This window comes from Thioclava sp. ES.031, from assembly GCF_002563775.1.
Lineage (GTDB): Bacteria > Pseudomonadota > Alphaproteobacteria > Rhodobacterales > Rhodobacteraceae > Thioclava.
The window spans coordinates 3,493,891-3,711,685 of record NZ_PDJO01000001.1 but is presented as its reverse complement, the minus strand read 5'-3'; the positions used below and the strand labels follow the sequence as shown (position 1 = coordinate 3,711,685).

The window sequence follows — 217,795 nt, the reverse complement described above, 5'->3', positions numbered from 1 at the left end:
GACTTTCACCGCGCCTTCGGTCTTCACCGAGAGCCATGCCGCGCCATGCATCATCAGCATCGACAGCGACACCACGCCTGCCAGCAGCGCGTAGGGGTTCAGCAGGCCCAGCAGCTTCATGATGAAGTTGCCCGGATAGAGCGGCATCAGCATGTCGTTGAGCTCGAAGGGCACGCCTTGCAGCACGTTGCCCACGGCGACGCCGAAGATCAGTGCCGGCACCGCGCCGCCCACGAAGAGCGCCCAGTCCCAGCCGTTGCGCCATGCAGCCGAGTCGCGCTTCGAGCGATACTTGAAGCCGACGGGGCGCAGGATCAGCGCCGCGAGCACGAGGAACATCGCGAGGTAGAACCCCGAGAAGCTCACCGCGTAGAGGGGTGGCCAGGCCGCGAAGATCGCGCCCCCGCCGAGGATGAACCAGACTTGGTTGCCTTCCCAGACCGGGCCGACCGTGTTGATCGCCACGCGGCGCTCGCTATCGGTCTTGCCGACGAAGGGCAGAAGGGCCCCCACGCCCATATCGAAGCCGTCGGTGAGCGCGAAGCCGATCAGCAGGACGCCCAGCAGCAGCCACCAGATGACGCGCAGAACGTCGAAGGGGATAAGTTCAAAGAGGATCATGTTCCTTACTCCGCAGGCATGGTGACAGGGGCGTTGCCATCGCGACCGGACAGGCGGTCGTCATGGCGCTGCAGCCACTCTTGAGTGACCTCGACATCCTGATACGGGCCTTTTTTGATGTATTTGATCATCAGACCCATCTCGATGATGAAGAGCACGGTGTAGAAGGCCACGAAGCCCAGCAGCGTGAACAGCAGGTCGCCCACCGACAGGTGGCTGACCGAAAGTGCCGTCGGCAAAACGCCGTCCACGGTCCAGGGTTGGCGTCCGAACTCGGCGGTGAACCAGCCCAGTTCCGCGGCGATCCACGGGGCAGGGATGACGATCACGGCCAGACGCAGCGCCCAACGCGGATATTGCATGCCCTTCCAGTTCGAGACGACGAAGAAGTAGACCATCAGCGCGATGAAGGAGAAGCCAAGCGCCACCATCAGGCGGAAGGACCAGAAGATCGGCCAGACCGTCGGGACGGTGTCATCCGCAGCCATCTTGATTTGCGCATCGGTCGCCTGACGCGGATCGTCCACGTAGCGTTTGAGCAGATAGGCATAGCCCAGATCGCCCACGTTTTCGTTGAACTGCTTGGTGACTTCGGGCGGGACGTCGCCCTTGGCTTCGCGGATCTTCAGCAGGTCGTCATAGGCGACGATACCGTTGCGAATCCGCTCTTCCGAGCCTTTCACGAGCTCGTCGATCCCGGTGATCTGCTCGGTCAGCGAGCGGGTGCCGATCAGGCCCATCACCCACGGGATATGGATCGCGTATTTGGTCTCGCGATCTTGTTGATCGGGAATGCCGAAGAGGGTGAAGGAGGCGGGGGCCGGTTCGGTCTCCCACATCGCTTCCATCGCGGCGAGTTTCATTTTCTGGTTGTGAGTCGTCTCGTAGCCCGACTCGTCACCGAGGATGACGACCGACAGGGCCGAGGCGAGACCGAAGGCGGCCGCAACCGCGATCGAGCGGCGGGCGAGTTCGAAATGACGGCCCTTGAGCATGTACCAGCTCGACACGCCCATCACGAAAACAGCCGCCGTGACATAGCCGGCCGACACCGTGTGCACGAACTTGGCCTGCGCGACGGGGTTGAACACGACGTCGAAGAAGGAGGTCATCTCCATCCGCATCGTCAGCGGATTGAAATGCGCCCCGACGGGGTTCTGCATCCAGCCATTGGCGATGAGGATCCAGAGCGCCGAGAAGTTCGACCCGATGGCGACGAGCCAGGTGACGACCATGTGCTTGACCGGCGAGAGCTTCTCCCAGCCGAAGAACATCAACCCGACGAAGGTCGCTTCCATGAAGAAGGCCATCAGGCCCTCGATGGCGAGCGGCGCGCCGAAGATGTCGCCCACATAGTGCGAATAGTAGCTCCAGTTCATCCCGAACTGGAATTCCATCGTAATGCCCGTGGCCACGCCCAGCACGAAGTTGATGCCGAACAGGGTGGCCCAGAACTTGGTCATTTGCCGCCAGATGGGGCGGTTGGTCATCACATAGACCGTCTCCATGATCGCCACGATGATCGACAGACCAAGCGTCAGCGGCACGAAGAGGAAGTGATACATGGCGGTCATGGCAAATTGCAGCCGTGACAGCTCGACGATCCCGAAATCCATTCTCGTTCTCCGTTTCCCTACTTGCACCCGACCTCGCCAAAAGCCGAGTTTCTCGGAAATATTATTCCTGGATGCAGCTTATGGGCGGGCGGTCTGCGCCTGACATTGAGCCAAATCAAATTGACGATGTGTCGCACGGAGACGTGAACAGGGGTGAACGACAATATGTCACATGATTTTAGTGGCTTATCGTCGCAGGTCGTGCGTCATTTGAGCGCGATCGTACCCGTGGCGGCGCTCTGATCGGGCTGACGGTGAGACACCAGAAGGAAGCCTGCGTCGGGCAAAAGCGCACGCAATCCGGAGAGAGTCGCGGCGGCCGTCGGCGCGTCGAGCCCTTCGGTCGGCTCATCGAGCAGCAGGATATCAGGCTGGCGCAAAGCCGCACGGGCCAGCGCCAGACGTTTCGTCTGACCGCCGGAAAGACCGGTGCCGCCTTCGCCAAGCCGCGCCTCGAGACCACCGCGCGCGGCGATCACCTCATCGAGCGCGACGGCGCGCAGTGCGGCCCAGGCCGCGTCTTCATCAAGCTGCGCCTCGGGCGGCAGGGCGAGCGCGAGGTTCTCGGCGATGGTGCCGCCGATCAGCTGGCTGCGCTGCGGAACCATGGTGAGCACATCGCGCAGGTCGCCTTCCGGCCAGTCGGGCAGCGCGCGGCCCTTCACCGTGATCTCGCCACCGGAGGGCTTGAGAAGACCGGACAACACGGCGAGCGCGGTGGATTTCCCGGCACCCGAAGGCCCGGCAAGCATCACCGTCTCGCCACGCGCGAGGCTGAAGGTCAGATTGGAAAAGAGCGGCGCGGCGCTCTTGGCACGGGTGAAGGCCACGTTGCGCGACTCGATCAGCGGGGCGTCCGCATCGGTGGGGGCGTGGCCGTCGGGCTGCGGCCGCTCGGGCGTATCGGTCAGGTCCATGACCCGCGCGCCCGCTTCCTGCATCCGCCCGATCTCGGCCATGCCGCGACGGAGCAGCATCAGCGACTCGGCCAGCGCCAGCGCGACGAACAGGCCCACCGCGGCGCGGGCGGGCGTGATCTGCCCGGCCAGTGCCATCTGCCCGGCGATGGCCAGGGCGGCGGCGCCGGCAAGCGCTGTGGTGGCCGAAATTACGGCCCCCACGCGCCGGTCGAGCGCTTCGAGATTGCGCCGCGCCAGCGCCTCGGCCTCGACCTCGGCCAAGGTCTGCGCGGTGGCGGCCTCCAACTGTCCGGCCACGGCCAGATCGGCGCGGGCACGCATGGTTTCCAGCGCGCGGCGGCGGATATTTTGCAGCGCGGTTTCGGCTGCGCGGGCATCGTGGCGGGCGGCGCGGGCCACCCAGATCAGCCCGAGCCCGCCGCCCAGCAGGTAGATCAGGAAGACCGCCAGCCCGATCGGCAGCCCTTCGAGCCACCACAGCATCACAAGCGCCGCGATCTGCACCATGCCGCCTGCGAGGAAGGGGATCACCAGCCGCAGCAACACGCCGTCCAGCGCATCCACATCCGAGGTGATCCGGTTCAGCGCCTGCGCACCGCGCAGCCGCGCCTGTTCCTCATGCGGGCGGCGCGAGACGCCATCCATCAGGTCGATGCGCAGCTTGGCCAGCGCGCGCAGCGTGGCGTCATGGGTCAGTAACCGCTCGCCATAGCGCGAGACCGCGCGGCCGAGCGCGAGACCGCGCACGCCTGCCGAAGGGGTGAAGAAATTGAAGTTGAGGCCCAGCCCCGTGATCCCGGCCAAGGCCGAGGCGGTGATGAACCAGCCCGACAGGCCGAGCAGCGCCGCCCCCATCGCGAGCACGAGGAACGACAGCGCGAGGCCTCGGCTGAAGGCCCATTTCTGATCGGCGATCAGGCGGGCGGTGAGGGTCAGAAGCGTTTTCATGCTGCGCCCTCCAAGTCGATCTGGCGGTCCATCGCGGCAACGAGGGCGGGGTCGTGGCTCGCGACGATCAGGGTGGTGCCGTGGGCGCGCAGCGCCAGTAGCGCCGCAATTACCTTGGCGCCCGTCTCGGCATCGAGATCGGCGGTCGGTTCGTCGGCGAGCACGATCGGGCGGCCCGCGTAATGGGCCCGCGCGATCAGCAGGCGCCGCGCCTCGCCACCCGAGACGCCGCCGCCCATATCGCCCAGCCGGGCGTCGAGCCCGCCGGGAAGGCCCGCGACGACCTCGGTGGCCTGCGCGGCGTCCAGCGCCGCATCGAGATCGCCGGGACGGTTCAGCGTGATCAGCTCGCGCAGGCTCGCATCGGCGAAGCGCGGGCTTTGCGGAATCCAGCCGAAGGCCGCGCGCCAGTCATCGGCGTTTTGCTCGGTCAGCGCGGTGTCGCCCAGCGTGATCTCCCCCGCCTCGGGATGGATCAACCCGACCAGCGCGGTCAGAAGCGTCGTCTTGCCCGCGCCCGACGGCCCGGTGATCGCCACCGCCTCGCCCGGCGCGATGTCGCCATCGGGCAGGGGGATCGGATCGGCGGCCTCGCCGGGTCGGATTTGCAGACCGTGCCAGTGCAGCGGCCCGAGCTGCGGCGCCGTGCCTTCGCCGCCGGTGCCCATCAGCGTGTTGGCCTTGGCGATTTCGGTCTCGGTCGTCTCCAGCTCGGAGGCCACGGCAAGCGCGGCTGCCCGGTCATGCCACGCCGCTGCCAGATCGCGCAGCGGCTGGAAGAATTCGGGTGCGATCATCAGCAGGAAAATCCCTTCGGCCGGGGTCATCTTGCTGCCCCATGTGCCGAAATTCATCCAGCCGATCAGCGAGAAGCCGACATAGACCGCGACCAGCGCCACGCCGATTGCGGCGAACAGTTCCAGAAGCGTCGAGGAGAGGAAGGCCACCCGCAGAACCGCCATCGTGCGGACGCGCAAGTCTTCGGATTTGGTCTCCAGATCGGCGCGCGAGCGGGCCTCGGCGCCCAGAAGCCGAAGATCGGTGATCGCGGCGATCCGGTCGATCAGCAGGCGGTTGAGCGAGCCGATCTCGACCATCTGCTTTTCCGAGGCATCCTGCGCGGCCATGCCCACAAGCGCCATGAAGAGCGGGATCAGCGGCCCCGCGATCAGCAAGATGCCCGCGACCGCCCAGCTTTGCGTGGCGGCGAGCAGGATGAAGGCGAGGGGAATGATCCGGGCGCGCAGGAAGGCGGGCTGGTAGCGCGTGGCCCAAGGACCGAGTGCGCCGAGCTTCTCCGCCGAGAGCGAGGCCAGTTCCGCAGGCGACAGCGCGGCGGCCCCGCTGGCCTGACGCAGCGCCTTTCGGATCAGTGTCTCGCGGCTCTCGCGCAGCACGACCTCGGCGGCATCGGCGGAAAATTTCTGCGAAATCCAGTCAAGCGCGATCCGCACGAGCGCCAGCGCCACGAAACCCGCGGCCCCGGCAAGCGGCGAAAGCGCGGGGCTTACTCCGGGCGCGACCAGATCGCCCAGCACCAGCCCGATCAGTGCGGCCTGCGCGGGCCAGATCAGCGCCGAGGCCACGCCGAGCCACCCGGCGAGCTTCAACTTCCCCGCCACCGGCTGAGCGATACGGGCCAGAACGGCTTTCGGCTTCGGCGCTTCGGTCGTGGCGTCTGTCATAGGGATTTAGGGGTCTTTTTCTCTGTCGCGCTTGGCTGTGGAGATAGCCGGGCAGAGGGTCTGCGGCAATGGCGTGCGACAATCCGCGCCTGTCACGTCTGCGGCACGTTCCGCCAATCGCGCATGAAAAAACCGTTCGGATGAGGGTCCGAACGGTTTTCGAGGTTACCTGTAGCGGGGCCTTAGCAGGGCGCGATGTACTCGCGGCCATAGGAGTCGCGATAGCGGCACTGACCCGGCTCGTTGGCTTTGCCGATCAGAGCGCCTGCAACGGTGCCGACTGCGCCGCCGATCGCGGCGTTCTGGAGGCGGTCGCCGTCATCCGAAACAGCAGCGCCGATCGCGGCACCGGCAACACCGCCGGTCGCGGCAGCGCGGTCTTGTTGCGACATCTGGCAGCCTGCGACGGCAACGGTGGCGCTGAGCGGCAGGATGAGGAACATCTTCTTCATGGTACGTGTCTCCCTTCTGTATCTTCGGACATCCAACGTCGCCCCGCTCTGGGCAGTTCCAAGTTTTTCTTGATTCATTTTGAGCGCCCATCCTGCAGCCGTGATGGTCGTGTGGCTTGACATGCGGGGGCATTCGGGGGTCAAGCAATATGGAACCCTTCGACACAGACGACAGAAAGACACGCCTATGAGTTCGACCGCTTGGCGCGTTCCCCTGATCGGGGCGCTTTTCCTTTTCGCGCTGAGCGCGGTGGTGTTGATGGTCATGCGCCCGCTGATGGCGATCGACGAGACGCGCTATGTCACCGTCGCCTGGGAGATGTGGCAGGGCGGCTCCAAGCTGGTGCCGCATCTCAACGGGGCGATCTATTCCGACAAGCCGCCGCTTCTGTTCTGGCTCATCAATATCGTCTGGAGCGTTACGGGCCCCAGCGAATGGGCGGCGCGGCTGGTTGCGCCCGCTTTCGGGCTGCTGTCGGTCGGGCTGGTGGCGATGCTCGCGCGCAGGCTCTGGCCGGAAGAGCCCGAGCGCGCCGGGCTCGCCGCGCTGATCCTCGGGACGAGCGGGGTGTTCCTGCTGTTCGGCTCCACGACGATGTTCGACACGATGCTGACGGCGGCGACGCTGCTGGGGATGCTCGCGGTCTGGGCGATGCGCGACACCGATCGCTTCGCCCCGGTGATCGGGCTTGGCATCGCGCTGGCTTTCGGCGTCTTCGCCAAGGGGCCGGTGATCCTGGTGCATGTGCTGCCGACTGCGCTTTTGATGCCGCTTTGGGCGACCGGGGCGGAGCGGCCCGCGCTCAAGCAGTGGTATGCGCGGATCGGGATCGGTTTTCTGATCGGTTTCGGTATCGTGCTGCTGTGGCTGGGCCCCGCGATCATTTTCGGCGGAGCCGAATATCGCGAGCAGATCCTGTGGAAGCAAAGCGCCGGGCGGATGGTGGAAAGCTTCGCCCATGGTCGCCCCGTCTGGTTCTTCGTGGCGCTGCTGCCCTTCTTCCTCTGGCCGTGGGGCTGGAGTCGCGCGGGGTTGGCCACGTTCAAACCCTCGCGGCTTTGGGAGGATGCTGGCACGCGCATGGTGGCGGTCTGGTTCGCCACCGCCTTCGTCGCCTTCTCGCTGATTTCGGGCAAACAGGCGCATTACCTCGTACCCGAGCTGCCCGCGCTGGCGCTGATCCTGTCGGGGCTGCTGCCCACGGCGGAGCGTCGGATGCGCTGGCTGCGCCTGCTGTGGCTTCTGCCCGGGGTGGCGACGGCGATTGCCGCGGCATCGGTGCATTTCGGGGCGTTCCCGGAACTGCCCGAGGGCACCGGCTCGTGGCTCTTCGTGATCGCGGGTGTGGCGCTGCTCGTGGGCGGCGCGCTGATCGTGCTGAAGGCGCGGCAGGGTTGGTTCGCCGAAGCCTTCGTCGCGCCGCTGGTGCTGATCGCCATTCAGATCATGGTCTGGCCGATCCTTTGGAAAGTCTACGATCCGGCCCCGATCGCGAGCCTGATCGCCGCACATTCCGAGAATGGCGTGGCCACCACCGATCGCGGCTATGCGGGGCAGTTCTCCTTCGTCGCGCGGCTTGAGAAACCTGTGACGGTGCTTGGCAACAGCGCCGATCTGGGGCGCTGGATGGCGGATCATCCCGGCGGCCTCGTGCTCGCGGCGAAGCCGGTCGAAGGCGTCGACGGGCTCAGCCAGATCGCGGAGCGGCATTTCCGGCAGGACGACTGGAGGCTCTATCAGGTGGCGGAGACGATCGCGCCGCCCGCTGAAGCTGCGCCCGAGGCTGCTCCCGAGGCTGCGCCGACTCCCGCGCCCGACAGCGCAAACTGACCCTTCAAAATAAAAGTCACGCCCGAAGCAGATGCTCCGGGCGTGCCTTCTAACCGATAGACGTCAAGTATTACGACTTGGTCTTCTCGGTGGGCCGCTCATCAAGAGTGACGGAGAGCGTGAGCGGCTTGTTCGCGCGCAGCAGCGAGAGCTGCACTTCGGTGCCCGGCTCGTCGGACCCGATGGCACGGGTCAGATCGCGGGGCTCTTTCATCGGCTTGCCATCGACACCGACGATGATGTCGCCGCGCTTCAGGCCAGCTTTCTTCGCGGGCGTATCGGGCGACACATCGGCCACGAGAACGCCTTCGGGCTTGTCGAGACCCAGCGCTGCCGCGATGTCCTCGCTGACCGGCTGGATCTGCACGCCGAGGAAGCCGCGCTTGACGGTGCCGCTGTTCTGCAGATCGGCGACGACGCCCTTGATGGTGTCGGAGGGCACCGAGAAACCGATCCCGACGGAACCGCCGGTGGGCGACAGGATCGCGGTGTTCATGCCGATCACTTCGCCTTGGGCGTCAAAGAGCGGGCCACCCGAGTTGCCTTTGTTGATGGCTGCGTCGGTCTGGATGTAGTTATCGAACGGGCCCGATTTCAAGTCGCGACCCTTGGCCGAGACGATGCCGGTCGACACGGAGGTGCCAAGGCCGAACGGGTTGCCGATCGCCACGACCGGCTCGCCGACCTGTGCGGTCTGGCTGTCGCCGAAGCCCACGGTCTGCAGGTCCTTGTCGGTATCGACCTTGATCAGCGCGATATCGGTGGCCTTGTCTTCGCCGATCACTTTCGCATCTGCGGTCGAGCCGTCGGAGAAGGTAACCTTAACGCTCTCGGCGCCATCGACGACATGGGCGTTGGTGACGATATGGCCGTCTTTCTGGATGATGAAGCCGGTGCCGAGGCCGGTGATCTCAGGACGTTGCATCTGCTGGCCCTGACCGTTGGGCCCCATGTCGGGCATGCCGAAACGACGCTGGAAGAACTCGAAGGGGAAATCCTGCGGCATCCCCATCTGGGCCATTTCCTGATCGTTGGCCTGCTTCTTGATCTCGATGGTGACCACGGCGGGCATCACCTTCTTCACCAGATCGACGGTGTTGGTGAAGGTTTCGGCGGCGGCCACGTTCGGGACCAGTGCGAGCCCGCTCGTTGCCACGACGCCGGCGCCGAGCATTGCGGTGGTCGCGAGGGTGCGCAGCAGGGGAGCTTTGCGAATGTCCTGCATCTTTCTCTCCTTATTGACAGGGATGCACCCTATGTGAGGGCCTAGCCTGTCAGGAACTCTGCGGGAAGATTGCAGAGCTGTTATCCTTTTCACCTTTAGGGGAGGGGTGCGTGACTTGTGCGGTGGCATCGGCCACATATGTCGCGAACCGAGAAAGCGAGTGCGATGAAACTGCTGTTGATCGAAGACGACGCGACCACCGCCGATTACGTGCTGCGGGGCCTGCGCGAGGAGGGCCATACGGTCGATCATCTCGCGAATGGCCGCGACGGGCTGACACAGGCGCTGGGCGGCAGCTATGACGTGATGATCATCGACCGGATGCTGCCCGAGCTGGACGGGCTTTCGATCACCCGCGCGATCCGCGCCGCGAAGGTCACGACGCCGATCATCTTCCTGACCGCGATCGGCGGGGTGGATGACCGGATCGAGGGGCTCAACGCAGGCGCGGACGACTACCTCGTGAAACCCTTCGCCTTCGGCGAGCTGTCGGCGCGGCTCGCCGCATTGGCGCGCCGTCCGCAGGCGCAGTCGGAGCAGGTGATGCTGGAGGCGGGCGATCTGAAGATGGACCTGATCGCACGTAAGGTGACGCGCGGCGGGCAGGAGATCGACCTTCTGCCGCGGGAGTTCTCGCTTCTGGAATTCCTGCTGCGCCGCAAGGGCCGGGTGCAGACCCGGACGATGCTGCTGGAGGGCGTTTGGGATCTGAATTTCGACCCGCAGACCAATGTCGTGGAAACCCATATCTCGCGGCTCCGGAACAAGGTCGACAAGCCGTTCGACCGTGACCTCATCCACACCGTGCGCGGCGCGGGCTACCGGATCGAGGGCTGATGAAGGCACGTCTGAACCGCGCGGAAATCCTTGCCTCGACGCCGCTGCGGCAGGCGCTGGGGCTGATGGGGATCGTCTTCGCGATCCTTCTGGTGACGCTGGGCTTTGCCTATGTCGCGCTGCGCTCCTCGACCGAGGATTCGATCCGCGCCGATCTCAAGCAGCAGACGGCGGTGTTTCAGGTCGCGGCCAATCCCGAGACTTTGTCGGTCATCGTCTCGGCGGAGGCGCGGGCCTCGGACCCGTCCGAGCGCGCCATCGCCTTCGTGATGTCGGACGGGCGGCAGGTTGGCAATGTGCGGGTCACGCATGAGGGCGACCGCTGGGTCATCTCGCGGCATCCCGAATATGCGCCGCTCTCGAAACATGGATATTTCACGCTGACCATGCCGCTTGCGGGTGGATTGCTGGTGATCGGCGAGAGCCGCGCGCCGATTGCCGAACTGACCTCGACCTTCCTCGCGATCCTCGTCTTCTCCTTCGTGCCGTCGCTCCTGGTCTCTGCCGCCTATGGCGCGTGGGTCGGGATGCGGGCGCGCAAGCGGGTGAGCGCGATCGAGGAGACGCTCGACGATCTGACCGAGGGGCGGCTGGAGGCGCGGGTGCCGCGTGACGAGATCAAGGCCAAGCGCGGCGACGACCTCGCACGGATCGGGGCGCGGCTGAACGTGATGGCCGAGACGCAGGAGGCCACGGTGGCGGCGCTGCGTCAGGTCTCCGCCGATATCGCCCATGACCTGAAGACGCCGATGCAACGGATCTCCGTGCTGCTGTCGGAACTGAAGGAAGCTTTGCCCGAGGACACGCCGCCCCGGGCTCTGGCCGAGCAGGCGGGTACCGAGGCCGAACGCGCGGTGGCTGTTTTCCACTCGCTGCTGCGGATCGCTCAGATCGAGGGCGGCAGTCCGAAGGCGCGGTTCGCATCGGTCGATCTGGGCGCGCTCGCGGCCGATATCACCGAGCTGTACGAGGCGAGCGCCGAAGAGGCGGGCGGGGCACTGACCCTGCAACGGCCCGATGCGCCGCTAATGGTGCATGGCGACCGGGGCCTGCTGGGGCAGATGCTGTCGAACCTGATCGAGAATGCGATCCGTCATGGTGGCCCTGCGCCGCAGATCACGGTGCGCCTGTCGCGCGAGAACGGCGCGATCATTCTCAGCGTGGCGGATCATGGCCCCGGTATTCCCGCAGCCGAGCGCGAGAAGGTTCTGCGCAGGCTTTATCGGCTGGAACGCTCGCGCACGACGCCGGGCAACGGGCTGGGGCTGGCACTGGTTCATGCGGTGGCGGGGCTGCACGAGGCGGAGCTGGAACTGTCCGACAATCGGCCGGGCCTGATCGTGTCGCTGCGCTTCGCCGCGCCGGGTCAGTCGGTCTGATCGGGCAGGTCGATCTCGGTCAGGAAACGCAGGCTCAGCGGCAGGGTCGCGGCCCCCAGTGCGCGGGCATCGGGGCCCACCTGACCCTCGCGCACGATCGGAACTTCCGCGCCCGAGAGGTTGATCTTCGCCAGTTCCGCTTCGGTGGCGCCGACGAGCCGCGCGCGCAGATCGTTGGGCATCCAGCCGTCGATCACCATCGCATCGAGATCGCACAGCGCCGCCGAGGAGGCGGCGACAGTCGCGAGGCCGCGCGCCGCTTTCGCGAGCCAGTCCTCGACGATGTCTTCGGGAAGATCCCACACATCGCGCCGCTCCCAGAGGAAACTCGCATCGAGGCCACGCTCGGCCATGGCCGCTTCGATGGCTGAGAGCGAGGCCACGTCGAGCAATTGGCACTGGCCGCCGTGACCGTCGGGCACCGGCATCGAGGCAAGCGCGCCCGCATTGTTGTTGGGGCCGGTCACAAGCGAGCCGTTCATCACCAGCCCGCCGCCCACGAAGAAGCCCACGAACGCATAGAGGAAATCGTCCGGCAGGGTCTGATCGCCCAGCAGCAGCTCTGCCGAACAGGCGGCGGAGGCGTCGTTTTCCAGCACCACGGGGAACGGGTAGATCGCCTCCAGCTCGGCGCGGATGTCGCGCTCGCGCCAATCGGCCATCGCGCTTTCTTCCAGCCCGAGCGCTACGCCCCAGTCCCACATCCGGAACGGCGCGCCGATGCCGAGGCCCGAGATGCGCTCGCGTTTCGAGGCGGGCAATTCCGTCACCATCCGCGCGATCGCGTCGATGGCGAAGGCGATGGTATCGGCGGCGGTGGGGTAGTCGTGGCGCGAGACGCTTCGCGAGATCGGCGTGCCCATCATGTCGATCAAGATCACTTCGGTGCGGCGACGTCCGACTTTCAGCCCCAGAAAATAGGCGCCATCCGGGTTCAGGCGCATCGGCACCGTGGGCTGGCCGACTTTGCCGCGCACCGGGTCGCAGCGCAGCAGGAAGCCTTCATCTTCGAGCGCGCGCATGATGACGGAAACGGTCTGCGCCGAGAGGCCCGTCATCCGCGCAATTTCGGATTTCGCGAGGGCGCCACGGCGGCGAATCAGCGACATCACCAGCCGTTCGTTGCGGTTGCGCATTGAGGAATGATCCGTGCCAATTTTCACCGGGGCGGTCTTGATCATTTCCATCACGCGCTGGGGCACAATTCATTCTCCGAGGCTGCTCGCGCTTAAGATACGCTGAGTATTTATCCGCTTCCAGAGGGTGTTCTGTCAATTAATAAATCCACGTGATTTATCTATTGACGAGTCGGCCCGGTTTCGCACATGATCTGCTTCGAAGCCGATCGGAGGGACGGCTCAATTCGTTTCTGGGAGGAGACCTGACATGATGAAGAAAACCGCAATTCTCGGTGCAACCGCGCTTGGCCTGATGGCGACGGGCGCTTGGGCGGAAACCACCGCCTGCCTGATCACCAAGACCGACACCAACCCCTTCTTCGTGAAGATGAAAGAGGGTGCGACGGCCAAAGCGAAAGAGATGGGCATCACGCTCAACACCTATGCGGGCAAGCTCGACGGCGACGTGGAAAGCCAGGTCGCGGCGGTCGAAAGCTGCATCGCGGCAGGCGCCAAGGGTATCCTGATCACCCCGTCCGACAGCCGTGCGCTTGCGCCTGCGGTCACGAAGGCGCGGGACGCCGGTGCGCTGGTGATCGCGCTCGACACCCCGTTCGAGCCCGCCGACACCGCAGATGCGACCTTCGCGACCGACAACTTCAAGGCAGGCGAGCTGATCGGCCAATGGGCCAAGGCGAAAATGGGCGACAAGGCCGCGGATGCGAAGATTGGCTTCCTCGACCTCAACCCGAGCCAGGTCTCGGTGGATTACCTGCGCGATCAGGGCTTCATGAAGGGCTTCGGCATCGACATCAAAGACCCCAAGAAGATCGGCGACGAAGACGATCCGCGCATCGTTGGCCATGACGTGACCAACGGCAACGAGCAGGGTGGCCGCACCGCGATGGAGAACCTTCTCCAGAAGGATCCGGGCATCAATGTCGTCTACACGATCAACGAGCCCGCCGCGGCCGGTGCCTATGAGGCGCTGAAATCGGTCGGCATGCAGGATCAGGCGATCATCGTCTCGGTCGATGGCGGCTGCCCGGGCGTGCAGAACGTCAAGGAAGGCATCATCGGCGCGACCTCGATGCAGTTCCCGCTGAAGATGGCCTCGATGGGCATCGAAGCGATCGCGGCCTTCGCCAAGGACGGCACCAAGCCGCAGAACTCCGAAGGTCTCGACTTCTACAACACCGGCGTGACGCTGATCACCGACCAGCCGGTCGACGGGGTCGACTCGATCTCGTCGGAAGAAGGTCTGAAGCAGTGCTGGGGCTGATCCCCGCCTGAAAGATCGGAGGGGCCGCCCGTGCGCGGTGGCCCTTTCCATTGGGCCGGGTGACGGCCCTTCACCCTACATTGCACAAAGAGGATGACGGACATGACCCAGACCGTTCCGCCTCGCGGCCAGTCCTTCGAGCACGGCCTCGACCAAAGCGACAAGACTGTCGCGGCCTTCAAGACTAAGAAACGCGGGCTTCTCGGCACGATCCAGCACGGGCTGCACGGCAATCCGACGATGGTGCCGGTGATCGTGCTGCTGTTGTCCGTCGCCGTGTTCGGCCTGGTCGCAGGGGGCAAGTTCTTCTCGGCCTTCAACCTGACCCTGATCATGCAGCAGGTCTCGATCATCGGGATGCTGGCTGCGGCGCAGTCGCTGATCATCCTGACCGCGGGCATCGACCTGTCGGTGGCCGCGATCATGGTGCTGATGTCGGTCATCGCCGGCAACCTTGCCGTCTATATGGGCGTGCCCGCACCGATCGCGCTGCTGATCTCCTTCGCAGGCGGCACCGGCGCCGGTTTACTGAACGGCTTCCTCGTCACCAAGGTGAAACTGCCGCCCTTCATCACCACGCTTGGCACCTGGTCGATCTTCTACGCGCTGAACCTGTGGCTTTCGGGCGCGCAGTCGATCCGCTCGCAGGATATCGACAAGTTCGCGCCCCTTCTGAAGTTCTTCGGCAACACGATCACCGTCGGCAATGCGCGACTGACCTATGGGTCGGTCCTGATGGTCGTGGTGTTCCTCGTGCTCTGGTATCTGCTGAACAAGACCGCCTGGGGCCGCCACGTCTATGCCGTGGGCGACGACAAGGACGCGGCGGAACTGGCGGGCATCCGCACCGACCGCACGCTGCTGTCGGTCTACGGTCTGGCCGGGCTCGTCTGCGCGATTGCGGCCTGGGCATCGATCGGCCGCGTGGGCTCGATCTCGCCGCAGGCCTTCTACGAGGCGAACCTGCATTCCATCACCGCCGTGGTGATCGGGGGCATCTCGCTCTTCGGCGGGCGCGGCTCGATCCTCGGCGCATTGTTCGGGGCGCTGATCGTGGGCGTGTTCCAGTCGGGGCTGCGGCTCGCGAATGTGGACGTGCTCTGGCAGGTCTTCGCCATCGGCTGGCTCATCATCATCGCGGTCGCTATCGACCAATGGATCAGAAAGGTTTCGGCATGACGCAAGAACCCATTCTCACCGCACGCGGTCTGGTCAAACGCTATGGCCGCGTCACCGCCCTCGACGAATGCGACTTCGATCTCTACCCGGGCGAAATCCTTGCCGTGATCGGCGATAACGGGGCCGGAAAATCCTCGCTCATCAAGGCGATTTCCGGGGCCGTTACGGCCGACGAGGGCGAGATCAAGCTCGAAGGCAAATCGATCTCCTTCAAGAGCCCGCTCGAGGCGCAGGATGCCGGGATCGCGACGGTCTACCAGACGCTGGCGCTCTCTCCCGCGCTGTCGATCGTCGACAACATGTTCGTCGGGCGCGAGTTGCGCCGCGCCGGTCCGATGGGCAAATGGCTGCGGATGCTCGACAAACCCGCGATGCGTGCCTTCGCCCGAGAGAAGCTCAACGATCTGGGGCTGGCGACCATTCAGGACATCGATCAGGCGGTCGAGACGCTGTCGGGCGGTCAGCGTCAGGGCGTGGCCGTGGCCCGCGCGGCGGCCTTCGGGTCGAAGGTGATCATCATGGACGAGCCGACGGCGGCGCTGGGCGTGAAGGAGAGCCGTCAGGTGCTGAACCTGATCCTCGATCTCAAGGCAAAAGGTCTGCCGATCATCCTGATCTCGCACAACATGCCGCATGTGTTCGAGGTGGCGGATCGGGTCCACGTCCACCGGCTGGGCAAGCGGCTTTGCGTGATCGATCCGAAGAACCATTCGATGTCGGATGCGGTCGCCTACATGACCGGCGCGAAGCAACCCGAGGATGCGAACGAAGCCGCTTGAGGGCAGGCGAAAGAGCCAGAAGCGCCCGGTCCAAAAGGCCGGGCGTTTTTCGTTTGGAGGTGAGGGGCGCGCCCGAGCCTTGGGTGGGCGCTTTGATCGGTTCGTGGCTGGGCGCTTTATCTCGCAAGCCCGCAAGTCATTCGTGCCCGCGATGACGTCGCCAATGCGCCCTCCCGGGGGGAGGGTCGGGCGCGCCCCGGGGCTGGTCGCCCCGTGCCAAAAACGCCCCCCTCAACCCCAAAAGAAAACCCGCGCCCTCCCGAGCGCGGGTTTCCCGTGAAACATCAAGGGGTCGTCAGCCGCGGCGACCCGCTTCCAGCGCATCTTCGAAGGTGCGCAGCCCGGTTTTCGGGGCTTGAACCAGCACCGCCATGTTGCCCGGCTTATGCTCGTTGCGCAGCATCTTGGTATGGGCCTGCGGGATCTGATCCCACGGGAAGACCTCGGACATGCAGGGGTCCAGACGCCGCTCCACCATCAGCTTGTTGGCCGAGGCCGCCTGTTTGAGGTTGGCGAAGTGCGAGCCCTGAAGGCGCTTCTGGTGCATCCACATGTAGCGCACGTCGAAGGTGCAGTTGAAGCCCGAGGTGCCGGCGCAGATCACGACCATGCCGCCCTTCTTCACGATCAGGGTCGAGACCGGGAAAGTCGCCTCGCCGGGGTGTTCGAAGACCATGTCCACGTTCACACCCTTGCCGGTGATGTCCCAGATCGCCTTGCCGAACTTGCGGGCCTCTTTCAGCCACTCGTTATATTCCGGCGTGTTGACCGTGGGCAGCTGCCCCCAGCACTTGAAGTCCTTGCGGTTGATCACGCCCTTGGCGCCCTGATCCATCACGAACTGACGCTTGCTCTCGTCCGAGATCACGCCGATCGCGTTGGCGCCCGCGGTGTTCGCAAGCTGGATCGCATAGGAGCCCAGACCGCCCGAGGCGCCCCAGACCAGCACGTTCTGGCCGGGCTTGAGCTCATGCGGGTGGTGACCGAACAGCATCCGGTAGGCGGTGGCCAGCGTCAGCGTGTAGCAGGCGCTCTCTTCCCAGGTCAGGTGCTTCGGACGCGGCATGAGCTGCTGCGCCTGCACCCGGGTGAACTGCGAGAACGAGCCGTCATGCGTCTCGTAGCCCCAGATCCGCTGGCTGGGCGAGAACATCGGGTCGCCGCCGTTGCACTCCTCGTCGTCGCCGTCGTCTTGGTTGCAGTGGATCACCACCTCGTCGCCGACTTTCCAGCGTTTGACCTTGTCGCCCACCTTCCAGACGATGCCCGCCGCATCCGAACCCGCGATATGATAGGGCTGCTTGTGGCCGTCGAAGGGCGAGATCGGCACGCCGAGACCGGCCCAGACGCCGTTATAGTTCACGCCCGCGGCCATCACGAGGACGAGCACCTCGTGGCTGTCGATCTCCCAGGTGTCGACGACTTCCTGCTGGAACGACTGCTCGGGCTCGCCATGGCGTTCGCGACGGATCGCCCAAGCGTACATTTTCGGGGGGACGTAGCCGAGGGGCGGCATCTCGCCGATCTCGTAAAGGTCCTTCTCCGGCGCATCGTAGGGCGCGATACCGGTTTCCTGATCAAGGGCCATGGCTCTCTCCTGTCTGTCCTTGCCGCGCCGCAGAATCGGGCGGTGTTCGTTCAGAGGGATACGCATGGCTGCGCAACTTTTCAATCCCTGACGTTCTGTTTTTGTAATTTTATGTCCCTCTCGATTTTAGGGCTGCGGGCAAACCCCTATTTATCAAGCCTCGCGCCGCGGACGCTGCGTGAAAGCCAGCCACGCCGCGTTGCAGCGAATTGACAGGATCACAAAATTCAATTTAAACCATCCCAGCGCGCAACAATATTGCGCAACGAAGATTCGTATTCCGATGGAGGCCGCCATGACCGACACGATGCCCGCCAAAGACCGCCCCTGGCTGTTTCGCACTTATGCGGGCCATTCTACGGCCGCCGCCTCGAACGCGCTCTATCGCAACAACCTCGCCAAGGGGCAGACGGGGCTTTCGGTGGCTTTCGACCTGCCGACCCAGACCGGCTATGACAGCGACCATGTCCTGTCGCGCGGCGAGGTGGGCAAGGTCGGTGTGCCGGTCTGCCATCTGGGCGATATGCGCGCGCTGTTCGATGAGATCCCGCTCGAGCAGATGAACACTTCGATGACGATCAACGCGACGGCGCCGTGGCTCCTGTCGCTCTATATCGCGGTGGCCGAGGAGCAGGGCGCGGATGTGTCGAAGCTGCAGGGCACGGTGCAGAACGATCTGGTGAAAGAATACCTGTCGCGCGGCACCTATATCTGCCCGCCCAAGCCCTCGCTCGCGATGATCACCGATGTCGCGGCCTATACCCGCGAGCACCTGCCGAAATGGAACCCGATGAACGTGTGTTCCTATCACCTGCAGGAAGCCGGGGCGACACCGCAGCAGGAGCTGGCCTTCGCGCTGGCGACCGCGATTGCGGTGCTGGACGACCTGAAAACCAAGGTGCCGGAAGCGGCGTTCCCCGCGATGGTCGGGCGGATTTCCTTCTTCGTGAATGCGGGCATCCGCTTCGTGACCGAGATGTGCAAGATGCGCGCCTTCACCGAGCTGTGGGACGAGATCTGCCGCGAGCGCTACGGCGTCGAGGACGAGAAATTCCGCCGTTTCCGCTATGGCGTGCAGGTGAACTCGCTGGGCCTGACCGAACAGCAGCCCGAGAACAACGTCTACCGTATCCTGATCGAGATGCTGGCCGTGACGCTGTCGAAAAACGCCCGCGCCCGCGCGGTGCAGCTGCCTGCGTGGAACGAAGCGCTCGGCCTGCCGCGCCCCTGGGACCAGCAATGGTCGCTCAGGATGCAGCAGATCATGGCCTATGAGACCGACCTTCTGGAATATGGCGATCTCTTCGACGGCAACCCGGCCGTGACCGCGAAGGTCGAGGCGCTGAAGGACGGCGCGCGGGCCGAGTTGGAGACGCTCGACTCGATGGGCGGGGCGATCGCCGCGATCGACTACATGAAGTCGCGTCTGGTGGAATCGAATGCCGCGCGGATCAACCGGATCGAAGCCGAGGAAACCATCGTCGTCGGCGTGAACCGCTGGCAGCAGGGCGAGCCCTCGCCGCTGACCGCAGGCGATGGCGGCATCATGGTCGTCGACCCGGCGGTGGAGCAGGAGCAGATCGACCGTCTGAATGCCTGGCGCGCCGAGCGTGACGAGGCTGCGGTGCAGGCCGCGCTGGCTCAGCTCAAGGCGGACGCAAAGGCCGGCAAGAACATCATGGAAGCCTCGATCGCTGCCGCGAAAGCGGGCGCGACCACCGGCGAATGGGCAGGCGTGATGCGCGCCGTTCATGGCGAGTATCGCGGCCCCACGGGCGTCTCGCGCTCGCCCTCGAACCAGACCGAAGGGCTTGACGATATCCGCGAGGCCGTGGATGCGGTCAGCTCGCAGCTGGGCCGCCGCCTGAAATTCCTCGTCGGCAAGCCGGGCCTCGACGGCCACTCGAACGGCGCCGAGCAGATCGCCTTCCGCGCCCGCGATTGCGGCATGGACATCACCTATGACGGCATCCGCCTGACGCCCGAACAGATCGTTGCCAAGGCGATCGAGGACGAGGCGCATGTGGTGGGGCTGTCGATCCTGTCGGGCTCGCATATCCCCCTGATCGAGGAGCTGATGGAGCGGATGCGCGCGGCTGGCCTCGATCACGTGCCGGTCGTCGTCGGCGGGATCATCCCGGATGAGGACGCGAAGAAGCTCCTGAGCTTCGGCGTGGCGCGCGTCTACACGCCCAAGGATTTCGAGCTGAACCGGATCATGATGGATATCGTGACGCTCGCAACCCCGGCCGAAAAAGCCGCCTGAGCGCGCAGCTCGTTTGGGATCGGGAAGAAGCGGCGTCTTCTTCTCGACCCAAATATCCCCGCCGGAGGCTCCCGGCGTCAGACCCCGCGAAAACCGCGCCCTTTCGCCCTTCCGCCCGCCAAGGCGCGCAGGTAAGGTCGCGCCATGACGACCCCCATGATCCAGTTTTCCGAGGACCAGGCCGAGGCTTGGGATGCCGTTGCTTCCGCGCTCGAGGCGGCGGGGGTCGATATTCTCGAAGGCGCGATGACGCCTGAAAGCGGCAGCAAACGCGTGCTGTCGGTGATCGGCAAGGCGGGGTCGGGCAAGACGCTGCTTCTGGCGGAGCTCTATAAGGCGTTGGAGGCGGCAGGCGTCGATCTGGTCTCGGGCGATTTCGAGGGCAAGCGGCGCAAGGAAAAACGCACTTTGGCGATCCTCGCGCCCACGAACAAGGCGGCGAGCGTGTTGCGCTCGCGCGGTGTGCCCGCGACGACGATCCACCGCATTCTCTACACGCCGGTCTACGACCCGGAATACGAGCGGATCGCGGAATGGCTGACCGGGCAGGGCGAGCGGCCCAAGCCCGAATTGCTGATCGAGATGGGCCTGACCGAAGCGACGCTCGACCGGGCGAAGGCGTTCTACGAGCTGCACAAATCGATCCCGGCGGCGCTGGCCTCGGCGGGGCTGCGCGGCTCGGATTTCATCAATGGCTGGAAACGGCGCGAAGACCCGCTCGATATCGGCTTCGTCGATGAGGCCTCGATGCTCGACGAGCGCCAATTCGACGATCTGCGCGAGATTTTCCCGACTCTGGTGCTGTTCGGCGACCCGGCGCAGCTCGCGCCCGTGAACCAGTCGGGCGAGATGGTCTTCGAGCGTCTGCCCGACGAGCGAAAACACATCCTGCACCGTATCCACCGGCAGGCCGAGGATAACCCGATCCTCGATCTGGCGCATATGCTGGGCGATGAGAACCTGACCTTCGAGCAGTTCGAGCGCGAGATCGAGAAGGCCGCCGCCAAGGACGATCGCGTCGTCTGGGCCGAGCGGGTGGAGAGCGATCTGATGGCGCGCTCGCCGGTGCTGGTCTGGCGCAACGCCACGCGCATCCGACTGATCCATGCCTTCCGCGCCGCCCATTCCGCGCCCGCCGACATGATGCTGCCGGGCGAGCCCCTGATCTGCGACGGGATCGAACTGCCCGTGAAGCATCGCAAGAAGCGGATCGATCTGGAGGCGCGCGGCCTGATCAAGGGCGCGCAGGTGATCTATCTCGGGCCTGGCAAGAAGCCCGGTTTCTCGCGGCTGCATGTGATGGGGGCGGAAGACCCGCGGCTCTCGGCGGCCTCGATCGTGAAGATCGAAATGCCCGATGAGGAGGAGCCGTTCATTCCTTTCGCGGCCCGCATGGGCGCGACCTTCCTGCATGGCGCTGCGGTGACGATCCACAAGGCCCAAGGGTCCCAATGGGAAGACGTGCAGGTCTTCGCGCCGGATATCTACGCGGCTTACAGGGCAGGGCGCGTGGAGGCGGGCATCCCGCTGTGGAAGCGCCTCGCCTATGTCGCGATCACCCGGGCGCAGCATCGGCTCTTGTGGGTGGTGCGGGCGCGGCTGGCGCGGCCCTCGGCGCCGCTGACCATTGACGATCTGCCCAAAGGCGGCGGTAAGCTGGAACTGAAAGCCGAACCGCAGGACGGATAGGGCAGGAGCCTCCGGCGGGGATATTTGAGCCAAGGCGAAGGAGGGGCGAGATGGGCGTGATGGTGGTGACCGGGGCGAGCGCCGGGATCGGGCGCGCGGTGGCAGAGGCCGCGCTGGCCGAGGGCTGGCAGGTCGCCTGTCTGGCGCGCTCGGAGGACAAGCTGGCGGAGGTCGCCGCGCAAGGCGACGGGCTGGCCGTGGCCTGCGACGTGAGCGATGCGCAAGCGGTGGAGCGCGCCTTCGCCGAGGTTGTCGCCAGGTTCGGCCGGATCGACGTGCTGTTCAACAATGCCGGGATGTTCCCGCCTGCGGCCTTGCCCGACGAGGTCACGCTCGAGGATTGGGACGCCTGTATCGCGGTGAACCTGACGGGGATGTTTCTTTGCGCCCGGGCCGCATTCGCGCAGATGCGCAGGCAGGCGCCGCGCGGTGGGCGGATCATCAATAACGGCTCGATCTCGGGGCAGGTGCCGCGCGCGAAATCGCTCGCCTATACGACCACGAAACACGCGATCAACGGCATGACCAAGCAGATCGCGCTGGACGGGCGCGATTTCGACATCGCCTGCGGGCAGATCGACGTGGGCAATGCGCGCACGGGGTTGCTGGCGAATATGGATGCGGCGGCGACCAAGACGGCGGAGCCCACGATGGACGTGGCCAATGTCGCGCGCTCGGTGCTGCACATGGCGTCGCTGCCGCTTGAGGCGAATGTGCTCAACATGACGGTGATGGCGAGCGCGATGCCCTTCGTCGGGCGCGGTTAACGCACGAAGCGGAAGATCGCGGCGGCGGCCCAGCCTGCGAAGACCGCAAGCGCGAGTGACAAGAGCCCGTAGAGCGCCGCGTTCTCATGTGCGAGCGTGTAGAGCCAGCGCTCCAGCCCGACTTTGCGCACCTCGATCGCGGATTGGTATTTGTCCACCAGCTTGCCGTCGCGCAGCAGGAAGATGCGGGTCTTGTAGTCGCCCTCGGTGAGGTTCGCAGGCAGCGCGAAATCGGCGCGGAACAGCGTGTTGTCCACGATATGCACGCCGCCGGTCTCGAGCTTGTAGAGCCCCTGCTCCTTTCGGATATCGACGAGCGCTTCGGTGAAGGGGATCGAATCGTCGACGGTGATCGGACCGGAGAAGGCGCGCATCGCGAGCGGAATCGAAATCCGCTGCTGGGTGTCGGTGCGCCGATCGAGGATGTCGCCGAGCGGGCCGGAGGTGGCGACGGCGTAATAGCTGGGGGCTGCGGCGACGCCGACCGAAGCCGTGTTCACCCAGATCCCGAATTCACGCGATTTCTTGCGGATGGTGACCGGGCCGAGCGGCCCTTCGAGCGTCACGATCACCGCGAGTTTCTGCCCTTCGGGCTCCGGCGTCTCGCGTTTGATCGCGCCATAGATCAGGATTTGCGACCCGTCGAAGGAGGTCGTGATCCCGATATTGTCGCGGCTGAGGCCCGCCACGATCTGCTCGTCGGGTTCGGGGCGATTGGTGATCGGCATGCCCGGACGCGCGGGCAGAACCTGTTGGTCCTGTGCTAGAGCGGGCAGGGTGACGGCGCAGAGGCCGAGGGCGAGGAGGGCGGTACGGATCATCATTCGCCCCCCGTCGCGATGGAGTAGAGGTTGCTCGGATGCAGCACGAGGTCGAGGCCGAGCTTGCCCGCGACGAGGATCACCAGCAACGCCAGCAGAATGCGCAGCTGCTCCGCCTTGAGGCGCGCGCCCAGCCGCGAGCCGATCTGTGCGCCGATCACGCCGCCGACGATCAGCAGGAGCGCCAGCATCACGTCGACCGTCTGGTTGGTGATCGCGTGCATCAGCGTGGTGAAGGCCGACACGAACAGGATCTGGAACAGAGAGGTGCCGATCACGACCTTGGTCGGCATGTTCAGCAGGTAGATCATCGCCGGAACCATGATGAAGCCGCCGCCGACGCCCATGATCGCCGCGAGGATGCCGACCGCGACCCCGACCAGCAGCGGCGGGATCACCGAGATATAGAGGCCCGAGGCGCGGAACTTGAACTTGAAGGGCAGCTTGTGGACCCAGGTGTGCTGCACGCGCTTCTTGCGCACGCCACCGCCCTTGCGCTGCTTTTGCAGGGTGCGGATGCCCTCTTGCAGCATCAGCAGTCCGATCAGCCCGAGGAAGACGACGTAGCAAAGCTGCACCGCGAGGTCGATCTGGCCCAGCTCGGTCAGCAGGTTGAAGACGTAGATGCCGCTCGCCGAGCCGAGCAGGCCGCCCACCAGCAGCACGAGCCCCATCGGAATGTCGACCGCCTTGCGTTTGAGCTGCGCCAGAACGCCCGACACGGAGGAGGCGACGACCTGGTTCGCGCCGGTGGCCACGGCGACGGAAGGCGGGATGCCGATGAAGAACAGAAGCGGCGTGATCAGGAAGCCGCCGCCCACGCCGAACAGGCCCGAGAGCAGCCCCACGATGCCGCCGAGCCCCAGCAGGGTGAAGATATTGACCGAGACTTCGGCGATGGGCAGGTAGATCTGCATGAGCTGCACCCGCTGAGGAGGTTGCATCGTTAGTGTCCCCGAAGGGCAGGCGAAGTCAAACCCCGCCGTGCCGCGGGGTTACAACTGTTGCAGATATCGTCGCAAAACCTGTTCGAGCTTGGCCGCGCCCATGGGCGCAATCGCCTTGGTCTGCTCGTGGCTGATATTCTCCTGCGCCATGCCCGCCCCCATATTTGTGATGACGGAGACAGCGGCCACGCGCAGCCCGAGGAAGCGCGCAAGGATCACTTCGGGAACCGTGGACATGCCCACCGCATCGGCGCCGAAGACTTTCGCGGCGCGGATTTCGGCGGGGGTCTCGAAGGTCGGGCCGGAGAACCAGCAATAGACGCCTTCGGGAAGCTCGACCCCTTCGGCTTTCGCTGCGGCTTTGAGCCCGGCACGGATCTCCGGATCATGCGCCTCGGTCAGCGGGACGAAACGCGCATCCGAGGGCTCGCCGATCAGGGGATTGTTGCCCGAAAAGTTGATGTGATCGTTGAGCATCATCAGCCCGCCGGGCTGGATGTCCTCGCGCAGGCTGCCGGCCGCGTTGGTCAGCAGCAGGCTCTCGCAACCGAGCTCCTTGAGGATCTCCAGCGGCAGGCGCATCTCGGCGGGGTTGCCGTGTTCATAATAATGAACCCGACCGCCGAAAACGGCGACGCGAACGCCTTCGAGCGTGCCGATCACCAGCTTCGGATTGTGGCCCGAGACGCCCGCATGGGGAAAGCCCGGAAGCTCCGAATAGGGGATCGCCACGCCCTCGACCTCCTCGGCCAGATGGCCGAGGCCGGAGCCGAGGATCAGGCCGAGGCGCGGGGCCTCGTCGCCCGCGCGCTCGCGGATCAGTTGCGCGAGCTCAGCGCTCTTTGACATAGGGCTGCCCCCCTGCACGCGGCGGGATCGCCTTGCCGATGAAGCCCGCGAGGATGATCACGGTGAGGATGTAGGGCACCGCCTGCATGAACTGGATCGGCAGGGTCACGACGCCCAGATCGATATTCGGATAGCGGTTCGAGATCGCTTCCAGCAGGCCGAAGAGCATCGTCGCCCCAAGCGCCGGAACAGGCCGCCATTTCGCGAAAATCAGAGCCGCCAGAGCGATATAGCCGCGCCCGGCGGTCATTTCCTTCACGAAGCCAGCCGCAAGGCCGGTCGCCAGATAGACGCCACCCAGACCCGCCAGCACGCCGGTGATGGCGACGGCGGTGTAGCGCATCCGGATGACCGAGATGCCTGCGGTGTCGACCGATTCCGGGTTCTCGCCCACCGCGCGCAAGCGCAGGCCGAAGCGGGTGCGGAACAGCACCCACCAGGTGATCGGCACCATCGCGAAGGCGACATAGACGAGGATCGAGTGGCCCGAGAGCAGGTTCGAATAGATCGGACCGAGGAAAGGCACATCCTTCACCGCCTCGGCGCCGGGCAGGGTGATCGGATCGAAGCGTCCGTTGCCCGAGAGTTGCGGCGTGCGACCGCCCTGATGGAACCAGCTTTGCGCGATCAGAACGGTAAAGCCCGAGGCAAGGAAGTTTACCGCGACGCCGGAAATCAGCTGATTGCCGCGGAAGGTGATCGAGGCGAGGCCATGCACGAAAGCGAGGCTCATCGAGCCCCCGACACCCGCCAGAAGGCCAAGCCACGCATTGCCCGTCACCGCCGCGACCGCGCCGGAGAAGAAGGCGGCCATCAGCATCTTGCCCTCAAGGCCGATGTCGAAAATCCCCGCGCGTTCCGAGAACAGACCTGCGAGGCAGGCCAGCAGCAGCGGTGTGCCGAGGCGAACGGCGCTATCGAGAATTTCGATGATCGTTGCGAAATCCATCTCAGGCCTCCTTGCGGGCGTTGGCGCGCGCGACGAAGAAGCTCTCGATCGGTGCGCGCAGCATGTTGTCGAAGGCCCCGGTGAACAGGATTACGAGCGCCTGAATCACGGTGATCAGCTCGCGCGGGATCGTGGTTTCCAGCGCCAGCTCGCCGCCGCCCTGGTAGAGGAAGCCGAAGAGAAGCGCGGCGAGGAACACGCCGAACGGGTGGTTGCGGCCCATCAGTGCGACTGCGATCCCGATGAAGCCTGCGCCCTCGACCGAGTTCAGCACGAGGCGATGCGCCTCGCCCATCACGTTGTTGATCGCCATCAGGCCGGCGAGGCCGCCCGAGATCAGCATCGCTGCCATGACGATCTTCACCGGCGAGATGCCGGCATAGCGCGCCGCCGTTTCCGACCGCCCGAAGGCCCGGATCTCGAAGCCCAGCTTGGTGCGCCAGATCAGCACCCAGACGAGGTAGCAGGCGAGGATCGCCACGAAGAACGACACGTTCGCCGGGACCGATTTCGAGAAGAACTGACCGATCAGCGGGAAGTCATGGAAGGTCGGCAGATGGGTTGCAGGCCCGAAGCGCGCGGTGGCCGGGTCCATCGAGCCGCGCGGACGCAGCACGTTGACCAGCATGTAGTTCAGCACCGCCGCGCCGATGAAGTTGAACATGATCGTGGTGATCACGATATGGCTGCCGCGCTTGGCCTGCAGATAGGCCGGGATCGCAGCCCAGGCCGCGCCGAAGATCGCGCCACCCGCCATCGCTGCGATCAGCGCGATGGTCCAATGCGGCCACGGGAAGGCCAGCAGCACCAGTGCCACGCCAAGCCCGCCGAGCGTCGCCTGACCCTCGCCGCCGATATTGAACTGGCTGGCGTGATAGGCGACCGCGACCGCGAGGCCGGTGAAGATGAAGTTGGTCGCGTAATACAGCGTGTAGCCCCAGCCATAAGGCGAGCCGAGCGCGCCCGAGACCATGACCTTGATCGCCTTGATCGGGTCTTCGCCGATCAGCAGCACCACGATCCCCGAGATCACGAAAGCGATCAGCAGGTTGAGGAGCGGGATCAGGGCCACGTCGACCCATTTCGGTGTCTTTTCCATTATTGGCTCTCCTCGGGCGCGGCGACCTCGGCGATGGTCCAGCCGTCCATGCCGCGCACGTCCTCGCCGCCCATGCCCGCCATCAGGCAGCCCATGCCGGTCTGGGTGGCGGTCTCGACGGGGCCGATGCCCATGATCTGCCCGTCGAACATGACCGCGACCCGGTCCGAGAGCGCCCGGATCTCGTCAAGCTCCACCGAGACCAGCAGGATCGCGGCGCCCTGGTCGCGCAGTTCGATGATGCGTTTGTGGATGAATTCGATCGCGCCGATATCGACGCCGCGGGTGGGTTGGCCCACCAGCAGCAGCGCCGGGCTTCGTTCGATCTCGCGGGCCAGCACGATCTTCTGCTGGTTGCCGCCCGAGAAGCTCTTCGCCGGCAGGCTCGGGATCGGCGGGCGCACGTCGAAGCGTTCCATCGCCTCGGCCGTGTGGGCGACGATCCCCGCATTGTCCATCACGAAGCGGTTCTTCTGATAGGTCGGATCGGAGTGATAGCCGAAGACCATGTTCTCCCACGCGGCGAAATCGAGGATCAGGCCAAGGTGGTGGCGGTCTTCGGGGACGTGCGAGATGCCCCGGCGGCGCCGCGACTGCCCGTCGCTATGTTTGCCGGTGAGGTCGATCTCTTCGCCGTTGATGCGGATATTGCCGGTGCCCTTGGCGAAACCGCCGAGGATTTCCAGAAGTTCGGACTGGCCGTTGCCCGCCACGCCCGCGATGCCGAGAATCTCGCCCGCGCGGATTTCGAGATTGATGCCCTTGAGGCGCTCGATCCCGTCTTCGTCCTTAACGCGGAGGTTCTCGACCTCCAGCACGGTCTTGCCGGGCTGGGCGGCCGTCTTGTCGACGTTGAGCAGAACCTTGCGGCCGACCATCAGCTCGGCCAGCTGCTCGGGCGAGGTCTCGGCGGTCTTCACCGTCGCCGTCATCTCGCCGCGACGCATCACCGAAACCGTGTCGGTGATCTCCATGATCTCGCGCAGCTTGTGGGTGATCAGGATGATCGTTTTTCCTTCCTTGCGGAGGAAATCGAGGATGCGGAACAGGTGATCGGCCTCGGCGGGCGTCAGCACGCCGGTCGGCTCGTCGAGGATCAGGATATCCGCCTGACGATAAAGCGCCTTGAGGATTTCCACGCGCTGCTGATGGCCGACGGAGAGCTCTTCGATCTTCTCGTCGGGATCGACGTTGAGCTCGTATTCCTCGGCGAGACGCTTGAGTTCCTTGCGGGCCTTGGAGAGCGAGGGGCGCAGCAGCGCGCCATCCTCGGCACCAAGGATGATGTTCTCGAGCACGGTGAAATTCTGCACCAGCTTGAAATGCTGGAAGACCATGCCGATGCCGGCGCTGATCGCGGCCTGGCTGTCGGGGATATGGGTGTGCTTGCCTTTGATCCAGACTTCGCCCGCATCCGCCTTGTAGAAGCCGTACAGGATCGACATCAGCGTGGATTTGCCCGCGCCGTTCTCGCCGATGATACCGTGGATCGTGCCGGGCATCACCCGGATCGAAATGTCCTTGTTGGCCTGCACCGTGCCGAAGGCTTTCGAGATGCCTTTCAGCTCGATCGCGGGCGCGCCCGTGGGCGTGGCGGCAGCGTGGGCCGCCTCGGCCGCATCGCTGGCGTTTTCAGTGGCAAGGGCGGCAGTTGCCTGCCGCCCCGCGTTGTTCGACTCTGTTGTGTTCATCACTCGACCGGGCAGCTGTCGTCCGACATGTAGTCATGCACTTCGATCTTGCCGTCGATGATGTCCTGCTTGGCCTTCTCGACTGCGGCGGTCATTTCGGGGGTCACCAGCGACTTGTTGTTGTCGTCCATCGCGACGCCAACGCCGTTATCGGCGAGACCCATGATCTTAATTCCGGGTTTGAGGTCGGGGCCTGCGCTAAAGGCGTCAAAAACCGCGGTATCAACGCGCTTGAGCATCGAAGTGAGAACTTGGCCCGGGTGCAGGTAGTTCTGGTTGCTGTCCACGCCGATAGAAAGGATGCCGCCGTCTGCTGCAGCCTGCAGAACACCGATGCCGGTGCCGCCAGCGGCTGCGTAGATCACGTCCGCGCCCTGGCTGATCTGGGCCTTGGCGATCTCGCCGCCCTTCACCGGATCGTTCCAGGCTGCCGGGGTGGTGCCGGTCATGTTCTGGATGACTTTCGCGTTCGGATTGGTCGCTTTCACACCCTGCACATAGCCGCAGGCAAATTGCCGGATAAGGGGAACATCCATACCGCCCACGAATCCGACGGTGCCGGTCTTCGAGGCCATCGCAGCCATCATGCCGACGAGGTAGGAGCCTTGCTCGGATTTGAAGTTGATCGACTCGACGTTGGGCTGGTCGACAACCATGTCGATGATCGCGAATTTGGTGTCGGGGTAGTCGGGAGCGACGGTGTTGAGCGTGTCGCCGAAGGCGAAGCCGGTCATCACGATCGGGTTGGCGCCGGACTCGGCGAGTTTGCGCAGGGCCTGCTCACGCTGAGCTTCCGACTGCATTTCCAGTTCCTTGTAGGAGCCGCCGGTCTCTTCGGCCCAACGCTTGGCGCCGTTGAAGGCGGCCTCGTTGAAGCTCTTGTCGAATTTGCCGCCCAGATCGTAAATGATCGCGGGATCGGCCAGCGCGGCCCCGGCGCTCAGCGCGAGCGCGGTCGCGGCGCCAAGGAACTTGGTGAAATAGGTCATGGATTACTCCCGAACGTTATGGCCCTGTTGGATAAGCCTGTTGGCGCGCTCGGTTCAGCGCGCGGACCCGGCGATTTGGGCAGAGCTTGCCAAGGGGGTCAAGCGTCAAGTTGTGGATGACGCGGGGTCGCAAGACAAATTTGATTGAACGGTCAGCTTGTCGCTCTAGCGAGCGGCAAAGTGAGAACCAGCGCGTCGATGCGATCGCCCTCCGGGCTGCGGTAATAGCCCTTGCGACGCCCCGATTCCTTCCAGCCGGTCGCGGCATAAAGCGCGCGCGCGGCGTCATTCTCGGCGGAGACTTCGAGGAAGGCGCTTTCGGCCCCCAGTGCCTCGGCTTCCTGCGCGAACCGCTCCACCAGCGCGCGGCCGGTGCCGTCGCGGCGGGCTTTCGGGTCGACGGCGAGGGTCAGAAGCTCGGCTTCGCCCGCGATGACGCGCCCCAGCAGGAAGCCTCGGTTTTCGTTCAACAGAAAGGTGCCGGGGCCGCGCATCAGATCCCGGAATTCGGCCTCGTTCCACGGGCGTGGTGTGGTGAAGCAGGCGGCATGCAGCTCGGCGAGGGCTTCGGCGCGCATCAGTCGAGGATCCTTGGCGGCGGATCGGAGGGCGGAGCGGCATCGGCCGCACGCAGATAAAGCGGCGCGGGGCGTTCTCCGGGGATGAATTCGCGAGAGGCTGCGATCCGTGCGATGGCTTCTGCCGGTGCGAACGCGGCGGGCGCGGCAGCGGCTCCGATCCGTTGGGCGACCTCTTCGGCGGCGGTGCCGATGCAGGTCAGGCCGGGTTCGGCCAAGCCCTCGGGCAGCGCGTCGAGCTCATGCAGATCGAGCGGGATGGCCTGTGCGGTGCGGAACCCTTCGAGATAGGCCCGTTCGCGCGGGGCGGCGACGGCTGCAAGCACCGGACCTTCGCTACCGAATTGCGCCGCGTCGGTGATCGAGACGCCGAGCGCCGGGGCCCGCAGGCTCAGCGACAGGCCGCGCGCGGCGGAGACGGCGATGCGGACGCCGGTGAAATTCCCCGGTCCGATCCCGACGCCAATCCGCGTCAGGTCGCGCCAGCCGACGCCCGCCTCTGCGAGCACCTCTTCCAGAAGCGGCATCAGACGTTCGGCCTGACCGCGTCCCATTTCCTCTTGGCGCGCGACGAGGCAGTCATCACCAGACAGCAAAGCGGCCGCGCAATGCGCGGCCGATGTGTCGAAGCCTAGCGTCAGATCAGGCATTGACCGGACGGACCTCTGAAACCTCGGGGATGTAGTGTCTGAGCAGGTTCTCGATCCCCATCTTGAGCGTCAGCGTCGACGAGGGGCAACCGGCGCAGGCACCCTGCATGTGCAGGTAGACCACGCCACGCTCGAACCCGTGGAAAGTGATGTCGCCACCGTCCTGCGCCACGGCCGGGCGCACGCGGGTGTCGAGCAGTTCCTTGATCTGCGAGACGATCGCGCCGTCCTCGCCGTCATGCTCGGCATGGCCCGAGGGCGCAGCTTCGCCTTCGATCACCGGGGCGCCGGACTGGAAATGCTCCATGATCGCGCCGAGGATCGCCGGTTTCGCGTGATCCCAGCTGGTCGCGTCATCTTTCGTCACGGTCACGAAATCCGAGCCGAAGAACACGCCGGTCACGCCGGGCACTGCGAAAACGCGCTTGGCCAGCGGCGATTTGGCCGCCGCCTCGGCGGTGGGGAAATCAGCGGTGCCGGTCTCCAGCACGGTCTGGCCGGGCAGGAATTTCAGCGTCGCGGGGTTCGGGGTCGTCTCGGTCTGAATAAACATCGCGTGCCTCCTTGGCTTGCCGCTCATATGCGCCTTCCGACTGAATTAATCAAGTAATCGCGGCTATGCGCTAGATGATGCGCGGCGCGATCTGGGCGGGATCGGTGACCTCCGGGCGCCAGAACGCCTCCGCTTCCGGTCCGATCCGCGCGAGAGCGGCCTCGAAGTCACGATGATTGACATGGCGCCAGAGGGCAAAGGCGGTGGCCTCGATGGCGTTGTCGGGGGTCAGGTTGTGATGCGGGCGCAACGCCTGCGCTTCGCGGGTCATCTCGGTCCGGCTGCCGAACGGCCGCGGCGTCGCCATCACATCCCAGTGATACAGGAAGATCGCGCGCAACACCGCAGGCAGGCAATCGGCGAAGGCGATGGCCTCGACAGGGCGCAGCCGCGCACGGAATGTTACGAAGACGCCCTCGATCGCCGTGTAGGTCATGTTGTCGGAGACGAGCCCCATCCGATCGCGCGCATCGGCGAGGAAAGAGGCGAACTCCTTCTGCGCATGGCGATAGGTCCAGGGCATCGGCATCGGTCAGGTGATCTGTTCGAGCTTTTCCTTCGACATCTCGCCCGGCACGATCGTCAGCGGGCAGGGCAGAGTTCCCGCCTGTTTGACCATCTGGCTGACCAGTGGCCCCGCACCGCCCTTGCCGGAGCCTGCGCCGAGGACCAGCACGCCGATCTCGGGATGTTCGTCCATCACCCCGATGATTTCGGGCACCGGTTCGCCCTCGCGGATCACCAGTTCCGGCTCCACGCCCTGACGGTCGCGCATCCATTTCGCGAAGACCTCGAAATGCGCCTCGATCCGCTCGCGGGCTTCTTCGCGCATGATCTCGGCCACGCCGATCCAGTGCTGGTATTCGTCGGGCGGGATCACCGAGAGGATGATCACGCCGCCGCCGGTATGGTTCGCGCGCATCGCCGCGAACCGCATCGCGTTGAGGCATTCGCGGGTATCGTCGAGCACAACCAGAAACTTGCGCATGGCTCCTCCGGGACGGGGTCTCTGCGGATCATCGCCCGGCGCGAGGTCTTTGGCAACCGCGGGGGTGTCGAGGCTCAAAGCGGCGAGCCTTGCGCCCAGTCCATATAGGCCTCGCGCGCCCGCTGCGTGCCCTTGCCGGGCGTGTAGCTGACATCGTCGAAACCTGCGACCGGGGTGACCTTGGCGAAGTTGCCGGTCAGGAAGACCTCGTCGGCATTGCGGAAATCGTCGAGCGTAAGCACCGCTTCATGCACCGTCTCGCCACCCTCGCGCAGAAGCCCCATGATCCGCTTGCGCGTGAGCCCTGCAAGGAAGGTGCCGTTCGGCATGGGCGTGAAATACTCGCCATCCTTCACCATCCAGACATTCGCCGTCGCGCTTTCGGCGACATTGCCCATCGCATCCTGCACGAGCGCGTTGCCGAAACCCTTGCGCTGCGCCTCGACCAGCATCCGGGCGTTGTTCGGATAGAGGCAGCCCGCCTTCGCATCGGTGACGTTATCGGCCAGAACGGGACGGCGGAATTGCGTGGTGGTCAGTGTCGTCGCCTTGCTCGGATCGGGCATCGCCACTTCTTCGAGGCAGAGCGCGAAGCCGGTCTCGCCGGGCATCGGCGCCACGCCCAAATCGGACCCGGCGATCGCCCAGTACATCGGGCGCACGTAAACAGCGGCACCCGTATCGTATTTGCGCAGGCCCTCGCGCGCGATCTCGACCATGTCCTCGGGCGCGATGGTCGGCGTGATCATCAACGCCTCGGCGGAGCGGTTGGTGCGCGCGCAATGCGCGTCGAGATCGGGGACGACCCCGTCGAAAAGCCGCGCCCCGTCAAAGACCGAGCTGCCTTGCCAAAGCCCGTGATCGGCGGCGCGCATGACGGCGATATCGCCCTCGTGCCATGCGCCTTCGAACCAAGTGCGGATGTTTTTGCCGAATGCCATCGGTGCCTCCTTCGTATCGGGCGCGATCCAACCACTCGCGCTCCGCGAAGTCCATACGACCGATTGTATCGGTGTCAGGTGTCGTGAGGTCCGGTCATGGGAACCGGGCCGTGTTAACGGCATCGCAACTGCGACCTGCCTAGGCTTGCGGAAGTGTCGCCCCTTGTGGCTACCCGTAACAGGAGATTTGGCATGACCCCGGCCCGGCGCAGGCGTAAACGTCTCTTCGATCTGACGCTGGCACTTCTGGCGCTGCCCGTGGTCTTGCCATTGATCGCGCTGGTCTGGCTGGCCGTCGCGCTGGTTCAGGGGCGACCGTGGTTCTACGGCGGCGAGCGGATGCACAGCCCCACGCGCAGCTTCCGGATGTGGAAGTTCCGCACGATGCAGGCGGAGGCGGGCGATCATGGCATCACCGCCGGGCATAAGCGCGCGCGGATCACCCCGCTCGGGCAGATCCTGCGGCGGTGCCACGCGGATGAGCTGCCGCAGATCTGGAATGTCCTGCGCGGCGATATGAGCTTCGTCGGTCCGAGGCCGCCGCTTCGCGAGGTGGTGGCGCGTTTCCCGCAGCTCTACGCGCAGGTGCTCGCAAGCCCCCCGGGGATAACCGGGCTCGCGAGCGTGCAGTTTGCACGAAAAGAGGCGCGTCTGCTGGCGCGATGCCGGACGGCCGAAGAGGCGCGGCGGATCTATGATCAGGCTTGCGTCCCCGAGAAAGCCCGACTCGATCTGCTTTACCAAAGACAGGCCTCGTGGCGGCTCGATCTGGCGCTGATCTGGCAAACCTTGCGCGGAGGGATCGCGTGAGGGAAGCGCTCACCGACAAGATCGCGACGCGCCTGATCGCGCTGTCGCGCCTGCGCAAGGCGGTCGTCATCGCGACGCTCGATGCTCTGCTCGCGATGGCGTGCCTCGTGCTGGTGTTGCAATTCGCGCCTGCCTTGAGCCGTGGGGGCCTCGGGGGGGATGCCTGGCTCCTGGTCCTGATCGGGAGCGGTCTCGCCGCAGTGGCAAGCTTTGGCACCGGCTTGGCGCGCCTGCCCCTGAAGGACTTCGCGATGCTGGGGGCGGGAAAGGCGGTCGTCCTCTCCTGCCTCCTTGCACTGGCCTTCTGGGCCGGCCTCGGATGGCGGGGCGGCGACACTGCGCTCTTCTTTGGCTGCGCGTTTTTGTCGGGCATCGTTGTCCAGCGCCGGGCGCTTCTGGTGCTCACGGGATGGCTCTATCGACGCTCGAACGTCGTTTCGCGCATCGCGATCTACGGCGCGACGCCGGAGGGGATCGCGCTGGCACGGGCGTTGCGCGACCGGTCCGGGTTCTTGACCTGCGCCTATCTCGACGACAGCCCGATTTTGCGCGGCGCGACGTTGGACGGGGTGCCGGTTCTGGGGCCCGCGGCGCGCGAGGCGCTGATCCGCAAGTTCAATGTCGATCGCGTCGTCCTCGCCGATCCGCGTCTGCCCGAGCCACGCAAGGCCGCGCTGGCGCGTGACCTTTCGCGCCTTGGATTGCGCTGCGAGGCGCTGCCGGATTTCGCTCTGCTGGTCGGCGGCGCGGATCTTGCCGCGCGGCTCGAACCGGTGCGCCCCGAGCGCTGGCTGGGCCGCAGCGAGATCACCGGGGGCGACCCGCCCGAGGCGGAGTTCTACTGCGGAAAATCCGTGCTCATCTCGGGGGCGGGCGGCTCCATCGGGGCAGAGCTTTGTCGTCAGATTCTCGCCTGTAGCCCGGCGAAACTCGTTCTGCTCGAACTCTCGGAACCCGCGCTGTTCGCCCTCCTGTCCGACCTGACGCCGCTCGCCGCACGCGCGGGTGTCGATCTCGTCACCCGGCTCGGCTCCGCCGGGGACGCGGCGCTGGTACGGGAGATCTTCGCACGCGAGGCAATCGATGCCGTGTTCCACGCCGCCGCCTACAAGCACGTCGCGCTGGTGGAGGAAAACCCGCTTTCCGGTTTCGCGAATAACGTCACTGCCACGGTCTGCCTCGCGCGGGGCGCGCGGGCCGCGAAAGTTGCTCGGTTCGTGCTGATTTCCAGCGATAAGGCGATTGCACCGCGCTCGGCCATGGGTGCGTCGAAACGGATGGCAGAGCTGGTGGTGCAGGATCTTGCGACCCGCGCGGGCGCGACGGTTTTCTCGATCGTGCGCTTCGGCAATGTGATCGGCTCGTCGGGATCGGTCGTGCCGATTTTCGAGCGGCAGATCGCGCAGGGCGGGCCGATCACGCTCACCGATCCTGACGCCACACGCTATTTCATGACCATCGCCGAAGCGGCGCGGCTCGTGCTGATCGCGGGCCGCTGGGAAGTTTCGGGGCGGGTCTATGCGCTCGATATGGGCTCACCGATCCGGATCGGCGATCTCGCCCGACAGATGGTCGAGGCGCGCGGGTTGCGGCTGCGCGGGCCGGACTGTCCCGAGGGAGAGATCGAGCTGTTGCGGATCGGTTTGCGCAGGGGGGAGAAATTGCACGAGGCCCCCGTGACCGGCGCGCATAGCCGCGCAACCGCGCATCCGAAGATCAGGCATGCCCCCGTGGCCCATCTCTCGGAGCGCGAGACAGCCCTGCTTCTGCACGACCTCGATGCCGCCTTGGCGCAGCGCTGCCGGGAGCGGCTGGAGGCGCTCATGTCGCGGCTACGCGGCGAGGAGAGCCAAGTCCCCGCGCCATGTCTGAGTGAGGCGTTCAGCGCACCAAGTGCGGCTGAACGCGATATCGAGGCGGCCGATAGCGGGGCGCGCTGGCAAGATGGAACGTCTGGAAGCCGGGTCGCGTGTTCCGTGACAGGGGACCGGAGCTTCAGTCTCGCTCAGACGCGCGGCATCGTCCTGCCAACGCCAGTGCCATCACGTCCTGTCCCGCCCGGCGCGCGGGTCGCGTCAGGCGAAGGGATCGTGGGGATAGCCGACCGCGCTTAGATAGAGACCCTGCGGTGGGCAGACCGGTCCGCAAGCGGCGCGGTCGCGCGCGGTGAGCGCTTCGCCCACGCGCTCGGGCGGCCAGGACCCGGCGCCGACGCGTTCGAGCGTGCCGACGATCGAGCGGACCTGATTGTGCAGGAAGCTGCGCGCGCGCAGGTGAAACCGGACCTCGCGCCCATGCGGGATGTCGAGCGCCTCGATCCTGATCTCGTCGAGCGTTTTGACCGGCGAGTTCGACTGGCACATGGTCGAGCGGAAGGTGGTGAAGTCATGATGCCCGATCAGATGCGCGGCCCCTTCGCGCATCGCCTCGATATCGAGCGGGTTGAGCACTTGCCAGACCAGCCCGCGGTCATGGGTCACCGGCGCGCGGCGTTGTACGAGCCGGAACAGGTAGCGCCGCTCTAGTGCAGAAAACCGGGAGTGGAATTCGTCTTCGACCCGGGCGCAGGCGAGGATCGCAACCGGTGCGGGGCGCAGGTGATAGTTCAGCGCCTCCGACAGCCGGAACGGGTCCCAATCCTTCGTCAGATCGGCATGGGCGACCTGCCCGGTGGCATGAACGCCTGCATCGGTGCGCCCCGCCGCCGCGATCGTATGGGGGCCGGGTTCGAGCTTCGCCAAAGCCGCCTCGACCGCGCCCTGCACCGAAGGCTGGTCGGCCTGACGCTGCCACCCGGCGAAGGGCCCCCCGTCATATTCGATTTTGAACGCGTATCTCGGCATGGAGCGGCCATAGCCCGAGCGCGACCCGTTTCGCAATCCCCTCCCGGCCATGCGCCGCGATTGCGGGCCCATGCACGGGGCGGCTTGCCCTCGCCATGGCCCGGAGCTACCGATTGCCGGTCGGGCAGAGAAGGGCGCGGATATGAGTTTGACGATCATGGCGGCGGTGCTGGGCGCGGCCTTCCTGCATGCCTTGTGGAATGCGCTGATCCGCCTGGGTGGCTCGAAAATCCGCGCGATGGTGATGCTGTCCATTGCCGAGGCCCTGATCGGGCTCGTCGTGGCGCTGTCGCGGCCCTTGCCGGACAGCGCCGCGCTGGGCTGGATCCTTGCCGCGGGGGTGATCCATTTCGGCTACAAGTTCTTCCTCGCCCATGCCTATGAGCAGGGTGATCTGAGCCGGGTCTATCCGATCGCGCGCGGAACCGCGCCGATGATGGTGGCGATCGTCTCCGCTGCGCTGGCGATCGATGCGATCAGCGGGCTCGAATATGCGGGGATCGCGGTGCTGGGGCTCGGGATTGCCCTGATGGCGCGCGGCGTGTTCACCGATGGCGAAAGCCGCCGCCTGCTGCCCTATGCGCTGGGCTCGGCGCTGGCGACCGCGAGCTATACGCTGGTCGACGGGATGGGCGCGCGGATCTCGGGCGAGCCCGTGGGCTATGTCGGATGGATCATGGTGCTGGGCGGGGTGTTTTTCGCGATGGGCATGGTCGGGCTGCGCGGGACCGTGATGCTGCGCGCCGCGCCGCGCGAATGGGGGATCGCGACGCTTGGGGCGGCGGCGTCCTATGCGGCCTATGCGATCTCGATCTGGGCGATGACCCGCGCGCCGATCGCGCTGGTCGCAACCCTGCGCGAGACCTCGATCCTGTTCGCGGTGCTGATCGGCTGGCTCGTCTTCGGCGAGAAGATGCGGATGACGAAGGCGCTGGCGGCGTTGTTGATCGTCTCGGGCGTGGTGCTGACGCGGGTCTGAGCGATTAAAATCGCGGCTGGCCTTGGTCGTCGCAGCTGGCAGGCATGGCGTCGTCCGCCGGGCGCGCGATCAGGTGTCCGGTCACGATTTGCAGTGGCGTGAAGGGCAGCTCCTGAATCGCGGGCTGGATTTGGCGGGTCACATAGCAGCCGCCGAAACTCTCGGTCTTGCCGTCACGCGTCCGGGCGCTCACCGTCACCCCGAGCGTGGTGTAGATCGAACCTGCCGCGCCCTCCGACATGACCGGGCCGATCGTGACCGAAGCCTCGGCGGTGTTGGCATAGCCTTTCGTGAAATCCGCATAGTCGCCGTTCTTTTCGGGATCGGCGAAATAGCTCCAGGCGCGGGCGTAGTGATGCAACGAGATTGCGTTATAGAGCGAGCGGATCAGCGCGGACGGGGTCGAACGGTCATCGAGATAATCCGGCGCGGCCATGGCCGATTGCGCGGAAAACACGAGAGCCAGAAGTGCGAGACTGCGGCGCATGCGACCTCCGTTTCGCGGCCCGTGCGGCATGGATCGCCGCGCCGGGGCCGCAGTTCGAGTCAGCTTCGCTCGGGCACGAGTTGTTGCACGATGCCGACGAGCAGCAGGTAGATGGACGTGACGACCAGCCCCCAATGCGCCCAGCTTGCCGGGTCGAAATCGACCCATGCGGCCCAGCCCGCGAAGAAGGTCCACAAAAGCGCCATCGGCAAGGAGACCACGCGCCAGCGCTTCGTGCGCACGGGGTGAATGAACTTGAGCGGCAGGAACATCGCGATGGCGAGCGCCACGACGACGAGCAGGATCGTCCAATAGCCGGGCTTCAGCGCGAACAGCACCAGCACCAGCATGTTCCACGCACCCGGGAAGCCCTGGAACGAATTGTCCTTCGTCTTCATCCGGGTGTCGGAGAAATAGACGACGCTGCCATAGGTGATCGCGATGATCGCGAGCCAGCCCGTCCATCCCGGCAGCAGGCTCGACTGGAACAGCGCGAAGGCGGGGATGAAGACATAGGTCAGATAGTCGATGATCAGGTCCATCAGGACGCCGTCATAGAGCGGGAAATTCGCCTTCACATCGTAGCGCCGCGCGAGCGGACCATCGATCCCGTCGACGAAGAACGCGGCGACGAGCCAGAGGAACATCAGCGACCATTCGCCCTCCGCAGCCGCGAGAAGCGCGAGCATCGACAGCACGGCGCCGGTGGCGGTCAGGAGGTGAACGAACAGGGCTTTGATGCGGATATCCATGCGCCCCCTGATGCCGGATTTGCGACGCAGGGGCAAGCGTCGCTTCAGGCGCGCGGATGGCTCTTATCGTAGATTTCCATCAGTCGCGCGGCATCGACGGCGGTGTAGATTTGGGTCGTGCCGAGGCTCGCATGGCCCAGCAGTTCCTGAATGGCGCGCAGGTCGCCGCCGGCCGCCAGCAAATGCGTCGCGAAACTGTGACGCATCGCATGCGGGGTCGCCGTGGAGGGCAGGCCCAGCGACATGCGCGCCCGCTCCATCGCCTTGGAAATCATGCGCGGATTGAGCGGCTTTCCGCGTGCGCCGTAGAACAGTGGCGCATCCGGCTCGGCAGGGTAGGGGCACAGGCGCATGTACTCCGCGACGGCCTCGCGGGCGGCGGGCACGACCGGCACGAGCCGCTCCTTGTCGCCCTTGCCGCGGATGCGCAGCACCTCGGGCAGGGGGTGGTCCTCGGCGCGCAGGGCGAGCGCTTCGGAGATTCGCAGCCCGCAGCCGTAGAGCAGCGTCAGCACGGCGGCGTCGCGCGCGGCGATCCACGGCTCCATCGCCTGCGTGTCGACCTGCTCGATCATCCCGGCTGCGGCGTCCTCGTTCAGCGGGCGCGGCAGTTTGCGCTGATATTTCGGGCTGCGGGTCGAGAGGATATGGCTCGCATCGAACCCGTCGCGATCGGCGAGCCAGCGGATGAAGCTTTTCACCGAAGAAAGCGCGCGGGCGAGCGAGCGCGACGAGACCTCGCGGCCGCGTTCATGCGCCATCCATGCCCGCATATCGGAGGGTCCAAGCTCTGCGATCCGTGCGGTGCCCAGGCTCTCGCCATGATGGGTTTGCAGAAAACCCAGGAAGCTTGCCACGTCGTGCCGGTAGGCGGTGATCGTGTGATCGGAGGCGTCGCGCAGCCCGCGCAAATGGCTCAGCCATTCGGCGAGCGCGTCTTGCAGCCCTGCGGACGGCTCCGCCATCAATCCAGCCAGCGGCGCATCGTGCGTTCGAATACGCCTGCGAAGAAGGCCAGAAGATCGGTGCCCTGAGAGGGCTTGAACTGATGCGGGTCCTCGGCGGCCATGACCAGCATACCGGGCAGGCGGCCCTCGCCCAGATCGAGTTGCATCAGCGCCTCGGAGCGCACCCAGTTCGCCGCCTCGCCGAAGATCGCCTCGGAGCCCGGTACGGTCTGGCGCAGCACGACCTGTCGCGGCTGTCCGCCACGCCCGCCGCGCATGTATTCGGTGATGAAGCCGGGTTCGGCCACGCAAAGCACCTCGCCCAGCTGGCGCAGCGCCGGATCGTTCTCGTTCTGGTGGCTTTCCAGCACGAGGCGCACCGCGTCGACGCGCAGAATCTCGGCCACTTCGGTCGCGAGATTCGACAGGAAGGACTGGAAGTCATGCGGGTCGAGCATCCGCAGCACCGCGCGGTGAATCTGGTTCGTGCCCGCGAGGTTCTCATAGGCCGCGGCGATGACAGACCGGTGGGTGTCTTCCAGCCGGTCGAGCCGCGCCTCGAGCCGGGACATGGCCGCGCCGCGCAGGTCGACGATATTGCCGCCCATCGCGGCCTCGTTCGCAGCGATCAGCGCCCGCATCAGGTCGCGGTCCTCGAGAATCACGTCAGGGTCGGAAATGATCTTGTCGCGGAGTTGCTCCACGAGGGCCGGTTCGGTCATGCCTGTCTCGTCGCTGGTCGATGCATCATTTTTTCCAAGCATACACGATGCATCCCGCGACGCAGTCCAAAAAACGGCCCGTGCCACGAAAAAGGCCCGCCGGAGAGGCGGGCCTGTGCTGTATCGGACTCACGCGAGAAGATCAGATCTTCTGGCCGGTCGCTTCCCAATCTTTCAGGAACTGGGCCAGCCCCTTGTCGGTCAGCGGGTGGTTCGCCATCGACTTGATGACCGCCGGCGGTGCGGTGATCACGTCGGCGCCGATGCGCGCAGCGTCGCTGATGTGGTTCACCGAGCGGATCGACGCGGCGAGGATCTGGGTCGAGAAATCGTAGTTGTCATAGACCGTGCGGATGTCCTCGATCAGCTGCATCCCGTCGAGGTTGATGTCGTCGAGACGGCCGATGAAGGGCGAGATGAAGGTCGCGCCCGCCTTCGCGGCGAGGATCGCCTGCGCGGTCGAGAAGCACAGCGTAACATTGACCATGTGGCCTTCGGATGCGAAAGCCTTGCAAGCGGTCAGGCCGTCCCAGGTCAGCGGAACCTTGATCGCGATATTGGGGGCGATCTTGGCGAGCTTCATACCTTCTTCGATCATGTCCTTGGACTCGGTCGCGACGACCTCGGCCGAGACCGGCCCGTGGACCATGTCGCAGATTTCCTTGGTGACTTCGAGAATGTCGCGGCCCGATTTCAGGATCAGCGACGGGTTGGTGGTCACGCCATCGACCATGCCCAGATCGTTGAGTTCCTTGATCGCGGCGGTGTCGGCGGTATCGACGAAGAATTTCATGGCAGCTCTCCTTGGCGGCAGTCGCGAGCGTGTTAGCGCAAAAGCGGCGAGGGTGAAAGAGGTCGCAACGGGAGAGGGGCTCCGCCCCGCGGCGTCGCCGCTCCCCGGGATATTTAGTGCAGTTGGAAGGCAGGGCGATGTCTGAGCCCGGTTGGTTCGAAGAGGGCGCGCGGGTCGCGGTGCTGACGGCGGAGCCGATCGGGCGGCCGCTCGATTATCGCGCGCCGGAGGGCGGGTGTTTCAGCGGGGCTTTCGTCGAGGTGCCGCTGGGGCCGCGCAAGGTGCTCGGCGTGGTCTGGGGGCCGGGCGAGGGCGGTTTCGATGCCGCCAAGCTGCGTGCGGTGAACCGGGTCTTCGACGTGCCGCCGATGCGCGACGAACTGCGCGTCTTCCTCGAGCGGATGGCGGAGTACACGATGACGCCCTTGCCGCAGGTGCTGCGGCTCGCGACGCGGGCGCCGGGCTTGGGCGACCCGCCGGGGATGCGCAAGATTTACCGGCTGGGCGACCGGGAGCCGTCGCGGATGACCGATGCGCGGGCGCGGGTGCTGGAGGTGCTGGAAGAGCATGGCGGTGCTGGTTTCTACCTGAGCGAGCTGGCGCATCTGGCGGGGGTGACGACGCAGGTGGTGAAGGGGCTGGTGAAGACCGGCGCGCTGATCGAGGCGGAGGTGCCGCGCGATCAGCCCTTCCCGCGGCTCGATCCGGTACGGCCCGGCAAGGCGCTGTCGGAGGCGCAGGCCGCCGCGGCGGAGGCTTTGCGCGCGGGCTCCGGGGCCTATTCGACGACGCTCCTGAAAGGCGTGACCGGCTCGGGCAAGACGGAGGTCTATCTGGAGGCGGTCGCGGAATGTCTGCGCAAGGGGCGGCAGGCTCTGGTTCTGCTGCCCGAGATCGCGCTGAGTTCCGAGTTCCTCTCGCGGGTCGAGGCGCGGTTCGGCGCGCGCCCCGGCGAGTGGCATTCCGGGGTCACGCAGAGCGAGCGGCGCAGGCTGTGGAAGGCTTGCGGCGCGGGCGAGGTGCAGCTTGTCGTCGGCGCGCGCTCGGCGCTGTTCCTGCCGTTTCGCGATCTGGGGCTGATCGTCGTCGATGAGGAGCATGACAGCTCCTACAAGCAGGAGGAGGGCGTTCTCTATAACGCCCGCGACATGGCGGTGCTGCGCGCCTCGGGCTGTTCGGCGCAGGTGGTGCTGGCCTCGGCTACGCCCAGCCTCGAGACATGGGCGAACGCGGAGGCCGGGAAATATCAGCGGCTCGATCTGGGGGCGCGGTTCGGCACGGCGGAACTGCCCGAGATGGGCACGATCGACATGCGCGACGAGGCGATCGAGAGCGCGCATTGGATCGGGCCGACTTTGGTGAAGGAGGTTCTGGCGCGTGTGGCCGAGGGGCAGCAGGCGATGCTGTTTCTCAACCGTCGCGGCTATGCGCCGGTCACGATCTGCCGCGCTTGCGGGCATCAGATCGGCTGCGATCATTGCGATGCGCGGATGGTGGAGCACCGGTTCCTCAAGCGGCTCGTCTGCCATCAATGCGGTGAGACGAAACCGATCCCGTTGAAATGTCCAAGCTGCGAGGTGGAGGGCAAGCTGGCGCCGGTCGGGCCGGGGGTGGAGCGTCTGGCCGAGGAGGTCGCCGAGCGCTTCCCCGAGGCGCGTCTGGCGGTGCTGTCTTCGGACCTGTTCGGCTCGGCCCGTGCGCTGAAGGAGAAGATCGCGGAGATCGCGCAGGGCGAGGCGGATATCATCATCGGCACGCAGATCGTGGCGAAAGGGCACAACTTCCCGCGGCTGACCTTGGTGGGGGGGATCGATGCCGATCTGGGCCTGCAGGGCTCGGACCTGCGCGCGGCGGAGAAGACGTTCCAGCTGATGCGGCAGGTGGCGGGCCGGGCGGGCCGGGCCGAGGAGAAGGGCGCGGCGCTGTTGCAAACCTATCAGCCTGAGCATCCGGTGATCCGCGCGATTCTGGGCGGCGACGAGGAGGCGTTCTGGGCGCAGGAAGCCGCCGCGCGGCAGGCGCAGGGCGTGCCGCCTTACGGGCGGATGGCCGGGATCATCCTGTCGGGGCCGGATTTGCAGCCGCTGTTCGAGGTGGGCAACCACCTCGCGCGCAACGATGCCGCGCTGCGCCGGATCGGGGCACAGGTGTTCGGGCCCGCGCCTGCGCCGATCGCACGGGTGCGCGGACGGCATCGGGTGCGGCTCTTGGTGAAGGCAGAAAAAAGCGCGCCGCTGCAGGGCGCGCTCAAGGCTTGGCTCAAGGGGCTGAAGCTGCCGACCAATGCGCGGCTCGCGGTCGATATCGATCCGCAGAGCTTCCTTTGACCGCGCTTAGCGGCTTCCTCCTGGAACCCAGAGTACATCGTCCTTGCCGTCGTCATTCGCGATCCGGGCTGCGACGAAGAACCAGTCGGACAGGCGGTTGAGATATTTCACCGCCCATTCGTTGACGCCTTCGATCGCGGCCAGCGACACGGCTTCACGCTCGGCGCGGCGTGCCACGGTGCGCGACATATGCAGGTGTGCGGCGAGCGGCGTGCCGCCCGGCAGGATGAAGCTGCGCAGCGGCTCCAGCTTCTTGTTCATCGCGTCGATCTCGGTCTCGAGCCGGGTCACCTGGGACTCGACCATGCGCAGGACCGGGTAGCCCGCCTCGCCGTCATGCTCCATATCGGGCCGCGCCAGATCGGCGCCCAGATCGAACAGGTCGTTCTGGATCACGGAGAGCTGCTTTTGCAGCGCCTCATCCGCATGCAGGCGCGCAATGCCGACGGTCGCATTCAGCTCGTCCACGGTGCCATAGGCGGTCACGCGTGCGGAATGTTTGGCGACACGCACCCCGTTCGAGAGCGCGGTTTCCCCGGCATCGCCGGTGCGCGTGTAGATGCGATTGAGAACGACCATCAGCCACCCCTTCTAAGATAAACGAACAACAGGATCAGCGCGATCGCGACCGCCTGGGCGGCAATGCGCAACCGCATCAGCTTGTTGGCATGTTTCTTGTTGAAATCGCCCCCGCGTCCGAAGCCCGCGATGCCGATCATCAAGATCACCAGAACCGCCAAACTCGCCAGAGCGACGACATAAAATAACGGGTCGTTGCGCATGTAGTCTCTCTCCCTCTGGGCTCAAGACATAGCTGGAGATCACGAAAATGCGAAAGGATTTTCAGCCCTTGTCCAGCACCCAGTCGAGCATCCGGTCGGGCAGGAAGCGGCGCACGACGCTGATTGCCTTGGTCGGCGTGGTGATCTTGTAGCGCGGCTTCGGGTTCGGGGCGTCGAGCGCCTTGAGGATCGTCTTGGTCACCTCGGAGGGCGGCAGTTCGAACGTGTCGGGCTTGCCGCGGCTTTGGTAGAGGCGCTTGAGCAGGCTGCCCTCGTATTGCGCGCGGCGGGCGGAATTCTCCCAATCCACCCATTTCTCGAAAGGCGGGATCGAATTGACCCGGATTTTCGAGGTGATCGGGCCGGGCTGGATCAGCACGATCTTGATATTCGTGTCGGCCATTTCGAGCCGCATCACATCGGTCAGCCCTTCCAGCGCGAATTTCGTCGAGGCATAGGCCGCGCGCCATTTCAGGCCGACGAAGCCCAGCACCGAGGAACATTGCAGGATGCGCCCCTCGCCATTGTCGCCCTGCGCGCGCATCACCTTGATCGCGCGGGTCGTCAGGTCGTGCAGGCCGAAGAGGTTGGTCTCGAAGATCTCGCGCAGCGCGCCGGGCGGAATGTCCTCGGCCGCGCCGGGGCAGGCGAAGGCGGCGTTGTTGTAGAGCGCGTCGAGCCGGCCGCGCCCGCGCGCCAGCGCCTCGTTGAAGCCGGCCTCGATGCTTTCGGGATCGGCCACGTCGAGCTGGAAGGAGATAAGCCCTTCGGAGCGCAGGCGCTCGCAATCCTCTTCACGGCGGCAGGTGGCGAAGACTTTCCAGCCCGCGGCTTTCAGCCCGTGGGCCGCGTCGTAGCCGATGCCCGAGGAGCATCCGGTGATCAGGATCGTCTTGGCCATGCGCGCGCCTTCCCAGTGGTTCGGCGGTGCAAAGAAAAACCCGCCGGAGGTTTGCCTCCGACGGGGGTATTTCGAGCTATTTGAAAAGGCAAGATTTTAGCGGCTCGCGGGCCGGTTTAGGTCAATTTGCCGGGCGCAGGTATTTCTTGGAGACCCAGCCTTCGGTGCCGTCGCCCTCGATCTTCACATGCGCCCAACCGCTACTCTCGGCCACGACGAGCACTTCATCGCCTTTGCGGACGCGGTCGATCGCGGCGTTGCTGGTCGAGGGGCCCGAGCGCACGTTGAGCGCATTGGCCGTCACGCTCCAGAGCGTGCCGCCCTCGACTTTCGGCGCCGAGGTGTCGCGATATTCCGGCGACGGTTTTAGCTCGGGGCCCGGCATCCGCGTGTTCGGCGTGATGCGCGTGATCAACGAAGCTTTCTCGACTTTCGGCGTGTTGGTCTGCGATGCAGCAGCCTTCGCGACAATTTGAGGGGCCTCGCTGGCCGAAAGCTCTTGATTGTCATTCGCGGCCCGTGAGACCTGTACGGTGTCATTCGACGTGGCCGCAGAGGCCTGTTCGACGTTCCCGGGAACGTCGCGTCCGGCGATGGCCATAACGGCGTAAATACCCGCCAAAGTGGTCAGCAACAACTTACCCATGATCAACCCCCTGATTCCGACTTGGCAGCTGGGGAAGCGTGAAAAATGTTAACACGATTCTCTCTGCTCTACGTCGGTGAAATTCCGCCGACGGGGGAAAAGTTCCGTGGAAATTCCTATTCCTGCTTTTCCCGCTGGACCGGGATCGGGCGCGGCTTTAGTAAATCCGCATGAGCAGTGACGAAGAAAATCCCCTCTCCACCAGTTCCGAACCGCTGAGCCGTGCGATCGGCGAGCGCTATCTGACCTATGCGCTCTCGACGATCATGCACCGGGCGCTGCCCGATGCGCGCGACGGGTTGAAGCCGGTGCATCGGCGCATCCTGTTCGCGATGCGCGAGCTGAAGCTGTCGCCCACCGGCGGCTTCCGGAAATCCGCGAAAATCTCGGGCGACGTTATGGGGAACTACCACCCCCATGGCGATGCCGCGATCTACGACGCGATGGCGCGTCTCGCGCAGGATTTCGCGATGCGCTACAAGCTCGTCGACGGGCAGGGCAATTTCGGCAATATCGACGGCGATAACCCGGCAGCCTCGCGTTACACCGAGGCGCGTCTGGCTTCCCCGTCCGAGGCGCTTTTGCAAGGTCTGGCCGAGGACGCGGTCGATTACCGCCCGAACTACGACGGCACGCTGACCGAGCCGGTCGTGCTGCCCGCCGCCTTCCCGAATCTCCTGGCCAATGGCGCAAGCGGCATCGCGGTCGGCATGGCCACGAACATCCCGCCGCACAATCTCGGCGAGCTGGTCGAGGCGCTTTTGGAGATGATCAAGCGCCCCGGCATCACCGATGACGAGCTGGTCGAGCATATCCCCGGCCCCGATTTCCCGACCGGCGGCGTGCTGGTCGAACCGCCCGAGAATGTCCGCGACGCCTATCGCACGGGCCGCGGCGCGTTCCGCCTGAGGGCGCGTTGGGAGAAAGAGGAGCTGGGTCGCGGTCAATGGCAGATCGTCGTCACCGAGATCCCCTATCAGGTGCAGAAATCCAAGCTGATCGAGCGTCTGGCCGAGGTCATCCAGACCCGCAAAGTACCCGCGCTGGCCGATGTGCGCGACGAGAGCGCCGACGATATCCGCATCGTGCTGGAGCCGAAATCGCGCACCGTCGAGCCCGAGATGCTGATGGGGATGCTGTTCAAGAACTCCGATCTGGAGGTCCGGTTCTCGCTCAACATGAACGTGCTGATCGACGGGCGGGTGCCGAAGGTCTGCTCGCTCAAGGAGGTGCTGCGCGCCTTCCTCGATCACCGGCGCGAGGTGCTGCTGCGCCGTTCGCAGCACCGGATGGACAAGATCGACGCGCGTCTGGAAGTGCTCGAAGGCTATATCATCGCCTTCCTGAACCTCGACCGGGTGATCGAGATCATCCGCTACGAGGACGAGCCCAAGGCGATGCTGATGGCCGAGTTCGAGCTGTCCGACGTGCAGGCCGAAGCGATCCTCAACATGCGCCTGCGCAGCTTGCGCAAGCTCGAGGAGATGGAGCTCAAGCGCGAGCGCGATGCGCTGATCGAAGAGCGCTCGGGGCTCGAAGACCTGCTCGCCTCCGAAAAGCTGCAATGGAAGACGATCGGCGGTGAGCTGAAAGACATCGACAAGAAATTCGGCCGCAATGCAGAGGGCGGCGCACGGCGCACCGGCTTCGCCGAGGCGGGTGAGGTCGAGGAAGTGCCGATCGAGGCAATGATCGAGCGCGAGCCGATTACCGTGATCCTGTCGAAGATGGGCTGGATCCGGGCGATGAAGGGCCATAACGCGCTCGATGCCGAGGTGAAGTTCAAGGATGGCGACGGGCCGATGTTCGCCATGCATGCCGAGACCACGGACCGTATCGTCGCGATGGGCTCGAACGGACGTGCCTATACCGTGCTGGGGGCGAATCTGCCCGGCGGGCGCGGCATGGGCGAGCCGCTGCGGCTGATGGTCGACCTGCCCAACGAGGCGGAGGTGACGCATCTGCTGCTGCCGAAGGCGGGCGAGAAATACCTGCTGGCCTCCTCGGATGGCGACGGGTTCGTCTGTCCGGGCGAGGAGCTCGTGGCGCAGACCAAATCGGGCAAGCAGGTTCTGAACATGAAGGGCGCGGCGAAAACCACCGTCTGTTCGAAGATCGATGGCGATACGGTCGCCTGCGTCGGTCAGAACCGCAAGTTGCTGGTCTTCCCGCTGGAGGAACTGCCCGAGATGGCGCGCGGCAAGGGCGTCCGGCTGCAGAAATACAAGGACGGTGGCCTGAGCGACGCGAAGACCTTCACCTTGGCCGATGGTCTGAGCTGGAAGGACCCGGCGGGCCGCACCCGGACCGAGACCGATCTCACCGAATGGACCGGCAAGCGGGCCTCGGCGGGCCGCATGGCGCCGCGTGGCTTCCCGCGGGACAACAGGTTCACCTGAGGCTTTGCCTGAGGGATCGTCCGGGCTGGCCCGGGCGATCCGCCAGGGGGCGCTGCCCCCTCTTGCCCTGCCGGGCAATTCACCCCCGGGATATTTTCGCCAAGACGAAGGGCGCGTGTTTGCTCGCGCCCGTCACGCGCGCTCTACCGTCAGCCAGATGCCCCCCTTCGGGCGTGTGGTCAGGATCATCTCCGGCACAGGCTCGCGCCCCGGCACGGCGGTGAAGCGGAACCGGGCGAGGAGCGTGGCGAGGATGATCTGCGCCTCCTGCATCGCGAAGCCTGCGCCGATGCAGATCCGCGGCCCGGCCCCGAAGGGCAGGAAGGCGAAGCGGTCATGCGTTGGATCGGCGAAGCGATCCGGGCGGAAGGCATGCGGGTCGTCCCACAGCGCGTGGTGGCGATGTAGCGCGTAGATCGGCAGCATCACCGTGTCGCCTGCGCGCACCTCGCGCCCCAGAAGCGTGTCGGGTTTGCGCGCCGTGCGCGACAGGAAGCCCGCAGGCGGGTAGAGGCGCAGGCTTTCGTTCACGATCTGCGCGACGAGGGGCATCTTTGGCAGGTCATCGACGGTCGCCGCATGCGCACCGAGCGCGGCCTGCGCCTCGCTACGGGCGGCCTCCTGCACCTGCGGATCGAAGGCGCAGAGATAGAGCGCCCAGGCGAGCGTCAGCGCGGTCGTCTCATGCCCTGCGACGATGAAGGTCAGCAGGTTGTCGCGCAGCTCGGCCGGGCTCATCTCGCGGCCGGTTTCGGGGTCCTGCGCGCCGTCGAGCAGGTCCAGAAGGTCGGGCACCGCCTTCGCCTCGCCCGCGCGCCGGGCCTCGATCGCGCGGTCCGCATGGCGCTTGAGGTCGCGCACGACGCCCGAGGAGATCACCCGATGCGGGCGCGGCACCCAGGCGGGCAGGGCGAAGAGATCCAGAAGCGAGACCTTCGCCGTCTGCGAGATATAGGCGTCGATCGCCCGGTGGATCGCGGCACGGTCGAAGCCCTCGTCGCCCGAGAAGGTCACGTCCGAGATTACCTCGAAGGTCGCGGCCACCATTTCCTGATGCAGGTCCACCGCGCGGCCGGTATCGGCGGCGGTGCTGATGCGTGCGGCAGAGGCCTCCGCTGCGGCGCCCATGACGGGGGCGAGCGCCTCCATGTTGCGCGCGGCGAAGACCGGGGAGGCGGCGCGGCGCTGCCAGCGCCATTCGGCCCCTTCGGCGACGAACAGCCCTTCCCCTACGGCAGGGCCGAGGATGAGCTTGGTCACCACCGATTTTGGATAATCATCGACGCGCGTCTTGAGGATGTGGCGCAGGCTGTCGGGGTCCATCACCATATGCCAGCGCGCCCCGGTATTGCCCGAGATGATCGGCGCATGGGTCGCCAGTTCCGGTATGATTTCCAACAGGTTGCGCCGCGCGGCGCGGAAGCTCGCGAAGATGCCCAGCGGATGCTCGGCAAGGGGCGCACGGGCCGGAAGGCGGTGAGTGTCGTCTGTCGCAGCGTAATCCATGAGCAGATGGTAGTGCGGCGCCGGTCGCTGCCCAAGGGAAACCGCGAACACAGACAGGGGAAACCCTGCATTCCGGGCTTGATTTTTCCCCGCCAGCGCAATAGGTAGCGCGCGATATTGACTCGGGCTCGCTGCTAGCGGCCCCCTAACCAGAGGCGCCCCGCGAGATGGCAAAGGAAAAGTTTGAACGTAACAAACCGCACGTCAACATCGGCACGATTGGCCACGTTGACCACGGCAAGACGACGCTGACGGCTGCGATCACGAAGTATTTCGGTGATTTCCGCGCGTATGACCAGATCGACGGCGCGCCGGAAGAGAAGGCCCGCGGCATCACGATCTCGACCGCGCACGTGGAATACGAGACCGAGACGCGCCACTACGCGCACGTCGACTGCCCCGGCCACGCCGACTACGTGAAGAACATGATCACGGGTGCAGCGCAGATGGACGGCGCGATCCTGGTTGTGAACGCAGCTGACGGCCCGATGCCGCAGACCCGCGAGCACATCCTGCTCGGCCGTCAGGTCGGCATCCCGGCGATGGTCGTGTACCTGAACAAGGTTGACCAGGTCGACGACGAAGAGCTGCTCGAGCTCGTGGAAATGGAAGTTCGCGAACTTCTGTCGTCCTACGACTTCCCCGGCGACGATATCCCGATCATCAAGGGTTCGGCTCTGGCCGCGATGGAAGGCCGTGATCCGGAAATCGGCGAGAACTCGATCCGCGCGCTGATGGAAGCTGTCGACAGCTACATCCCGACGCCGGAGCGCGCCGTGGACCAGCCCTTCCTGATGCCGATCGAAGACGTGTTCTCGATCTCGGGCCGTGGTACGGTTGTGACCGGCCGCGTCGAGCGTGGCGTGATCAACGTCGGCGACGAACTGGAAATCGTGGGTATCCGCGACACCTCGAAGACGACCTGCACGGGCGTCGAGATGTTCCGCAAGCTGCTGGACCGTGGTGAAGCTGGCGACAACATCGGCGCGCTGCTGCGCGGTGTGGACCGTGACGGCGTCGAGCGTGGTCAGGTTCTGTGTAAGCCGGGTTCGGTTAAGCCGCACACCAAGTTCGAAGCTGAAGCCTACATCCTCACCAAAGAGGAAGGTGGCCGTCACACCCCGTTCTTCGCGAACTACCGTCCGCAGTTCTACTTCCGCACGACGGACGTGACCGGCACCGTGACCCTTCCCGAGGGCACCGAGATGGTCATGCCGGGCGACAACCTGAAGTTCGAAGTCGAACTGATCGCCCCGATCGCGATGGAAGACGGTCTGCGCTTCGCAATCCGCGAAGGTGGCCGCACCGTCGGTGCCGGCGTCGTGTCGAAAATCATCGAGTGATCCTCGGATCATAGCGATTTGCGAAGGGCCGCCCGGTTGGGCGGCCCTTTTGCTTTGCGTGAGGGGTTTGCGCGGGTGGTCGTAATCGCGGGCGTGTCGCGCTAGGTCTTCTGCGGGCGGACCATGAGGGAGGATGCGTGACATGGCAGAGGCAACTGCGGCACGCGAGTGCCATTGGGACGTGGACGGGCTGCGGATCGCCGGGCGCGCCTGGGGGGCCGAGGACGGTCTTCCGGTCTTGGCGCTTCATGGCTGGATGGATCATGCGGACAGCTTTGCCGAACTCGCGCCGCGGCTTAAGGGCTGCCACGTCGTCGCGCTCGACCTGAGCGGGCAGGGCCTGAGCGGGCATCGTGCGGCCCATGCGAGCTATAATATCTGGGACGACCTGCCGCAGATCCTGCGGGTGCTCGAGGCTCTGGGCTGGGAGGAGTGCGTGCTTCTGGGCCATTCGCGCGGCGCCAATATCTCGGCGCTGCTGGCGGCGGCGATCCCGGAGCGGGTGCGCGGGATCATCGCGCTCGATTCGCTGGCCCCCGAGCCGGTGGCGCGGGATTTCGTCACAACGCTGCGCGCCTATCTGACCGAGGTGCCAACGCAGGCGGCGCGGCCTCCGCGCCGTTTTCCGACGCGTGAGGACTATATTGCGCGCCGCGCGGAGCAGCGCAATGCGCGCGCGGTGGCCGAGGCGCTGGCGGACCGTGCGCTGGAAGAAGGCCCGGAGGGCTGGCATCTGCGCGGCGACCGGCGGTTGTTCGCGAGCTCTGCGGTGAAGCTTGACCGCGACGATGTGGAGGCGGTGCTGCGGGCGATCCGCGCGCCGGTCCTCAACATCTGGGCCGGGGACGGGATCCGGGCGCAGCGCGAGGGCACGGCGGAGCTGGCGCGATGGGGGGCCGAGCTGATCGCCGATTACGAGAGCATCGAGATCGCGGGCGACCACCATTTCCACCTCGACCCCGAGGCGGCGGAGCAGATCGCGGAGGCGGTGAAGGGCTGGCTTGCGCGCAAGCTGTGAGCAGGCGGCTGGCGCGGCCCCGTCGCATGCGCTAGACTGATGGGACGCACGATGGAGGCTCCGATGGACAAGACCCTTTTCTGATCCCGTTTCCCTGAAACCCTGATCGAGAGAGGTCTCTCCATGTCTGCCCATCCGCTGCCGCGGCGCTTTCCTGCGCCCGATACCCGCAATCCCGTTCTTCTGCCCGATGGCACGCCGCATGAACCGACCGTGTTCCTGCAGGCGGTGATCGACCATCCCAATATCGAGGTCGGGCGCTATGCCTATTACAGCCCGCTTGCCCCCGTGGCGGACGCGGCGGCGGAGCTTGCGCCCTACCTCTATCCCGGCTGCCCCGAGCGGCTGGTGATCGGGCCCTTCGCGCAGATCGCGCATGGGGTGCGCTTCATCACCGCCTCGGCCAATCACCCGATGGGCGGGATCACGACCTATCCGTTCCGGATCTTCGACATGGAGACGGCGGGGAAATATCTCGAGGAGAATGCCGCGATCGGCGATACGGTGATCGGGCCGGATGTCTGGCTCGGCTTCAATGCGATGGTGATGCCCGGTGTGCGCATCGGGGCGGGGGCGATCGTGGCGGCTGGCTCGGTGGTCACGCAGGACGTGCCGCCCTTTGCAATCGTCGCGGGTAATCCGGCGCGCGTGGTGCGGTCCCGGTTCAGCCCCGATGAGATTTCACGATTGCTCGATCTGGCGTGGTGGGACTGGCCGGTGGAGGCGATCCAGAGGGCGTTGCCCGCGCTGGAAGCGGGGGATGTGGCGGCGCTGGCCGAATACGCGCCTTGAGCGAGAGGCTTGCCGCTGCGCGCAACGACGCTAGGCTCTGGGCAACGCGACGAATTCTCCCGGAGCCCGGATGACCAACAGCCCGATCCTCTTCTCGCATATCCTGACGGGTGCGCCCGATCCCGACGGGCCCGCCGACATCGTCGAGGCGTTGCGGGACGAGCGGCTCGCCTGGGCGCATCTCGACGGAACGCATCCGCAGGCACAGCGCTGGATTCGCGAGGAGCTGGATTACCTCGACCCGCAGGCGGTGGAGGCCTTGCTCGATGTCGACACGCGCCCGCGGATGAGCCAGATCGGCGAGGGGCTTCTGGTGATCCTGCGCGCGATCAACTTCAACGAGGGCGAAGACCCCGAGGATATGGTCTCGCTGCGGATGTATCTCGACCGGCAGCGTATCCTCACGATTTCGCGCAAGCGGGTGCGCGCGATCGAAGGAATGAACGCGGCGATCCGCGACGGCAAGGGGCCCAGCGATGCGGGAACCTTCCTCGTGCGACTGACCGAGGATATCGTCGGCAATATCGGGGTGTTCCAGACCGAGTTGGACGAGCGCGCCGAGGCGTTGGAAGATCAGGTCTATGGCGGGCAGGCCGATCACATGCGCCGCGACGTTCTGGATTTGCGGCTGCAGGTGATCGCGGCGCGGCGTTACCTCGCGCCGCAACGCGAGGCGTTGATCCGTCTGACACAGGCGGCGAGCCCGATCATCGACGAGGTCACGCGGCGCGAGATCGAGGAAGAAGCGCTGAAAATGACGCGGATTTCAGAAGATATGGACGAGCTGCGCGATCAGGCGCAGGTGCTTCGCGAAGAACTGTCGAGCCAACTCTCGGATCGGGTCAACCGCAATACCTTCGTGCTGTCGGTCGTGTCGACGATCTTCCTGCCGCTCGGGTTTCTTACCGGCCTGTTCGGGGTCAACATTGGCGGGATGCCGGGGCTGAACTCCGACAACGCGTTCACTTATCTTGTGATCGCCTGCGTTCTGATCGTCGCGGCTCCGTTGATGGTGATGGGCCTCCTGCGCCTCTATTCGAAGCGCGGGAAGCGGTAGTTCGCGCGATCAGGCGGCCTCGCGCATGTGGCGGCCCTCCTGAACCTCTTCGATGATCTTCGCGACGAAATCGTCCAGATCCTTCGGGTTGCGCGAGGTGACGACGCCGTTGTCGGACACCACGGATTCGTTCACCCATTCGCCACCGGCGTTTTCGACATCGGTGCGCACCGAATGATACGAGGTCATCTTGCGCCCCTTGGCGATGCCGGTCTCGATCAGGAGCCACGGCGCGTGGCAGATCGCGGCGACCACTTTGCCTTGGTCGTAGAAGCTGCGCAGCAGGTCCAGCGCGCTTTTCTCGACGCGAAGAAGGTCGGGGTTGATCTGACCGCCGGGCAGAACGATCGCATCGTAGTTGGAGGCGACGACGTCGGAGATCTTGCACTGCACCGAAACGGTCTCGCCCCAGTCGGTCTCGTCCCAGCCGCGAATGTCGTCGCCATCGAGCGAGGCAAGGTCGATTTGCGCGCCGGCCTCGGTCAGCTTGTCGCGCGGAACGGTCAACTCGGCTTGCTCGAAACCGTTGGTGGCCATGATCAGAATGCGGGCTTCGGAAATCTTGGGCATTTGCTTTCCTTTCCTTGAGGCGCAGCTTGCGCAGGTTCGGGAGAAAAACGATCTGCGCCCGGCATGCGTTCCACGGCGATTTCTTCGGCGGGGAAATGCGAAAGATAGGTGGAAAGGCACTTGATTTCGGTCGCGTGAGACTTTAGCACCCACGCCACGGCCTAGGGGTATAGCTCAGTTGGTAGAGCATCGGTCTCCAAAACCGAGGGTCGCGGGTTCGAGTCCCTCTGCCCCTGCCAGCCGTTTCCTGAAAATTTACGTTCGTTCGCGTAACGTTCCCGAAGTGGCGTCGTTTGACGCCGGTTTTGGGCGCTGTCGCGAGGAACCGTCGTGCTTGGCAGAATTTTCCGGGTCTTTCAGCGATATGTGGATGCGAATCTCCGGATTTCGCGGAGGGTGCCGGATCTGGGGCCGCGCGCGGCGGCTCGGCGGGTGCAAGTCACGCGCTACGATTTCCGCGGCAACCGTCTTCGTCTGGAAGGGCGAATCGATGCGCGCGAGGTGATTTTACGCTTGGGGGGCGTGGCGCAGCGCTGCGCGCTCGAGCCTGATCCATCGGGGCCAGCGAAGTTTGCCTTCGACGTGCCTTTCTGGCGCGGCAAGGTGGAACTGGTAATTCCTGATACGGATGCCGATGGGCAAGGTGAGGAAAGCTGGGTTTTGCCGCCGATCGGCAGGGCTCGCCTCGCATGGGGGCAGTTGCGTCTTGCCCCGGTGTTCCTGTGGCGAATCGCCCGTCATGCTCGCGATATCTGGCGCTGGCGACACCACGACGACAGTGCCGCGGGGATTCGTGTGAAATCTGCGCTCGGTCTCGTGGGGCAGTCGCGGGGTGCGACCCTGCCGCCTGACCTTCTCCGCGGCTCGTCGCCGACCGAGCCGTCCACGTTCCCCGGGATCGTGATCGTGGTGCCCGTGTTCAATGCGCGGGCGCTGCTGCGCGAGGCGCTCGCCCGCGCCGTGCAGCACACCGATCTCGACTGGCATCTGATCGTGATCGAGGATCGCTCGACCGATCCCGAGATGCGGCCGTTTCTGCGCGATTGGTGTGATGGCCGGGCGAACGTGACGCTTCTAGAAAATGACACAAATCTCGGCTTCGTCGCGTCGGTCAATCGCGGGTTCGAGGTGGCGCGCAGGCGCTTTTCGGAGCGCCCGGTGGTTTTGCTGAATTCCGATGCCCTCGTGCCTGCGGGCTGGGCGTCACGGCTTGTGGCTCCACTTTCCGATCCGCAGATCGCAAGCGTTACGCCGATGTCGAATGACGCGCAGATATTGTCCGTGCCGAAAGCCGGAGCGCGGAGCGATCTGCCGCCCGGGGCCGTCGATCAGATCGACGCCGTCGCGGCGCGCATGAACCCGGTGCAGGCGTGCGCCGACCTGCCGACCGGCATCGGCTTTTGTATGGCGCTCGCACCGCGCTTTCTCGCCAAGCTCCCGCAATTCGACCCTGCCTTCGGACGCGGCTACGGGGAAGAGACGGATTGGTGTCAGAAGGTAAGGCGGCTCGGGGGGCGGCATATCGGGATCGGCTCGCTCTTCGTGGAGCATCGCGGTAGCGCCTCCTTCGGCGCGGCGGCGCGACGAAAGCTCTTGGACCGCAATCAGGCGAAGGTAGAGAGGCGCTATCCAAACTATCCGCGCGCCGTCGATTGTTTCCTTGCCAGCGATCCGCTCGCGGCCCCGCGTTTCGCGCTCGCCCTGGCCCGAGCGAGCGCGCTGCAAACCGAGCCGATCAAGATCTGGCTCGGACATTCCCTCGGCGGCGGTGCGGAGATGTGGCTACGCAAAGAAATCGCCTCGGAGCTTCGCGCCGGGCGACGGGGCGTCGTTCTTCGCGTCGGTGGTTCCGTGCGCTGGTCCATTGAGCTTCACGACCCGCTCGGTCTAAGCACGATCGAGACAATGGATCGTGTGGTGATCCTCTCGCTGCTGCAGCTTCTGCCGGATCGCCACGTCATCTATTCCTGCGGCGTTGGCCACCCGGACCCGCTCGAGATACCCGCGCTGCTTACGGAACTATCCGCGACGCAGCAGCTCGATATCCTGTTTCACGACTACTTGCCCCTGAGCGAGGCCTACACGCTCCTGCGTGCGCCAAACAGCTTGCGCGAGATCCCCGAATATATCGGCCCTCGGGCCAAGTCTCGGAAGCAGCCTCAGCGCTCTTCAACCGACGATCTCTCGGATTGGGAAAGTGCTTGGGGCGCGGCACTGACCAGCGCAACGCGACTGCAAGTCTTCTCCCGCAGCTCCGCAGAAATTGTGGCCTCGGCCCACCCGGACGTCGCGCAGAAACTCGACTGCAAACCGCATGATGTGGCCCGGCCTGCGATTTTCATCCGGCCGCCTCCACGGCCCCAGGCAGGCGCCCGCGCCGCAGGCTCTGTTCTTGGCGTGCTTGGTCATATCGGCGTCCACAAAGGCGCAGCGGTTGTCGAGGCCTTGGGTGAGACCTTCGCGGCGGACGGCCGCGCGCGGCTGGTCCTGCTGGGAAGCCTCGATCCGCGGTTTCATTTGGGCACGCCGAACCACGTCCACGGCCCGTTTGAGCCCCCAGATTTGCAGATGCTGATCGCGCGGTACGGAATTGACCGATGGCTGATCCCATCGCTCTGGCCGGAAACCTTTTCCTTCACCACGCATGAGGCGCTCACCACCGGCCTGCCCGTGTACTGCTTCGACCTTGGTGCTCAAGCTGAAGCGGTCAGAGCCGCAGGCGCAAAAGGGGGCGTCTTGCCAGTGCCACGCTGGCCATCGGATATAGACCTCGATCGCCTCTTTGGGCCGCCCGCCACGCAGAGGTGGGTGGCATGACCTTCGAGGACAGTCATGCGATCTTCCATATAGGCGCTCCGAAATGCGGCAGTTCGGCTCTTCAAGCCGCATGGAGCGCGGAACCGGACCGGCCATCGCGCGCCGGTTTGCATGTGCGCTATATCGGCGCGGTGCGAGTGGGCGGCAAATTCATGCCGCTGCGTGGCAGGGCCGTGCGCCGCGCCGCAGCGCTATCTCCCTATGGCTATGTCTCGATGCCCGATCCCGGTCGGGAGGTCGCGGCAAAATCTCTCGGCGATTTCGTCTTGCGCGAGATCGCACGCGCGCGGCGGCGTGGCTACATCCCGTTCTTCTCGAATGAGGGCTGGATTCGCCGGCCCGATTTTTTCACGCGGCTGCTTTCTGACCTTGGCCATCCGCCCGTGACCGTGCTGGCCTTTCTACGTCCTCCCCTGACGTGGATGAACGCAGCATTCTGGCAATGGGGTGTCTGGTGCCGGCCCCGCTTCGACGATTGGATTTCGTCCCGCCATGTCCCGTTCAGCTTTGGCGGAGATCTCGCAGCCTGGGCGCGCATTCCCAACGTGGGACTGCAGGTCGCGCCGGCAAAGCAGGATGTGGTCACCTTCGCCGACGCTTTGCTGGGAACGCCGGGCAACGCAATCGGACCGTGCCACAGCACGGGCAGCGCAGCACAGTTTGGTTTTTTGCTGCGCAATCGCCGTTTTCGGCGGGATAGCCATCGCGCAGAGATCGAGTTCGTATTGCAACGGCAAATGGCGAACGGACCCGCGCTGCGTCGCGCGTGGGCGATCGCGCCACATCACGTCAAGCCTCTGCAGCGGCTTGCACAGGGCCATCGTCGAGAGCTCGAGCGCGTCCTACCCGCCGTACAAGCGGAGGAAATATTCGACGACCCGCTATGGACGACGCCATATCCGTATCATCCTGAAATCGAACGCGGCCCGGCGCCGCTCGATGATCGAAATGAATTGCGCGCGTTTGCAGGGCGGCTCCTTTCAAAACCGTTGCCCGAGGGGGCCGAGCTCGGTGCACTCGACGCGTTTATCGCGGAGCGGCTCGGTGTCCTTTTGCGCGCGGACCGTTCTCATCGGTGGCGGACCGCGCTCCTTGGAGCGCCGCGAGATCAAACGCCGCGGCCCAGATCGTTCACCTTGCGAGGAGATCCCGGTAGCTCGTCCTGAGGGCCAAAAGGCCAAGGGCGAGGGCCACGAGCGACACGCCGATGACGTAGAACGCAGAGAGATAGTCGGGCTGATAGGTCGGGAAAAAGCCGCGTCGCAGATAGCCGATCACATGGACCAGCGGGTTAAACCATAGGGTGTCCGCGGCCCAGCGCGGCAACTGGTCGGTGAGAAAAAAGACTCCGGAAATCAGGAACATAGGACGCATCAGGATCGACCATATCTGCTGCCAGACCGGCGCGCGCAGAAAGAGGTAGCAGTTAAGGGTGCCGATCCCGAAGGACAGTAATACGGCGAGACCTGCTGCTTCGAAGATACGCAGCGGATCTGGGCTCGCGCGGGTGTCGAATATCAGGAGGCATCCGTGAAGGACGAGGTAGGAAACAACAAGTTTCGTCAGCACATTCAGGGCGAGCCGTGCGATGAGCGCATCGACAAAGCTCACAGTCGGATAAGCGAGGAGCGCGCGCGAATAGGTGAGTGCGTTGGCGACCTTCGACTGAACGTCTGAAAACAACATGAAAGGCAGCAAGCCCGTCGCGTAGAAAAGGGCGAAACTGGCCCCGAGCGGCGGCGCGTGAAAGGTCAGCGAAAAGAACAGCGTCAACAGGGCGACGCCGCCGATCGGCTCGAGCAACGCCCAAAGATAGCCCCCCGGTGAGCGACCGTAGCTTGCCGACATCTCGCGCAGAATGAGCGCGCCGATGGCACGGAGCGCCGGGAAGGACCGGGCAGGGACGCGCGCCGCGCGGGAGGAGAACATTTCGAGCCTCGTTTACCGGTTTTCAATTCGGATCGTGTTCGCTGGACCCTGACGCGACCGATAGTGGAGCCAATTGTGAAACACGCGGTTAACGAGCCTGCGCAGGCCACGCCCGTCCTCGCGAAGGGGGCCGGACTGCGCGAAGTGCCAGTGCCGCTCCGGCCGGTGCCGAGCGCATATGCGCCCCCGCACGCAAGGCGCGCTGGCGGCGGCGGCATCAGACTGTGGCGTTAAGCTTCATGGCGCTGGTGATCGCGCCGGTTCTGGTGGCGGCCTATTATCTTTACGCGCAGGCGGCCGATCAGTTCGTTTCACGCGTTGGCTTCACGGTGCAGCGGGAGGAAATGGCGCCGGCGCTCGATCTTTTCGGCGGTCTGTCCAGCCTGTCGGGCGCGTCTTCGAGCGACACCGACATTCTCTATGAATTCATTCAAAGCCCTAGCCTTGTTGCGCAGATCGACGATGCGCTCGATTTGAGGGCGATCTGGTCGCGCGACCGATCCGATCCGGTGTTCGGACTTCCTGGCGACGCCACTCTGGAGGAGCTTGTCGCCTATTGGAATCGCATGGTTCATGTGCGGCACGGGGCGGGCGCGGGACTGCTCGACATCGAGGTGCGCGCTTTCGATCCGGGCGCGGCACAGCGGATCGCGCAGACCTTGATGGCACAAAGCTCTGCGATGATTAACCGGCTCAGCAACGCCGCGCGCGAGGATGCGATTCGCCATGCGCGCGGAGAGTTGCGGCGCGCCGAGGTGCGTCTGACGACGGCGCGCACGGCGCTCACCACCTTTCGCAATCGCCACCAACTGATCAGTCCGGAGATGGATTTGCAGAGTCAGGCGGGGGTGCTGGGGTCGCTGCTCGAACAGCAGGCGCAGGTGATGATTGAGAGTGATCTGCTGCGCGGCACGGTGCGCAGCGGGACGGACCCGCGGTTGAAGCAGGCGGAGCGGCGACTTGCGGTGATCGAGGACAGAATCGGGGCGGAGCGGCGCAAGCTCGGGATCGATGGCGGCTCCCAGGAAGAAGCCTTCGCGAGCATCGTCGGCGAGTACGAGCGGCTTATGGCGGAGCGCGAATTCGCAGAGCGTGCTTATGCGGCGACGCGCGCAAGCTATGACGCGGCGGAGGCCGAGGCGCGCCGTAAAAGCCGGTTTCTCGCGACCTTCATGGCGCCGACCCTTGCGGAAAGTGCCGAATATCCGCGGCGCGAGACGCTTCTGGCGCTGATCGCGGGCAGCCTGGTTTTGCTTTGGGCGATTGGCATCCTGGTGGGCTACGCGATCCGGGACCGTCGGTAACGGCGATGATCCGGCTGCAAAATCTCAGCAAGAGTTTCCGCGTTCCCGGTGGCGAGAAGGTCGTGGCGCGCGATATTTGCACGAGCTTTCCAAGCGGCCGATCTGTCGCGTTGCTGGGGAGAAACGGCGCCGGAAAGTCGACGCTGCTGCAGATGATCGCAGGCACCGCGCGGCCCGATCGGGGGCGGGTGATCACGCGGGGCAGCGTGTCGTTCCCGGTGGGCTTCGCTGGATCGTTTCACAACGACCTGACGGGCGCGCAGAATTGCCGCTTCATCGCGCGTATCTACGGGGTGGATACCGATGAGATGGTGGCTTTCGTTGAGACGACCGCCGAGCTTGGGGCGCATTTCCGGATGCCGCTGCGCAGCTATTCTTCCGGGATGCGTGCGCGATTGGCGTTTGCGGCGTCGATGGCGATCAGCTTTGACACCTATCTCGTCGACGAGATCACGGCGGTCGGCGATGCCGCGTTTCGCGAAAAGAGCGCAGCCCTGTTTCGCGACCGGCTGAAAGACGCCGGGGCGGTTGTGGTCAGCCACTCGATGAACCAGTTGCGCGAGATTTGCGATTGCGGCGCGGTGCTGGAGCGTGGACGGCTTGAGTTTTTCGACGATCTCAACGCCGCGATTGCCTGCCACGAACGCAACATGCTTTGAACTGGGCGCTCTGAGCCGTCGCATTCTATTAAAATATTGAGAGAAAACCCTTTTTGGGCCGCTTTTCCTCCGCGCTCTATGCCCAGCCGTGCCTCACAGTTCAGACAGTGTGAACATGGAAAGCGGAGGTGAGCATGCCTCAATTGACGCCGGTCGCGACTGTTACGAATGATGCGGAAAACTTCCTGACGTCGATCACCGACCTGCTTCTCGTGCAGGGCGAGACGGGGCCGACGCTCTACTCGATTTCGAATGCGCCGGGCGGTATCTCGCAGATCCCGCTGACTGCGCGGCTGAATTCGAGCGATCTGGCTTATCTGAGCGAGAGTGCAGGGCTGGATGCGGCCGGGACGCTGACCGAGATTTCGATCGATGGCAGCTCTGCCTTAATGGTGACCGGTTCGGCGTCGGGCGCGTTTCAGGCGGTCTGGCTGAACCAGAATGACGGCGGAATCAGCGATGTGTTCACGCTGCCGGGGGCGGTTGCGCCCGGTGCGGTGCTTGCGATCGCGCCGCTGCAACCGGGCGCGCAGAGCTTTTTCGTCGGGGCCCTGTCGCATGGCAGCGGGCTGCATGTCTGGCAGATGGGTGCCGGAGGCCGGATGACCGAGATCGCGCAGGGCATCGCGGGCGAGGTCTGGTCAGAGAATGACGTCCATGCGCTCGATACGGTCGAGATCGAGGGCGCGCAGTATGTCCTTGCGGCTTCGGTGACGGATAATTCGCTGACCACGCTCGCGCTCGATACGCAGGGACAGCTGCAAATCGCCAGTCAGATCGATGCGCGCGACGGCCTCTTCATCAACACCCCGAATTCGATCGAGACGATCCAGGTGGGCGGACAGGCCTACGCGGTTCTGGGGGCGGCGGGCACAAGCTCGATCTCTGTCGTGGCGCTCGGTCCGGGCGGTCGGATGGAGGTCACCGATCAGATCAATGACGATCTGGGCACGCGGTTCGACGGCATGACGACGCTCGAAACCGTGACGATGGGCGATCAGGTCTATGTGCTGGCCGGAGGCGCCGATGATGGGGTCAGCCTGCTCACGCTGCTGCCCGGCGGCAAACTGGTCCAGATCGGGACACTGGCAGACGGGCTAGAGACCGCGCTTTCTGATCCGGCTGCGGCGGCGATGATCGCCAATGCGACCGGGCTCGATATTTTCGTGGCGGGCGACGTGCCCGCGAGCTTGAGCGATCAGGGGATGGGGATCAGCCATATCAAGGTGGAGTTGGGCCCCGCTGGTCTGGCGCTGAAGCTTGGCGATGGTGGCGACACCGCAAACGGCGGCGTCGAGAACGATCAGATTTCCGGTGGCGCTGGCGATGACCAAATCCGTGGCGGGGCGGGGGCCGACATTCTGCAAGACGGCGGCGGCGCGGATTCCCTCTGGGGCGGCGAGGGGCAGGATGTGTTCGTGCTCGACGCGGACGGGCGCACCGATTTCATCATGGATTACGAGCCCGGCATCGATCGGCTCGACCTCTCGAGCATGGCGTGGTTCTACATCAAGGAGGCTCTGGATATCGCCCCGACCGCGACGGGGGCCGATATCCGGATCGGCGATGAGCGGGTGATCGTGAATACCGCGGACGGCTCAAGCCTGAGCGCCGCGGATTTCGAAACCTCGGAGCTACGCGATCTGTGGCATTCCGCAATCAACCCGCTCGAGGTCGGCGATATCCACAAGGAAGGTACCGCGCAGGGCGATCTGATCGACGGGCGCGGCGGCGATGATCTGCTCGTCGGCAATGACGGGCCGGATATCCTGCAAGGCATGGCGGGGGATGATCTGCTCAATGGCGGGCGGATTGATCGCAGCTACGATCCGTTCGCGGCACAGGTGTTCCGGGTCTATCAGGCGACGCTTGACCGGGCGCCCGATGGGAACGGTCTGCACTATTGGACGGACCTCCTGTCGAGCGGCGCGGTCGAACTTCAGGAGGTCGCGGATCGGTTCATCAACTCGCCGGAATTCCAGTCGAACTACGCGGAGACGAGCGACGCGGAGTTCCTGACGCTGCTTTACCAGAATGTGCTGGATCGGGCCCCCGATGTCGGGGGGCTGACCTATTGGCTCGACCAGCTGGATCAGGGGGTGAAAAGTCGGGAGGAAGTTGTTTTGGGATTTTCGGAAAGCCCGGAATTTCGGGATTCGACAGAGATCGACACGCTCATGCTGAGCCATGCCAGTGCGCAGACGGATTTCACCGATGACGTATTCCGTTTGTATCAAGCGACGCTGGGGCGCGAGCCGAACCTAGGCGGGATGATGTATTGGAGCGAGATGCAGGCGGACGGGATGGAGTTCCTCGATGTCGTCTCCGGCTTCGTCAATTCGCCCGAATTCACGTCGACCTACGGCAATCTCGACGATGCCGGTTTCGTCTCGCTTCTCTATCAGAACGTCTTGGGGCGGGCGCCGGACAGCGAGGGGCTGACATGGTGGGTCGATCAGCTCGACAGCGGGGGCTACACCCGCGAGAAAGTGGTCGCCGCATTTGCGCAAAGCCCCGAGATGATCACCCAGACGGCGCAGCCGCAGATCGATTGGTTCCGCTCTTTCGGCTTCGAGGATCAGCTCGATGGCGGCGAGGGGTACAATCTGCTGCAGGGCGGTGCGATGGCGGATCAGTTCGTCTTCCGCGCGGATGAGGACGGGCACCATGTCATTATCGATATCGAGCCCTGGGATCGGCTGAGCTTCGATGGCTTCAACTACAGCTCTGCCGCCGAAGCCCGCAGCCATATGGTCGAGGCGGGCTCCGGCGTGACCTTCACCGATCAGGGCGTCACGGTCGAGTTCATCGATGCCGATCTCGGCCTGTTCACCGACGGGATGTTCGACGTCTCGGGCTAGGTGAGTTCGGTTCGTAGCGCCGTGAGGTAGCGCGCCACGAGGGTCTGCGCGCGCTCCGATGTTGCGGCTTCGGCATAGCAACGGCATTCGGGCGCGTTGCCCGAGGGGCGCAGATGGACGATCTCGCCCGAGGGGAAGGTCAGGCGCAGCCCATCGGTGCGGTCGATCTGTTCGGCCGGGGCGAAATCGCTGAAGAATTCCGCCCGGGCGGCGGGGTCGTCGGCAAGGCGGTCAATGAAGGCGCGCGAACGGTCCGTCGGGACTTCGGCGACCCGGTCGGCCGCGGTGAAACGGGCGGGAAGCTGGGCGACAAGGCCGCTGAGGGCGGTGCCGGCCTGTTTCGCCGCAACAAGCGGAGCGACGATCGGCAGCAGGCAATCGCGCGTCGCGAGCGGCGCAATCGGCCCCGCAGGGCCCGTTGCGGTGAAGCCCAGGAGGAAGCCGCCATTGGGCTCGTACCCCACGACCTTCGCGGAGGGATCGGCATAGCGCGCGGCCTCCATCGCGGCGATCACGAAGGGCGAGCCGATCTTCGTGCGATGGATGCTGTCGAATTCGGGCATCGCATCGACCATCGTATTGGCGGAGACCGGCGTGCAGAGGATTTTTGCCCCGAGAAGCCGAGCAGTCAGCGCGCCCAGCACGTCGCCGGGGATCAGCGTGCCGGTCTCGTCGCTCAGCATCGGACGATCGGCATCGCCATCGGTCGAAATCACCGCATCGAGCTGGTGTTCGGCGCACCAGCCTTGCAGGGTTTTGCGGGTCTCGGGATCGACAGCCTCGGTGTCGACGGGGATGAAAACGTCAGAACGTGCGAGCGGCACGGCGGTCGCGCCCATCGCCTCCACCGCGGTGACGAGGATGTCGCGCGCGACCGAGCTGTGCTGATAGACACCGATGCGCAGCCCTGCGAGGGCGTCCGCCCCGAACCCGTCGACATAGCGCGCGATGTAGCGCGCCGCGCTGTCCGCCCCCGGGATTTCGGGCCCCGGTTTTTCGGCTGCGGGATGGTCCTGACCGAGCCGGTCGAGAATCGCGGCCTCGTCCTCCTTCGCGATCTCGCCATGCGGGACATAAAATTTCAGCCCGTTGCGATCCGCGGGAATGTGGCTGCCGGTGACCATGATCGCCGAATTGCCCGCTCCCATCGAGGCGAGCGCCAGAGCGGGCGTAGGCAGCGCGCCTTCGCGAATGGCGGTGAGGCCCGCGGCGCGGATCGCGGCGATGACGGTCTCGGCTATTGCGGGGGAGGAGGGGCGCAGGTCCCAACCGACATGAACGGCTTCGCCCTGCGGGCAGGCCGAAATGAAAGCGTGGGTGTAATCGGTGACCAGCGCGTCGGTCAGTTCGGTGACGAGGCCCCGCAGGCCGCTGGTGCCAAATTTCGGTGCCATTTGTCCTCGAATGCTGCGCCGTTGAAATTGGGCCGAACCTAGGGGGAGGGGGGCGGACAGGCAAGCACCGTGCGCTGCTCTCAAACACGGTTAACGCCGGGTTCCTATCGTCGGCTTCCATCGCAACCCAGCGCAGGAACTCCCGATGTCCGATCAGACCGCCAATCTCGCGCTGCCGCTTATCCTTGGCAGCCAGGCCCAGAAACACGTCACCCATAACGAGGCGCTGCAGCAGCTCGATGCGCTCGTGCAGCTCGCGGTGATTTCGCGCAGCGTGACCGAGCCGCCGATCGGTCCGCCGGAGGGGGCGCGGTATCTGCTGCCGACCGGGGCGCTGGGCGCATGGGCAGGGCAGGACGGGGCGCTTGCGATCTTTGCGGCCGGAGCGTGGCAATTCCTGACCCCGCGTGAGGGCTGGCGCGCTTTCGTGCTGGATGAGGCGGTGGAGCTGGTCTTCGCCGCGGGCGCTTGGGGCGTGCCGCCGTTGCCGGAGTTGAGCCAGCTCGACGGGGTAGGGATCATGACCGGCTATGACGCGGTGAACCGGCTTTCCGTCGCGGCGGAGGCCACACTTCTGAGCCATGCCGGGGCAGGCCATCAACTCAAGCTGAACAAGGCGGCGGCGGGCGAGACGGCAAGCCTTCTGTTCCAGTCGAACTGGTCGGGCCGGGCCGAGATGGGGCTGGCCGGCAGCGACGATTTCGCGATCAAGGCGAGCGCGGACGGCGCGACATGGTTCGAGGGGCTGCGCATTGATGGCGCCACCGGGCGCGCGGCGATGCCGCAAGGCGCGGTGATCGACGGAGCGCTGACGGGCAGCGGTGTCGTCGGCACGGTCGCGCAGGTTGGTGGCGTGTCGACGGGCGCCGTGATCGAGCAGGGCAGCACCGCCTCGGGCGATTACATCCGCTTTGCCGATGGCACGCAGATTTGCTCGGCGCAGGTGAGCCTTTCTTACGTCGCGGATTGGGCACTCAAGCAGGATTGGGCCTATCCGGCGCAATTCGCGCAGGCGCCCTCTCTGAGTGTCGCGCTCGATGCGGACAGCCTCGCGGCGGGCAGCGCCATCGGTGCGGGCGCGATCTCCTTTGCGGGTGTCGAGGGCGTCACGAGCTCGGGCGCGCGCGCCGTGGTCTATGCCGCGAATGGCGCGAGTTTCCTCAGCGGTGAAAGCTGCGACCTGAGCGTCACCGCGATCGGGCGCTGGGTGTGACGCTTACTCGGCGGGGCGGGCGAGCGGTTTGCGCGCCCCGTCGAGCCGGGTGAAAATCTCGGACAGGCGGGCACTGTAGCGCGCGGCAATCGCATCGGCAGAGAAGTGGTGGCGCACGAAGGCTTCGGCCTGCGCCGCCTTTTTCCTGCGCGCCTCCGGGGCGCTGCGTGCCGCGCGGAACTGGGCGACCGCGGCGGCGTGATCCGGCTCGCCCCAGTGCATTCCGGGCTCGACATAGAGATAGTCCTGCGGCGCGACTTCGATCTCGATCTCGATCTCGATCTCGATCTCGGACGCGGGCACGAGCCACGCAGTGACCTCGTTGCAAAATTCCAGATTGCCGGAATAGCTCGTGCACAGGACCGGCACGCCAAGCGTCATCGCCTCGAGCATGCCGAACCCCCAGCCCTCGGAGCGATGCAGCGAAACGTATAGGTCCGCGCCAGCCATCAGCTCCAGAACCCCGGCGTGATCGAGCGTCTCGTCGAGCAAAGCGATGCGCGGATCGGCTGCGACGAGCCGGTCGATTTCGGCCCAGAGCGTAGCCTGTGCCGCGTCGCAGACATGGCTGCGATTTTGCGTCTTGATCAGCAGGCGCGCCTCCGCATCTTCGGCGAAGGCTTCACGGAAAGCGTGGATCGTGCCGAGCGGGTTCTTCCGCTGCACGAAGGAGAAGCTGTCGAAACTGGCGAGGCAGACGAAGCTTTCCGCGGGCCAATCATTGCGTTGGCGCAGGGCGCTGCGCGCGTGAGCCCGGTCGATGGCGGGCGGTTCGGGGTAGCACATCCCGACATTCACCACCGGCGTGTCGGTCTCTTTGCGGTAAATCTCGGCGCAGTATTCCGAGGGCACCCAGACCTCGTCGACAAGGTCGAGCGCGAGGTGATGGCAGGCCGGGGCCCGGTCCAACTCCCAATGCATATAGGCGATGTTGTAGGCGCCAGAGTAGCTGTCGGCGTCGAAGGCGAAGGCCGGGGGCACCGCGTCGCCATTCAGGTGCAGCAGGTTGATGCGCGCGGGGCGCGGCGCGCCGGTCTTGGCGCCGTCTTGCGCGGGCGTCGGATTGTCGCGCGCGCTTTGCACCGCGTTGAGCGTGACCTCGCAGCGGGACAAAATGTCATGCGACAGCCGCGTCGATTGGCCCAACCCGGAGGCTTTCGCGAAGGGGCCGTGGATTTGAACGTCGACGGCGGTGCCTTCGGGGACGGGGCGCGTGGCGGCGGCGATCCGATGGCCGTCGGGCGTGCGCAGGAAGGACATGCTCTCGAGGTCGAAACCTTTCTCGCGCAGCGCAGCAGCATAGCGCGCGCGGGTGATCGGCGGACCGGGATGCAGTTGCGAGCAGACATCCGAAAGGCGACCACCTTCGAGCAGCGTCTTCGTTTCGCTGCGGGGCAGGAACAGCAGGATCTCGGGCCGTTCGACCGCAAGGATCATCGCGAGCACATGCAGCATCCGGCGGTGACGCTCGGTCTTCGGCGAGAATTGCGCGAGCGGCGGGATCGCCTCGCGCAGGGCCAGAAGCCCGCGGGTCATCGGCCAGGGGCTGGAGCCTTTCGTCTCTGCCAGCGTCTCGATCAGGCTGTCGGGTAGGAGGCAATCGCCGAGCCCGAGCGACGGGGCGTCGCGAAGCGCCCATGCGGATGCCGCGTCCGGGTCGCCGGTCTTACCGAAGAGCTCCATCGCGCGGCTCGGTCCGCCGGGGCGGGTCTGCGCGTTGAGCCAGTCGATCGCGGCTCGGCTCAGCGGGATTTGCTGCGACGGGTGCTGCGCGGCGTAGCTGTCGAGATACCAGCGCAGGATGTCCGCCACCGCCGCGTCGCTGCCATCGAGCGGGAGATGCTCTGCCATGCCCGCGCGATGGCGCGCGTAATCGATGTAGGAAAAGAGAGGCGCGGGCAGGTCTGCGCCATGCGCGGAACGCGCCGCGAAGAGCGGTTGCTGCGCGGTCAGATCGGGCATGTCCGCCTGCGCGGTGGACGCGGCGCGCAGCGAGATGATCGGGCCATGCATATAGCGATGCAGGGCGTCTTTCTCTTTCGGATGCGGCGTCGCGCCGGGATCGAAGCACAGCGTGGCGATTGGGCCGCCGCCGGGGATGTGGAGGCTGATCTCGCGGCCTGTTGCAACGCCGCCGAAAGCGGCAAGGCGAAGCCGTGATTGCCCGCGCCGATGCCAGCCTGTGCAAGGTCGGCGCGAAACATCGCCGCGCGTCCCGAGAGGAGCCGCCCGGCATTGCAGTGGATTTCAATGTCGAGCGGAGTGCTATCGCCTTTCTTCGCGATCCAGCCGATCACCCTCCCGTTCTCGATCCGCTCCAGCGCGCCGCGATAGCCGCGCAGGCGATGGAGCAGTGAGACGGCTGACGGCGGCGGAACGAAAGTCGACATGCAATTCCCTGACGAAAAACAACCTTTGGTAGAGTCACCCTAGTCGATTGCGTGACAGTCGCAACCGTCTTGCGCCGCCCGAGATGCCCCGCACGGCGCGACGGGCCGTTATTGCGGCTGCCCCATCAATTGCTGGGCAAGCGTCGCGGCGGAGCTTTCGCGGGCCGAGGCGATCTCGGTCAGGCTTTGCGTCACATCGGCGTCCAGCTTGGCGGCGGCGTCGGTGCCCGAGAGGCCGAGCACGGGCGCGGCCTCCGACAAGGGCGCGTCGAACAGCGCCTGCGCGATCGCGAATTGCGGAGGTCCGCCACGCGCGCCGCTTTGAGAACTCGTCGCGGCGGGAAGGACGAAGGCCAGCGCCGCCACGACCGAAAGCGCGAGCGCCAGCCCCATCGGCGCGCGTTTGAAGTAGGCGGTCATCGGCCGCCAGTTCTTCCAGATATGCAGCACGAAGGGCACGATCAGCACCATCGAGAGCCATTCATGCATGCCGTGGAACCACGCGCTGCCCCAATGGAAGAACAAGGCGATTCCTGAAATCAAAGAGACGAGGAAAAGGCCGGTGATGAACGGCGTGGCGTAGCGGTTGAGGATGGCGGGCATCGATGGCTCCTGTCGAATCGCGGCTGTGCTGACCGCGCGGGGTGTCGGATGTTAAGTTGCACGCGCATCGATGGATTTTCCGTTATCAAAGCCGGCTTGCAGTGGGCGCATGGCGTCTGCGGAGGGGCAGGGGGTCGCAACAGCCTTGAAATCCGCGAGGGGAGCAAGTATCTGGCGGCAGTTGCGCCGAAAGCGGCGCGGTATTTTCGGCTCAAGGGCGCCGCATTGGGCGCGTAAGGAACGACGACGATGGCAAACCCACTCCAGTTTCTCCAGCAGGTGCGCTCGGAAGCGGGCAAAGTGGCTTGGCCGAGCCGCCGCGAAGTTCTGCTGACGACCGGCATGGTGCTGGCGATGGCTGCGCTGACGGCAATCTTTTTCTCGCTCGTGGACTGGGTGATCCGTCTCGGCGTGACGCAGGTGATCGGGAGCTGATAGGCCCCCGGCGCTCTCCGCCAGACCTCATTCGCAGTTGCGGCGAGGAAGTGATCGCGCTCCGGCCTTACGCTCTTGAAATCACAGGGCTCCGGCGGTAAAGGGGCGGGACTTTCCCAGAGGCGGCGTGCATCGATTCGCGTGGTGCGCGCTGTTTTTTATTCTGGGAGACGCGGGTAATCCCGTGAAATAACAGGAATTTTCGGCGCTCCGGCGTCGGCGGCAAGAGGCAAAGAATCGGCATGGCGAAGCGTTGGTATTCGGTAAGCGTTCTCTCGAACTTCGAGAAGAAAGTCGCCGAGCAAATCCGTCAGGCCGTGATCGATCAAGGTCTGGAAGATCAGATCGAAGAGGTTCTGGTGCCGACCGAAGAAGTGATCGAGGTGCGTCGCGGAAAGAAAGTGACCTCCGAACGTCGCTTCATGCCGGGCTACGTGCTGGTGCGGATGGAGATGACCGACAAGGGTTATCACCTGATCAACTCGACGAACCGGGTCACCGGCTTCCTCGGGCCGCAGGGCCGGCCGATGCCGATGGGCGATGCGGAAGTGAACCGCATCCTCAGCCGTGTCGACGAATCGGGTGAGCAGGCCGCGCCGCGCAGCCTCATCACCTTCGAGGTCGGCGAGAACGTGAATGTGACCGACGGGCCCTTCGAGGGCTTCTCGGGCATGGTCGAGGAAGTGGACGAGGCGGCGAGCCGCCTGAAAGTCACCGTCTCGATCTTCGGCCGGCCGACGCCGGTCGAGCTGGAATACACGCAGGTGCAGAAAACCGCCTGAGTGTGAGCCGTGGGAGGCGAGGGGCCCTGCGCGACAGGGACGCCCGGACCGAACCACTAAACTTCGCGACCCCTAGGGGCGTGACAGTGATAAGGAGAGGGCCACATGGCCAAGAAAGTTGTTGGGCAGCTCAAGCTGCAAATTCCGGCAGGCGGCGCGAACCCGTCCCCGCCGGTCGGTCCGGCGCTGGGTCAGCGCGGGATCAACATCATGGAATTCTGCAAGGCGTTCAACGCCAAGACGCAGGAAATGGACAAGCAGGCGAAGATCCCGACGATCATCACCTACTACGCCGACAAGTCGTTCACCTTCGAGATCAAGCAGCCCACCGCGAGCTTCATGATCAAGCAGGCAGCCGGCCTCAAGCCGGTCGGCAAGCGTAACCGTCCGAAGGGTTCGGAAGCTCCGGGCCGCGTCGTCGCCGCGACCATCACCGCCGCTCAGGTGCGTGAGATCGCCGAAGCGAAGATGAAGGACCTGAACGCCAACGACATCGAAGGCGCGATGAACATCATCCTCGGCTCCGCGAAGTCGATCGGTATCGAGGTGAAAGGCTAAGTCATGGCAAAGCTCGGTAAACGCACCAAAGCCGCCCGCGAAGCCTTCGCCGGCAAGTCCAACGTCTCCGTCGAGGAAGCCGTTTCGCTGATCAAGTCGAACGCGAACGCGAAATTCGACGAGACCCTCGAAATCGCAATGAACCTCGGTGTCGACCCCCGTCACGCCGACCAGATGGTTCGTGGCGTCGTCGCTCTGCCGAACGGCACCGGCAAGACCGTCCGCGTGGCTGTCTTCGCTCGTGGCGCGAAAGCGGATGAGGCCAAGGAAGCCGGGGCCGATATCGTCGGCGCCGAGGACCTGATGGAAACCATTCAGGGCGGCACGATCGAATTCGATCGCTGCATCGCGACCCCGGACATGATGCCGATCGTCGGCCGTCTGGGTAAGGTCCTGGGCCCGCGCAACCTGATGCCGAACCCGAAAGTCGGCACCGTGACGATGGACGTGAAAGCGGCTGTCGAAGCGGCGAAAGGTGGCCAGGTTCAGTTCAAGGTCGAGAAGGCCGGCGTCATTCATGGCGGCATCGGCAAGGTCTCCTTCTCCGAGGAGCAGCTGGCCGAAAACATCCGCGCCTTCGTGGATGCCGTGACCAAAGCCAAGCCTGCCGGCGCGAAAGGCACCTACATGAAGAAGGTGTCCCTGAGCTCGACGATGGGCCCGGGCGTCGCCGTCGACATCACGTCGGCGACCGGCAACTAAGAGAATTCCACCGGGGGAAACCTCGGTGGGTGGTAGGGCGGTGGCCTGATGCTTCCGCCCTGACCTGTCCGAGACGGAGGGTGCCCGATCCCGCAAGGTGACGGCTTAATTTCCTTCCTGAGATGGGGATCGAGACCAATTCCGGGTTTGGGCCTTCGGGCCGATCTCGGGCGATCTGGCCTCGGGCCCTTCGGACCCGACCCCGGGAAACCGGGACAATGAGAGCCGGGGGGAAACCCCCATACTTGGAGTGTAACTGTGGATAGAGCCCAAAAAGAGAAAGTGGTCGAGGAACTCGGCCAGATCTTCGCAAGCTCTGGCGTCGTAGTGGTTGCTCACTACGAAGGCATGACGGTTGCTAACATGCAGGACCTCCGCGCACGCATGCGTGAAGCGGGTGGTTCGGTTCGTGTTGCCAAGAACAAGCTCGCCAAGATCGCCCTTGAAGGTCAGCCCTGCGAAAGCATTGCTGAATACCTGACGGGCATGACCGTGCTTTCCTATTCTGAGGATCCTGTCGCTGCGGCGAAAGTGGTCGTCAAATATGCCAAAGAGAACGAGAAACTCTCGATCCTCGGCGGCGCAATGGGAGACTCGGCACTCGACATCGCTGGTGTCAAAGCTGTCGCTGACATGCCGTCGCGTGAAGAGCTCATCGCTCAGATCGTGTCGCAGATCGGCGCACCCGCTTCGAACATCGCCGGTGCCGTTGGCGCGCCTGCTTCGAACATCGCGAGCATCCTTTCGACCATCGAGGAAAAGGCTGCGTAAGCAATCGACTTGTCCCGTAGCGGCTTGAAACCGCGACGTTGGAAACCCAAATCTAGGAACTGAAAAATGGCTGATCTGAAAAAACTCGCCGAAGAAATCGTGGGTCTGACCCTCCTGGAAGCCCAGGAACTGAAAACCATCCTGAAAGACGAATACGGCATCGAGCCCGCCGCTGGTGGCGCTGTCATGATGGCCGGTCCGGCTGCTGGTGGCGAAGAAGCTGCTGAAGAGAAAGACGAATTTGACGTCGTTCTCGTCGAAGCTGGCGCTCAGAAGATCAACGTGATCAAAGAAGTCCGCGGCATCACCGGCCTGGGCCTGAAAGAAGCCAAAGAGCTCGTTGAAGCTGGCGGCAAGGTCAAGGAAGGCGCTGCGAAAGCGGAAGCCGAAGAGATCAAGAAAAAGCTCGAAGACGCTGGCGCGAAAATCGAGCTCAAGTAAGCGAGCCGGATGCGACTGCATCCGATCTGAAAAAAGGGCTGGGTCCGGGGTTTTCCCGGGCCCAGCCGAACCTGTCTCGGAGAGGGCTTTGGCGCCCTGAAGCCCTCTCCAAGGCGGTGTTCGCGGTTCGGGAGCCTTTCGGTGGGACGAAAGGCAGGTATGGAACCGCCCCCCTTCATTCGCCTTGCGGCGTGCAATGGGCCCCGACATTGCATGTGCCGCGAAGAGACGAAAGGTCACGCAGAGCATGGCTCAAGCTTACGTTGGTCAGAAACGCATCCGTCGCTATTACGGCAAAATCCACGAAGTCCTCGAAATGCCGAACCTCATCGAGGTTCAGAAATCCTCCTACGATCTGTTCCTGCGCTCCGGCGAAGTGGATCAGCCCACCGATGGTGAGGGTATCCAGGGCGTTTTCCAGTCGGTCTTCCCGATCAAGGATTTCAACGACAACGCCATTCTGGAGTTCGTGAAATACGAGCTCGAAAAACCGAAATACGATGTCGACGAGTGCCAGGCTCGCGACATGACCTATTCGGCGCCGCTGAAGGTGACCCTGCGCCTCATCGTGTTCGATGTGGACGAGGAAACCGGCGCGCGTTCGGTCAAGGACATCAAGGAACAAGACGTGTTCATGGGGGATATGCCCCTCATGACCAAGAACGGTACGTTCATCGTGAACGGCACCGAGCGGGTCATCGTGAGCCAGATGCACCGCTCGCCGGGCGTGTTCTTCGACCATGACCGCGGCAAGACCCACTCCTCGGGCAAGCTGCTCTTCGCCTGCCGCATCATTCCCTATCGCGGCTCGTGGCTGGACTTCGAATTCGACGCCAAGGACCTCGTCTTCGCGCGTATCGACCGTCGTCGGAAACTGCCGGTGACCACGCTGCTCTATGCGCTGGGTCTCGATCAGGAAGGCATCATGGATGCCTATTACGATACCGTCACCTACACCGCGAAGGGCAAGTCAGGCTGGGTCACCAAGTTCTTCCCCGACCGCGTGCGCGGCACCCGTCCGACCTTCGACCTCGTCGATGCGGCGTCGGGCGAAGTGATTCTGAAAGCGGGCGAGAAAGCGACCCCGCGCATGGTCAAGAAATGGCGTGACGACAACTCGGTTCCCGAGCTGCTCGTGCCGTTCGACCACATCATGGGCCGCTTCTGCGCCAAGGATATCGTCAACGACGAAACCGGCTTCATCTACATCGAAGCGGGCGACGAACTGACGGCGGAATACGACAAGAACGGCGAGCTCTCGGGCGGTTCGATCAAGACCCTGATCGACAACGGCATCACCGAGATCCCGGTGCTCGACATCGATAACGTCAATGTCGGTCCCTACATCCGCAACACCATGGCGTCGGACAAGAACATGAACCGCGAAACCGCGCTCATGGATATTTACCGCGTCATGCGTCCGGGCGAACCGCCGACCGTCGAGGCCGCGGAAACCCTGTTCAACAGCCTGTTCTTCGACTCCGAGCGCTACGACCTCTCGGCAGTGGGCCGCGTGAAGATGAATATGCGTCTCGACCTCGATGCGCCGGACACCCAGCGCACGCTGCGCAAAGAGGACATCGTCGCCTGCATCAAGGGCCTGGTGGAACTGCGCGACGGCAAGGGCGAGATCGACGACATCGACCACCTCGGCAACCGCCGTGTGCGTTCGGTCGGCGAACTGATGGAAAACCAGTATCGCGTCGGCCTGCTGCGCATGGAGCGCGCCATCAAGGAGCGTATGTCCTCGGTCGAGATCGACACGGTCATGCCGCAGGATCTGATCAACGCGAAACCGGCTGCGGCTGCGGTGCGTGAATTCTTCGGCTCCTCGCAGCTGTCGCAGTTCATGGACCAAACCAACCCGCTGTCGGAAGTCACGCACAAGCGTCGTCTCTCGGCGCTCGGCCCGGGCGGTCTGACCCGTGAGCGTGCCGGCTTCGAGGTGCGCGACGTTCACCCGACCCACTACGGTCGGATGTGTCCGATTGAGACGCCGGAAGGTCAGAACATCGGTCTGATCAACTCGCTGGCCACCTTCGCCCGCGTGAACAAGTACGGCTTCATCGAAACCCCGTATCGCAAGGTCAACGACGGTCAGGTCACCGACGAGGTGGTCTACATGTCCGCGACCGAGGAAATGCGTCACACCGTGGCGCAGGCGAACGCGACGCTCGATGAGAACGGCAAGTTCATCAACGATCTCGTCTCGACCCGCCAGTCGGGCGAATACGCGCTCAACCCGCCGGAAACGGTGGACCTGATCGACGTGTCGCCGAAGCAGCTGGTCTCGGTCGGTGCGGCGCTCATTCCCTTCCTCGAAAACGACGACGCGAACCGCGCTCTGATGGGTGCGAACATGCAACGTCAGGCCGTGCCGCTGCTGCGCTCGGAATCGCCCTATGTCGGTACCGGCATGGAAGCGACCGTCGCACGCGACTCCGGCGCTGCGATCATGGCGAACCGCGGCGGCATCATCGACCAGGTCGATGCGCAGCGTATCGTTATCCGCGTGACCGACGATCTCGAAGCGGGCGACGTGGGCGTGGACATCTACCGTCTGCGCAAGTTCAAGCGCTCGAACCAGTCCTCGACCATCAACCAGCGTCCGATCGTGAAAGTGGGCGACCGGGTGGTGAAGGGGCAGATCGTCGCTGACGGTCCGTCGACCGACATGGGCGAACTGGCTATCGGCCGGAACGTGGTCGTCGCCTTCATGCCGTGGAACGGCTACAACTACGAAGACTCGATCCTGATCTCCGAGCGGATCCACCGCGACGACGTGTTCACCTCGATCCATATCGACGAATACGAAGTGGCGGCCCGCGACACCAAGCTCGGCCCGGAAGAGATCACCCGCGACATCCCGAATGTCGGCGAGGAAGCCCTGCGCAACCTCGACGAGGCCGGGATCGTCTATATCGGCGCCGAAGTGGGGCCGGGTGACATCCTCGTCGGTAAGATCACGCCGAAGGGCGAAAGCCCGATGACGCCGGAAGAGAAACTCCTCCGCGCCATCTTCGGCGAGAAGGCATCGGACGTGCGCGACACCTCGCTGCGTCTGCCGCCGGGGGCTTACGGTACGATCGTGGAAGTTCGCGTCTTCAACCGTCACGGCGTCGACAAGGACGAGCGTGCGCTGCAGATCGAGCGTGAGGAAGTCGAGCGTCTGGCCCGTGACCGGGACGACGAGCTCGCCATTCTCGAGCGCAACATCTACGCGCGTCTCAAGACGCTGATCACCGGCAAGACCGCCGTGAAGGGGCCGAAAGGCGTCAAGGCTGGCTCGACCATCGACGAAGAACTGCTGGGCACCCTGTCGAAGGGCCAGTGGTGGCAGCTCGCGCTCGAAGACGAGGGCGACGCCAAGGAAGTCGAAGCCCTCAACGACCAGTTCGAGGCGCAGAAGCGCGCGCTCGACCTGCGTTTCGAGGACAAGGTCGAGAAGGTCCGTCAGGGCGACGATCTGCCTCCGGGCGTGATGAAGATGGTCAAGGTCTTCGTGGCTGTGAAGCGCAAGCTTCAGGCTGGCGACAAGATGGCTGGCCGTCACGGCAACAAGGGCGTTGTGTCGAAAGTCGTTCCGATGGAAGACATGCCGTTCCTCGCCGATGGCACCCCTGTCGATCTCGTGCTGAACCCGCTGGGCGTGCCGTCGCGCATGAACGTCGGTCAGATCCTCGAGACGCACATGGGCTGGGCTTCGCGCGGTCTGGGCAACCAGATCGACGAGGCGCTGAAGGCCTATCGTCGTAACGGCGACCTGACCCCGGTTCGCGAGGCGATGAAGATCGGCTATGGCGACGAGACCTACGGTGAGATCATCGAAGGTATGGATGACGAGGCGTTCATCGAGAGCGCCGAAGCCGTCCGTACCGGCGTTCCGATCGCGACCCCGGTCTTCGACGGAGCCAAGGAGGCCGACATCAACGACGCGCTCAAGCGTGCGGGCTTCAACGAATCCGGTCAGTCGACCGTGTTCGACGGCCGCACCGGCGAGCAGTTCGCGCGTCAGGTCACGGTGGGTGTGAAGTACTTCCTGAAGCTTCACCACCTCGTCGATGACAAGATGCACGCCCGTTCGACCGGTCCGTACTCGCTCGTCACGCAGCAGCCGCTGGGTGGTAAAGCGCAGTTCGGTGGTCAGCGTCTCGGGGAGATGGAGGTCTGGGCTCTGGAAGCTTACGGCGCCGCCTACACCCTGCAGGAGATGCTGACGGTGAAATCGGATGACGTGGCAGGCCGGACGAAGGTCTACGAGTCGATCGTCAAGGGCGAGGACAACTTCGAAGCCGGCGTGCCGGAATCGTTCAACGTTCTCGTCAAAGAGGTCCGGGGCCTCGGCCTCAACATGGAACTCCTGGACGCGGAGGATGACGAGTGAGGGCTTCGGCCCTCCTCTAAGCCCTTCCGCCCTCATTCAAGGATTTACAGATGAACCAGGAACTGACCCAAAACCCGTTCAACCCGCTCGCGCAGCCGAAGGCGTTCGACGAGATCAAGATCTCGCTCGCCTCGCCGGAGCGGATCCTGAGCTGGTCCTTCGGTGAAATCAAAAAGCCGGAAACCATCAACTACCGTACGTTCAAGCCTGAGCGTGACGGTCTGTTCTGCGCGCGCATCTTTGGCCCGATCAAGGACTACGAATGCCTGTGCGGCAAATATAAGCGCATGAAGTATCGCGGTGTCGTCTGCGAGAAGTGCGGCGTCGAAGTCACCCTCCAGAAAGTGCGCCGCGAGCGTATGGGCCACATCGAACTGGCCTCGCCCGTCGCTCACATCTGGTTCCTCAAGTCGCTGCCCTCGCGCATCGGCCTGATGCTCGACATGACGCTGCGTGACCTCGAGCGTATCCTCTATTTCGAAAACTTCGTGGTGATCGAGCCGGGTCTGACCGACCTGCAATACGGTCAGCTGATGTCCGAAGAAGAGTATCTCGACGCGCAGGACACCTACGGCGCGGACGCCTTCACCGCCAATATCGGCGCGGAAGCTATCCGTGAAATGCTTGCTGGCATCGATCTCGAAGCCACGGCCGAGCAGCTCCGCGAAGAGCTGAAGGAAGCCACGGGCGAGCTGAAGCCGAAGAAGATCATCAAGCGTCTGAAGATCGTCGAGTCGTTCCTCGAGTCGGGCAACCGTCCCGAGTGGATGGTGCTGACCGTGCTTCCGGTGATCCCGCCGGAACTGCGTCCGCTCGTCCCGCTCGACGGTGGCCGTTTCGCGACTTCGGATCTCAACGACCTCTATCGTCGTGTGATCAACCGGAACAACCGTCTGAAGCGTCTGATCGAACTGCGTGCGCCCGACATCATCGTACGCAACGAAAAGCGGATGCTGCAGGAATCGGTCGATGCGCTGTTCGACAACGGCCGTCGCGGTCGCGTCATCACGGGTACCAACAAGCGCCCGCTGAAGTCGCTCTCGGACATGCTGAAAGGTAAGCAGGGTCGCTTCCGTCAGAACCTTCTGGGTAAGCGCGTCGACTTCTCGGGTCGTTCGGTCATCGTGACCGGCCCGGAACTCAAGCTGCACCAGTGCGGTCTGCCGAAGAAGATGGCGCTCGAACTGTTCAAGCCCTTCATCTACTCGCGCCTCGAGGCCAAAGGCCTGTCGAGCACCGTAAAGCAGGCGAAGAAGCTGGTCGAGAAAGAGCGTCCCGAGGTGTGGGATATCCTCGACGAGGTGATCCGCGAGCACCCGGTTCTGCTGAACCGTGCGCCGACGCTGCACCGTCTGGGTATCCAGGCGTTCGAACCGATGCTGATCGAAGGCAAGGCGATCCAGCTGCACCCTCTCGTCTGCTCGGCGTTCAACGCTGACTTCGACGGTGACCAGATGGCCGTCCACGTTCCGCTCTCGCTGGAAGCCCAGCTGGAAGCGCGCGTGCTGATGATGTCGACGAACAACGTCCTGTCGCCCGCCAACGGCGCGCCGATCATCGTTCCTTCGCAGGATATGATTCTGGGTCTCTACTACGTGACCATGGAACGCGAAGGCATGAAGGGCGAAGGCATGTCCTTCTCCTCGGTCGAGGAAGTGGAGCACGCGCTCAATTCGGGCGAAGTGCATCTGCACGCCAAGATCAATGCGCGGATCAAGCAGATCGACGAAACCGGCAACGAGGTCTACGAGCGTTTCGAGACCACGCCCGGCCGTGTGCGCCTCGGCGCGCTGCTGCCGCTGAACGCGAAAGCGCCGTTCGAACTGGTGAACCGTCTTCTGCGTAAGAAAGACGTGCAGAACACGATCGACACCGTCTACCGTTATTGCGGTCAGAAAGAGTCGGTCATCTTCTGTGACCAGATCATGGGCATGGGCTTCAAGGAAGCGTTCAAGGCGGGCATTTCGTTCGGCAAGGACGACATGGTGATCCCGGACAACAAGTGGGATATCGTCGAAACCGTCCGCGATCAGGTCAAGGACTTCGAACAGCAATACATGGACGGTCTGATCACCCAGGGTGAGAAGTACAACAAGGTCGTCGATGCATGGTCGAAGTGTAACGACAAGGTCACCGACGCGATGATGAACACCATCTCCGCGCCGAAATACGACGAGAACGGTGCCGAGCAGGAACCGAACTCGGTCTACATGATGGCCCACTCGGGCGCTCGTGGCTCGGTGACGCAGATGAAGCAGCTGGGCGGTATGCGTGGCCTCATGGCCAAGCCGAACGGCGAGATCATCGAGACGCCGATCATCTCGAACTTCAAGGAAGGTCTGACCGTTCTTGAATACTTCAACTCGACCCACGGCGCCCGTAAGGGTCTGTCGGATACCGCACTGAAGACGGCGAACTCGGGTTACCTGACCCGTCGTCTGGTGGACGTCGCTCAGGACTGCATCGTGCGCACGCATGATTGCGGCACCGACCGCGCGATCACCGCGTCTGCTGCTGTGAACGACGGCGAAATCGTCGCTCCGATCTCGGAGCGCGTTCTGGGCCGTGTCGCAGCGGATGACGTGACGGTTCCGGGCGAGGACGAGGTGATCGTCCGCGCCGGCGAGCTGATCGACGAGCGCAAGGCCGACGCGATCGAGCAGGCGGGCGTGCAATCCGTCCGTATCCGCTCGGCGCTGACCTGTGAGGCCGAAGAGGGCGTTTGCGCGCTCTGCTACGGTCGCGACCTCGCACGCGGTACGCTGGTGAACCAGGGCGAAGCGGTGGGCATCATCGCCGCGCAGTCGATCGGTGAACCCGGTACGCAGCTGACGATGCGGACCTTCCACCTGGGCGGTGTTGCTCAGGGTGGCTCGCAGTCGTTCCTCGAGGCCAGCCAGGAAGGCAAGATCGAGTTCCGCAACGCCAACATCATCCTCAACGAGATGGGCGAGCAGATCGTCATGGGCCGGAACATGCAGCTCGTGATCGTGAACGATCAGGGTGAAGAGCTTGCCTCGCACAAGATCGGCTACGGCACGAAGGTCTTCGTGAAGGACGGCGAGTCCGTCGGTCGCGGCGACAAGCTGATCGAATGGGATCCCTACACCCTGCCGATCATCGCCGAGAAGCCCGGTAAGGTGCGCTTCGTCGACCTGATCTCGGGTATCTCCGTGCGCGAGGATACCGACGATGCGACCGGCATGACCCAGAAGATCGTGTCCGACTGGCGCGCTGCGCCCAAGGGCAACGAGCTGAAGCCGGAAGTTCTGATCCTCGGCGAGGATGGCGAGCCGGTCCGCAACGAAGCGGGCAACCCGGTGACCTATACCATGTCGGTGGACGCGATCCTCTCGGTGGAAGACGGTCAGGACGTGAAGGCGGGTGACGTCGTCGCGCGTATTCCGCGCGAAGGCGCGAAGACGAAGGACATCACCGGCGGTCTGCCGCGTGTGGCCGAACTCTTCGAAGCACGCCGTCCGAAGGATCACGCGATCATCGCCGAAATCGATGGCTATGTGCGCTTCGGCAAGGACTACAAGAACAAGCGTCGGATCGCGATCGATCCGCGTGACGATGGTCTGGAGCCGGCAGAGTACATGGTGCCGAAAGGCAAGCACATCCCGGTGCAGGAAGGCGACTTCGTGCAGAAGGGTGACTACATCATGGACGGCAACCCGGCGCCGCATGACATCCTGCGCATCATGGGGATCGAGGCTCTGGCCGACTACCTCATCAACGAGGTGCAGGACGTCTATCGACTGCAGGGTGTGAAGATCAACGACAAGCACATCGAGGTGATCGTTCGCCAGATGCTGCAAAAGATCGAGATCCTCGATTCTGGCGATACGACGCTCCTGAAAGGCGAGAATGTCGACAAGGCAGAGTTCGACGAGGAGAACGACAAGGTCGCAGCCCGCGGTGGCCGTCCGGCGCATGGCGAGCCCGTGCTGCTCGGCATCACCAAGGCCTCGCTGCAGACCCGGTCCTTCATCTCGGCGGCCTCCTTCCAGGAGACGACCCGCGTTCTCACCGAGGCTTCGGTGCAGGGCAAGCGCGACAAGCTCGTGGGCCTCAAGGAGAACGTCATCGTCGGTCGTCTGATCCCCGCGGGTACCGGTGGCGCGACCACCAAGGTCCGCAAGATCGCGACCGAGCGTGACTCGAAGGTCATCCAGCAGCGTCAGGCCGAGGCGGAAGCCGCGGCAGCGCTGGCGGCTCCGGCCGAGGCAGAGGCCGATTTCGGTCCGGTCGAGACGCCGGAAAGCCGCGATTGATCCACCTCCGGTTGGAGACGATCTGAAACATCCCCCCGCGCGAGAGATCGCGCGGGGGTTTTTCTTTGCGCGAACCCGATCTCTGGGGCAGGGTAGCGTCGAAAAGGCGAAAGCCTGTTTGCCGGAGGAGGGACCCCGATGATCCGCTTTGTCACCCCGTTCGCGCTGAGCGCACTGATCGCCATGCCTGCCTTTGCGGGCGCTTATCAGGATGCGGAGGCGCAGTTGCGCAAGGCCTATGGCGACTACCGCGCGGCGCTGTTCCTGTCGAACCAGGGCAAGCAGCCGGAGACCAAGGCCGCGCTCGACCGCTTCGTCGGCGAATGGCAGACGCTGTCCGACGCCTGGACCGCCGAGCCGCCGCCGCAATATGCCGATGACGCGGTTCTCGGCGCGACTTTCGACAAGGTCAGCGAGCTTGCGGCGAAGGCCGAGGAAGAGGTGGCTGCCGGGAACCTGCCTGAGGCGCATGAGACCCTCGAAGGGGTGCGCGAGAGCATCGGCGATCTGCATGTGCGCAACGGCATCGTGGGCTTCTCGGACCGGATGAACGCCTATCACGCGGAGATGGAAGAGGTGCTCGCGCGCGATTACGCCGGGATGGGCAGCGAGGGCGCGCGTCAGCTGATCGCGGATGCCTCGCTTCTGAGCTATCTCGCGGCGCAGATCGTCAAGCATCCCGCGCCGGAGGCCGAGACGGACATGGGCTATCAAAAGCTCGTGGACGGTTTCGCGGTCGCGGTCGCCTTCTTCTATGACGCGGCAATGGCGGGCGACATGGAACGCGCGATGGAGATGCGAAAGGCCCTCAAGCCGAGCTACGCCCAGCTTTTCGCGAAATTCGGCTGATCCGCCACAGGGACGCGGCTGCCCCGGGATGATCCGTTTACAAGACCGGGTGGCGGGTCTAATAGAGCCGCACCTTCGGCGCCATCCCGGCCCAGCGGCAAGAGAGTTCCGGCACCCATGCCCGAGATTTCGATCGTAATCCCTGCGAAGAATGAAGCGCCCAACATCGCGGGGCTTCTCGACGAGATCGACGCCGCCTGCGCGCCGGTCTGCGACTACGAGGTGATCGTGGTCGATGACGGCTCGGATGACGGGATGGACCAGATTCTGCGCGAGCGGATGAAGACCCATCCGAACCTGCGCCTGCTGCAGCACAAGAATGCGGCGGGGCAGCGGGCGTCGGGCGGTCAAAGCGCGGGCGTCCATTCGGGCGTTCGGGCCGCGAAGGGCAGCATCATCTGCACGCTGGACGGCGACGGTCAGAACCCGCCCTCCGAGCTTCCCGCACTGATGGCGCCGCTGCGCGCGGCGAATTCCGAGAAAATCGGGCTGGTCGCAGGCCAGCGTGTCGGGCGGCAGGACACGATGTCCAAGAAGCTGGCCTCGAAGCTCGCGAACAAGATCCGCGGCGCGATTCTGAAGGATGGCACCCGCGACACCGGCTGCGGCCTCAAGGCCTTCCGGCGCGAGGCGTTCCTTGCGCTGCCCTATTTCGATCATATGCACCGCTACCTCCCCGCGCTGTTCTCGCGCGACGGGTGGCAGGTGGCACATGTCGACGTCGCTCACCGTTCGCGCGGCGGCGGCAGCTCGAATTACAACAACCTGCAGCGCGGTCTCGTCGGCATCGTCGACCTGATGGGCGTCGCGTGGCTTCTCCGTCGGCGCAAGAAAGCGCAGCCCGGCGAAGTGACGCGCGAGGAGTGACGCCGATGGACTGGCTGATGGATATGCTTCACGCGGACAGCGTTCTCGAGCTGTGGTGGGTCCTCTTCGGCCTGCTCGCGCAGCTCATGTTCACGGGGCGGTTTCTCGTCCAGTGGATCGCGTCCGAGCGCAAAGGCGAATCCGTGGTGCCGCTGGCGTTCTGGTATTTCTCGCTCGCGGGCGGCGTGATGCTGTTCAGCTATGCGGTCTATCGCAAGGACCCGGTCTTCATTCTTGGCCAGTCGCTGGGCGTGCTCATCTATTCCCGCAATCTCTGGCTGATCTATGCCAAGCGCCGGCGCGAAGCTTGATTTCAGGGCGGATCGGGACGGCTGGCTCGTCCCGGCCCTGATCGTCGTCGCCGCAGTCACCGCGCTGCGGCTGGTACTTCTGGCGTTCAACAAGACCGATCTCTTCGTCGATGAGGCGCAATACTGGCTCTGGGGTCAGCATCTCGATTTCGGCTATTACTCGAAACCGCCGCTGATCGGTTGGCTGCTCCGGGCGGTGACCGATCTGGCGGGCTCGGACGCGCCGTCTTGGGTGCGGATGCCGGGCGCTGTGTTGCACGGCATCACGGCGCTGGTGCTCGGCGCTTTGGGCGCGCGGATCGCGGGACGCTCGGTCGCGATCTGGTCGGCGGCGATCTATGTCACGCTGCCCTTCGTCGCGGTCGGCTCGGTGCTGATCTCGACCGACACGGTGATGGCGCCGTTCTACGCGCTGAGCCTGTTGTTCCTGCATCGCGCGGGCGAGAGCCGCCGCTGGTCGGACGCGCTCGCTGCGGGCGTGGCGGCGGGGCTGGCCTTCATGGCGAAATACGCCGCGATCTACCTGATCCCCGGCCTGGCGCTGGCGGCGCTCGTCGCGCCGGCGTGGCGGATCGGCTGGCGCAACACGGTAATCGCGGCGCTGGCCTTCGGGCTGGTGATCGCGCCGAACGTGGTCTGGAACCTGAATAACGGGCTGACCACGGTCTCGCATACGATGGACAATGTCGGCTGGGTCCGCGAAGGGGCTGCGCTGAATTTCGGCTCGATGGTGGAGTTCGTCGCCTCGCAATTCGCGGTCTTCGGGCCGGTGACCATGGTGGCGCTGCTGATCGGCTATGCGGGCTGGGGAGACCCGGACAAGCGCGGGCTCGCGATGCTCTCCGTGCCGCCGTTGGTCGCGGTAACGATCGAGGCGCTGCTCGACCGGGCCTATGCCAACTGGGCGGTCGCTGCCTATTTCGCCGGGACCGTTCTGGCGGTGATGGTGCTGCGCGGCATCTGGCGCTGGATCGCGATCGTGATCAATGGGCTGATTGCGCTGTCGATCCCGCTGCTGACGGTGCTTGCACCCTATCCGGACCGAGCTGGCGCGCCGCTTCTGAAGCGGTGGCTGGGGCAGGCCGATCTGAGCCGCCAGATTCTCACGCTCGCGGAAGCGGCCCATGTGCCGGTCTACACGGGCAATCGCGCGATCCTCGCCGACCTTTACTATACGGGGCAGGATTCGGGCGTGACCGTCTATGCTCCGAACCCCAAGCACCGCGCCGAAAGCTATTACGAGCAGATGTGGCCCTTGCCACAGGACTATAATGGTCGTTTGCTGGTGATCGCCAATAGCGCGCCCGATTGCGGTGGCGGTCCGGTTGCGCCCGAGGCGCAACTCGACGCGACCGGGACATGGGCAGGCAAAGGCTATGCGGCTTATCTGGTGGAGGCGCGCTGTGTCCGTTCCGAAAATTGACATGATCTTCGCGGGCCGCCTGTTGCTGGCGGCGTGGATCGGTGGCTTTCTGCTGTTCCGCTTCGTGCCGGAGCTCGATCTCGGCGTCGCCGGGCTGTTCTACCGGGCAGGGGAGGGGTTCTCGGTGATCACCAATCCGCTCTGGGAATGGCTGCGCCAGCGGATCTGGGATGTCTCGATCGTGCTGTTCCTCGTCTCGCTCGTGGCCTGGCCCTGGGCGGGGCTGCGCCATCGCACGGTGCTGCGCCTGCCGGCGCGGATCTGGGCCTTCATCTGCCTGCTCTACCTGCTCGGCCCGATCGTGGTCGTGAACGGGGTCCTGAAGGCCAATTCGGGGCGCGCACGCCCGGCCGATGTCGATCTCTTCGGCGGCGCGCATCACTTCAGCCTCGCGGGGACCTTCACCGATCAATGCTCGCGGAACTGCTCGTTCGTGTCGGGCGAGGTGGCGGCGGCGGTGGCGCTGGGGCTGCTGATCTGGCTCGGCGCAGAGCTGTCGCGGCTGCGCCTGCCGCGCTGGGGATTGCGCTATCTGCGGGCCATCGGCGTCTTCGTCGCGGTCTTCATCATCCTGCAGCGCGTCGGCACCGGGCGGCACTTCCTGTCGGACGCCTATTTCGCCGGGCTGGTGTCCCTTTCGGTGGCCTGGCTGCTCTGGGGGATCCTGTTTGCGGGGTGGGGCGCGCAGCTCCTCGCGCGGACCCGCCGCGAGAGTTGACAACCCAAACGACTCCCCCTATACGCCGCGCTACCTGACGGGCGAAGTCTGCCCGGAGGGTCGCCGATTTCTAGTGGTCATGATCCGGGCCTTCGCCCCGATCCTCTGGAATTCAACGCATTCGCCGCGGTCCTCGGGCCGGGGAGGAATGCGATTTGGCGTTTTCGCGAATCCGCGCGGAAACGTGTCGAGAAGTGGCGCCTCCGGAAACGGGGCGAGTATTGACAGCAGAACGGGGAACCGAATGCCGACGATCCAACAGCTGATCCGCAAACCGCGGCAGCCCAAGGTGAAGCGCTCTAAGTCGCAACACCTCCAAGAATGCCCGCAAAAGCGTGGCGTTTGCACGCGCGTCTACACCACGACGCCGAAGAAACCGAACTCCGCTATGCGTAAGGTCGCCAAGGTGCGCCTGACGAATGGCTTCGAGGTCATCTCCTACATCCCGGGCGAAAAGCACAACCTCCAGGAGCACTCCGTTGTGCTCATCCGTGGCGGCCGTGTGAAAGACCTTCCGGGCGTTCGTTACCACATCCTGCGCGGTGTGCTCGATACGCAAGGTGTCAAAGACCGTCGTCAACGCCGTTCGAAATACGGCGCGAAGCGTCCGAAGTAAGGAGATCTCGAGATGTCTCGTCGTCACGCCGCTGAAAAGCGCGAAGTCCTGCCCGACGCCAAATATGGCGATCGCGTGCTGACCAAATTCATGAACAACCTGATGATCGACGGCAAGAAGTCCGCCGCCGAGAAGATCGTCTACAACGCGCTCAACCGCGTTGAGGGCAAGCTCAAGCGTGAGCCCATCGAGGTGTTCCACGAAGCCCTCGACAACGTGAAGCCTTCGGTCGAAGTGCGTTCGCGTCGTGTGGGTGGTGCCACCTACCAGGTTCCGGTCGAAGTGCGCCCGACCCGCCGCGAAGCGCTGGCTATCCGCTGGCTCATCGCTGCCGCCAAGTCCCGCAACGAGAACACCATGGAAGAGCGCCTCGCTGGCGAGCTTCTGGATGCGGTGAACTCGCGTGGTTCCGCGGTCAAGAAGCGCGAAGACACCCACAAGATGGCCGACGCGAACAAAGCGTTCAGCCATTATCGCTGGTAATAACGGAAGGACGCCACCATGGCTCGCGAATATCCCCTACAGCGTTACCGCAACTTCGGGATCATGGCGCATATCGACGCTGGTAAAACCACGACGACCGAGCGCATCCTCTACTACACCGGCAAGTCGCACAAGATCGGCGAAGTGCACGACGGTGCAGCCACCATGGACTGGATGGAGCAGGAAGCCGAGCGCGGCATCACGATCACCTCGGCAGCTACCACGACTTTCTGGCAGTGGCAGGAAGATCCGACCGCCGAAGGTACGGATGATACCAAGTTCCGTATGAACATCATCGACACCCCCGGCCACGTCGACTTCACCATCGAGGTGGAGCGTTCGCTGGCCGTGCTCGACGGCGCTGTCGCGCTGCTCGACGGGAACGCCGGTGTTGAGCCGCAGACCGAGACCGTGTGGCGTCAGGCTGACCGCTACAAGGTTCCGCGCCTCGTCTTCGTCAACAAGATGGACAAGATCGGCGCGGACTTCTTCAACTGCGTGAAGATGATCAAAGACCGCACCGGTGCGACCCCGGTTCCGGTGAACTTCCCGATCGGTGCCGAAGATCAACTCGAAGGCATCGTCGACCTGGTCACCATGGAAGAGTGGGTCTGGAAAGGCGAAGACCTGGGCGCTGCCTGGGTGCGTCAGCCGATCCGTGACGATCTGAAGGCGACCGCGGACGAATGGCGTTCGCACCTCATCGAGAACGCCGTCGAGCAGGACGACGACGCGATGATGGCCTATCTCGAAGGCGAAGAGCCCGATATCGCAACGCTGCGCAGCCTGATCCGTAAGGGCACGCTGTCGCTGTCCTTCGTTCCGGTTCTGGGTGGTTCGGCCTTCAAGAACAAGGGTGTTCAGCCGCTGCTCAATGCCGTGGTCGACTTCCTGCCCTCGCCGCTCGACGTGCCCGCCTACATGGGCTTCTCGCCGGATGACGAGACGGAAACCCGGAACATCGCGCGTCACGCCGATGACTCGGAGCCGCTCTCGGGTCTCGCGTTCAAGATCATGAACGACCCCTTCGTGGGCTCGCTCACCTTCACGCGCCTCTACTCGGGCACGCTGAAGAAGGGCGACTCGATCCTGAACTCGACCAAAGGTCGTAAAGAGCGCATCGGTCGTATGATGATGATGCACTCGAACAACCGGACCGAGATCGAAGAAGCGTATGCAGGCGACATCATCGCGCTGGCCGGTCTGAAAGAGACCACCACCGGTGACACGCTGTCCGACCCGAACAATCAGGTCGTTCTCGAAACGATGACCTTCCCCGATCCGGTGATCGAGATCGCCGTGGAGCCGAAGTCGAAAGCCGACCAGGAAAAGATGGGCCTCGCCCTTCAGCGCCTGGCAGCCGAAGACCCGTCCTTCCGCGTCGAGACCGACCTCGAGTCGGGTCAGACCATCATGAAGGGCATGGGCGAACTTCACCTCGACATCCTGGTCGACCGCATGAAGCGCGAGTTCAAGGTTGAGGCGAATATCGGTGCGCCGCAGGTGGCCTATCGCGAGACGATCAGCCACGCGACCGAGATCGACTACACGCACAAGAAGCAGACCGGCGGTACCGGTCAGTTCGCGCGCGTCAAGCTCGAGATCACGCCGACCGAGCCGGGCGAAGGTTATTCGTTCGAGAGCCGCATCGTTGGTGGTGCTGTTCCGAAGGAATACATCCCGGGCGTCGAAAAAGGGATCAAGTCGGTCATGGACTCCGGTCCGCTGGCAGGCTTCCCGGTGATCGACTTCAAGGTTGCGCTGGTTGACGGTGCTTTCCACGACGTCGACTCCTCGGTGCTCGCCTTCGAAATCGCTTCGCGTGCCGCGATGCGTGAAGGTCTGCGCAAGGCTGGCGCGAAGCTGCTCGAGCCGATGATGAAAGTCGAAGTGGTGACCCCGGAAGAATATACCGGTGGCATCATTGGCGACCTGACCTCGCGTCGGGGCCAGGTGCAAGGTCAGGACACCCGCGGCAACGCGGTCGTCGTGAACGCCTTCGTGCCGCTCGCCAACATGTTCGGCTACATCAACAACCTGCGTTCGATGTCCTCGGGCCGCGCGGTCTTCACGATGCTCTTCAGCCATTACGAAGCCGTGCCGCAGAACATCTCGGACGAGATCCAGAAGAAATACGCGTAAGGGCTGTGCGCCGGGGCAACCCGGCGCCTTTCCAATCCAACGCACTGACAGGAGGCCATCATGGCAAAGGAAAAGTTTGAACGTAACAAACCGCACGTCAACATCGGCACGATTGGCCACGTTGACCACGGCAAGACGACGCTGACGGCTGCGATCACGAAGTATTTCGGTGATTTCCGCGCGTATGACCAGATCGACGGCGCGCCGGAAGAGAAGGCCCGCGGCATCACGATCTCGACCGCGCACGTGGAATACGAGACCGAGACGCGCCACTACGCGCACGTCGACTGCCCCGGCCACGCCGACTACGTGAAGAACATGATCACGGGTGCAGCGCAGATGGACGGCGCGATCCTGGTTGTGAACGCAGCTGACGGCCCGATGCCGCAGACCCGCGAGCACATCCTGCTCGGCCGTCAGGTCGGCATCCCGGCGATGGTCGTGTACCTGAACAAGGTTGACCAGGTCGACGACGAAGAGCTGCTCGAGCTCGTGGAAATGGAAGTTCGCGAACTTCTGTCGTCCTACGACTTCCCCGGCGACGATATCCCGATCATCAAGGGTTCGGCTCTGGCCGCGATGGAAGGCCGTGATCCGGAAATCGGCGAGAACTCGATCCGCGCGCTGATGGAAGCTGTCGACAGCTACATCCCGACGCCGGAGCGCGCCGTGGACCAGCCCTTCCTGATGCCGATCGAAGACGTGTTCTCGATCTCGGGCCGTGGTACGGTTGTGACCGGCCGCGTCGAGCGTGGCGTGATCAACGTCGGCGACGAACTGGAAATCGTGGGTATCCGCGACACCTCGAAGACGACCTGCACGGGCGTCGAGATGTTCCGCAAGCTGCTGGACCGTGGTGAAGCTGGCGACAACATCGGCGCGCTGCTGCGCGGTGTGGACCGTGACGGCGTCGAGCGTGGTCAGGTTCTGTGTAAGCCGGGTTCGGTTAAGCCGCACACCAAGTTCGAAGCTGAAGCCTACATCCTCACCAAAGAGGAAGGTGGCCGTCACACCCCGTTCTTCGCGAACTACCGTCCGCAGTTCTACTTCCGCACGACGGACGTGACCGGCACCGTGACCCTTCCCGAGGGCACCGAGATGGTCATGCCGGGCGACAACCTGAAGTTCGAAGTCGAACTGATCGCCCCGATCGCGATGGAAGACGGTCTGCGCTTCGCAATCCGCGAAGGTGGCCGCACCGTCGGCGCCGGCGTCGTCTCGAAAATCATCGCGTAATCGATGGTTTCGGGGCCCTCTCCGGGGCCCCGAAAACGACAGTTGGAAAGAATTTGAATGGTGCGCCGAAAGGCGCGCCATTCGCTCTTGACAGACTCAGGGTGACGCCATAGAGGACGCGCCTGATCTGCCAAGATTTTCAGGTTCGATGCAGGCGCTACATTCGGTGCCGTCTGCCTCTCAACCTTCACGCCATGCGAAGAGGCATGACATATGACCGGCCAAAATATCCGCATCCGGCTCAAGGCGTTCGATTACCGCGTGCTGGACGCCAGCACCCAGGAAATCGTGAACACCGCGAAGCGCACGGGTGCCCAGGTTCGCGGGCCCATCCCGCTCCCGAACAAGATCGAGAAATTCACGGTTCTGCGTGGTCCGCACATCGACAAGAAGTCGCGCGACCAGTGGGAAATCCGGACGCATAAGCGTCTTCTCGACATCGTCGATCCGACCCCCCAGACCGTGGACGCGCTGATGAAGCTCGACCTCGCAGCGGGCGTCGACGTCGAGATCAAGGTGTAAGGAGGGCATTATGCTGCGGACTGGTGTTATCGCCAAGAAGCTGGGCATGACCCGGCTCTTCCTTGAGGACGGCAAGCAGGTTCCTGTGACCGTTCTCCAACTCGACAAGCTTCAGGTGGTGGCTCAGCGCACTTCCGAGACCGACGGCTACACGGCCGTTCAGCTCGGCGCTGGTGAAGCCAAGGCCAAGCGTACGACCGCCGCTCTGCGTGGTCACTTCGCGAAAGCCAATGTCGCCCCGAAGCGCAAAGTCGCGGAATTCCGCGTCGCTGAAGAAAACCTGATCGAAGTGGGCGAGGAAATCACCGCGAACCACTATTTCGAAGGTCAGTTCGTGGATATCGCGGGCACCTCGATCGGTAAGGGTTTCGCCGGTGCTATGAAGCGTCACAACTTCGGCGGTCTGCGCGCCACGCACGGCGTGTCGATCTCGCACCGCTCGCACGGTTCGACCGGTCAGTGTCAGGACCCAGGCAAAGTTTTCAAGGGCAAGAAGATGGCCGGTCACCTCGGTGCCGTGCGCGTCACGACCCAGAACCTTCAGGTCGTCAAGACCGATGCCGACCGTGGCCTGATCATGGTCAAGGGTTCGGTGCCGGGCGCCAAAGGTGGCTGGGTGACGGTCAAGGATGCGGTCAAGAAGCCGCTCTCCGAGAACATCATCTACCCCGCCGCGCTGAAGTCGGCTGCCGAAGCCGCTGCGAAAGCTGCTGAAGAAGCCGCTGCCGCTGCTGCTGCCGAGGCTGAAGCCGAAGCCAAGCGTCTCGCCGAGGAGCAGGCCGCTCAGGAAGCTGCTGCGCTGAAGGAAGCTGAAGAGTCGATCGAAGCCGAAAAAGGCGAAGACGGCGGCGACGCGCCCGAAGGAGACAAGTAATGAAACTCGATGTGATCAAGCTCGACGCCGGCAAGGCCGGTTCGATCGACCTCGCCGACGAGATCTTCGGGCTCGAGCCGCGTGCGGACATCCTGCATCGCGTCGTGCGCTGGCAGCGCGCGAAGGCTCAGCAGGGCACCCACTCGGTTCTCACCCGCTCGGAGGTCAGCTACTCGACCAAGAAGATCTACCGTCAGAAGGGCACCGGTGGCGCACGTCACGGCTCCCGCAAGGCGCCGATCTTCCGCAAGGGTGGTGTCTACAAGGGCCCGACCCCGCGCAGCCACGCTCATGACCTGCCCAAGAAGTTCCGGGCTCTGGGTCTGAAGCACGCGCTGTCGTCGAAAGCCGCCGCTGGCAAACTGATCGTCCTGGAGGACGCGCAGCTCGCCGAAGCCAAGACCAAGCTGCTGGCGAAAGCCGCCAAGGAGCTGGGCTGGAAAAAGGTGCTGGTGATCGACGGGGCCGAGGTGAACGAGAACTTCGCCCAAGCCGCGCGCAACATCGACGGCATCGATGTGCTGCCTTCGATGGGCGCCAACGTGTATGACATCCTCAAGCGTGACACGCTCGTGCTCACGAAGGCGGGTGTCGAAGCTCTGGAGGCTCGTCTGAAATGAGCGCGAAACCCGAACATTACGACGTGATCGTCAAGCCGATCATCACCGAGAAAGCCACCATGGCCTCGGAGAGCGGCGCTGTTGTTTTTGAAGTCGCGAAAGACGCTTCGAAGCCGCAGATCAAAGAAGCTGTCGAGACTCTCTTCGGCGTCAAGGTGAAGGCGGTCAACACCACCATCACCAAGGGCAAGACCAAGCGCTTCCGGGGCACCCCCGGCCGTCGCTCGGACTTCAAGAAAGCCTACGTGACGCTGGAAGAAGGCAACACGATCGACGTCACCACCGGCCTGTAATCCGGTAGGACTGAGACATTGGAAAGGCCCTCGCGTTTGCGGGGGCCTTTTCGTTTGTGGTGTTGGGGGAGGGGCGCTTGCCTCTCAAAGGGCGCCCGGGCGCTGCGCGTCACTTCTCCCGCAGGTAGCTTTCCGAGACATAGCCGCGCAGGTTGCGGGCGGCGTCGAGCGAGACGTTGCACCAGCGCGTATTGCCGCTGCGCTCGCAACTGCGCACATGGACAATCGCGCCGTTGGGAAGGCCCAGGATCACCTTGTAGCCGGTGCCGGGGCCCGCGCGCAGTTTCAGCATGTCCTGCCCCTTCACCCCGGCGACCTCATAGGTGCCGCGCCATGCGTCGGCGAGGGTGGGGGTGGCGAGGGTGGCTGCCACGCAGAGCGGGGCTGCGAGGAGGATTGCTCGGGTTGGACGCATTGGTTGCTCCTGTTATGTCTTCTGCCTCGGGAGCCATTTTGCCCGCCCGGACCGCGAAGCGCCAGTTGCTTGGTCCATCGCGCGCAAAAACAGGCCAAGCCTATAGACTCACCCCCGCATCCCTGCTACATCGCGCCAGTCTCGCGGCCTCGGATTCGTTCCGGGGCCCGTGATTTTTGAATTCGGGGACCTTCGGGGCCCTATACACACAGACAGGCGAGGCAACTCGCCGCAAACCAACGGAAGACAGAAAGCATGGCACTCAAGTCGTATAAGCCGACGACGCCGGGCCAGCGTGGGCTGGTTCTGATCGACCGTTCGGAGCTTTGGAAAGGCCGTCCGGTCAAAGCCCTCACGCAGGGTTTGACCAAGTCGGGTGGCCGGAACAACACCGGGCGGATCACGATGTGGCACAAGGGTGGTGGCGCGAAGCGTCTCTATCGCATCGTCGATTTCAAGCGTCGCAAGTTCGATGTTCAAGGCACCGTCGAGCGGATCGAATACGATCCGAACCGGACCGCCTTCATCGCGCTGATCAACTATGAAGATGGTGAGCAGGCCTACATCCTCGCACCCCAGCGTCTCGCTGTCGGTGACAAGGTCGTTTCGGGCTCGCGTCACGACGTCAAGCCGGGCAACGCGATGCCGTTCTCGGGCATGCCGATCGGTACCATCGTCCACAACGTCGAACTGAAGCCCGGCAAGGGTGGCCAGATCGCACGCGCCGCGGGCACCTACGCCCAATTCGTCGGCCGTGACGGTGGCTACGCTCAGCTGCGTCTTTCGTCGGGCGAACTGCGCCTCGTGCGTCAGGAATGCATGGCGACCATCGGTGCCGTGTCGAACGCCGACCACTCGAACCAGAACCTCGGTAAAGCCGGTCGTAAGCGCCACATGGGCGTCCGTCCGACCGTCCGCGGTGTCGCGATGAACCCGATCGACCACCCGCACGGTGGTGGTGAAGGTCGTACCTCGGGTGGCCGTCATCCGGTTACGCCGTGGGGCAAGCCCACCAAGGGCAAGCGCACGCGCGTCAACAAGAAGACGGACCAGTATATCCTGCGTTCGCGTCACGCGAAGAAGAAGGGTCGCTAACATATGTCTCGTTCTGTTTGGAAAGGCCCCTTCGTTGATGCCTACCTGCTGAAAAAAGCAGAGAAGGCTCGCGAGTCGGGCAAAGGCGACGTCATCAAGATCTGGTCGCGTCGCTCCACCATCCTGCCGCAATTCGTAGGTCTGACCTTTGGGGTCTACAACGGCCACAAGCACATCCCGGTGAACGTCACCGAGGAAATGATCGGTCAGAAGTTCGGTGAATATTCGCCGACCCGCACCTATTACGGGCATGCGGCCGACAAAAAAGCCAAGAGGAAGTAATCGTCATGGGTAAGGAAAAGAATCCGCGCCGCGTGGCGGAGAACGAAGCGATGGCGAAGACCCGCATGCTTCGCACCTCGCCGCAGAAACTGAACCTCGTCGCCGCGATGATCCGTGGCAAGAAGGTCGACAAGGCCCTTTCGGACCTGACCTTCTCGAAGAAGCGCATCGCGCTCGACGTGAAGAAGTGCCTTCAGTCGGCAATCGCCAACGCTGAGAACAACCACGGCCTGGACGTGGACGAGCTCGTCGTGGCGGAAGCCTGGGTTGGCAAGAACCTGGTGATGAAGCGTGGCCGTCCGCGGGCACGTGGTCGCTTCGGCAAGATCATGAAGCCGTTCTCGGAAATCACCATCAAGGTGCGTCAGGTTGAGGAGCAAGCGTAATGGGTCAGAAGGTTAATCCGATCGGCATGCGCCTCCAGGTCAACCGCACCTGGGATAGCCGCTGGTACGCCGACAGCAAAGACTATGGCGACCTGCTGCTCGAGGACATCAAGATCCGCGAGTTCATCCACGAGGAAGCCAAGCAGGCCGGCATCAGCCGCGTCATCATCGAGCGTCCGCACAAGAAGTGCCGTGTGACCATTCACGCTGCACGTCCGGGCGTCATCATCGGCAAGAAGGGCGCTGACATCGAAGCGCTCCGCAAGAAGCTGGCGAACTTCACCGACAGCGAGCTGCACCTGAACATCGTCGAAGTCCGCAAGCCGGAACTCGATGCGCAGCTCGTCGCCGAGTCGATCGCACAGCAGCTCGAGCGTCGTGTCTCGTTCCGTCGCGCCATGAAGCGCTCGGTGCAGAACGCGATGCGTATGGGTGGTCTTGGTATCCGTGTGAACGTCGCTGGCCGTCTGGGCGGCGCCGAGATCGCACGTACCGAGTGGTATCGCGAAGGTCGCGTGCCGCTGCACACCCTGCGTGCCGACATCGACTATGCGCTGTCCGAAGCGTCGACCCCCTACGGGATCATCGGCGTGAAGGTCTGGATCTTCAAAGGCGAGATCATGGAACATGATCCGCAAGCTCGTGACCGCAAGCACGCTGAAGCCCAAGAGGGCCCGGCACCGCGCGGCCCGCGTCGCGATCGCTGAGGGAGTAGATAGTTATGCTGCAACCGAAACGGACGAAGTTCCGCAAGATGCACAAAGGCCGGATTCACGGTGAAGCCAAAGGTGGTTTCGACCTGAACTTCGGTCACTTCGGCCTCAAGGCAGAGGCGCCCGAGCGCGTCACCGCCCGTCAGATCGAAGCTGCGCGTCGTGCGATCACCCGCCACATGAAGCGTCAGGGCCGTGTTTGGATCCGGATCTTCCCGGATACCCCGATCACCGCGAAACCTACCGAAGTCCGTATGGGTAAAGGTAAGGGTTCGGTCGACCGTTGGGCCGCCAAGGTCAAGCCCGGCCGCGTGATGTTCGAGATCGACGGCGTCAACGAAGAGACCGCTCGCGAGGCTCTGCGCCTCGGCGCGGCCAAGCTTCCGGTCGCCTGCCGCATCGTCGAGCGTCAGGACTGGTAATCCCGGTCTGACTGCTGAAGACAAACGAAAGCCCCGCCAGAGATGGCGGGGCTTTTGCTTTGGAAGGTTGGGCGGTCAGGCTCCGTCGGAGATCCAGCCGTCGATCAGCGCGTCGAGCGCCTCCCAGTCGGTATATTCGATGTCGGCGTCGAGATCGGCCTCCGGGTCCTTCTTCGCCACGATCCGGCGCATCACGAACCGGCGGAAGATATCGTATTTCGACGGCAGGTAGGCGCCCGCGATCTGCTCGGTCAGATCCGGCGTCCAGCCGGTCGCTGCTTCGAAATCCTTCAGGATCTTGTCGAGCGCGCGCCAATCCTCCGCGTCGTGGCCGGCGGCGGCCAGGGACACGGAGAGAAAGAGGCTCGGGCGGTTCCGGATGATGTCGCGTTGCTCGGCGACGAAATCGGCGAAGCGGCCCTGATAATGTCCGACATGGATCGAGGCCGCGAGGATGATCCGGTCGAACCGGTCGAGCTTCATCCCCTCGGCCTCATCGGTGGAAATCAATTCGGCGGAGTGGCCCAAATCGGCGATGCGGTCGGCGACGTGCCGCGCGATCTTGCGGGTTTGCCCCTCGCTGGAGGCATAGGCGACGAGTGTTTTCATGCTGCGCTCCCGGTGTCTGGTTGCGCAGCAAGAAAATCAGGTGAGACGCGGCTTGGCTATGATGGCGATCAAAGCGCCGGGCTCAATCCACCCATTTGTAATTGAAGCTCACCGAGATGCGTTCGTCCTCGGCCATGTTCATCGGCACCTCGTGGCGCAGCCAGCTTTCCCAGAGCAGCACTTCGCCGGGTTCGGGGGCGATGTAGATGAAGGGCTGCAGCTCGCGCCGCGCAGTTTTGAGGCGGGTAGGGGCCGCCATCATCCGGGCGCTGCGCGGGTCCTCCAGCTTCAGCGCAGAGGCGCCGTCGGGCATCGCGACATAGGTCGTGCCCGAGATCACCGAATGGGGGTGCAGGTGCGAGCTGTGGGTGCCGCCTTCGGGCAGGATGTTGATCCAGAGGTCTTCGAGCACCAGCTTGCCCTCGCCCAGATCGAATTGCAGATCCTCGGCGAAGGCCGCGACGTGCTTGTCGAGCGCCTTCACCATGTCCGCGAAGATCGGGAAGCGCCAGGGCAGGTCGGTGAGCGAGGCGTAGGAGGTATAGCCCGGATAGCCGTTCTCCTCGCACCAGTCCTGCCCCGCCTCGTCATCCTCGGCGATGGCATAGCACGACGCCTCCAGCTCGCCCGTATCGACCTTCGGGCCGAATTCGGATAGGGCGGCGCGGTAGAGGCGGGTGACGAAGAGGGACTCGATCTGGGTCTTGGGCTCGGACATAAGGGCTCTCGCAACTGGGCGTGGATTTACCCCTCTGTTACGCCAAAGCGGGCCGAAGGCCAAACAATCCTTGCCATATTCGATTCGCTCTGATATTGGCCCCAAGTTCCTGAAATCAGGACCGACATAACCCATCAGAAAGCAGGGTCACCCGCGAGGGGCCCTCTGATGCCAAGAAAGGACCCGGGATGAACGCCCAAGAACTCAAGGCGAAGACGCCTGATGAGCTGCGTGATCAGCTCGTCTCGCTGAAGAAAGAAGCCTTCAACCTCCGCTTTCAGCAGGCCACGAACCAGCTCGAGAACACCGCGCGCATGCGCACCGTTCGTCGGGACGTTGCACGTATCAAAACCGTGCTGAACCAAAAAGCCGCTGAAGCCGCGAAGTAAGGAGAGCTTCCTATGCCCAAACGCATCCTGCAAGGTACCGTGACGTCGGACAAAAACGACCAGACCGTAACCGTTTCGGTCGAGCGCCGCTTCACGCATCCGGTTCTCAAGAAGACGATCCGGAAGTCCAAGAAATACCGCGCCCATGACGCGGAAAACCAGTTCAAGACCGGTGACATTGTTCGCATCGAAGAGTGCGCACCCGTCTCGAAGACCAAGCGCTGGCGGGTTGTGGTTTCGGCGTAAGCCGGGGCCATTCGCCAGTATTCGAAACCCTGGGGCCCTTACTGCATAGGCGTCCCCAAAGGTCGGGAGTAACCCCATGATCCAGATGCAGACCAATCTGGATGTTGCTGACAACTCCGGCGCTCGCCGGGTTCAGTGCATCAAGGTCCTCGGCGGCTCGCACCGCCGTTACGCATCCGTGGGCGACATCATTGTGGTGTCGGTCAAGGAAGCGATCCCGCGCGGCCGCGTGAAGAAAGGTGACGTCCGTAAGGCCGTCGTCGTGCGCACCGCCAAAGAAGTTCGTCGCGACGATGGCACCGCCATCCGTTTCGACCGCAACGCCGCCGTCATCCTGAACAACGCGGGCGAGCCGGTCGGCACCCGTATCTTCGGGCCGGTCGTGCGTGAGCTGCGTGCGAAGAACTTCATGAAGATCATCTCGCTTGCTCCGGAGGTGCTGTAATGGCTGCTAAGCTCCGCAAAGGCGACAAGGTCGTCGTTCTCGCTGGCAAGGACAAGGGCAAGCAGGGTGAGATCACCTCTGTCGACCCGAAAGCCGGCAAAGCTGTCGTCGACGGCGTGAACGTTGCGATCCGCCACCAGCGTCAGACCCAGTCCAACCAGGGCGGTCGCCAGCCCAAGGCTATGCCGATCGACCTGTCGAACCTGGCTCTGATGGACGCAAACGGCAAAGCCACCCGCGTCGGCTTCCGCGAGGAAGACGGCAAGAAGGTGCGTTTCGCCAAGACCACGGGGGATGCGATCTGATGCTCGATCAAGCTACCTACACTCCGCGTCTTCGCGCTCTTTACCGCGACACCATCAAGGCGGCGCTGAAAGAAGAGTTCGGCTACAAGAACGACATGATGATCCCGCGGCTCGACAAGATCGTGCTGAACATGGGCGTCGGCGAAGCCGTGAAAGACACCAAGAAGGTCAAGCAGGCCGCCGAAGAGCTCTCGCTCATCGCTGGTCAGAAGGCCGTGATGACCAAGGCGAAGAAGTCGATCGCTGGCTTCCGCGTCCGGGAAGAGATGCCGCTGGGTGCGAAAGTGACCCTGCGCGGTGACCGGATGTACGAATTCCTCGATCGCCTGATCAACGTTGCTATGCCGCGCGTTCGCGACTTCCGCGGCGTGAAGCCGTCCTTCGACGGTCGTGGCAACTTCGCAATGGGCCTCAAGGAACACATCGTGTTCCCCGAGATCGACTTCGATAAGGTCGATGAGGTTCTGGGTATGGACATCATCATGGTGACCACGTCTGACGTGGATGCCGAAGCGAAGGCGCTGTTGAAGCATTTCAACATGCCCTTCAACGCCTGATCGCGGAGGAACGAAACTTATGGCTAAGAAATCCATGGTTGCGCGCGAAGCGAAGCGCCAGCGTCTTGTGAACAAGTACGCTGACAAGCGGGCCGCGCTCAAGGAAATCATCAACGACCAGGAGCGCCCGATGGAAGAGCGCTTCAAGGCGTCGCTGAAACTCGCGGAACTCCCGCGCAACTCGTCGGCGGTCCGGCTGCACAATCGTTGCCAGCTCACGGGTCGTCCCCACGCTTACTACCGTAAGCTAAAACTCTCGCGGATCATGCTGCGTGACCTGGCCTCCTACGGTCAGATCCCCGGCATGGTGAAGTCGAGCTGGTAAGGAGGGCGACATGTCTGTGAACGATCCTCTCGGCGATATGCTGACCCGCATCCGCAACGCACAACTGCGTGGCAAATCCACCGTCCGCACCCCGGCCTCCAAGCTCCGCGCTTGGGTTCTCGACGTGCTGGCTGACGAAGGCTACATCCGTGGTTACGAGCAGGCGACGTCTGCTGCCGGCCATCCGGAGCTGGAAATCAGCCTCAAGTACTACGAGGGCACCCCGGTCATCCGCGAGCTGCAGCGCGTCTCGACCCCCGGTCGCCGCGTGTACATGGCCGCGAAAGACGTTCCGTCGGTCCGTCAGGGCCTCGGCGTCTCGATCGTCTCGACCTCGAAGGGCGTGATGTCGGATGCAAACGCACGTTCCGCCAATGTTGGCGGCGAAGTGCTCTGCACCGTGTTCTAAGGAGGGCTCAATGTCTCGTATTGGTAAGAAACCGGTCGAGCTTCCCAGCGGCGTTACGGCGCAGCTGTCGGGCCAGACCATCGAAGTGAAGGGGCCGAAAGGCACCCGTTCCTTCACCGCGACCGACGATGTGAGCCTCAAGCTTGAGGACAACCTCGTCACCATCACCCCGCGTGGCCTCTCGAAGCGCGCGCGCCAGCAGTGGGGCATGACCCGCTCGCAGGTCGCGAACCTCGTGCAGGGCGTGACCGAAGGCTTCAAGAAGGAGCTGGAGATTCAGGGTGTTGGTTATCGTGCGCAGATGCAGGGCAACGTCCTGAAGCTGTCGCTCGGTTATTCGCACGAAGTCAACTTCGAGGTTCCGGAGGGCGTGACTGTCACCGCTCCGAAGCAGACCGAGATCGTTGTGGAAGGTTCTGACCAGCAGCAGGTGGGCCAGGTCGCGGCAAATATCCGCGAATGGCGTGCTCCCGAGCCCTATAAGGGCAAGGGCATCCGCTACAAGGGTGAGTATATCTTCCGCAAAGAAGGTAAGAAGAAGTAAGGAACGCGAAAATGGCAAACAGCAAACGGGATCTGTTCCTCAAGCGCCGCCTGCGCGTCCGGAACAAGCTTCGCAAGATGGCCGCTGGTCGCGCCCGTCTTTCGGTGCATCGTTCGTCGAAGAACATCAGCGTTCAGCTGATCGACGACGTCAACGGTCGCACTCTGGCCGCCGCTTCCACGCTCGAGAAAGATCTCGGTGTGGTCGGCAAGAACAACGTCGAAGCGGCAGCCAAAGTTGGCGCCGCGATCGCCGAGCGTGCGAAGAAGGCCGGTGTCGAAACCTGCTACTTCGACCGCGGTGGCTTCCTGTTCCACGGGAAGATCAAGGCGCTCGCCGACGCAGCCCGCGAAGGCGGTCTGAAGTTCTAAGACTGGTGGGGGACGTTCGCGTCCCCCCGATGATCCGGGCCGCGCCCTTCGGGGCGGGGCACCTGGATTGAGACAAACGGCGTGAAACCACGCCATCACGAGAAGGAATGCCTCATGGCAGAACGTGACAACCGCCGGGGCCGCCGCGACGCCCGCGACGAAAACCCGGAATTCGCCGATCGCCTCGTCGCGATCAACCGCGTGTCGAAAACCGTGAAGGGTGGTAAGCGCTTTGGCTTCGCAGCCCTCGTGGTCGTCGGCGACCAGCGTGGCCGTGTCGGCTTCGGCAAAGGCAAGGCCAAAGAGGTTCCGGAAGCGATCCGCAAAGCCACCGAGCAAGCGAAGCGCAACCTGATCCGCGTCCCGCTGCGCGATGGCCGCACGCTGCACCACGACATCGAGGGCCGTCACGGCGCTGGTAAGGTCGTGATGCGCACCGCACCGGAAGGTACCGGGATCATCGCCGGTGGTCCGATGCGTGCCGTGTTCGAGATGCTGGGCGTGAAGGACGTCGTGTCGAAATCGACCGGCACCCAGAACCCCTACAACATGATCCGTGCCACGCTGAACGGTCTGACCCGCGAAGCAAGCCCCCGTCAGGTGGCTGCGCGCCGCGGCAAGAAAGTGGCCGACATCCTCAAGAAGCCCGAGGCTGAGGCACCTGCCGAAGCCACGGAAGCGTAAGGAGAGCGATCAATGGCTACCATCGTCGTCAAGCAGATCGGTTCGCCGATCCGTCGCCCCGCCATCCAGCGTGCCACGCTGAAAGGTCTGGGTCTGGACAAGATGAACCGTACCCGTGAGCTGGAAGATACCCCGGCCGTGCGCGGTATGGTCGCGAAAATCCCGCACCTCGTCGAAATCGTCGAAGAGCGCGGCTGAGCCGACCGGTTCGTCTGAATACCGAAACGCCCCGACCGAAAGGCCGGGGCGTTTTGCATTCGTGGCACGCGGCTCTCGGTGGGCTGGGGCTTCAGTTCCAGGCGGGGCCTCTACCGCCGCCATAGCCGCGCCCTTGGCCGCCCATGCCGCGCCCCTGCATCTGGCCAGCTCTGCCGCCGCAGCGCTGGAAGGCGGGCAGGTGCTTGTTCTGAGAGGCATCGCGCAGCCGCGTCAGGATCTGGGTAAGCTGGCCATTCCCGGCGACCGCCGGCAGGAGTCGCCCGTCATAGAGCCCCGAATTCGCCAACTCCGCCTGTACGCCAAGCGCGCAGGCATCGGCCAGCGTGTCCGGCACCTGGGCCAGGGGCTTGGCCCCGCTCAGATAGGGGTTGGCGGGCACGGATAGCCCGTTCTGGCGCAGCACAGCGATCAGCGCCGCGGCATGCGACACCTCGGCACGCTCGATATTCGAGAAGGGGCGCACGGCGCCAAACCTCTCCATGATCGCCTGATAGGTGGCCTGCGCGTGATACTCGTCATCCAGCGCCGCGAGCACCGCCCCATGTTCCGCCGAGGTGAGCGCCGCGTGTGCGGGCAAGGCCGTGCCTGCCACGACCGCGATCACGGCGACCATCGCGCCAAGTCTTGTTCCAAGTGAGCTGCGAGAACGCATCGGTCTCTCCTTCCTGAGCCATCTGGAGGTGATACGGCCGCGCAGGACGGAATCCGGCGCGGATGTGACCGCGCGCCGCAGGCCCCGAGGCGGACATGTCATTTCTTTAATTTTTCTTCACGAAATCCGGAACCGAATGTGACACACTGGGTTGGTTGGATATCGTTGCATCCTGAAATAGGGTGCCGCGCTTCAAGACTGAGGGACGGATCGATATGTTTGAAAAGATTATGGTTCCGATCGACCTGCGTCACGTCGAGAAGATGGACAAGACGTTGAAAGTCGCTTCGGAGATCGCTGCGAAACACGATGCAGAAGTCGTGTTTATCGGTGTCACAAGCCAAGAGCCGAGCGAATTCGGCCACAATGCCAAGGAATATGCCGCGAAACTGGACGCTTTCGCGCAAGGCCATGCCAACGAGTTTGGGCATAAGGGGTCGTCGAAGGCGGTCATCGTGCCCGACCCGGCCGTTGATCTCGACAAGACGCTGCTGAAGACGGCCGACGAGCTCGGGGCCGATCTGGTGGTGATGGCCACGCATGTGCCCAACGCGGCCAACTATCTCTTTGCGTCGCATGGCGGCCACCTCGCCGCGCACAGCGATGCGTCGGTGTTTCTCGTACGTGGATAACGCGGACCAATATAACCAATAAGGACAGGAGGACGGCATATGGCCGAACCTGAAGAAGTTCAGGGCATCCCTGCCCCCGAAGGGGACACACAACTGATCGAGACCGACTATGAGATCGGTCAAGACAACGTCGAAGGGCATGTAGGGCCCTTCGGTTTCGACATTCACAACCCTGTTTTCATGATCTCGGCGTTGTCCATCGTGGCCTTCGTCTTCTACGCGCTGGCTCTGCCGGAGCAGGCGAGTTCGCTGTTCGGCGCGATGCGCCCGTGGCTGACCTCGACCTTCGACTGGTTCTTCATGAGCGCCGCGAACATCTTCGTCATCTTCTGCCTCGCGCTGATCGTCTCGCCTTATGGCGCAGTGCGTCTGGGCGGCACGGATGCGGAGCCGGACTTCACCTATATGGGGTGGTTCGCGATGCTCTTCGCAGCCGGTATGGGCATCGGCCTGATGTTCTTCGGCGTGCTCGAGCCGGTCTATCACATGGCGGTCTCGCAGCCTCTGGGCACGCCTTCGCCCTTCGATGCGGATGGCAACCTGATCCCGGAGAATGTCGCACGGGCCAAGGAAATGGGCCTCGCCGCGACGATCTATCACTGGGGTCTGCACCCCTGGGCGATCTATGCGGTCGTGGCGCTCGCGCTGGCGCTGTTCTCCTATAACAAGGGTCTGCCGCTGACGATCCGTTCGGCTTTCTACCCGATCTTCGGCGAGAAGGTCTGGGGCTGGACCGGCCATATCATCGACATCATCGCGGTGTTCGCGACGCTGTTCGGCCTTGCGACCTCACTCGGCTTCGGTGCGCAGCAGGCGAATGCGGGTCTCAACCACGTCTTCGGCGTGCCGATCGACACGACGGTGCAGATCATCCTGATCACGCTGATCACCGGCGTGGCGCTGTTCTCGGTGCTGCGTGGCCTCGATGGCGGTGTGAAGTTGCTCTCGGAGATCAACATGGGCATCGCGGCGCTGCTGCTGCTCTTCGTGCTCTTCGCGGGTCCGACGCTGATGATCTTCACCGATTTCGGTCAGGGTCTTCTGGCCTATGCGAAAGACATCATCCCGCTGTCGAACCCGATCGGGCGCACGGATGACAGCTATCGCGACGGCTGGACCGCGTTCTACTGGGCGTGGTGGATTTCCTGGTCGCCCTTCGTCGGCATGTTCATCGCCCGCGTGTCGCGTGGCCGCACCGTGCGCGAGTTCATCATCTGCGTGCTGCTGATCCCGTCGCTCGTCTGCGTCCTGTGGATGGCCGTCTTCGGTGGCGTCGCGATCGACCAAGTCATCTCGGACCCGGCGGGTTCGATGGTGAAGGCGAACGTGATCGACAGCTACAACCCGCCGCTGTCGCTGTTTGCGATGCTGGACGGGCTGCCGCTGGCCTCGATCACCTCGGTCATCGCGATCATTCTGGTCATCGTGTTCTTCGTGACCTCGTCGGACTCCGGCTCGCTCGTGATCGATACGATCACGGCAGGCGGCAAGGTCGACGCGCCGGTCCCGCAGCGTGTGTTCTGGGCCACTTTCGAGGGCGCTGTCGCGATCGTGCTGTTGATCGGCGGCGGTCTGAGCGCGCTACAGGCGATGGTGATCTCCACTGGTCTGCCTTTCACACTGGTTCTGCTGGTGATGTGTTGGGCGATCTGGAAGGGTTTGCGCAGCGAACCACGCTAAGCTGACCGATTATCGAGACAGGGGCGCGCGGGGGAAACCTCGCGCGCCTTTTCCTATGTCGCGCGGCGTCTGGAAACGCGGCGCGTCTGCGTATATGACCCGGCGCATGTCTGACGGCGCGACCCCATCCTCCGCGAGCCATATCGCGATTTCCGATCTCGGCCACGATCTTGACGGTCGCCCGGTGCTGGAGGGGATTTCGCTGGAGACCCGCGCCCGCCGCATCGGCGTCGTGGGGCGCAACGGGTCGGGCAAATCCACCCTGTCGCGGCTGATGGCGGGGCTGATCGCGCCGAGCCGGGGCAGCCTGCGGATCAACGGCCACGATCTGGCCGCGGACCGGAAGGCCGCGCTGCACGAGGTCGGCATCCTGTTCCAGAACCCCGATCATCAGATCATCTTCCCGACCGTGATAGAAGAGATATCCTTCGGGCTGCGTCAGCAGGGAATGAAGAAGCCCGAGGCCGAAGCTGCGGCCGATCGCACCTTGGAGCAGTTCGGCAAGGCGGCGTGGCGCGATGCCTATGTGACGACGCTCAGCCAGGGCCAGAAGCAGCTTCTGTGCCTGATGGCGGTGAGCGCGATGGCTCCGAACCTGCTGATCCTCGACGAGCCGTTCTCGGGCCTCGACATCCCGACCAAGGCGCAGCTGGGCCGGGCGCTGACGCTCTATCGCGGGACGCTGGTGCAGGTGACGCATGACCCGCGCGAGCTGGAGCATTACGACGAAATCCTCTGGCTCGACCAAGGACGGCTGCGGATGCATGGCGCGGCGCGCGAGGTGCTGCCCGCCTACGTCGAAGAGATGACCCGCGCGGGAGAGGCCGATGATATCGCTCAGCTCTCCCGTTAAGACAGCCGCCCATGACTGGCCTGCGGGTCTGAAACTTGCAGCGCTCTGCGTGGCGACCGTGGGCCTGTTCTATATCGAAAAACCGTTGATCCTTGCGGGCGTCGTCACGGCGATCGCGATCGCCTATGCCTTGCCGGGCCGCGCCTTCCTGCGCGCGGGTCTGGCGGCGCTGAAACTGCTCTGGCCCTTCATCGTGATCGTCGCGATCTGGCAGGTCGTGATCGGCGAGCTGGCGCAGGGCGCGGTGATCGTGATGCGGATGATCTCGGCCGTGGCGCTGGCGAACCTCGTGTCGATGACGACGCGGCTGAGTGATATGATCGCGGTCGTGCGCTGGCTGACGACGCCGTTGCGTCGCTTCGGGCTGTCGACCGCCGCGCTGGAGATCGCAATCGCGCTGGTGATCCGCATGGTGCCGGTGCTGACCAACAAGGGCGGGCGCCTCACCGAGAGCTGGCGTGCCCGCGCCACCCGGCGGCCAAGCTGGCGGCTGGTGCTGCCCTTTACACTTCTTGCGCTTGACGATGCCGACCATGTCGGCGATGCGCTACGGGCCCGAGGAGGGCTCACATCCGAGAGGGAGACTTGAGATGGAAAAGAATGTCGCGCTGATCGCGCTGTTTGCGGCCCTGATTGCAGTGCTGGCGCTGATCCCGAAAATCACGCTGGGCTTCGGGGTGCCGATCACGGCGCAGAGCCTTGGCATCATGCTGGCCGGGGCGGTGCTGGGCTCGAAGCGCGGTGCGCTCGCGGTTCTGCTGTTCCTGCTTCTGGTGGCCGTGGGGCTGCCGCTGCTCGCAGGCGGTCGCGGCGGGCTTGGCGTCTTCTTCGGCCCGACGGGCGGGTTCCTGTTCAGCTGGCCGCTGGCGGCGTGGCTGACCGGCTTCATCGTCGAGAAGTGGCGCTCGGTGCCGCTGGGCGCGTCGGTCTTCGTCGGGGCGATCCTTGGCGGGATCGTGCTGTCCTACGCGATGGGGATCGTCGGGCTGTCGCTCGCGCTTGGCAAGAGCCTGATCGAGAGCACCTCGCTGATGCTGGTCTTCATTCCGGGCGATCTGATCAAGGCGGCGGTCGTCGCGGCGCTCACCGTGTCGCTGGCGCGCGCCCGGCCCTCCAGCGTCCTGTCGCGCAACTGAGGGACGCGGCGTGGCGCTGCTGCTGATCCATACGGGCGGCACCATCGGCATGGTCGCCTCCGACGCGGGCTTCGTGCCGCAACAGGGCGTGGTCGAGGCGTTTCTCGCCACCTTGCCCGAAGGGCGCGCGGTCGAGACCCTGCGCCTCGATCCGCTGATCGACAGCGCCAATGCCACGCCCGCCGACTGGAACCGGATCGCCGAGACCATCGCCGCGCATCACGACCGCTGCGACGGCGTGATCGTGACCCACGGCACCGATACGCTGGCCTATACGGCGGGGGCTTTGTGCTTCGCGCTCGAAGGGCTGAGCAAGCCGGTGATCGTGACCGGCTCGATGCTGCCGCTGTCGGTCGAGGGCAATGACGGCGCGCGCAACCTGCGCGACGCGATCGCGGCGGCGGGGCAGGCGGAGCCCGGCGTCTGGGTGCAATTCGCCGGACGCCTGCTGCACGGCGCGCGGGTCCGCAAGAGCCATTCGCGCGCCTTCGACGCCTTTGCCGCCGATCCCTCCGACATCCCGCCTCGCCAGCCGGGGGAGCGCCTGACGCGCCACCCGATCCTGCCTGCCCGGATCGCCGTTCTGGCCGTCGCGCCGGGGGCGGAGGAGAGCCTTCTCGCACATGCTGCCAAGACCTGCGACGGTCTGGTGCTGCGCTGCTACGGCTCTGGCACTGCGCCCGACACGCCCGGCGTGCGCTCAGCGCTCGCCACGGCGCAGGCCCGCGCGATCCCTGTCATCGCGGTCAGCCAATGCCCCGAGGGCGGCATGGCGCTTGGCACCTATGCGGCGGGGGCGATCCTGCGCGATCACGGCGTGATCGACGGGCGCGACATGACGCCGGAGGCGGCCTATACCAAGCTTTCCCATGTCCTCTCGCTCGACGACCCGCAGGCGCGGGCTGCACGCCTTACGCGTTCGCTCTGCGGGGAATACACGCCCTGATCCAAGGGGCTCACGCCGGTTTTTCGGAACGCCTTCGCCCGCCTTTCCGTTAGGAGAGCGAACCCCGAAAAGGAGCCCCTCCCATGGCCGACGGCAATAACAAACCGAAATCCTCCAGTTCGAAGGCACAAAGCCCGAAGCGGTCGCGCAAGGCCGCCCGGGTCGCGCCCGTCGAACAGCTCCAGAGCCGCGTCGAGGCCTTGCCGAGGCCTATGTGAAATACCCCTGCGTGATGCGTCCGGGCGATCTGACGGGGCTCGCGCGTCGCCTGCATGTGCGCTCGACGATCATCGAGGACCACGCGGTGCGTATCGACGAGAAGGCCGAGGGCGCGGGCGAGAAATTCGAGGAACTGGCGGATTCGCTGTTCTCCTTCTTCCGCGGCACCTCGCTTCTGTTCCACCGCGACATGCTGGGCGAGGATGAGCGGATGCCGACGGTGCTGGCGCTCGGGGACGTCCACCCCGAGAATTTCGGGATCATGCCCAACGCCGATAACGTGCCGATCTTCGGCGTGAACGATTTCGATGACGTGCTCTACGGGCCTTTTACCTGGGACCTGAAGCGCGGGATCACGGGCTTCCTGATCGCGGCCAAGGAAGAGGGCGATCAGAAGAAAAAGCACCGCGAGAAGATCGTGCGCAAATTCGTCGAGGGCTATCGCGACGGGATGGAGTTCTACGCGCGCCACGACAAGGAGGCGAGCCAGCAGATGCGCCCCGACAATAGCCCGAAGGTGATCCAGCGGATGTTCAAGAAGGCGCGCAAGAGCCGGAAGAAATGGCTCTGGGAACGCTATCTCAACGAGACCGGGCGGGGCTTTCGGGCGAATGACGAGCTGACGCCGATCTCCAGCCGGATCTCGGAGTTTCAGGCGTACATCAATGACGTGGCCAAACAGAACGGGATCGATCCGGGCGGTCGCGCGGGTGAGCTGAAGGTGAAGGATGTCTGCATCCGGCACGGGCAGGGCACGGCGTCGCTGGGGCTGCCGCGCTACTATTGCCTGATCGAAGGGCCGAGCAAGGATGCGAGCGACGATCTGATCATCGAGTTCAAGCGCGCCCGCCAATCCGCGCTGGAAGGCCTCGTGCCGGAGAATGATTTCGTCGTCGGCGACAAGGGCGACCGGATCGCGCATGGCCAGCGGGTCCATCTGGCGCAGGGCGATGTGTTCTACGTCAGCGTGGAGATCGACGAGATGAGCTTCATGTCGCGCGAGCGCGCGCCCTTCCGCGACGATATCGACCTCGACGATCTGTCGAAGGGCAGCTGGCGCGACTATGCCCATGCCTGCGGTCAGGCGCTGGCGCAGGCCCATGCGCGCTCCGACGATGCGGGCGAGCTGGATTACCGGATCGAGCCGCGCATCATCGAGGCGATGCAGCCCTTCGACCTGTTCGTTGACGACTTGCTGTGTTTCGGGCGCGAGGCGGTCAAGCGGCTCAAGCGTGACCACAAGTTCTTCAAGATGGATCTGAAGCGCGGCGCCTTCGACATGACGCAGAAACACTACCGTTAGGGTCTCGGGCTGGCCCCGCGGCGGGCCACCTCAACAAGAAGTTACCGCTCTCCGAGCCCGTTCCGGCCAACGATACGACTGCAGCAGGCGACACCACTCGACGGTGCACGCTATGCAAACTACGTGGTTCGGTATCCCCGCGCGATCACCCCGCGCGAGGTCATGCTGGGGGAGGGGAGGTCGCACATCATGCATCCTGACGAGATCGCGAGCGCCGGAGAGGCGCTGGCCGCGGCGCATGCCGGGGAGACGCTCGATGGGCTGACGGCGTTGCCGAGATTTCCGGCGGAGGCCTATGCGGTGCAGGCCGAGAGTCTGCGCCATCTCGGCCCTGTGGGCGGGTGGAAGCACGCGCTTCTGGGAGGCCGCGACCTGTCCTGCGCGCCGGTGTTGGCAGCGGCAATCCATTCTTCGGGCGCAAGCCTTCCCGTAGCGCCCGATGCGCGGATTGAACTGGAGATCGCCGTACGACTGCGCGCCGATATCGCGCCCGAGGCCAAGCCGGTAGAGATTTTCGAGGCGATCGGCGGCCTGCATATCGCTTTCGAGCTGCTGCAATCGCGCTTCACCGCGCGCGAGACCCAGCCGCCGATTGCCCAGATGGCGGATCGGTTTTCGAACCAGGCAATCATTCTTGGCGACGAAATCCCGGATTGGCGAGCGCGCGACCTGTCGCGTTTGCCGCTTTCGATCGGCACGCCCGCAGACCCGTCCGCGATGGCCGCAGGCATGTCGTTCTCCGAGATCGTGAGCTTCCTCAGCTTCCTTGCCGAACGCGCCTCGGTGATCGGCCCGGGGCTGCGGGCGGATCACTACGTGGTCACAGGCGCCCGCATCGGTCCGAAACCGCTAGCTGCGGACACGCAGGTGCAGGGTGTGCTCGATGGCTACCAAGTCTCGCTGACGACCTACAAGCACTGAAGGCGCAAGCTGGAGGTTCACGAACGGCTCCGCCAGTGCCCAACGCAGACACGGACTGACCGAGCCGATCCACATCATCGCGCCGTCGCGATCACCCGCCCATGCCGGTCGCGGCAGTCTCGAGCGCGTCGATCAATGCCGACAACTCGCGCCCCGGCTGGGTGGTGCCGCGCAGGGTGATCCCGACCGGCCCGCCCAGCGGCGCATGGCGCAGGGGCAGCACCGCCAGCGACCCGGACTCGATCTCGTCGCGGACCACGCCTTCGGAGATGAACCAGACCGTATCGGTGCCCTGAACGATCGCGCGGCCGAATTCATGCGAGACATTCTCGTATTCGGGGCCGGGGTCGCTGAGCCCGACCGAATGCAGCCAGGCGTGCACCTGACCGGCAATCATCGCCCCTTTGGGCGGCAGCATCAGCGGGTGGCGCGCCAACTCGCCCACCGACCAGTCGGACCGCAGCAGCGGGTGGCCGGGGCGCACCACCGGCAGGACCCGCTCCCAGAACAACTGGCGAAAGACCAGCCCCTCGATATTGCCCTCAGGCGGCATTCGCCCGACCACGAGGTCGAGGCTGCGTTCGCGCAGTTGCGACAGCAGCAGCCAGTTCGGCCCGGTGGCCACACGCAGGAGGCAGTCGGGATGGGCCTCTTTGAAGGCCATGACGGCGCGCGGCGCCAGCGCCCCCGCAGCGGTTGGAAGCAAGCCGAGCGCGAGTTTCGGGCGCGGAGCGGGCGGAGACACGACGAGCCGCTGCGCCTCTTCCAGATCGGCAAGCGCCGCGCCCGCGCGGGTGGCGAAAATCTTGCCCGCGGGGGTCAGAACCAGCCGCCGCCCCGTGCGATCGAACAAGGCGGCGCCAAGCAGCTCCTCAAGCTCGCGTATCGTCTTGGAGGCGGCGGGCTGGCTGACATGCAGCGCCTCGGCCGCTGCCGAAAGCGACCCGCGCCGGGCGGTCTCGAGAAACACGCGCAGATGGCGTAGCCGGAGAAGGGGATCGAGCAATGCATAACCCTGAAGTTAAGTCAGGCGATGAATAATATAATTTCTACGCGCTGCCCGCCAGCGTATACCTGAGGCAGGAGGATCCATGCAGGTAACCACGCCCCATCCGGTTGCAGTTTGCAGTCTCGAAACGCGGCACTGTGCGACGGCCGGGCCGTATTCATTGCGCAGTCGTGCATCCGAGCTGGCGCGTTTGCTGCCTGTGTCGAAAGGATCCCTTGAATGAAAGACCGTCTCGATAAAGGCATGGAGCTGCGCCGCACCATTCTGGGCCATCCGCATGTGAACCGCGCCGCAGCCGTGCGCACGTCACTCGACGAGCCGTTTCAGGATACTTCGGACCGGATCGACCAGCGCGCGCGCTCAATGCTGACCTTGGCGCGGTTCGCCGCGACCGGTAACTTTGACGAAGTCCCGATGGATGTCCGGTCCACCGCGCGCCAACCACGCTTTGAAACTCGCCAAACAGACCTATGCGGAAATGGAGGAGACCGCCGATGAATGACCTAGGCCCCCTGATCCCGCGCAACCGCGCGATCCACCCGACCCCCTATGATCCGGCTTATAAGACGAGCGTGTCGCGCTCGCCCAACCTGCCGCTGCTGTCGATGGAGAGCAGCCCCTCCGAAGAGACCGGGCCGACCTTCGGGCACAACCGCTTCGGTGCGCTCGACAACAACCTGATCCTGAACTGGACCAAGGGAGCGGCGCCTGCGGTGGGGGAACGGATCATGATGCATGGCCGTGTCCTCGACGAGAATGCGCGTCCGGTGCCCAACACGCTGATCGAGATCTGGCAGGCCAATGCGGGCGGCCGCTACCGGCACAAGAAGGACACCTATTTCGCGCCGCTCGATCCGAATTTCGGTGGCTGCGGGCGCACGATGACCGACGAGAACGGCTATTACCAGTTCCTCACGATACGTCCCGGCGCCTACCCGTGGCCGAACCGCGGCAATGACTGGCGTCCGATGCATATCCACATTTCGGTCTACGGTCACAGCTTCGGCCAGCGGCTGATCACCCAGATGTATTTCGAAGGCGATCCGCTGATCGACCATTGCCCGATCGCGGCGACGATCAAGTCGCGATCGCAGCTCGACCGGCTGGTCGCGCCGCTCGATCTGGCGCATTCGCGCCCGCTCGATTTCCTCGCCTACAAATTCGACATCGTGCTGCGGGGCCGCCGCCAGACCATGTTCGAAAACAAGCTGGAGGGCATGTGATATGGTCCAGAAACTCGAAACGCTTCAAGAAACCCCGTCGCAGACCGCAGGGCCTTACGTCCATATCGGGCTGATGCCGACCTATGCGGGCAATGCGGGCGCCTACGACCAAGAGATCGGCGAAAGCCCGATCGCCGAGGGCGTGCAGGGCGAAGTCATCGAAATCGTAGGCTCGGTCTATGATGGCACCGGCTGGGCGTTGCGCGACGCGATGATCGAAAGCTGGCAACCCGACGCAGAGGGCCGCTTCCCCGGTCAGGAAGGCGCCGATCCGGCGGTCCTGGGCCTGTGCCGGTTCGCGGCGGATGCCGAGAGTGGCGAATTCACCCTGCGCACGGTCAAGCCCGGCGCGGTCAAGGGGCGCGGCGGCAAGGTGAGCGCGCCGCATATTTCGCTCTGGATCGTGGCACGCGGGATCAATATCGGCCTCAACACCCGGATCTATTTCGAGGATGAGGACAACTCCGCGGATCCGCTTCTGGCCCGGATCGAGCAGCGCCCGCGAGTCGAGACCCTGATCGCGAAGAAGGAAGGTCCGGGGCGTTACCGCTTCGACATCCGGCTTCAGGGTGAGGGCGAGACGGTGTTCCTCGACCTCTGATCGGGGATCAGGTTGGGCAGGCGGGGGCGGCAGGCGCTGCCCTCGCCTTGCTATTTCGTACCTTCGGGAAAGGTGAAGCATGGGCCGCAGTGTCGTCGGTCGTCGGTGCCTGCGCGGGGTGTCCGCCGATGTGCAGACTCCCGCGATCTCGACGCCCGAGGTGCAGCTTTCCCGGATGCGGGTCCTGGTGCCAGCGATCAGGCCGTCACGCGACCGGCGTGAAATCAGTGGATCCTGGGCCGGGGAAGGCGCGCCGTCGCCTGTTTTCCAATGAACTCTGTGGCCTGACACGGCCAAGATTTCTGGTGACTTGTCGGAAATGCAGTAGTGGAGGCGAGTACCGGAATCGAACCGGTGTACAAGGATTTGCAATCCCAGCTTTGTCGCTGATTTCATTGAATTTTCTTGTAAGCTAAGTGAGTTTGGCTTGCTGGAATTTCAATGACTTAAAGGGCGAGTTGTAAACCTCCCGGGCTTGTAGCGAATATTGGGTCGGTATCGGCTATGTTCGGTGTATCGCGCCCGGCAAAACTGTTTAGCATCGAGGCTGAGATCGGTGACCGGTACCGGACCGCGCCTTCAGGCGACAAGTTTCCGCTCGAGTTGGACATCCCTCTGGGTCGACAATTCGAAGTTGCTTCCCCGACTAGGCTCAGGACGTATAGCCAATAGATGATCGTAGCGGCGAGAGCTATTGCGGAGGCCGAGGAGGTCGCACCTGCAATCGCGCTATTGCTCTCCGACGAGGCCGGTTTGCTCACCGGTGCTGTGTTGCCGGTCGATGGTGGTTTCCTGTCCGTCTGACCTCACCCAGGAAGCTATCTCACGAAACCTGCGGCCCATGCTGCTCTAACTCAGCCCTTAACCAGCCCCTCCTCGCGCCACGCGTCGAAGATCTCAAGCGCGGCTGCGGGGAAGTCGGGGTCGTTGATATGGGCCTTCACCTCGTGCAATGCGACATTGTCGGGCGCGCAGGCGCGGATTTCGTCGAAAAAGCCCGCCAGCCCCTCGGGGTCGTGCAGATCGTGGCCGGGGCGGTCCAGTTCGTGCACCCCGCCCAAGGGCAGCAGCAGCGCGGTCGGTCCCCTTGCCCCAGCCAATTTCTCGCAATGCGCACGCGCCACCGCCCGGCGCTCCGCATTATCGAGCACGACCGAGGTCAGCAGCCGGTTATGCGCGTGACTCGGATGATCTTTCCATTTGTCGGGCAGGGGCTGCCAGCCGACCATATCGACCAGATCGTGACAGGCAGGGGCGACGATCTGCGGCGTGCCCGAGGCGCCTGCATTCGTCATCCGGTCGGCACCCGCGCTGATGGACGAGCCATGCAGGTGGTTGCCGATTTCCTGCGTGGCAAAGTCGAAGACGCAAGCAAAGGCCCCCTGTGCCGCGAGGCTCTCAAAGGCGCGCCCGCCCATGCCCGTGGCGTGAAATACCGCGACCTCGTAGCCGCGCGCTTCGAGTTCGGGCTTCAGCGTGACCATGTATTTCAGGAAGGATTTCCCGAAGGACGTCATCCCGATCAGCGGTTTCGAACGATCGGGCCGTTCCACCGCTCGGGCCGCGCCCAGAACCGCGCCCGCCGCCTGACTGAGCGAGGCTTTGCAGATCGAGTTCAGCCCGTAAAGCCCGCCCGCCCAGAGGATCATCTGGACATCCGCCGCGATCCGTTCGGGCGGCAGAAGCGGTGAGAAAGAGACCGTCGAGACGATATATTTCGGCACCCCGATCGGCAGCGCCGCACATAGGTCGAGCGCCAGATCGGTGCCCATCGTTCCGCCCAGCACGACCATTCCGTCGAACAGGCCCTCGGCGTGGAGTTGCGCGACCAGCGTCGCGCCCCCGCGCGCCATGATCTGCATCGCATGGTTTTCGTCGCCGCTCGCAATCGCAGCCTCTATAGAAGAGCCGCCCGCTTCGGCCACCTGATGCTTGCTGTATTCGACCGGGGTCGAGGGGGCGCCGAGAACCGAGACGTCCATACGCAGGACACGCCCGCCCTGTGCCTCGATTGCCTCGCGCAGATAGGTCAGTTCATCGTCCTTGGTGTCGTAAGTGCCGACAACGAGAATGGTGCGATCAGTCATACGCGCCCCCTTACAGTTTGATCCAAGCGGTTTTCAGATCGAGATATTTATCGAACGCATGCAGTGACTTGTCATGCCCGTTTCCCGACTGCTTGACCCCGCCCAAGGGCACGGTCAGGTCGGATCCGCCATAGGTGTTCACATGCACGACGCCCGCGTGGATGCCCCGGATCATCCGGTGCGCGCGGCTCAGGTCTGCGGTCCAGACGGCCGCGGCCAGCCCGTAATCGGTGCCGTTGGCGATGCGCAGGGCCTCTTCTTCGGTGTCGAACGGGATCACTGCCAGAACCGGGCCGAAGACTTCGCGCTGTGCGATCGGATCGTCGGGGGCGACCCCGGTGACGATCGTGGGCTCCATGAAGAACCCGCCTGTCTCTTCACGGATGCGCTTGCCGCCGTAGACCTGCCGGCCCGCGGCTTCGGCCTCGCTGACGAAGCGGAGGTTCTGTTCCAGCTGGCGGGCGGAGTTCACCGCTCCGGCCTGCGTCGCCGGATCGAGCGGATCGCCCACCTGCATCGTCTCGGTGAAGGCACGCAGCTTCTCGACGAAGGCGTCATGGATCGACCGCTCGACCAGCAGCCGAGACCCCGCGATGCAGACTTGGCCGGAATTGCGGAAGATGCCGTTGGCCGCGACCTTCACCGCCGTGTCCAGATCGGGCGCATCGGCAAAGACGATATTGGGCGATTTGCCACCCAGTTCCAGAAAGACGCGTTTGAGGTTCGATTTCGCGGCGTTCTCCAGCAGACGCCGCCCGACCGGACCCGAGCCGGTGAACACCATCACGTCGATCTGCATCGACAGAGCCATCGCTTCGCCGACCACCGCTCCTTCGCCCAGCACGACGTTGAACACGCCCGGCGGCATCCCGGCCTCGAGCGCCAGGTCGGCGATGCGGCGCAACGTGAGCGACGCGGTCTCGGCCGGTTTCAGAACGACCGTATTTCCCGCCGCCAGCGCCGGGCCCAGCTTCCATGCGCCGATCATCAGCGGGAAGTTCCATGGTACGATCGCGCCGACCACGCCCACCGGTTCGCGATGCACCAGCCCCAACGCATCGGGCGCGGTGGGGGCTATCTCGCCATAAATCTTGTCGATGGCCTCGGCATAGTAGCGGATCGTTGCGGCGGCGGAGAACGGCTCGGCCTTCAGTGCCATGCCGATCTCGGTGCCGTTGTCGCGCACGCCGAGAACGGCAAGCTTCAGCGCGTTGGCCTCGATCAACGCGGCCCATTTCAGCAGCACTGCCTTGCGTGCAGCCGGGGCCAGCCCCGACCAGCGCCCGTCATCGAAGGCTGCGCGTGCGCTGGCGATTGCGGCTTCGGCATCGGTGGTCGTGCCGCGCGCCAGCGTGGTGATCTCGCGCCCGTCGAGCGGTGAGATCACCGCCAATGTGCCACCGTCCGAGGCGGGCTGTGCCGCGCCCTCGATCAGATGCAGGGCAGGGGGGATGTCGGCGCTACGCAGCGCCGCGATCTTGTCAGTATCGAGCATTGCTTACCTCGTGAAACTGTCATGCATGTCGTGATCGTGCACGCTCTCTGGCTCGCGGTTCTGGCGCTCGCGGTAAAGGCTCGCGAAATGGGCGATCAGAAGTCCGCCGATGGCCAATCCGAGGATTGCCGCGATCGGACGGTCGAAGAAGTCGATCGGCACGTGCACGCGCGCCATCGACGACCGCAACTTGGTCTCCATGATGCCGCCCAGGACCATGCCCAGAACGATCGGGACGATCGGCAGGTTTTGCCGTTTCAGGATCAGTCCGAGGACGCCAAATGCCGCAGCAATCGCGCAGTCCACAATCGAGTTGCGCAGTGAATAGACGCCGACGAAGCTAAGAACGAGGATCATCATGCCAAGGAAACGCGTCGGAATCTGGATGATCTTGAGTAGCCAGTTCGACGAGACGAGCATGAACAGCACCACGATGATGTTGAGCAGGATCATCGCGATATAGAGCGCGTAGACGAAATCGAGCTTGTTCTGGAACAGCTGCGGGCCGGGGATCACGTTGTGGACGTAGAAGACCGACAGCATCATCGCGGTGAGCGCTTCGCCCGGGATGCCGAGCGCCAGCAGCGGGATCATCGCAGCGGCAGGCACCGCGTTGTTGGCGGCCTCCGAGGCGATCAGGCCTTCGGGGCTGCCTTTGCCGAATTCCTCGGGCGTCATCGAGGTTTTCTGTGCGTAGGTGTAGGACAGGAACTGCGCGGTGAACTCGCCGACGCCGGGGATCATCCCCATCATCACGCCGCAGCTGGCAGCAAAGCCCGCCACCCTTTTGTGGCGTAGGACGCCCATCATCGCCCGTCCCATCGAGCCTTCGATGCGTTGCGCATGCGGTGCCGATTCCGGCTCGATCAGCAGGAGGAAGGCTTGGCTCAGCGCGAAAAGCCCCAGAACCACCACGATCAGATCAAAGCCCGAATTCAGGAAGTCGAAACCAAAGGTGAAGCGCATCGTGTATTTGACGGGCTCCAGTCCGACGGTCTGCAGAAAGATTCCGAAGGCCGCCAACATTCCGGCCGCGAAGGTCTGGCCGCGATGGGCGAGGATCACCAGGACGATGCCCAGAAGTGCGGCCAGGAAAATCTCGCGCGAGCCGAACATCGGTGCGACTTTCGCCAGCACCGGTGAGAGCAGGATCAGAGCGATGATTGAGGCGACGCCGCCGAAGAACGAGGCTCCATAGGCGAGGCCAAGCGCGCGCAACGCCTCGCCCTTCTTCGTCATCGGGTGACCGTCATAGGTGGTCAGCGCGTTGACCGCCGTGCCGGGCGTGTTGATCAGGATTGCGGGCAGCGACCCGCCGAACATTGACGACCCGTAGATGCCCAGAAGCATGGTCAAGCCGACCAGCGGCGGCATCGCAAAGGTCGCGGGCAGCAGGATGGCGATTGCGACGGCCGGGCCGACGCCGGGGATCGCACCGATGATCACCCCGCCAATCGAACCGATCAAGAGAGCGACCATAACGTCGAGGCGCATCAGCATCTCTGCGCCGGAAAGCAGCATGTCCATGAGGGACGCTCCTTAGAAGTAGGTCATTAGAATTGCGCGGAAGGGCGCAGGGGCGGCCTCGTAAATCAGCCCGGCGGGGATTTTGACTTGCAGGAAGCTTTTGAAAAGCACCACGACGACGACCGAGAACAGGACAGAGATCAGCATCCAGCGCCAGCCGCGGTATCCCAGACGCAGCGTCATCGCGCAGCTGAAGAGGATCGTGGCGGGCAGGTATCCGATGAGCGGGACCAGCGCGACATAGGCCATGAACCACACCGCATATTCGAGCGAGCGTAGCCATTGCATGACTTCGCGCCATCGGCCGGGAATGCGCTCCGAGACGAACGAGCCGAGAAGGTGAAACATGCTGAATACAACCATCGCGATGATCGAGATCATCGGCCAGAAGGCGGGTTGCGCGTAGGTCTTCGTGCGCTTGACCCATTCGGTCTGCCACGGCAGGGCGATCAACAAACCGATGGAGAGCGCGAAGAACAGCACGGCGAAGGCCATGTCACCGGGACGGCGATAGCGCTTGAACAGATCCTCCAGGTTCTTGGTGCGGATCGCCCGAGCAAAGCGGGCGCCCGCGCGCGGAGGGGTCTCGCGCGCGGGGCCTGGAGAGGATGGCTCATTCGCCATTGATGAGACCATCGATCGTGCCGAGGGTTTCACTGTCATGGGCGATGCGCTGGGTCGCGGTCGCGGCATCTTGCCAGTAGATCAGCGCACCCGTTTGATCGGCCAGCTCCTTGGCCTTGTCCGAGCTCATGACTTTTTCGGCGACGGCAGCGATCTTTTCGCGCACGTCCTCAGGAGTGCCTTTCTTGACGAAGAGGCCATCCCACAGCGCCAGGTCGAGATCCGGTTCCAATTCACCGACCGTCGGCGTGTCGGGCGTCAGCGGAATACGCTTTTCGCCGATCGAGGCCATCACGTTCACATCGCCGAGGCAGGGCAGGATCAGTTGCAGGGTGGTGTTGATCACGTCCGCGTCGCCCGAAGCCAGCGTGTTGCAGTCAAGCGCGTCGAACGCCGCTTCGGATCCGAAATCGAAGCCCTTTTTCTTCGCGAGTGCGAAGGTCACCTGCGTCGGGATCAGGAAAGAGCCGAAGTGGCCGAGTGCGACGTCGTGGTCCTTCGCATAGCCGGCCAGCTCGTCGATCGTTGCATAGGGTGCGTCCTTTGAGGCGGCGATGACGAACGGGTAGGTCAGGAAAATGCCCACCGGCTCGAAAGGATCGGGGCTGAGCGCGGGGATGCCAACCGAGGGGCCGACCACGGGCACGTCAATCACGAACGAGCCGACCGTGTAGCCATCGGCCGGAGCCTGCGCGACTTCGGCCGCGCCGGGGAAGGGGCCGCCGCCGCCGCCGGGCTTGTTCACCACCGCAGCGGGAACGCCATAGGTCTTCTGGAACTCGTCCGCGATCATCCGGGTCAGCACGTCTTCCAGATCGCCCGGCGGGAACGGGACGACGAATTCGACGGGTTTCTCGGGGTATTCGGCCTGCGCGGGCAGGCCCGCGGCAAGCGGGAGGCCGAGGGCGAGCGCCCCTGCCAGCAGCTTGAAGGTCGAAGTCATGAAGCTCTCCTGTTGAGTGGTTTATTATTTGAACCGTTGGTGTCAAATATTCTTGCATCGGGTTTTCTTTTCTGTCAACGTTTCAGTTGCAACGAACGGAATTTTTACGGGAGGCTGCCAAAGGGCGCGATGGGAACGATCACAAAGGCATTGGAATTGCTGAATTATATCTCCACTCAGCGCCCCGAGATCGGGCTCAGCGAATATGTTCGTCTCACGCAGCGCGATAAGGCTACGGTGCACCGTCATCTCGTCGAATTGGCCGAATGCGGCTTTCTCGAACAGAACCCGGAGACCCGTGGCTATCGGCTGGGCCCCGCGATTCTGCGTCTCTACGGGGTGCGCGAGGCGAATATGCCGCTGCGTTCGGTGTTGCGTCCTTTTATCGAAGGGATGGCGCAGGAAGTCGGCGAGCTGGTCCATGTCTCTCTGTTGCAAGGCCAGCAGCTTTCGCCGGTCGTGCATCATGATCCGCGCCTGCACGGGACGCAGGTCGCTTTCGACGAGTCGCAGCTTCTGCCTCTGCACGCGACAGCCTCTGGCTTGGTGATGCTTTGCTTCGGCGGAGACGATCTGCGGGCGCGGGTTCTGGATGCGCCGCTGGAGAGCTTCACCGCCCAGACCGTCGTCGACCCTGATAGCCTGCGCGAAAAGCTGGCGGAATGCCGTGCCAATGGCAGTGTGTGGGTGGAGAAGGGCTTCGACGACGAGGTTTCCTCCCTTGCTGGTCCGATCTTCGGGCTTGGCGGTGCGGTGATCGGCGCGGTTTCGATCGCGGTTCCTTCGTCGCGCGCGGGGTCCGAGAAGCGCGCAGCTATGGTGGAGGCTCTGCGAAAATGGGTGCCCCGACTGTCCGAGCTCATGGGCGGTTCGCTTCCTGCGGATTATCAACAACGCGAGGTGACGCATGGCTGAGCGCGCGCTCGTGCTCGACTTCGGTGGCGTGATCTCACGCACGCTGTTCGAAACGCATGATCTGACCGAGGCTGCGTTGGGTCTTGCGTCGGGAAGCTTGACCTGGCGCGGTCCGTTCGAGCCTCAGACCGACCCGCTCTGGCGCGCGATGCAGGCGGATGAAATCTCGGAGCGCGACTATTGGCGTCAGCGCACGCAGGAAGTGGCGGCTCTGGTCGGACGCGACTGGAGCGAGATGTCCGATTTCGTGCGCGCGGCGCGCGGGGCGAGCTCTGCCGATGTGATCCGCCCGGAATTCCTAGCAGCGATCGACAAGGCTGAGGCTGCAGGGTGCTGCCTCGCGATCCTGTCCAACGAGCTCGATCTGTTCTACGGCGCGGATTTTCGCGAGAAGCTGCCCTTCCTTCGCCGGTTCGATGCTGTGATCGACGCGACCTATACCAAGATTCTGAAACCCGATCCGCGCGCCTATCATGGTGTGCTTGAGGCGCTCGACCTTCCGGCCGAAGCCTGCGTTTTCGTCGATGACCAGCTGCGCAACATTCGCGGCGCCGAGGCCGTCGGCATGATCCCCGTTCACTTCGATGTGCAATCTCCCGCTCAGGGCTACGCCACCGCGCTGCGCCTGCTGGGCCTATGATGAGGACCGACATGAAAGACGAGAATTTCCTGAAAGAGCGCAACGCCCGTTCGATCTGGCACCCGATGGCTCACCCGGCGGACAGCCAGAAGAATCTGCCCGAGATCATCGTGGCGGGCGACGGTGTGACGATCACCGATGTCGATGGCCACAAGACGGTCGACGGTGTGGGCGGGCTTTGGAACGTCAATCTTGGGTTCTCGTGCCAGCCGGTGAAGGACGCCATTGCCGCACAGCTCGACCGTCTGCCCTATTACTCGATCTTTCGCGGCACCACGAATGACGCGGTGATCGAACTGGGGGAGATGCTGGCCGAGTTCTTCGCCCCCGACGGGCTGGAGCGCGCGTTCTACACCTCGGGCGGTTCGGATTCGGTCGAGATCGCGCTGCGTCTTGCGCGGCAATATCACAAGCTGCGCGGCGAGGCGGGCCGGGTGAAATACCTCTCGCTCAAGAAGGGCTATCACGGCACCCATACGCTGGGCGCAAGCGTCAACGGCAACTCCAATTTCCGCACTCAGTACGAACCGCTGATGCCGGGCTGCTACCACATCCCGGCGCCCTATACCTACCGCAACCCCTTCAACGAATCCGATCCTGAGAAGCTGGCGCAGCTCTGCCTCGCCGCGCTGGAAGACGAGATCAAGTTCCAGGGCGCCGAGACAATCGCCGCAATGATCATGGAGCCGATCCTCGGGGCAGGGGGCGTGATCGTGCCGCATGAGAGTTTCATGCCCGGCGTGCGGGCGATCTGCGACAAATACGGCATTCTGCTGGTCGCCGATGAGGTGATCACCGCCTTCGGTCGCACGGGGGCCTGGTCGGGCTCGCGGCTCTGGGGTGTGCAGCCGGATATGATGACGACCGCCAAGGCGATCACGAACGGGTATTTCCCCTTCGGCGCCGTGATGATTTCGGGCCGCGTGGCCGAAGTGTTCGAATCCGATACCACCGGCAAGGCGGCGATCGGCTCGGGCTACACCTATTCGGGCCATCCGGTCGGCGCGGCAGCGGCCATTGCCTGCCTGAAAGAGACGCAGGCGCTCAACGTCAAGGACAACGCCGCCGCGCGTGGGGCCCAGCTCTATGAAGGGTTGTTCGATCTCAAGAAAAAGCACGACATCGTGGGTGACGTGCGTGGCGGACGTGGTCTCATGTGCGCGCTGGAACTGGTCTCGGATCGCGCGACCAAGGCGCCGATCGACAAGGCCAGCATCGCCAAGGTTCATCGCGGTGCCTACGAGACGGGCGCGATGGTTCGGATCTCGGGCAATAACGTGATCCTGTCCCCCTCGCTGATCGTGACCGAAGGGAACATCGCCACGATCCTCGGCGCGCTCGACGCAGGGCTGTCGGCGGTCTGACGAAAAAGCCCGGCCTGCATCTGCGGGCCGGGTGCATTCAAGCTGTCTGTATGCGCCTCAATGCGGGGTCTTGTCGGGATGCGCTGCGGCGAAGGCGGGCAGGCTTTCGAGATGCGCGCCGATCCGGGTCAGTTTCGGCATCCCTGTCAGGTCGACCTTCCAGCGCTGCGCATTGTAGAGCTGCGGCACGAGGCACAGATCGGCCAGAGTGACCGACGATCCGTGGCAGTAATCGCCTGCATCCACCATCGCTTCCAGCGCCTGTAGGCCGGGCCCGATAAACGCCTGCATCCAGCCCTCCATCGTGATCGCTCCCTCAGAGGCGGCGACTGCGTGTTTGGCGACGCGAAGGTTGCAGATCGGGTGAATATCGATGGCGACGGCATGGGCGAGAGCGCGGATATTGGCTCGTTCAGCGGCATCGCCGGGCAGCAGGTTCAGATCACGCGTCTCATCGAGATATTCGAGGATCGCCAGGGATTGGGTGAAGCACTTTCCGTCGAGTTCAATCGCAGGAACCAGCCCTTGCGGATTGCGCGTAAGATGCGCGGGCTCGGTCTGCTCGCCCTTGGTCAAGTCGACGGAAACGCTCGTCCAGTCCATTCCGGCCAGACCGAGGGCGATCCGCACCCGGTAACTCGCCGAGGACCGCCAGTAATCATAGAGCACCGTCATTGTGCCGCCTTCTTTGTAAGCAGTTTATCCATGCCGCGTCGCAGCCCCGCCAGATCGCGGCTCAGAAGTGCCTCCAGATCCGATTGATAGGCGATGGCACGCGGAAGCAGTTTAGCCATCAACTCGCGTCCGGCCGGGGTCAGGCTGAGCGCGATCAGGCGTCCGTCGGAAGGGTCGGGGCGTTTCGTCACAAGCCCCGCCTGTTCCAGCGCCGCCGCGGCCCGGCTGACCTTGGGCCGCTCCAGCGAGACGCGCCGTTCGATATCGCGCACCGACACCGGCCCGGCATGGCTGAGGTGAACCATCACTCGCCATTGCGGCATGCTCAGCCCGGCTTCGCGATAGCCCTGAGCCAACTCGTCGCTCAGCTTCGTCGCGATCTCCGCCATCAGATAGGGCAGGAAATCATCGAGCTGGAACTCGGGCAGCGGCGTATCGGTCTCGTGTCGGGTCATCGTCGCGTGGGCATCTGTGTTTTGTTGCGCTTGCAACAAAGAAGCACAAAACACGTTTCATTTGCAACGATAAAGCGGCGGCGACGTGCAGTCGACTGCGCCAAACGACCGGGAAGCCATGTCGTTTACCGTGGTGGGAGTGCGAGAAGCCGGTCCAGACCGGTCTCCAGTTTTGTGGCCGCGTCGCCGAGTTCCGCCACCAATTCCGCTTGGAAGGCGTTCGCCAGCACCAGAAGCTCCGCCATCATTGCGCGGCCATTCGCGGTAAGTCGCAGCTTGACCAGTCGTTTCGCGGTAAGTCGCAGCTTGACCAGTCGTTTGTCGCCTTCGTGGCGGGTCTTCGCGATCAGCCCGCTGGCCTCCAGCCGGGACGCCGCGCGCGAGACCTTGGATTTTTCCATCGCCACCCGCGCTTCGATGTCCCGCACCGATACGTCATCGCTCTGTGCGAGATGGACGAGGACACGCCATTCGGGAATCGAGATGCCGAACCGGTCTCGATATTGCCGGGCGAGCCGCTCCGAAAGTTTCTCGGCGGCTACGGCCAGCCGGTAGGGGGTAAAGCTGTAGAGATCAAATTCGGGCATCTCAGCTGCATCTTCAGACATCCTCAACCCCCTGCTTTCGCGCATGTTTTTATATCCGCACCATCATAATACAGCGGTGAATTCATTGCGAGTGCAATAAATATCCTTGACTTCGTTGCGAATGAAACGAAAAATCAGGCCAGGTTCGAAACTGCAGCTTTCCGCGCTGCCCGTGACCAAGGAATTGGAGGATCTCATGACCGATCAGGCGCTTCCGAAGGGCATGATCCGCGCGACCGGCACCACCGGCACGCATGAAGGTTATATGCCCGGTTTTGGCAATGACTTCGAAACCGAGGCGCTGCCCGGCGCTCTGCCTCAGGGGCAGAACAGCCCGCAGAAGGTCGAATATGGCCTCTATGCCGAGCAGCTTTCGGGCACCGCATTCACTGCACCGCGCGGCCAGAACGAGCGCACGTGGTGCTACCGTATCCGACCCTCGGTGAAGCACACCGGTCGGTTCGAGAAGATCGACGTGCCGTATTGGAAATCGGCGCCCAATATCGACCCCGACGTGATCAGCCTTGGTCAGTATCGCTGGGATCCGGTACCGCATACCGACGAAGAGCTGACCTGGATCACCGGGATGCGCACGGTCACCACGGCCGGAGACGTGAACACTCAGGTCGGTATGGCGAGCCATATCTACCTCGTCACCAAATCGATGGAAGACGAGTATTTCTTTTCGGCCGACAGCGAATTGCTGGTGGTTCCGCAGGAGGGGCGTCTGCGCTTTTGCACCGAGCTCGGGATCATCGATCTCGAGCCCAAGGAAATCGCGATCCTGCCGCGCGGCCTCGTGTATCGCGTCGAGCTTCTCGACGGGCCTGCACGCGGCTTTGTCTGCGAAAACTACGGTCAGAAGTTCGACCTGCCGGGCCGAGGTCCGATCGGCGCAAACTGCCTTGCCAACCCGCGCGACTTCAAATGCCCGGTCGCGGCCTTCGAAGACCGTGATGCGAAAAGCCGGGTCGTCATCAAGTGGTGCGGGCAGTTCCACGAGACGTTCATCGGCCACAGCCCGCTCGACGTGGTGGCATGGCACGGCAACTACTGCGCCTATAAATACGACCTGCGCACCTACAGCCCAGTCGGCGCGATCCTGTTCGATCACCCCGATCCCTCGATCTTCACCGTGCTCACCGCGCCCTCGGGGCAGGAAGGTACCGCGAATATCGATTTCGTGCTGTTCCGCGAGCGTTGGATGGTTGCGGAGCACACCTTCCGTCCGCCGTGGTATCACAAGAACATCATGTCCGAGCTGATGGGCAACATCTACGGCATCTACGACGCCAAGCCGCAGGGCTTCGTGCCGGGCGGGATGAGCCTGCACAACATGATGCTGCCGCACGGGCCGGATCGCAACGCCTTCGAACATGCATCGAACGAGCCGATGGAGCCGGTCTATCAGGCCGACACGATGCAATTCATGTTCGAGACGCGCTTCCCGCAGATGCTGACCGAATTTGCGGCGAAGGAAGCGCCCCTTCAGGACGATTACATCGACTGTTGGGACAGCATCGAGAAGAAATTCGACGGAAAACCGGGGATCAAATGACCGACAAGACCAGCTGGGTTTCGTCCGCACAGGGCGACACCGACTTTCCGATCCAGAACCTGCCCTACGGCGTCTTCGACGACGGCAAGGGCGCGCGGATGGGTGTCGCGATCGGGGATATGATACTTGATGTGGCCAAGGTGGATCACGGGCTTTCGGCGGAGCTCTTTGCCGAGCCCGCATGGAACCGTGTCATGGAAGCCGGCCCGGAGATCTGGACCAAGCTGCGCGCGCGCCTGACCGAGCTTCTCTCCGACGAGGCGCATAAGTCGGCGGTCGAGCCGCATCTGGTGCCGCAGTCCGGCGCGAAGATGCTGATGCCGTTCCGCGTGGCCGAGTACACGGATTTCTACGCAGGCAAAAACCACGCGACCAATGTCGGCACGATCTTCCGGGGGGCGGAAAACGCGCTGCCCGCGAACTGGCTGTCGATCCCGATCGGCTATAACGGCCGCGCCTCGTCGGTCGTCGTCTCGGGCACGCCGGTCACCCGCCCCAACGGGCAGGTGAAAGGTCCGAACGAGGATCTGCCGCGTTTCGCCCCCTCGGCGCGCTTCGACATCGAACTGGAATTCGGCGCGATCGTCGGCCAGCCCTCCGAAGGCATGATCTCGGTCGGTCAAGCCGATGACATGATCTTCGGCTATGTGCTGCTCAACGACTGGTCGGCGCGCGACATCCAGGCTTGGGAATACGTGCCGCTCGGTCCGTTCCAGGCCAAGGCGACCGCGACCACGATCAGCCCGTGGATCGTGACTCGCGCAGCGCTGGAGCCGTTCCGGGTCTCGACGCCCGAGCGCGAGCGACCGCTTCTGCCGTATCTGCGCGAGCCGGGGCCGATGAATTACGACATCGACCTGGAGGTCGCTTTGCGCCCCGAGGGCGGCGAGGAAGCGGTGATTTCGCGCACCAATACCGCGATGCTCTACTACTCTGCCGCGCAGCAGCTGGCCCATCACACCACGTCGGGCTGCGCCATGCGCGTAGGCGATCTGCTGGGCTCGGGCACGATCTCGGGCACCGAGAAAGACAGCCGGGGCTCGCTGCTCGAACTCAGCTGGTCGGGCAAGGAGCCGCTGGAACTTCCCGATGGCTCGACCCGCAGCTTCATCGAGGATGGTGACACGCTGACCCTGCGCGGTGCTGCGCAGGGTGAAGGATACCGCATCGGGTTCGGTGATTGCGCGGGGCAGGTACTGCCCGCCCGCGCCTTGCCGGACTGGGCTAAGGAATAAGGAGGCATCTCATGGCCAAGGCATTCGCGTCGCAAGGCGACATGGAAGACAAGAAAATCAGCTTCACCCAGGTGGGCGAGGGGCTGTATGCCTTCACCGCGGAAGGTGACCCCAACACCGGTGTGATCATCGGCGACGACAGCGTGATGATCGTTGAGGCGCAGGCCACTCCGCGCCTTGCGCGCAAGGTGATCGAATGCGTCCGCTCGGTGACCGACAAACCGATCAGCCACCTCGTGCTCACCCACTACCATGCCGTGCGCGTTCTCGGCGCATCGGCCTACGGTGCCCGCGAAGTCATCATGTCCGATACCTCGCGCGCTCAGGTCGCCGAACGCGGTCAGGAAGACTGGGACAGTGAATTCGGTCGTTTCCCGCGCCTGTTCCAAGGCCATGAGGAAATCCCGGGTCTGACGTGGCCGACCACGACCTTCTCCGACCAGATGACGGTTTATCTGGGCAACCGCCGCGTCGATATCATGCATCTCGGCCGCGCCCATACCGCAGGCGACGCGGTGATCTGGGTTCCGGATCAGGAGGTCATGTTCACCGGTGACATCGTCGAGTATCACTCGGCCTGCTATTGCGGCGACGGGCACTATCAGGACTGGCCGGAGACGCTTGCCAATATCGCGGCTTTCGAGCCCAAGGCGATTGCGCCCGGTCGGGGCGATGCGCTGGTCGGTGAGAAGATGGTCACCGAGGCGCTGGAAAACACCGCCGACTTCATCCGCTCGAGCTACAAGCCGGTGGAACGTGTGGTGGCCCGCGGCGGCACCCTGAAAGAGGCATGGGACGCGGTGCGCGAAGCCTGCGATCCGAAATTCGCCGATTACGCGATCTACGAACATTGCCTGCCGTTCAACGTGGCGCGCGCCTATGACGAGGCCCGCGGCATCGACACCCCGCGTGTCTGGACGGCTGAGCGCGATCAGGAAATGTGGAACGCTTTGCAAGGCTGAGGAGAGCCGGGAGGGAGGAGAGCCATGCCGTATGATTACAAACCGTTCGACTATGTAGCGCCTCCCGGCCTTTCGGGGCCGGAGGCACGCCACAAGGTCATCATCGTGGGCGCTGGGCCGATTGGTCTTGCGGCTGCGATCGAGCTTGCGAACCACGGCGTGGGCTCCGTCATCCTCGATGACAACAATGTCGTTTCGGTCGGCAGCCGCGCGATCTGCTGGTCGAAACGCTCGCTCGAAATTCTCGACCGTCTCGGTGTGGGCGATGCCTGCGTGCAGAAAGGCGTGACCTGGAAGGTCGGGCGCACCCGGCACGGCGCGCGCGAGGTCTTCAACTTCGACCTGCTGCCTGAAGACGGCCACAAGATGCCCGCTTTCGTGAACCTGCAGCAATACTATGTCGAGGAGTATCTGGTCGAGGCGGCGTTGGCCAATCCGCTGATCGACCTCCGTTTCAAGAACAAGGTCACCGGGCTGAGCCAGACCGACGATTGTGCGGTTGTGCAGATCGAAACGCCCGATGGTGAGTACGTGCTTGAAGCAGACTATCTGCTGGCCTGCGACGGGGCGCGTTCACCCATTCGCCAGATGATGGGGCTCGATTTCGAAGGTGAGCTGTTCGAGGAGCGTTTCCTCATTGCCGATATCGAAATGCAGGCCGATTTCCCGTCCGAGCGGTGGTTCTGGTTCGAGCCGGAATTCCACGCCGGGCAGTCGGCGCTTCTGCACAAGCAGCCCGACAATATCTACCGCATCGACCTTCAGCTCGGTTGGGAAGCGGACCCGGAGGAAGAGCGCAAACCCGAGCGGATCATCCCGCGTATCGAGAAGGCAGTGGGTCATTCGAACTTCAAGCTCGACTGGACGTCGATCTACACGTTCCAGTGCCGCAGGCTCGAAAAGTTCGTGCATGATCGTGTAATCTTCGTGGGCGATAGCGCCCATGTCGTTTCCCCGTTCGGCGCACGTGGCGGCAATGGCGGCCTGCAGGATGTCGACGCGCTCGGTTGGCGCCTTGCCGCGATTATCAATGATGGAGCGAGCCCGGAACTTCTTGAGCGCTACGATGCGGAACGGACCTATGGCTCGGATGAGAACCTGACCAATTCCAGCCGGACGACACGGTTCATGTCGCCTCGTGCCGGCGCTGAGCGCTGGTTCCGCGACGCGGTTCTGGCGCTTTCGGAACATGCGCCTTTTGCGCGGCCGATGGTCAATTCCGGGCGGCTCAGCCTTCCGTGTTGCTATCCGCTCGAAGCTGCGCCGAACGTCGCGGCGATGCCGGATGTGAGCCGCCCCGGGAAAGTCGCGCCGGACGCACCGCTCGGGAATGAATGGCTCCTGCAAAAGCTTGCGGGCCAGTTCACCCTGCTCGCGATTGGCTGCAAGGCGCCTGAGGTCGATGGGCTGATTACGCTCGCGCTCGAGGCCACGCCGGAGCTGAGCGCGCGCTATCTCGGGCAGGCCACGACAGGGCTTTACCTGATCCGCCCCGACCAGATCATCGCGGCGCGCTGGGAAACTGCAGAGCCCGCCCAGATCATCGACCATCTCACCGCGATCAAGGAGGGACGGGCATGAGCTTGCAGACCGAACTCAATATCAAGGATCACGACGCGCTCTACGAGAAATTGATCGCGACGCATAAAGGGCTGACGGAAGCGGAGAGTGCAGCACTCAACGCGCGGCTCGTTCTGATCTTGATGAATCACGTCGGCGATCCGGAGGTTCTGGAAGAAGCTTTTGCGCTCGCACGGCAAAGCGGACGCAAGGCGAAGTTGACAAGTGACACGACTGCGAATGAAGTTAACACGTTAAGTTAATCGGGCTCGGCCCGAGGCTTCGTCATCAGGGGAGGAAAAAATGACGACCAAACTGACCAGACGTTCGATGCTCGGCACCGCGGCACTTGCCGGGGCCAGCCTTGCGCTCCCGGCGATTCCGGCGCGGGCAGAGGGTGTGGACCTCGTACTGTCCAGCTGGCTGCCGCCGCGCCACCCGATCGTGGTGGACGCGATCAAGCCCTGGGCGAAGGATATCGAGGCTGCGACCGAAGGCCGTGTGCGCGTCCGCGTCCTCGCCAAGCCGCTGGGCTCGCCGCCTGCGCATTTCGACATGGCGCGCGACGGTGTGGCCGACATCACCTACGGTCTGCACAGCTTCACGCAGGACGACCGCTTCAAGAACTCGCGCGTGGGTCAGTTCAGCTTCCTCGGCAATGACGCCGTGTCGATGTCGGAAGCCTTCTGGACGGTCTACACCGAGAAGCTCGGTGCCAAGGAGGAGCATGCCGGCACCCACCTGCTGGGCCTGTTCAACCACGGACCCGGGATGATCCACAACAACAAGCGCCCGATCAACAAGATCGAAGACCTGCAGGGTCTGAAGATGCGTGTGCCGGGCGGCTACATCGCCGATCTGATGAGCCATTTCGGGGTCGAGACGATCTTCACCCCCTCGGGCGAAGTCTATGAGAAACTCTCGCGCGGTGTCGTCGATGGGGTCACTTTCCCCTATGACGCGATCGCCTCGTTCAACCTCGCGGATTACCTGAAATACACCACGACGATCCCGGGCGGCATCTACAACACCACGTGGTTCCTCGTGATGAATTCCGGCAAGTGGGATGCGATCTCCCCGGCCGATCAGGAGGCGATCAACAAGCTCTCGGGTCTCGCCTTCGCGACCCGCGTCGGCAAGGCGTGGAATGGTGCGGATGAGCGCGGCAAGAAGGCCGCGGCCGATGGCGGTATGGTCGCCGAGACCGCGCCGCAGGGCGTGCTCGATGCGATCAAGGAGCAGGCCGCCGTCCTCGAAGGGCAGTGGGCCGATAGCCTGGGCGGTGACTATGACGGGCGCGCGGCGCTGGAAGAGTTCCGCAAGCAGACCGGCGTGTCCGCATGATTGCACGCGCCCGCTTCGTTCTCGAGGCGATCGCGGCCGGGTTGGTGACGGGGTTGATCCTCGTCACCTGCGTCGACGTGGTCGGCCGCTACCTGTTCAATAATCCGCTGACCGGCGCCTATGAGATCACGCAGGTCTTGTTGGGCGCGCTGGTCTTTGTGGCGATGCCGCTGACCACGGGCAAAGGCGGCCATGTCGAGGTGGACCTGCTGATGCCGCTTCTGCCTACGGCGGTCCGCCGGGCGCTGGGGCGGACTGGCGGCGTGGTGGCAGCCCTCGTCATGGGCTATTTCGCATGGCGCCTCGTGATCCTGGCCGAGGATCAGTTCCACACCCAGCTCGCAACCTCGGGCCTTGGAATCAAGCTGTGGTATTTCGGCGTGATCGGCATCGTCAGCTTTGCCGCCTCCGCCGTGGTCGCCCTGCTCCGGAGACCGGAATGACAATTTCTCTGATCGCCTTTGCCATTCTTCTGGCCCTCGTCTTTCTGCGCGTGCCGATCGCCTTCGCGATGGCGCTTGTCGGCGGCGCAGGGTTCGCGTGGATGCGCGGGGCAGATGCCGCAGGCTCGATGGTCGGCAGCGCCGTCTTCGAGACCGGGATGAACTACTCGCTCTCCGTCGTGCCGCTCTTCATCTTCATGGGCAACGTGCTTGCCGGGTCCGGCATCGCCAGCGGACTATTCACCGGTGCCGACCGGGTGTTCGGGCGGATGCGCGGCGGTCTCGCGATGGCCACGATCCTCAGCTGCGGCGGTTTCTCGGCGGTTTGCGGCTCGTCTCTGGCGACGGCGGCCACGATGTCGAAGGTCGCGATGCCCTCGATGCGCCGCTTCGGCTACCACGACTCGATCGCCACGGGCGCAATTGCCGCGGGCGGCACGCTGGGCATTCTGATCCCGCCCTCGGTCATCATGATCATCTTCGGCCTGCTGACCGAAAGCGACATCGGCAAGCTGTTCATCGCGGGGATCATTCCCGGTGTTCTGGGCATCGGCCTGTATCTCGTTTCCGTCATGGTCGCAGTGCGGCTGAACCCGAAACTCGCCCCCGAGGTGCGGGAGCCACTGCCGATGAAGCGCACCGATTTCATCGGCGTTCTCGCGACCTTGGCGCTGTTCGTCTTCATCATGGTCGGGATTTATGGCGGCTTCTTCACGCCGATCGAGGCTGCGGGCATGGGGGCTGCGGCTGCTGTGGTGATCGCGGCAGCTGTAGGCGGGCTGAAGATGCGCGCGCTCTGGGAGGCGCTGAAGGATGCCGCGATCGCCTCTGCGATGATCTTCGCGATCATAATCGGGGCCGAGATCTTCGGGAATTTCGTCACGTTTGCCGGCCTGCCCGACGCGCTGGCCGATATCGTCTACAATCTGGGACTTGGCGGCTTCGAGGTGATCATCATCATCGTGCTGATCTATATGCTCCTTGGCATGGTGCTCGAGAGCCTGTCGATGATCCTGCTGACGGTGCCGATCTTCTATCCGCTGATTTACCAACTCGATTTCGGCTCGGGCGTTCTCGCCAATCCCGATAACGCTTTGATCTGGTTTGCAGTGATCGTGGTGGTGGCGACGGAGATCTCCTTGATCACCCCGCCAGTTGGCATGAACGTCTTCGTGCTGCGCTCGGTTTTGCCCGATGTGCCGCTGATGACGATGTTCCGCGGTATCTTGTGGTTTTGGGTCGCGGATATCGTGCGCATCGTGCTAATCATCGCCTTCCCGGCGATCTCGCTCTGGCTGGTCGGGCCCTGACGGGCCCGGCTGCTGGTCAGGTCTCGGCGCTCTCGTTCCGGGTCTCGATATCGAGAGCGAGCGAGTCGATCAGGCTGTTGACCCCGTGTTCGAGGGCGACCTGCGCTTCGGGGGGCATCGCCGACAGCATCGCCTTCGCGCGCGCGTTCACCTTTGGTCGCGCTTCGGCATAGAGGGCGCGGCCCTCCGGCGTGCATTCGTACTCCCGCAGTCGTCTGTCGCTGTCGGGCACGAACCGTTCGATCAGCCCCCGCGCTTCAAGCCGGGTCGCCGCACGGCTCACCTGCACCTTGTCGAGCGTGGTGCGCCGCGCGATGTCGAGCGAGCTGATCCGACCGACCCCGTCAAGGATCGACATGAGCCGCCATTCCTCGCGCGTCAGGCCATATTCGCGCGAGTAGACATCCTGCAGACGACGGGAGAAGGCTTCTGCCGCAACGGCCAGACGGTAGGGAAAGAACTCTTCGAGCTTCATGCAGTCTCCGATTTACACACCCAACCCTACGACCGTTTCGTTCGCAATGAAATGACTTATCTCACGCGCGATCGTCATGCTCCAGGGCAGCGACGAAGGCCTCGAGCTCGTCGAGAAGCCGGGTGATCCGCTCTGCGCCGATTTCGGCCTCGAGCTTGGCATAGATTTCGGCGCTTTGGGGCGAGACGTCGCGGAGGAAGGCGGTGCCAGCCTCGCTCAGCCCGACGCTGGCGCGCCTGCGGTCTTCGCCGTCGCGGCGGATTTCGATCAGTCCACGAGTCTCGAGCGCGCGCAACATGCGCGTCAGCGAAGGGGCTAGAACGCAGGCACGTTCGGCAAGCATCGAAGCATCGAGCGGCCCGCTTTCGCGCAGCACTCGCAACACGCGCCATTGCTGCTCGGTCACGTCATGCGCGTTGAGCATCGGGCGGAAACGCTCCATCACCAATTCCCGCGCCCGCAGCAGGGCGATCGGCAAGGAGCGACGCGGGGCGTTCAACTCGAACCCGTCCGGCCGCTGTCGGGGGGCGCTGTCTTGGGGCATCGAAACCTCGTTCCTGTCAGGTGGCGGGCAAAATCGGAGGGTTTGGAGCAGTTGACAAGTCTGGATAAGCTTAACATGTTAATGAAAAGCGCGGGAGGAGAATCGTGCCGCATCTCAAGATCGAATATTCCGCAGGGCTGGCGGAGCGCGTCGATATCTCGGCGGTCTGCCATGCACTGCATGCCGCGATGGTCGAATGTGGTCTGTTCCCGGTGGCCGGAATTCGGGTGCGCGCCTATTGCGCCGATCATGCGATCGTGGCCGACGGGCTGCCGGAAAACGATTTCGCCGCACTGACGCTTTCAGTGGGGGCGGGGCGCGACACGGCGATCTTGCGCGCGGGGGGGGATGCGATTTTTGCCGCCGCCCAGACCGCGTTTGCCGGTCCGCTGGCCACCGAACATTTCGCGCTCTCGCTCGAAATCCGGGTGATCGACCCGGAGCTGAGCTGGAAGCAGACACCGATTCACGCCCGCCTGTCGGGCCGAGCCAAGGGTAAGTGATGACCGATCTGACGGAAAACCTGCGCCGTGCCGAAGGCTATATCGCGCATTTCGCGCAAACCGGCGTGCGCAATCACATCGGAGGTGAAAGTGTCGAGGCCGCATCCGGTGCCACGTTCGAGACGCTTTCGCCCGTCGATCTGAAGCCGCTGGCAAAGGTCGCGAAAGGCGGAGCCGAGGATATCGACCGCGCGGTCGCCGCCGCGAAAGACGCGTTCAAGACCTGGAGCAAGATGCCCGGAGCGGACCGCCGCAAAATCCTGATCAAAGTCGCCGAGGCGATCGAGGCGAATGCCGAGCGCATCGCCTTCACCGAATGTCTCGATACTGGGCAGGCGCTGCGCTTCATGTCGAAAGCGGCACTGCGTGGCGCGGCCAATTTCCGGTTCTTTGCGGACAAGGCCCCGGCGGCCGAGGATGGTCAGGCTCTGCGCAACGCGACGCAGATGAACGTGACCTCGCGCCGCCCGATCGGCCCCGTGGGCGTCATCACCCCGTGGAACACGCCCTTCATGCTGTCCACCTGGAAGATCGCCCCGGCGCTGGCGGCTGGCTGCACGGTGGTGCATAAACCGGCCGAATTCTCGCCGATGACCGCAAAGCTGCTGGTCGAGATCGCTGAAGAGGCGGGGCTGCCGAAAGGGGTTCTGAATCTCGTGAACGGCTATGGTGAGGATGCGGGCAAGCGGCTGACCGAACATCCCGACATCAAGGCGATTGCCTTTGTGGGCGAAAGCCGCACCGGTTCGATGATCATGGCGCAGGGGGCGGCGACGCTGAAGCGCGTGCATTTCGAGCTCGGCGGGAAGAACCCGGTGATCGTGTTCGACGATGCCGATATCGACCGTGCCGTCGATGCCGCGAGCTTTATGATCTACTCGCTCAACGGCGAACGCTGCACCTCGTCTTCGCGGCTTCTCGTGCAGGAGAGCATTTACGACGAGGTCTGCAAGCGCGTCGCCAAGGTGGCGGCGAATATCAAGGTCGGCCATCCGCTCGATCCGGAAACGGTGGTGGGGCCGCTGATCCATCCCGAGCACGAGGCCAAGGTGCTGTCTTATTTCGAGACCGCCCGCAAGGAAGGCGCGACGATCGCGACCGGCGGCGAGAAAGTCGGCGATCAGGGCTGTTACGTCGCGCCCACGCTGTTCACGCAGGCCCGCAACGATATGACCATCGCGCAGGAAGAAATCTTCGGCCCGGTGCTGACCGCGATCCCCTTCGCCGACGAAGACGAAGCGCTCGCCTTGGCCAATGACGTCGATTACGGGCTGGCCGCCTATCTGTGGACCGCCGATCTGGACCGCGCGATGCGGATGACCGACGCGCTCGAGGCGGGCATGATCTGGGTGAATTCGGAAAACGTGCGCCATCTGCCCAGCCCCTTCGGCGGCGTGAAGGCCAGTGGTATCGGCCGCGATGGCGGTGACTGGTCCTTCGATTTCTACATGGAGACGGTCAACGTTTCCTTCCCGCGTCAGGCGCATCGCGTGCCGCGCCTCGGCTAACGACAGCGGGCGGTCGGAGGAGGCCGCCCCGATCTTTCCTCAAGGGAGCGAGACATGCCCATTCCGGCCCCGAACCTGTATCCGCCGTTCAATATCATCCGCCTCAGCCATGTCGTCTTCGGCGTGACCGATCTGGCCGCCAGCCGCGCCTTCTATGTCGATACGCTGGGGCTTCAGGTGACCGACGAGGACGACCGTCATATCTTTCTTCGTGCGATGGAAGAGCGCGGGCATCACTCGGTCGTTCTGGTCAAGACGCCCGAGGCCAATGTGCGCTCGCTCGCCTTCAAGCTCTTCGACGAGGGCGAGCTGGACAAGGCGCATGACTGGTTCAAGTCCGAGGGGCATTCGGTCGAATGGGTCGAGCGCCCCTATCAGGGCCGCACCCTGCGCACCCATGACTGTTTCGGAATGCCGATCGAGTTCTATTTCCAGATGGACCGTCTGGAACCGATCCACCAGAAATACGCGCTCTATCACGGCGTGAAGCCGCTCCGGATCGACCATTTCAATTGCTTTGCCAGCGATGTCGATAAGGCGGTCGAATTCTACAATCGCATCGGCTTCCGCGTCACCGAATATACCGAAGATGAAGAGAGCGGACGGCTTTGGGCGGCATGGACCCATCGCAAGGGCGGGGTGCATGACATCGCCTTCACGAACGGGCTTGGTCCGCGGTTGCATCACACCGCGTTCTGGGTGCCGACGCCGCTCAACATCATCGATCTGCTCGATCTGATGTCGACCACCGGCTATGTCGCCAATATCGAGCGCGGGCCGGGCCGTCACGGCATTTCGAACGCTTTCTTCCTGTATATCCTCGATCCCGATGGTCACCGGATCGAGATCTACTGCTCGGATTATCAGACCGTGGATCCCGATCTCGAGGCGATCCGCTGGGACCTGAAGGACCCGCAGCGCCAGACGCTGTGGGGGGCGCCCGCGCCGCGCTCGTGGTTCGAGCATGGCTCGCTGTTCCAAGATGTCGAGCCGGTCGCCAGCGACATGAAGGCCACTCCGATCATCGCGCCGTGAGCGGGTCCCCGCACGCAAGCCCTTGCAGGAGAAACAGGATGGATGTTCAGGACTTCGAGACATGGTCGCGGCGCGCGGCGTCATGGGGTGTGAAATATCGCGAAACACTCGATGCCCGCCCGGTGCGCGCGCGCACGACGCCCGGCGAGATCTACCGCGCGATCCCGCCCAAGCCGCCCGAAACCGGCTGCGAAATGGAGCGGATCTTTGACGAGTTCGAGAGCCTGATCGAGCCGGGCATGACCCATTGGCAGCATCCGCGCTTCTTCGCTTACTTTCCCAGCAATGCAGCCCCCGTGTCGGTGGTGGCGGAATATCTGGTCACCGCTATGGCCGCGCAATGCATGCTCTGGCAGACCTCTCCGGCGGCGACCGAGCTGGAAACCCGGATGATGGAATGGCTGCGCGACGCGCTGGGGCTGTCCGAAGCGTTCTCGGGCGTCATTCAGGACAGCGCCTCGTCTGCGACGCTGGCGGCGGTCTTGATGATGCGTGAGCGTGCGCTGGACTGGCAGGGCAATCGCGCGGGGCTCAGCCAAGCGCCGCGCTTGCGGATCTACTGCTCGGATCAGGTGCATTCCTCGATTGACCGGGCGATCTGGATCGCGGGGATCGGGCAGGACAACCTTGTGAAACTGCCCGCCGATCCGCGCAGCGGCGCGCTCCCGCCCGAAGCGCTGGAGGCGGCGATCCGCGCGGATCTGGCGGCCGGGTATCAGCCCGCTGGGGTAATCGGCTGCGTGGGGGCGACCAGCACCGGGGCATGCGACGATATCGGAGCACTGGTGGCGGTCGCGCATGCCCATGATCTGTTGATCCATGTCGATGCAGCGTGGGCCGGTTCTGCAATGATCTGTCCGGAGTTCCGCACGCTTTGGGCCGGAATCGAGGGTGCGGATTCCGTCGTCTTCAATCCGCATAAATGGCTGGGCGCGTCCTTCGACTGTTCGGCCCATTTCATTCGCGACCCCGAGATGCTGGTGCGCACGCTGGCGATCCAGCCCGAGTATCTCAAGACCCATGGTCGCGACGGGATCGTCAACTATTCCGAATGGTCCGTACCGCTGGGACGCCGTTTCCGCGCGCTCAAGCTGTGGTTCCTGCTGCGCTTTCATGGGCTTGAGGGGCTGCGCGCGATGATCCGCGATCACGTTCGCTGGGCGGGGATGTTGCATGACCGGCTGGCTGGGACCCCGGGCATTGAGATCGTGACCGCCCCGGTGCTGTCGCTGTTCTCGTTTCGCCGGGCGGGCGCATCGGATGACGACACGATCTCGCATGTGAGCGCGATCAACGATGACGGGCGCATCTATCTCACCCAAACGCGGGTCGGCAACCGGCTTGCGATCCGCTTTCAGGCCGGGTCCTTTGCGATGAGCGAATCCGATATCGACATCGCCTATAGCGCCATTCTCGACGGGCTGGGACTTTCACAGGAGGGACTGTCATGACTCTGGCACTGCCGCGCATCGCGGCGTTTCGCATCGGTGGCACGGATCGCTACGGCGTGGTGCAGGATGGCGGCATCGTGGATCTCACTCCAGAGTTCGGCGCGCGGTTCGCGACCCTTCAGCAGGTCATAGAGGCCGGCGCGCTGGAAGAGGTGATCGCGGCGGCGGAGGGCCGCGCGTCTGATTATCGCATCGACGAGGTCGAGTTCCTGATCCCGATGGCGGCTCCGGAAAAGCTGATCTGTATCGGGGTGAACTTTCCCGACCGAAACGCCGAATACAAAGACGGGCAGGCCGCGCCGCCTTATCCGTCGATGTTCATCCGCTTCCCGCGCAGCTTCACCGGGCATGGCCAGCCGCTGATCCGTCCGCCGGAAAGCCCGCAGCTCGACTACGAGGGCGAGGTGGTGATCGTGATCGGAAAGGCGGGGCGCCGGATCGCGAAGGAAGACGCCTACGATCACATCGCCGCGCTGACCCTGTGCAACGAGGGCACGATCCGCGACTGGGTGCGCCATGCGAAATTCAACGTAACGCAGGGCAAGAACTGGGACCGCTCCGGCGCGATGGGCCCGTGGTTGGTGCCGTTCCGCGACGCGACCCAGCTGGACGATATCGAGCTGACCACGCGCGTGAATGGCGAGGTTCGCCAAAACGATCGCACAGGTCGGATGATCTTCGATTTCCGCTATATCGTGAATTACGTATCCACTTTCACGACGCTGGTGCCGGGCGACGTGATCGTGTGCGGCACGCCGACCGGGGCAGGGGCGCGGTTCGATCCTCCGATCTGGCTGCAACCGGGCGACGTGATCGAAGTCGAGGCTGAAGGCATCGGCCTGCTGCGCAACACCGTTGCGGATGAGCCGACATGCTGAGCTCCGATCAGATCGCGCAGGCCGCCGATGACCTGCTGGCCGCCGAAGAAGCGAGTAAACAGATCGGGCTGTTGAGCCTGCGCCATCGCGGCATGACGCTGGACGACGCCTATGCAATCCAGTCGGCGCAGATGGCGCGCAAGCTGGCGGCGGGACGTTCGATCCTTGGCTGGAAGATCGGGCTGACCTCGAAGGTGATGCAGGCCGCGCTCAAGATCGACACGCCGGATTCTGGCGTGCTCTATGACGATATGCTGTTTGCCAGCGGGGCGACGGTGCCTGCCGGGCGTTTCATCCAGCCGCGAGTCGAAGCCGAGATCGCCTTCGTCATGAAAGCGCCGCTCGACGCTACGGCGGATCGCGCGGCGGTGCTGGCCGCGACCGATTACGTGACCCCGTCGCTGGAGATCCTCGACACCCGCATTCTGCGCGCCGATCCCGCGACCGGGCAGGCGCGTGTGATCGTCGATACCGTGTCGGACAATGCGGCGAATGCGGGGATCGTGCTGGGCGAGGCGCGTCACGATCCATCTCGGGTTGATCTGCGCTGGACCGGAGCGATCCTGCGCAAGGATGGCGAGGTCGAGACGACCGGGCTAGGCGCGGCGGTGTTGGACGATCCAGCGCAGGGGCTTGTCTGGCTGGCGCGGCGAATGGGCCAGTACGGCCAGCGGATCGAGGCGGGGCAGGTGATCCTGTCGGGGTCGTTCATCGCACCGATCGAGTGCCCCCCGGGGACCCGGATCGAGGCCGATTTCGGCGCTTTCGGGGACGTGTCCATCGCCTTCGATTGAGGCGGCAGGTCATGCCAGTCCGGCGGATTGCTGTTCGCGAGGTGCGATCGGCGTCCGTTTCGAATAAGCTCAAGCACCTTTTACGGACGGCCCCGCGCGTCCGTTCCGCGGGTGCCGAGGTCAATAAGGAAGAAAATCACGATGGTCGATCTGCCAAGAAATTCGTTCAAAGCGGCGCTGAAAGCCTTCGAGGTCCAGCGTGGCTGTTGGTGCACGATGAGCGACCCGCTTGCCACCGAGCTGATCGCTGGCTGCGGTTACGACTGGATGATGTTCGACACCGAGCATTCGGCGCTCGATGCGCGCAGTGTCTTGCCGCTGTTGCAGGCGGTGGCCCCTTATCCTGTTTCGCCGATCGTGCGGCCCGGATCCCTCGACGCGGCGGAGATCAAGAAAATACTCGACCTCGGCGCGCAGACGATCCTCGTGCCGATGGTGCACGATGCAGAGATGGCACGCGCGGCGGTGGCGGCGGTCGAATATCCGCCGCAGGGCATGCGTGGGGTTTCCGGCATGAACCGCGCCACGCGCTTCGCCAAGATTCCCGGTTACCACAAGATCGCCCGGGAAGAGATTTGTCTCGTCGTACAGATCGAGAGTGTCGAGGGGCTCTCCAATCTCGAGGAGATCGCCGCCGTGCCCGGGGTGGACGGGATTTTCGTCGGGCCTGCGGATTTGGCGGCCTCACTTGGGCATCCGGGCGAGCCTTCGCACCCCGAGACCACTGCGGCGGTGCTCGACGCGATCGCGCGCATCCGCGCCGCGGGCCTGCCGCCGGGTATTCTCACCACCGACGATGAGGTCTATCAGCGTGCGCTCGAGGCCGGTGCCGTCTTCGTCTCACGTGACATCGACCTGATCGCCCTGCGCAAGGGGCTCACTCTCGGCTGACGGCGCGTGCAGGCGGGCCCGGGGTCACGTGTGATGACATGACGTTCCAGAGTGCGCTCCGCAATCAGATCGGCAATGGCGCATCCTGCTTGAACTGATGCATGACGATCTGGCTCTGCACCCGTGCGACGGCAGGGTGGGCCAGCAGCACGTCGTGGATCAGCCGGTGCAGCGCGGCCAGATCCGCGCAATAGACCCGCAGCAGATAATCGGCCTCCCCGGTAAGGGTCCAGGCCGAGGTTATCTCGGGCTGCAAGGAGACGAGGCGCGAGAATTGTTGCGCGGACTCCGCCCCGTGGCGCAGCATCTGCACCTGCACGAAGGCCTGAACCGCAAGCCCAAGCCGCGCCGCGTCGAGCCGCGCGCCATAGCCGCGGATCAGCCCCTCGGCCTCGAGCCGCTGCCGCCTGCGTCCCACCTGACTTGGTGACAGGTTCAGTCGCTCGCTCAAATCCTGCGAGGTCAGCTGTGCATTCTGCTGCAATTCCGCGAGCAGGCGTTTGTCGATATCGTCGATCATGCGGGAAGTTTGCGCCCATTTGTAAGAAGGTGCAATATTCCCGCAAATCTTAGGGATTATATGCGCGACTTCGCGCGGAACGAGCATCCGTCCCGGGCTATCCTCTTCGCAGCGCAAACAGGAGGAGAGACTCATGGGACCGTTCCCGCACGATGCCCCGCAATCGACCATCACCGAGGAGAACCCCGCCGGCACGGACGGGTTCGAATTCGTCGAATTCGCCCATCCCGATCCGCAAGAGCTGCGCGATCTTTTCGCGAAGATGGGCTATGAGCATGTCGCCAGCCATAAATCCAAGCCGGTCGAGCTTTGGCAGCAGGGCGACATCACCTACGTTCTCAACGCCGACCCCGACAGTTTCGCGGCCCGTTTCGTGGAGGAGCACGGGCCCTGCGCACCCTCGATGGCATGGCGCGTTGTCGATGCGCAGCACGCCTTCGATCACGCGGTGAAGAACGGTGCGGAGCCATATGAAGGGGCCGACAAGACAGTCGACTGGCCCGCGATCAAGGGGATCGGCGGCAGCCTGATCTATTTCACCGACCAATATTACGACACCTCACCCTATAACGCGGAATTCGACTGGCTGAAGACGTCGAAGCCGAAAGGCGTGGGCTTCTATTACCTCGACCACCTGACCCACAATGTCTTCAAGGGCAACATGGACAAGTGGTTCAACTTCTATGGCGATCTGTTCAATTTCCGCGAGATCCGGTTCTTCGATATCGAGGGGAAATATACCGGTCTCTATTCCCGGGCGCTGACCTCGCCCTGCGGGCGGATTCGCATCCCGATCAACGAGGATCGCGGCGAGACCGGGCAGATCGTCTCTTATCTCAAGAAATACAAGGGCGAGGGCATCCAGCACATCGCCGTGGGCGCGCGCGACATCTACGAGGCGGCCGGCGCGATCGCCGATCGCGGCATCCGCTTCATGCCGGCCCCGCCCGAGACCTATTACGAGCTGAGCCATGACCGCGTGACCGGGCACGAGGAGCCGGTCGAGCGAATGAAGAAGCACGGTATCCTGATCGACGGCGAAGGTGTCCTTGGCGGCGGCGAGACGAAGATCCTGCTGCAGATCTTCTCGAAGACGGTGATCGGGCCGATCTTCTTCGAATTCATCCAGCGCAAGGGCGATGACGGGTTCGGCGAAGGTAACTTCAAGGCGCTCTTCGAGTCGATCGAGCGTGAGCAGATCGAAAACGGCGAACTCGTCGCGGAATGATCTTTTGCGCGAAGGCTTCGGGGCAGGCAGGTGCTTGGCCCGAATAGGCTATCGCCTCTCTTGAGAGCGCTGAGGGGGCGTTTGCAGTGCCTGGTCCCAGTGGCGCTCCGAGCGCCGGATCGCGTGGCAATACACCGCACCGGGAAAGTTCATGCAGAACGGGCTCGCGCGCCCCTTGGAAGTCGATCGCGGCGTTTTCCGCCTCACTCCAAACCCCGCCTAACATGGCGTCAGGCCACGATTGGTCATCTGAAATGTCAGCAGAAAAGCCGACTGTCGGGTTGGTCCTGTAAACCAACCTGTAAACCAGAGCCCCGATTTTCGGCTAAGTAGTGGAGGCGAGTACCGGAATCGAACCGGTGTACACGGATTTGCAATCCGCTGCGTCACCACTCCGCCAACTCGCCGCCGTGGTGTTGGCGTGAGATACGGTATCGGAAGCGCCCGCGCAAGAGGTGAGTTGCACCCACGATGCATTGTGCGCAGGCGACGTCGGCTCTGAGCGCAAGGGCAGGTCCGAAGGCCCTCTCGCACAACTTGCTCAGACCCTGCTTCTGTGGCAAAACCGGCCACAAGGGTTTGCTACCGAAGAGTTCTCGACATGCAAGATTTCGCTACGCGCCGCACCATGATGGTCGACACGCAGGTCCGTCCCAGCGATGTGACCAAATTCCCGATCATCGCGGCGATGCTGCATGTGCCGCGCGAGCAATTCGTGCCCGCGGCCAAGCGCGAAGCCGCCTATATCGGGGAAAACCTCGAACTGGCGCCGGGCCGCGTCCTGCTCGAGCCGCGCAATTTCGCGAAGATGCTCGATGCGCTCGACATCCAGCCCGACGATCTGGTCCTCGATGTGGGCGCGGGGCTCGGCTATTCCTCCGCCGTGATCGCGCGGATGGCCGAGGCGGTCGTCGCGCTCGAAGAGGAAGAGATGGCCTCGCAGGCAGAGTCTGCGCTGGCAGAGGCTGGGTCCGACAATGTCGCCGTCGTCACCGGCGCGCTGACCGATGGCGCGGCCCAGCACGGCCCCTATGACGCGATCCTGATCGAAGGGGCGGTCGAAACCGTTCCCGCCGCGCTGATCGAGCAGCTCAAGGAAGGCGGCCGGATCACCGCGATTTTCATGGAAGGCGCTCTCGGGGTCGCTCGGATCGGTTACAAGATCGACGGTGCGATGAGCTGGCGCGATCTTTTCAATGGCACCGCACCTGTCCTCCAGGGGTTCGTGAAGCCGCGTGAATTCGTGCTCTGAGGAGCACATCGAATAGGCTAGCTGTTTTGCAGGATATGCAATCGGGCGCTGAGCCGGTAGAATTTGAAGCAATCGCGCCCGGCGGCAGAGGGACACCTGCATCTGCGGCGGTACTGGAAACGAGGGATATTCGATGCTGCGCAAGACACTGACTTTGACCGCTTTGGTCGCGGCAACCGCTTTTGGGCCGGTCGCGGCAGGGGCAGAGACGCTCGCTGACGCTCTGGTTTCGGCATATCGCAATTCGAACCTGCTGGAGCAGAACCGGGCCGCGCTGCGGGCCGCCGATGAAGACGTTGCGCAAGCCGTCGCGAATCTGCGCCCGGTCCTGCAATGGACCGCGAGCTACGACTACCTCAATTCCGACGCGACGGGGGCGATCTCGCAGAGCGCCTCGACCTCGCTCGGCGCGTCGATGACGCTGTTCGATTTCGGTCGCAACAAGCTCAATGTCTCGATGAAGAAAGAGACCGTTCTGGCCACCCGCGAGGGTCTGCGTTCGGTCGAGCAAAACGTGCTGCTGTCGGCGATCCAGGCCTATTCGGACGTGAAATCGGCCTCCGAGCAGGTCGCCATCAACCAGAATTCGGCGCGCGTCCTGAACGAAGAACTCAAGGCCTCGAACGACCGGTTCGAAGTGGGCGAAGTCACCAAGACCGACGTGTCGCTCGCACAGGCGCAGCTCGCATCCGCCCGCGCCTCGCTCGCTGCGGCACAGGGCAACCTGCGCTCCGCACGCGAAGCCTACAAGGCGGCGACCGGCCATTATCCGAGCAACCTCGCGGCCTTCCCGAAGCGTCCGTCTCTGCCGGGCTCGCTCGATGCGGCGCGCGACATCGCGCTGCGCACCCATCCGAGCATCAAGCAGCTGCAGCACACGGTCGCGGTCTATGACCTCGGCGTGGATTACGCCCGCGCCAATCGCCTGCCGAGAATCACCGGTTCGCTTGGCCTGAGACAGGAAGAGCAGGGCGTGCAGACGCAATCCGCCGGGATCGAGCTGAACCAGACGCTCTATTCGGGTGGCGCGCTGATGTCAGCGCAGCGTCAGGCCGTGGCGAACGATCAATCGGCCCGCGCGCAGCTGAGCCAGGCCGGCGTGACGGTCTCGCAGAACGTGGCCAACGCATGGGCGGCGATCGATATCGCGAAGGCGCAGATTTCGGCTTACGACCAGCAGGTCAGCGCAGCGCGCACCGCCTATCAGGGCGTCAAGGAAGAGGCGCTTCTGGGCGCGCGCACCACGCTCGACGTGCTCTCGGCCGAACAGGACCTGCTGGATGCGCAGGCGGGCCGGATCGACGCGGCGGCCACTCTGCAGGTAGCTTATTATCAACTTTTGTCCGCTATGGGTCTGTTGACGGTAGAAAACCTGAAGCTTGGAATTCCGACCTATGATCCCGCGGCCTATTACAACTCGGTCCGCTCCGCGCCCCTCACGCTCAGCCCGCAGGGCAAGCGTCTTGATCGCGTGCTCAAGGCCATCGGCCAGTAACGACCGAACGGTGTTTCGGCGGGCTTTTGGGCCCGCCTGCCGCGCCGATGTGGCGCAGGCATCGCAGCCTCCGGGTGTCCCTCGCAGTTTCGGGTCCGTCACGGCTGGACAGGCGCGCGTGCGCGCTGCAGGATGGAGTGATCATGGCTGATACGCGACCCAGACCCGAAATCGAAGATGTGCTGGCATCGATCCGGCGACTGGTGTCGCAGGACAGCCCGCGTGTGGCCGAGAGCTATCCGACCTCGAAAGGGGAGGGCTCGACGCCCGATCCGCTGGTTTTGACGCCCGCGCATCTCGTGTCGGACACTCAGGCGGAACCGAAAGGCGATATCCACGATCTCGAATGGTCCGCGCCGGGTGTTTCTGCGGAAGAGGAAGCCGAGGCGGCGCAGGATGACGCGGCCGATCTGTCGGAGGCGCCCGCCGAGTCGGCGGAGCCCGCACCGCTGTCCGAGGCGCGTCGCAAGCCGCAGAATTTTGAACCCGAATTCGATGATGCCGAGGCGGAGCCCTGGCCGTCGGAAGCGGAGCTGCCGCAGAGCAGCTTTGACGATGAGCTCAAGCGGCTGGAGGGCTCGCTCGCCCAGCTTGAGGCAGAAGTGGCGCGCGATGGTTCCGATTATGAATCCGAGACGGGCGACAGGTTCGAACCGGCAGGCACCGCGCCGCTGACCGAACTACCCGAAAGTTTTACGCCGGTTTGGGATCAGGGCGCCGATCCGGAGCGGACCTTCACCAGCGCCGAGTGGGAAGACGTGGCCGGTTTCGTCGCGCCCCAAGCGCCGGAAGCCGGCGCGTCGGACGGTGACGCGGACGCTGCCGCCGATATGCTGGAGAGCGCCGAGAACGATACGTCCGCCGAGGATGACCCTCTGGCGGGGCTCGATTTCGATGACGCCGCTCCCGCAGAGATCGAGCCGGAAGCCATCAGCACCGACGATGAACCCCTCGCGACCGAGGCCGTGATCGGCTTCGACGTGCCGCCGGGGGCCGAGGCGGAGCCTGAGCCGCTGCAGGACGCCACCGCAGTGCAGGATTGGGAAGATCTCACGCCGGAGATGGGCGACGACACTGACAGTGCATCCGCGTTCATGCAGGCGAGCGACCCGGAGGCGGACACGCCGCCGCGTCGCCTGCATCTCAGTGATGCCGGGGCGCGTGCCCCTGAGCCGGAGCCGCGGACCTCCAGCTATGCGGAGCTGCGTGCGACGCTCGAGGAAGATTTCGAGGCTGATGAGATCGCCGCGCTCGAGGCCGAGCTTGCGTCCACGTCGGACCAGCCCGATGCCGCCTTGCATCCGCTGGCGCAATCGATGACCGAGACCCAGCTTCGGCAGCTCGTTTCGTCGCTGCTGCGCGAAGAGCTCCAGGGCGCGCTCGGCGCGAAGATCACGCGTAACCTGCGCAAGATGGTGCGTCGCGAAGTGCAGCGCGCGCTGATGAGCCGCGATCTGGACTGACCTTTCCCATTCGGGACTGTGCCACGGCCCGTCGCGGGCGCGACGTGTTGGCTGCCCCACCATGCCGCGCGCAGTCGCAAACAACGCCAAATCGAAGGCACGGTCCCAAGACGCGGCTTAGACTGCTACCGAAGACAAGCCCCAGAAATTCAAAACGGCGCGCCCCGACGGACGCGCCGTTTTGTGTATCCAACTGTCGCCGTGGCACCTGACAGGATCAGGCGGCTTCGGCCTCGTGCTCATCCGAAATCGCGGCGAGACGGCGTTCGCTTTCTTCGCGCGACAGGGCGACCGACGTGCGGACACCTTTGCCGACGAATTCCATCAAACCCCGGACGACGCGCTCGTTCGGATCGATGCCGGCGCAGGACAGAACTTCACGACCATCGCGCGAGCGTGCCCAGCGGGCGATCTGCTCGGGACCGTTGCCGTATTTCTTGTCGTCTGCAATCGCATCATCCAGCGCCGCGAGAACCACAGCGGCGAACAGTTTGCGGGCTCGTTGGCCCTGCTCGTAATTGAAGGCCGAGCCGTCAACGAAATCGCGCATTCTTCCGTCCTTTGTTATTGCTCTTGCGTTTCCTGGCGTGAGGGCCATCTAGGCCGTTCGGCCCCCGATTCGATATGCCTTGGGTCACATGGCAGCTATGCGCTATGCGCATGGCACCCTTGCCCGTCGTCAAAACCTGCCCCCCTGAAAGGGATCGCACTTGACGCGAATTAAGGGCGCGCTGACGAAATTCAAGGGCAGGTATTCGCAAAGTGCGAACCTCAAAAAGCCGAATATGCCGCGTAAGCATCAGAAAATGCTTCTTATTTTCGCGAGGACGGCAGTGGGAAATCATTCGATATACGAAGAATTTTCTCTGCCGTTTCTTGCGCGTCACGATGTCTCGCAAAACGCAGCCGCGGGGCTTGCGCTTTTTGAAACATTTGATCCTCGTTGGTCATAAATAAGTGACCGATGCGTCACCCGCCGACATCTCGCCCGTTGCGCGTCCGAGGCGCAGATAGGCGATCGCGCGATCGCCCGAACGGGTGAAAAGACGCCCGACGCTGCGCCCGTCCGAGGTGATCTCGGTTCCCGGCGCGGCGGGACCTTTGACATCGACCGTGACGAAGCCTTTGCGCAGCTCGGTCTTGTGCTTCATCCGCGCGGTGACTTCCTGGCCGACATAGCAGCCTTTGCGGAAATCCACGCCGGCTAACCGATCGAACCCGGCCTCGAGGATGAACGTGTCGGGGGTCAGTTCGACACCGGTCTCAGGGATGCAATGCGCAACCCGGATCGCGTCCCAATCGGTGCCGTCATCGCCCGCTTCGTCCCCGTAGAGCCGCCAGCCCATGTCGGGATGGCGCGGATCGGCCAGTGCGCCCTCGGGCGCCGGTCCGGTGCCGCGATAGACATTCAGCTCCGAGGGGGCGATCGCGACATCCGCACGCAGCTTGTACATGCCCAACCGCTTGATCGTCGCCTCGGCGATGCTGGCGTCGATATCGAGCACGATCGCCTCGCCCCGCGCCAGCAGGAAGAAATCAGCAAGGTATTTGCCCTGCGGCGTCAGCAGGGCGGTATAAACCAGCCCGTCTTTCACGTGGCTCACGTCGTTCGTCACCAGCCCTTGCAGGAAGTGCTCGCGATCCGCACCGGTGATCTCGTAGAGAATGCGCTCGGCCATGGAGGTCTCCTTTCCCCGCCCATGTAGGCAGCCGGGACGGGAATGCCAACTCAATCGAGAAGCTGCATCCGGCACAGCCCCGCATAGGGCCCGTTCTTGGCCAGCAGCTCGTCATGCGTGCCCTGTTCCACGACCTGACCTTCGACCACCACGACGATCTTGTCGGCATTGCGCACGGTTGACAGGCGGTGGGCGATCACCAGCGTCGTGCGGCCCTGGCTCAGGTCCGCCAGTGCCTGCGCGACCTTGGCCTCGGAGACGGTGTCGAGGGCGGAGGTCGCCTCGTCGAGCAGCAGGATCGGCGCGTCGCGCAGCACCGCGCGCGCGATGGCGACCCGCTGGCGCTGCCCGCCCGAGAGCGCCGAGCCGCGCGGGCCTGCGCCGGTATTGATGCCGTTTTGCAGAAGGTCGGTGAATTCCGTCACATGAGCCGCTTCGAGCGCGGTCTGGATATGGTCGGGATCGACCTCCTGCCGCCCGAGCAGAACGTTTTCGCGGATCGTTTCGTCGAACAGCGCGGAATCCTGCGACACGGTCGAGAAATGCTGGCGCAGTTCGGCAAGGCCGAGATCGTTCAGCGGCGTGCCGCCCAGCGTGATGCGCCCGCTATCGGGATCGACGAGCCGGGTTAGCAGGTTGAACACGGTGGTCTTGCCCGCACCCGAGGGGCCGACAAGCGCGGTGGTCTGGCCGGGTTCGGCAACGAAGCTGAGACCGCGCAGGACGTGCTTGTCGCCGTAATGCAGATGCACGTCGTCGAACTCGATCCGCGTGGTCTCGGGCAGGGCGGCAGGCTGCGCGGGCGAGGTAATCGCGGGTTGCGTATCGAACAGGCGATAGATCCGCTCGAGGCTCGCCGCCGCCGTTTGCCATGCGCCCGCTGAATTCGCGAGGCGGCGCAGCGGCTGGAAGGCCAGCGCCATCGCGGTGAAGAAGGACATGAAATCGCCGACCGACCGCTCGCCCGCCAGAATCTGCTGGCCGCCGAGGATCAGGACCACGAAGAAGCCCAGACCGGTGATGATGTCGATCATCGCGGGCACGAGGCCCGAGATGAAGGTGGTCTTGATCTGCGCCACGCGGACTTCGTTCACCAGTCGGGAGAAACGCCCCGCCTGGTATTCCTCGATCCCGTTGAGCTTCACGGCGGCGATGCCGTGGAAGACCTCGTCGAGCCGGGTCGCGCGCTCGGACGAGCTTTCGCGCATCTGGCGGGTCTTGCGCCGGATATAGCGTTGCGCCATCGCGACCGGCAGGATCAGGAGCGGCGCGCCGATCACCGCGCCCAGCGTCCAGCCGGGATCGATGGCGACCGCCACGGCGAACAGCGAGATCAGCGAAACCGCATCGCGCCCGGTGCTGGAGATGAAGATCTTCCACACGTTCTGCACGGCGGCGGTGTCGCCCTGAACCCGTTCGATCAGCGCGCCGGGCGGGTTGGCCTGATAGAAGTGCTGGTCGAGCCGCAGCATGTGGCGGAAGAGATCGGTCTGCATATCGCTCGAAGTGCGCAGCGAGACGCTCGTCATCACCGTACGCGAGGCCACAGAGGTCGTCGCGCGGATCAGGAACAGCCCGAAGATCGCGGCGCCGACCCACCAGATCAACTCGCTCTCGCCCTGCACGAAGACCTTGTCGAAGAGCGGCTTGAGCATCCAGCTCAGCGCGCCCAGCGTCGAGCCTTCGATCATCAGAAGGACCATCGACACGCCGATCATCGGCAGGTGCTTGCGCAGATAGTCGCGCCACATCCGGCCTGCGAGGTGTTTCGACGTGTAAGGGTTTGCAGTCTTGGCCACGAGGCACCATGCGATAGGCGCGCCTGTCGGCGCGCGGTTAAGCCCGTGAAGTACCGCGAGATAGGGGGCGCGTGCAAGCCGGGCGCGAGATTGACGCGGCGCGCGGGCGGGATTACCGATTGTCCGTTGTGCCAGACGGAGATACCCGATGAGCCTTGCCCAAGGTCGCCCCTACCTCGCCATTCCCGGCCCCTCGACGATGCCTGACCGTGTTCTGGCCGCGATGCATCGTCCCGCGCCCAATATCTATGAAGGCGAGATCGAGGAGATCGCGGCTAGGGTCGCGGCGAACCTGCGTCGGGTGGCGATGTCCTCGTCCCATGTCGCGATCTATATCGCCAACGGGCACGGGGCCTGGGAGGCGTCGATCTCCAACGTGTTCTCACGCGGCGACAAGGCGCTGAGCCTCGTGACCGGGCGCTTCGGCAATATCTGGGCGCGCAACGCGGCCACGATGGGCGTTCAGGTTGAGCGGCTGGAATTCGGCATCAAGGCACCGGCCGATCCGGCCCGCGTCGAAGAGGCGCTGCGGGCCGACAAGGATCACGAGATCAAGGCCGTGCTGCTCACCCATGTCGATACCGCGACCTCGGTGGTCAATGACGTGCCGGCGATCCGTGCGGCGATCGACGCGGCGGGCCACCCGGCGCTCTTGATGGTCGATTGTATCGCCTCGCTCGGTTGCGACGAGTTCCGGATGGATGACTGGGGCGTCGACGTGATGGTCGCCGCCAGCCAGAAGGGCCTGATGGTGCCGCCGGGTCTGGGCTTCGTGTGGTTCTCCGACAAGGCGCTGGCCGCCAGCCGCGAGGCCGATCTGGTCACGCCCTATTGGGATTGGCAGCCGCGCGCCTTCCCCGAGATGGTCTATCAGTATTTCGGGGGGACCTCGCCGACCCATCACCTCTTCGGCCTCGATGAATCGCTCAAGATGATCCTCGAGGAAGAGGGGCTGACCCATATCTGGGCGCGTCACGCGACGCTCGCCTCCGCCGTCTGGGCCGCTTTCGAGACCTGGGGGCAGGAGGGTGACATCGCGCTCAATATCGCGAACCCGGCCCATCGCGCCCATTCGGTGACGGCGGCGCGGATCGGCGGCGGTAATGCCCAGCGGCTGCGCAGCTGGCTCGAACGCGAGGCGGGGGTGACGCTGGGTATCGGGCTCGGGATGGCCGAACCCGGCACGCCCGAGGCCAACGATTTCCTGCGAGTCGCCCATATGGGCCATGTGAACGCCCATATGACGCTGGGCGCGCTGGCGACGATGGAGGCCGGGATGCAGGCGCTGAAAATCCCGCACAACCCCGGCGGCATCGCCGCGGCGGCGGGGGCTATCGCGAAAGGCGCCGGTCAGGCCTGACCGTGACGCTCCAGCCAGTCGGTGAGCTGTTCGACCTCTTCCGAGGCTTCGCGCGACACTTGCGGGGCTTCGGTGCGCGAGGTCGAGAGCTTCATCTCGCGGCTGGATTGGGTCATGCCTGCATAAGCGCCGAAGGCCAAGGCAAAGGCCAGCGGGCTAAGCATTGCGATACGGGCGTTGCGAGTCTTGCGGCTCATGGGTCTGCTCCTGTTGTTGAGCAAAACATGGGAGCGCCCCCGAGTCGGCGCAACTCACCTTGCGGCGAGATGCGCTGAGGCCGGTGCTTTTTCGCCGATCTCATCGGCGGAATTGTGTTCGAGAGGGTGCCCCGATCAGCGCGGGCGGGCGGCTTCCAGCGCGTCGGGCAGGGCCGCAGCGAGCGCGTCGAGTTCGGCGTCTGGCCCGACCGAAACCCGGATGCAGCGGTCTTGCGGCGCGACGAAAGGCATCCGCACGAACACGCCGCGCGCATCGAGTTCCCGCAGCACGGCCCGCGCAAACTCACCGTCCTGCCCACAGTCGATGGCGACGAAATTCGTGGCCGAGGGCAGGGTGGTCAGCCCGTTCTCGCGCGCGATGGTGTCGATCCGGTCGCGCGCGCCTGCCACCAGAAGGCGCATATAGGCGGCCCAAGTTTTGTCCTGCAGCGCGGCCAGCGCGCCCGCCTGAGAGATGCGGCACATGCCGAAATGATTGCGGATCTTGTCGAAGGCCGCGATCAGCTCGGGCGCGGCCAAAGCATAGCCCACACGCGCGCCTGCCATCCCATGCGCCTTCGAGAAGGTGCGCATCCGGATCACGCGGGGATCGTCGGCTTTGATGCGCGCCTCGGTCCCGTCTTCGGCGAATTCCACATAGGCCTCGTCCAGCACCATCAGCGTGCCTTCGGGCACCGCCTCGATCATCGCCTCGATCGTCTCGCGCGGGTGATGGGTGCCCATCGGATTGTCGGGGTTCGCGATATAGACGAGCTTCGCTCCCACCTCCGCCGCCTTCGCGATCAGCGCCTGCGGGTCTTCGTGGTCATCGGCATAGGGCACCTTGTGCAGCACCCCGCCAAAGCCCGCCACATGGTAGTTGAAGGTCGGATAGGCCCCGTCCGAGGTCACGACCGCGTCGCCCTGTTCGATCACCAGACGGCACAGATATCCCAGAAGCCCGTCGATCCCTTCGCCGACCAGCACGTTCTCGACTGCGACCCCGTGATGCTCGGCAATCGCCGCGCGCAGATCGAAACTGGCCGAGTCGCCGTATTTCCAGACATCGCCCGCTGCCGCCGCCATCGCGGCAATCGCGCGCGGGGAGGGGCCGAAGCCGTTTTCATTGGCCCCCAGCCGCGCGGCGAAGGGGCGGCCGGCACGGCGCTCCTGTTCCTCGGGCCCGACGAAAGGCACGGTGGCGGGAAGGCTGTCGATCAGTTTTGTGTAACGGGGTCCGGTCATGGCTACAGGCGTAAGCGCAAAGCGCGGGTGCGGCAAGAGGGCGCGTCGGTTGGCGCGATCGCGGCGGAACCGGGGACTGGGCCAAATGCTTTTCCCTGCGTAATATCGTGAAATGACATAAGTTTGGGAAGCCAGCCGATGAGCGCCAGCGACACCTCTTTTTCCACCTCCCTGTTCGAGACCCTGACCGGAGATGCGCCGGGGAACGTAAAAGAGCTCAGCGACAGCGCGGCGCAGCACGAACCCGGCAGTTTCCTGCGTCATGTCGGCTCGCTGTCGATGACCAAGCTGGCCGACGGGCTAATCGATCCGAAACTGGTGCTGAGCTGGCTGATGCAGGCGGTGGGCGCGCCCGCCGCGCTCGTCAGCTGGCTGGTGCCGGTGCGCGAGTCCGGCTCGCTTTTGCCGCAGCTGTTTACCGCGCCGCATGTGCGCAAGATGCCGCAGCGCAAATGGGCCTGGGCGGCGGGGAGTTTGATTCAGGGGCTGGCCGCGGCGGCGATCGTGGTGATCGCGCTGACGATGCAGGGGATGGCCGCGGGGCTTGCGATGCTGGTGGCGCTGGGCGTGCTGGCGATTGCGCGCTCGCTGTCCTCGGTGAGCTACAAGGATGTGCTGGGCAAGACCGTGGACCGGACGCGGCGCGGCACGACGACCGGGATCGCGACGAGCGTCTCAGCCGCCGGGGTGATCCTGTTCGCGATCGTCCTGATGACCGGGGTGGTGGAGCGGATGAGCCTCGTGATCGGAGCGATCTCGCTGGCCGCCGTGCTCTGGGTGGCGGCGGCGGCGCTGTTCTCGACGCTGCGCGAGGAAGACCAGCCGGGCGAAGACAAGGGCAGCATCGGCCTGTCCGAGCTGAGCCTGCTTTGGAAAGACGCCGATCTGGGCAAGTTCGTGATCGCGCGGGTGCTGCTGCTGCCGACCGCGCTCGCGCCGCCCTATATCGTGCTGCTCGCGGCTCAGGCGGGCGATAACCGGTTCGGGGCGCTGGGGGCGATGGTGCTGGCCTCGGCGCTGGCCTCGCTGCTGAGCTCCTATATCTGGGGGCGGCTGGCGGATCGCTCCTCGCGCAAGGTGCTGATCTTCACCGGGCTGGTCGCGGCCGCGTTTCTGGCGCTGGCGGTGGTGTTGGGCTGGTCGGGGCTGATGGGCACGATCTGGGCCTCGCCGGTGGCGCTGTTCGGGCTGATGATCGGCTATCAGGGGGTGCGGCTGGGCCGCTCGACCTATCTGGTGGATATGTCGCCCAAGGATGACCGCGCGGCCTATACGGCGGTGTCGAACACGACCGTGGGGGTGATGCTGCTGGCTTTCGGTGCGGCAAGCTCGGCGCTCGCGATGGCGGGGCCGGAAATGGTGCTGATCGTCTATGCGGGGATCTGCGTGGTCGCCTCGGGCGTGGCCTTCACGATGAAGGAAGTGTCGGAGTAAGGTCTCCGATCAGCTCATGGCGCGGGGCGACCAGCCCCGGGCCGCGCCCGACCCTCCCCCCGGGAGGGCGCATTGGCGATGTCAGCGCGGGCACGGGTGACTTGCGGGCTTTCGAGATAAAGCGATGACCGCATATGTCCTGAAGCGCCCACCCAAGGGTCGGGCGCGGCCCTAAACACTGTTTGGGCCGCGCCGGTTCTTCAGCCCAGCTCGGCCAGACGCGCCACGGCCTGACGCACTTTCTCGGCCTCTTCCTCGGCGCGCGCGAGGTTCTCGCGGGTTTCCACGACGACCTCGGGATCGGCATTGGCGATGAATTTCGGATTGTTCAGACGGCCCTTCATGCCGCCGATTTCCTTCTCCATCTTGCCCAGAGCTTTCTCCAGACGCGCCTTCTCCTTGGCGATGTCGATCACGCCTTCCAGCGGCAGCCCGAACAGCGCGCCCTGCGCCGGGATCGAGATCGCGCCTTTCGGGATCGGTGCCTCGGTGATGCTCTCGATGCGCGCCAGTTTGAAGATCAGCGCCTCGTTATTGGCGAGCGCTGCACGCGCGGCGTCATCGGCTTCGGCCAGAACCATCGGCAGTTTCAGACCCACCGGCACGCCCATCTGGGTGCGCGAGGAGCGGATCGCCTCGATCAGTTCGATCACCCAGTTCATCTCGCGGTCGGCGGCCTCGTCCACCAGATCGGCGGCTTTGTAATCCGGCCAGTCGGCATGGACGAGCATCTTCGCGCGGTCGCCCTGCGGCGCGGTCAGCTCCCACAGCTCTTCGGTGATGAAGGGCATGATCGGATGCAGCAGCGTGTAGCACTGATCGAGAACCCAACGCATCGTGGCGCGGGTTTCCTCGGCATGCTCGCCGTCGAACAGCGGCTTGGCGAACTCGACATACCAGTCGCAGACCTTGCCCCAGACGAAGCCGTAAAGCCCGAGCGCCGCATCATTGAAGCGGTAGGCGGCGAAGGCCTCGTCCACCTGCTCGCGGATCTTCGCGGTCTCGCCGATGATCCAGCGGTTCACCGTGTGGGTGGGCTGCGGGATCTCGGTCACGACCGGGCCTTCGAACACGCCGTTCATCTCGGCGAAGCGCGTCGCGTTCCAGATCTTCGTGCCGAAGTTCCGGTAGCCTTTGATGCGCTCCTCGGAGAGCTTCAGCACGCCGCCCATCGCCGCCATCGCGGCATTGGTGAAGCGCAGCGCATCCGCGCCGTAAGCGTCGATGATCTCGAGCGGGTCGATCACGTTGCCCGTCGTCTTCGACATCTTCTTGCCCTTCTCGTCGCGGACGAGCTGGTGCAGGTAGACGGTGTGGAAGGGCACCTGATCCATGACGGCCAGCTGCATCATCATCATCCGCGCCACCCAGAAGAACAGGATGTCGAAGCCGGTCACGAGGACGTCGGTCGGGAAATACTTGCGCATCTCCTCGGTATCCTCGGGCCAGCCCAGCGTGCCGATCGGCCAGAGCCCCGACGAGAACCAGGTGTCGAGCACATCGGCATCGCGCCAGACCGGATATACGAGCTGCGTCGGGTCCTCGGTCATCTCGTATTGCGCGAGGCTCGCGGCGAGCACTTCGATTGCCTTGTGGCGGTCTTCGACCTCGACGATGCGCGCGGCGTTGAGCGGCGTCGGCAGCTCGGCATTCTGCGCCTTGAACCAGCCGATGACGCTCTCGAAATCCGAGGCGCAGTGATAGCGGTCGTCGCGATGGACCATCTTGGTCTCGACGAGCAGGCGGCCCATCTCCACAAGGTCGATCGTGCCGTCGCCTTCGTCATCGCGGAAATCGGGCGCGTCCATGTCCAGACCGTACCAGACCGGGATCTGGTGACCCCACCAGAGCTGGCGCGAGATGCACCACGGCTCGATGTTTTCCAGCCAGTGGAAATAGGTCTTCTCGCCGGCCTCGGGCATGATCACCGTGTCGCCGTTGCGCACCGCATCCAGCGCCTTGCCCACGATCTTTTCGGCATCGACGAACCACTGATCGGTCAGCATCGGCTCGATCACCACTTTCGAGCGATCGCCGAAGGGCTGCATGATCGGCTTGTCTTCGACGTAGGGAACGGTGGTTTCCGTCTCGTTGCCCTCGTCATCGGTGACGGTCTTCGTGGTCGTCACCGCGAGGCCTTCCTCGGTGATCTGACGGATCACGGCCTCACGCGCCTCGAACCGGTCGAGCCCGCGCAGTTCCTCGGGCACGAGGTTGAGCGCGTCGATCTCGGCCTCGGTGAATTCGGCCCCTTTCGAGATGTCCATCGCACGGGCGGCGCATTCCTCATAGGACAGCCCGTCGGTGCGCATCGCGCCCTTGGTGTCCATCAGGCGATACATCGGAATGCCGCCGCGCTTGGCGACCATGTAGTCGTTGAAGTCATGCGCGCCGGTGATCTTCACCGCGCCCGAGCCGAATTCGGGATCGGGGTATTGATCGGTGATGATCGGGATCAGGCGGCGGTGCTCTTTCGGGCCCACCGGGATCTCGCAAAGCTTGCCGACGATCGGCGCGTAACGCTCGTCCGAGGGGTGCACCGCAACCGCGCCATCGCCCAGCATCGTCTCGGGGCGGGTGGTCGCGATCGAGATGTAGTCGCGCTCTTCGGTGAAGAGGACATTCCCGTCCTCGTCCTTCTCGACATAGGTATAGGTCTCGCCGCCCGCGAGCGGATATTTGAAGTGCCACATGTGACCGGCGACTTCGATATTCTCCACTTCGAGATCGGAGATCGCGGTCTCGAAATGGGGATCCCAGTTCACCAGCCGCTTGCCGCGATAGATCAGGCCCTTCTCGTACATGTCGACGAAGACCTTGATCACGGCGTCATGGAAATTGCCCTCGTTGCCTTCCGGTGCACCGGGCGCGCCCGACATGGTGAAGGCGTTGCGCGACCAGTCGCAGCTCGAGCCCAGACGCTTGAGCTGGTTGATGATGGTCGAGCCGTATTCGCCCTTCCACTCCCAGACCTTCTCGAGGAATTTCTCGCGGCCCAGTTCCACCCGCTTGGGCTGCTGGGTCTTGGCCAGTTCCTTCTCGACCATCAGCTGGGTCGCGATGCCCGCATGGTCCTGACCCGGCTGCCAGAGCGTGTCGAAACCGCGCATCCGGTGCCAGCGCACGAGGATATCCTGCACGGTGTTGTTGAAGGCGTGGCCCACATGCAGCGCGCCCGTCACGTTGGGCGGCGGGATCATTACGCAGAAGGTCTCGTCGCGCGATGCGTTGGCCCCGGCCTTGAAGGCTCCGGCCTCTTCCCATTTCGCGTAGATCCGCGGCTCGGCGCTCGCGGCATCGAAAGTCTTGTCCATCGTCATGTCAGGCATCCTTGGCTCGGCTTGAGGGCTGTTTAGCCCGCGCAGGCGACAAGGAAAACCCCGTGCGCGCCGGTCTAAAAAGCGCGGCGGGCACGATCGGGTCAACAAACTGCCGCGATTGCCCATGAAGATAAGAGAAACTTATCCTACATTGGATAGTATAAGCCCAACTTATCTGAGGAGCGCTGATATGCGCGGTCTCTTCGAGCGTGTGATCTCTGCCCTGCGTCGCCGCAGCCCGGAACGGGCCGAGGCGCGCGCGGCAGCAGGTGCAGGCCGCGGGCCGGTGGATCATGTTGTGCTGCTCGACGGGACGCTCGGCTCGCTGCGGCCCGACCGCCTCACCTCGATCGGGCTGATCTATCGCTTCCTGCGCCGGGCCGCGCCGAAAGTGTCGGTCTATTACGGGCGCGGGCTGCGCTGGCGGGACTGGCACGACATGTCGGATGTCTGGTTCGGCTGGGGCGTGAACCAGCAGATCTCGCGCGCCTATGGCTGGCTCGCGATGCGCTACCGTCCGGGCGACCGGATTTTCCTGATCGGCTATTCTCGGGGCGCCTTCGCGGCGCGCTCGCTGGCCGGGATGATCGGGCGGATTGGTCTCTTGCGTCCCGAACATGCGATCGAGCGGAATACCCGCCTCGCATGGCGCCATTACGAGGAAGAGACGCCCGCAGACATCCTGCAAAGCTTTCGCAACAGCCTGTGCCACGAGAACGTCGAGATCGAGATGGTCGGCGCCTTCGACACGGTGCAGGCGCTGGGCATCCGCGTGCCGTTCTTCTGGATCGTCAGCGAAGAGCGCGTGCGGTTTCACGACCACCACCTGAGCGATCACGTGCGCCACGGGTTTCAGGCGCTCGCGCTCGACGAGCGGCGCTCGGTGCTGGAGCCGCTCTTGTGGGAAAGCGACGAGGGGGCTTCGGAGGCGGATGCCCCAGCGACCCGGATCGAGCAGCGCTGGTTTCGCGGTGCGCATGGCGATGTCGGCGGGATGCTTGGCCATTTCGGCGATGCCCGCCCGCTCGCCAATATTCCGCTCGTGTGGATGCTGGAACGCGCCGAGTCGCTGGGCTTGAGCCTGCCGCCCGGCTGGCAGGCGGAGTTCCCGCGCGATCCGAATGCGCCGTCCGTCGGCACATGGACTGGGTGGGGTAAGCTGTTCTGGCTGCGTGCGCCGCGTGTCGTCGGTCGCGATCCCTCGGAAGGGCTGCATGAGAGCGTCGTTTTGCCCGAAGGCTCGCGCGCAATTTTCCGACCGCGCATCCTGCGCCCCGAAATCCGTCGCCTCGCGCGCGGGTCCGCGCCGACCTCAGAGCTCGGGCGTCATGACGAAACAGGTGGCGGTGCCGGTCGCGTAGAGACGTCCGTCCTCGGCGCCTCGGATCTCACCCCGCGCGACGCCAGTTGACCGCCCGATATGATCGAGCTGGCCTGTGCCGATCACCTCGGTGCCGGGCTTGATCGCGCGGATCAGGTTCACCTTGAATTCGAGCGTCGTTTGCGTCTGACCCTTCTTCAGCCCAGTGATCACCGAGCAGGTCATCACCGTATCGAGCATCATCGCATACCAGCCGCCGTGAATGCCGCCATAGCCATTGGTCTGCGGGTGCCCCGGCGTGCCGCGACAGGTGACGCGGCCTTCCTCGGCCTCGGTGATCCGATAGGCCATCAGGTTCTGCACGGTGGGCGAGGGGACGTCGCCAGAGACCATCTTGCGGATGTATTCGAGCCCCGACATCGAAAGCACCTCCTCCAGCGGGAGGAAATCTTCCGGGCCTTCGGCGAAATATTGATCGGGCATGTCTGGCTCCTGTTGGGTCGGGCGACAAGCTATCGCGATGGGCCGGAAAGGGAAGGGGGAGCGTTTGCGATCCGTCCCGCAAAGGGCGGCATTGCCCTCGGAGCCAACATCGCGAGGCACTGCGGTCCAAGGATGCTTGCGGGTTTTCTCCGGTGGATGGGCGTCTTGTGCTATTCTCGAACATCACTCCGAGGACGGAGTGGGGCGTCTTGACCGTCTTCCGTTTTGATGGCCGCGCGCCGGACAGCCATTGGGAGGACGATCTCATGCAAATTGCTATCGTACAGCAACCGCCGGTCTACATGAACAAGACGGCGTCTCTGGAGCGAGCGGTCGAACTGGTGGCCGAGGCGGCCTCTCAGGCGTGCCGACTGATCGTGTTTCCCGAGACATGGTTGCCGGGCTACCCTACTTTCGTCTGGCGGCTCCCGCCGGGGGCAGGGATGAAGAAGACCGACGATCTCTTCGCGCTTTCGCAGGCCAATTCGATCAATCTCAGCAAAGACGATCTTGCGCCGATAAAGGAAGCGGCAAAAGAACATTCGATGGTGGTCGTGATGGGCCATCAGGAGGTGGACGGAGCGGTCAGCGGCAGCACGCTGTTCAACAGCGCAGCGATCATCGACGCCGACGGAACCCTTCTGAACAACCATCGAAAGCTGATGCCGACAAACCCGGAGCGTATGGTCTGGGGGTTCGGAGACGGCTCGACCCTCAAGGTCGTCGAGACCGCTGTCGGGCGCGTGGGCGCCCTGATCTGCTGGGAAAACTACATGCCTCTCGCGCGTTTCGCGCTCTATGCCCAGAATATCGACATCTATTGCGCACCGACCTGGGACAGCGGCGATACCTGGCTGGCGACAATGCAGCACATCGCGCGCGAAGGGGGGTGTTGGGTCCTCGGCTGTGCCACGTCGCTCGAGGCAAGCGATGTGCCGGCGGGTCTCCCCTATCGCGATGAGCTTTTCCCTGACGACAATGAGTGGATCAATCCCGGCGATGGGGTCGTCTACAAGCCCTTCGGCAGTTTGCACGCAGGCCCGATGAGGAAGGAAAAGGGGCTGTTGGTCGCGACGGTGGACGTGGATGCCGCCAGGGCTTCACGCCGCAAATTCGATGTAAGCGGTCATTACGCCCGGCCGGATGTTTTCACTCTCAACGTCAACCGAGCCAAGCAGTCGCCCATTTCCTTCGACTGAGACCGGGCGGCCACCCGGCGCAAAAGAAAAGGGGCCCAGCCGGGCCCCTCCGTTCAATCCATTTGAGCGCCCTTTCAGGCCACTTTCTCCAGCACCGTATCGGGCGTCACACCCAGCGCGTGGCAGACGTCGCGGGTCAGGCCGGGGCGGTTGAGCGTGTAGAAATGCAGGTCTTCCACGCCGCCCTCGATCAGCTTGTCGCACAGCTCGGTGCACAGCGCGGTCGCCAGAAGATGCTCGCGCCCGTCGCGGATCGCGGGCTCGAACGCTTCCTCGACCCATGCGGGGATGGAGGTGCCGCAGCTTTGCGCGAATTTCTTGGCGCCTTTCCACGACTGGATCGGCAGGATGCCGGGGATGATCTTCGCGTCGATCCCTTCCTTTTCGCAGGCATCGCGGAAGCGGAAGAAGGTTTCCGGCTCGAAGAAGAACTGGGTGATCGCCGAGGTCGCGCCCGCTTCGACCTTGCGCTTGAGCCAGCGCACATCGGCCATATTGTCGGCGGCGTCGGGATGCGGCTCGGGATAGGCGCCCGCGCGGATCGTGAAGCGGCCATCCTCGGCCAGTGCCTCGATCAGCTCGACCGAAGAGGCGAAGCCCTCGGGATGCGGCGTGAAATGCGCAGCACCCTGCGGCGGATCGCCCCGCAGCGCCACGATCTCGGTCACGCCGACCTCGGCATAGGCGTCCACGATCTCCATCGTCTCGGCCTTGGTCGCTTCCACGCAGGTCAGGTGGGCGGCGACATTGAGGCCGTAATTCTTGTGGATCGTGCCGACCGCCTCATGGGTCAGCTTGCGCGTCGTGCCGCCCGCACCATAGGTCACGGAGGTAAACTCGGGTTTCAGCGGTGCCAGAACCTGCGCGGTTTCCCACAGCCGGAACGACGCATCGAGCGTCTTCGGCGGGAAAAATTCGAAGCTGACCTTGGGCGTCGTCATGGGAATCTGTCCTTTCGTTCGCTCTCTTGTGCCAGATCGGGCTTTGTGAGACAAACTCATAATCCTCAAAATGGTTATGAGTGTAACAGCAAGATGCATCTCGAGTTCCGTCACCTGCGCACAATCAAGGCGATTCACGATGCCGGGGGGCTCGCGAAGGCAGCGGACGTGCTGCACATAACACAATCGGCGCTGTCGCACCAAATCAAAGGGCTGGAAGATCAGACCGGGGTGGAGCTGTTCGTGCGTCGCTCGAAGCCGCTGAAACTGTCGGCGGCGGGACAAAAGCTGTTGCGGCTGGCCGAACGCATCCTGCCCGAGATCGCCGCGACCGAGGCCGAGTTCGAGGCGCTGCGCTCAGGCCGCGCGGGCCGTCTGCATATCGCGATCGAGTGCCACGCCTGTTTCGACTGGCTGTTCCCGGTGTTGGAGCGTTTCCGCCACGCCTGGCCCGATATCGACGTGGATATCCGGCCCGGTCTGGCCTTCAACGCCTTGCCCGCGCTGAGCCGCGAAGAGGTCGATCTGGTGATCTCGTCGGATCCGGAGAAGATCGACGGCGTCACCTTCAACCCGCTCTTCGACTATGCGCCGACCTTTATCGCCGCCGCGAATTCGCCGCTGGCCGCGAAACCCTATATCGAGGCGCAGGATTTCGCGGATCAGACGCTGATCACCTATCCGATCGACCGGGGGCGCTCGGACATCTTCACGCAGCTGCTCACCCCCGCCCGGGTCGAGCCGAAAGCCGTGCGGCAGGTGGAGCTGACCGCGGTGATCCTGATGCTGGTCGCCTCGAATCGCGGCGTCGCGGTGCTGCCCGACTGGGTTCTGCGCGAGGTGAAATACCAGCCCGATTATATCACCAAGCCGGTGACCGAACACGGGCTGACCAAGCGGCTCTATGCCGCGACGCGCTCCGAAGATGCCACTCAGCCCTTCATGGCGCATTTCCTGCGGCTTGCGCGCACCGAGCCGGTGAAGCTTCAGCGCGCCTGAGCCTTCTTCTCGACCGAAATATCCCGGGGGCTCGCGCAGCGAGCGGGGCAGAGCCCCTCCTCAGTTCGCCTGACGCGCCAAAGGTCTTGGATTTTCCACGCAACCCCTGTAAGGCGACCGCTTGAAACGCGAAGGAGCCCAGAGATGCAAGGCAGCGCAAACCTCAACCTGATGATCAAGGCCGCCCGCAAGGCAGGCCGCTCGCTGGTCAAGGATTTCCGCGAGGTCGAGAACCTTCAGGTCTCCTCGAAGGGGCCGGGCGATTTCGTCTCGAAGGCCGACCGCGAAGCCGAGAAGATCATCAAGGACGAGCTGCGCGGCGCGCGCCCCTCCTATGGCTGGCTCGGCGAGGAAACCGGCGAAGAGGCAGGCGACGACCCGACGCGCCGCTGGATCGTCGACCCGCTCGACGGCACCACGAACTTCCTGCACGGGTTGCCGCACTGGGCGATCTCGATCGCGCTGGAGCATAAAGGCGAAATCATCGCGGCCGTGGTGTTCGATGCCGCGAAAGACGAGATGTATTTCGCCGAGAAGGGCCTTGGCGCTTACATGAACGACACCCGTCTGCGGGTTTCGGGCCGTCACAAGATGATCGAATCGGTCTTCGCGACCGGCGTGCCCTTCGGTGGTAAATCGACCCTTCCGGCGACGCTGAAGGATCTTGCCAAGCTGATGCCGCAATGCGCTGGCGTCCGGCGCTGGGGCGCGGCCTCGCTCGATCTGGCCTATGTCGCGGCGGGCCGCTACGAAGGCTATTGGGAGCGCGGGCTGAACGCGTGGGACGTGGCTGCGGGCATGCTCCTCGTGAAGGAAGCGGGCGGTTTCGTGGAAGCCGTGCGCGAAGGGCGCGAGGTTCTCGAATCGGGTTCGGTGATCGCGTCGAATGCCGAAATGTTCCCGGCTCTCACGAAGGCGCTTCGGTCAAGCGACTGAGAAATCACTGAAATTTAGATGTGGCGGTGAAAGGCGGATGGAGGTTCACCTTTCGTTCATTCCGTTGTGCCAGCCTGATGCGGTTACCAGAAAGGGATGCCGCCATGGTTGGACAGGAATACGGGTCCGCGTCACTCGCGCTTGAACAGCGCGCATTGACTGCGCTGCGCGGGGCGGGCGATTGCGCCGTCGAACGCGCGTTGGAGGAATTGCGGCAGGCGGTCTCCGATCTCGCTTTTGCCGAGGCGGCCGACCTGATCGCACGTCACCGGGTCGCGTTTCTGGACGAGATGATTTCGGGTTGCTTTGAGGATGCGAAGACGGCCGAGCCAGACACGGCAGCGGCCCTGCGCGCGGCGGCCGAAGGGCTTCAGGAAGAGCGTGCGACTCTGGCAGAGACCTTGCCGCTCGAGCTTTCCCTGCGCGCCGATCAGCGCGACGCGGCCTGCGATCGCATCCGCGCCGCGCAGCGCCGCCTGCGCAACATTTCCCAGATGCCCGACCATTTCGGCTGTGCCTGCGCGTGTGGCCGCGCTGGGGCAGGGCCGTGCGAGGACGCGGCGGATCAGATCCAGCAGGCGCTTCGCTTCGATGCCGAAGCCATCGCCGATATTGCACGACAGGAGGCGCGCGCCCGTCTCAGCGACGGCTTTGCGGCCCTGCCGGTCGCCTCGGCCCTTTCGCCTCGCCGCGGCGGTGACACGGGGACGACGGCGGCGCAGGTCGCCCGCCGCCTTGTCGAGGATGCGCGCCGGAGACTTTGCTGAGCCGCGATCCCGCCCGGATGCGTCCCACGGAGCCCGCTGTTGGAGACTATGCAGACCGCAAGATCGTGTTAGCCTGTTGCGGCGCAAAAGGCGCATCGCAAAGAGGGTCTGAAATGATTCAGGAATTCAAGGATTTCATCGCCAAGGGCAATGTCATGGACATGGCGGTGGGCATCATCATCGGCGCGGCCTTCACCGCGATCGTCACGTCGCTCGTCGGCGACATCATCAACCCGATCATCGGCCTGTTCACGGGCGGGGTCAATTTCACCAACAATTATGCCGTTCTGTCCGGGGAGGTGCCCGCTGGCGCCAGCCTCGAAGAGGCGCGCAAGGCGGGGGCGTCGATCTTCGCCTATGGGGCCTTCGTGATGGCGGTGATCAATTTCCTCATCATCGCCTTCGTGGTCTTCATGCTCGTGAAGATGGTCAACCGCGTGAAGGCCGCGGCGGAGAAGCCGGACGATGTCGCGCCGGAGGTGCCGACCGGGCCGAGCCAGCTCGACGTGCTGCTTGAGATCCGCGACGCGCTTCGGGAGTGACGGCGTGGGACGTCTCAGGCAGACGTCGCAGGCAGATATGAGAACGGCCCGGGGCGACGCTCCGGGCCGTTTCATTCGCGGGCAGGGTGGCCCTTATTCGGCCGCGTGCATCACCGCCTCGGGGGTGTCGAGCGGCAGGTCGAGCGCTTCGGCCACAGCCTTGTAAGTCACCTTGCCCGCATGGACGTTGAGGCCCGCGGCCAGATGCGGATCCTCGGCGCAGGCGCGCTCCCACCCTTTGTCGGCGAGCGCCAGCAGGAAGGGCTGCGTCGCGTTCGACAGGGCGAGGGTTGCGGTGCGCGCGACCGCGCCGGGCATATTGGCCACGCAGTAATGCATCACGCCCTCGACCTCGTAGATCGGGTCGTCATGGGTCGTGGGATGCGAGGTCTCGACGCAGCCGCCCTGATCGATCGCGACATCGACGATCGCCGCGCCGGGCTTCATCGTCTTCAGCATCTCGCGGGTGACCAGTTTCGGGGCGGCGGCCCCGGGGATCAGCACCGCGCCGATCACCAGATCGGAGGCTGCAACCAGTGCCTCGGTCTCGGCTTTCGAGGCATAGGCCGTGCGGAAGGTGCCCCCGAATGTGTCATCGAGATAGCGCAGACGCGGCAGCGACTTGTCGAGCACGGTCACATCCGCGCCCATCCCGGCAGCTACGCGCGCGGCGTTGGTGCCCACGACGCCGCCGCCGATCACGACGACCTTCGCGGGCGACACGCCCGGCACGCCGCCCATCAGCACGCCGCGCCCGCCATTGGCTTTCTGCAGCGTCCAGGCACCCATCTGCGGCGCGAGGCGGCCGGCCACTTCGGACATCGGCGCGAGCAGCGGTAGGGTGCCGTCCTTCGCGGTGACCGTCTCATAGGCGATGCAGGTCGCGCCCGATTTCATCAGGTCATGGGTCTGCGCCGGGTCGGCGGCCAGATGCAGATAGGTGAAGAGAAGCTGGCCCTCGCGCAGCATCGCGCGTTCGGAGGCCTGCGGCTCTTTCACTTTCACGATCATCTCGGCCTGGGCGAACACATCCGCCGCATCGCCGAGGATCTTCGCGCCAGCCGCCTCGTAATCGCTGTCTGCGAAGCCCGCGCCCTGACCTGCCCCGGTTTCGACCAGCACCTCGTGGCCATGGGCGACCGCTTCTTGTGCCGCAGCCGGGGTCAGCCCGACGCGGAATTCCTGCGCCTTGATCTCGCGCACCGTTCCGATCTTCATCGCGTGTCCTCCTCCAAAAAATGGAAACGTCCTGCCCCCAGTATGCGCTCCGTCACAAGCAAGTGCTTTGCCAATTTGCCAGTTGTGGATGGGGTGGGTCGCTCGTATCTTCGATGAAATGCGCAAAGATCGGCAGGATATTGCATGAGCGACAAGCTGGACGCGACAGATCGTCGGCTGCTGGAGGTTTTGCAGCGGCAGGGGCGAATCTCCAATGCCGAGCTGAGCGAGCGGGTGAACCTGTCGGCCTCGGCCTGCCACCGCCGGGTGCAGCGGCTGGAGGAGGAAGGCTACATCCGCGATTACGTCGCCCTGCTGAACCCGCGCAAGCTGGGGCGGACCACGACGGTCTATGTCGAGATCAAGCTGTCGAGTCAGGCCGATGAGGTGCTCGATGCGTTCGAGAAGGGCGTGCAGCAAGTGCCCGAGGTGCTCGAATGTCACCTGATGGCGGGGGCTGCGGATTACCTGCTGAAGGTGGTCGCCGCCGATGCCGAGGATTTCGCGCGGCTGCACCGGGCGAAGCTCGCCAACATTCCGGGCGTGGCGCAAATCCAGTCCAGTTTCTCGCTCAAATGCGTAGTCTCGACCACGGCGATGCCGGTTTAAGCGCGCCAGAAGCGCGGCAGGAACACGACGAGGATCGCGAGCATCCCGATCCGGCCCAGCAGCATCGCAAGCGTCAGCAGCCATGTCGCGGCGTCGCTGAAGTCGATCATCGTGCCGGTGCGATCGGTCAGCGGGCCGACCCCGTAGCCGATATTGCCAAGCGCCCCCCATGTCGCGAAGAGCGCCGAGACGAAATCCGCCCCGGTCATCGAAATCCCGACCGAGATCAGGCCGAGCGTCAGCATATAGCCGGTAAAATAGAGGATCAGGGAGGAGAGCACGTCCTCCTCCAGCAGCTTGTCACCAAGGCGCGGTTGCAGCACCCGATGCGGCATCTGCAGGCGGCGCACGGCGGCGCGGATCACCGCGCCAAGCGCCTGCAAGCGAAAGACCGAGAGCGCGCCCGAGCTGGACCCGGTGCAGCCGCCGATCAGCCCGACCCAATAGGCCAGCACCATCGCGAAGCTCCCCCAATTCGCAACATTGGCGGTCCCGAAGCCGGTGCCGGTCATGATCGAGGACAGGTTGAAGGCGGCGGAACGGAAGGTGGGTTCGATCCCCTCGGGCGCATGGGTGTAGCGCCAGATCAGGAGGGCGGCGAGCGCGAGGGCGAACCAGCGCAGGAAGGCGTGGATTTGCGGGTCGTCCCAGAACGGGCGCAGGTCGCCGCGGCCAAGCTGGACATAGCGGATGAAGGGCAGGGCCGAGCCCAGCATGAAGATGACACCGGCATATTGCGCACCCGGCGAGAAGCTCGCGAAGGAGCTGTCATGCGTGCCGAAGCCGCCCGTCGCGATTGTCGCCATCGCGTAGCAGATCGCGTCGAAGGAGCTCATGCCCGCGGCGGCATAGCTGATCGCGCAGGCCAGCGTCAGTGAGACATAGACCCAGAGCAGCGAGCGCGCGATATTATGGGCACGCGGCATCACCTTGCCCAGCGTGTCGAATCCTTCGGCCTGAAAATAGCGCATCCCGCCGATCCGCAGCACCGGCAGGAAGATCATCGCGACGAAGGCGATCCCGAGCCCGCCGAACCAGTTCAGCATCCCGCGCCACAGCACCACCCCGCGCGGCAACGTGTCGAGATGTTCGAAGACGGTGTAGCCGGTGGTGGTGATGCCCGAGGCGGCCTCGAAATAGGCGTTGGTCCATGTCGCATGCGGCGCGCCTTCGATGAAGGGCAGGGCTGCAAAGATCGGCAGGCCGAGCCAGATCGCCGCCGTGAGCAGATAGGCCTGACGCGTGTTGAGCCCATTCGCGTTTTTGGTTCGGGTCGCGAGCGAGAGAACCATCCCGATCAGCGCGGTCTCGACCGCCGCCTCGAAGAATTCCTGCCAGTTCGGATTGAGGTCGCTGAAGTCCAGCGCCGCGGGCACCAGCATCGCGGTCCCGAGGGCCGCGAGGATCAGGCCGAAGAGATGCAGGACGGGCCGGATATCGGACATGTGAAAGCGGTTCCCGCCAGAACGAAGTGCTGGCGCTAGGGTAGGGGGCGCGGCGCTTTAGGCAAGATCAAAGCGGCGTCGTCTGCGCTTTCTTGTGGAGGTGTCTTCCAGAAACCAAAAACCCCCGCGGCCAAGCCTCGGGGGTCATCGGTGCGGGCAAGCCCGCCAGCATTTTCAGGCGCCTTTTCAGACGCGGAGCGGTGCGCTTAGAGCGCGCCTTCGCGCTGAGCCTTCTTACGTGCCAGTTTACGGGCACGGCGGACGGCTTCGGCTTTCTCGCGCGCTTTTTTGACCGAGGGTTTCTCGAAATGCTGCTTGAGCTTCATTTCGCGGAACACACCCTCGCGCTGAAGCTTTTTCTTCAGAGCACGGAGCGCCTGTTCGACGTTGTTGTCGCGAACGCTGACCTGCATGTGGTGTCACCACCTTCCTAAGTTAGAGTTGCAGTTGCTTGCAGGAGCGCTCCATATAGTCACCAAAAGGCGGTTTGTCTACCGCCAAAGCTGAGAGAGGAAACGCGATGAAAAACGACCATCTCGATATGGACCGCACGCGATCCGAGCTGTTGGCGGCGATCAAGCCGCATGTGCCTTTCGACGGCTGGTCCGAGCCGGCCTTCAAGCTCGCGGTCTCCGATCTGGGGCTCGATCCGGGGCTGGCGCGGGTCGTGTGTCCGCGCGGCGCCGTCGATCTGGCGGTGGCCTATCACCGCGAGGGCGATGCCGCGATGCTCAAGCGTCTGGAAGAGGCCGATCTGTCGGGGATGAAGTTCCGCGACCGGATCGCGACCGCCGTGCGCTTCCGTCTGGAAGAGGCCGATCCGGAACTGGTGCGCCGCGGGGCCGCGATCTTCGCGCTGCCGCAGAATGCCACGACCGGCTCGAAGCTGATCTGGGAGACCTCGGACAAGATCTGGCGCGCACTGGGCGACGTCAGCGAGGATTACAACTGGTACACGAAGCGGATGACGCTTTCGGGGGTCTATAGCTCGACCGTGCTGTACTGGATGGGCGATGAGAGCGAGGGCAAGGCCGACACCTGGGCCTTCCTCGACCGCCGCATCGAGGATGTGATGCAGTTCGAAAAGGTGAAGGGTGCGGCGATGAAACTGCCTTTCCTGCCGAAGCTTCTCGGCGGCATCCGTGCGCCGAAAGGCACTGACGACATGCCGGGCCGGGAGGCGCATTGATGAAACCTGTCGAGATGCCGACCGAGATGCGCTGCGTCGAGATTTCCGAACATGGCGCGCCGGAGGTGCTGAAAGAAGTCACCCGTGCCGTGCCGGTTGCGGGTCATGGGGAGATCCTGATCGAGGTGGCCTATGCCGGGGTGAACCGCCCCGATGCGCTGCAGCGTGCAGGCGCCTACAACCCGCCGCCGGGCGCGTCGGATTTGCCGGGGCTGGAATGCTCGGGCCGGGTCGCGGCGATCGGGCCGGGCGTCACGGATTGGGAAGTGGGCGACGCGGTCTGCGCGCTGCTGCCCGGTGGCGGTTATGCCGAGTATGTGACCTGTCCGGCGGAACATGCGCTGCCCGTGCCTGCGGGGCTTGATCTGAAATCGGCCGCCTGTCTGCCCGAGACCTGCTTCACCGTCTGGTCGACCATGGTGATGCGCGGCGGGTTGCAGGCGGGCGAGCGGTTCCTGGTGCATGGCGGCTCTTCCGGGATCGGCACGACCGCGATCCAGATCGCGACGGCGCTGGGCGCACGCGTGTTCACCACTGCCGGTAGCCCCGAGAAATGCGCGGTCTGCGAAGAGCTTGGCGCGACGGCGATCAACTACAAGACGGGCGATTTCGTCGATGTGCTGAAGGCCGAGGGCGGCGCGAACCTCGTGCTCGACATGGTGGGCGGCGACTATATCGCGCGCAATATCAAGGCGATGGCCAATGATGCGCGCCTCGTCTTCATCGCCTTCCTTGGCGGACCCAAGGCCGAGATCAACTTCGCGCAGGTCATGGTGAAGCGTCTCACGATCACCGGGGCCACGCTGCGCCCGCAATCGGATGCCGCCAAGGCCGAGATTGCGCGGCAGTTGCGCGCCAATGTCTGGCCGATGATCAATTCGGGCAAGCTGCGCGTGATCCATGACAGCACTTTCCCGCTGGCCGAGGCTGCAAAAGCCCATGAGCGGATGGAGACGAGCCAGCATATTGGCAAGATCGTGTTGGAAGTTGCAGGCGGCTGAACTTTCGTCCCGCGTGCGCCGGGTGTATGCTTCCGGCGTGCGCGGACCAACGAGGGGAGGCGGTCATGAGCGAAGGACGCTTTGAATTTCTGGACGGGTTTCCGACCGATGTGCTGGCATTCGAGGCCAAGGGCACGATCGGCGCGGAGGCTTACGAGCAGCACCTGATCCCGGCGGTGGAGGCCAAGATCGCCGCCGAGGGCAAGGTGAAGCTGCTCTATATCATCGGCGACGCATTCGACGGCTACACCGCGAAAGCGGCATGGGACGACACCAAGCTGGGCCTGTCGCATCTGGGCGATTTCGCCGCCGTGGCGCTGGTGAGCGATGTCGACTGGATCCGTTGGGGCGTACAGGCCTTCGCGCCGATGATCCCCGGCACGGTCAAGCTGTTCCGCTTGAGTGAATTGGATCAGGCCAAGGCGTGGATTTGCGCCGCAGGCAAGGCCGACGAAGACCACAGCCACGACGTCGCCGCGCGCCACAAGCTGCCCACGTTGGAAGATCGGCAGCCGCCGCTAGAGGACTGACGCCTCAGCGCACCTTTTCCATCAGTGCGTTGGGCAGGCTGCAATCGCGGATCGTATCGGAGCCGCATTTGCGCGGCTCGAGATCCTTGGTCAGGCAGATGCGGGCCTCCTGAATGCGGCCCGATTTGCAGGTGATGGTGATCTCGTCGGCATCGAGGCCGGGATTGACCTCCAGAAACGCCTGCTCCACCACCTTCGCGGGCAGTCGCACGTCGCGGTCGAGATTGGCCAGTACGTCCGGGATTTCGATGCTGGCATAGGCTTCGCGTTCCAGCGCGAAATAGTCCGTGGCCGACAGGCCCGAGCAGCGCCCGTGTTTCTTCCATTCGTACCAGGCCAGCCCCGGCGCGCCGGTCAGATCTTCCATCGCGGCGGTCTGCTGGCGCGAGGGATCGCGATGCGGCGTGCGGCAAAAGCTGGGCCAGCCGCGCTCGAATTGCGGCCAAAGCCCGTGCAGCACGAAAGAATGATCGTGCTTCGGATCGCATTGCGGCGAGTTGCGCGCATCGCCCGTCAGCGCGCACCAAGTGGGCGACCAGCTGAGCGAGAGGACGTAATAGTCGAAATCGCCCGCGCGCTCGCCTTCGGCATGGGCGGGCAGGGCAGCGGTCGAAAGCGCAAGCAGGGCTGCGGCCAGAAGGCCCAAACGAGTCATTTTCTCTTTTCTCCCGACGCGCGATTGACTATATGAGGCGGCAATTCCCCTTCCAGAAATGGACCGCGGCAGGGAATTCCCGCGCCGCAGCCGATTTCTCGGCCCGGGAGAGATATGTAAAGGATGGCTGCAATGACGAACAAGCCCCTGATGGCAAAGGCCACCGCCGTGTGGCTGGTGGACAATACGACGCTCAGCTTCAAGCAGATCGCGGATTTCTGTGGCCTGCACGAACTGGAAGTGCAGGGCATCGCCGATGGTGACGTCGCAACCGGCGTGAAGGGCTTCGATCCGGTCGCCTCGAGCCAGCTCGATCAGGAAGAGATCGACAAGGCCGAGAAAGACCCGCTGCACAAGCTCAAGCTGAAGTTCAACAAAGCTGCCGTCGGCGAGGATAAGCGTCGCGGGCCGCGCTACACGCCGCTGTCGAAGCGTCAGGACCGTCCGAACGCGATCCTGTGGCTGGTGAAATTCCACCCGGAGCTGGCCGATGCGCAGATCGCGCGTCTCGTCGGCACCACCAAGCCCACGATCCAGTCGATCCGCGAGCGCACGCACTGGAACATCCAGAACATGACCCCGATCGATCCGGTCGCGCTGGGTCTGTGCCGCCAGTCGGAGCTGGATATCGAAGTGCAGAAGGCCGCGAAGAAAGCCGCCGCCGAAGGCGTGATGAGCGATGACGAGCGTCGCAAGCTGGTCTCGACCGAGCAGTCGCTGGGCATGCCCGATGAGCCGCGCCTGCCCTCCGGCATCGCCGGTCTGGAGAACTTCTCCTCCTCCGATCTCAAGCAGGAGAACGAGGAAGAGGACGACGCGGCGGACAATGCCGATTACTCGGACGCGGACAGCTTCTTCAACCTGCCCGAGGACGATGACGACGAGGATGAGGACGACAACCGCAAGTAAGCTGTCGTCGTCGCGAATGATCAGGGCCGCTCCATCGGGGGCGGCCTTTTTCGTTGCGGTGCGACGCTTCGCGTCGTTGAGGCTGAAAAAGGAACACGGGCGACGAATGAACCGCCGCCCGTCTCTAAGGTTGGAGTGAGCTGCCGGAGAACCGGCAAGTCCCGCGACAGGCGCAGCTTACTGCTTCAGCACCACGGGTTGGAACGAGAAGACGCCATCGGATTTCGGATCGACCGTCATCTCGACCCAGCTGTTGTCGCTGCTGCCGAACACCTCGACGCGGGTGAAGTTCGCGGTGCTGCGGCCATCGGGCTGGAGCATGGGCTTGTCGACCTTGAAGTAATGCGAGTCGCCGTGAACCAGCAGGACCTGACCGTCGAAGTTATGCGTCTCCTCGACGAGGGTCTTGTAGAAGTCGGTGAAGCCGTTCTTGTCGTCGAGGGTCGGCAGGAAATCGTCTTTGTAGCCGCCGCCGCTCAGTTCGAAGGGGAAGAAGATGTCGGCCTGAATGTCGATCAGGATGCCCGCGTCGTTATTCTCGCGTGCCTTTGCGAAGGACTCCTTGAGCCATTCCACATTCTTCGGGTTGCGCGCCTCGTACTCCGCGGTTGCGGCATCGCAATCGGCCTGCGTGCGGTCGGACTTCTTGGTGCACTGCTTGTCGGTCACCACAAGGTTGTTGTTGCTGCCGGGCACGTTGAGGGCCACGAACATCACGTCGTTGCGCTCGAAGCGGCTGTTCTCGCTATAGGCTTCGCCCGGGGCACCCTGACGTTCGACGTCGATCGGGTTCGAGCCCTGTGACTTTGCGGCATCGAAGAAGGTCTTGCGCAGGTAAGAAAGCCGCTCGACCGGGTCGTAGCTGCCATTGTTGGTCCGGTGGCAGTCGACCCATTCATTGTCGCCGAGGGCGTAGAGCGTCGGCATGTCGAGGCGGTTGAAGATCGCCTGCACGTCCGCCCCGATCGCCTGATCGGTGCATTCGCTGCTGCCGCTCTTGGTGTCGCCGGCGAAGATCGTGAAATCGAGATCGTGATCGTTCATCGAGGCAACGGTCTGGTCGATCCAGTTTGCCTTCTCCTCGGGATCCTTGCTGTAGAACTCGTCGCCCCAGAGCGCGACCTTCAGGACGCCCGCGTCGGAGGCGGATTGTGCATGGGCCGGAGCCACCAGCGCGGTGGAGAGAAGGGCGGCGGTGAGCGCTGCGGAAAGCGTGAGCGAACGGGAAAGGCGTGGCATGTATACCCCCAAGATGACTTGATATGACGAAGGCCCTGAGGGCGAGGTGTCGCGTCGGGCGGCAGGCCGTCGGCTCGGGGCTTCGGGCGTCATATTACCCCGGGCTGTGACAGCCCGCTGACGCCGGGGCGAAGGATTTGTGACGTAGGCCCTGTCGCCGCCGTCTGGACAGTCGTGACGTCGGGCGCGATGCTCGCCGCGAAAAGAGGAGGAGCAGATGCCGGACTTCGCGACTTATCCGAGCCTGAAGGGCAAATCCGTAATCGTGACCGGGGGCGCCTCGGGGATCGGGGCGTTGATCGTCGAAGGCTTCGCCGCGCAAGGGGCGAAGGTCGGGTTTCTCGACCGCGATGCGGAGGGGAGCGCGGCGATCGCGAAACGGTTGGGCGTCGAGTACGAGCTGTGCGACCTGCGCGACATCGCCGCGATGAAAGAGGCGCTGGGGCGGCTGCGCGAGAAGATCGGCCCGGCGGATGTGCTGGTGAACAATGCCGCGCGCGACGACCGCCACGACTGGCGCGAGATCGACGCGGAATATTGGGACGAGCGCCAGCACACCAACCTGCGCCACATGTTCTTCGCGATCCAGACGGTTGCGCCGGACATGATCTCAAAAGGGGCGGGGTCGATCATCAATATGGGATCGAATTCGTGGTGGGAGGCCGGCAGCGGCTTTCCGGCCTATGCGACGGCGAAAGCGGCGGTGCACGGGCTGACCCGCACGATGGCACGCGAGTTGGGCGGGCATCGCATCCGGGTCAACACGGTCGTGCCGGGCTGGATCATGACGGACCGCCAGAAAACGCTCTGGGCCACGCCCGAGGCGCTGGAGGAGCATCGTCGCAACCAATGCCTGCCGGATCTGATCCAGCCGGAATATGTCGCGCGGATGGTGCTGTTCCTCGCCTCGGACGATGCGGCGATGTGCACGGCGAACAACTACATGGTCGAGGCGGGCTCGATCTAATCGTGTTGCGGCGCGCTGCCGGGCGGCGCGTCGCTTTGCCCGTTTTCCACCGGCCTGGTTTCTTCGGGCTCGATCTCCTCCGGCTCGATCTCGAGCTGCGCCAGTTCGGTTTCGAGGAATTTCTCGAACGCGTCGAAATCCAGCGGTTCGAACTGGCCGAATCCCTGAATCCATGTCGTGGCCGCGGACATCGCGAGCGGCTCCAGCTTGCACCACTTCACCCGGCCGCGTTTCTCCTGAGAGATCAGCCCGGCATTGGTCAGGATCGCGAGGTGCTTGGAAACGGCCGCCAGCGACATCTCGAAAGGCTCGGCCACGTCGGTCACCGCCATGTCGTCTTCGAGCAGCATCGTCAGGATCGTCCGCCGGGTCGGATCGGCGAGCGCGGCGAAGATCGCATCGAGAGACGGGGTGGGCGGCGGTAGCATCGCTCCTTGATGGGGCGGCGCGCGATAAACGTCAACCGATCGGTTGAATATGCGATTGCTCGCATTCGCGTGAGCTTGGCGCGGCGCGAATTTGAGGCCTATTTTCAAAATCGTTACGGATCAATGGGTTGCGAGGTGCTTTCCGAGGCCTATCCGGAATTGACTCAGGCGGGGGGCACGGCTATCACGGCTGAGACCTGAGTGGGGGCCGAACCATGCCTGATCACCGCTCCGACGAGCCCGATCCCGAGCGCCTCGCAGCGCTTGAGAAGAAGCTTGCGGCAGTGAGAAAGACGCAAGAACCGCCTCCGCAACGTGCCGATCATCATCTGTCCCAGGCGAATATGGCCTGGCGTATGGTGATCGAAATGGTTTCGGGGCTGGGGATCGGCTTCGGCATCGGATACGGGCTGGATGTGCTTATGGGCACGATGCCTTGGATGATGGTGCTGTTCACGCTTCTCGGGCTCGCGGCCGGGGTGAAGGTAATGCTTCGCTCGGCCAAGGAAATGAACGAAGAGCGTGCGGCCGACATGGCCGATGAAGAGGAAGACGACCGTGGCAACTCTTGAACAGGAAATGCGCAGTGAACTGACCTTCCACCCGATGGATCAGTTTATCGTTAAGCCCCTCTTCGGCGATGGCCCGGTGCACTGGTACACGCCGACCAATGCGACGCTGTGGATGGCGATCGCCGTTCTGGCGATCTTCTTCATGCTCGTCATCGGCACCCGCGGCCGCGCCGTGGTGCCCTCGCGCGCCCAGTCCATCGCGGAGCTGTCCTACGGCTTCATTCACAAGATGGTCGAGGACGTGGCGGGCAAGGACGCGCTGAAGTTCTTCCCCTATATCTTCACGGTCTTCCTGTTCATCGTCTTCTCGAACTTCCTCGGCCTGCTGCCGCGCGGCTTCACCACGACCTCGCATATCGCTGTGACCGGTCTGCTGGCGATCGCCGTGTTCGTTGCGGTGACCGTGATCGGTTTCGTCAAGAACGGCGCGGGCTTCCTGAGCCTGTTCTGGGTGGCCTCGGCGCCGCTGGCGCTGCGCCCGATCCTCGCGATCATCGAGATCATCTCCTACTTCGTGCGCCCCGTCAGCCACTCCATTCGTCTTGCGGGCAACATGATGGCTGGCCACGCGGTTATGAAAGTGTTCGCCGCCTTCGCGCCGCTGATCCTGTTCTCGGGCGTCGGCATCGCCGTCACCCCGCTGTCGATCCTCGCGATCACCGCGATGTACGGGCTCGAAGTTCTCGTGGCCTTCATCCAGGCCTATGTCTTCACGATCCTGACCTGCGTCTATCTGCGCGACGCGCTTCACCCGGCACACTGACCGGATAACGGATCGAACCAGTTCACCAAATTTCTGCCACTTCCAACCTCAAGGAGTTACGACAATGGAAGGCAATATCGTTCAAATGGGTGCTTACATCGGCGCTGGTCTGGCCTGCATGGGCATGGGCGGCTCGGCTATCGGTGTGGGCAACGTTGCCGGCAACTTCCTGTCGGGCGCACTGCGCAACCCCTCGGCGGCCGCTGGCCAGACCGCGACCCTCTTCATCGGCATCGCCTTCGCAGAAGCGCTCGGGATCTTCTCGTTCCTCGTCGCGCTGCTGCTGATGTTCGCCGTCTGATCCAGCACGCTTTTCCTTGAGGGCGGGTGGGCTCATTCGGAGCCCATCCCGTGACCCGCAAGGGGATTTGTGATCAGGGTCGAGGGACGACATGGCAAGCGAAACGCAAAATACAGCGCACGCAGCCGCTGATGCGGCCCAAGGCGCGGCACATACCGCGCAAAAGGCCGGTATGCCGCAGCTCGACTTCTCGAGCTACCCGAACCAGATCTTCTGGCTCGTGGTCGCTCTGGTCGCGATCTACTGGCTGCTGACGCGCATCGCACTGCCCCGGATCGAGGCAGTTCTCGCCGATCGTCAGGGCACGATCGCGGGTGACATCGCCGCGGCCGAAGACTTCAAGCGCAAGGCCGAAGAGGCCGAAGCCGCTTACGAGAAGGCTCTGGCCGAAGCACGCGCTCAGGCGCAGAAGATCGCAGGCGAAACCAAGGCCGAGATCCAAAAGGACCTCGACGCGGCTATCGCCAAGGCAGATGCCGAGATCGCCGCACGCTCCGCGGAATCGGAAGCCCGCATCGCGGAAATCCGCGACGGCGCGCTTGCAGCGGTCGATCAGGTCGCCAAGGACACCGCCGGCGAGATCGTCGCGGCTCTGGGTGGCAAGGCTGACGCCAAGGCCGTGACCGCGGCTGTTGAAACGCGGCTGAAAGGGTAAGACGATGAAGAAACTCTCGCTTCTCCTTCCGTTCGTGGCGGCACAGCCCGCCTTCGCAGCGACGGGTCCGTTCTTCTCGCTTTGGAACACGAACTTCATCGTGACCATCGCCTTCATCATCTTCGTGGGCATCGTGCTCTACGCGAAGGTGCCGGGCATGCTGGGCAAGATGCTCGACAAGCGCGCGACGAACATCCGCTCGGATCTCGACGAAGCGCGCAAGCTGCGTGACGAGGCGCAAGCGGTTCTCGCCAGCTACGAGCGTAAATCGCGCGAAGTGCAGGGGCAGGCTGACCAGATCGTCGCCGCAGCCAAGCGCGACGCCGAAGCCGCTGCCGAGAAGGCCAAGGAAGACCTGAAGGTCTCGATCGAGCGCCGCCTGAAGGCCGCTGACGAGCAGATCGCCTCGGCCGAGGCGCAGGCTCTGAAAGAGGTCAAGGACCGTGCCGTGTCGGTCGCCGTGGCCGCCGCTGGTGATGTGCTCGCCAAGCAGCTGAGCGCGTCGGACCGTGCCGCGATGATCGACAGCTCGCTTTCGGAAGTCGAACAGCGCCTGAACTGATCTCCCCTAACGGGTGACATTGAAAACCCCGGTCCGATGGGCCGGGGTTTTTCTTTGTCTTGGGCTCAGAGGTGATGTGGGCTCAGCGATTATGTTCGAGACGTAAGCGCGCGGTGGCCTCGTTGCGCTCGGCCCGGCGCATCGCCGCCATCTCGACCTCGACGAATTCCATATGGGCTGCGATGGCCTTGCGCGCGGCAGAGGCGTCGCGACGCTGGATCGCCTCGTTGATCGCCCGGTGCTGATCGAGCAGCTTGCTGCGCGTGCCGCGGTTCCGGAACATCATCGAGCGGTTGTAGAACACGCCCTCGGCGAGCAGGTCGAACATCGCGCGCATCATGTGGATCATGATGACGTTATGGCTCGCCTCGATGATCGCCATGTGGAACTGCGCATCGAGCTGCGCCTCCTGCGTGGGATTGCGCTTGGAATGGGCCGCTTCCATCTGCGAGAACAGCGTCTGGATCACCGCGAGATCGGTGTCCGAGCCACATTGCGCCGCGCGCTCGGCGGCGAGCCCCTCCATGTCGCGGCGGAACGAGATGTAATCGAACAGCGCCTGATCGTTTCGCGCAAACAGGCGGATCAGGGCGGGCGAGAAGGCGGAATCTAGCACTTCGGCGACATAGATCCCGGCCCCGGCGCGGGTGGTCAGGAGACCCGACTCCTGTAGTTCCGCGACCGCTTCGCGCAGGCTCGGACGCGAGACGCCAAGGCGTTCGGACAGCTCTCGCTCGGAGGGGAGGCGCTCACCGGGGCGCAGAATGCCCTGCAGGATGAGCTGCTCGATCTGGCGCACGACAGCATTCGCGAGCTTCTCGGATTCGATCTTCTGAAATGGCATGCACCCCTCCATGTGGTAAAGATGTATGACCAGATCGGGTCGTCGGCAATGAAAAAAGGCCGGGTTTCCCCGGCCCTTTTCCCACTCTGACGAGCGGTTTAGTTGTTCGGACGAATGATGAATTCGACCCGGCGGTTCGCCTGACGCCCCTCGGCGGTCAGGTTGCTCGCGATAGGTTGATCCTCGCCGCGGCCGGTCGGGATCACGCGGTAGCTCGGGACGCCGCCATTGATCAGGACATTGGCCACCGACTGCGCGCGCTGACGCGACAGGCGCATGTTGTAGGCCGCATCGCCGGTGTTGTCGGTATGGCCGACGACTTCGACGGTGGTGTCCGGATAGCGGTTGAGGCTGCCTGCGAGCGTGTACAGGTCGCGCTGCAGATCGGGGCGTACGGCCGCGCTGTCGGTCGCGAAGAGCACGTCTTGCGGCATCGTCACGATCAGCTGGTTGCCCTGACGCACGACGCTGACGCCGTTGGTGGTCAGGTCGCGCCGCAGTTCCTGCGCCTGACGGTCGAGCTGCGACCCGATCGCGCCGCCGAGCACGCCGCCGACGATGGCGCCCGCTGCGGCTTTGGTCAGCTTCTCGTCGCCTTTGCTCGTCGCGCCGATCGCGCCGCCGATCAGCGCGCCGGTGATCGCGCCGGCATTGCGGTTTGCGTTCGGGCTTTGGTCGGGGTTGTCCGCCCCGGTGTAGCCGCCCGGCACACAAGCGGTGAGCGCCATTGCAGCGGCGGCGCTCAGAAGAATGGTTTTGGTCTTGAGAACGGTGGTCATGTTCTGTCTCTGCCTTCTCTGGTCGCCTCATGTTTCGAGGCTTGACGAGAAGATACGCGTAAAAATCGCGCAGGTTCCATGCCCTTTTCGTGAAGCGCGGAATTCCGCGCATCATTTCTCGGCAGAACCGGCGGAGGGGCGCTCAATCGGCCTCGGCGCGGGCCCCTTCCCAGCCCAGAATCGCGCGTTTGACACCCAGACCCCAGTGATAGCCGCCCAGACCGCCGGATTTGCGCAGGGCGCGATGGCACGGAATCAGGAAGGAGATCGGGTTGCGGCCCACGGCGGTGCCCACGGCGCGCACCGCTTTCGGATTGCCGATCGCCTCGGCGATGTCGGAATAGGTGGTGACCTGCCCAGACGGGATCGAGAGCAGCGCCTCCCAGACCTTGATCTGGAAAGGCGCGCCGATCAGCGTCAGCTTCGCCTCGCCGTGTCGGCTGAACGCGGCCTCGACCCAGGCGCGCAGCGGCTCGGGGTCTTCGATGAAGCGGGCGTCCGGCCAGCGGCGGGCGAGGTCGTCAAAGGTCTCGCGTTCGCCCATCTCGGCGGTGAAGCCCATGCCGCAGAGCCCCTGATCGGTGCCCATCGCGATCACCGGGCCGAAGGGGCTGTCGAACCGCCCCCAGCGGATCGTGACGCCGTCGCCGCCGCGGGCAAACGCGCCGGGCGTCATCGCCTCCCAGCGCAGCACCAGATCGTGCAACCGGCCCGTGCCGGAGAGCCCTGCGCGGTCGGCCACCTCGTCGAGCGGCAGGCGCTGGCTCAGCAATTCGCGTACGAAGTCGAGCGTCAGATATTGCTGGTAGCGTTTCGGAGAGACCCCGACCCAGGCCGAGAACAGCCGCTGGAAATGCGCGGGGCTCATCGAGAGGCGCGCCGAGATCGCCTCGAGCGTCAGCAACTCACCCGCCGCCTGCGCCGCGTCGATCTCGGCCAGCGCGCGGGCGATGACCTGATAGTGGTAGCTCTCGGCAATGTCGCTGTGGTCGTTCATCACGCACCTCTTGGTTCTCGTCGATCCTAGGGCGCGGGTGGCAGCCGCGCGACCCGAAAGCTGCGGTTTGCGCGCGGCCTTGCCCTTCGCGCGTGTGGCGGGCATTAGGAAAGCATGGCCAAGCAATTCGATTATGCCACGATGAAAGAGGTCTTCGCGCGGTTCGAAGCCTCAGAACCCCATCCCAAGGGGGAGCTCGAGCACGTCAACGCCTATACGCTGGTGGTGGCCGTGGCGCTTTCCGCGCAGGCGACCGATGCGGGGGTGAACAAGGCGACGCGGAAGCTTTTCGCCGTGGCCGACACGCCCGAGAAGATGCTGGAGTTGGGTCTGGAAGGCGTGACCGAGCATATCAAGACGATCGGGCTGTTCCGGCAGAAGGCGAAGAACGTCATCAAGCTGAGCCAGATCCTCGTCGATCAGTATGACGGCGAGGTGCCGTCCTCCCGCGCGGCACTGCAATCGCTGCCGGGGGTCGGGCGCAAGACCGCGAATGTGGTGCTGAACATGTGGTTCGGCCATCCCGCGCAGGCGGTCGACACGCATATCTTCCGGGTCGGCAATCGCAGCGGCATCTGTCCGGGCAAGGATGTCGACGCGGTCGAGCGTGCCATCGAAGACAACGTGCCCGTCGAATACCAGCGCCACGCCCATCACTGGCTGATCCTGCACGGTCGCTATATCTGCGTGGCGCGCAAACCCAAATGTCAGGCCTGTCCGATCAAGGATCTGTGCCAGTTTGAGGAGAAAAACCTTTGAAACAGTATCAGGTCGTCGGCATCGGCAATGCCGTCGTGGACGTGATCGCGCAATGCGACGACAGCTTTCTCGAGCATATGGGCATCGAGAAAGGCATCATGCAGCTGATCGAGCGCGAGCGCGGCGAGACGCTTTACGGCGCCATGAAAGAGCGCACGCAGGCACCGGGCGGCTCGGTGGGCAACACGATCGCGGGGCTGGGCAATCTCGGGCTCACGACCGCCTTTATCGGCCGGGTGCGCGACGACACGCTGGGGCGCTTCTACGAGGCGGCCCTGCATGGCGAGGGCACGGATTTCCCGAACCCGCCGGTGACGGATGGGGAGCTGCCGACCTCGCGCTCGATGATCTTCGTGACGCCCGACGGTGAGCGCTCGATGAACACCTATCTGGGGATTTCTGCGGAGGTCTCGACCGAGGATGTGAGCCTCGAAGTGGTGGAGAACACGCAGATCCTGTTCCTCGAAGGCTATCTCTTCGACAAGGATCACGGGAAGGCCGCGTTCCTGAAGGCGGCGCAGGGCTGTCACCGGGGCGGTGGCAAGGCGGGGATCGCGCTGTCGGACCCGTTCTGCGTCGACCGTCACCGCGCCGATTTCCGGCGTCTGGTGCGCGACCAGATGGATTACGTGATCGGCAACCAGCACGAATGGGAATCGCTCTATCAGACCGATCTGGATGCGGCGCTGAAACAGGCGGCCGAGGAATGCGAGCTGGTGGTCTGCACCCGCTCGGGCGACGACGTGATCCTGATCCGTGGCGAGGAACGCGCGACGGTTCCGGTCAAGCGCGTCGTGCCGGTCGATGCGACGGGCGCCGGCGATCAGTTCGCCGCCGGCTTCCTTTACGGCTATGCGACGGGGCAGGGCCTCGAGACCGCGGGCAAGATGGGCTGCGCTGCGGCGGCCGAAGTGATCGGCCATTACGGCGCGCGGCCCGAGATCGATGTGAAGGCGCTGTTTGCAGAGCGCGGGCTCATCTGAGCCTGTCTGGCGCGCCCGAGATCAGGGCGCGCCGCAAGACTTAACGCATCAGCAGCATCGGCCCGAGCGGGCGACCCGCGAGAATGTGCAGGTGGTAATGCGGCACTTCCTGCACGCCGTTCTCGCCCGCATTGGTGATGCCGCGATAGCCTTCGCCGCCTTCGCCCGGGCTCGCCCCGGTCATCTTGCAGATCTCGGCCACCGTGCGGTGGAAATCGACGATCTCGGCATCGCTCGCTTCGGCGCAGAAATGATCAAGCGCGACATAGGCGCCTTTCGGGATCACCAGCACATGCTCGGGCGCTTTCGGGGCGATGTCGCGGAAGGCCAGCGTATGCTCGGTCTCCAGAACGGTGTCGTTCGGAATCTCGCCGCGCAGGATCTTGGCGAAGATGTTCTGATCGTCATAGGTATAGGCCATAGCCTCTCTCCTCAGTCGCGGAAGATGTAGTCGAGTTCGGCCAATTCCTGCGCCATATCGGAGGGGATGTCGAGCGCATGGGCCAGCGCGCGGGCGTTGTCTTCGATCTCGCCGCCCTCGCGCATGAGGGCGTAATTCTCGAACTCGGCATCGCGGAGCCGCTCGGATTCGTGGTGCAGATCGGCGCGGATTGTCGGCAGCATCTGATCGACCACCTGCGGCGGCGTATGCTGCCCCGCGAGGCCGACGCGCTGTGCGTGCCCCTTGAGATAGTCGTCGGAGAACTGGCACTCGATCTCGAGGATGCGGGTCTGGCATTTGTCGCGGGTGAAATCCTCGATCACGTCGAGCTCGGCGGGGTCGACGCAGATCACCATGCGGTCGGCGTTCTCGTGGTCGAAGACCATCCGCATCAGCGCGCGGCGGTGACGGTTTCGCTTTTCCGGGCTGGTTTCGATGCCGCCGAGATCGGGCAGGGGGCCCATCTCGTTGAAGACGTAATCGAGCGCGGGGATCGAGGAGCGTTTGCGGAACTCGGCCACCAGCCGTTTCGCGACATGCCATTTCTTGCACAGGATCAGGGTCAGCGTGCGCTCGCGGCCCAAGGTCGCCTCCGCCTCCCAGAAGCGCGGTGCGAAGCGACGGCCAATGCGCCCCCGCCCGGTCAGGAAGCGATGCAGCGCGCGGCCCTCGTTCGAAACGGCGAAGTCCACGCCCTCGCGCGTCCACAACTCGCCCAGACGCTGCTTCAGGTCGCGCGCCTCGGGGCTGATCTTGCGCGCGAAGAGGTAATCCTGTGCCAGCAGCAGATCGTAATGGTCGTTGTAGAAATTCGCGGGCATCCCGTAATCGGTGAACATCAGGAAAGTCAGCGTCCGGGTGCGGATCTCGGTCTCGGGGATCAGGTGATGGACGATGGTCTGAAAGAAGGTCTCGTCCGGGATCCAGGTCGTGCGGAAGAACCGCATCACATCGGGCCGCGCCTTGATGAAATCGAGCACCTGCTCCATCGTCCGGCGGCGCAGGCACCACCATTGCGAGCCGATCATCATCTGCAGATCGCTCGGCACCTCGCGCGACAGCTTCAGCTGCTTTTGCAGGTTATAGGCGAGGTAGAACCGCTTGGGCTGATTGCGCTCGTTGAACCAGTGGCGATAGACCAGCCGGTCTTCCTTCATCCCCGTCTTGATCCAGCCCGACGAGAAGAAGTCGAAGCTTTCGATGTAGTCGACCTCTTCCGCATCGAGGAAGTTATGCGCGTATTCGGCCGATTTGATCTGCATGCAATCGCCCGAGAGCATGTAGAAATGCGTGGCGCGCGGGAAATCGGCGACCGCGGCTTTTACCGCCTCCAAAGTCGCGGCGACGAGGCTCCATTCGCCCCAGCCGCATTTGACGCGCTTTTTCGCGAAGGTGACATTGGGGTTGGCATCGAGCGCGCTGCGTAGCTTGCGGTAATGTTCGGGCTTGGCGCGCGCGTCGAAATGGATCGCCACATAATCGCCCGTCTGCGTCAGCCGTTCCGCCTGCGCGATGATCCCGTCAGGATCCTTATGGGTCAGAAGAATAAAGGCGATTCGGGCCATACGGGAAACGATGCGATGTCACTTGCTGGTATTATCCGACTTGTTAGCCGGAATGAGCGTTGAAAAGACAGGACTTCTTTGCTCTTTACTCGATATTTATTATGTCTGCGTTACCCGGTCACGGGTATGCGACCTTCTGGAGGGCTTTGAATGGGATTTCCCGGAACCTGGATGACCGAGAGCGAAAGCATGGTGTACCGCGTCGTGCCGAAATGCGCCTGCTCCTCCATCGGGCAAATCATGTTCTATTCCGATCACGGGAAATTCTTCGACGGCGACATCCACGACTCCAAGGCCGGGCTGCATAAGTGGTCGCAGGACGAAAGCCAGACGCCGATCACCGAAAACGTGCTGGCGCATAAAAGCTACGCCTTCACCTGCGTGCGCAATCCCTATCAGCGCATCCTGTCGTCCTTCTTCGACAAGATCGCGGGCATCCAGCGCAACGGCAAACGCTATCGCGGCAAGCTGGTGCCGCAGCTGATCCAGAAATACGGGATCGAGGTCGGCTCTCCGGAGGACAATTTCGATTTCGACCAGATCGCCTCGTTCCGCCGCTTCCTGCTGTTTGCGCGCGACACGATCCGCTGGCGCCGCCCGATGGAGCCGGACATTCACTGGTCGGCGATGTCGGGACATATCTCGACCTTCATCGTCAATGGCGGGCGCTACGACAACATCTTCTTCACCGAGAAATTCAACGAAGGCATGCAGTCGGTGCTCGACGCGGTCGAGACGCCGGTGAAGGTCGATCTGGCCAAGGTGCCGCGGTTCAACGAGTCCGAAGGGCACGGGCCGAAGCGCGCGCATAAGGTGAGCGATTACTTCGACGACCTGTCGCGCCACCTGATCTGGGAAATCTACAAGAAGGATTTCCAGCTGTTCCAATACGATTTCGACGATCCGGACAACAAGATGCCGGTGGGCGAGGTCGATCTGGACGAGGTGCACGCCAAGCTGGGCGACTGATCACCAGCGTTTCAGCGCGTCCTCGTCTTCATCCTTCGCAGCGACCCAGGAGGTGCCCTCGGGACCGTGTTCCTTCTTCCAGAAGGGAGCGCGGGATTTCAGGTAATCCATCAGAAACTCGGCGGCTTCAAACGCCGCGACGCGGTGGCGCGCGGCGGTGGCGACCATCATGATCTGCTCGCCCACGCCCAGCCGTCCGTGGCGGTGGATCACGGTCACGTCCGACAGGGACCAACGTTCGACCGCCTGATCGACGATGCCAGCGATCGCGCGTTCGGTCATGCCGGGGTAATGCTCCAGCTCCAGCGCCTCCATCGCGCCGGTGTCGTCGCGCACGATGCCGGTGAAGCTGACGACGGCGCCGACATCCGCGCGGCCCGTGCCGAAATCGGCAAGCTCTGCGCCCAGATCGAAGGGCTCGGCCTGAACGGAGACTTTCATCTCACCCCCCCGTCATCGGCGGGAAGAAGGCCACCTCGCGCACGCCTTCGAGCGGCGCATCGAACTCCGCCAGATCCTGATCGAGCGCCACGCGCAGCGCCGAAATGTCGGCAAAGGCCGCCTCGTAGCGCGGCTCGCGGGCCTTCAGCTCCTCGACCAGATCGGCCACGGTCTTGGCCTGCGTCTCGACCTTCTCGCGCGGCAGGCCGATCCGTTCGCGGACCCAAGCGAAATAGAGCACGTCAATCATGGCTCGGCTCCTTCAGATAGGGCAGGGCCTTGCGGAAATAGTCCCAGCCGGTGATCGCGGTCAGAACGGCTGCGATCCAGATCAGCGCAAGGCCCATATGGGTCGCGATATCGGCAAGGCTCGCGCCCATCCGGATGTCGCCTTCACCGGCGCGCGGGGCCTGACCCTGTTCGAGATAGGCGAGCCCGGTGCCGAGGAACAGCACGGCAATCGCCACCATCTGCGCGGTCGTCTTCCACTTGGCGAGCTTCGTGACCCGCAGTCGCCCGGCATCTGCGCCGAGGAATTCGCGCAGCCCCGAGACGAAGACTTCGCGGAACAGGATCACGGTGGCGGGCAGGATCAGCCACGGGTTCATGCCCGAATAACCGGTCAGTACCACCAGCGCGATCACCACCATCGCCTTGTCGGCGATCGGGTCGAGCATCGCGCCGAAGCGGCTCTCCTGTTTCCACGCCCGGGCGAGGTAGCCATCGAACCAGTCGGTGATCGCCGCGCTGATGAACAGCGCAAGCGCCAGCCAGTCGGCCCAGGGGCGAGAAAAATAAAGGAACAAGACCGCCACACCGGGGGCAGCCAAGAGCCTGAGCACAGTCAGGATATTGGGAAGGGTCCATTTCATGGGAGGCAACCTAGCTGCGTGGTTCGCAAAGCGGAAGAGGGCGCGTTAACAGGTCGCGGGATCGCGATACGCGTGCACCGTCCCATTGCGGTCGGTAACGCACCAGTCTCCGGGGCTGTCGCCCGGTGTGAAGTGGTCCGAGGTGATCGGCACCTTGCCGTGCCCGCCGGGGATATCGAGCACGTAGGTCGGCAGCATCGTCCCCGAGCAGCGGCGGCGCAGCTCGGCCATCAGCGCGCGGCCTTCCGCGATGGTGGTGCGGAAATGCGAGGTGCCGCGGGCGAGGTCGCAATGGTGCAGGTAATAGGGTTTGACCCGCAGCTTGGTGAGGGCGCGGAACAGCGCCTCCAGCGCGTCGGCACTCGCGTTGATGCCCCGCAGCAGCACGGTTTGCGACAGCATCGGGATGCCGCGATCCACCAGCCGCGCGATGGCGGCGCGGGCGGCGGGCGTCAGTTCCTGCGCGTGATTGGTGTGCAGCACGATCCACGCGGTCGGCGCGGCGCGCAGGATCGTGCAAAGCTGTTCGGTGATCCGCTCGGGGGCGACGACCGGCACGCGGGTATGCAGCCGGATCTGGTCGAGATGCGCGATTGCGGAGAGGCGGTCGAGCACCGTGCCGAGCCTGCGTGTCGAGAGCGTCAGCGGGTCGCCCCCGGTCAGGATCACCTCGCGAATGGCCGGGGTCGCCGCGATATAATCGAGCGCCTGTGTCAATTGGTCTTCCGGCAGCGGCCCGGTTTCGCCCACCGTCTCGCGGCGGAAACAGAAGCGGCAATAGACGTCGCAGGTCTTGGTGATGTGGAGGATCACCCGGTCGGGATAGCGATGCGTCAGCCCGGGTGCGGGGGAATGGGCGTCGTCGCCGATGGGATCTTCGAGCTCTTCGGGGCGGGTGACCAGCTCGGCCGCCGAGGGCACGAATTGCGCGGCCACCGGATCGCTCGGATCGGCAATCGCCCCGCGCATCTCGGGTGTCACGCGGATGCGGAACTCTTTGGCCACGCGCTCCAGATCGGCGCGGGTGTCCGAGGCGGTCAGCCCGTCGCGTTCGAGATCGGCCACGCGGGTCAGCGCGCGGGGGTGGCGGGCTTGATCGGTCATCTCAGCCCTTCTCGTTGAAGAAATTGTGGATCGTCTCGGCCATCGCCTCGGAGATGCCATCGACCTCCATCAGGTCGATGGGGGCGGCGCGGCTGACCGCCTTGGCGGAGCCGAAATGCGCGAGCAGCGCGCGCTTGCGGGCCGCCCCGATGCCCGGAACCTCGTCCAGCGGGTTCGCCATCTGCGCCTTTGCGCGTTTCGCGCGGTGGGTGCCGATGGCCCAGCGGTGCGCCTCGTCGCGCAGGCGCTGGATGTAATAGAGGACCGGCGATTGCCGGGGCAGGGCGATGGGCCGCTGGCCGGTGCGGTGGAATTCTTCCTTGCCGTGGTCGCGGTCCACACCTTTCGCGACGCCGACCATCGCGACGTCGCTCACGCCCATCTCGTCCATGATCTCGCGCACCGCCGAGACCTGCCCGGCGCCGCCGTCGATCAGCAGCAGATCGGGCCAGGCCTCGGATTTGCGCTCCGGGTCTTCCTTCAGCAACCGGGTGAAGCGGCGGGTCAGCACCTCTTTCATCATCCCGAAATCGTCGCCCGGCGTCAGGTCGGCGTTCTTGATGTTGAACTTGCGATACTGGCTTTTGATGAAGCCCTCGGGCCCCGCGACGATCATGCCCCCCACGGCATGCGCGCCCTGAATATGCGAGTTGTCGTAGACCTCAATGCGCTGGGGCGGCTTCTCCAGCCCGAAGGCCTCGGCGACGCCGGCCAGCAGTTTCGCCTGCGCAGCAGATTCCGACATCTTCCGACCGAGGCTCTCGCGGGCATTGCGCGCGGCATTCTCGACCAGCTCGGCCTTTTCGCCGCGCTGCGGGACGGTGATCTCGACCTTGCGCTCGGCGCGTTCCGAGAGGAATTCGCTCACCAGTTCCTCATCCTCGACCGGATGCGACAGCAGGATCAGCTTCGGCGGCGGGCGGTTGGTGTAGAACTGCGCGATGAAAGCCTGCAGGATCTCGGGCGCTTCGGCCCCTGAGCCGGTCTTGGGGTAGAAGTCGTGATTGCCCCAGCTCTGGTTTGCGCGGATGAAGAAGACCTGCACACAGGCCTGCCCGCCCTCCTGATGGAGCGCGATCACATCGGCCTCGGCGGTGGTGCGCGGGTTGATCCCCTGACTTTGCTGCACATTGGTCAGCGCCTTGATCCGGTCGCGCAGGGCGGCGGCGCGTTCGAACTCCATCTCGTCCGAGGCCTTTTGCATCTCCTCGGCCAGCTCGCGCTGGATCGTGGTGGACTTGCCTTGCAGGAAGCGCTTCGCGTCGTCGACCAGCGCTGCGTAATCCTCCTCGGAGATTTTGCCCACGCAGGGCCCCGAGCAGCGCTTGATCTGATATTGCAGGCAGGGGCGCGTGCGGGTCTCGAACATCGAATCCGAGCAGTTGCGCAGCAGGAAGACCCGCTCCAGCTGGTTCAGCGTGCGGTTCACCGCGCTCGCGCTTGCGAAGGGGCCGAAGTAATGGCCCTTCTCTTTGCGCGCGCCGCGATGCTTCTTGATCATCGGATAGGGGTGGTCCGTCGCGATCAGGATATTGGGGAAGCTTTTGTCGTCCCGCGCGAGCACGTTGTAGCGCGGCTTGAGCTGCTTGATCAGGTTCTGCTCGAGCAGCAGCGCCTCGGTCTCGGTCCGCGTCGTGAGAAACATCATCGAGGCGGTCTCATGGATCATCCGGGCGATCCGCGCCGAGTGTCCCGAGGGGCGTGCATAGTTCGAGACGCGCGCCTTCAGGTTGCGCGCCTTGCCGACATAGAGAACCTCGCCCTTCGCGTTCAGCATCCGATAGACGCCCGGCGAGCCGTCGAGACGCTTGAGATAATCCGCGATCAGCGCATGGCCCGTCAGCCCGTGTTGCGGGCGGGTGGCCGCCGGGGGATCGAGGGCGTCGTTGCTGTCTACGTCGTCATTCATGGGCAGGTTTCGATTCTCCCCTGTGGCTGCAACCTCGCGAAGACGTTTTCAAGGAAAAACATGTCCACGAAATTTGGGGATAACTCTGTTGGCAAACATGTGGGACCGTGGGTTCCGACCTTAATATAAGGGTTGATAGAGTGTTTGCCCATTTTTTGAGCAATTCATGAGTGCTTTGATTTCATTGAGAAATTTTCTGCACATTTGCCAAGCTATTGAAAGGATTAATACTTTTGTGACGGTCCTGTTACAAAGCGCCGCGCAGTGCACAACTTTGGCCTTCGATTCGGTTTTAGGCTCATTCCGGACCTAATACATCGGGCGTCCGCCAGCCCAAATGTTGGCCCCCATCGACGCAGAGCAACTGCCCTGTGACGGCGGGTGCGTCCATGAAATACCCCAGCGCCGCGACGATATCGGCGGGGTCCGCGCCGCGTTCGAGGATGGTCGCCGCGCGCTGCCGGTTGAAGTGATCTTCCGACTGGCGGGCGCCTTGCAGGGTCGGGCCGGGGCCGATCGCGTTCACCCGTATAGCGGGAGCCAGCGCCTGCGCACTGGTCTGCGTGAGAGTCCACAGTCCCATCTTCGCGAGCGTGTAGGTCATGAACTCCGGCGTCAGCTTGCGCATCCGCTGGTCGACCATGTTGATCACCAGCGCGCGGGCCTTGGGCTCGGTGCCCGAGCGGTCGGCTTGCGGGGCCTGTGCCGCGAAGTGCTGGATCAGCACGAAGGGCGCGCGCAGGTTCGACCCGATATGCCGGTCCCAGCTTTCGCGCGTGGCCGAGCGGATCGTGTCGTATTCGAAAATCGAGGCGTTGTTGATCAGCAGATCGAGCGGCCCGTCGAGCGCCTGCGCCGCGCGCGGCACCAGCTCCGCCGTCGCGGCCTCGTCCAGCAGATCGGCCTGCACGATCTCCGCGCGCACGCCTTTCGCGCGGGCTTCTGCCGCCGTGGCCTCCGCCTCCTCCGCGGAGCCGTGATAATGGATTGCGACGTCCACGCCGCGCTCGGCCAGATAAAGCGCCATCGCGCGCCCCAGCCGTTTCGCGCCGCCTGTCACCAATGCTCGTTTCATGCGCTGCCTCCAATGAAGAGGGCCACCATATAGGCCAGATACGCGGCGGTGAAAGCGATGCCGATGCCACGGGTGATCACGCGGTTGCCGAAGATGAACGGGGCCAGCGCGATCGAGGCCGCCGCCATCACCCAAAGGTCGACATGCAGCATCTGGCTCGGCACCGGAATGTCGCCGAACAGGCCCGCGACGCCGATGATGCAGAGCAGGTTGAAGATGTTCGAGCCCACGACATTGCCGAGCGCGAGGTCCGACCGGCCCTTCAGTGCCGCGGTGATGGACGTGGCCAGCTCCGGGAGCGAGGTGCCGAGCGCGACCAGCGTCAGGCCGATCACCGCATCCGAGACACCCATCGCGCTTGCGATCTCGGAAGCGCCGCTGACCAGCCAGCTCGCCCCCAGAGGCAGCCCGATGAGCCCCGCGAGAACATAGAGCCCGATGCGCCAGAGCGGCATATTCGGATCGACGCTTTCGACCTCTTCATCGGCTTCGGTCTCGGGGTCGGAGCCCGCGCCGCGATTGGCGCGATGGGCGCGCGCCTCGCGGATCTGCCGGAACAGGATGATGCCAAGCGCGAAGAGCAGAAGCAGCGCCTGCGCCCAGCCGATCGGCCCCATGAAACAGACGAGGATGAAGAGGACCGTCGCCCCCATCATCAGCACGAAGCTCTCGCGCGTGTCGTGCAGATCGGTGCGGATCGCGGAGATGATCGCGGGCAGGCCAAGCACCAGAAGGATATTGGCGATATTCGAGCCCACGACATTGCCGAGCGCCATGCTGGGCGCCTTGTCGAGGACGGCTGCGACCGAGACCATCAGCTCGGGCGCGGAGGTGCCGAACGCCACCACGGTCAGGCCGACGATCAGCGCAGGAATGCCAAGGCGCAGCGACATCGCCACTGCGCCTTTCACTAGCAGGTCACCCGCCACGACCAGCAGCACCAGCCCGGCGATGATCTCGCCGAAATCCCAGATCATTTTCGGCGCTCCGTCTTCTTGGCACTCTTGCTGTTGGAGGTCGTCTTGCAGGGGCAGGGGCCCCGGCCGATTTTCGGACGACCGCAGTCGGGACAACGCGCCGACAGCCTGCCGGGTCCGCGCGGGCCCTTGATCTTCGGCATCCGCAGCTTGCCGAACATGGCGAGCACCGCCATGACGACGAGGAAGAGTGTCATGCCCTTGATGAGCATCCGGTTACAGCCCGTAGCGCGCCCAGAGCGCGCGCTCCTCGGTCGTGTCGATCAAAGCGCCTGCCGTGGCAGCGGCCATCTCGCCCCCGATCTGCGCGCCGAAGCGCCGGAAGATCGAGCGTTTGGGCGCGTAAGGCACGATGCGGGTCTTCTCGCCGTAGATCTCTTTCAGCTTCGGCACCGCATGGCCGAGCCCATCGATCAGGCCGGTGTTCTCGGCCAGCGCCTGCCGCCCGGTCCAGATGTCGCCGGTGAAGAGGTCGCGATCCTCGGGCAGTTTCGCGCCGCGCCGCGACTGCACGTGCTCCTTGAAGCTGACATGCATGTCGTCGAGCAGCTTGTTGAGCCGCGCGACGTCTTCGTCCTTCTCGGGGCGGAACGGGTCCATGAAACTTTTCGAGCCGCCTGCGGTATGAACGCGGCGCTGGATGCCGTGGCGGTTGATGAACTCGTCGAGGCCGAAGCCTGCCGAGATCACCCCGATCGAGCCCACGACCGAGGTCGGATCGGCCCAGATCTGGTCGGCGGCGCAGGCGAGCCAATAGCCGCCCGAGGCCGCGACGTCTTCGACGAAGGCATGGACGGGAATGTCTTTTTCATCCGCAAGCCTGCGGATGCGTCCCGCGATCAGCGCCGATTGCACGGGCGATCCGCCGGGCGAATTGATCAGCAGCGCGACCGCGGCCGGTTTGCCGCGGGAGAAGGCACGCTCGATGATCGGGGCCATGGCGGCATCCGACAGGCCGGGTGCACCGGGGCGTGAGACGCCGATGGCGCCGTGCAGACGGATAACCGCGACGAAGGGCGATTTCTTGACGAAAGGGAGGCGTTGGATCAGGCTCATGTGAGGGATGTAGAGGCTCACCCCTGCCCGCGCAAGCACGGCGATGACGGTTCCTGTCCGCGCCTGTTCGCGATTGAACCAGTCGTGACTTGCTGGCCGGGGCATGCTCGCCCCATCATCGGGGCCGGGAGGATGGATATGACCGAAGACGACAGGCTCGCCGCGATTCTGGCGGATCATGCGGGGCGCGAAGGTGCGCTGCTGCCCATTCTTCACGATGTGCAGGCCGCTTACGGCTGCGTGCCCGCCGATTGCTACCAGCCCATTGCCGATGCGCTGCGGCTGAGCCGGGCCGAGGTGGCGGGCGTCGTCTCTTTCTATCACGACTTCCGCGACGCGCCCGCGGGCAAGCATGTGATCAAGCTATGCCGCGCCGAGGCCTGCCAGTCGATGGGCGGGACCGAGATGATCGCGCGGCTGGAGCATGCGCTGGGCATGAAAGTCGGAGAAACGAAGGGCGACGTCACCCTTGAGGCGGTCTATTGCCTCGGGCTGTGTGCCTGCGCGCCCGCCGCGATGGTGGGCGATCAGCTGGTCGGTCGTGCAAGTACCGAACGGATCGAGGCTCTGGTCGCGGAGGTCTCGGCATGAAGGTCTGGGTTCCCTGTGACGCCGCTGCCGTAGCCTGTGGGGCCGATGAGGTCGCTGCCGCGATCGCGTCGGCAGCCGGGCTGCGCGGCGAGACGATTGAGATCATCCGCAACGGTACGCGCGGGATGATCTGGCTGGAGCCGCTGGTCGAGGTGGAGCGCGACGGCGTGCGCCACGGCTTCGGCCCGATGACGCCCGAGGACGCGCCCGCGCTGTTCGAGGGCGGCGATCAACCGAAGGCGCTCGGCCCGGTCGAGGAAATCCCCTTCTTCGCGAGTCAGACCCGCCTGACCTTCGCGCGCTGCGGGCGCACCGATCCGCTGTCTCTGGCCGATTACGAGGCGAACGAGGGCTGGCAAGGCCTGAAGCGTGCGCTGGAACTGGGCGGCGCGCAGACCATCGAAGAGGTCACCACCTCGGGTCTGCGCGGACGCGGCGGTGCGGGCTTCCCGACGGGTATCAAGTGGAAGACCGTTGCCGGGGCCGAGGCGCCGCAGAAATACATCGTCTGCAACGCGGATGAGGGCGATAGCGGCTCTTTCGCGGACCGGATGCTGATGGAGGGCGACCCCTTCTGCCTGATCGAAGGCATGGCGATTGCCGGTCTCGCGGTGGGCGCGACCAAGGGCTTCATCTATGTGCGTTCGGAATATCCCCACGCGATCCGCACGCTGAATGCGGCAATCAAGGCCGCGCGCGCTGCGGCGATCATCGGCGACAGCCTGATGGGGCAGGGCCCGGCCTTCGATCTGGAGGTTCGCGTCGGCGCGGGCGCCTATATCTGCGGCGAGGAAACGTCGCTCCTGAATTCGCTCGAAGGCAAGCGCGGGATGGTCCGCGCCAAGCCGCCGCTGCCCGCGCTGGAAGGCGCGTTCGGCAGGCCGACCGTGGTCAATAACGTGCTTTCGCTGGCCGCCGTGCCGTGGATTATGACGCACGGGGGCGCAGCCTACGCTGAATTCGGGCTGGGTCGCTCGCGCGGGACGATCCCGATCCAGATCGCGGGCAACGTCAAACATGGCGGGCTGTTCGAGACCGGCTTCGGGATGTCGCTTGGCACGCTGGTCAACGAGATCGGCGGCGGCACGGCTTCGGGTCGTCCGTTCAAGGCGGTGCAGGTCGGCGGGCCGCTGGGCGCCTATCACGGGCCCGACGATTTCGATCTGCCGGTCTGCTACGAGGCCTTTGCCGATCAGGGCGGGCTGGTGGGTCATGCCGGGTTCGTGGTGCATGACGACAGCGCCGACATGCTCGCGCTCGCCCGCTACGCGATGGAGTTCTGCGCCATCGAGAGCTGCGGGAAATGCACACCCTGCCGGATCGGCGCGGTGCGCGGCATCGAGACGCTCGACCGTGTGGCGGCGGGCGATCCGGCGGCGATCGAGTTGCTGCATGAGCTATGCGAAGTGATGGAGAAGGGCTCGCTCTGCGCGATGGGGGGCTTCACGCCCTACCCAGTGCGCTCGGCGATCCGGCTTTTCCCGCAAGAATTCTCGCTCTCAATGGAGGCTGCGGAATGAAGGATTTCATCATCCCCGACGGCGTGCACGGGCCGAAACTCTCCGATATGGGCACGCCTGAAAAATCGGGCCCGCCCGTGACGCTGGTGATCGACGGCATGGATGTGAGCGTGCCCGAGGGCACCTCCGTGATGCGCGCCGCCGCCGAGGCCGGGATCACCGTGCCCAAGCTGTGTGCGACCGATATGCTGGATGCCTACGGCTCGTGCCGCCTCTGTGTGGTCGAGATCGAAGGGATGCGCGGCACGCCCGCTTCCTGCACGACGCCGGTGCGTGAAGGCATGGTCGTGAAGACCCAGACCGATCAGCTTGCGCGGCTGCGGCGCGCGGTGATGGAGCTTTATATCTCCGATCACCCGCTGGATTGTCTGACCTGTGCGGCGAATGGCGATTGCGAATTGCAGGATATGGCGGGGGCCGTTGGCCTGCGCGACGTGCGCTATGCGCCGGGCGAGAACCATGTCGAGACGCGCGCGGCGGAGGGGGCCAATCCGCTCTACATCCCGCGCGACGACTCCAATCCTTATTTCTTCTATGACCCGTCGAAATGCATCGTCTGCATGCGCTGCGTGCGCGCCTGCGAAGAGGTGCAGGGCACGTTCGCGCTGACCGTGGATGGGCGCGGCTTCGACGCCCGCATCTCGACCGGGACGGAGGATTTCCTGAACTCGGATTGCGTCAGCTGCGGCGCCTGCGTGCAGGCCTGCCCGACCGCGACCCTGCAGGAGAAGACCGTCGACGAGATCGGCGTGCCGGAGCGTTCGGTGGTCACGACCTGCGCCTATTGCGGCGTGGGCTGCTCCTTCGAGGCGCAGATGCGCGGCGATCAACTGGTGCGCATGGTGCCGTGGAAAGAGGGCAAGGCGAACCGCGGCCATAGCTGCGTGAAGGGCCGCTTCGCTTGGGGCTATGCCAACCACGGCGACCGCATCCTGAACCCGATGATCCGCGACAGCATCACCGATGCGTGGCGCGAAGTGTCGTGGGAAGAGGCGCTGGAGTTTGCCGCCAACGGCATCAAGCGTGCGCAGGCCAAACACGGCAAGGATTCCGTCGGTGTCATTACCTCGTCGCGCTGCACCAATGAGGAAACCTTCCTCGTGCAGAAACTCGCCCGCGCCGTGATGGGGACGAACAACACCGACACCTGTGCCCGCGTCTGCCATTCGCCGACCGGCTACGGGCTGAAGCAGACCTTCGGGACCTCCGCCGGGACGCAGGATTTCGACTCTGTGGAGCAGGTGGATTGCGCCGTGGTGATCGGGGCGAACCCGACCGACGGTCACCCGGTCTTCGGCTCGCGCCTGCGCAAGCGGCTGCGGCAGGGGGCGAAGCTGATCGTGGTCGACCCGCGCCGGATCGACTTGTTGGAGACCCCGCATATGGGCGAGGGGCATCACCTGCCGCTGCGTCCGGGCACCAATGTCGCGGTGCTGACCGCGATGGCCCATGTGATCGTGACGGAAGGGCTGTTCGACGAGGCGTTCATCCGCGAGCGCTGCGATTGGGACGAATGGACGGATTATGCCGAATTCGCCGCCGATCCGGCCCATTCGCCGGAAGCCGTCGAAGAGCTGACCGGCGTCCCGGCCGAGGCGCTGCGCCGAGCCGCGCGCACCTATGCCGCCGCGCCGAACGGGGCGATCTATTACGGGCTGGGCGTGACCGAGCATAGCCAAGGCTCGACCACCGTGATCGCGATTGCCAACCTCGCGATGATGACCGGCAATATCGGGCGGCCCGGTGTGGGCGTGAACCCGCTGCGCGGCCAGAACAACGTGCAGGGCTCCTGCGATATGGGCTCGTTCCCGCATGAACTGCCGGGCTATCGCCATGTCTCAGACGACAGCGTGCGTGCGATCTTCGAGGCCGAATGGGGCGCCACGCTCGACCCCGAGCCGGGGCTGCGCATCCCGAACATGCTCGACGCTGCCGTCGCTGGGGATTTCAAGGCGATCTACATTCAGGGCGAGGACATCCTGCAATCCGATCCCGACACCCATCACGTGGCCGCGGGCCTCGCCGCGATGGACTGCGTGATCGTGCATGATCTCTTCCTCAACGAGACCGCGCGCTACGCCCATGTGTTCCTGCCGGGCTCGACCTTCCTCGAGAAGGACGGGACCTTCACCAATGCCGAGCGCCGCATCAACCCGGTGCGCAAGGTGATGGCGCCGAAAGCGGGGCTGGCCGATTGGGAGGCGACGCAGGCGCTGGCGAATGCGCTGGGCGCGGGGTGGAGCTATACTCACCCGTCCGAGATCATGGACGAGATCGCGCGCACGACCCCGGCCTTCGCGGGCGTCACCTATGACCTGATCGACCAGATGGGCTCGGTGCAGTGGCCCTGCAACGACACGCATCCGCAAGGCTCGCCGGTGATGCACGAGGATGGCTTCGTGCGTGGCTCGGGGCGGTTCATCCGCACGGCCTATGTCGCGACCGAGGAACGCACCGGACCGCGCTTCCCGCTGCTGCTGACGACGGGGCGCATCCTGTCGCAGTATAACGTGGGCGCGCAGACGCGGCGGACCGAGAACTCCGTCTGGCATGCCGAGGACCGGCTGGAAATCCACCCGCATGACGCCGAGACGCGCGGCATTCGCGAGGGGAATTGGGTGCGTCTGGCAAGCCGTGCGGGCGAGACGAGCCTGCGCGCCACGATCACGGATCGGGTCTCTCCCGGCGTCGTCTACACGACCTTCCATCACCCCGACACGCAGGCCAATGTGGTCACCACCGACAATTCCGACTGGGCGACGAACTGCCCGGAATACAAGGTGACGGCGGTGCAGGTGGGGCTGTCGAACGGCCCATCGGACTGGCAGGAGCTTTATACGGCGCAGACCAAGCTGACCCGCCGCGTCGAGGCTGCTGAATGACAGCGACGGATTGGGACATGCCCAGCGGCGCGGTGCAGCGGCTCGCCGAGGAAGTGCCGGTCGCGCTGTCCTTCGACGGGGTGACGCAGGCGGTGATGATGGCGAGTCCCGCCGATCTGGAGGATTTCGCACTGGGCTTCGCGCTGTCCGAAGGGCTGATCGCGGACGCGTCCGAGATCACCCGGCAGGAGCTGGAAGTGACCGAGGCCGGGATCGAGGCGCGCAACTGGCTGGCAGCGCCCGCGGGCGCGCGCTTTGCCGAACGCCGCCGCGCTACGATGGGCCCGGTGGGCTGCGGGCTCTGCGGGATCGAACAGTTGGAAGAGGCACGCCGCAAGTTGTCCCCGGTCCGCCCGCCCCGCTTCACTATGATGCCGGAACAGGCTGCGGAGGCGCTCGAGACCCTGCGCGACCACCAGCCGTTGCAGGACGAGACCCGCGCCGCCCATGCGTCGAGCTTCTGGCAGCCGGGCAAGGGGATCGTGCTGACGCGCGAAGATGTCGGGCGGCACAACGCGCTCGACAAGCTGATCGGGGCGCTGATCCGGCAGGGGATCGCCCCCGCAGGCGGCGCGCTGGTGATGACCTCGCGGCTCTCGGTCGATCTGATCCAGAAGGTCGTGACGCTCGGCATCCCCGTCATCGTCGGCCCCTCCGCCCCGACCGCGCTTGCGGTGAGCGAGGCGCGGGACGCGGGCCTTACCGTTATCGCGCGCGCAGGCCGGGGCCTCGCGCTTTACACCGCGCCGCAGGAGGCCACCGCATGAAGCCTGAGAAACTCGCCGGGATGGCCAATCAGATCGCACAGTTCTTCGAGAGCCAGCCCGGCGATCAGGCGCATGCCGTCGCCGATCACATCAATGCCAACTGGGCGCCCACGATGCGCGACACGTTCCTCGCGGCGGCCGACAAGCTGGACCTGCACCCGCTGGTGAAAGCGGCCTTGCCGGAGATCCGCGCCCCTCAGCGGGGCTGATCGCCGGGCTTCACGACCCGCGCGAAGGAGAGGGTGAAGTTTTTCCCGTCCGCGAAGGGGTAGGGGGCCGCGAGCTGCTGCACCTCGCCGGTCGTCCAGTCGGGATGATCCGGGTAGGTCGCGCGCAGAAGGTCCGCGCCGGTCGTTTCATTCGCGCCTTCCCAGATCACGAAGGCCGGGCCGCCGGGCAGGGGTTTCGTAAAGTCCGAACTGGCATTCAGCACCGTCATCCGGGGCGCGCGGTAGAGGATATTCGCGCCTTCCCATTGCGGCGCGATCAGGCTCGCATCCGCTCCGACGGCGGCCACCAGCTGCGGCACCAGCGTCTCGAAGGGGGCGGCATTGCGGCTCTTGCCCTGAAAGAAATGGATCGGCAGCGCGATCGTCACCAGCACGAGCAGCACGGCATAGACCTGCTGCAGCCGCCGCAGCCCGGTCGCACTAAGCCGGGGCAGAAGCCAAAGGCCAAGCGCGGGGCCTGCGAGGAACAGCAGCGGTTGCAGCCAGCGATCCTTGATCTGCCCCGCTCCGACCGCAAGCGCACCGAGCAGCAGCAGCACGAGGCCGATTACCATCACGCGCAGCATCAGCCGCAACAGCGGTTGCGGCGCGTCGGGTTTGTGCTCCCGGTAGCGCCAGAAAAGCAGCCCGCCGACCAGCAAAGGCAAGGCTAGGAAATTCAGCACGCCTTCACCGGTTGCAAGAACCGGACCGATAAGCCGCGCGCCCAGCGAGACGTCTTCGGCGGCGTCGAATTTCTTCGCCGAGGCGAAGGCGATCTCGGGATGGTTCAGGATCCAGACATAGGGCGGCAGCGCGATCGCGGCGGCGATCAGCAACGACAGGAACAGGCGGCGGTCGCGGAAGGACGCGCGGAATTCCGGAAAGCCGATCAGCGCGATGGTGGTCGAGATCGGCAGCAGCACGAAGTTGTATTTCGACAGCAGCCCCATGCCCAGCACCAGCCCGAACGTCACGAAGCCCGCGAGGCTGGGGCGGCGCGCGATCCACCAGATCGTGGCAAAGCACAGCGCCGCCGAGAAGGTCGCAAGCACCGAATGGGTCAGGGCGCGCTGGCTCTCCCATGCGATCTGCGGCAGCAGCGCGAGGCCCAGCGTCGCGATCCATGCCCGGCGCGGATCGAGCCGCGTGCGCATCAGCCCGTAGCAGGTCAGGGCCGTGCCGCAGAGCAGGGTGTTTTTCAGAACCGCGAGGCCGAACATCGTCGGCCCGGTCACCATTAAGACCAGATGCTGCAGCCACGCGAAAAGCGGCAGTTGCGGGCCATAGCCCCACGCGAAGCTGCGCGCATCGAAGATCATCTGCGCATCGTCGAGCCCGAGCGCGCCGCCCAAGGCGGTGCGGTAGAGGGTCTGGAAGATGAAATAGGCGACGATGCTAAGGGGCCAGATCGCATCGGGCAGGGCGCGGCCTGCAGCGCGGGGCATCGGGTCGGCGCTCATGCGGACGTGCCTGTGGGGACGCGCATCACGGGAAGGGGCTGGAACATGGCGCACCTATTGGCTGGCGGGTCTGCCGCGCGTGGCGGACAGGTGGTCGATACCACTTTCGACAGGCGGGCCAAAGCGTGAGATGTCCGAGTTTCGCCGGGCGTGGCCCCGATGCCGCGCCCTCGGCGAGCGCGCGGCTCAGGCCTCTTTCGAGCGCTCGATATAGGCGCGCAGTTCCTCGGCCTCGTGGCGGGCGTCGCGCAGACCATCCATCGCCGCGCGCAGTTCCGCCTCGGTCTGGCTAAGCTGATTGGCCAGTTCCGCCTCGCGCTGCTCGACATAGACGAGCGCCTGATCGCGGGTCTCTTCGGCTTCATGCAACGCCTGCGCCATCTGCTCCAGCTCGCCCATATCGGCCTGGCTCACGCGGGTGAGGCGGTGGATCAACCAGCTCGCGAACCAGCCGAGCGCGAAAGCCACGAAAAGGATGATCGCTGTGGCGATGATGAATTCGGTTCTGTTCATATGACGTCCCTTCAGCCCTTCGACAGGTCCTCCGGCCGCGATTGCGGGCGCGGCGTTTCATCGCCGGGCGTCTCGACCGGAATTTCTTCTTCTTGCGGAGCGTCTTGCTCCGGTTTGGCGGCGGTGTCCCCATCGCCGGATTGGTCTTGCGCGGCATCCTCGGTGGCGGGTGCGCCGTCATCGGTCACGGCGCCGTTCCAATGTGGCTCGCCGTCTTCTGCGCCTGCCGTGGCGTCTGCCGTGGCATTGGGCAGCGCGTCGTCGCCCACCGGCGTCTCGTCCAGCAGGACGAATTCGATCCGGCGGTTCATCTCGCGGCCCTGTTCGGTGTCGTTCGAGGCGATCGGCTGCGCTTCGCCATAGCCCTTCGCTTCGAGATTGCCGATCAGAACGCCACGGTCCAGAAGCCCGCGGATCACCGCCTGCGCGCGCTGTTGCGACAGCTGCAGGTTCATTTCCTCGCGGCCCTGATTGTCGGTGTAGCCGGCCACTTCCATCTTGAAATCGGTGCAGTTCTTCATCGACTTCGCCAGTGCGTCGAGCGCGTCGAGGCTTTCCGAAGCGACCTGCGCCGAGCCCGGATCGAAATCGACCTTCTTCTTTTTCAGCGTGTCGTTGAGGCGCGCCACGCATTCCTTGCCGGTCGGCAGGGCCAGCACCTCGTCGAGGCGCTTGTCGTATTTCACGCTCAGGTCGATCTGCGCGTCTTCGCCAAGCTGGCTCGTCAGGATACGCGAGATCGTGTCGGAGGCCTGCGGATCGCCCGAGACGCCGTTGACCGAGATACCGTCGCGGGTGACCGTGACCTTGCCGTCATGGAGCACCGACAGCGCGTCGAGCGCGGCCAGCGTGCGCACCGGCCAACCGGCGGGAAGCTCCTCGTCGACGCGGGTTGCGCCGTGAACATTGTCATGGCCGAGCTTGGCGCGGGCGTAGCTTTCGATGGTCTGGCGTTCGCGCGCATCGGTCACGCGGCCCTTGAGCTCGACATGGCCGTCGCCATCGCGGGTCGCGGTGAAGCTGGCCTGGGCGGCTTTCGCATCGGGGGACGGTTCGCGCTTGGCCTTGAGCGAGAACACTCCGGGCAGGTTCGATTCCAGCTCGCCCACGACATCGTCGAACTTCTGCTGATCGACGGTCGAGGGCACATCCAGCGCGATATCGGCATCCGAGAAGGTCACCGAACCTGCGCCGAGATCGCCGACCGCCTTGATCGCCATCTGCGCGGCCTTGGCCCAGTCGGGTGACGGGGTGCCCATGCCGATCGTGCAGGTCAGCGTGCCTTTCGCGCCGGCGCCGCGAGCGGCGGCCAGGATGTGGTCGCGTGCGCGCTCGGTATCGGCGGAGCAGGCATCGAAATGCGGGCCTTCCTCCTTGTCGATGAGGAAACGCAGGGTGAAGGGGGTGATCACGGGGCGCGGCGCGGAGATGTCGAAGCTGAGCTTGAGATCGGTGGGGCGGCGGCGCGCGAGCGACGTCTCCACCCGGCCTTTTTCGGAGGGGCTGTCGGTGATCGCCTGTACCGAGACCTTGCCGGCGGTGACCGAAACCTTCGAGCGCGGCAGCGTCTCGATCGTGGTCATCGCGAATTGCATCGCCTCGTCCCAGCCGCCGGGCACCGGGTAATCGGCGCTCTCGAGCATGTCGGTGACGCCATCCTCGCCCGCGACTTTCGAGAGCTTCTCGACGATCGCATCGCGGTCGACCGAAGAGGGCACCAGCCCGATCAGCGAGATGCCGTTCTCGTTGCGCAGCATCTCGAGCGAGAAGGCGGGGGGCGTGATCGGCTTGGTGATCTGCGTGTCGGTATTGTCGACGACCCGCGAGCTGTCGACGTATTTGTCGACCTCGGAGACCGCGCGGAAGCGTTCGGCCTCGGTCGGGGCGGTGCCGGAGAGGATCACCTGCAGCCCGTCGGTATGGACCCGCATCCAGCCGTAGCCCTGCGCCTCCATCGCGACGCGCACTTCTTGTTTCGTGGATTTCTCGACAACGGTCGCAGCGCCGCCCGCAATGACAGCGGACACGACGAGTGCGAGGACAAAGGCGGCGATCGTCAACAAGGTGGCGCGGCTGCGCATCGGTCTCAGGCCCTCCCCCGGGGAATCTTTATCCCGTTTCCTTAAGGCGCAGGGGCGCGGGGATCAATCGAAACGCCGTTACACGATTGCGCCAACGGCGAGAAACAGCGCAGCGATGAGGCCGGTATCGCGGTTCGCGCGGAACAGTTTCAGGCAGGTGTCCGGCTCGTCGATATCGAGTTGGCGCATCTGCCAGAGCATGTGCCACCCTATCGCCCAGGGCGCGAGCAGCGAGATCGCGAGACGCAGCGGCGACGCGCCGGGCATGAGCGCACCCATCACGGCGATGGTCATCAGCGCGACGGAGGTCATCAGGAAACCGCCCAGCCATTTTGCGCTGTCGTCGCCAAAGAGCCGCGCGGTGGATTTCACCCCGATCAGCGCGTCGTCTTCCTTGTCCTGATGCGCATAGATCGTGTCGTAGAACAGCGTCCACGCCATGCCCGCGAAATAGAGCACGACGGGCGGCCAGCTCAGACTGCCGGTATGCGCGACCCACAAAAGCAGCGCGCCCCAGTTGAACGCGATGCCGAGGAAGATCTGCGGCCACCAGGTGAAGCGCTTGGCGAAGGGATAGATCGCGACCGGCCCGAGCGAGACGATCCCGAGGATGATTGCGGGCGTGTTGAAGGTCAGCAGGATCGCGAAGGAGATCAGCGACTGGATCACCGCCCAGGCCAGCGCCTGTTTCGTCGAAACCTGCCCCGAGGGGATCGGCCGCGAGCGGGTGCGCGCCACGCCCGCGTCGATGTCGCGGTCGGTGATGTCGTTCCAAGTGCAGCCCGCGCCGCGCATCAGGAAGGCCCCGATCGACGCGCCGACAGCCAGCCAGAGGTCCCACCAGATGAAACCGCCCGTCGAGGCGGCGGCCAGCGCGATCGACCAGTAGCAGGGCAGCAGCAGCAGCCAAGTCCCGATCGGACGGTCGGCGCGGCTCAGCCGCAGGTAGGGCCGCGTCCATGCCGGGGCCAGCCGGTCGACCCAGTTGCCGCGATAGGCATCCGCGACCGTGCCGTTTGCGTCGTTCGGGGGCTCGCCCGTGCTCGCGTTTGCCGCCTCTGGCGTTTCGGTTTTTCCGCTCATACAGTCCGCCTCATGGAACGTGCCAAGATCAGGCTCTGTGTAGAGCACCCGCTGGGCGCGGGGCAAGCCGTGCCTCTGACTCAGGACGAAGCGCATTACCTCTTTGCGGTGATGCGGCTGGCCGTGGGCGCCCGTGTCGCGCTGTTTAACGGACGCGATGGCGAGTGGACGGCGGAGGTCGTCGAGGCTCACAAGAAGCGCGGCATTCTGGCCTGTGTCGAGCAGGCCGCGCCGCAGCTCGCGCCGCCCGATCTCTGGCTGATCTTCGCGCCGATCAAGAAAGAGCGCACCGATTTCATCGTCGAGAAGGCGACCGAGCTGGGCTGCGCCAAGGTGCTGCCGGTGCAGACCGAGTTCACCAATTCCGCGCGCATCCGTCAGGACCGCTTGCAGGCCCATGCCAAGGAAGCGGCGGAGCAATGTCTGGGCACCTATGTGCCCCCCGTTGAGGATTTGCAGGGGCTCAAGAAGCTGCTGGATGGCTGGGATCCGAGCCGCCGCATCCTTTGGGCGGATGAGGCTTTGGTTGGTCCCGCAGAGACGCTCGCGGGGCTGCAGCCCGGCCCTTGGGCGATCCTGATCGGTCCCGAAGGCGGGTTCTCGGAGGCCGAGCGCGAGGCGCTCCGCGCCCGAGATTTCGTCACTCCGGTCAGCCTCGGCCCGCGCATCCTGCGCGCCGATACGGCGGTTTGCGCGGCGATCACATTGTGGCAATCGGCGCTGGGAGACTGGCGGTGATCCGTCCCGAGGTCGCAGAAGGTTTCAAGCGCTGGGGCGAGGTGATCGCGGCGGGCGTCGTCGTGGCGTTCGGTGCGTGGCTGATCTGGCTCGGCGGGTTGATCCTTATGCCGCTGGGACTGATCGCGGTCGCGCTCGGGCTTGGCTGGGCGCTGATCGGCTGGCGGCGGTTGCGCTTCGCGCGTGAAACAAATGCGCCGGGTCTGGTCGAGATCGACGAGGGCCGCATCTCCTATTTCGCGGCCAGCAGGGCGCGCGCCATTGCGGGGCCGGGCAGCAATGTCTCAGCTCTCGGGATGGGCGGCGAATTGCCGCTGCGCGAACTGGCGGAAATCCGTCTGCTGACGCTGCAGGGCCAGCAATATTGGCGGCTGCGCAGCCTCTCGGGCGAGGCGCTGCTGATCCCGCTCGATGCGGCGGGGGCGGACGCGCTCTACGATGCCTTCGCGAGCCTGCCGGGGATCGACATGGGGAAGATCTCTGCCGCGCTTGACCAAAAGACTGCCGCACAGAGCCTCTGGACCCGCAAACAGGTTTCACGCTTGACTTGAGCTAGCCCCCGCGCCACCTGTGGCGCTCCATAAAGCGACGCGAGAAAAGACATGTCCATTCCGCAGCAGGGCGGTGGCCCGATCGAGCGCTTCGAGCAACTGGCCGAATATCTGGCCGAAGGTGAGAAGCCGCGCGACGACTGGCGCATCGGCACCGAGCATGAAAAATTCGGCTATTGCGCGGACAAGCAATTGCCGCTGCCCTATGACGGCCCGCGGTCGATCAAGGCGATGCTGGAAGGTCTGCGCGACCGCTTCGGCTGGAAGCCGGTGGAAGAGCAGGGCAAGATCATCGGGCTGGAACTGAACGGCGCGAATGTCAGCCTCGAGCCGGGCGGTCAGCTGGAGCTTTCGGGCGCGCCGCTCGAGACGATCCACCAGACCTGCGACGAGGTGAACGAACACCTGCGCGAAGTGCAGTCGGTCGCCGACGATATTGGTGTGAAGTTCATCGGTCTGGGCGCGGCCCCGATCTGGACGCAGGACCAGATGCACATGATGCCCAAGGGGCGCTACCGGCTGATGACCGATTACATGGGGCGCGTGGGCGAGCTGGGCACGCAGATGATGTATCGCACCTGCACCGTGCAGGTGAATCTCGACTTCGGTTCGGAAGCCGACATGGTGCAGAAGATGCGCGTGGCGCTGGCGCTGCAGCCGGTCGCGACCGCTCTGTTCGCCAATTCGCCCTTCCTCGACGGCAAACCCAACGGCATGAAATCGTGGCGCAGCCATATCTGGCAGAACCTCGACGATGCGCGCACGGGCATGCTGCCCTTCATGTTCGAAGAGGGCGCGGGCTACGAGGCCTACGTGAATTACGTCCTCGATGTGCCGATGTATTTCGTCTATCGCGACGGCAAGTATATCGACGCGCTGGGCCAGTCCTTCCGCGACTTCCTGAAGGGCGAGCTGCCCGCGCTGCCCGGCGAGAAGCCGACGCTGAGCGATTGGGCCGATCACCTGACCACCGTCTTCCCCGAGGCGCGTGCGAAGAAGTTCATCGAGATGCGCGGTGCCGATGGCGGGCCGTGGCGGCGTCTGTGTGCGCTGCCCGCGCTCTGGGTCGGTCTGCTTTACGACCAGACCGCACTGGATGCGGCATGGGATCTGGTGAAGGGCTTCGATCACGAGACCCGCGAAGGTCTGCGCCGCGCGGCGGCGGTCGATGCGCTGCAGGGCGAGTTCAACGGCGTGAAGCTGCATGACCTCGCACGCGAGACGGTGGCGATCGCGAAATCCGGTCTGGCGGCGCGGGCGAAGCCCGGCGCGGGCGGGATGATCCCCGACGAGACCCATTTCCTCAACGCGCTGGAAGAGAGCGTCGAGACGGGCCGCGTGCCTGCCGACGAGCTTCTCGAGAAATATCACGGCGAGTGGAATGGCGATCTGAGCAAGATCTACGCCGAATACAGCTACTGACGAGAGGGCAGGGCGGTGAGCCGCCCCGCCGTTCCTCTCATCGCGCCCCCAGCCGCTCGCGCACCCATTCGGGGACCAGCACGCTCGCCGGGCCTTCGCGCGATGTGTCGAACATCGTGCTGCCCGCCGAGGGGTCGAGGTTCAGTTCCAGCGTCTCCACCCCGCACATCGCGGCGTCCTGCACGAAGCCTGCCGCAGGGTAGACATTGCCGCTCGTGCCGATCGAAACGAACAGATCCGCCGCCTCCAGCTCGCGGATGATGCGATCCATCTGATAGGGCATCTCGTTGAACCAGACGATGTCGGGCCGTGTGGCCTTTCGCCCGCAGCCGGGGCAGGTGTCTTGCGGCTGCATCGCCTCGGGCGCGGGCCAGCGATGGTCGCACGCGTGGCACAGCGCGCCGAAGAGCGAGCCATGCATGTGGATCACGTTCTGAGAGCCGGCGCGCTCGTGCAGGTCATCGACATTCTGCGTCACCACCAGAACCTCGTGGCCCGGAGCGGCCTCCAGCTCGGCCAGCGCGAGATGGGCGGGGTTCGGCTGGGCCGCCCGCGCCGCCGCCCGGCGCGCGTTGTAGAAACGGTGCACCAGCGCAGGGTCGCGCGCGAAGCCCTCCGGCGTCGCCACGTCCATGATGCGGTGTTCCTCCCAAAGACCGTCGCTTGCCCGAAACGTGCGGATGCCGCTTTCGGCAGAAATTCCCGCGCCGGTCAGAATCACGACCTTGGCCATCGCTGCGCCCTCCGTTATCACTTTCCCTATGCGTATCCTCTTTCTCTGCCTTGGCAATATCTGCCGCTCGCCCGCCGCCGAAGCGGTGACCCGTCACAAGGCCGCCGCAGCGGGGCTCGATATCGAGTTCGACAGTGCGGGCACCGGCTCCTGGCATCTGGGCGAACCGCCCTATGATCCGATGATCGCCGCCGCCGAGGCGCGCGGCTATGACATGCGCAGCCTGCGCGCACGGCAGATCCAGCCCGCCGATTACGACGGGTTCGATGTGATCCTCGCGATGGATGAGAATAACCTGCGCGATGCGCTCGACGGGGCGCCGCGCGAGATGCGCGCACAGGTGCAGATGTTCATCGACGGGCCGGAGGGGCCGCGCGATGTGCCCGATCCCTATTTCACCCGCAATTTCGATGAAGCCCTCGATCTGATCGAGGCGGGCGCGGATCAGCTGATTGCCGATCTCCTCGCCGACGAGGAAGAACAGCGGCGCGGGCAGTAGGCCGCGCCGCCGATCAGGCGCTTACTTGCAGAAGCCTTCCGCGGTTGCGGCGAAGTTCTTGTAGCGGTCCCAGAAGTCCGAATCCGACTTGCGGTCGGACATGCGCACTTCCTGCGCGCGGTCGGGATCGTGGAAGAAGCTGGCGGCGCGGCGCTGGTCGCGGTGGCTCAGCGTCATGTCCGCGACTTGCTGGATGCAGCCGCAGGTGCCGGGATTGCTGGCGCGGCCCGCTTTCTGACACGCATTGTCGATCGGCCCGGCCGAGGCCATCGAAGCGAGCGCCATCGCGCCCGAGAACGCGCAGAGTCCGAGTGTCGTTTTGAAAGTCATCTACTGCCCCTTTGTCGTTGCGGCCGGCATGTGTTTGCCGATCCTGCCTGCTCATTTGTCCGCGATTCTAACTCAAATTCAAAAAGCGGGCAATAAAACAGGCAGGATTCCGCCGGTTCGGGCCAGGGGAGGGAACCCGTTTCCTAGCCGTCGCGTTGCGCGTGCGCGGGTCCACTACATCTGGATGGCGTCCGCCCTCCAGATCACTCTTCGACCGGGGTGGCCTCGTAGCCTGCACCTTTCAGGGCGCTGATCACGGTGGATTCGGGCAGCCCTTCCACCTCGATCTCGCGATCTTCCAGATAGACATCGGCCTTGCCGCCGACCTCTTCGATCGCGGCCTCGACCGAGGCTTTGCAGTGCCCGCAGGTCATGTTCGGAACGGAATAGATCATCTTGCGTCTCCGGTATTTCGTGTCTCAGCGATATGTCGGACGCGACCGGGCCGAGGTCAATGGCAGATGGCGTTCAATCCCTCTTCCCGGCCCGCTTTTTCCCCTGTATACGCGCGCCCATGACTGATCTTGATCGCATCCGCAATTTCTCCATCGTGGCGCATATCGACCACGGTAAATCCACGCTTGCCGACCGGCTGATCCAGCTGACCGGCACCGTGGCCGAACGCGATATGAAGGACCAGCTCCTCGACGCGATGGATATCGAGCGAGAGCGCGGCATCACGATCAAGGCCAACTCGGTGCGGATCGACTATCCCGCCAAGGACGGCAAAACCTATGTGCTGAACCTGATTGACACCCCCGGTCACGTCGACTTCGCCTATGAAGTCTCGCGCTCAATGCAGGCGGTCGAAGGCTCGCTGCTGGTCGTCGATGCCTCGCAGGGCGTCGAGGCGCAGACGCTCGCCAACGTCTATCAGGCGATCGACGCGGATCACGAGATCGTTCCGGTCCTGAACAAGATCGACCTTCCGGCGGCAGAGCCGGAGCGCGTGAAAGAGCAGATCGAGGATGTGATCGGGATCGACGCCTCGGACGCCGTCGAGATTTCCGCGAAGACCGGTCTGGGCATTCCCGACGTGCTGGAAGCCATCGTGCAGCGTCTGCCCGCCCCGCAGGGCGACCGCGACGCGCCGCTGAAAGCGATGCTGGTGGATTCGTGGTACGACCCCTATTTGGGCGTCGTCGTTCTGATCCGCGTCATGGATGGCGTGATCAAGAAGGGCGACCAGATCAAGATGATGAAGACGGGGGCGACGTATAAGCTCGACCGTCTCGCCGTTCTGAAACCCGCGATGGTCAATATCGACGAGCTGGGCCCCGGCGAGATCGGCGTCTTCACCGCTTCGATCAAGCAGGTGCGCGACACCAAGGTCGGCGACACGATCACCCATGAGAAGAAGCCCTGCGCCAAGGCGCTGCCGGGCTTCAAGCCCTCGATTCCGGTGGTGTTCTGCGGTCTCTTCCCGGTCGATGCGAACGATTTCGAGGCGCTGCGCGACGCGATCGAGAAACTGCAGCTGAACGACGCGAGCTTCTCGGCGGAGATGGAAACCTCGGCCGCGCTCGGCTTCGGCTTCCGCTGCGGCTTCCTCGGGCTGTTGCACCTCGAAGTGGTGCGCGATCGTCTGGAGCGCGAATACGATCTCGACCTGATCACCACCGCGCCCTCGGTGGTGTTCAAGATCCACATGAAGGACGGGGAGGTGATCGAGCTTCACAACCCCGCCGACATGCCCGACCTGACCTATGTCGACCATATCGAGGAGCCGCGCATCAAGGCGACGATCCTCGTGCCGGACGAATATCTGGGCGATGTGCTCAAGCTCTGTCAGGACCGTCGCGGCATCCAGCAGGACCTGACCTATGTCGGTGGCCGCGCGATGGTGGTCTATGACCTGCCGCTGGCCGAGGTCGTGTTCGACTTCTATGACCGCCTGAAATCGGTCACCAAGGGCTATGCCAGCTTCGACTACCAGATCACCGAATATCGCGAGGACTACCTCGTGAAGATGTCGATTCTGGTCAATGACGAGCCGGTCGACGCGCTCTCGATCATGGTCCACCGCGACCGCGCCGAAGCCCGCGGCCGCGCCATGTGCGAAAAGCTGAAAGACCTGATCCCACGCCACATGTTCAAGATCCCGATCCAGGCCGCCATCGGTGGCCGCGTGATCGCGCGCGAGACGCTGTCGGCGATGCGCAAGGACGTGACCGCGAAATGCTACGGCGGCGACGCGAGCCGGAAGAAGAAGCTTCTGGAAAAGCAGAAGGCCGGTAAGAAGAAGATGCGCCAATTCGGGAAAGTCGAAATCCCGCAGAGCGCGTTTATCGCGGCGTTGAAGATGGACGAGTGAGGTGACGCTAGGTCGCCTCACGCATGCTCACATGGTTGTGAGCGCATAACAAATTTCAACTGCTTTGATGCCGTTTCATCGCCCGATTTGGGCGAGAGATATCGTGTATCACAAGACACTAAGCCATTAAGAAAGCAGTGAAATGAATAGATGCACTCTTATTGTTACCCTTGCCGCGCTTACCCTTGCAGGCTGTGCGACAACCGACGTGCAGCCAATGTCGCGCGATACGTTCAAGATCGACACACATGCCGCTCCCGCTTGTGGCCCGACGGGTGCAAGAAACGTCGCATTCCGGGCCGCAGCGATTGAGGTGATCCGGCGCGGCGGCGACAAGTTCATCATTATGGGTGACCGCTCTGACATGGGGATGCAGGGTGATATCTTCAGCGGTTTCAACACGAATTTCGCGCAGGGCATGGTTGTGCGCATGATCCCGGAGGGATCGCCCGAGGCACGCAACGCTCTTTCGGCGCGCGAGCAGCTTGGGGCCGATTGGCAAGAGCTTGTATCAAAAGGTGTTCCGAACACCTGCACCTAACTGATCTTCGGAAAAGCGCGGCGGTTGCCGCGCTTTTCTCTAAGTCGGAACATGGTGCACCACCCTCACGTTCTCCTCCCAGACCTATTTCAGGAGGAAACGACATGACCGACCAAGCCAAGATCGAGAAAGATTTCTGGGACGCGCTCGACTCGGATCGCACCGTGATGCTGGCGCGGGCTGGCGTCGAGACGGCGGCCCCGCGTCCGATGACGGCGATCGTCGAGGAGAAGCCCGGCCCTGTGTGGTTCTTCACTGCGCGCGACACGGACTTGATGGACGGGCTGGCCCCCGGTGCGGGGGCGATGTTCACCTTCGCGGATAAGGGCCACAAGGTCTTCGCGACCGTCACGGGGCGTCTGACCGAGAGCACCGACCCGCAGGTCGTGGAGCGGCTGTGGAACCCCTTCATCGGCGCCTGGTACGAGGGAAAGGACGACCCGAAGCTGGTGCTGCTGCGCTTCGATGCGGATCAGGCCGAGATCTGGGACAGCGGCAACGCGCTGGTCGCGGGCGCGAAGATCCTGCTCTCGTCGGACCCGGGCGAGTCGATGAAAGACCGCGTCGCCCATGTGAATTATTGAGCCGGGCGCATCCCGGACATCTGAGACAAGAAAAGGCCCCGGAAATCTCCGGGGCCTTTGATTTTTCACTGAGCTATCAAGCGTGGAATTTAGCGCGCCTGACGCGCCTCGCTTGCGATGGTGCTGCCTGCGACGGACAGATCTTGACCCGCGCCTTGCACCGTGTTGCAGGCCGCGAGGCCCAGAAGGATCACGGTCATTGCTGCCATTTGAACCGATTTCGTCATCTCTTACGCTCTCCTATTAAGCCATTGTCGGCCAACGTACGAAAAAATTTACGGTTCCGTGGAACTGGAGGCAAGAAGCGGCGTTTTGCCATCGAGCACATAAGGGAGAGCCCGAATGAAAAAGCCCCTGCGCCTTTTCCTCGCCGCCCTCTCGGCCCTCGTCGTGACCGGGGTCGTGGTGATCGCAGCTCTGACTTTCGGCTTTGTCGGATGGCAGGAATTCGCGTTCGCCGTGATCGTCGGCCTTGTCTTAGGAATTCCCGCAGGTCTCTGGACCGAGCGGCGTATCAAAAGGAATGACCCGTTCTGGCCGCCCCGCCAGGCATGATCCCTGTCAGAACGGTCTTGCGGCCCCTGCTTTGTCCCTCGCGGGGGCCGCACACTCCGCCCGAGCTGGTTAACTTCTTGTTAATTAAGCTCTGAAAGGCTCCGGGTTGTCCCTCCCCGGAGCCTTTCAATGTCTAAAGCCCCGTTTTTTCTGAGCCTCTGCCTTCTCGCGGGCTGCGCCTCCCCGGCGCCGCAGTTCCTCGGAGCATCCCGGCATGACATCACGCTCGACGGCATCGATTTCGTCGTCTTCCTCAAGGGCGACCGGGCGGAGGTGGTGCGCATGGGCTATCTGCGCCGGGCAGAGCGGGGGCGCGTGCCACCCCTGATGATCCGCGCGGCAGAGCAGGTGTCGGGTTGCAAGGTCGCGGGACCGGCGGGCGGGCTCTACCGATCGCCCTCGCTGCCCGGAGATACGGGCGAGGCGCGCTTCCAGCTCGATTGCTGATGCGACGCCCTGCCGCAGCGGCGACCGCGCGGACTTGATGCGGATCAAGGTCACATCCGCGTGATCGGAGTCACTCTGACGACCGAAATGCGCCGCTCAATGGAGATCAGACATGCGCCTCTTCGGTATCATCTACGCCCTCGTCGGACCGACCCTCGCGGGTATTCTCATCACTGCCGCGCTGACGATGAACATGTTCACGACCAACGCGATGATCGTCTCTGCGGTGATCGGGTTCCTCGTCGCCGTGCCGGTTGCGTGGTATATCGCCAAGATGATCCGCGAAAACGCCTGACGGCGCGGCGCGGCACAGGCGTCGGGACAATCCCAACTTCGTGAAGGGCGGAACCTCTGCGCCTTCGCCGCGCTAGTCCGGCGAGGCGCGGCGGCGTTTCGTCAATTCAAAGAGGTAATATGTCCTACGCTTCCGGCTATTCGAAAACCCAGATTTGGCTCCACTGGGCCGTCGTTCTGCTGCTCATCGTCCAATATCTGTTCAATGACGCGATGGGCCACACTTTCCACGATCTGATGGAGAGTGGATCGGCTGACGCCGGTATCCTGACCTATGGCCATATCGTCTTGGGGATCGCGGTGCTCGTGCTCGCGATCTGGCGTCTGATACTGCGCGCGACCCATGGCGCACCCGAGCCGCCGGAGAACGATCCCGCCATTTTCCGCCGTGGCGCGGCCGCAGTCCACGGGCTGCTCTACGTGACGCTGTTCGCGATCCCGGTTGCGGGGCTCGTGGCCTATTACGGGCAGCTTGGATGGGCGGCAGAGACGCACTCGATCCTGACGACCCTGTTGCTGTGGCTGGCCGGGCTGCATGTGGCGGCCGCGCTCTATCACCAATACGTCAAGCGCGATCACCTGATCCGTCGGATGATGAAGCCGGGGGCGTGATCGAAGCGGCGGGGTTTCCTCAGCTCGTCGAGTCGAGGAAACGCGCCACGTCGGCTTCGAACTCGCGGGGCTTCTCGGCGTGCAGCCAGTGCCCCGCATTGTCGATTTCCTCGAAACGCGCCTGCGGGAAGAAGCCGCGGATACGGTCGTGCATTTCGGGCCGCACGTAATGCGAGTCCGCGCCCGACAGGAACAGCGTCGGGCCGTCGTACTGCTTGCCGTCCAGCGCCTCGGGCCAGCCGAGGATGTCGTCCATATTCGCCTTCAGCGCGGCAAGGTTGAACTTCCAGCGGGGCGGGCCGTCGCGCAGCACCAGAGATTGCAGCAGGAAGGCGCGGGTGCCCGGATCGAAGACCTGCTCTCCCAGCCGCTCATCCGCGGCGGAGCGCGAGGTGAGATCGGCGATATCCATCCCCTGCATCGCCTCGATCAGCGCGCTGTGGTTGTCGCCGTGGTCGTAGTTCTCGGGCGCGATATCCGCGACGATGAGATGCGCGACGAGTTGCGGTCGCGTCAGGGCGAGCGTCATCGCCGCCTTGCCGCCCATCGAATGGCCCAGCACATCCGCGACCCCGCCATTCGCCTCGATCACCTCGGCGATGTCGTCGGCCATCGCCTGATAGCTGTGATCGTCGTCCCAGAAGCTGTCGCCGTGATTGCGCATATCGAGCGCGATGACGGGGCGGTCCGCGCTCAGCCGTTTGGCGATCGCGTTCCAGTTCCGGGCCGATCCGAAAAGACCGGGGGCGATGATCAGCGGTCGCGCGCCGGGATTGCTGTCGGAGGAGTAGGGGGTCGTGTTCAACATGGGGCTAAGCTAGATCGCCGCTCGGGGGCTTCCAGAGCGGATGCGAAAAAATCTGCGGCCATGCGCGCAGTTGCGCTGATCTCGCGCGGCGGATAGCGTCCGGTGCGGAATTGCTGAACGCGGCGTAAGGGAGAGGGCCGGATGGGGCCGGAGAAGATCAATCAGATGGTGGGGCAGGTCTCGCGGCTTCTGGCGCAGCGGCTGGGGGCGAAGGGGCCGACGCTCGAGGCGCGGGTCGCCTCGCGGGCCCGGGCGCTGCCGCGCAAGGTGCGCAAGGCGGCGCTGGTGCTGGTCGATGCCGAGCGCAAAGCGCACGCGCCCAAGATCGCCCGGCAGTTGGATGCCCGCAGGGTGGAGGGCGCCTTCGCGACCTGTCGCGACTATCTCGAACCGCTGGGCGCGGCGGAGCGGCTGCGCGCCGCGGCGCTTGGCCTCGCCAGTTCGATCGCCGTGATCGTGGTGATCGTGGGCGGCACCTTGCTGGCCGCGATGGTCTGGACCGGGGCGATCTGATCGGGCCACACCCCCAGACATGAAAAAGGCCCCCGGATCGCGGGGGCCTTCAACTCAATCTCGAAACCGGATCACAGTTCGGGGTAGATCGGGAAGCCGCTGAGCAGGGTCGCGACCTTGGCTTTCACGGCCTCTTCGACCTCGCCATTGCCCTCTTCGCCATTCGCGGCAAGCCCGTCGACCACTTCGACGATCAGGCGCGCGATCTCGCGGAACTCTTCCTCGCCGAAGCCGCGGGTGGTGCCCGCCGGGGTGCCCAGACGGATGCCCGAGGTGACCATCGGCTTTTCCGGGTCGAACGGGATGCCGTTCTTGTTGCAGGTGATATGCGCGCGGCCCAGAGCCTTCTCGGTCGCGTTGCCCTTCACGCCTTTCGGGCGCAGGTCGACCAGCATCACGTGGGTGTCGGTGCCGCCGGTGACGATGTCGAGGCCACCTTTCATCAGCTCGTCGGCCAGCGCCTGAGCGTTCTTCACGACCTGCTCGGCATAGCCTTTGAACTCGGGGCGCAGCGCCTCGCCGAAGGCCACGGCCTTGCCGGCGATGACATGCATCAGCGGACCGCCCTGAATGCCCGGGAAGATCGCCGAGTTCACCTTCTTCGCAATCTCCTCGTTGTTGGTGAGGATCATGCCGCCACGCGGACCGCGCAGCGTCTTGTGCGTCGTGGTGGTCGCGACATCGGCATAGGGGAAGGGCGAGGGGTGCTGACCGCCGGCCACGAGACCCGCGAAGTGGGCCATGTCGACCATCAGATACGCGCCGATCTCATCCGCGATCTCGCGGAACTTGGCGAAGTCGATCTGACGCGGGATAGCCGAGCCGCCCGCGATGATCAGCTTCGGCTTGTGTGCGAGCGCCAGTTCGCGGACCTGATCGTAGTCCAGCAGGCTGTCTTGCTTGCGCACGCCGTATTGCACCGCGTTGAACCACTTGCCCGACTGGTTCGGTTTGGCGCCGTGGGTCAGGTGGCCGCCCGCATCGAGGCTCATGCCGAGGATGGTGTCGCCCGGCTTCACGAGCGCGGTGAACACGCCCTGGTTCGCCTGCGAGCCCGAGTTCGGCTGGACGTTGGCGAATTCGCAGCCAAAGAGTTCCTTGGCGCGGTCGATCGCGAGGTTCTCCGCGACGTCGACATATTGGCAGCCGCCATAGTAGCGCTTGCCCGGGTACCCTTCGGCGTATTTGTTCGTCAGCACCGAACCCTGCGCCTCCATCACCGCCTTCGAGACGATGTTTTCCGAGGCGATCAGTTCGATCTCGTCGCGCTGGCGACCGAGTTCATCGGTGATCGACTTGAAGAGTTCGGGGTCACGGCTGGAGAGGCTTTCGGTGAAGAAGCCCGCATCGCGTTGGTCTTTCATGGCCATTCCTCGCAAAGATCCGGTCGCCGACCGTTTAGCGCAGATTTCACAGGGCTGAAAGCAGACAAACGACCAAATCGGTCATTTCCGCGCCGGATTGACGCTTGTCTTTCGTCCAAGCCCTTGCAACACCTTGGACATGCAGGAGGAACGCGCCGTGGCGAACCAGTATACCCATATCCATTTCGCGGCCTCCCACGCCGAGACGGCGCAGGCGGCGCAGGCCGATCTGGTCGCGCGCTACGGGCAGGTGCCGCGCTATGCGGCCGATGTGATCGTGGCGCTTGGCGGTGACGGGTTCATGCTGCAATGCCTGCACGAGGGCACGGGGCTGCCGGTTTACGGGATGAACCGCGGCTCGGTCGGTTTCCTGATGAACGATTATGTCGCGGACGATCTGCCCGCGCGGCTCGAGGCAGCGGAGCAGGCGGTGATCAATCCTTTGTCGATGAAGGCCGAGACCCAGGACGGGCTGCTGCACGAGGCGCTCGCCATCAACGAGGTCTCGCTGCTGCGCGCAGGTCCGCAGGCGGCGAAGCTGAAGATCTCGATCAACGGCAAGGTGCGGATGCAGGAGCTGGTCTGCGACGGCGCGATCGTCTCCACCCCCGCCGGATCGACCGCCTATAACTTCTCCGCACATGGGCCGATCCTGCCGATCGGCTCGGACGTGCTTGCGCTGACCGGGATCGCGAGCTTCCGGCCGCGGCGGTGGCAGGGTGCGATCCTGCCATCCTCCGCGCTGGTGCGCTTCGATATTCTCGAACCCGACAAGCGCCCGGTCATGGCCGATGCGGACAGCCGCTCGGTCAAGCCGGTCAAATGGGTCGAGGTGCGCTCCGAGCCGGAGATCGAGCACCGCATCCTCTTCGACCCCGGTCACGGGCTC

General features: G+C 64.3%; 227 protein-coding genes, 2 tRNA genes and 2 pseudogenes (2 of these 231 running past the window's edge). 139 read left to right on the top strand and 92 right to left on the bottom strand.

The window, feature by feature from the left end; all coding sequences use genetic code 11:
• The 5 genes from cydB to AXZ77_RS17680 all read right to left on the bottom strand — a co-directional run.
• Positions 1-621, bottom strand: the 5' portion of a protein-coding gene (gene cydB / locus AXZ77_RS17700) for a cytochrome d ubiquinol oxidase subunit II (protein ID WP_098412147.1). Its footprint begins 543 nt before the window's first position; 621 of the gene's 1,164 nt are visible here — the first part of the coding sequence; the start codon lies at positions 619-621; the stop codon falls past the left edge of the window.
• Between the two features lie 5 nt (positions 622-626).
• A complete protein-coding gene (locus tag AXZ77_RS17695) occupies positions 627-2,237 on the bottom strand; it encodes a cytochrome ubiquinol oxidase subunit I (protein WP_098412146.1) in 1,611 nt (536 codons plus the stop codon).
• A 206-nt stretch (positions 2,238-2,443) separates the two neighbouring features.
• A complete protein-coding gene (locus AXZ77_RS17690) occupies positions 2,444-4,105 on the bottom strand; it encodes an amino acid ABC transporter ATP-binding/permease protein (RefSeq protein WP_098412145.1) in 1,662 nt (553 codons plus the stop codon).
• Positions 4,102-5,790, bottom strand: coding sequence for a thiol reductant ABC exporter subunit CydD (gene cydD / locus AXZ77_RS17685; RefSeq protein WP_098412144.1), 1,689 nt, complete (start codon positions 5,788-5,790; stop codon positions 4,102-4,104). The genes AXZ77_RS17690 and cydD overlap by 4 nt, the downstream gene beginning before the upstream one ends.
• Positions 5,791-5,972: 182 nt before the next feature.
• A complete protein-coding gene (locus AXZ77_RS17680) occupies positions 5,973-6,242 on the bottom strand; it encodes a YMGG-like glycine zipper-containing protein (protein ID WP_098412143.1) in 270 nt (89 codons plus the stop codon).
• A 187-nt stretch (positions 6,243-6,429) separates the two neighbouring features.
• Here AXZ77_RS17680 and AXZ77_RS17675 point away from each other — a divergent pair, with 187 nt between their 5' ends.
• On the top strand, positions 6,430-8,073 hold the full coding sequence (locus AXZ77_RS17675; RefSeq protein WP_176536068.1) for a glycosyltransferase family 39 protein: 1,644 nt from the start codon (positions 6,430-6,432) through the stop codon (positions 8,071-8,073).
• Between the two features lie 70 nt (positions 8,074-8,143).
• Here AXZ77_RS17675 and AXZ77_RS17670 read toward each other — a convergent pair whose 3' ends face one another.
• Entirely contained in the window at positions 8,144-9,298 is a 1,155-nt protein-coding gene (locus AXZ77_RS17670) for a S1C family serine protease (protein WP_083077977.1), read from the bottom strand.
• Positions 9,299-9,463: 165 nt separating this feature from the next.
• On the opposite strand from AXZ77_RS17670, the gene AXZ77_RS17665 reads away from it, so the two are divergent.
• Positions 9,464-10,135, top strand: a complete 672-nt coding sequence (locus AXZ77_RS17665; RefSeq protein WP_075776881.1) for a response regulator transcription factor — start codon at positions 9,464-9,466, stop codon at positions 10,133-10,135.
• Positions 10,135-11,514 (top strand): HAMP domain-containing sensor histidine kinase, encoded by a 1,380-nt coding sequence (locus tag AXZ77_RS17660; protein WP_098412141.1) that lies wholly within the window; start codon positions 10,135-10,137, stop codon positions 11,512-11,514. The genes AXZ77_RS17665 and AXZ77_RS17660 overlap by 1 nt, the downstream gene beginning before the upstream one ends.
• Here AXZ77_RS17660 and AXZ77_RS17655 read toward each other — a convergent pair.
• The gene (locus tag AXZ77_RS17655) at positions 11,502-12,716 is read right to left on the bottom strand and encodes an ROK family protein (RefSeq protein WP_369679782.1); all 1,215 of its coding nucleotides are present in this window, start codon (positions 12,714-12,716) and stop codon (positions 11,502-11,504) included. The two genes, AXZ77_RS17660 and AXZ77_RS17655, sit on opposite strands and share 13 nt — an antisense overlap.
• Positions 12,717-12,903: 187 nt before the next feature.
• Here AXZ77_RS17655 and AXZ77_RS17650 point away from each other — a divergent pair, with 187 nt between their 5' ends.
• The 3 genes from AXZ77_RS17650 to AXZ77_RS17640 all read left to right on the top strand — a co-directional run bounded on the left by AXZ77_RS17650 (position 12,904) and on the right by AXZ77_RS17640 (position 15,872).
• Complete coding sequence (locus AXZ77_RS17650) at positions 12,904-13,914, top strand: sugar ABC transporter substrate-binding protein (RefSeq protein ID WP_218000507.1); 1,011 nt, start codon at positions 12,904-12,906, stop codon at positions 13,912-13,914.
• A gap of 102 nt (positions 13,915-14,016) precedes the next feature.
• Positions 14,017-15,093 (top strand): ABC transporter permease, encoded by a 1,077-nt coding sequence (locus tag AXZ77_RS17645; RefSeq protein ID WP_098410063.1) that lies wholly within the window; start codon positions 14,017-14,019, stop codon positions 15,091-15,093.
• The gene (locus AXZ77_RS17640) at positions 15,090-15,872 is read left to right on the top strand and encodes an ATP-binding cassette domain-containing protein (RefSeq protein WP_083077974.1); all 783 of its coding nucleotides are present in this window, start codon (positions 15,090-15,092) and stop codon (positions 15,870-15,872) included. Before AXZ77_RS17645 ends, AXZ77_RS17640 begins: the two co-directional genes overlap by 4 nt.
• Positions 15,873-16,167: 295 nt before the next feature.
• Here AXZ77_RS17640 and ccrA read toward each other — a convergent pair whose 3' ends face one another.
• Positions 16,168-17,460, bottom strand: a complete 1,293-nt coding sequence (gene ccrA, locus AXZ77_RS17635; RefSeq protein ID WP_098412139.1) for a crotonyl-CoA carboxylase/reductase — start codon at positions 17,458-17,460, stop codon at positions 16,168-16,170.
• A 295-nt stretch (positions 17,461-17,755) separates the two neighbouring features.
• Here ccrA and AXZ77_RS17630 point away from each other — a divergent pair, with 295 nt between their 5' ends.
• The 3 genes from AXZ77_RS17630 (at position 17,756) to AXZ77_RS17620 (ending at position 22,182) form a co-directional block, all read left to right on the top strand.
• Positions 17,756-19,726, top strand: a complete 1,971-nt coding sequence (locus AXZ77_RS17630) for a protein meaA (RefSeq protein ID WP_255266541.1) — start codon at positions 17,756-17,758, stop codon at positions 19,724-19,726.
• A gap of 144 nt (positions 19,727-19,870) precedes the next feature.
• Positions 19,871-21,415, top strand: coding sequence for an ATP-dependent RecD-like DNA helicase (locus tag AXZ77_RS17625; RefSeq protein WP_098412138.1), 1,545 nt, complete (start codon positions 19,871-19,873; stop codon positions 21,413-21,415).
• Between the two features lie 50 nt (positions 21,416-21,465).
• Entirely contained in the window at positions 21,466-22,182 is a 717-nt protein-coding gene (locus AXZ77_RS17620) for an SDR family oxidoreductase (RefSeq protein WP_098412137.1), read from the top strand.
• On the opposite strand, the gene AXZ77_RS17615 is transcribed toward AXZ77_RS17620, so the two are convergent.
• The 13 genes from AXZ77_RS17615 to AXZ77_RS17555 all read right to left on the bottom strand — a co-directional run bounded on the left by AXZ77_RS17615 (position 22,179) and on the right by AXZ77_RS17555 (position 33,237).
• Positions 22,179-23,003, bottom strand: coding sequence for a TIGR02186 family protein (locus AXZ77_RS17615; RefSeq protein WP_098412136.1), 825 nt, complete (start codon positions 23,001-23,003; stop codon positions 22,179-22,181). The two genes, AXZ77_RS17620 and AXZ77_RS17615, sit on opposite strands and share 4 nt — an antisense overlap.
• Positions 23,003-23,920, bottom strand: coding sequence for a sulfite exporter TauE/SafE family protein (locus AXZ77_RS17610; RefSeq protein WP_098412135.1), 918 nt, complete (start codon positions 23,918-23,920; stop codon positions 23,003-23,005). Before AXZ77_RS17610 ends, AXZ77_RS17615 begins: the two co-directional genes overlap by 1 nt.
• A gap of 78 nt (positions 23,921-23,998) precedes the next feature.
• Positions 23,999-24,799 carry a purine-nucleoside phosphorylase gene (locus AXZ77_RS17605; protein ID WP_098412134.1) on the bottom strand — a complete coding sequence of 267 codons (801 nt, stop codon included), beginning with the start codon at positions 24,797-24,799 and terminating at the stop codon, positions 23,999-24,001.
• Positions 24,783-25,748 (bottom strand): ABC transporter permease, encoded by a 966-nt coding sequence (locus AXZ77_RS17600; RefSeq protein WP_078521394.1) that lies wholly within the window; start codon positions 25,746-25,748, stop codon positions 24,783-24,785. The genes AXZ77_RS17605 and AXZ77_RS17600 overlap by 17 nt, the downstream gene beginning before the upstream one ends.
• 1 nt (position 25,749) lies before the next feature.
• Complete coding sequence (locus AXZ77_RS17595) at positions 25,750-26,847, bottom strand: ABC transporter permease (RefSeq protein ID WP_098412133.1); 1,098 nt, start codon at positions 26,845-26,847, stop codon at positions 25,750-25,752.
• Complete coding sequence (locus AXZ77_RS17590) at positions 26,847-28,538, bottom strand: ABC transporter ATP-binding protein (RefSeq protein WP_098412132.1); 1,692 nt, start codon at positions 28,536-28,538, stop codon at positions 26,847-26,849. The genes AXZ77_RS17595 and AXZ77_RS17590 overlap by 1 nt, the downstream gene beginning before the upstream one ends.
• Complete coding sequence (locus AXZ77_RS17585; protein WP_098412131.1) at positions 28,538-29,527, bottom strand: BMP family protein; 990 nt, start codon at positions 29,525-29,527, stop codon at positions 28,538-28,540. Before AXZ77_RS17585 ends, AXZ77_RS17590 begins: the two co-directional genes overlap by 1 nt.
• A gap of 152 nt (positions 29,528-29,679) precedes the next feature.
• Positions 29,680-30,105, bottom strand: a complete 426-nt coding sequence (locus AXZ77_RS17580) for a GNAT family N-acetyltransferase (protein ID WP_098412130.1) — start codon at positions 30,103-30,105, stop codon at positions 29,680-29,682.
• Positions 30,105-30,755, bottom strand: coding sequence for a tRNA (adenosine(37)-N6)-threonylcarbamoyltransferase complex dimerization subunit type 1 TsaB (tsaB, locus tag AXZ77_RS17575; protein WP_098412129.1), 651 nt, complete (start codon positions 30,753-30,755; stop codon positions 30,105-30,107). The genes AXZ77_RS17580 and tsaB overlap by 1 nt, the downstream gene beginning before the upstream one ends.
• The gene (locus AXZ77_RS17570) at positions 30,748-31,308 is read right to left on the bottom strand and encodes a NifU family protein (RefSeq protein ID WP_098412128.1); all 561 of its coding nucleotides are present in this window, start codon (positions 31,306-31,308) and stop codon (positions 30,748-30,750) included. The genes tsaB and AXZ77_RS17570 overlap by 8 nt, the downstream gene beginning before the upstream one ends.
• Before the next feature lie 70 nt (positions 31,309-31,378).
• Positions 31,379-31,837: a DUF2267 domain-containing protein gene (locus AXZ77_RS17565; RefSeq protein ID WP_098412127.1), complete on the bottom strand. Its 459-nt coding sequence runs from the start codon at positions 31,835-31,837 to the stop codon at positions 31,379-31,381.
• Positions 31,838-31,840: 3 nt separating this feature from the next.
• On the bottom strand, positions 31,841-32,296 hold the full coding sequence (locus tag AXZ77_RS17560) for a universal stress protein (protein ID WP_098412126.1): 456 nt from the start codon (positions 32,294-32,296) through the stop codon (positions 31,841-31,843).
• A gap of 74 nt (positions 32,297-32,370) precedes the next feature.
• A complete protein-coding gene (locus tag AXZ77_RS17555; protein WP_098412125.1) occupies positions 32,371-33,237 on the bottom strand; it encodes a branched-chain amino acid aminotransferase in 867 nt (288 codons plus the stop codon).
• Positions 33,238-33,429: 192 nt separating this feature from the next.
• Here AXZ77_RS17555 and AXZ77_RS17550 point away from each other — a divergent pair, with 192 nt between their 5' ends.
• Complete coding sequence (locus AXZ77_RS17550) at positions 33,430-34,047, top strand: sugar transferase (RefSeq protein WP_098412124.1); 618 nt, start codon at positions 33,430-33,432, stop codon at positions 34,045-34,047.
• Positions 34,044-36,161 (top strand): polysaccharide biosynthesis protein, encoded by a 2,118-nt coding sequence (locus AXZ77_RS17545; protein WP_098412123.1) that lies wholly within the window; start codon positions 34,044-34,046, stop codon positions 36,159-36,161. Before AXZ77_RS17550 ends, AXZ77_RS17545 begins: the two co-directional genes overlap by 4 nt.
• On the opposite strand, the gene truA is transcribed toward AXZ77_RS17545, so the two are convergent.
• Positions 36,123-36,890 carry a tRNA pseudouridine(38-40) synthase TruA gene (gene truA, locus AXZ77_RS17540; protein ID WP_098412122.1) on the bottom strand — a complete coding sequence of 256 codons (768 nt, stop codon included), beginning with the start codon at positions 36,888-36,890 and terminating at the stop codon, positions 36,123-36,125. The genes AXZ77_RS17545 and truA overlap by 39 nt on opposite strands.
• 142 nt (positions 36,891-37,032) lie before the next feature.
• On the opposite strand from truA, the gene AXZ77_RS17535 reads away from it, so the two are divergent.
• Complete coding sequence (locus AXZ77_RS17535; protein WP_098412121.1) at positions 37,033-37,869, top strand: DMT family transporter; 837 nt, start codon at positions 37,033-37,035, stop codon at positions 37,867-37,869.
• 4 nt (positions 37,870-37,873) lie between these two features.
• Here AXZ77_RS17535 and AXZ77_RS17530 read toward each other — a convergent pair whose 3' ends face one another.
• The 5 genes from AXZ77_RS17530 to fsa all read right to left on the bottom strand — a co-directional run bounded on the left by AXZ77_RS17530 (position 37,874) and on the right by fsa (position 41,570).
• Entirely contained in the window at positions 37,874-38,356 is a 483-nt protein-coding gene (locus AXZ77_RS17530; RefSeq protein WP_098412120.1) for a hypothetical protein, read from the bottom strand.
• Between the two features lie 59 nt (positions 38,357-38,415).
• A complete protein-coding gene (locus AXZ77_RS17525; protein ID WP_098412119.1) occupies positions 38,416-39,108 on the bottom strand; it encodes a phosphatidylcholine/phosphatidylserine synthase in 693 nt (230 codons plus the stop codon).
• Positions 39,109-39,152: 44 nt separating this feature from the next.
• Positions 39,153-40,073, bottom strand: a complete 921-nt coding sequence (locus AXZ77_RS17520; protein WP_098412118.1) for a tyrosine recombinase XerC — start codon at positions 40,071-40,073, stop codon at positions 39,153-39,155.
• Positions 40,073-40,777, bottom strand: coding sequence for a DUF484 family protein (locus AXZ77_RS17515; RefSeq protein ID WP_078542595.1), 705 nt, complete (start codon positions 40,775-40,777; stop codon positions 40,073-40,075). Before AXZ77_RS17515 ends, AXZ77_RS17520 begins: the two co-directional genes overlap by 1 nt.
• A gap of 142 nt (positions 40,778-40,919) precedes the next feature.
• On the bottom strand, positions 40,920-41,570 hold the full coding sequence (gene fsa / locus AXZ77_RS17510; protein ID WP_098412117.1) for a fructose-6-phosphate aldolase: 651 nt from the start codon (positions 41,568-41,570) through the stop codon (positions 40,920-40,922).
• Between the two features lie 137 nt (positions 41,571-41,707).
• Between fsa and AXZ77_RS17505 the strand changes: the two genes are divergently transcribed.
• Positions 41,708-43,897, top strand: coding sequence for a primosomal protein N' (locus tag AXZ77_RS17505; RefSeq protein WP_098412116.1), 2,190 nt, complete (start codon positions 41,708-41,710; stop codon positions 43,895-43,897).
• A gap of 6 nt (positions 43,898-43,903) precedes the next feature.
• On the opposite strand, the gene AXZ77_RS17500 is transcribed toward AXZ77_RS17505, so the two are convergent.
• The 4 genes from AXZ77_RS17500 to AXZ77_RS17485 form a co-directional block, all read right to left on the bottom strand.
• Positions 43,904-44,476 carry a cob(I)yrinic acid a,c-diamide adenosyltransferase gene (locus AXZ77_RS17500; RefSeq protein WP_098412115.1) on the bottom strand — a complete coding sequence of 191 codons (573 nt, stop codon included), beginning with the start codon at positions 44,474-44,476 and terminating at the stop codon, positions 43,904-43,906.
• A complete protein-coding gene (locus AXZ77_RS17495) occupies positions 44,476-44,679 on the bottom strand; it encodes a twin transmembrane helix small protein (protein WP_078521361.1) in 204 nt (67 codons plus the stop codon). Before AXZ77_RS17495 ends, AXZ77_RS17500 begins: the two co-directional genes overlap by 1 nt.
• A gap of 61 nt (positions 44,680-44,740) precedes the next feature.
• Complete coding sequence (locus tag AXZ77_RS17490; protein WP_098412114.1) at positions 44,741-45,580, bottom strand: SDR family NAD(P)-dependent oxidoreductase; 840 nt, start codon at positions 45,578-45,580, stop codon at positions 44,741-44,743.
• Between the two features lie 121 nt (positions 45,581-45,701).
• Positions 45,702-46,226, bottom strand: a complete 525-nt coding sequence (locus tag AXZ77_RS17485; RefSeq protein ID WP_141536302.1) for an SH3 domain-containing protein — start codon at positions 46,224-46,226, stop codon at positions 45,702-45,704.
• A gap of 170 nt (positions 46,227-46,396) precedes the next feature.
• On the opposite strand from AXZ77_RS17485, the gene parC reads away from it, so the two are divergent.
• Complete coding sequence (gene parC, locus AXZ77_RS17480; protein ID WP_098412112.1) at positions 46,397-48,625, top strand: DNA topoisomerase IV subunit A; 2,229 nt, start codon at positions 46,397-46,399, stop codon at positions 48,623-48,625.
• Positions 48,626-48,757: 132 nt separating this feature from the next.
• On the opposite strand, the gene AXZ77_RS17475 is transcribed toward parC, so the two are convergent.
• Positions 48,758-50,131 (bottom strand): cytochrome P450, encoded by a 1,374-nt coding sequence (locus AXZ77_RS17475; RefSeq protein ID WP_098412111.1) that lies wholly within the window; start codon positions 50,129-50,131, stop codon positions 48,758-48,760.
• Between the two features lie 167 nt (positions 50,132-50,298).
• Between AXZ77_RS17475 and tuf (AXZ77_RS17470) the strand changes: the two genes are divergently transcribed.
• The 4 genes from tuf (AXZ77_RS17470) (at position 50,299) to AXZ77_RS17455 (ending at position 54,341) form a co-directional block, all read left to right on the top strand.
• Complete coding sequence (gene tuf / locus AXZ77_RS17470) at positions 50,299-51,474, top strand: elongation factor Tu (protein ID WP_098412110.1); 1,176 nt, start codon at positions 50,299-50,301, stop codon at positions 51,472-51,474.
• A gap of 142 nt (positions 51,475-51,616) precedes the next feature.
• On the top strand, positions 51,617-52,492 hold the full coding sequence (locus tag AXZ77_RS17465) for an alpha/beta fold hydrolase (RefSeq protein ID WP_098412109.1): 876 nt from the start codon (positions 51,617-51,619) through the stop codon (positions 52,490-52,492).
• A gap of 123 nt (positions 52,493-52,615) precedes the next feature.
• The gene (locus AXZ77_RS17460) at positions 52,616-53,284 is read left to right on the top strand and encodes a CatB-related O-acetyltransferase (RefSeq protein ID WP_098412108.1); all 669 of its coding nucleotides are present in this window, start codon (positions 52,616-52,618) and stop codon (positions 53,282-53,284) included.
• A 70-nt stretch (positions 53,285-53,354) separates the two neighbouring features.
• Entirely contained in the window at positions 53,355-54,341 is a 987-nt protein-coding gene (locus AXZ77_RS17455; protein WP_098412107.1) for a zinc transporter ZntB, read from the top strand.
• Between the two features lie 9 nt (positions 54,342-54,350).
• On the opposite strand, the gene AXZ77_RS17450 is transcribed toward AXZ77_RS17455, so the two are convergent.
• Positions 54,351-54,911 carry a type 1 glutamine amidotransferase domain-containing protein gene (locus tag AXZ77_RS17450; RefSeq protein ID WP_098412106.1) on the bottom strand — a complete coding sequence of 187 codons (561 nt, stop codon included), beginning with the start codon at positions 54,909-54,911 and terminating at the stop codon, positions 54,351-54,353.
• Positions 54,912-55,074: 163 nt separating this feature from the next.
• On the opposite strand from AXZ77_RS17450, the gene AXZ77_RS17445 reads away from it, so the two are divergent.
• From AXZ77_RS17445 to AXZ77_RS19430, 3 genes are all read left to right on the top strand, one after another.
• Positions 55,075-55,150, top strand: a tRNA-Trp gene (locus AXZ77_RS17445).
• 91 nt (positions 55,151-55,241) lie between these two features.
• Positions 55,242-57,728 (top strand): glycosyltransferase, encoded by a 2,487-nt coding sequence (locus AXZ77_RS17440; RefSeq protein WP_176536066.1) that lies wholly within the window; start codon positions 55,242-55,244, stop codon positions 57,726-57,728.
• Entirely contained in the window at positions 57,725-58,894 is a 1,170-nt protein-coding gene (locus AXZ77_RS19430; RefSeq protein WP_141536301.1) for a hypothetical protein, read from the top strand. Before AXZ77_RS17440 ends, AXZ77_RS19430 begins: the two co-directional genes overlap by 4 nt.
• Here AXZ77_RS19430 and AXZ77_RS17435 read toward each other — a convergent pair.
• A complete protein-coding gene (locus AXZ77_RS17435; protein WP_098412104.1) occupies positions 58,860-59,657 on the bottom strand; it encodes an ABC transporter permease in 798 nt (265 codons plus the stop codon). The two genes, AXZ77_RS19430 and AXZ77_RS17435, sit on opposite strands and share 35 nt — an antisense overlap.
• Before the next feature lie 224 nt (positions 59,658-59,881).
• Between AXZ77_RS17435 and AXZ77_RS17430 the strand changes: the two genes are divergently transcribed.
• From AXZ77_RS17430 to AXZ77_RS17420, 3 genes are all read left to right on the top strand, one after another.
• Positions 59,882-60,961 (top strand): hypothetical protein, encoded by a 1,080-nt coding sequence (locus AXZ77_RS17430; protein WP_141536300.1) that lies wholly within the window; start codon positions 59,882-59,884, stop codon positions 60,959-60,961.
• Positions 60,962-60,966: 5 nt separating this feature from the next.
• Entirely contained in the window at positions 60,967-61,620 is a 654-nt protein-coding gene (locus AXZ77_RS17425; protein ID WP_098412102.1) for an ABC transporter ATP-binding protein, read from the top strand.
• A 134-nt stretch (positions 61,621-61,754) separates the two neighbouring features.
• The gene (locus AXZ77_RS17420) at positions 61,755-64,481 is read left to right on the top strand and encodes a DUF4214 domain-containing protein (protein WP_098412101.1); all 2,727 of its coding nucleotides are present in this window, start codon (positions 61,755-61,757) and stop codon (positions 64,479-64,481) included.
• On the opposite strand, the gene AXZ77_RS17415 is transcribed toward AXZ77_RS17420, so the two are convergent.
• On the bottom strand, positions 64,478-65,875 hold the full coding sequence (locus AXZ77_RS17415) for a phosphomannomutase (RefSeq protein WP_098412100.1): 1,398 nt from the start codon (positions 65,873-65,875) through the stop codon (positions 64,478-64,480). The genes AXZ77_RS17420 and AXZ77_RS17415 overlap by 4 nt on opposite strands.
• Positions 65,876-66,020: 145 nt before the next feature.
• Between AXZ77_RS17415 and AXZ77_RS19690 the strand changes: the two genes are divergently transcribed.
• Positions 66,021-67,088: a DUF2793 domain-containing protein gene (locus AXZ77_RS19690; RefSeq protein WP_098412099.1), complete on the top strand. Its 1,068-nt coding sequence runs from the start codon at positions 66,021-66,023 to the stop codon at positions 67,086-67,088.
• A gap of 3 nt (positions 67,089-67,091) precedes the next feature.
• On the opposite strand, the gene AXZ77_RS17405 is transcribed toward AXZ77_RS19690, so the two are convergent.
• Complete coding sequence (locus AXZ77_RS17405) at positions 67,092-69,101, bottom strand: glycosyltransferase (RefSeq protein ID WP_098412098.1); 2,010 nt, start codon at positions 69,099-69,101, stop codon at positions 67,092-67,094.
• On the opposite strand from AXZ77_RS17405, the gene AXZ77_RS19650 reads away from it, so the two are divergent.
• Positions 69,096-69,248, top strand: a complete 153-nt coding sequence (locus tag AXZ77_RS19650; protein ID WP_176536065.1) for a hypothetical protein — start codon at positions 69,096-69,098, stop codon at positions 69,246-69,248. The genes AXZ77_RS17405 and AXZ77_RS19650 overlap by 6 nt on opposite strands.
• Positions 69,245-69,445 (top strand): hypothetical protein, encoded by a 201-nt coding sequence (locus AXZ77_RS17400; RefSeq protein WP_098412097.1) that lies wholly within the window; start codon positions 69,245-69,247, stop codon positions 69,443-69,445. Before AXZ77_RS19650 ends, AXZ77_RS17400 begins: the two co-directional genes overlap by 4 nt.
• 141 nt (positions 69,446-69,586) lie before the next feature.
• On the opposite strand, the gene AXZ77_RS17395 is transcribed toward AXZ77_RS17400, so the two are convergent.
• Positions 69,587-70,081, bottom strand: a complete 495-nt coding sequence (locus AXZ77_RS17395) for a DUF4405 domain-containing protein (RefSeq protein WP_098412096.1) — start codon at positions 70,079-70,081, stop codon at positions 69,587-69,589.
• 249 nt (positions 70,082-70,330) lie between these two features.
• Here AXZ77_RS17395 and secE point away from each other — a divergent pair, with 249 nt between their 5' ends.
• The 21 genes from secE to AXZ77_RS17290 all read left to right on the top strand — a co-directional run bounded on the left by secE (position 70,331) and on the right by AXZ77_RS17290 (position 93,385).
• Entirely contained in the window at positions 70,331-70,516 is a 186-nt protein-coding gene (gene secE, locus AXZ77_RS17390) for a preprotein translocase subunit SecE (protein WP_075773824.1), read from the top strand.
• 242 nt (positions 70,517-70,758) lie between these two features.
• Entirely contained in the window at positions 70,759-71,298 is a 540-nt protein-coding gene (gene nusG, locus AXZ77_RS17385; RefSeq protein ID WP_075773825.1) for a transcription termination/antitermination protein NusG, read from the top strand.
• 105 nt (positions 71,299-71,403) lie between these two features.
• A complete protein-coding gene (gene rplK / locus AXZ77_RS17380; RefSeq protein ID WP_078521322.1) occupies positions 71,404-71,856 on the top strand; it encodes a 50S ribosomal protein L11 in 453 nt (150 codons plus the stop codon).
• 3 nt (positions 71,857-71,859) lie between these two features.
• The gene (gene rplA / locus AXZ77_RS17375) at positions 71,860-72,558 is read left to right on the top strand and encodes a 50S ribosomal protein L1 (protein ID WP_075773827.1); all 699 of its coding nucleotides are present in this window, start codon (positions 71,860-71,862) and stop codon (positions 72,556-72,558) included.
• Positions 72,559-72,816: 258 nt separating this feature from the next.
• Positions 72,817-73,329 carry a 50S ribosomal protein L10 gene (gene rplJ, locus AXZ77_RS17370; protein ID WP_078521320.1) on the top strand — a complete coding sequence of 171 codons (513 nt, stop codon included), beginning with the start codon at positions 72,817-72,819 and terminating at the stop codon, positions 73,327-73,329.
• A gap of 66 nt (positions 73,330-73,395) precedes the next feature.
• Positions 73,396-73,770, top strand: coding sequence for a 50S ribosomal protein L7/L12 (gene rplL / locus AXZ77_RS17365; RefSeq protein ID WP_078521318.1), 375 nt, complete (start codon positions 73,396-73,398; stop codon positions 73,768-73,770).
• A gap of 247 nt (positions 73,771-74,017) precedes the next feature.
• Positions 74,018-78,154 (top strand): DNA-directed RNA polymerase subunit beta, encoded by a 4,137-nt coding sequence (gene rpoB, locus AXZ77_RS17360; RefSeq protein WP_098412095.1) that lies wholly within the window; start codon positions 74,018-74,020, stop codon positions 78,152-78,154.
• A gap of 50 nt (positions 78,155-78,204) precedes the next feature.
• Positions 78,205-82,431 (top strand): DNA-directed RNA polymerase subunit beta', encoded by a 4,227-nt coding sequence (gene rpoC, locus AXZ77_RS17355; RefSeq protein ID WP_098412094.1) that lies wholly within the window; start codon positions 78,205-78,207, stop codon positions 82,429-82,431.
• 138 nt (positions 82,432-82,569) lie between these two features.
• On the top strand, positions 82,570-83,280 hold the full coding sequence (locus AXZ77_RS17350) for a hypothetical protein (protein ID WP_098412093.1): 711 nt from the start codon (positions 82,570-82,572) through the stop codon (positions 83,278-83,280).
• A gap of 117 nt (positions 83,281-83,397) precedes the next feature.
• On the top strand, positions 83,398-84,147 hold the full coding sequence (locus tag AXZ77_RS17345) for a glycosyltransferase family 2 protein (protein WP_098412092.1): 750 nt from the start codon (positions 83,398-83,400) through the stop codon (positions 84,145-84,147).
• Between the two features lie 5 nt (positions 84,148-84,152).
• Positions 84,153-84,458, top strand: coding sequence for a lipid-A-disaccharide synthase N-terminal domain-containing protein (locus tag AXZ77_RS17340; protein ID WP_098412091.1), 306 nt, complete (start codon positions 84,153-84,155; stop codon positions 84,456-84,458).
• A complete protein-coding gene (locus AXZ77_RS17335; protein WP_098412090.1) occupies positions 84,433-85,881 on the top strand; it encodes a glycosyltransferase family 39 protein in 1,449 nt (482 codons plus the stop codon). Before AXZ77_RS17340 ends, AXZ77_RS17335 begins: the two co-directional genes overlap by 26 nt.
• A complete protein-coding gene (locus AXZ77_RS17330; RefSeq protein WP_176536064.1) occupies positions 85,862-86,599 on the top strand; it encodes a phosphatase PAP2 family protein in 738 nt (245 codons plus the stop codon). The genes AXZ77_RS17335 and AXZ77_RS17330 overlap by 20 nt, the downstream gene beginning before the upstream one ends.
• 244 nt (positions 86,600-86,843) lie before the next feature.
• Positions 86,844-87,215 carry a 30S ribosomal protein S12 gene (gene rpsL, locus AXZ77_RS17325; protein WP_038074720.1) on the top strand — a complete coding sequence of 124 codons (372 nt, stop codon included), beginning with the start codon at positions 86,844-86,846 and terminating at the stop codon, positions 87,213-87,215.
• A gap of 12 nt (positions 87,216-87,227) precedes the next feature.
• Positions 87,228-87,698, top strand: a complete 471-nt coding sequence (rpsG, locus tag AXZ77_RS17320; protein ID WP_075773836.1) for a 30S ribosomal protein S7 — start codon at positions 87,228-87,230, stop codon at positions 87,696-87,698.
• An 18-nt stretch (positions 87,699-87,716) separates the two neighbouring features.
• Positions 87,717-89,840, top strand: a complete 2,124-nt coding sequence (gene fusA / locus AXZ77_RS17315) for an elongation factor G (RefSeq protein ID WP_098412088.1) — start codon at positions 87,717-87,719, stop codon at positions 89,838-89,840.
• Positions 89,841-89,900: 60 nt separating this feature from the next.
• Positions 89,901-91,076, top strand: a complete 1,176-nt coding sequence (gene tuf / locus AXZ77_RS17310) for an elongation factor Tu (protein WP_098412087.1) — start codon at positions 89,901-89,903, stop codon at positions 91,074-91,076.
• 213 nt (positions 91,077-91,289) lie between these two features.
• Positions 91,290-91,598, top strand: coding sequence for a 30S ribosomal protein S10 (rpsJ, locus tag AXZ77_RS17305; RefSeq protein WP_036639457.1), 309 nt, complete (start codon positions 91,290-91,292; stop codon positions 91,596-91,598).
• 10 nt (positions 91,599-91,608) lie between these two features.
• On the top strand, positions 91,609-92,472 hold the full coding sequence (rplC, locus tag AXZ77_RS17300) for a 50S ribosomal protein L3 (protein WP_078521298.1): 864 nt from the start codon (positions 91,609-91,611) through the stop codon (positions 92,470-92,472).
• Positions 92,472-93,092: a 50S ribosomal protein L4 gene (gene rplD / locus AXZ77_RS17295; RefSeq protein WP_075773839.1), complete on the top strand. Its 621-nt coding sequence runs from the start codon at positions 92,472-92,474 to the stop codon at positions 93,090-93,092. The genes rplC and rplD overlap by 1 nt, the downstream gene beginning before the upstream one ends.
• On the top strand, positions 93,089-93,385 hold the full coding sequence (locus AXZ77_RS17290; protein WP_098412086.1) for a 50S ribosomal protein L23: 297 nt from the start codon (positions 93,089-93,091) through the stop codon (positions 93,383-93,385). Before rplD ends, AXZ77_RS17290 begins: the two co-directional genes overlap by 4 nt.
• Before the next feature lie 109 nt (positions 93,386-93,494).
• Here AXZ77_RS17290 and AXZ77_RS17285 read toward each other — a convergent pair whose 3' ends face one another.
• Positions 93,495-93,800: an SH3 domain-containing protein gene (locus tag AXZ77_RS17285; RefSeq protein ID WP_098412085.1), complete on the bottom strand. Its 306-nt coding sequence runs from the start codon at positions 93,798-93,800 to the stop codon at positions 93,495-93,497.
• A gap of 255 nt (positions 93,801-94,055) precedes the next feature.
• Between AXZ77_RS17285 and rplB the strand changes: the two genes are divergently transcribed.
• Genes rplB through rplP form a run of 5 tightly spaced genes read left to right on the top strand, consistent with a single transcriptional unit; the run spans position 94,056 to position 96,698 of the window.
• Positions 94,056-94,895: a 50S ribosomal protein L2 gene (gene rplB, locus AXZ77_RS17280; RefSeq protein ID WP_078521293.1), complete on the top strand. Its 840-nt coding sequence runs from the start codon at positions 94,056-94,058 to the stop codon at positions 94,893-94,895.
• A 3-nt stretch (positions 94,896-94,898) separates the two neighbouring features.
• Positions 94,899-95,177: a 30S ribosomal protein S19 gene (gene rpsS / locus AXZ77_RS17275; protein ID WP_078521291.1), complete on the top strand. Its 279-nt coding sequence runs from the start codon at positions 94,899-94,901 to the stop codon at positions 95,175-95,177.
• Between the two features lie 5 nt (positions 95,178-95,182).
• Positions 95,183-95,563 carry a 50S ribosomal protein L22 gene (gene rplV / locus AXZ77_RS17270; RefSeq protein ID WP_078521290.1) on the top strand — a complete coding sequence of 127 codons (381 nt, stop codon included), beginning with the start codon at positions 95,183-95,185 and terminating at the stop codon, positions 95,561-95,563.
• Entirely contained in the window at positions 95,563-96,270 is a 708-nt protein-coding gene (gene rpsC / locus AXZ77_RS17265; protein WP_078521288.1) for a 30S ribosomal protein S3, read from the top strand. The genes rplV and rpsC overlap by 1 nt, the downstream gene beginning before the upstream one ends.
• A gap of 14 nt (positions 96,271-96,284) precedes the next feature.
• Positions 96,285-96,698, top strand: coding sequence for a 50S ribosomal protein L16 (rplP, locus tag AXZ77_RS17260; RefSeq protein ID WP_078542381.1), 414 nt, complete (start codon positions 96,285-96,287; stop codon positions 96,696-96,698).
• Between the two features lie 75 nt (positions 96,699-96,773).
• Here rplP and AXZ77_RS17255 read toward each other — a convergent pair whose 3' ends face one another.
• The gene (locus AXZ77_RS17255) at positions 96,774-97,307 is read right to left on the bottom strand and encodes a flavodoxin domain-containing protein (RefSeq protein WP_098412084.1); all 534 of its coding nucleotides are present in this window, start codon (positions 97,305-97,307) and stop codon (positions 96,774-96,776) included.
• A gap of 82 nt (positions 97,308-97,389) precedes the next feature.
• Positions 97,390-98,025 carry a 2OG-Fe(II) oxygenase family protein gene (locus AXZ77_RS17250; RefSeq protein ID WP_098412083.1) on the bottom strand — a complete coding sequence of 212 codons (636 nt, stop codon included), beginning with the start codon at positions 98,023-98,025 and terminating at the stop codon, positions 97,390-97,392.
• 188 nt (positions 98,026-98,213) lie between these two features.
• Between AXZ77_RS17250 and rpmC the strand changes: the two genes are divergently transcribed.
• The 11 genes from rpmC (at position 98,214) to rpmD (ending at position 102,498) form a co-directional block, all read left to right on the top strand.
• Positions 98,214-98,414 carry a 50S ribosomal protein L29 gene (rpmC, locus tag AXZ77_RS17245; protein WP_075773849.1) on the top strand — a complete coding sequence of 67 codons (201 nt, stop codon included), beginning with the start codon at positions 98,214-98,216 and terminating at the stop codon, positions 98,412-98,414.
• A gap of 12 nt (positions 98,415-98,426) precedes the next feature.
• Positions 98,427-98,660, top strand: a complete 234-nt coding sequence (gene rpsQ, locus AXZ77_RS17240) for a 30S ribosomal protein S17 (protein ID WP_078521280.1) — start codon at positions 98,427-98,429, stop codon at positions 98,658-98,660.
• A gap of 76 nt (positions 98,661-98,736) precedes the next feature.
• Positions 98,737-99,105 (top strand): 50S ribosomal protein L14, encoded by a 369-nt coding sequence (gene rplN / locus AXZ77_RS17235; RefSeq protein WP_075773851.1) that lies wholly within the window; start codon positions 98,737-98,739, stop codon positions 99,103-99,105.
• The gene (gene rplX / locus AXZ77_RS17230; RefSeq protein ID WP_078521279.1) at positions 99,105-99,410 is read left to right on the top strand and encodes a 50S ribosomal protein L24; all 306 of its coding nucleotides are present in this window, start codon (positions 99,105-99,107) and stop codon (positions 99,408-99,410) included. Before rplN ends, rplX begins: the two co-directional genes overlap by 1 nt.
• Positions 99,410-99,967, top strand: a complete 558-nt coding sequence (rplE, locus tag AXZ77_RS17225; protein WP_098412082.1) for a 50S ribosomal protein L5 — start codon at positions 99,410-99,412, stop codon at positions 99,965-99,967. The genes rplX and rplE overlap by 1 nt, the downstream gene beginning before the upstream one ends.
• A 19-nt stretch (positions 99,968-99,986) precedes the next feature.
• Positions 99,987-100,292 carry a 30S ribosomal protein S14 gene (rpsN, locus tag AXZ77_RS17220; RefSeq protein ID WP_075773854.1) on the top strand — a complete coding sequence of 102 codons (306 nt, stop codon included), beginning with the start codon at positions 99,987-99,989 and terminating at the stop codon, positions 100,290-100,292.
• Positions 100,293-100,302: 10 nt separating this feature from the next.
• The gene (gene rpsH, locus AXZ77_RS17215) at positions 100,303-100,701 is read left to right on the top strand and encodes a 30S ribosomal protein S8 (protein ID WP_152845393.1); all 399 of its coding nucleotides are present in this window, start codon (positions 100,303-100,305) and stop codon (positions 100,699-100,701) included.
• A gap of 10 nt (positions 100,702-100,711) precedes the next feature.
• Positions 100,712-101,245, top strand: a complete 534-nt coding sequence (gene rplF, locus AXZ77_RS17210; RefSeq protein WP_078604934.1) for a 50S ribosomal protein L6 — start codon at positions 100,712-100,714, stop codon at positions 101,243-101,245.
• A gap of 11 nt (positions 101,246-101,256) precedes the next feature.
• Entirely contained in the window at positions 101,257-101,616 is a 360-nt protein-coding gene (rplR, locus tag AXZ77_RS17205) for a 50S ribosomal protein L18 (protein ID WP_075773856.1), read from the top strand.
• A 114-nt stretch (positions 101,617-101,730) separates the two neighbouring features.
• Positions 101,731-102,300 (top strand): 30S ribosomal protein S5, encoded by a 570-nt coding sequence (gene rpsE, locus AXZ77_RS17200; protein WP_098412081.1) that lies wholly within the window; start codon positions 101,731-101,733, stop codon positions 102,298-102,300.
• A gap of 12 nt (positions 102,301-102,312) precedes the next feature.
• Positions 102,313-102,498 (top strand): 50S ribosomal protein L30, encoded by a 186-nt coding sequence (rpmD, locus tag AXZ77_RS17195; RefSeq protein ID WP_075773858.1) that lies wholly within the window; start codon positions 102,313-102,315, stop codon positions 102,496-102,498.
• A gap of 91 nt (positions 102,499-102,589) precedes the next feature.
• Here the strand turns inward: rpmD and AXZ77_RS17190 are convergent, their stop codons facing one another.
• Entirely contained in the window at positions 102,590-103,171 is a 582-nt protein-coding gene (locus AXZ77_RS17190) for a hypothetical protein (protein ID WP_141536299.1), read from the bottom strand.
• A 215-nt stretch (positions 103,172-103,386) separates the two neighbouring features.
• Here AXZ77_RS17190 and AXZ77_RS17185 point away from each other — a divergent pair, with 215 nt between their 5' ends.
• The 9 genes from AXZ77_RS17185 to AXZ77_RS17150 all read left to right on the top strand — a co-directional run bounded on the left by AXZ77_RS17185 (position 103,387) and on the right by AXZ77_RS17150 (position 110,861).
• Entirely contained in the window at positions 103,387-103,803 is a 417-nt protein-coding gene (locus AXZ77_RS17185) for a universal stress protein (protein ID WP_098412604.1), read from the top strand.
• Positions 103,804-103,842: 39 nt separating this feature from the next.
• Positions 103,843-105,483, top strand: coding sequence for a BCCT family transporter (locus tag AXZ77_RS17180; protein ID WP_098412079.1), 1,641 nt, complete (start codon positions 103,843-103,845; stop codon positions 105,481-105,483).
• 106 nt (positions 105,484-105,589) lie between these two features.
• Complete coding sequence (locus tag AXZ77_RS17175; RefSeq protein ID WP_098412603.1) at positions 105,590-106,336, top strand: energy-coupling factor ABC transporter ATP-binding protein; 747 nt, start codon at positions 105,590-105,592, stop codon at positions 106,334-106,336.
• Positions 106,311-106,925, top strand: coding sequence for an energy-coupling factor transporter transmembrane protein EcfT (locus tag AXZ77_RS17170; protein ID WP_098412078.1), 615 nt, complete (start codon positions 106,311-106,313; stop codon positions 106,923-106,925). Before AXZ77_RS17175 ends, AXZ77_RS17170 begins: the two co-directional genes overlap by 26 nt.
• Position 106,926: 1 nt before the next feature.
• Positions 106,927-107,472 (top strand): biotin transporter BioY, encoded by a 546-nt coding sequence (locus AXZ77_RS17165; RefSeq protein WP_078600732.1) that lies wholly within the window; start codon positions 106,927-106,929, stop codon positions 107,470-107,472.
• A gap of 10 nt (positions 107,473-107,482) precedes the next feature.
• Complete coding sequence (locus tag AXZ77_RS17160) at positions 107,483-108,418, top strand: asparaginase (protein WP_098412077.1); 936 nt, start codon at positions 107,483-107,485, stop codon at positions 108,416-108,418.
• Positions 108,419-108,501: 83 nt separating this feature from the next.
• Complete coding sequence (locus tag AXZ77_RS19770; protein WP_255266540.1) at positions 108,502-108,636, top strand: hypothetical protein; 135 nt, start codon at positions 108,502-108,504, stop codon at positions 108,634-108,636.
• Entirely contained in the window at positions 108,633-109,940 is a 1,308-nt protein-coding gene (locus AXZ77_RS17155) for a DUF2252 domain-containing protein (RefSeq protein ID WP_255266539.1), read from the top strand. The genes AXZ77_RS19770 and AXZ77_RS17155 overlap by 4 nt, the downstream gene beginning before the upstream one ends.
• Before the next feature lie 189 nt (positions 109,941-110,129).
• A complete protein-coding gene (locus AXZ77_RS17150) occupies positions 110,130-110,861 on the top strand; it encodes a hydratase (protein ID WP_098412076.1) in 732 nt (243 codons plus the stop codon).
• A gap of 91 nt (positions 110,862-110,952) precedes the next feature.
• Here AXZ77_RS17150 and AXZ77_RS17145 read toward each other — a convergent pair whose 3' ends face one another.
• Positions 110,953-111,867 (bottom strand): LysR substrate-binding domain-containing protein, encoded by a 915-nt coding sequence (locus AXZ77_RS17145; RefSeq protein ID WP_098412075.1) that lies wholly within the window; start codon positions 111,865-111,867, stop codon positions 110,953-110,955.
• Positions 111,868-112,089: 222 nt separating this feature from the next.
• Between AXZ77_RS17145 and AXZ77_RS17140 the strand changes: the two are divergent.
• From AXZ77_RS17140 to AXZ77_RS17125, 4 genes and pseudogenes are all read left to right on the top strand, one after another.
• Positions 112,090-112,372 (top strand): annotated as a pseudogene (locus AXZ77_RS17140) (4-carboxymuconolactone decarboxylase).
• Positions 112,365-113,093: a protocatechuate 3,4-dioxygenase subunit beta gene (gene pcaH, locus AXZ77_RS17135; protein WP_098412074.1), complete on the top strand. Its 729-nt coding sequence runs from the start codon at positions 112,365-112,367 to the stop codon at positions 113,091-113,093. Before AXZ77_RS17140 ends, pcaH begins: the two are co-directional and overlap by 8 nt.
• A gap of 1 nt (position 113,094) precedes the next feature.
• Entirely contained in the window at positions 113,095-113,694 is a 600-nt protein-coding gene (pcaG, locus tag AXZ77_RS17130; protein WP_098412073.1) for a protocatechuate 3,4-dioxygenase subunit alpha, read from the top strand.
• 696 nt (positions 113,695-114,390) lie between these two features.
• Positions 114,391-114,498 (top strand): annotated as a pseudogene (locus tag AXZ77_RS17125) (SDR family oxidoreductase); the annotation flags it as partial.
• A 50-nt stretch (positions 114,499-114,548) separates the two neighbouring features.
• Here the strand turns inward: AXZ77_RS17125 and AXZ77_RS17120 are convergent.
• Genes AXZ77_RS17120 through AXZ77_RS17100 form a run of 5 tightly spaced genes read right to left on the bottom strand, consistent with a single transcriptional unit; the run spans position 114,549 to position 120,370 of the window.
• Positions 114,549-115,781: a Tm-1-like ATP-binding domain-containing protein gene (locus AXZ77_RS17120; RefSeq protein ID WP_098412072.1), complete on the bottom strand. Its 1,233-nt coding sequence runs from the start codon at positions 115,779-115,781 to the stop codon at positions 114,549-114,551.
• Positions 115,782-115,791: 10 nt separating this feature from the next.
• On the bottom strand, positions 115,792-117,276 hold the full coding sequence (locus AXZ77_RS17115; RefSeq protein ID WP_098412071.1) for an aldehyde dehydrogenase: 1,485 nt from the start codon (positions 117,274-117,276) through the stop codon (positions 115,792-115,794).
• A gap of 3 nt (positions 117,277-117,279) precedes the next feature.
• A complete protein-coding gene (locus tag AXZ77_RS17110) occupies positions 117,280-118,803 on the bottom strand; it encodes a tripartite tricarboxylate transporter permease (RefSeq protein WP_098412070.1) in 1,524 nt (507 codons plus the stop codon).
• Positions 118,804-118,815: 12 nt separating this feature from the next.
• Positions 118,816-119,427: a tripartite tricarboxylate transporter TctB family protein gene (locus tag AXZ77_RS17105; protein ID WP_078521196.1), complete on the bottom strand. Its 612-nt coding sequence runs from the start codon at positions 119,425-119,427 to the stop codon at positions 118,816-118,818.
• A complete protein-coding gene (locus tag AXZ77_RS17100; RefSeq protein ID WP_098412069.1) occupies positions 119,417-120,370 on the bottom strand; it encodes a tripartite tricarboxylate transporter substrate binding protein in 954 nt (317 codons plus the stop codon). Before AXZ77_RS17100 ends, AXZ77_RS17105 begins: the two co-directional genes overlap by 11 nt.
• Before the next feature lie 12 nt (positions 120,371-120,382).
• Between AXZ77_RS17100 and AXZ77_RS17095 the strand changes: the two genes are divergently transcribed.
• From AXZ77_RS17095 to AXZ77_RS17085, 3 genes are read left to right on the top strand one after another with little or no spacing between them, the layout of a single operon-like run.
• On the top strand, positions 120,383-121,285 hold the full coding sequence (locus AXZ77_RS17095; RefSeq protein WP_255266538.1) for an IclR family transcriptional regulator: 903 nt from the start codon (positions 120,383-120,385) through the stop codon (positions 121,283-121,285).
• On the top strand, positions 121,278-121,925 hold the full coding sequence (locus AXZ77_RS17090) for an HAD-IA family hydrolase (protein WP_098412067.1): 648 nt from the start codon (positions 121,278-121,280) through the stop codon (positions 121,923-121,925). Before AXZ77_RS17095 ends, AXZ77_RS17090 begins: the two co-directional genes overlap by 8 nt.
• 11 nt (positions 121,926-121,936) lie before the next feature.
• A complete protein-coding gene (locus tag AXZ77_RS17085) occupies positions 121,937-123,289 on the top strand; it encodes an aminotransferase class III-fold pyridoxal phosphate-dependent enzyme (protein WP_098412066.1) in 1,353 nt (450 codons plus the stop codon).
• Between the two features lie 57 nt (positions 123,290-123,346).
• Here AXZ77_RS17085 and maiA read toward each other — a convergent pair whose 3' ends face one another.
• The 3 genes from maiA to AXZ77_RS17070 form a co-directional block, all read right to left on the bottom strand.
• Positions 123,347-123,964: a maleylacetoacetate isomerase gene (gene maiA / locus AXZ77_RS17080; RefSeq protein ID WP_098412065.1), complete on the bottom strand. Its 618-nt coding sequence runs from the start codon at positions 123,962-123,964 to the stop codon at positions 123,347-123,349.
• A complete protein-coding gene (locus AXZ77_RS17075; protein WP_098412064.1) occupies positions 123,961-124,419 on the bottom strand; it encodes a MarR family winged helix-turn-helix transcriptional regulator in 459 nt (152 codons plus the stop codon). Before AXZ77_RS17075 ends, maiA begins: the two co-directional genes overlap by 4 nt.
• Positions 124,420-124,544: 125 nt before the next feature.
• Positions 124,545-125,027 carry a MarR family winged helix-turn-helix transcriptional regulator gene (locus AXZ77_RS17070; RefSeq protein ID WP_255266537.1) on the bottom strand — a complete coding sequence of 161 codons (483 nt, stop codon included), beginning with the start codon at positions 125,025-125,027 and terminating at the stop codon, positions 124,545-124,547.
• A 175-nt stretch (positions 125,028-125,202) separates the two neighbouring features.
• On the opposite strand from AXZ77_RS17070, the gene hmgA reads away from it, so the two are divergent.
• The 8 genes from hmgA to AXZ77_RS17030 are packed head-to-tail and all read left to right on the top strand — an operon-like array spanning position 125,203 to position 133,418.
• A complete protein-coding gene (gene hmgA / locus AXZ77_RS17065) occupies positions 125,203-126,564 on the top strand; it encodes a homogentisate 1,2-dioxygenase (RefSeq protein WP_078521180.1) in 1,362 nt (453 codons plus the stop codon).
• Positions 126,561-127,799, top strand: a complete 1,239-nt coding sequence (gene fahA / locus AXZ77_RS17060; protein WP_098412063.1) for a fumarylacetoacetase — start codon at positions 126,561-126,563, stop codon at positions 127,797-127,799. Before hmgA ends, fahA begins: the two co-directional genes overlap by 4 nt.
• A gap of 11 nt (positions 127,800-127,810) precedes the next feature.
• Positions 127,811-128,761, top strand: a complete 951-nt coding sequence (locus AXZ77_RS17055; RefSeq protein WP_098412062.1) for an MBL fold metallo-hydrolase — start codon at positions 127,811-127,813, stop codon at positions 128,759-128,761.
• A gap of 24 nt (positions 128,762-128,785) precedes the next feature.
• Positions 128,786-130,342 carry an FAD-dependent oxidoreductase gene (locus tag AXZ77_RS17050; RefSeq protein ID WP_098412061.1) on the top strand — a complete coding sequence of 519 codons (1,557 nt, stop codon included), beginning with the start codon at positions 128,786-128,788 and terminating at the stop codon, positions 130,340-130,342.
• On the top strand, positions 130,339-130,584 hold the full coding sequence (locus AXZ77_RS17045) for a DUF2783 domain-containing protein (protein WP_078521172.1): 246 nt from the start codon (positions 130,339-130,341) through the stop codon (positions 130,582-130,584). The genes AXZ77_RS17050 and AXZ77_RS17045 overlap by 4 nt, the downstream gene beginning before the upstream one ends.
• Positions 130,585-130,624: 40 nt before the next feature.
• Positions 130,625-131,665 carry a TRAP transporter substrate-binding protein gene (locus AXZ77_RS17040; RefSeq protein ID WP_255266536.1) on the top strand — a complete coding sequence of 347 codons (1,041 nt, stop codon included), beginning with the start codon at positions 130,625-130,627 and terminating at the stop codon, positions 131,663-131,665.
• Positions 131,662-132,108, top strand: a complete 447-nt coding sequence (locus tag AXZ77_RS17035) for a TRAP transporter small permease (protein ID WP_098412060.1) — start codon at positions 131,662-131,664, stop codon at positions 132,106-132,108. The genes AXZ77_RS17040 and AXZ77_RS17035 overlap by 4 nt, the downstream gene beginning before the upstream one ends.
• Positions 132,105-133,418 (top strand): TRAP transporter large permease, encoded by a 1,314-nt coding sequence (locus AXZ77_RS17030; RefSeq protein WP_078521166.1) that lies wholly within the window; start codon positions 132,105-132,107, stop codon positions 133,416-133,418. Before AXZ77_RS17035 ends, AXZ77_RS17030 begins: the two co-directional genes overlap by 4 nt.
• Before the next feature lie 16 nt (positions 133,419-133,434).
• On the opposite strand, the gene AXZ77_RS17025 is transcribed toward AXZ77_RS17030, so the two are convergent.
• Complete coding sequence (locus AXZ77_RS17025) at positions 133,435-133,893, bottom strand: MarR family winged helix-turn-helix transcriptional regulator (RefSeq protein WP_098412059.1); 459 nt, start codon at positions 133,891-133,893, stop codon at positions 133,435-133,437.
• Between the two features lie 61 nt (positions 133,894-133,954).
• Complete coding sequence (gene hpaR / locus AXZ77_RS17020) at positions 133,955-134,437, bottom strand: homoprotocatechuate degradation operon regulator HpaR (RefSeq protein ID WP_098412058.1); 483 nt, start codon at positions 134,435-134,437, stop codon at positions 133,955-133,957.
• 104 nt (positions 134,438-134,541) lie between these two features.
• Here hpaR and AXZ77_RS17015 point away from each other — a divergent pair, with 104 nt between their 5' ends.
• The 7 genes from AXZ77_RS17015 to AXZ77_RS16985 all read left to right on the top strand — a co-directional run bounded on the left by AXZ77_RS17015 (position 134,542) and on the right by AXZ77_RS16985 (position 141,497).
• Positions 134,542-134,940, top strand: a complete 399-nt coding sequence (locus AXZ77_RS17015; protein WP_098412057.1) for a 5-carboxymethyl-2-hydroxymuconate Delta-isomerase — start codon at positions 134,542-134,544, stop codon at positions 134,938-134,940.
• Positions 134,940-136,448 carry a 5-carboxymethyl-2-hydroxymuconate semialdehyde dehydrogenase gene (gene hpaE, locus AXZ77_RS17010; protein WP_098412056.1) on the top strand — a complete coding sequence of 503 codons (1,509 nt, stop codon included), beginning with the start codon at positions 134,940-134,942 and terminating at the stop codon, positions 136,446-136,448. Before AXZ77_RS17015 ends, hpaE begins: the two co-directional genes overlap by 1 nt.
• A 54-nt stretch (positions 136,449-136,502) precedes the next feature.
• Positions 136,503-137,483 (top strand): 3,4-dihydroxyphenylacetate 2,3-dioxygenase, encoded by a 981-nt coding sequence (gene hpaD / locus AXZ77_RS17005; RefSeq protein ID WP_078542327.1) that lies wholly within the window; start codon positions 136,503-136,505, stop codon positions 137,481-137,483.
• A 38-nt stretch (positions 137,484-137,521) separates the two neighbouring features.
• Positions 137,522-138,934 carry a pyridoxal-dependent decarboxylase gene (locus tag AXZ77_RS17000; protein ID WP_098412055.1) on the top strand — a complete coding sequence of 471 codons (1,413 nt, stop codon included), beginning with the start codon at positions 137,522-137,524 and terminating at the stop codon, positions 138,932-138,934.
• Complete coding sequence (locus tag AXZ77_RS16995) at positions 138,931-139,812, top strand: fumarylacetoacetate hydrolase family protein (protein ID WP_098412054.1); 882 nt, start codon at positions 138,931-138,933, stop codon at positions 139,810-139,812. Before AXZ77_RS17000 ends, AXZ77_RS16995 begins: the two co-directional genes overlap by 4 nt.
• On the top strand, positions 139,806-140,606 hold the full coding sequence (locus tag AXZ77_RS16990; RefSeq protein WP_098412053.1) for a 2-oxo-hepta-3-ene-1,7-dioic acid hydratase: 801 nt from the start codon (positions 139,806-139,808) through the stop codon (positions 140,604-140,606). The genes AXZ77_RS16995 and AXZ77_RS16990 overlap by 7 nt, the downstream gene beginning before the upstream one ends.
• A 141-nt stretch (positions 140,607-140,747) precedes the next feature.
• Positions 140,748-141,497: an HpcH/HpaI aldolase/citrate lyase family protein gene (locus AXZ77_RS16985; RefSeq protein ID WP_098412052.1), complete on the top strand. Its 750-nt coding sequence runs from the start codon at positions 140,748-140,750 to the stop codon at positions 141,495-141,497.
• 64 nt (positions 141,498-141,561) lie between these two features.
• Here the strand turns inward: AXZ77_RS16985 and AXZ77_RS16980 are convergent, their stop codons facing one another.
• Complete coding sequence (locus AXZ77_RS16980; RefSeq protein WP_098412051.1) at positions 141,562-142,017, bottom strand: Lrp/AsnC family transcriptional regulator; 456 nt, start codon at positions 142,015-142,017, stop codon at positions 141,562-141,564.
• Positions 142,018-142,150: 133 nt separating this feature from the next.
• Between AXZ77_RS16980 and hppD the strand changes: the two genes are divergently transcribed.
• Positions 142,151-143,245 (top strand): 4-hydroxyphenylpyruvate dioxygenase, encoded by a 1,095-nt coding sequence (hppD, locus tag AXZ77_RS16975; protein ID WP_098412050.1) that lies wholly within the window; start codon positions 142,151-142,153, stop codon positions 143,243-143,245.
• Between the two features lie 333 nt (positions 143,246-143,578).
• Here the strand turns inward: hppD and AXZ77_RS16970 are convergent.
• Positions 143,579-143,652: transfer RNA gene (locus tag AXZ77_RS16970), tRNA-Cys, on the bottom strand.
• 194 nt (positions 143,653-143,846) lie between these two features.
• On the opposite strand from AXZ77_RS16970, the gene AXZ77_RS16965 reads away from it, so the two are divergent.
• The 3 genes from AXZ77_RS16965 (at position 143,847) to AXZ77_RS16955 (ending at position 147,455) form a co-directional block, all read left to right on the top strand.
• Complete coding sequence (locus AXZ77_RS16965; RefSeq protein ID WP_098412049.1) at positions 143,847-144,497, top strand: protein-L-isoaspartate O-methyltransferase; 651 nt, start codon at positions 143,847-143,849, stop codon at positions 144,495-144,497.
• A gap of 133 nt (positions 144,498-144,630) precedes the next feature.
• The gene (locus tag AXZ77_RS16960; protein ID WP_098412048.1) at positions 144,631-145,992 is read left to right on the top strand and encodes a TolC family outer membrane protein; all 1,362 of its coding nucleotides are present in this window, start codon (positions 144,631-144,633) and stop codon (positions 145,990-145,992) included.
• Positions 145,993-146,135: 143 nt separating this feature from the next.
• A complete protein-coding gene (locus AXZ77_RS16955; RefSeq protein ID WP_098412047.1) occupies positions 146,136-147,455 on the top strand; it encodes a hypothetical protein in 1,320 nt (439 codons plus the stop codon).
• 217 nt (positions 147,456-147,672) lie between these two features.
• Here the strand turns inward: AXZ77_RS16955 and AXZ77_RS16950 are convergent, their stop codons facing one another.
• The 3 genes from AXZ77_RS16950 to AXZ77_RS16940 form a co-directional block, all read right to left on the bottom strand.
• The gene (locus tag AXZ77_RS16950) at positions 147,673-148,005 is read right to left on the bottom strand and encodes a DUF6280 family protein (protein WP_075773874.1); all 333 of its coding nucleotides are present in this window, start codon (positions 148,003-148,005) and stop codon (positions 147,673-147,675) included.
• A gap of 397 nt (positions 148,006-148,402) precedes the next feature.
• Positions 148,403-149,134 (bottom strand): folate-binding protein YgfZ, encoded by a 732-nt coding sequence (locus AXZ77_RS16945; RefSeq protein WP_098412046.1) that lies wholly within the window; start codon positions 149,132-149,134, stop codon positions 148,403-148,405.
• Between the two features lie 50 nt (positions 149,135-149,184).
• On the bottom strand, positions 149,185-150,885 hold the full coding sequence (locus AXZ77_RS16940) for an ABC transporter ATP-binding protein (protein WP_098412045.1): 1,701 nt from the start codon (positions 150,883-150,885) through the stop codon (positions 149,185-149,187).
• A 196-nt stretch (positions 150,886-151,081) separates the two neighbouring features.
• Here AXZ77_RS16940 and AXZ77_RS16935 point away from each other — a divergent pair, with 196 nt between their 5' ends.
• The gene (locus tag AXZ77_RS16935; protein WP_098412044.1) at positions 151,082-152,293 is read left to right on the top strand and encodes an alanine--glyoxylate aminotransferase family protein; all 1,212 of its coding nucleotides are present in this window, start codon (positions 151,082-151,084) and stop codon (positions 152,291-152,293) included.
• Here AXZ77_RS16935 and AXZ77_RS16930 read toward each other — a convergent pair.
• Both AXZ77_RS16930 and AXZ77_RS16925 read right to left on the bottom strand, forming a co-directional pair.
• The gene (locus AXZ77_RS16930) at positions 152,284-152,490 is read right to left on the bottom strand and encodes a hypothetical protein (protein ID WP_078542284.1); all 207 of its coding nucleotides are present in this window, start codon (positions 152,488-152,490) and stop codon (positions 152,284-152,286) included. The two genes, AXZ77_RS16935 and AXZ77_RS16930, sit on opposite strands and share 10 nt — an antisense overlap.
• A gap of 135 nt (positions 152,491-152,625) precedes the next feature.
• Entirely contained in the window at positions 152,626-153,735 is a 1,110-nt protein-coding gene (locus AXZ77_RS16925; RefSeq protein ID WP_098412043.1) for a pyridoxal phosphate-dependent aminotransferase, read from the bottom strand.
• A gap of 138 nt (positions 153,736-153,873) precedes the next feature.
• On the opposite strand from AXZ77_RS16925, the gene AXZ77_RS16920 reads away from it, so the two are divergent.
• Positions 153,874-155,169 carry an MFS transporter gene (locus AXZ77_RS16920; RefSeq protein ID WP_098412042.1) on the top strand — a complete coding sequence of 432 codons (1,296 nt, stop codon included), beginning with the start codon at positions 153,874-153,876 and terminating at the stop codon, positions 155,167-155,169.
• A gap of 200 nt (positions 155,170-155,369) precedes the next feature.
• Here AXZ77_RS16920 and AXZ77_RS16915 read toward each other — a convergent pair whose 3' ends face one another.
• Positions 155,370-158,489, bottom strand: coding sequence for a valine--tRNA ligase (locus AXZ77_RS16915; RefSeq protein ID WP_098412041.1), 3,120 nt, complete (start codon positions 158,487-158,489; stop codon positions 155,370-155,372).
• 190 nt (positions 158,490-158,679) lie between these two features.
• Between AXZ77_RS16915 and AXZ77_RS16910 the strand changes: the two genes are divergently transcribed.
• The gene (locus AXZ77_RS16910) at positions 158,680-159,900 is read left to right on the top strand and encodes a DUF2235 domain-containing protein (protein WP_098412040.1); all 1,221 of its coding nucleotides are present in this window, start codon (positions 158,680-158,682) and stop codon (positions 159,898-159,900) included.
• Here AXZ77_RS16910 and AXZ77_RS16905 read toward each other — a convergent pair.
• Positions 159,802-160,293 carry a PaaI family thioesterase gene (locus tag AXZ77_RS16905; protein ID WP_098412039.1) on the bottom strand — a complete coding sequence of 164 codons (492 nt, stop codon included), beginning with the start codon at positions 160,291-160,293 and terminating at the stop codon, positions 159,802-159,804. The genes AXZ77_RS16910 and AXZ77_RS16905 overlap by 99 nt on opposite strands.
• 209 nt (positions 160,294-160,502) lie before the next feature.
• Between AXZ77_RS16905 and AXZ77_RS16900 the strand changes: the two genes are divergently transcribed.
• Positions 160,503-161,492 carry a carbon-nitrogen hydrolase family protein gene (locus AXZ77_RS16900; RefSeq protein WP_255266535.1) on the top strand — a complete coding sequence of 330 codons (990 nt, stop codon included), beginning with the start codon at positions 160,503-160,505 and terminating at the stop codon, positions 161,490-161,492.
• Positions 161,493-161,566: 74 nt separating this feature from the next.
• Here the strand turns inward: AXZ77_RS16900 and metF are convergent, their stop codons facing one another.
• A complete protein-coding gene (gene metF / locus AXZ77_RS16895; protein WP_098412038.1) occupies positions 161,567-162,433 on the bottom strand; it encodes a methylenetetrahydrofolate reductase [NAD(P)H] in 867 nt (288 codons plus the stop codon).
• A gap of 93 nt (positions 162,434-162,526) precedes the next feature.
• Between metF and AXZ77_RS16890 the strand changes: the two genes are divergently transcribed.
• The 4 genes from AXZ77_RS16890 to mscL all read left to right on the top strand — a co-directional run bounded on the left by AXZ77_RS16890 (position 162,527) and on the right by mscL (position 165,677).
• On the top strand, positions 162,527-163,432 hold the full coding sequence (locus tag AXZ77_RS16890) for a LysR family transcriptional regulator (protein WP_098412037.1): 906 nt from the start codon (positions 162,527-162,529) through the stop codon (positions 163,430-163,432).
• 144 nt (positions 163,433-163,576) lie between these two features.
• Positions 163,577-164,368, top strand: a complete 792-nt coding sequence (locus tag AXZ77_RS16885) for an inositol monophosphatase family protein (RefSeq protein WP_098412036.1) — start codon at positions 163,577-163,579, stop codon at positions 164,366-164,368.
• 104 nt (positions 164,369-164,472) lie between these two features.
• Positions 164,473-165,135: a hypothetical protein gene (locus AXZ77_RS16880; RefSeq protein ID WP_098412035.1), complete on the top strand. Its 663-nt coding sequence runs from the start codon at positions 164,473-164,475 to the stop codon at positions 165,133-165,135.
• A gap of 113 nt (positions 165,136-165,248) precedes the next feature.
• Positions 165,249-165,677, top strand: a complete 429-nt coding sequence (gene mscL / locus AXZ77_RS16875; protein WP_098412034.1) for a large conductance mechanosensitive channel protein MscL — start codon at positions 165,249-165,251, stop codon at positions 165,675-165,677.
• 93 nt (positions 165,678-165,770) lie between these two features.
• Here the strand turns inward: mscL and ald are convergent, their stop codons facing one another.
• A complete protein-coding gene (gene ald / locus AXZ77_RS16870) occupies positions 165,771-166,895 on the bottom strand; it encodes an alanine dehydrogenase (RefSeq protein WP_098412033.1) in 1,125 nt (374 codons plus the stop codon).
• Between the two features lie 144 nt (positions 166,896-167,039).
• Between ald and AXZ77_RS16865 the strand changes: the two genes are divergently transcribed.
• Complete coding sequence (locus AXZ77_RS16865; RefSeq protein WP_078569775.1) at positions 167,040-167,504, top strand: Lrp/AsnC family transcriptional regulator; 465 nt, start codon at positions 167,040-167,042, stop codon at positions 167,502-167,504.
• On the opposite strand, the gene AXZ77_RS16860 is transcribed toward AXZ77_RS16865, so the two are convergent.
• Together AXZ77_RS16860 and rpsU are read right to left on the bottom strand one after the other, a co-directional pair.
• Entirely contained in the window at positions 167,501-168,949 is a 1,449-nt protein-coding gene (locus AXZ77_RS16860) for a TrkH family potassium uptake protein (RefSeq protein WP_098412032.1), read from the bottom strand. The genes AXZ77_RS16865 and AXZ77_RS16860 overlap by 4 nt on opposite strands.
• Before the next feature lie 206 nt (positions 168,950-169,155).
• On the bottom strand, positions 169,156-169,362 hold the full coding sequence (rpsU, locus tag AXZ77_RS16855) for a 30S ribosomal protein S21 (RefSeq protein WP_011748553.1): 207 nt from the start codon (positions 169,360-169,362) through the stop codon (positions 169,156-169,158).
• Between the two features lie 107 nt (positions 169,363-169,469).
• Between rpsU and AXZ77_RS16850 the strand changes: the two genes are divergently transcribed.
• The 3 genes from AXZ77_RS16850 (at position 169,470) to AXZ77_RS16840 (ending at position 171,669) form a co-directional block, all read left to right on the top strand.
• Positions 169,470-170,138 (top strand): COQ9 family protein, encoded by a 669-nt coding sequence (locus AXZ77_RS16850; RefSeq protein ID WP_078522453.1) that lies wholly within the window; start codon positions 169,470-169,472, stop codon positions 170,136-170,138.
• A 14-nt stretch (positions 170,139-170,152) separates the two neighbouring features.
• Positions 170,153-171,139 (top strand): NAD(P)H-quinone oxidoreductase, encoded by a 987-nt coding sequence (locus AXZ77_RS16845; protein ID WP_098412598.1) that lies wholly within the window; start codon positions 170,153-170,155, stop codon positions 171,137-171,139.
• Positions 171,140-171,204: 65 nt separating this feature from the next.
• On the top strand, positions 171,205-171,669 hold the full coding sequence (locus AXZ77_RS16840; protein ID WP_098412031.1) for an STAS/SEC14 domain-containing protein: 465 nt from the start codon (positions 171,205-171,207) through the stop codon (positions 171,667-171,669).
• 4 nt (positions 171,670-171,673) lie between these two features.
• Here the strand turns inward: AXZ77_RS16840 and AXZ77_RS16835 are convergent, their stop codons facing one another.
• A complete protein-coding gene (locus AXZ77_RS16835) occupies positions 171,674-172,324 on the bottom strand; it encodes a ribonuclease T2 (RefSeq protein ID WP_098412030.1) in 651 nt (216 codons plus the stop codon).
• A gap of 132 nt (positions 172,325-172,456) precedes the next feature.
• Between AXZ77_RS16835 and AXZ77_RS16830 the strand changes: the two genes are divergently transcribed.
• On the top strand, positions 172,457-173,233 hold the full coding sequence (locus AXZ77_RS16830; RefSeq protein ID WP_098412029.1) for a DUF1013 domain-containing protein: 777 nt from the start codon (positions 172,457-172,459) through the stop codon (positions 173,231-173,233).
• A 177-nt stretch (positions 173,234-173,410) separates the two neighbouring features.
• Here the strand turns inward: AXZ77_RS16830 and AXZ77_RS16825 are convergent, their stop codons facing one another.
• Positions 173,411-174,472 carry a hypothetical protein gene (locus tag AXZ77_RS16825; protein WP_176536063.1) on the bottom strand — a complete coding sequence of 354 codons (1,062 nt, stop codon included), beginning with the start codon at positions 174,470-174,472 and terminating at the stop codon, positions 173,411-173,413.
• 217 nt (positions 174,473-174,689) lie between these two features.
• Here AXZ77_RS16825 and AXZ77_RS16820 point away from each other — a divergent pair, with 217 nt between their 5' ends.
• Positions 174,690-175,439 (top strand): SDR family NAD(P)-dependent oxidoreductase, encoded by a 750-nt coding sequence (locus AXZ77_RS16820; protein ID WP_098412028.1) that lies wholly within the window; start codon positions 174,690-174,692, stop codon positions 175,437-175,439.
• Here AXZ77_RS16820 and AXZ77_RS16815 read toward each other — a convergent pair.
• On the bottom strand, positions 175,436-175,867 hold the full coding sequence (locus AXZ77_RS16815) for a helix-turn-helix transcriptional regulator (RefSeq protein WP_098412027.1): 432 nt from the start codon (positions 175,865-175,867) through the stop codon (positions 175,436-175,438). The two genes, AXZ77_RS16820 and AXZ77_RS16815, sit on opposite strands and share 4 nt — an antisense overlap.
• 215 nt (positions 175,868-176,082) lie before the next feature.
• On the opposite strand from AXZ77_RS16815, the gene AXZ77_RS16810 reads away from it, so the two are divergent.
• The 5 genes from AXZ77_RS16810 (at position 176,083) to AXZ77_RS16790 (ending at position 178,720) form a co-directional block, all read left to right on the top strand.
• On the top strand, positions 176,083-176,439 hold the full coding sequence (locus AXZ77_RS16810; RefSeq protein ID WP_078522460.1) for an AtpZ/AtpI family protein: 357 nt from the start codon (positions 176,083-176,085) through the stop codon (positions 176,437-176,439).
• 7 nt (positions 176,440-176,446) lie between these two features.
• Complete coding sequence (locus tag AXZ77_RS16805; protein ID WP_093476999.1) at positions 176,447-177,202, top strand: F0F1 ATP synthase subunit A; 756 nt, start codon at positions 176,447-176,449, stop codon at positions 177,200-177,202.
• 64 nt (positions 177,203-177,266) lie between these two features.
• Complete coding sequence (locus tag AXZ77_RS16800) at positions 177,267-177,503, top strand: F0F1 ATP synthase subunit C (RefSeq protein WP_038144344.1); 237 nt, start codon at positions 177,267-177,269, stop codon at positions 177,501-177,503.
• A gap of 91 nt (positions 177,504-177,594) precedes the next feature.
• Entirely contained in the window at positions 177,595-178,158 is a 564-nt protein-coding gene (locus AXZ77_RS16795; RefSeq protein WP_098412026.1) for a F0F1 ATP synthase subunit B', read from the top strand.
• A gap of 4 nt (positions 178,159-178,162) precedes the next feature.
• Positions 178,163-178,720: a F0F1 ATP synthase subunit B gene (locus AXZ77_RS16790; protein WP_078522463.1), complete on the top strand. Its 558-nt coding sequence runs from the start codon at positions 178,163-178,165 to the stop codon at positions 178,718-178,720.
• Between the two features lie 82 nt (positions 178,721-178,802).
• On the opposite strand, the gene AXZ77_RS16785 is transcribed toward AXZ77_RS16790, so the two are convergent.
• The 3 genes from AXZ77_RS16785 to AXZ77_RS16775 all read right to left on the bottom strand — a co-directional run bounded on the left by AXZ77_RS16785 (position 178,803) and on the right by AXZ77_RS16775 (position 181,340).
• Positions 178,803-179,564, bottom strand: a complete 762-nt coding sequence (locus AXZ77_RS16785; RefSeq protein ID WP_078522464.1) for a FadR/GntR family transcriptional regulator — start codon at positions 179,562-179,564, stop codon at positions 178,803-178,805.
• A gap of 98 nt (positions 179,565-179,662) precedes the next feature.
• On the bottom strand, positions 179,663-180,343 hold the full coding sequence (locus AXZ77_RS16780) for an OmpA family protein (protein ID WP_098412025.1): 681 nt from the start codon (positions 180,341-180,343) through the stop codon (positions 179,663-179,665).
• A gap of 142 nt (positions 180,344-180,485) precedes the next feature.
• Positions 180,486-181,340 carry a methylated-DNA--[protein]-cysteine S-methyltransferase gene (locus AXZ77_RS16775; RefSeq protein WP_098412024.1) on the bottom strand — a complete coding sequence of 285 codons (855 nt, stop codon included), beginning with the start codon at positions 181,338-181,340 and terminating at the stop codon, positions 180,486-180,488.
• Positions 181,341-181,454: 114 nt separating this feature from the next.
• On the opposite strand from AXZ77_RS16775, the gene nth reads away from it, so the two are divergent.
• Positions 181,455-182,099 carry an endonuclease III gene (gene nth / locus AXZ77_RS16770; protein WP_078542261.1) on the top strand — a complete coding sequence of 215 codons (645 nt, stop codon included), beginning with the start codon at positions 181,455-181,457 and terminating at the stop codon, positions 182,097-182,099.
• Positions 182,096-183,082, top strand: coding sequence for an adenosine kinase (locus AXZ77_RS16765; RefSeq protein WP_098412023.1), 987 nt, complete (start codon positions 182,096-182,098; stop codon positions 183,080-183,082). Before nth ends, AXZ77_RS16765 begins: the two co-directional genes overlap by 4 nt.
• 40 nt (positions 183,083-183,122) lie before the next feature.
• Here AXZ77_RS16765 and AXZ77_RS16760 read toward each other — a convergent pair whose 3' ends face one another.
• Together AXZ77_RS16760 and AXZ77_RS16755 are read right to left on the bottom strand one after the other, a co-directional pair.
• Complete coding sequence (locus AXZ77_RS16760; protein ID WP_078604859.1) at positions 183,123-183,503, bottom strand: HIT domain-containing protein; 381 nt, start codon at positions 183,501-183,503, stop codon at positions 183,123-183,125.
• 11 nt (positions 183,504-183,514) lie between these two features.
• Entirely contained in the window at positions 183,515-185,089 is a 1,575-nt protein-coding gene (locus AXZ77_RS16755) for a DUF5928 domain-containing protein (protein WP_098412022.1), read from the bottom strand.
• A gap of 150 nt (positions 185,090-185,239) precedes the next feature.
• Here AXZ77_RS16755 and AXZ77_RS16750 point away from each other — a divergent pair, with 150 nt between their 5' ends.
• Positions 185,240-186,058 (top strand): sulfotransferase family protein, encoded by an 819-nt coding sequence (locus AXZ77_RS16750; protein WP_098412021.1) that lies wholly within the window; start codon positions 185,240-185,242, stop codon positions 186,056-186,058.
• Here the strand turns inward: AXZ77_RS16750 and AXZ77_RS16745 are convergent, their stop codons facing one another.
• The 9 genes from AXZ77_RS16745 to AXZ77_RS16705 form a co-directional block, all read right to left on the bottom strand.
• Positions 186,059-186,499 carry a molybdenum cofactor biosynthesis protein MoaE gene (locus tag AXZ77_RS16745; protein ID WP_078522470.1) on the bottom strand — a complete coding sequence of 147 codons (441 nt, stop codon included), beginning with the start codon at positions 186,497-186,499 and terminating at the stop codon, positions 186,059-186,061. It lies immediately after the preceding gene.
• A gap of 1 nt (position 186,500) precedes the next feature.
• Positions 186,501-186,749: a molybdopterin converting factor subunit 1 gene (gene moaD, locus AXZ77_RS16740; RefSeq protein ID WP_098412020.1), complete on the bottom strand. Its 249-nt coding sequence runs from the start codon at positions 186,747-186,749 to the stop codon at positions 186,501-186,503.
• On the bottom strand, positions 186,742-187,371 hold the full coding sequence (pgsA, locus tag AXZ77_RS16735; RefSeq protein ID WP_078549075.1) for a CDP-diacylglycerol--glycerol-3-phosphate 3-phosphatidyltransferase: 630 nt from the start codon (positions 187,369-187,371) through the stop codon (positions 186,742-186,744). Before pgsA ends, moaD begins: the two co-directional genes overlap by 8 nt.
• 45 nt (positions 187,372-187,416) lie before the next feature.
• The gene (locus tag AXZ77_RS16730; RefSeq protein ID WP_098412019.1) at positions 187,417-188,475 is read right to left on the bottom strand and encodes a lysine-2,3-aminomutase-like protein; all 1,059 of its coding nucleotides are present in this window, start codon (positions 188,473-188,475) and stop codon (positions 187,417-187,419) included.
• Position 188,476: 1 nt separating this feature from the next.
• Positions 188,477-190,384 (bottom strand): excinuclease ABC subunit UvrC, encoded by a 1,908-nt coding sequence (gene uvrC, locus AXZ77_RS16725; protein WP_098412018.1) that lies wholly within the window; start codon positions 190,382-190,384, stop codon positions 188,477-188,479.
• Between the two features lie 298 nt (positions 190,385-190,682).
• Complete coding sequence (locus tag AXZ77_RS16720) at positions 190,683-191,459, bottom strand: SDR family oxidoreductase (protein ID WP_098412017.1); 777 nt, start codon at positions 191,457-191,459, stop codon at positions 190,683-190,685.
• Positions 191,456-192,436 carry a calcium/sodium antiporter gene (locus AXZ77_RS16715; RefSeq protein ID WP_098412016.1) on the bottom strand — a complete coding sequence of 327 codons (981 nt, stop codon included), beginning with the start codon at positions 192,434-192,436 and terminating at the stop codon, positions 191,456-191,458. Before AXZ77_RS16715 ends, AXZ77_RS16720 begins: the two co-directional genes overlap by 4 nt.
• A complete protein-coding gene (locus tag AXZ77_RS16710) occupies positions 192,433-192,648 on the bottom strand; it encodes a hypothetical protein (protein WP_098412015.1) in 216 nt (71 codons plus the stop codon). Before AXZ77_RS16710 ends, AXZ77_RS16715 begins: the two co-directional genes overlap by 4 nt.
• Positions 192,649-192,652: 4 nt before the next feature.
• Complete coding sequence (locus tag AXZ77_RS16705) at positions 192,653-193,486, bottom strand: S49 family peptidase (protein WP_369679788.1); 834 nt, start codon at positions 193,484-193,486, stop codon at positions 192,653-192,655.
• Positions 193,487-193,630: 144 nt separating this feature from the next.
• On the opposite strand from AXZ77_RS16705, the gene AXZ77_RS16700 reads away from it, so the two are divergent.
• Genes AXZ77_RS16700 through AXZ77_RS16680 form a run of 5 tightly spaced genes read left to right on the top strand, consistent with a single transcriptional unit; the run spans position 193,631 to position 199,461 of the window.
• On the top strand, positions 193,631-194,083 hold the full coding sequence (locus AXZ77_RS16700) for a formate dehydrogenase subunit gamma (RefSeq protein WP_098412013.1): 453 nt from the start codon (positions 193,631-193,633) through the stop codon (positions 194,081-194,083).
• Positions 194,080-195,603, top strand: a complete 1,524-nt coding sequence (locus AXZ77_RS16695) for an NADH-quinone oxidoreductase subunit NuoF (protein ID WP_098412012.1) — start codon at positions 194,080-194,082, stop codon at positions 195,601-195,603. The genes AXZ77_RS16700 and AXZ77_RS16695 overlap by 4 nt, the downstream gene beginning before the upstream one ends.
• On the top strand, positions 195,600-198,485 hold the full coding sequence (gene fdhF, locus AXZ77_RS16690; protein WP_098412011.1) for a formate dehydrogenase subunit alpha: 2,886 nt from the start codon (positions 195,600-195,602) through the stop codon (positions 198,483-198,485). Before AXZ77_RS16695 ends, fdhF begins: the two co-directional genes overlap by 4 nt.
• Positions 198,482-199,252, top strand: a complete 771-nt coding sequence (gene fdhD, locus AXZ77_RS16685) for a formate dehydrogenase accessory sulfurtransferase FdhD (RefSeq protein ID WP_098412010.1) — start codon at positions 198,482-198,484, stop codon at positions 199,250-199,252. Before fdhF ends, fdhD begins: the two co-directional genes overlap by 4 nt.
• Complete coding sequence (locus AXZ77_RS16680) at positions 199,249-199,461, top strand: formate dehydrogenase subunit delta (RefSeq protein WP_078569797.1); 213 nt, start codon at positions 199,249-199,251, stop codon at positions 199,459-199,461. The genes fdhD and AXZ77_RS16680 overlap by 4 nt, the downstream gene beginning before the upstream one ends.
• Here the strand turns inward: AXZ77_RS16680 and AXZ77_RS16675 are convergent.
• From AXZ77_RS16675 to ubiA, 4 genes are all read right to left on the bottom strand, one after another.
• Positions 199,449-200,924 carry a glycosyltransferase family 39 protein gene (locus AXZ77_RS16675; RefSeq protein WP_098412009.1) on the bottom strand — a complete coding sequence of 492 codons (1,476 nt, stop codon included), beginning with the start codon at positions 200,922-200,924 and terminating at the stop codon, positions 199,449-199,451. The genes AXZ77_RS16680 and AXZ77_RS16675 overlap by 13 nt on opposite strands.
• Before the next feature lie 186 nt (positions 200,925-201,110).
• Positions 201,111-201,437: a hypothetical protein gene (locus AXZ77_RS16670; protein WP_078522484.1), complete on the bottom strand. Its 327-nt coding sequence runs from the start codon at positions 201,435-201,437 to the stop codon at positions 201,111-201,113.
• An 11-nt stretch (positions 201,438-201,448) separates the two neighbouring features.
• Positions 201,449-203,518, bottom strand: a complete 2,070-nt coding sequence (locus AXZ77_RS16665) for an OmpA family protein (protein ID WP_098412008.1) — start codon at positions 203,516-203,518, stop codon at positions 201,449-201,451.
• Positions 203,519-203,596: 78 nt separating this feature from the next.
• Complete coding sequence (gene ubiA, locus AXZ77_RS16660; protein WP_255266534.1) at positions 203,597-204,601, bottom strand: 4-hydroxybenzoate octaprenyltransferase; 1,005 nt, start codon at positions 204,599-204,601, stop codon at positions 203,597-203,599.
• 12 nt (positions 204,602-204,613) lie between these two features.
• Between ubiA and AXZ77_RS16655 the strand changes: the two genes are divergently transcribed.
• Genes AXZ77_RS16655 through AXZ77_RS16645 form a run of 3 tightly spaced genes read left to right on the top strand, consistent with a single transcriptional unit; the run spans position 204,614 to position 207,312 of the window.
• The gene (locus AXZ77_RS16655; RefSeq protein WP_098412006.1) at positions 204,614-205,339 is read left to right on the top strand and encodes a 16S rRNA (uracil(1498)-N(3))-methyltransferase; all 726 of its coding nucleotides are present in this window, start codon (positions 204,614-204,616) and stop codon (positions 205,337-205,339) included.
• Entirely contained in the window at positions 205,336-205,890 is a 555-nt protein-coding gene (locus AXZ77_RS16650) for a hypothetical protein (RefSeq protein ID WP_098412005.1), read from the top strand. Before AXZ77_RS16655 ends, AXZ77_RS16650 begins: the two co-directional genes overlap by 4 nt.
• A 51-nt stretch (positions 205,891-205,941) precedes the next feature.
• Positions 205,942-207,312, top strand: a complete 1,371-nt coding sequence (locus tag AXZ77_RS16645) for a glutamate--cysteine ligase (RefSeq protein WP_078522489.1) — start codon at positions 205,942-205,944, stop codon at positions 207,310-207,312.
• Positions 207,313-207,349: 37 nt separating this feature from the next.
• Here AXZ77_RS16645 and AXZ77_RS16640 read toward each other — a convergent pair whose 3' ends face one another.
• Positions 207,350-208,045: an NAD-dependent deacylase gene (locus tag AXZ77_RS16640; RefSeq protein WP_098412004.1), complete on the bottom strand. Its 696-nt coding sequence runs from the start codon at positions 208,043-208,045 to the stop codon at positions 207,350-207,352.
• 28 nt (positions 208,046-208,073) lie between these two features.
• Here AXZ77_RS16640 and AXZ77_RS16635 point away from each other — a divergent pair, with 28 nt between their 5' ends.
• The gene (locus tag AXZ77_RS16635) at positions 208,074-208,544 is read left to right on the top strand and encodes a low molecular weight protein-tyrosine-phosphatase (RefSeq protein ID WP_098412003.1); all 471 of its coding nucleotides are present in this window, start codon (positions 208,074-208,076) and stop codon (positions 208,542-208,544) included.
• A 21-nt stretch (positions 208,545-208,565) separates the two neighbouring features.
• Here AXZ77_RS16635 and AXZ77_RS16630 read toward each other — a convergent pair whose 3' ends face one another.
• Positions 208,566-208,874 (bottom strand): hypothetical protein, encoded by a 309-nt coding sequence (locus AXZ77_RS16630; RefSeq protein WP_255266533.1) that lies wholly within the window; start codon positions 208,872-208,874, stop codon positions 208,566-208,568.
• 203 nt (positions 208,875-209,077) lie between these two features.
• Complete coding sequence (locus tag AXZ77_RS16625) at positions 209,078-209,269, bottom strand: heavy-metal-associated domain-containing protein (protein WP_088719522.1); 192 nt, start codon at positions 209,267-209,269, stop codon at positions 209,078-209,080.
• A 119-nt stretch (positions 209,270-209,388) separates the two neighbouring features.
• Here AXZ77_RS16625 and lepA point away from each other — a divergent pair, with 119 nt between their 5' ends.
• From lepA to AXZ77_RS16610, 3 genes are all read left to right on the top strand, one after another.
• The gene (gene lepA / locus AXZ77_RS16620) at positions 209,389-211,188 is read left to right on the top strand and encodes a translation elongation factor 4 (protein WP_078522493.1); all 1,800 of its coding nucleotides are present in this window, start codon (positions 209,389-209,391) and stop codon (positions 211,186-211,188) included.
• Between the two features lie 217 nt (positions 211,189-211,405).
• Entirely contained in the window at positions 211,406-211,729 is a 324-nt protein-coding gene (locus AXZ77_RS16615; protein ID WP_255266532.1) for a hypothetical protein, read from the top strand.
• A gap of 104 nt (positions 211,730-211,833) precedes the next feature.
• The gene (locus AXZ77_RS16610) at positions 211,834-212,313 is read left to right on the top strand and encodes a pyridoxamine 5'-phosphate oxidase family protein (RefSeq protein ID WP_098412001.1); all 480 of its coding nucleotides are present in this window, start codon (positions 211,834-211,836) and stop codon (positions 212,311-212,313) included.
• 89 nt (positions 212,314-212,402) lie between these two features.
• Here the strand turns inward: AXZ77_RS16610 and AXZ77_RS16605 are convergent, their stop codons facing one another.
• On the bottom strand, positions 212,403-212,540 hold the full coding sequence (locus tag AXZ77_RS16605) for an entericidin A/B family lipoprotein (RefSeq protein ID WP_098412000.1): 138 nt from the start codon (positions 212,538-212,540) through the stop codon (positions 212,403-212,405).
• A 115-nt stretch (positions 212,541-212,655) separates the two neighbouring features.
• On the opposite strand from AXZ77_RS16605, the gene AXZ77_RS16600 reads away from it, so the two are divergent.
• From AXZ77_RS16600 to AXZ77_RS16585, 4 genes are all read left to right on the top strand, one after another.
• Complete coding sequence (locus tag AXZ77_RS16600) at positions 212,656-212,868, top strand: hypothetical protein (RefSeq protein ID WP_098411999.1); 213 nt, start codon at positions 212,656-212,658, stop codon at positions 212,866-212,868.
• Positions 212,869-212,997: 129 nt separating this feature from the next.
• Positions 212,998-213,315, top strand: coding sequence for a hypothetical protein (locus tag AXZ77_RS16595; RefSeq protein ID WP_098411998.1), 318 nt, complete (start codon positions 212,998-213,000; stop codon positions 213,313-213,315).
• A 112-nt stretch (positions 213,316-213,427) separates the two neighbouring features.
• Entirely contained in the window at positions 213,428-213,610 is a 183-nt protein-coding gene (locus AXZ77_RS16590) for a hypothetical protein (protein ID WP_078522498.1), read from the top strand.
• A gap of 119 nt (positions 213,611-213,729) precedes the next feature.
• Positions 213,730-214,221, top strand: a complete 492-nt coding sequence (locus AXZ77_RS16585; protein WP_098411997.1) for a cytochrome b — start codon at positions 213,730-213,732, stop codon at positions 214,219-214,221.
• Positions 214,222-214,240: 19 nt separating this feature from the next.
• On the opposite strand, the gene AXZ77_RS16580 is transcribed toward AXZ77_RS16585, so the two are convergent.
• Positions 214,241-215,029, bottom strand: a complete 789-nt coding sequence (locus AXZ77_RS16580) for an alpha/beta fold hydrolase (RefSeq protein WP_098411996.1) — start codon at positions 215,027-215,029, stop codon at positions 214,241-214,243.
• A 141-nt stretch (positions 215,030-215,170) separates the two neighbouring features.
• On the opposite strand from AXZ77_RS16580, the gene AXZ77_RS19645 reads away from it, so the two are divergent.
• Positions 215,171-215,542, top strand: coding sequence for a hypothetical protein (locus tag AXZ77_RS19645; protein WP_098411995.1), 372 nt, complete (start codon positions 215,171-215,173; stop codon positions 215,540-215,542).
• A gap of 71 nt (positions 215,543-215,613) precedes the next feature.
• On the opposite strand, the gene glyA is transcribed toward AXZ77_RS19645, so the two are convergent.
• Positions 215,614-216,906, bottom strand: a complete 1,293-nt coding sequence (gene glyA / locus AXZ77_RS16570; RefSeq protein WP_098411994.1) for a serine hydroxymethyltransferase — start codon at positions 216,904-216,906, stop codon at positions 215,614-215,616.
• 157 nt (positions 216,907-217,063) lie between these two features.
• Here glyA and AXZ77_RS16565 point away from each other — a divergent pair, with 157 nt between their 5' ends.
• Positions 217,064-217,795 carry the 5' portion of an NAD kinase gene (locus AXZ77_RS16565; RefSeq protein ID WP_255266531.1) on the top strand. Its footprint extends 33 nt past the window's final position, so the window shows 732 of its 765 coding nt (coding positions 1-732); the start codon lies at positions 217,064-217,066; its stop codon lies beyond the right edge, outside the window.

Excerpts from the sequence above, each read along its gene's own strand:
- AXZ77_RS17695 (WP_098412146.1), bottom strand. The coding sequence starts at position 2,237 with ATGGATTTCGGGATCGTCGAGCTGTCACGGCTGCAATTTGCCATGACC.
- AXZ77_RS17690 (WP_098412145.1), bottom strand. The coding sequence starts at position 4,105 with ATGAAAACGCTTCTGACCCTCACCGCCCGCCTGATCGCCGATCAGAAA.
- cydD (WP_098412144.1), bottom strand. The coding sequence starts at position 5,790 with ATGACAGACGCCACGACCGAAGCGCCGAAGCCGAAAGCCGTTCTGGCC.
- AXZ77_RS17680 (WP_098412143.1), bottom strand. The coding sequence starts at position 6,242 with ATGAAGAAGATGTTCCTCATCCTGCCGCTCAGCGCCACCGTTGCCGTC.
- AXZ77_RS17675 (WP_176536068.1), top strand. The coding sequence starts at position 6,430 with ATGAGTTCGACCGCTTGGCGCGTTCCCCTGATCGGGGCGCTTTTCCTT.
- AXZ77_RS17670 (WP_083077977.1), bottom strand. The coding sequence starts at position 9,298 with ATGCAGGACATTCGCAAAGCTCCCCTGCTGCGCACCCTCGCGACCACC.
- AXZ77_RS17665 (WP_075776881.1), top strand. The coding sequence starts at position 9,464 with ATGAAACTGCTGTTGATCGAAGACGACGCGACCACCGCCGATTACGTG.
- AXZ77_RS17660 (WP_098412141.1), top strand. The coding sequence starts at position 10,135 with ATGAAGGCACGTCTGAACCGCGCGGAAATCCTTGCCTCGACGCCGCTG.
- AXZ77_RS17650 (WP_218000507.1), top strand. The coding sequence starts at position 12,904 with ATGAAGAAAACCGCAATTCTCGGTGCAACCGCGCTTGGCCTGATGGCG.
- AXZ77_RS17645 (WP_098410063.1), top strand. The coding sequence starts at position 14,017 with ATGACCCAGACCGTTCCGCCTCGCGGCCAGTCCTTCGAGCACGGCCTC.
- AXZ77_RS17640 (WP_083077974.1), top strand. The coding sequence starts at position 15,090 with ATGACGCAAGAACCCATTCTCACCGCACGCGGTCTGGTCAAACGCTAT.
- ccrA (WP_098412139.1), bottom strand. The coding sequence starts at position 17,460 with ATGGCCCTTGATCAGGAAACCGGTATCGCGCCCTACGATGCGCCGGAG.
- AXZ77_RS17630 (WP_255266541.1), top strand. The coding sequence starts at position 17,756 with ATGACCGACACGATGCCCGCCAAAGACCGCCCCTGGCTGTTTCGCACT.
- AXZ77_RS17625 (WP_098412138.1), top strand. The coding sequence starts at position 19,871 with ATGACGACCCCCATGATCCAGTTTTCCGAGGACCAGGCCGAGGCTTGG.
- AXZ77_RS17620 (WP_098412137.1), top strand. The coding sequence starts at position 21,466 with ATGGGCGTGATGGTGGTGACCGGGGCGAGCGCCGGGATCGGGCGCGCG.
- AXZ77_RS17615 (WP_098412136.1), bottom strand. The coding sequence starts at position 23,003 with ATGATCCGTACCGCCCTCCTCGCCCTCGGCCTCTGCGCCGTCACCCTG.
- AXZ77_RS17610 (WP_098412135.1), bottom strand. The coding sequence starts at position 23,920 with ATGCAGATCTACCTGCCCATCGCCGAAGTCTCGGTCAATATCTTCACC.
- AXZ77_RS17605 (WP_098412134.1), bottom strand. The coding sequence starts at position 24,799 with ATGTCAAAGAGCGCTGAGCTCGCGCAACTGATCCGCGAGCGCGCGGGC.
- AXZ77_RS17600 (WP_078521394.1), bottom strand. The coding sequence starts at position 25,748 with ATGGATTTCGCAACGATCATCGAAATTCTCGATAGCGCCGTTCGCCTC.
- AXZ77_RS17595 (WP_098412133.1), bottom strand. The coding sequence starts at position 26,847 with ATGGAAAAGACACCGAAATGGGTCGACGTGGCCCTGATCCCGCTCCTC.
- AXZ77_RS17590 (WP_098412132.1), bottom strand. The coding sequence starts at position 28,538 with ATGAACACAACAGAGTCGAACAACGCGGGGCGGCAGGCAACTGCCGCC.
- AXZ77_RS17585 (WP_098412131.1), bottom strand. The coding sequence starts at position 29,527 with ATGACCTATTTCACCAAGTTCCTTGGCGCCGCGACCGCGCTCGCGCTG.
- AXZ77_RS17580 (WP_098412130.1), bottom strand. The coding sequence starts at position 30,105 with ATGCGCGCCGAAGCCCTCGCCGAGCTGCATGCCGCCTGCTTCACCACA.
- tsaB (WP_098412129.1), bottom strand. The coding sequence starts at position 30,755 with ATGCCTGATCTGACGCTAGGCTTCGACACATCGGCCGCGCATTGCGCG.
- AXZ77_RS17570 (WP_098412128.1), bottom strand. The coding sequence starts at position 31,308 with ATGTTTATTCAGACCGAGACGACCCCGAACCCCGCGACGCTGAAATTC.
- AXZ77_RS17565 (WP_098412127.1), bottom strand. The coding sequence starts at position 31,837 with ATGCCGATGCCCTGGACCTATCGCCATGCGCAGAAGGAGTTCGCCTCT.
- AXZ77_RS17560 (WP_098412126.1), bottom strand. The coding sequence starts at position 32,296 with ATGCGCAAGTTTCTGGTTGTGCTCGACGATACCCGCGAATGCCTCAAC.
- AXZ77_RS17555 (WP_098412125.1), bottom strand. The coding sequence starts at position 33,237 with ATGGCATTCGGCAAAAACATCCGCACTTGGTTCGAAGGCGCATGGCAC.
- AXZ77_RS17550 (WP_098412124.1), top strand. The coding sequence starts at position 33,430 with ATGACCCCGGCCCGGCGCAGGCGTAAACGTCTCTTCGATCTGACGCTG.
- truA (WP_098412122.1), bottom strand. The coding sequence starts at position 36,890 with ATGCCGAGATACGCGTTCAAAATCGAATATGACGGGGGGCCCTTCGCC.
- AXZ77_RS17535 (WP_098412121.1), top strand. The coding sequence starts at position 37,033 with ATGAGTTTGACGATCATGGCGGCGGTGCTGGGCGCGGCCTTCCTGCAT.
- AXZ77_RS17530 (WP_098412120.1), bottom strand. The coding sequence starts at position 38,356 with ATGCGCCGCAGTCTCGCACTTCTGGCTCTCGTGTTTTCCGCGCAATCG.
- AXZ77_RS17525 (WP_098412119.1), bottom strand. The coding sequence starts at position 39,108 with ATGGATATCCGCATCAAAGCCCTGTTCGTTCACCTCCTGACCGCCACC.
- AXZ77_RS17520 (WP_098412118.1), bottom strand. The coding sequence starts at position 40,073 with ATGGCGGAGCCGTCCGCAGGGCTGCAAGACGCGCTCGCCGAATGGCTG.
- AXZ77_RS17515 (WP_078542595.1), bottom strand. The coding sequence starts at position 40,777 with ATGACCGAACCGGCCCTCGTGGAGCAACTCCGCGACAAGATCATTTCC.
- fsa (WP_098412117.1), bottom strand. The coding sequence starts at position 41,570 with ATGAAATTCTTCGTCGATACCGCCGACACCGCCGCGATCAAGGAACTC.
- AXZ77_RS17505 (WP_098412116.1), top strand. The coding sequence starts at position 41,708 with ATGTCTGAGCCCGGTTGGTTCGAAGAGGGCGCGCGGGTCGCGGTGCTG.
- AXZ77_RS17500 (WP_098412115.1), bottom strand. The coding sequence starts at position 44,476 with ATGGTCGTTCTCAATCGCATCTACACGCGCACCGGCGATGCCGGGGAA.
- AXZ77_RS17495 (WP_078521361.1), bottom strand. The coding sequence starts at position 44,679 with ATGCGCAACGACCCGTTATTTTATGTCGTCGCTCTGGCGAGTTTGGCG.
- AXZ77_RS17490 (WP_098412114.1), bottom strand. The coding sequence starts at position 45,580 with ATGGCCAAGACGATCCTGATCACCGGATGCTCCTCGGGCATCGGCTAC.
- AXZ77_RS17485 (WP_141536302.1), bottom strand. The coding sequence starts at position 46,226 with ATGGGTAAGTTGTTGCTGACCACTTTGGCGGGTATTTACGCCGTTATG.
- parC (WP_098412112.1), top strand. The coding sequence starts at position 46,397 with ATGAGCAGTGACGAAGAAAATCCCCTCTCCACCAGTTCCGAACCGCTG.
- AXZ77_RS17475 (WP_098412111.1), bottom strand. The coding sequence starts at position 50,131 with ATGGATTACGCTGCGACAGACGACACTCACCGCCTTCCGGCCCGTGCG.
- tuf (WP_098412110.1), top strand. The coding sequence starts at position 50,299 with ATGGCAAAGGAAAAGTTTGAACGTAACAAACCGCACGTCAACATCGGC.
- AXZ77_RS17465 (WP_098412109.1), top strand. The coding sequence starts at position 51,617 with ATGGCAGAGGCAACTGCGGCACGCGAGTGCCATTGGGACGTGGACGGG.
- AXZ77_RS17460 (WP_098412108.1), top strand. The coding sequence starts at position 52,616 with ATGTCTGCCCATCCGCTGCCGCGGCGCTTTCCTGCGCCCGATACCCGC.
- AXZ77_RS17455 (WP_098412107.1), top strand. The coding sequence starts at position 53,355 with ATGACCAACAGCCCGATCCTCTTCTCGCATATCCTGACGGGTGCGCCC.
- AXZ77_RS17450 (WP_098412106.1), bottom strand. The coding sequence starts at position 54,911 with ATGCCCAAGATTTCCGAAGCCCGCATTCTGATCATGGCCACCAACGGT.
- AXZ77_RS19430 (WP_141536301.1), top strand. The coding sequence starts at position 57,725 with ATGACCTTCGAGGACAGTCATGCGATCTTCCATATAGGCGCTCCGAAA.
- AXZ77_RS17435 (WP_098412104.1), bottom strand. The coding sequence starts at position 59,657 with ATGTTCTCCTCCCGCGCGGCGCGCGTCCCTGCCCGGTCCTTCCCGGCG.
- AXZ77_RS17425 (WP_098412102.1), top strand. The coding sequence starts at position 60,967 with ATGATCCGGCTGCAAAATCTCAGCAAGAGTTTCCGCGTTCCCGGTGGC.
- AXZ77_RS17420 (WP_098412101.1), top strand. The coding sequence starts at position 61,755 with ATGCCTCAATTGACGCCGGTCGCGACTGTTACGAATGATGCGGAAAAC.
- AXZ77_RS17415 (WP_098412100.1), bottom strand. The coding sequence starts at position 65,875 with ATGGCACCGAAATTTGGCACCAGCGGCCTGCGGGGCCTCGTCACCGAA.
- AXZ77_RS19690 (WP_098412099.1), top strand. The coding sequence starts at position 66,021 with ATGTCCGATCAGACCGCCAATCTCGCGCTGCCGCTTATCCTTGGCAGC.
- AXZ77_RS19650 (WP_176536065.1), top strand. The coding sequence starts at position 69,096 with ATGCATATAGCGATGCAGGGCGTCTTTCTCTTTCGGATGCGGCGTCGC.
- AXZ77_RS17405 (WP_098412098.1), bottom strand. The coding sequence starts at position 69,101 with ATGCATGGCCCGATCATCTCGCTGCGCGCCGCGTCCACCGCGCAGGCG.
- AXZ77_RS17395 (WP_098412096.1), bottom strand. The coding sequence starts at position 70,081 with ATGCCCGCCATCCTCAACCGCTACGCCACGCCGTTCATCACCGGCCTT.
- secE (WP_075773824.1), top strand. The coding sequence starts at position 70,331 with ATGGCAAACCCACTCCAGTTTCTCCAGCAGGTGCGCTCGGAAGCGGGC.
- nusG (WP_075773825.1), top strand. The coding sequence starts at position 70,759 with ATGGCGAAGCGTTGGTATTCGGTAAGCGTTCTCTCGAACTTCGAGAAG.
- rplK (WP_078521322.1), top strand. The coding sequence starts at position 71,404 with ATGGCCAAGAAAGTTGTTGGGCAGCTCAAGCTGCAAATTCCGGCAGGC.
- rplA (WP_075773827.1), top strand. The coding sequence starts at position 71,860 with ATGGCAAAGCTCGGTAAACGCACCAAAGCCGCCCGCGAAGCCTTCGCC.
- rplL (WP_078521318.1), top strand. The coding sequence starts at position 73,396 with ATGGCTGATCTGAAAAAACTCGCCGAAGAAATCGTGGGTCTGACCCTC.
- rpoB (WP_098412095.1), top strand. The coding sequence starts at position 74,018 with ATGGCTCAAGCTTACGTTGGTCAGAAACGCATCCGTCGCTATTACGGC.
- rpoC (WP_098412094.1), top strand. The coding sequence starts at position 78,205 with ATGAACCAGGAACTGACCCAAAACCCGTTCAACCCGCTCGCGCAGCCG.
- AXZ77_RS17350 (WP_098412093.1), top strand. The coding sequence starts at position 82,570 with ATGATCCGCTTTGTCACCCCGTTCGCGCTGAGCGCACTGATCGCCATG.
- AXZ77_RS17345 (WP_098412092.1), top strand. The coding sequence starts at position 83,398 with ATGCCCGAGATTTCGATCGTAATCCCTGCGAAGAATGAAGCGCCCAAC.
- AXZ77_RS17340 (WP_098412091.1), top strand. The coding sequence starts at position 84,153 with ATGGACTGGCTGATGGATATGCTTCACGCGGACAGCGTTCTCGAGCTG.
- AXZ77_RS17335 (WP_098412090.1), top strand. The coding sequence starts at position 84,433 with ATGCCAAGCGCCGGCGCGAAGCTTGATTTCAGGGCGGATCGGGACGGC.
- rpsL (WP_038074720.1), top strand. The coding sequence starts at position 86,844 with ATGCCGACGATCCAACAGCTGATCCGCAAACCGCGGCAGCCCAAGGTG.
- rpsG (WP_075773836.1), top strand. The coding sequence starts at position 87,228 with ATGTCTCGTCGTCACGCCGCTGAAAAGCGCGAAGTCCTGCCCGACGCC.
- fusA (WP_098412088.1), top strand. The coding sequence starts at position 87,717 with ATGGCTCGCGAATATCCCCTACAGCGTTACCGCAACTTCGGGATCATG.
- tuf (WP_098412087.1), top strand. The coding sequence starts at position 89,901 with ATGGCAAAGGAAAAGTTTGAACGTAACAAACCGCACGTCAACATCGGC.
- rpsJ (WP_036639457.1), top strand. The coding sequence starts at position 91,290 with ATGACCGGCCAAAATATCCGCATCCGGCTCAAGGCGTTCGATTACCGC.
- rplC (WP_078521298.1), top strand. The coding sequence starts at position 91,609 with ATGCTGCGGACTGGTGTTATCGCCAAGAAGCTGGGCATGACCCGGCTC.
- rplD (WP_075773839.1), top strand. The coding sequence starts at position 92,472 with ATGAAACTCGATGTGATCAAGCTCGACGCCGGCAAGGCCGGTTCGATC.
- AXZ77_RS17290 (WP_098412086.1), top strand. The coding sequence starts at position 93,089 with ATGAGCGCGAAACCCGAACATTACGACGTGATCGTCAAGCCGATCATC.
- AXZ77_RS17285 (WP_098412085.1), bottom strand. The coding sequence starts at position 93,800 with ATGCGTCCAACCCGAGCAATCCTCCTCGCAGCCCCGCTCTGCGTGGCA.
- rplB (WP_078521293.1), top strand. The coding sequence starts at position 94,056 with ATGGCACTCAAGTCGTATAAGCCGACGACGCCGGGCCAGCGTGGGCTG.
- rpsS (WP_078521291.1), top strand. The coding sequence starts at position 94,899 with ATGTCTCGTTCTGTTTGGAAAGGCCCCTTCGTTGATGCCTACCTGCTG.
- rplV (WP_078521290.1), top strand. The coding sequence starts at position 95,183 with ATGGGTAAGGAAAAGAATCCGCGCCGCGTGGCGGAGAACGAAGCGATG.
- rpsC (WP_078521288.1), top strand. The coding sequence starts at position 95,563 with ATGGGTCAGAAGGTTAATCCGATCGGCATGCGCCTCCAGGTCAACCGC.
- rplP (WP_078542381.1), top strand. The coding sequence starts at position 96,285 with ATGCTGCAACCGAAACGGACGAAGTTCCGCAAGATGCACAAAGGCCGG.
- AXZ77_RS17255 (WP_098412084.1), bottom strand. The coding sequence starts at position 97,307 with ATGAAAACACTCGTCGCCTATGCCTCCAGCGAGGGGCAAACCCGCAAG.
- AXZ77_RS17250 (WP_098412083.1), bottom strand. The coding sequence starts at position 98,025 with ATGTCCGAGCCCAAGACCCAGATCGAGTCCCTCTTCGTCACCCGCCTC.
- rpmC (WP_075773849.1), top strand. The coding sequence starts at position 98,214 with ATGAACGCCCAAGAACTCAAGGCGAAGACGCCTGATGAGCTGCGTGAT.
- rpsQ (WP_078521280.1), top strand. The coding sequence starts at position 98,427 with ATGCCCAAACGCATCCTGCAAGGTACCGTGACGTCGGACAAAAACGAC.
- rplN (WP_075773851.1), top strand. The coding sequence starts at position 98,737 with ATGATCCAGATGCAGACCAATCTGGATGTTGCTGACAACTCCGGCGCT.
- rplX (WP_078521279.1), top strand. The coding sequence starts at position 99,105 with ATGGCTGCTAAGCTCCGCAAAGGCGACAAGGTCGTCGTTCTCGCTGGC.
- rplE (WP_098412082.1), top strand. The coding sequence starts at position 99,410 with ATGCTCGATCAAGCTACCTACACTCCGCGTCTTCGCGCTCTTTACCGC.
- rpsN (WP_075773854.1), top strand. The coding sequence starts at position 99,987 with ATGGCTAAGAAATCCATGGTTGCGCGCGAAGCGAAGCGCCAGCGTCTT.
- rpsH (WP_152845393.1), top strand. The coding sequence starts at position 100,303 with ATGTCTGTGAACGATCCTCTCGGCGATATGCTGACCCGCATCCGCAAC.
- rplF (WP_078604934.1), top strand. The coding sequence starts at position 100,712 with ATGTCTCGTATTGGTAAGAAACCGGTCGAGCTTCCCAGCGGCGTTACG.
- rplR (WP_075773856.1), top strand. The coding sequence starts at position 101,257 with ATGGCAAACAGCAAACGGGATCTGTTCCTCAAGCGCCGCCTGCGCGTC.
- rpsE (WP_098412081.1), top strand. The coding sequence starts at position 101,731 with ATGGCAGAACGTGACAACCGCCGGGGCCGCCGCGACGCCCGCGACGAA.
- rpmD (WP_075773858.1), top strand. The coding sequence starts at position 102,313 with ATGGCTACCATCGTCGTCAAGCAGATCGGTTCGCCGATCCGTCGCCCC.
- AXZ77_RS17190 (WP_141536299.1), bottom strand. The coding sequence starts at position 103,171 with ATGCGTTCTCGCAGCTCACTTGGAACAAGACTTGGCGCGATGGTCGCC.
- AXZ77_RS17185 (WP_098412604.1), top strand. The coding sequence starts at position 103,387 with ATGTTTGAAAAGATTATGGTTCCGATCGACCTGCGTCACGTCGAGAAG.
- AXZ77_RS17180 (WP_098412079.1), top strand. The coding sequence starts at position 103,843 with ATGGCCGAACCTGAAGAAGTTCAGGGCATCCCTGCCCCCGAAGGGGAC.
- AXZ77_RS17175 (WP_098412603.1), top strand. The coding sequence starts at position 105,590 with ATGTCTGACGGCGCGACCCCATCCTCCGCGAGCCATATCGCGATTTCC.
- AXZ77_RS17170 (WP_098412078.1), top strand. The coding sequence starts at position 106,311 with ATGATATCGCTCAGCTCTCCCGTTAAGACAGCCGCCCATGACTGGCCT.
- AXZ77_RS17165 (WP_078600732.1), top strand. The coding sequence starts at position 106,927 with ATGGAAAAGAATGTCGCGCTGATCGCGCTGTTTGCGGCCCTGATTGCA.
- AXZ77_RS19770 (WP_255266540.1), top strand. The coding sequence starts at position 108,502 with ATGGCCGACGGCAATAACAAACCGAAATCCTCCAGTTCGAAGGCACAA.
- AXZ77_RS17150 (WP_098412076.1), top strand. The coding sequence starts at position 110,130 with ATGCATCCTGACGAGATCGCGAGCGCCGGAGAGGCGCTGGCCGCGGCG.
- pcaH (WP_098412074.1), top strand. The coding sequence starts at position 112,365 with ATGAATGACCTAGGCCCCCTGATCCCGCGCAACCGCGCGATCCACCCG.
- pcaG (WP_098412073.1), top strand. The coding sequence starts at position 113,095 with ATGGTCCAGAAACTCGAAACGCTTCAAGAAACCCCGTCGCAGACCGCA.
- AXZ77_RS17120 (WP_098412072.1), bottom strand. The coding sequence starts at position 115,781 with ATGACTGATCGCACCATTCTCGTTGTCGGCACTTACGACACCAAGGAC.
- AXZ77_RS17115 (WP_098412071.1), bottom strand. The coding sequence starts at position 117,276 with ATGCTCGATACTGACAAGATCGCGGCGCTGCGTAGCGCCGACATCCCC.
- AXZ77_RS17110 (WP_098412070.1), bottom strand. The coding sequence starts at position 118,803 with ATGGACATGCTGCTTTCCGGCGCAGAGATGCTGATGCGCCTCGACGTT.
- AXZ77_RS17105 (WP_078521196.1), bottom strand. The coding sequence starts at position 119,427 with ATGGCGAATGAGCCATCCTCTCCAGGCCCCGCGCGCGAGACCCCTCCG.
- AXZ77_RS17100 (WP_098412069.1), bottom strand. The coding sequence starts at position 120,370 with ATGACTTCGACCTTCAAGCTGCTGGCAGGGGCGCTCGCCCTCGGCCTC.
- AXZ77_RS17090 (WP_098412067.1), top strand. The coding sequence starts at position 121,278 with ATGGCTGAGCGCGCGCTCGTGCTCGACTTCGGTGGCGTGATCTCACGC.
- AXZ77_RS17085 (WP_098412066.1), top strand. The coding sequence starts at position 121,937 with ATGAAAGACGAGAATTTCCTGAAAGAGCGCAACGCCCGTTCGATCTGG.
- maiA (WP_098412065.1), bottom strand. The coding sequence starts at position 123,964 with ATGACGGTGCTCTATGATTACTGGCGGTCCTCGGCGAGTTACCGGGTG.
- AXZ77_RS17075 (WP_098412064.1), bottom strand. The coding sequence starts at position 124,419 with ATGACCCGACACGAGACCGATACGCCGCTGCCCGAGTTCCAGCTCGAT.
- AXZ77_RS17070 (WP_255266537.1), bottom strand. The coding sequence starts at position 125,027 with ATGTCTGAAGATGCAGCTGAGATGCCCGAATTTGATCTCTACAGCTTT.
- hmgA (WP_078521180.1), top strand. The coding sequence starts at position 125,203 with ATGACCGATCAGGCGCTTCCGAAGGGCATGATCCGCGCGACCGGCACC.
- fahA (WP_098412063.1), top strand. The coding sequence starts at position 126,561 with ATGACCGACAAGACCAGCTGGGTTTCGTCCGCACAGGGCGACACCGAC.
- AXZ77_RS17055 (WP_098412062.1), top strand. The coding sequence starts at position 127,811 with ATGGCCAAGGCATTCGCGTCGCAAGGCGACATGGAAGACAAGAAAATC.
- AXZ77_RS17050 (WP_098412061.1), top strand. The coding sequence starts at position 128,786 with ATGCCGTATGATTACAAACCGTTCGACTATGTAGCGCCTCCCGGCCTT.
- AXZ77_RS17045 (WP_078521172.1), top strand. The coding sequence starts at position 130,339 with ATGAGCTTGCAGACCGAACTCAATATCAAGGATCACGACGCGCTCTAC.
- AXZ77_RS17040 (WP_255266536.1), top strand. The coding sequence starts at position 130,625 with ATGACGACCAAACTGACCAGACGTTCGATGCTCGGCACCGCGGCACTT.
- AXZ77_RS17035 (WP_098412060.1), top strand. The coding sequence starts at position 131,662 with ATGATTGCACGCGCCCGCTTCGTTCTCGAGGCGATCGCGGCCGGGTTG.
- AXZ77_RS17030 (WP_078521166.1), top strand. The coding sequence starts at position 132,105 with ATGACAATTTCTCTGATCGCCTTTGCCATTCTTCTGGCCCTCGTCTTT.
- AXZ77_RS17025 (WP_098412059.1), bottom strand. The coding sequence starts at position 133,893 with ATGAAGCTCGAAGAGTTCTTTCCCTACCGTCTGGCCGTTGCGGCAGAA.
- hpaR (WP_098412058.1), bottom strand. The coding sequence starts at position 134,437 with ATGCCCCAAGACAGCGCCCCCCGACAGCGGCCGGACGGGTTCGAGTTG.
- hpaE (WP_098412056.1), top strand. The coding sequence starts at position 134,940 with ATGACCGATCTGACGGAAAACCTGCGCCGTGCCGAAGGCTATATCGCG.
- hpaD (WP_078542327.1), top strand. The coding sequence starts at position 136,503 with ATGCCCATTCCGGCCCCGAACCTGTATCCGCCGTTCAATATCATCCGC.
- AXZ77_RS17000 (WP_098412055.1), top strand. The coding sequence starts at position 137,522 with ATGGATGTTCAGGACTTCGAGACATGGTCGCGGCGCGCGGCGTCATGG.
- AXZ77_RS16995 (WP_098412054.1), top strand. The coding sequence starts at position 138,931 with ATGACTCTGGCACTGCCGCGCATCGCGGCGTTTCGCATCGGTGGCACG.
- AXZ77_RS16990 (WP_098412053.1), top strand. The coding sequence starts at position 139,806 with ATGCTGAGCTCCGATCAGATCGCGCAGGCCGCCGATGACCTGCTGGCC.
- AXZ77_RS16985 (WP_098412052.1), top strand. The coding sequence starts at position 140,748 with ATGGTCGATCTGCCAAGAAATTCGTTCAAAGCGGCGCTGAAAGCCTTC.
- AXZ77_RS16980 (WP_098412051.1), bottom strand. The coding sequence starts at position 142,017 with ATGATCGACGATATCGACAAACGCCTGCTCGCGGAATTGCAGCAGAAT.
- hppD (WP_098412050.1), top strand. The coding sequence starts at position 142,151 with ATGGGACCGTTCCCGCACGATGCCCCGCAATCGACCATCACCGAGGAG.
- AXZ77_RS16965 (WP_098412049.1), top strand. The coding sequence starts at position 143,847 with ATGCAAGATTTCGCTACGCGCCGCACCATGATGGTCGACACGCAGGTC.
- AXZ77_RS16960 (WP_098412048.1), top strand. The coding sequence starts at position 144,631 with ATGCTGCGCAAGACACTGACTTTGACCGCTTTGGTCGCGGCAACCGCT.
- AXZ77_RS16955 (WP_098412047.1), top strand. The coding sequence starts at position 146,136 with ATGGCTGATACGCGACCCAGACCCGAAATCGAAGATGTGCTGGCATCG.
- AXZ77_RS16950 (WP_075773874.1), bottom strand. The coding sequence starts at position 148,005 with ATGCGCGATTTCGTTGACGGCTCGGCCTTCAATTACGAGCAGGGCCAA.
- AXZ77_RS16945 (WP_098412046.1), bottom strand. The coding sequence starts at position 149,134 with ATGGCCGAGCGCATTCTCTACGAGATCACCGGTGCGGATCGCGAGCAC.
- AXZ77_RS16940 (WP_098412045.1), bottom strand. The coding sequence starts at position 150,885 with ATGTGGCGCGACTATCTGCGCAAGCACCTGCCGATGATCGGCGTGTCG.
- AXZ77_RS16935 (WP_098412044.1), top strand. The coding sequence starts at position 151,082 with ATGAGCCTTGCCCAAGGTCGCCCCTACCTCGCCATTCCCGGCCCCTCG.
- AXZ77_RS16930 (WP_078542284.1), bottom strand. The coding sequence starts at position 152,490 with ATGAGCCGCAAGACTCGCAACGCCCGTATCGCAATGCTTAGCCCGCTG.
- AXZ77_RS16925 (WP_098412043.1), bottom strand. The coding sequence starts at position 153,735 with ATGACCGGACCCCGTTACACAAAACTGATCGACAGCCTTCCCGCCACC.
- AXZ77_RS16920 (WP_098412042.1), top strand. The coding sequence starts at position 153,874 with ATGAGCGCCAGCGACACCTCTTTTTCCACCTCCCTGTTCGAGACCCTG.
- AXZ77_RS16915 (WP_098412041.1), bottom strand. The coding sequence starts at position 158,489 with ATGACGATGGACAAGACTTTCGATGCCGCGAGCGCCGAGCCGCGGATC.
- AXZ77_RS16910 (WP_098412040.1), top strand. The coding sequence starts at position 158,680 with ATGCGCGGTCTCTTCGAGCGTGTGATCTCTGCCCTGCGTCGCCGCAGC.
- AXZ77_RS16905 (WP_098412039.1), bottom strand. The coding sequence starts at position 160,293 with ATGCCCGATCAATATTTCGCCGAAGGCCCGGAAGATTTCCTCCCGCTG.
- metF (WP_098412038.1), bottom strand. The coding sequence starts at position 162,433 with ATGACGACGCCCAAGGTCAGCTTCGAATTTTTCCCGCCGAAGACGCTC.
- AXZ77_RS16890 (WP_098412037.1), top strand. The coding sequence starts at position 162,527 with ATGCATCTCGAGTTCCGTCACCTGCGCACAATCAAGGCGATTCACGAT.
- AXZ77_RS16885 (WP_098412036.1), top strand. The coding sequence starts at position 163,577 with ATGCAAGGCAGCGCAAACCTCAACCTGATGATCAAGGCCGCCCGCAAG.
- AXZ77_RS16880 (WP_098412035.1), top strand. The coding sequence starts at position 164,473 with ATGGTTGGACAGGAATACGGGTCCGCGTCACTCGCGCTTGAACAGCGC.
- mscL (WP_098412034.1), top strand. The coding sequence starts at position 165,249 with ATGATTCAGGAATTCAAGGATTTCATCGCCAAGGGCAATGTCATGGAC.
- ald (WP_098412033.1), bottom strand. The coding sequence starts at position 166,895 with ATGAAGATCGGAACGGTGCGCGAGATCAAGGCGCAGGAATTCCGCGTC.
- AXZ77_RS16865 (WP_078569775.1), top strand. The coding sequence starts at position 167,040 with ATGAGCGACAAGCTGGACGCGACAGATCGTCGGCTGCTGGAGGTTTTG.
- AXZ77_RS16860 (WP_098412032.1), bottom strand. The coding sequence starts at position 168,949 with ATGTCCGATATCCGGCCCGTCCTGCATCTCTTCGGCCTGATCCTCGCG.
- rpsU (WP_011748553.1), bottom strand. The coding sequence starts at position 169,362 with ATGCAGGTCAGCGTTCGCGACAACAACGTCGAACAGGCGCTCCGTGCT.
- AXZ77_RS16850 (WP_078522453.1), top strand. The coding sequence starts at position 169,470 with ATGAAAAACGACCATCTCGATATGGACCGCACGCGATCCGAGCTGTTG.
- AXZ77_RS16845 (WP_098412598.1), top strand. The coding sequence starts at position 170,153 with ATGCCGACCGAGATGCGCTGCGTCGAGATTTCCGAACATGGCGCGCCG.
- AXZ77_RS16840 (WP_098412031.1), top strand. The coding sequence starts at position 171,205 with ATGAGCGAAGGACGCTTTGAATTTCTGGACGGGTTTCCGACCGATGTG.
- AXZ77_RS16835 (WP_098412030.1), bottom strand. The coding sequence starts at position 172,324 with ATGACTCGTTTGGGCCTTCTGGCCGCAGCCCTGCTTGCGCTTTCGACC.
- AXZ77_RS16830 (WP_098412029.1), top strand. The coding sequence starts at position 172,457 with ATGACGAACAAGCCCCTGATGGCAAAGGCCACCGCCGTGTGGCTGGTG.
- AXZ77_RS16825 (WP_176536063.1), bottom strand. The coding sequence starts at position 174,472 with ATGCCACGCCTTTCCCGTTCGCTCACGCTTTCCGCAGCGCTCACCGCC.
- AXZ77_RS16820 (WP_098412028.1), top strand. The coding sequence starts at position 174,690 with ATGCCGGACTTCGCGACTTATCCGAGCCTGAAGGGCAAATCCGTAATC.
- AXZ77_RS16815 (WP_098412027.1), bottom strand. The coding sequence starts at position 175,867 with ATGCTACCGCCGCCCACCCCGTCTCTCGATGCGATCTTCGCCGCGCTC.
- AXZ77_RS16810 (WP_078522460.1), top strand. The coding sequence starts at position 176,083 with ATGCCTGATCACCGCTCCGACGAGCCCGATCCCGAGCGCCTCGCAGCG.
- AXZ77_RS16805 (WP_093476999.1), top strand. The coding sequence starts at position 176,447 with ATGCGCAGTGAACTGACCTTCCACCCGATGGATCAGTTTATCGTTAAG.
- AXZ77_RS16800 (WP_038144344.1), top strand. The coding sequence starts at position 177,267 with ATGGAAGGCAATATCGTTCAAATGGGTGCTTACATCGGCGCTGGTCTG.
- AXZ77_RS16795 (WP_098412026.1), top strand. The coding sequence starts at position 177,595 with ATGGCAAGCGAAACGCAAAATACAGCGCACGCAGCCGCTGATGCGGCC.
- AXZ77_RS16790 (WP_078522463.1), top strand. The coding sequence starts at position 178,163 with ATGAAGAAACTCTCGCTTCTCCTTCCGTTCGTGGCGGCACAGCCCGCC.
- AXZ77_RS16785 (WP_078522464.1), bottom strand. The coding sequence starts at position 179,564 with ATGCCATTTCAGAAGATCGAATCCGAGAAGCTCGCGAATGCTGTCGTG.
- AXZ77_RS16780 (WP_098412025.1), bottom strand. The coding sequence starts at position 180,343 with ATGACCACCGTTCTCAAGACCAAAACCATTCTTCTGAGCGCCGCCGCT.
- AXZ77_RS16775 (WP_098412024.1), bottom strand. The coding sequence starts at position 181,340 with ATGAACGACCACAGCGACATTGCCGAGAGCTACCACTATCAGGTCATC.
- nth (WP_078542261.1), top strand. The coding sequence starts at position 181,455 with ATGGCCAAGCAATTCGATTATGCCACGATGAAAGAGGTCTTCGCGCGG.
- AXZ77_RS16760 (WP_078604859.1), bottom strand. The coding sequence starts at position 183,503 with ATGGCCTATACCTATGACGATCAGAACATCTTCGCCAAGATCCTGCGC.
- AXZ77_RS16755 (WP_098412022.1), bottom strand. The coding sequence starts at position 185,089 with ATGGCCCGAATCGCCTTTATTCTTCTGACCCATAAGGATCCTGACGGG.
- AXZ77_RS16750 (WP_098412021.1), top strand. The coding sequence starts at position 185,240 with ATGGGATTTCCCGGAACCTGGATGACCGAGAGCGAAAGCATGGTGTAC.
- AXZ77_RS16745 (WP_078522470.1), bottom strand. The coding sequence starts at position 186,499 with ATGAAAGTCTCCGTTCAGGCCGAGCCCTTCGATCTGGGCGCAGAGCTT.
- moaD (WP_098412020.1), bottom strand. The coding sequence starts at position 186,749 with ATGATTGACGTGCTCTATTTCGCTTGGGTCCGCGAACGGATCGGCCTG.
- pgsA (WP_078549075.1), bottom strand. The coding sequence starts at position 187,371 with ATGAAATGGACCCTTCCCAATATCCTGACTGTGCTCAGGCTCTTGGCT.
- AXZ77_RS16730 (WP_098412019.1), bottom strand. The coding sequence starts at position 188,475 with ATGACCGATCAAGCCCGCCACCCCCGCGCGCTGACCCGCGTGGCCGAT.
- uvrC (WP_098412018.1), bottom strand. The coding sequence starts at position 190,384 with ATGAATGACGACGTAGACAGCAACGACGCCCTCGATCCCCCGGCGGCC.
- AXZ77_RS16720 (WP_098412017.1), bottom strand. The coding sequence starts at position 191,459 with ATGAAACGAGCATTGGTGACAGGCGGCGCGAAACGGCTGGGGCGCGCG.
- AXZ77_RS16715 (WP_098412016.1), bottom strand. The coding sequence starts at position 192,436 with ATGATCTGGGATTTCGGCGAGATCATCGCCGGGCTGGTGCTGCTGGTC.
- AXZ77_RS16710 (WP_098412015.1), bottom strand. The coding sequence starts at position 192,648 with ATGCTCATCAAGGGCATGACACTCTTCCTCGTCGTCATGGCGGTGCTC.
- AXZ77_RS16700 (WP_098412013.1), top strand. The coding sequence starts at position 193,631 with ATGACCGAAGACGACAGGCTCGCCGCGATTCTGGCGGATCATGCGGGG.
- AXZ77_RS16695 (WP_098412012.1), top strand. The coding sequence starts at position 194,080 with ATGAAGGTCTGGGTTCCCTGTGACGCCGCTGCCGTAGCCTGTGGGGCC.
- fdhF (WP_098412011.1), top strand. The coding sequence starts at position 195,600 with ATGAAGGATTTCATCATCCCCGACGGCGTGCACGGGCCGAAACTCTCC.
- fdhD (WP_098412010.1), top strand. The coding sequence starts at position 198,482 with ATGACAGCGACGGATTGGGACATGCCCAGCGGCGCGGTGCAGCGGCTC.
- AXZ77_RS16680 (WP_078569797.1), top strand. The coding sequence starts at position 199,249 with ATGAAGCCTGAGAAACTCGCCGGGATGGCCAATCAGATCGCACAGTTC.
- AXZ77_RS16675 (WP_098412009.1), bottom strand. The coding sequence starts at position 200,924 with ATGAGCGCCGACCCGATGCCCCGCGCTGCAGGCCGCGCCCTGCCCGAT.
- AXZ77_RS16670 (WP_078522484.1), bottom strand. The coding sequence starts at position 201,437 with ATGAACAGAACCGAATTCATCATCGCCACAGCGATCATCCTTTTCGTG.
- AXZ77_RS16665 (WP_098412008.1), bottom strand. The coding sequence starts at position 203,518 with ATGCGCAGCCGCGCCACCTTGTTGACGATCGCCGCCTTTGTCCTCGCA.
- ubiA (WP_255266534.1), bottom strand. The coding sequence starts at position 204,601 with ATGAGCGGAAAAACCGAAACGCCAGAGGCGGCAAACGCGAGCACGGGC.
- AXZ77_RS16655 (WP_098412006.1), top strand. The coding sequence starts at position 204,614 with ATGGAACGTGCCAAGATCAGGCTCTGTGTAGAGCACCCGCTGGGCGCG.
- AXZ77_RS16645 (WP_078522489.1), top strand. The coding sequence starts at position 205,942 with ATGTCCATTCCGCAGCAGGGCGGTGGCCCGATCGAGCGCTTCGAGCAA.
- AXZ77_RS16640 (WP_098412004.1), bottom strand. The coding sequence starts at position 208,045 with ATGGCCAAGGTCGTGATTCTGACCGGCGCGGGAATTTCTGCCGAAAGC.
- AXZ77_RS16635 (WP_098412003.1), top strand. The coding sequence starts at position 208,074 with ATGCGTATCCTCTTTCTCTGCCTTGGCAATATCTGCCGCTCGCCCGCC.
- AXZ77_RS16630 (WP_255266533.1), bottom strand. The coding sequence starts at position 208,874 with ATGACTTTCAAAACGACACTCGGACTCTGCGCGTTCTCGGGCGCGATG.
- AXZ77_RS16625 (WP_088719522.1), bottom strand. The coding sequence starts at position 209,269 with ATGATCTATTCCGTTCCGAACATGACCTGCGGGCACTGCAAAGCCTCG.
- lepA (WP_078522493.1), top strand. The coding sequence starts at position 209,389 with ATGACTGATCTTGATCGCATCCGCAATTTCTCCATCGTGGCGCATATC.
- AXZ77_RS16615 (WP_255266532.1), top strand. The coding sequence starts at position 211,406 with ATGTCGCGCGATACGTTCAAGATCGACACACATGCCGCTCCCGCTTGT.
- AXZ77_RS16610 (WP_098412001.1), top strand. The coding sequence starts at position 211,834 with ATGACCGACCAAGCCAAGATCGAGAAAGATTTCTGGGACGCGCTCGAC.
- AXZ77_RS16605 (WP_098412000.1), bottom strand. The coding sequence starts at position 212,540 with ATGACGAAATCGGTTCAAATGGCAGCAATGACCGTGATCCTTCTGGGC.
- AXZ77_RS16600 (WP_098411999.1), top strand. The coding sequence starts at position 212,656 with ATGAAAAAGCCCCTGCGCCTTTTCCTCGCCGCCCTCTCGGCCCTCGTC.
- AXZ77_RS16595 (WP_098411998.1), top strand. The coding sequence starts at position 212,998 with ATGTCTAAAGCCCCGTTTTTTCTGAGCCTCTGCCTTCTCGCGGGCTGC.
- AXZ77_RS16590 (WP_078522498.1), top strand. The coding sequence starts at position 213,428 with ATGCGCCTCTTCGGTATCATCTACGCCCTCGTCGGACCGACCCTCGCG.
- AXZ77_RS16585 (WP_098411997.1), top strand. The coding sequence starts at position 213,730 with ATGTCCTACGCTTCCGGCTATTCGAAAACCCAGATTTGGCTCCACTGG.
- AXZ77_RS16580 (WP_098411996.1), bottom strand. The coding sequence starts at position 215,029 with ATGTTGAACACGACCCCCTACTCCTCCGACAGCAATCCCGGCGCGCGA.
- AXZ77_RS19645 (WP_098411995.1), top strand. The coding sequence starts at position 215,171 with ATGGGGCCGGAGAAGATCAATCAGATGGTGGGGCAGGTCTCGCGGCTT.
- glyA (WP_098411994.1), bottom strand. The coding sequence starts at position 216,906 with ATGAAAGACCAACGCGATGCGGGCTTCTTCACCGAAAGCCTCTCCAGC.